Source organism: Streptomyces sp. NPDC098789, from assembly GCF_044759975.1.
Taxonomy (GTDB): domain Bacteria; phylum Actinomycetota; class Actinomycetes; order Streptomycetales; family Streptomycetaceae; genus Streptomyces.
Genome location: NZ_JBIWAJ010000018.1, coordinates 1 through 187,365 on the forward strand (window position 1 = coordinate 1; position 187,365 = coordinate 187,365).

Annotated in this window: 141 protein-coding genes, 1 tRNA gene, 1 rRNA gene, 1 pseudogene and 1 riboswitch; of the genes and pseudogenes, 45 read left to right on the forward strand and 99 right to left on the reverse strand. The window is 72.7% G+C overall.

Annotated features, from left to right (window positions below; genetic code table 11):
• Window positions 1-159: 159 nt before the first annotated feature.
• Genes ACIQWR_RS30565 through ACIQWR_RS30575 form a run of 3 tightly spaced genes read right to left on the reverse strand, consistent with a single transcriptional unit; the run spans window position 160 to window position 2,058 of the window.
• Window positions 160-936, reverse strand: a complete 777-nt coding sequence (locus ACIQWR_RS30565; RefSeq protein ID WP_404016119.1) for a DUF3710 domain-containing protein — start codon at window positions 934-936, stop codon at window positions 160-162.
• A gap of 1 nt (window position 937) precedes the next feature.
• A complete protein-coding gene (dut, locus tag ACIQWR_RS30570) occupies window positions 938-1,474 on the reverse strand; it encodes a dUTP diphosphatase (protein ID WP_399261703.1) in 537 nt (178 codons plus the stop codon).
• Complete coding sequence (locus ACIQWR_RS30575; RefSeq protein ID WP_404016122.1) at window positions 1,474-2,058, reverse strand: PaaI family thioesterase; 585 nt, start codon at window positions 2,056-2,058, stop codon at window positions 1,474-1,476. The genes dut and ACIQWR_RS30575 overlap by 1 nt, the downstream gene beginning before the upstream one ends.
• A 58-nt stretch (window positions 2,059-2,116) precedes the next feature.
• Between ACIQWR_RS30575 and ACIQWR_RS30580 the strand changes: the two genes are divergently transcribed.
• Window positions 2,117-2,572 (forward strand): DUF3093 domain-containing protein, encoded by a 456-nt coding sequence (locus tag ACIQWR_RS30580; protein ID WP_404016125.1) that lies wholly within the window; start codon window positions 2,117-2,119, stop codon window positions 2,570-2,572.
• 72 nt (window positions 2,573-2,644) lie between these two features.
• Here ACIQWR_RS30580 and ACIQWR_RS30585 read toward each other — a convergent pair whose 3' ends face one another.
• The 4 genes from ACIQWR_RS30585 to ACIQWR_RS30600 form a co-directional block, all read right to left on the reverse strand.
• Window positions 2,645-3,565: a hypothetical protein gene (locus tag ACIQWR_RS30585; protein WP_404016128.1), complete on the reverse strand. Its 921-nt coding sequence runs from the start codon at window positions 3,563-3,565 to the stop codon at window positions 2,645-2,647.
• A gap of 11 nt (window positions 3,566-3,576) precedes the next feature.
• The gene (locus ACIQWR_RS30590) at window positions 3,577-3,873 is read right to left on the reverse strand and encodes a DUF4193 domain-containing protein (RefSeq protein ID WP_283449648.1); all 297 of its coding nucleotides are present in this window, start codon (window positions 3,871-3,873) and stop codon (window positions 3,577-3,579) included.
• 383 nt (window positions 3,874-4,256) lie between these two features.
• Window positions 4,257-5,504, reverse strand: a complete 1,248-nt coding sequence (locus ACIQWR_RS30595) for a sensor histidine kinase (protein WP_399261711.1) — start codon at window positions 5,502-5,504, stop codon at window positions 4,257-4,259.
• A 5-nt stretch (window positions 5,505-5,509) separates the two neighbouring features.
• Window positions 5,510-6,163, reverse strand: a complete 654-nt coding sequence (locus tag ACIQWR_RS30600) for a response regulator transcription factor (protein ID WP_404016131.1) — start codon at window positions 6,161-6,163, stop codon at window positions 5,510-5,512.
• Window positions 6,164-6,410: 247 nt separating this feature from the next.
• On the opposite strand from ACIQWR_RS30600, the gene ACIQWR_RS30605 reads away from it, so the two are divergent.
• On the forward strand, window positions 6,411-6,590 hold the full coding sequence (locus ACIQWR_RS30605) for a hypothetical protein (RefSeq protein ID WP_399261715.1): 180 nt from the start codon (window positions 6,411-6,413) through the stop codon (window positions 6,588-6,590).
• 152 nt (window positions 6,591-6,742) lie between these two features.
• Here ACIQWR_RS30605 and ACIQWR_RS30610 read toward each other — a convergent pair whose 3' ends face one another.
• On the reverse strand, window positions 6,743-7,549 hold the full coding sequence (locus ACIQWR_RS30610) for an inositol monophosphatase family protein (protein ID WP_404016133.1): 807 nt from the start codon (window positions 7,547-7,549) through the stop codon (window positions 6,743-6,745).
• A gap of 10 nt (window positions 7,550-7,559) precedes the next feature.
• Complete coding sequence (locus tag ACIQWR_RS30615) at window positions 7,560-8,747, reverse strand: ferrochelatase (RefSeq protein ID WP_404016136.1); 1,188 nt, start codon at window positions 8,745-8,747, stop codon at window positions 7,560-7,562.
• A 171-nt stretch (window positions 8,748-8,918) separates the two neighbouring features.
• Between ACIQWR_RS30615 and ACIQWR_RS30620 the strand changes: the two genes are divergently transcribed.
• Window positions 8,919-10,202 (forward strand): MFS transporter, encoded by a 1,284-nt coding sequence (locus ACIQWR_RS30620; RefSeq protein ID WP_404016139.1) that lies wholly within the window; start codon window positions 8,919-8,921, stop codon window positions 10,200-10,202.
• Window positions 10,123-11,481, forward strand: a complete 1,359-nt coding sequence (locus ACIQWR_RS30625; protein WP_404016142.1) for a D-arabinono-1,4-lactone oxidase — start codon at window positions 10,123-10,125, stop codon at window positions 11,479-11,481. Before ACIQWR_RS30620 ends, ACIQWR_RS30625 begins: the two co-directional genes overlap by 80 nt.
• Before the next feature lie 7 nt (window positions 11,482-11,488).
• On the opposite strand, the gene ACIQWR_RS30630 is transcribed toward ACIQWR_RS30625, so the two are convergent.
• A complete protein-coding gene (locus ACIQWR_RS30630) occupies window positions 11,489-12,493 on the reverse strand; it encodes a hypothetical protein (protein ID WP_404016145.1) in 1,005 nt (334 codons plus the stop codon).
• A gap of 528 nt (window positions 12,494-13,021) precedes the next feature.
• Between ACIQWR_RS30630 and sepH the strand changes: the two genes are divergently transcribed.
• Window positions 13,022-14,059, forward strand: a complete 1,038-nt coding sequence (sepH, locus tag ACIQWR_RS30635) for a septation protein SepH (RefSeq protein ID WP_399261727.1) — start codon at window positions 13,022-13,024, stop codon at window positions 14,057-14,059.
• 545 nt (window positions 14,060-14,604) lie between these two features.
• On the opposite strand, the gene ACIQWR_RS30640 is transcribed toward sepH, so the two are convergent.
• Window positions 14,605-15,471: a sulfurtransferase gene (locus tag ACIQWR_RS30640; protein ID WP_404016147.1), complete on the reverse strand. Its 867-nt coding sequence runs from the start codon at window positions 15,469-15,471 to the stop codon at window positions 14,605-14,607.
• Window positions 15,472-15,653: 182 nt separating this feature from the next.
• Here ACIQWR_RS30640 and ACIQWR_RS30645 point away from each other — a divergent pair, with 182 nt between their 5' ends.
• Window positions 15,654-16,442: a VOC family protein gene (locus tag ACIQWR_RS30645; RefSeq protein WP_404016150.1), complete on the forward strand. Its 789-nt coding sequence runs from the start codon at window positions 15,654-15,656 to the stop codon at window positions 16,440-16,442.
• Here the strand turns inward: ACIQWR_RS30645 and ACIQWR_RS30650 are convergent.
• A complete protein-coding gene (locus tag ACIQWR_RS30650) occupies window positions 16,408-17,280 on the reverse strand; it encodes a hypothetical protein (protein ID WP_404016152.1) in 873 nt (290 codons plus the stop codon). The two genes, ACIQWR_RS30645 and ACIQWR_RS30650, sit on opposite strands and share 35 nt — an antisense overlap.
• A gap of 109 nt (window positions 17,281-17,389) precedes the next feature.
• On the opposite strand from ACIQWR_RS30650, the gene ACIQWR_RS30655 reads away from it, so the two are divergent.
• Together ACIQWR_RS30655 and ACIQWR_RS30660 are read left to right on the forward strand one after the other, a co-directional pair.
• Window positions 17,390-18,016 carry a TetR/AcrR family transcriptional regulator gene (locus ACIQWR_RS30655; protein ID WP_404016155.1) on the forward strand — a complete coding sequence of 209 codons (627 nt, stop codon included), beginning with the start codon at window positions 17,390-17,392 and terminating at the stop codon, window positions 18,014-18,016.
• Window positions 18,017-18,060: 44 nt separating this feature from the next.
• Window positions 18,061-19,611 (forward strand): MFS transporter, encoded by a 1,551-nt coding sequence (locus ACIQWR_RS30660; protein ID WP_404016158.1) that lies wholly within the window; start codon window positions 18,061-18,063, stop codon window positions 19,609-19,611.
• Window positions 19,612-19,677: 66 nt separating this feature from the next.
• Here the strand turns inward: ACIQWR_RS30660 and ACIQWR_RS30665 are convergent, their stop codons facing one another.
• The 10 genes from ACIQWR_RS30665 to ACIQWR_RS30710 all read right to left on the reverse strand — a co-directional run bounded on the left by ACIQWR_RS30665 (window position 19,678) and on the right by ACIQWR_RS30710 (window position 35,061).
• Entirely contained in the window at window positions 19,678-20,781 is a 1,104-nt protein-coding gene (locus tag ACIQWR_RS30665; RefSeq protein ID WP_404016161.1) for a zinc-binding dehydrogenase, read from the reverse strand.
• Window positions 20,781-21,593 carry a phytanoyl-CoA dioxygenase family protein gene (locus tag ACIQWR_RS30670; protein ID WP_404016164.1) on the reverse strand — a complete coding sequence of 271 codons (813 nt, stop codon included), beginning with the start codon at window positions 21,591-21,593 and terminating at the stop codon, window positions 20,781-20,783. The genes ACIQWR_RS30665 and ACIQWR_RS30670 overlap by 1 nt, the downstream gene beginning before the upstream one ends.
• Before the next feature lie 74 nt (window positions 21,594-21,667).
• Window positions 21,668-22,441: an SDR family NAD(P)-dependent oxidoreductase gene (locus ACIQWR_RS30675; protein WP_404016167.1), complete on the reverse strand. Its 774-nt coding sequence runs from the start codon at window positions 22,439-22,441 to the stop codon at window positions 21,668-21,670.
• Window position 22,442: 1 nt separating this feature from the next.
• Window positions 22,443-23,420 (reverse strand): TauD/TfdA dioxygenase family protein, encoded by a 978-nt coding sequence (locus ACIQWR_RS30680; RefSeq protein ID WP_404016170.1) that lies wholly within the window; start codon window positions 23,418-23,420, stop codon window positions 22,443-22,445.
• Window positions 23,421-23,490: 70 nt separating this feature from the next.
• Window positions 23,491-27,429, reverse strand: coding sequence for an amino acid adenylation domain-containing protein (locus tag ACIQWR_RS30685; RefSeq protein ID WP_404016173.1), 3,939 nt, complete (start codon window positions 27,427-27,429; stop codon window positions 23,491-23,493).
• A gap of 583 nt (window positions 27,430-28,012) precedes the next feature.
• Window positions 28,013-28,798 carry a BTAD domain-containing putative transcriptional regulator gene (locus ACIQWR_RS30690; RefSeq protein WP_404016176.1) on the reverse strand — a complete coding sequence of 262 codons (786 nt, stop codon included), beginning with the start codon at window positions 28,796-28,798 and terminating at the stop codon, window positions 28,013-28,015.
• Window positions 28,799-29,284: 486 nt separating this feature from the next.
• On the reverse strand, window positions 29,285-29,935 hold the full coding sequence (locus tag ACIQWR_RS30695) for a thymidine kinase (RefSeq protein ID WP_404016178.1): 651 nt from the start codon (window positions 29,933-29,935) through the stop codon (window positions 29,285-29,287).
• Between the two features lie 254 nt (window positions 29,936-30,189).
• Window positions 30,190-31,395: an alkaline phosphatase family protein gene (locus ACIQWR_RS30700; protein WP_404016181.1), complete on the reverse strand. Its 1,206-nt coding sequence runs from the start codon at window positions 31,393-31,395 to the stop codon at window positions 30,190-30,192.
• On the reverse strand, window positions 31,395-32,003 hold the full coding sequence (locus tag ACIQWR_RS30705; RefSeq protein ID WP_354381428.1) for a DUF5998 family protein: 609 nt from the start codon (window positions 32,001-32,003) through the stop codon (window positions 31,395-31,397). Before ACIQWR_RS30705 ends, ACIQWR_RS30700 begins: the two co-directional genes overlap by 1 nt.
• Window positions 32,004-32,061: 58 nt before the next feature.
• Window positions 32,062-35,061 (reverse strand): GNAT family N-acetyltransferase, encoded by a 3,000-nt coding sequence (locus tag ACIQWR_RS30710; protein WP_404016183.1) that lies wholly within the window; start codon window positions 35,059-35,061, stop codon window positions 32,062-32,064.
• 267 nt (window positions 35,062-35,328) lie between these two features.
• Between ACIQWR_RS30710 and ACIQWR_RS30715 the strand changes: the two genes are divergently transcribed.
• A complete protein-coding gene (locus tag ACIQWR_RS30715) occupies window positions 35,329-35,610 on the forward strand; it encodes an HPr family phosphocarrier protein (RefSeq protein ID WP_351049747.1) in 282 nt (93 codons plus the stop codon).
• A gap of 167 nt (window positions 35,611-35,777) precedes the next feature.
• On the opposite strand, the gene ACIQWR_RS30720 is transcribed toward ACIQWR_RS30715, so the two are convergent.
• The 4 genes from ACIQWR_RS30720 to ACIQWR_RS30735 all read right to left on the reverse strand — a co-directional run bounded on the left by ACIQWR_RS30720 (window position 35,778) and on the right by ACIQWR_RS30735 (window position 40,579).
• Entirely contained in the window at window positions 35,778-36,443 is a 666-nt protein-coding gene (locus ACIQWR_RS30720) for a GntR family transcriptional regulator (RefSeq protein WP_404016186.1), read from the reverse strand.
• 188 nt (window positions 36,444-36,631) lie between these two features.
• Window positions 36,632-37,435: a M23 family metallopeptidase gene (locus tag ACIQWR_RS30725; protein WP_404016188.1), complete on the reverse strand. Its 804-nt coding sequence runs from the start codon at window positions 37,433-37,435 to the stop codon at window positions 36,632-36,634.
• 12 nt (window positions 37,436-37,447) lie between these two features.
• Window positions 37,448-37,604, reverse strand: a riboswitch (cyclic di-AMP (ydaO/yuaA leader).
• 234 nt (window positions 37,605-37,838) lie between these two features.
• Entirely contained in the window at window positions 37,839-39,206 is a 1,368-nt protein-coding gene (locus tag ACIQWR_RS30730; RefSeq protein WP_404016419.1) for a M16 family metallopeptidase, read from the reverse strand.
• A 20-nt stretch (window positions 39,207-39,226) separates the two neighbouring features.
• Complete coding sequence (locus ACIQWR_RS30735) at window positions 39,227-40,579, reverse strand: pitrilysin family protein (protein ID WP_354381424.1); 1,353 nt, start codon at window positions 40,577-40,579, stop codon at window positions 39,227-39,229.
• A gap of 186 nt (window positions 40,580-40,765) precedes the next feature.
• On the opposite strand from ACIQWR_RS30735, the gene ACIQWR_RS30740 reads away from it, so the two are divergent.
• On the forward strand, window positions 40,766-43,225 hold the full coding sequence (locus ACIQWR_RS30740) for a DNA topoisomerase (ATP-hydrolyzing) subunit A (protein ID WP_404016191.1): 2,460 nt from the start codon (window positions 40,766-40,768) through the stop codon (window positions 43,223-43,225).
• 42 nt (window positions 43,226-43,267) lie between these two features.
• Here ACIQWR_RS30740 and ACIQWR_RS30745 read toward each other — a convergent pair whose 3' ends face one another.
• Both ACIQWR_RS30745 and ACIQWR_RS30750 read right to left on the reverse strand, forming a co-directional pair.
• Complete coding sequence (locus ACIQWR_RS30745; RefSeq protein ID WP_404016194.1) at window positions 43,268-44,380, reverse strand: CobW family GTP-binding protein; 1,113 nt, start codon at window positions 44,378-44,380, stop codon at window positions 43,268-43,270.
• A 24-nt stretch (window positions 44,381-44,404) separates the two neighbouring features.
• Window positions 44,405-45,607, reverse strand: a complete 1,203-nt coding sequence (locus tag ACIQWR_RS30750; RefSeq protein ID WP_404016196.1) for a citrate synthase — start codon at window positions 45,605-45,607, stop codon at window positions 44,405-44,407.
• Between the two features lie 70 nt (window positions 45,608-45,677).
• On the opposite strand from ACIQWR_RS30750, the gene ACIQWR_RS30755 reads away from it, so the two are divergent.
• Window positions 45,678-46,940, forward strand: coding sequence for a citrate synthase (locus tag ACIQWR_RS30755; protein ID WP_404016199.1), 1,263 nt, complete (start codon window positions 45,678-45,680; stop codon window positions 46,938-46,940).
• An 86-nt stretch (window positions 46,941-47,026) separates the two neighbouring features.
• Here the strand turns inward: ACIQWR_RS30755 and ACIQWR_RS30760 are convergent, their stop codons facing one another.
• From ACIQWR_RS30760 to ACIQWR_RS30790, 7 genes are all read right to left on the reverse strand, one after another.
• On the reverse strand, window positions 47,027-49,489 hold the full coding sequence (locus ACIQWR_RS30760) for a discoidin domain-containing protein (protein ID WP_404016202.1): 2,463 nt from the start codon (window positions 49,487-49,489) through the stop codon (window positions 47,027-47,029).
• Window positions 49,490-49,583: 94 nt separating this feature from the next.
• Window positions 49,584-51,188 carry a glycoside hydrolase family 13 protein gene (locus ACIQWR_RS30765; RefSeq protein WP_404016205.1) on the reverse strand — a complete coding sequence of 535 codons (1,605 nt, stop codon included), beginning with the start codon at window positions 51,186-51,188 and terminating at the stop codon, window positions 49,584-49,586.
• A gap of 38 nt (window positions 51,189-51,226) precedes the next feature.
• Window positions 51,227-52,102, reverse strand: a complete 876-nt coding sequence (locus ACIQWR_RS30770; protein ID WP_399261760.1) for a carbohydrate ABC transporter permease — start codon at window positions 52,100-52,102, stop codon at window positions 51,227-51,229.
• Between the two features lie 91 nt (window positions 52,103-52,193).
• Entirely contained in the window at window positions 52,194-53,099 is a 906-nt protein-coding gene (locus ACIQWR_RS30775; RefSeq protein WP_404016207.1) for a carbohydrate ABC transporter permease, read from the reverse strand.
• A gap of 90 nt (window positions 53,100-53,189) precedes the next feature.
• Window positions 53,190-54,593, reverse strand: coding sequence for an ABC transporter substrate-binding protein (locus ACIQWR_RS30780; protein ID WP_404016210.1), 1,404 nt, complete (start codon window positions 54,591-54,593; stop codon window positions 53,190-53,192).
• 214 nt (window positions 54,594-54,807) lie between these two features.
• Entirely contained in the window at window positions 54,808-55,818 is a 1,011-nt protein-coding gene (locus tag ACIQWR_RS30785) for a LacI family DNA-binding transcriptional regulator (protein WP_385778233.1), read from the reverse strand.
• A gap of 67 nt (window positions 55,819-55,885) precedes the next feature.
• Window positions 55,886-60,172, reverse strand: a complete 4,287-nt coding sequence (locus ACIQWR_RS30790; protein ID WP_404016213.1) for a discoidin domain-containing protein — start codon at window positions 60,170-60,172, stop codon at window positions 55,886-55,888.
• A 215-nt stretch (window positions 60,173-60,387) separates the two neighbouring features.
• Between ACIQWR_RS30790 and ACIQWR_RS30795 the strand changes: the two genes are divergently transcribed.
• The gene (locus tag ACIQWR_RS30795) at window positions 60,388-62,019 is read left to right on the forward strand and encodes an ATP-binding protein (RefSeq protein WP_404016216.1); all 1,632 of its coding nucleotides are present in this window, start codon (window positions 60,388-60,390) and stop codon (window positions 62,017-62,019) included.
• Complete coding sequence (locus ACIQWR_RS30800; RefSeq protein WP_404016219.1) at window positions 62,016-62,726, forward strand: response regulator; 711 nt, start codon at window positions 62,016-62,018, stop codon at window positions 62,724-62,726. The genes ACIQWR_RS30795 and ACIQWR_RS30800 overlap by 4 nt, the downstream gene beginning before the upstream one ends.
• A gap of 4 nt (window positions 62,727-62,730) precedes the next feature.
• On the opposite strand, the gene ACIQWR_RS30805 is transcribed toward ACIQWR_RS30800, so the two are convergent.
• The 3 genes from ACIQWR_RS30805 to ACIQWR_RS30815 all read right to left on the reverse strand — a co-directional run bounded on the left by ACIQWR_RS30805 (window position 62,731) and on the right by ACIQWR_RS30815 (window position 67,138).
• A complete protein-coding gene (locus ACIQWR_RS30805; RefSeq protein WP_399261775.1) occupies window positions 62,731-64,323 on the reverse strand; it encodes a cation acetate symporter in 1,593 nt (530 codons plus the stop codon).
• Entirely contained in the window at window positions 64,320-64,844 is a 525-nt protein-coding gene (locus ACIQWR_RS30810; RefSeq protein WP_404016222.1) for a DUF485 domain-containing protein, read from the reverse strand. Before ACIQWR_RS30810 ends, ACIQWR_RS30805 begins: the two co-directional genes overlap by 4 nt.
• Window positions 64,845-65,017: 173 nt before the next feature.
• Window positions 65,018-67,138, reverse strand: coding sequence for a type IIA DNA topoisomerase subunit B (locus tag ACIQWR_RS30815; protein ID WP_404016224.1), 2,121 nt, complete (start codon window positions 67,136-67,138; stop codon window positions 65,018-65,020).
• Between the two features lie 443 nt (window positions 67,139-67,581).
• Between ACIQWR_RS30815 and ACIQWR_RS30820 the strand changes: the two genes are divergently transcribed.
• Complete coding sequence (locus ACIQWR_RS30820) at window positions 67,582-67,815, forward strand: hypothetical protein (protein WP_385778219.1); 234 nt, start codon at window positions 67,582-67,584, stop codon at window positions 67,813-67,815.
• A gap of 123 nt (window positions 67,816-67,938) precedes the next feature.
• Here ACIQWR_RS30820 and ACIQWR_RS30825 read toward each other — a convergent pair whose 3' ends face one another.
• From ACIQWR_RS30825 to ACIQWR_RS30855, 7 genes are all read right to left on the reverse strand, one after another.
• The gene (locus ACIQWR_RS30825) at window positions 67,939-68,778 is read right to left on the reverse strand and encodes a S1 family peptidase (protein WP_404016227.1); all 840 of its coding nucleotides are present in this window, start codon (window positions 68,776-68,778) and stop codon (window positions 67,939-67,941) included.
• Between the two features lie 117 nt (window positions 68,779-68,895).
• Entirely contained in the window at window positions 68,896-70,512 is a 1,617-nt protein-coding gene (locus ACIQWR_RS30830) for an RNA polymerase sigma factor (protein ID WP_404016230.1), read from the reverse strand.
• Between the two features lie 391 nt (window positions 70,513-70,903).
• Window positions 70,904-71,845 carry a FadR/GntR family transcriptional regulator gene (locus tag ACIQWR_RS30835; RefSeq protein WP_404016233.1) on the reverse strand — a complete coding sequence of 314 codons (942 nt, stop codon included), beginning with the start codon at window positions 71,843-71,845 and terminating at the stop codon, window positions 70,904-70,906.
• A gap of 137 nt (window positions 71,846-71,982) precedes the next feature.
• A complete protein-coding gene (locus tag ACIQWR_RS30840) occupies window positions 71,983-73,797 on the reverse strand; it encodes an ATP-binding cassette domain-containing protein (RefSeq protein WP_404016236.1) in 1,815 nt (604 codons plus the stop codon).
• A 107-nt stretch (window positions 73,798-73,904) separates the two neighbouring features.
• Complete coding sequence (locus ACIQWR_RS30845) at window positions 73,905-74,654, reverse strand: NUDIX domain-containing protein (protein WP_404016239.1); 750 nt, start codon at window positions 74,652-74,654, stop codon at window positions 73,905-73,907.
• 93 nt (window positions 74,655-74,747) lie between these two features.
• Window positions 74,748-76,715, reverse strand: a complete 1,968-nt coding sequence (locus ACIQWR_RS30850; RefSeq protein ID WP_404016241.1) for a glycogen debranching N-terminal domain-containing protein — start codon at window positions 76,713-76,715, stop codon at window positions 74,748-74,750.
• A 275-nt stretch (window positions 76,716-76,990) separates the two neighbouring features.
• On the reverse strand, window positions 76,991-78,304 hold the full coding sequence (locus ACIQWR_RS30855; protein WP_404016244.1) for a DUF4192 domain-containing protein: 1,314 nt from the start codon (window positions 78,302-78,304) through the stop codon (window positions 76,991-76,993).
• A gap of 111 nt (window positions 78,305-78,415) precedes the next feature.
• On the opposite strand from ACIQWR_RS30855, the gene ACIQWR_RS30860 reads away from it, so the two are divergent.
• Together ACIQWR_RS30860 and ACIQWR_RS30865 are read left to right on the forward strand one after the other, a co-directional pair.
• On the forward strand, window positions 78,416-80,575 hold the full coding sequence (locus ACIQWR_RS30860) for a RecQ family ATP-dependent DNA helicase (protein ID WP_404016247.1): 2,160 nt from the start codon (window positions 78,416-78,418) through the stop codon (window positions 80,573-80,575).
• Between the two features lie 216 nt (window positions 80,576-80,791).
• On the forward strand, window positions 80,792-81,421 hold the full coding sequence (locus ACIQWR_RS30865) for a hypothetical protein (protein WP_404016250.1): 630 nt from the start codon (window positions 80,792-80,794) through the stop codon (window positions 81,419-81,421).
• 159 nt (window positions 81,422-81,580) lie between these two features.
• Here the strand turns inward: ACIQWR_RS30865 and ACIQWR_RS30870 are convergent, their stop codons facing one another.
• From ACIQWR_RS30870 to ACIQWR_RS30880, 3 genes are read right to left on the reverse strand one after another with little or no spacing between them, the layout of a single operon-like run.
• Window positions 81,581-82,279: a hypothetical protein gene (locus tag ACIQWR_RS30870; RefSeq protein WP_404016253.1), complete on the reverse strand. Its 699-nt coding sequence runs from the start codon at window positions 82,277-82,279 to the stop codon at window positions 81,581-81,583.
• A 42-nt stretch (window positions 82,280-82,321) separates the two neighbouring features.
• Window positions 82,322-83,032: a ribonuclease HII gene (locus ACIQWR_RS30875; RefSeq protein ID WP_404016256.1), complete on the reverse strand. Its 711-nt coding sequence runs from the start codon at window positions 83,030-83,032 to the stop codon at window positions 82,322-82,324.
• Window positions 83,033-83,089: 57 nt separating this feature from the next.
• The gene (locus tag ACIQWR_RS30880; protein WP_404016422.1) at window positions 83,090-83,692 is read right to left on the reverse strand and encodes a TetR/AcrR family transcriptional regulator; all 603 of its coding nucleotides are present in this window, start codon (window positions 83,690-83,692) and stop codon (window positions 83,090-83,092) included.
• 107 nt (window positions 83,693-83,799) lie between these two features.
• Between ACIQWR_RS30880 and ACIQWR_RS30885 the strand changes: the two genes are divergently transcribed.
• Window positions 83,800-85,386 carry an MFS transporter gene (locus ACIQWR_RS30885; RefSeq protein WP_404016259.1) on the forward strand — a complete coding sequence of 529 codons (1,587 nt, stop codon included), beginning with the start codon at window positions 83,800-83,802 and terminating at the stop codon, window positions 85,384-85,386.
• A 91-nt stretch (window positions 85,387-85,477) separates the two neighbouring features.
• Here the strand turns inward: ACIQWR_RS30885 and ACIQWR_RS30890 are convergent, their stop codons facing one another.
• The 8 genes from ACIQWR_RS30890 to nrdR form a co-directional block, all read right to left on the reverse strand.
• Window positions 85,478-87,127, reverse strand: a complete 1,650-nt coding sequence (locus tag ACIQWR_RS30890; RefSeq protein ID WP_404016262.1) for a DUF4153 domain-containing protein — start codon at window positions 87,125-87,127, stop codon at window positions 85,478-85,480.
• A gap of 257 nt (window positions 87,128-87,384) precedes the next feature.
• The gene (locus tag ACIQWR_RS30895; RefSeq protein WP_404016265.1) at window positions 87,385-88,296 is read right to left on the reverse strand and encodes an ADP-ribosylglycohydrolase family protein; all 912 of its coding nucleotides are present in this window, start codon (window positions 88,294-88,296) and stop codon (window positions 87,385-87,387) included.
• A gap of 11 nt (window positions 88,297-88,307) precedes the next feature.
• Window positions 88,308-88,967, reverse strand: coding sequence for a histidine phosphatase family protein (locus tag ACIQWR_RS30900; RefSeq protein ID WP_399261809.1), 660 nt, complete (start codon window positions 88,965-88,967; stop codon window positions 88,308-88,310).
• Between the two features lie 106 nt (window positions 88,968-89,073).
• Complete coding sequence (locus ACIQWR_RS30905) at window positions 89,074-89,679, reverse strand: YdbC family protein (RefSeq protein ID WP_354381392.1); 606 nt, start codon at window positions 89,677-89,679, stop codon at window positions 89,074-89,076.
• Window positions 89,680-89,712: 33 nt separating this feature from the next.
• Window positions 89,713-90,543, reverse strand: coding sequence for an arylamine N-acetyltransferase (locus ACIQWR_RS30910; protein ID WP_404016269.1), 831 nt, complete (start codon window positions 90,541-90,543; stop codon window positions 89,713-89,715).
• A gap of 137 nt (window positions 90,544-90,680) precedes the next feature.
• The gene (locus tag ACIQWR_RS30915; protein ID WP_404016272.1) at window positions 90,681-91,373 is read right to left on the reverse strand and encodes a DUF6215 domain-containing protein; all 693 of its coding nucleotides are present in this window, start codon (window positions 91,371-91,373) and stop codon (window positions 90,681-90,683) included.
• A gap of 210 nt (window positions 91,374-91,583) precedes the next feature.
• The gene (locus ACIQWR_RS30920; RefSeq protein WP_404016275.1) at window positions 91,584-94,472 is read right to left on the reverse strand and encodes a vitamin B12-dependent ribonucleotide reductase; all 2,889 of its coding nucleotides are present in this window, start codon (window positions 94,470-94,472) and stop codon (window positions 91,584-91,586) included.
• A 117-nt stretch (window positions 94,473-94,589) separates the two neighbouring features.
• Window positions 94,590-95,102, reverse strand: a complete 513-nt coding sequence (gene nrdR / locus ACIQWR_RS30925) for a transcriptional regulator NrdR (protein WP_385778179.1) — start codon at window positions 95,100-95,102, stop codon at window positions 94,590-94,592.
• Between the two features lie 480 nt (window positions 95,103-95,582).
• On the opposite strand from nrdR, the gene lexA reads away from it, so the two are divergent.
• The gene (gene lexA / locus ACIQWR_RS30930) at window positions 95,583-96,374 is read left to right on the forward strand and encodes a transcriptional repressor LexA (protein ID WP_354381387.1); all 792 of its coding nucleotides are present in this window, start codon (window positions 95,583-95,585) and stop codon (window positions 96,372-96,374) included.
• Window positions 96,375-96,498: 124 nt separating this feature from the next.
• On the opposite strand, the gene ACIQWR_RS30935 is transcribed toward lexA, so the two are convergent.
• From ACIQWR_RS30935 to ACIQWR_RS30955, 5 genes are all read right to left on the reverse strand, one after another.
• Entirely contained in the window at window positions 96,499-98,469 is a 1,971-nt protein-coding gene (locus tag ACIQWR_RS30935) for an ATP-dependent DNA helicase (protein WP_399261821.1), read from the reverse strand.
• Between the two features lie 52 nt (window positions 98,470-98,521).
• Entirely contained in the window at window positions 98,522-100,378 is a 1,857-nt protein-coding gene (locus tag ACIQWR_RS30940) for an IucA/IucC family protein (protein WP_404016279.1), read from the reverse strand.
• 50 nt (window positions 100,379-100,428) lie between these two features.
• The gene (locus ACIQWR_RS30945) at window positions 100,429-101,100 is read right to left on the reverse strand and encodes a GNAT family N-acetyltransferase (protein ID WP_404016282.1); all 672 of its coding nucleotides are present in this window, start codon (window positions 101,098-101,100) and stop codon (window positions 100,429-100,431) included.
• Window positions 101,101-101,116: 16 nt separating this feature from the next.
• Entirely contained in the window at window positions 101,117-102,853 is a 1,737-nt protein-coding gene (locus ACIQWR_RS30950) for an IucA/IucC family protein (RefSeq protein WP_404016285.1), read from the reverse strand.
• Between the two features lie 488 nt (window positions 102,854-103,341).
• Complete coding sequence (locus ACIQWR_RS30955) at window positions 103,342-104,637, reverse strand: diaminobutyrate--2-oxoglutarate transaminase family protein (RefSeq protein ID WP_404016425.1); 1,296 nt, start codon at window positions 104,635-104,637, stop codon at window positions 103,342-103,344.
• 476 nt (window positions 104,638-105,113) lie between these two features.
• On the opposite strand from ACIQWR_RS30955, the gene ACIQWR_RS30960 reads away from it, so the two are divergent.
• Window positions 105,114-106,292 (forward strand): trypsin-like serine peptidase, encoded by a 1,179-nt coding sequence (locus ACIQWR_RS30960; RefSeq protein WP_404016288.1) that lies wholly within the window; start codon window positions 105,114-105,116, stop codon window positions 106,290-106,292.
• A 120-nt stretch (window positions 106,293-106,412) separates the two neighbouring features.
• On the opposite strand, the gene hflX is transcribed toward ACIQWR_RS30960, so the two are convergent.
• The 6 genes from hflX to miaA all read right to left on the reverse strand — a co-directional run bounded on the left by hflX (window position 106,413) and on the right by miaA (window position 114,498).
• Window positions 106,413-107,918, reverse strand: coding sequence for a GTPase HflX (gene hflX / locus ACIQWR_RS30965; RefSeq protein WP_404016291.1), 1,506 nt, complete (start codon window positions 107,916-107,918; stop codon window positions 106,413-106,415).
• A gap of 221 nt (window positions 107,919-108,139) precedes the next feature.
• On the reverse strand, window positions 108,140-109,585 hold the full coding sequence (locus tag ACIQWR_RS30970) for a M1 family metallopeptidase (protein WP_404016294.1): 1,446 nt from the start codon (window positions 109,583-109,585) through the stop codon (window positions 108,140-108,142).
• 131 nt (window positions 109,586-109,716) lie between these two features.
• Window positions 109,717-111,840: a RelA/SpoT family protein gene (locus tag ACIQWR_RS30975; RefSeq protein WP_404016297.1), complete on the reverse strand. Its 2,124-nt coding sequence runs from the start codon at window positions 111,838-111,840 to the stop codon at window positions 109,717-109,719.
• A 137-nt stretch (window positions 111,841-111,977) separates the two neighbouring features.
• Entirely contained in the window at window positions 111,978-112,859 is an 882-nt protein-coding gene (gene dapF, locus ACIQWR_RS30980; RefSeq protein ID WP_404016300.1) for a diaminopimelate epimerase, read from the reverse strand.
• A gap of 34 nt (window positions 112,860-112,893) precedes the next feature.
• On the reverse strand, window positions 112,894-113,427 hold the full coding sequence (locus ACIQWR_RS30985) for a hypothetical protein (protein ID WP_399261956.1): 534 nt from the start codon (window positions 113,425-113,427) through the stop codon (window positions 112,894-112,896).
• A 132-nt stretch (window positions 113,428-113,559) separates the two neighbouring features.
• Complete coding sequence (gene miaA / locus ACIQWR_RS30990; RefSeq protein WP_404016303.1) at window positions 113,560-114,498, reverse strand: tRNA (adenosine(37)-N6)-dimethylallyltransferase MiaA; 939 nt, start codon at window positions 114,496-114,498, stop codon at window positions 113,560-113,562.
• Between the two features lie 164 nt (window positions 114,499-114,662).
• Between miaA and ACIQWR_RS30995 the strand changes: the two genes are divergently transcribed.
• Entirely contained in the window at window positions 114,663-114,869 is a 207-nt protein-coding gene (locus tag ACIQWR_RS30995; protein WP_404016306.1) for a gliding motility protein, read from the forward strand.
• A 26-nt stretch (window positions 114,870-114,895) separates the two neighbouring features.
• Window positions 114,896-115,141, forward strand: coding sequence for an antitoxin (locus ACIQWR_RS31000; RefSeq protein ID WP_385786416.1), 246 nt, complete (start codon window positions 114,896-114,898; stop codon window positions 115,139-115,141).
• Between the two features lie 206 nt (window positions 115,142-115,347).
• Here ACIQWR_RS31000 and ACIQWR_RS31005 read toward each other — a convergent pair whose 3' ends face one another.
• Entirely contained in the window at window positions 115,348-116,076 is a 729-nt protein-coding gene (locus ACIQWR_RS31005; RefSeq protein WP_404016309.1) for a class III extradiol dioxygenase subunit B-like domain-containing protein, read from the reverse strand.
• 292 nt (window positions 116,077-116,368) lie between these two features.
• Complete coding sequence (gene miaB / locus ACIQWR_RS31010) at window positions 116,369-117,862, reverse strand: tRNA (N6-isopentenyl adenosine(37)-C2)-methylthiotransferase MiaB (RefSeq protein ID WP_404016428.1); 1,494 nt, start codon at window positions 117,860-117,862, stop codon at window positions 116,369-116,371.
• Window positions 117,863-117,961: 99 nt separating this feature from the next.
• Between miaB and ACIQWR_RS31015 the strand changes: the two genes are divergently transcribed.
• On the forward strand, window positions 117,962-118,957 hold the full coding sequence (locus tag ACIQWR_RS31015; RefSeq protein WP_404016312.1) for a TAXI family TRAP transporter solute-binding subunit: 996 nt from the start codon (window positions 117,962-117,964) through the stop codon (window positions 118,955-118,957).
• A gap of 411 nt (window positions 118,958-119,368) precedes the next feature.
• On the opposite strand, the gene ACIQWR_RS31020 is transcribed toward ACIQWR_RS31015, so the two are convergent.
• The 3 genes from ACIQWR_RS31020 to ACIQWR_RS31030 all read right to left on the reverse strand — a co-directional run bounded on the left by ACIQWR_RS31020 (window position 119,369) and on the right by ACIQWR_RS31030 (window position 125,909).
• Window positions 119,369-120,301, reverse strand: a complete 933-nt coding sequence (locus ACIQWR_RS31020) for an ROK family protein (protein ID WP_404016431.1) — start codon at window positions 120,299-120,301, stop codon at window positions 119,369-119,371.
• A 95-nt stretch (window positions 120,302-120,396) separates the two neighbouring features.
• A complete protein-coding gene (locus ACIQWR_RS31025; protein WP_404016315.1) occupies window positions 120,397-121,434 on the reverse strand; it encodes a LacI family DNA-binding transcriptional regulator in 1,038 nt (345 codons plus the stop codon).
• A gap of 11 nt (window positions 121,435-121,445) precedes the next feature.
• A complete protein-coding gene (locus ACIQWR_RS31030) occupies window positions 121,446-125,909 on the reverse strand; it encodes an NEW3 domain-containing protein (protein WP_404016319.1) in 4,464 nt (1,487 codons plus the stop codon).
• A gap of 268 nt (window positions 125,910-126,177) precedes the next feature.
• On the opposite strand from ACIQWR_RS31030, the gene ACIQWR_RS31035 reads away from it, so the two are divergent.
• Both ACIQWR_RS31035 and ACIQWR_RS31040 read left to right on the forward strand, forming a co-directional pair.
• Window positions 126,178-127,527, forward strand: a complete 1,350-nt coding sequence (locus ACIQWR_RS31035) for a glycosyl hydrolase (RefSeq protein ID WP_404016322.1) — start codon at window positions 126,178-126,180, stop codon at window positions 127,525-127,527.
• A 143-nt stretch (window positions 127,528-127,670) separates the two neighbouring features.
• On the forward strand, window positions 127,671-129,821 hold the full coding sequence (locus ACIQWR_RS31040) for an endo-beta-N-acetylglucosaminidase (RefSeq protein WP_404016325.1): 2,151 nt from the start codon (window positions 127,671-127,673) through the stop codon (window positions 129,819-129,821).
• 66 nt (window positions 129,822-129,887) lie between these two features.
• On the opposite strand, the gene ACIQWR_RS31045 is transcribed toward ACIQWR_RS31040, so the two are convergent.
• Both ACIQWR_RS31045 and ACIQWR_RS31050 read right to left on the reverse strand, forming a co-directional pair.
• Window positions 129,888-131,300 carry an ATP-binding protein gene (locus tag ACIQWR_RS31045; RefSeq protein WP_399261854.1) on the reverse strand — a complete coding sequence of 471 codons (1,413 nt, stop codon included), beginning with the start codon at window positions 131,298-131,300 and terminating at the stop codon, window positions 129,888-129,890.
• A 10-nt stretch (window positions 131,301-131,310) separates the two neighbouring features.
• A complete protein-coding gene (locus tag ACIQWR_RS31050) occupies window positions 131,311-132,036 on the reverse strand; it encodes a response regulator transcription factor (RefSeq protein ID WP_404016328.1) in 726 nt (241 codons plus the stop codon).
• A gap of 258 nt (window positions 132,037-132,294) precedes the next feature.
• On the opposite strand from ACIQWR_RS31050, the gene ACIQWR_RS31055 reads away from it, so the two are divergent.
• The 8 genes from ACIQWR_RS31055 (at window position 132,295) to ACIQWR_RS31090 (ending at window position 138,542) form a co-directional block, all read left to right on the forward strand.
• A complete protein-coding gene (locus ACIQWR_RS31055) occupies window positions 132,295-133,080 on the forward strand; it encodes an amino acid ABC transporter ATP-binding protein (protein WP_404016331.1) in 786 nt (261 codons plus the stop codon).
• Window positions 133,081-133,162: 82 nt separating this feature from the next.
• Window positions 133,163-134,020 (forward strand): glutamate ABC transporter substrate-binding protein, encoded by an 858-nt coding sequence (locus ACIQWR_RS31060; RefSeq protein WP_399261860.1) that lies wholly within the window; start codon window positions 133,163-133,165, stop codon window positions 134,018-134,020.
• Window positions 134,021-134,103: 83 nt separating this feature from the next.
• Window positions 134,104-134,778, forward strand: a complete 675-nt coding sequence (locus tag ACIQWR_RS31065; RefSeq protein WP_399261862.1) for an amino acid ABC transporter permease — start codon at window positions 134,104-134,106, stop codon at window positions 134,776-134,778.
• Entirely contained in the window at window positions 134,775-135,662 is an 888-nt protein-coding gene (locus ACIQWR_RS31070) for an amino acid ABC transporter permease (RefSeq protein ID WP_404016334.1), read from the forward strand. Before ACIQWR_RS31065 ends, ACIQWR_RS31070 begins: the two co-directional genes overlap by 4 nt.
• Before the next feature lie 163 nt (window positions 135,663-135,825).
• Window positions 135,826-137,433, forward strand: a complete 1,608-nt coding sequence (locus ACIQWR_RS31075) for an FAD-dependent monooxygenase (protein ID WP_404016337.1) — start codon at window positions 135,826-135,828, stop codon at window positions 137,431-137,433.
• A 79-nt stretch (window positions 137,434-137,512) separates the two neighbouring features.
• Entirely contained in the window at window positions 137,513-137,560 is a 48-nt protein-coding gene (locus ACIQWR_RS31080) for a hypothetical protein (protein WP_311314449.1), read from the forward strand.
• Between the two features lie 59 nt (window positions 137,561-137,619).
• The gene (locus tag ACIQWR_RS31085; RefSeq protein WP_404016340.1) at window positions 137,620-138,150 is read left to right on the forward strand and encodes a cysteine dioxygenase; all 531 of its coding nucleotides are present in this window, start codon (window positions 137,620-137,622) and stop codon (window positions 138,148-138,150) included.
• Complete coding sequence (locus ACIQWR_RS31090; protein WP_404016343.1) at window positions 138,147-138,542, forward strand: rhodanese-like domain-containing protein; 396 nt, start codon at window positions 138,147-138,149, stop codon at window positions 138,540-138,542. The genes ACIQWR_RS31085 and ACIQWR_RS31090 overlap by 4 nt, the downstream gene beginning before the upstream one ends.
• Window positions 138,543-138,612: 70 nt before the next feature.
• On the opposite strand, the gene ACIQWR_RS31095 is transcribed toward ACIQWR_RS31090, so the two are convergent.
• The 3 genes and pseudogenes from ACIQWR_RS31095 to recA all read right to left on the reverse strand — a co-directional run bounded on the left by ACIQWR_RS31095 (window position 138,613) and on the right by recA (window position 142,968).
• On the reverse strand, window positions 138,613-141,165 hold the full coding sequence (locus ACIQWR_RS31095; protein WP_404016345.1) for an FtsX-like permease family protein: 2,553 nt from the start codon (window positions 141,163-141,165) through the stop codon (window positions 138,613-138,615).
• 103 nt (window positions 141,166-141,268) lie between these two features.
• Window positions 141,269-141,895, reverse strand: a pseudogene (gene recX, locus ACIQWR_RS31100) (recombination regulator RecX); the annotation flags it as partial.
• Window positions 141,844-142,968, reverse strand: coding sequence for a recombinase RecA (gene recA / locus ACIQWR_RS31105; RefSeq protein ID WP_404016348.1), 1,125 nt, complete (start codon window positions 142,966-142,968; stop codon window positions 141,844-141,846). The gene recA and the pseudogene recX, both read right to left, overlap by 52 nt.
• A gap of 380 nt (window positions 142,969-143,348) precedes the next feature.
• On the opposite strand from recA, the gene ACIQWR_RS31110 reads away from it, so the two are divergent.
• Window positions 143,349-143,621, forward strand: coding sequence for a hypothetical protein (locus ACIQWR_RS31110; RefSeq protein WP_404016352.1), 273 nt, complete (start codon window positions 143,349-143,351; stop codon window positions 143,619-143,621).
• 54 nt (window positions 143,622-143,675) lie between these two features.
• Here the strand turns inward: ACIQWR_RS31110 and ACIQWR_RS31115 are convergent, their stop codons facing one another.
• Window positions 143,676-144,293 (reverse strand): TOPRIM nucleotidyl transferase/hydrolase domain-containing protein, encoded by a 618-nt coding sequence (locus ACIQWR_RS31115; RefSeq protein ID WP_399261879.1) that lies wholly within the window; start codon window positions 144,291-144,293, stop codon window positions 143,676-143,678.
• A gap of 97 nt (window positions 144,294-144,390) precedes the next feature.
• Between ACIQWR_RS31115 and ACIQWR_RS31120 the strand changes: the two genes are divergently transcribed.
• Entirely contained in the window at window positions 144,391-145,368 is a 978-nt protein-coding gene (locus ACIQWR_RS31120) for a GlxA family transcriptional regulator (RefSeq protein ID WP_404016356.1), read from the forward strand.
• Between the two features lie 182 nt (window positions 145,369-145,550).
• Complete coding sequence (gap, locus tag ACIQWR_RS31125) at window positions 145,551-146,549, forward strand: type I glyceraldehyde-3-phosphate dehydrogenase (RefSeq protein ID WP_404016359.1); 999 nt, start codon at window positions 145,551-145,553, stop codon at window positions 146,547-146,549.
• A gap of 99 nt (window positions 146,550-146,648) precedes the next feature.
• On the opposite strand, the gene ACIQWR_RS31130 is transcribed toward gap, so the two are convergent.
• The 3 genes from ACIQWR_RS31130 to ACIQWR_RS31140 all read right to left on the reverse strand — a co-directional run bounded on the left by ACIQWR_RS31130 (window position 146,649) and on the right by ACIQWR_RS31140 (window position 149,800).
• Entirely contained in the window at window positions 146,649-147,485 is an 837-nt protein-coding gene (locus ACIQWR_RS31130; RefSeq protein ID WP_404016362.1) for a serine protease, read from the reverse strand.
• 312 nt (window positions 147,486-147,797) lie between these two features.
• Window positions 147,798-148,562 (reverse strand): response regulator, encoded by a 765-nt coding sequence (locus tag ACIQWR_RS31135; protein WP_404016365.1) that lies wholly within the window; start codon window positions 148,560-148,562, stop codon window positions 147,798-147,800.
• Complete coding sequence (locus ACIQWR_RS31140) at window positions 148,559-149,800, reverse strand: sensor histidine kinase (RefSeq protein WP_404016368.1); 1,242 nt, start codon at window positions 149,798-149,800, stop codon at window positions 148,559-148,561. Before ACIQWR_RS31140 ends, ACIQWR_RS31135 begins: the two co-directional genes overlap by 4 nt.
• 138 nt (window positions 149,801-149,938) lie before the next feature.
• Between ACIQWR_RS31140 and ACIQWR_RS31145 the strand changes: the two genes are divergently transcribed.
• Both ACIQWR_RS31145 and ACIQWR_RS31150 read left to right on the forward strand, forming a co-directional pair.
• Entirely contained in the window at window positions 149,939-150,319 is a 381-nt protein-coding gene (locus tag ACIQWR_RS31145) for a DUF4190 domain-containing protein (protein WP_404016371.1), read from the forward strand.
• Between the two features lie 68 nt (window positions 150,320-150,387).
• Window positions 150,388-151,869 carry an alpha/beta hydrolase gene (locus ACIQWR_RS31150; RefSeq protein WP_404016434.1) on the forward strand — a complete coding sequence of 494 codons (1,482 nt, stop codon included), beginning with the start codon at window positions 150,388-150,390 and terminating at the stop codon, window positions 151,867-151,869.
• A 153-nt stretch (window positions 151,870-152,022) separates the two neighbouring features.
• Here the strand turns inward: ACIQWR_RS31150 and ACIQWR_RS31155 are convergent, their stop codons facing one another.
• A complete protein-coding gene (locus tag ACIQWR_RS31155; protein WP_404016373.1) occupies window positions 152,023-153,468 on the reverse strand; it encodes a glyceraldehyde-3-phosphate dehydrogenase in 1,446 nt (481 codons plus the stop codon).
• Window positions 153,469-153,540: 72 nt separating this feature from the next.
• Window positions 153,541-154,470 carry a TIGR04222 domain-containing membrane protein gene (locus tag ACIQWR_RS31160; RefSeq protein WP_404016376.1) on the reverse strand — a complete coding sequence of 310 codons (930 nt, stop codon included), beginning with the start codon at window positions 154,468-154,470 and terminating at the stop codon, window positions 153,541-153,543.
• Between the two features lie 125 nt (window positions 154,471-154,595).
• On the opposite strand from ACIQWR_RS31160, the gene ACIQWR_RS31165 reads away from it, so the two are divergent.
• On the forward strand, window positions 154,596-155,363 hold the full coding sequence (locus ACIQWR_RS31165; RefSeq protein WP_404016379.1) for a Clp protease N-terminal domain-containing protein: 768 nt from the start codon (window positions 154,596-154,598) through the stop codon (window positions 155,361-155,363).
• Here the strand turns inward: ACIQWR_RS31165 and ACIQWR_RS31170 are convergent.
• Both ACIQWR_RS31170 and ACIQWR_RS31175 read right to left on the reverse strand, forming a co-directional pair.
• A complete protein-coding gene (locus ACIQWR_RS31170) occupies window positions 155,320-156,489 on the reverse strand; it encodes an AI-2E family transporter (RefSeq protein WP_404016437.1) in 1,170 nt (389 codons plus the stop codon). The two genes, ACIQWR_RS31165 and ACIQWR_RS31170, sit on opposite strands and share 44 nt — an antisense overlap.
• Window positions 156,490-156,666: 177 nt before the next feature.
• Complete coding sequence (locus ACIQWR_RS31175; protein WP_399261897.1) at window positions 156,667-156,861, reverse strand: DUF3046 domain-containing protein; 195 nt, start codon at window positions 156,859-156,861, stop codon at window positions 156,667-156,669.
• 86 nt (window positions 156,862-156,947) lie between these two features.
• On the opposite strand from ACIQWR_RS31175, the gene ACIQWR_RS31180 reads away from it, so the two are divergent.
• On the forward strand, window positions 156,948-157,868 hold the full coding sequence (locus ACIQWR_RS31180) for a hypothetical protein (protein ID WP_404016439.1): 921 nt from the start codon (window positions 156,948-156,950) through the stop codon (window positions 157,866-157,868).
• Between the two features lie 4 nt (window positions 157,869-157,872).
• Here ACIQWR_RS31180 and ACIQWR_RS31185 read toward each other — a convergent pair whose 3' ends face one another.
• On the reverse strand, window positions 157,873-158,181 hold the full coding sequence (locus ACIQWR_RS31185) for an AzlD domain-containing protein (protein WP_404016383.1): 309 nt from the start codon (window positions 158,179-158,181) through the stop codon (window positions 157,873-157,875).
• A complete protein-coding gene (locus ACIQWR_RS31190; RefSeq protein WP_404016386.1) occupies window positions 158,178-158,945 on the reverse strand; it encodes an AzlC family ABC transporter permease in 768 nt (255 codons plus the stop codon). Before ACIQWR_RS31190 ends, ACIQWR_RS31185 begins: the two co-directional genes overlap by 4 nt.
• 112 nt (window positions 158,946-159,057) lie before the next feature.
• Between ACIQWR_RS31190 and ACIQWR_RS31195 the strand changes: the two genes are divergently transcribed.
• Window positions 159,058-162,057: a hypothetical protein gene (locus tag ACIQWR_RS31195; protein WP_404016389.1), complete on the forward strand. Its 3,000-nt coding sequence runs from the start codon at window positions 159,058-159,060 to the stop codon at window positions 162,055-162,057.
• Here the strand turns inward: ACIQWR_RS31195 and ACIQWR_RS31200 are convergent.
• Window positions 161,996-162,856, reverse strand: coding sequence for an AraC family transcriptional regulator (locus tag ACIQWR_RS31200; protein WP_404016392.1), 861 nt, complete (start codon window positions 162,854-162,856; stop codon window positions 161,996-161,998). The genes ACIQWR_RS31195 and ACIQWR_RS31200 overlap by 62 nt on opposite strands.
• Window positions 162,857-162,935: 79 nt before the next feature.
• On the opposite strand from ACIQWR_RS31200, the gene ACIQWR_RS31205 reads away from it, so the two are divergent.
• From ACIQWR_RS31205 to ACIQWR_RS31220, 4 genes are all read left to right on the forward strand, one after another.
• The gene (locus ACIQWR_RS31205) at window positions 162,936-167,549 is read left to right on the forward strand and encodes a DEAD/DEAH box helicase (protein ID WP_404016394.1); all 4,614 of its coding nucleotides are present in this window, start codon (window positions 162,936-162,938) and stop codon (window positions 167,547-167,549) included.
• Window positions 167,550-167,692: 143 nt separating this feature from the next.
• On the forward strand, window positions 167,693-168,361 hold the full coding sequence (locus ACIQWR_RS31210; RefSeq protein ID WP_404016397.1) for a hypothetical protein: 669 nt from the start codon (window positions 167,693-167,695) through the stop codon (window positions 168,359-168,361).
• A gap of 40 nt (window positions 168,362-168,401) precedes the next feature.
• Entirely contained in the window at window positions 168,402-169,193 is a 792-nt protein-coding gene (locus ACIQWR_RS31215; protein ID WP_404016399.1) for an Fpg/Nei family DNA glycosylase, read from the forward strand.
• Window positions 169,194-170,027, forward strand: coding sequence for an SDR family NAD(P)-dependent oxidoreductase (locus tag ACIQWR_RS31220; protein ID WP_404016402.1), 834 nt, complete (start codon window positions 169,194-169,196; stop codon window positions 170,025-170,027).
• Here the strand turns inward: ACIQWR_RS31220 and ACIQWR_RS31225 are convergent.
• From ACIQWR_RS31225 to ACIQWR_RS31265, 9 genes are all read right to left on the reverse strand, one after another.
• Window positions 169,975-170,223 (reverse strand): hypothetical protein, encoded by a 249-nt coding sequence (locus ACIQWR_RS31225; protein WP_404016403.1) that lies wholly within the window; start codon window positions 170,221-170,223, stop codon window positions 169,975-169,977. The two genes, ACIQWR_RS31220 and ACIQWR_RS31225, sit on opposite strands and share 53 nt — an antisense overlap.
• 167 nt (window positions 170,224-170,390) lie before the next feature.
• The gene (locus tag ACIQWR_RS31230; RefSeq protein WP_399261917.1) at window positions 170,391-170,771 is read right to left on the reverse strand and encodes a helix-turn-helix domain-containing protein; all 381 of its coding nucleotides are present in this window, start codon (window positions 170,769-170,771) and stop codon (window positions 170,391-170,393) included.
• Window positions 170,772-170,880: 109 nt separating this feature from the next.
• Window positions 170,881-171,381 carry a CinA family protein gene (locus ACIQWR_RS31235; protein WP_404016442.1) on the reverse strand — a complete coding sequence of 167 codons (501 nt, stop codon included), beginning with the start codon at window positions 171,379-171,381 and terminating at the stop codon, window positions 170,881-170,883.
• A gap of 65 nt (window positions 171,382-171,446) precedes the next feature.
• On the reverse strand, window positions 171,447-172,103 hold the full coding sequence (pgsA, locus tag ACIQWR_RS31240) for a CDP-diacylglycerol--glycerol-3-phosphate 3-phosphatidyltransferase (RefSeq protein ID WP_404016406.1): 657 nt from the start codon (window positions 172,101-172,103) through the stop codon (window positions 171,447-171,449).
• The gene (gene rimO / locus ACIQWR_RS31245; RefSeq protein ID WP_404016409.1) at window positions 172,100-173,617 is read right to left on the reverse strand and encodes a 30S ribosomal protein S12 methylthiotransferase RimO; all 1,518 of its coding nucleotides are present in this window, start codon (window positions 173,615-173,617) and stop codon (window positions 172,100-172,102) included. Before rimO ends, pgsA begins: the two co-directional genes overlap by 4 nt.
• A gap of 125 nt (window positions 173,618-173,742) precedes the next feature.
• Window positions 173,743-174,633 (reverse strand): RodZ domain-containing protein, encoded by an 891-nt coding sequence (locus ACIQWR_RS31250; RefSeq protein ID WP_404016411.1) that lies wholly within the window; start codon window positions 174,631-174,633, stop codon window positions 173,743-173,745.
• Between the two features lie 226 nt (window positions 174,634-174,859).
• Complete coding sequence (locus ACIQWR_RS31255) at window positions 174,860-177,682, reverse strand: DNA translocase FtsK (RefSeq protein ID WP_404016414.1); 2,823 nt, start codon at window positions 177,680-177,682, stop codon at window positions 174,860-174,862.
• A gap of 153 nt (window positions 177,683-177,835) precedes the next feature.
• On the reverse strand, window positions 177,836-178,516 hold the full coding sequence (locus ACIQWR_RS31260) for a two-component system response regulator (RefSeq protein WP_399261927.1): 681 nt from the start codon (window positions 178,514-178,516) through the stop codon (window positions 177,836-177,838).
• A gap of 274 nt (window positions 178,517-178,790) precedes the next feature.
• A complete protein-coding gene (locus ACIQWR_RS31265) occupies window positions 178,791-184,325 on the reverse strand; it encodes a HAMP domain-containing protein (protein ID WP_404016417.1) in 5,535 nt (1,844 codons plus the stop codon).
• Between the two features lie 188 nt (window positions 184,326-184,513).
• On the opposite strand from ACIQWR_RS31265, the gene ACIQWR_RS31270 reads away from it, so the two are divergent.
• Entirely contained in the window at window positions 184,514-187,072 is a 2,559-nt protein-coding gene (locus ACIQWR_RS31270) for a SpoIIE family protein phosphatase (RefSeq protein ID WP_404016445.1), read from the forward strand.
• A 119-nt stretch (window positions 187,073-187,191) separates the two neighbouring features.
• Here ACIQWR_RS31270 and ACIQWR_RS31275 read toward each other — a convergent pair.
• Together ACIQWR_RS31275 and rrf are read right to left on the reverse strand one after the other, a co-directional pair.
• A tRNA-Thr gene (locus ACIQWR_RS31275) sits at window positions 187,192-187,267 on the reverse strand.
• 5 nt (window positions 187,268-187,272) lie between these two features.
• Window positions 187,273-187,365 (reverse strand): 5S ribosomal RNA (gene rrf, locus ACIQWR_RS31280); the annotation flags it as partial.

The window sequence follows — 187,365 nt, forward strand, 5'->3', positions numbered from 1 at the left end:
GGGCTCTGGTGCGGGCTGGTGGCGCCTTAATCCGCGCATTTGCCCGCCCAGCCGGCCACCCCGGCCGCCCCCGGGGGGGGGGCGGCCCGCCGGGGGCGGGGGGGGGGGCCCCCCCCCCCGGGGGGGCGCCCCACGGCCGTGAACGCGTCTGCCGGGTGCTCAGCGGACCTCGGTGATCTCCGGTCCGCGCTCCAGCTGGCCCATGCCACCGGAGAAGCGCGAGCCCTCCTGCTCCTCCGTCTGCACGCCGTCCGGCACCATCTGGGCGTCGTTCGGCAGCTTCAGGACGATCGGGTCGCGCGGGGCCATCGGGCCCTCGCCGCGCACCACGACGGTGTCGCGGAAGATCTGCTCCAGCACCCCGGCGGCCTCGGGGCGCACCGCGCCCTGGCCGGAAATCACACCGCGCAGGAACCAGCGCGGACCGTCGACGCCGACGAAGCGGACCAGCTGGGCGCCGGTCTGGCCGTCCGGCAGCGGAACCGGGACCTGCGCGCGCAGCTCCCAGCCCAGCGGGCCCTGGACCTCGTCGATGATGCCGCCCTGGGCCGTGATGCCCGCGCCGATCTCCTCGCGGACCTCGCCCCAGATGCCTTCCTTCTTGGGCGCCGCGAAGGCCTGCAGCTGCACCGCGCTGTCGTGCAGCACGACGGTCGCGGCGACGATCGCGTCCCCGGCGACCTCGACGCGCAGTTCCATGCCCTCGACACCCGGTACGAGGATGCCGCCGAGGTCGACCCGGCCCTCGGCGGGAGCCGAGACCTCGGAGTCGTCCCAGGGGCCGTCCGGACGCGGGGCCGGCGGCAGGTTCAGCCTGCGCGGCGCGCTCGCGGCGGAGTCGTCGGCGACGTCCTGGCCCTCGGCCCCGATGCCGTCGACCTGCTCGGCCGCGCTCCCGTCATTGACGGAGTCGTTCTTCTTGCGACGTCCGAACACGTCACTGTCCTTCCCGGTCGGTAACGACCGAAGCGTAGCCATTCCCACCCTGCTGACCAGCGCCGGTTCCGGCCACGGCCGCATGACCACCGGTGGAGCCGAAACCCCCCTCGGCCCGCGCCGAGCCGGGAAGTTCCGCCACCTCGTGGAAGCGCACCCTCTCGACCCGCTGGACAACCAGCTGGGCAATGCGGTCGAAACGCTCGAACCGTACGCTCTCGCGCGGGTCGAGATTGACCACGATCACCTTGATTTCCCCACGGTACCCGGCATCCACCGTCCCCGGGGCATTCACGAGGGCGAGCCCGCAGCGTGCGGCCAGCCCGGAGCGCGGGTGCACGAAGGCGGCGTAGCCGTCGGGCAGCGCGATGGACACGCCGGTGGGCAGCACCGCGCGCTCGCCGGGAGCCAGTTCCGCGGCCTGCGTGGTCACAAGGTCGCAGCCCGCGTCACCGGGGTGACCGTAGGCGGGCAGGGGCACCTCGGGGTCGACGCGGCGGATCAGCACGTCGACGGGCGCGAAGGAGTTCTGGGACATCAGGGGTTCACCTCGAAGGCGCGGGCGCGCTTGGCCTGGTCCGGGTCGGCCATCGCCGCCCGGATCTCCTCGGGTCGTCCGTTGTCGATGAAGTGGTCGACCTTGACCTCGATGAACAGGGCCTCGGCACGGACCGCCACCGGACCCTGCGGGCCGCCTATCCGACCGACGGCCGTGGAGTAGATCTTCCGTCCCGCGACGGCCGTGACCTCGGCCTCCAGGTACAGCACGGTGTCCACGGGCACGGGCCGCACGAAGTCGGTCTCCAGCCGCCCGGTCACCGCGATCACGCGCAGCAGCCAGTTCAGGGAGCCGAGGGTCTCGTCGAGCGCCGTGGCGAGCACGCCGCCGTGGGCCAGGCCCGGGGCGCCCTGGTGTGCGGGCTTGACGGTGAACTCGGCGGTGACCCGCACGCCCTCGCCGGCCCTGGCCTCCAGGTGGAGCCCGTGCGGCTGCCCTCCGCCACAGCCGAAGCAGTGCTCGTAGTGCGCGCCGAGGAGCTCGCCGGGCGGCGGGGCATCGGGGTGCCGCACCGGCGCCGTGGCATCGGCGGGAGGTGTCAACGCTGTGTTTCGTCCACTCACAGGCGCAGACCTTACCCGCGCCACCGGCCACGGGTCGCCCCGTGCCAAGCTTGGAGGCATGCAGCTCTCCCCCGCGCACCACGACGAACGACTGACCGCCCCCCGCGCCTGGTGGGCCATCTCCGTATTGCTGGGTCTGTCGTGCGCGCTGATGTTGCTGCCGCTCGGCACCCTGCCGCTGTTGGCGGGGCTGGTCGGCGGAACGGCGCTGGCCGGGGCGTGGGTGAGCTCGTACGGGTCCGCCCGCGTCCGCGTGGTGAACGGCGCGCTGAGCGTCGGGGACGCGCGGATCCCGGTCTCGGCCCTGGGCGAACCCGAGGTGCTGGACGCCGAGGAGGCGCTCGCCTGGCGGACGCACAAGGCCGATGCCCGCGCCTTCATGCTGATGCGCAGCTACGTGCCGACGGCGGTCCTCGTGGAGGTCACCGACCCCACGGACCCGACGCCGTACGTGTACGTCTCGACGCGGGAGCCGGAAGCACTGGCGGCGGCCCTGCGCGCGGCCCGCTCCTAGTTCGCGGGGCCGGCCGGCGCGACCCGACGGGTCGCCTCGGTCGGCACAGGAATCCCGGTGGCCCCGGGCGCCTCAGCCGTGCGGCCGTTCTCCGGGACCCTCAAGGGCGGCCCTGGTGGCCTCGGGAAGGGGCTGGAGGGGCTGCTCCAGGGGCGGCAACTGTGCGAGCGCGCTCCAGAGCACGGCGCGGCTCCGCAGGTCGCTGCGGACCTTCTCGGCGAGTTTGCGGGTATCGCGGCGGTTCATCACCGCGCCGACGGCCGCGCCGACCATGAAGGGCATGAGGTTCGGCAGGTTCCGCACCATCCGCTTCATGATCTGCTGGCGCAGCTCGCGCTTCATCTGACCGCCGAGGGCGGCATTGAGCGTGGTGGGCCGGGAGAGGTCCACGCCCCGCTCCTCCGTCCACGCCGTGAGGTAGCCGAGGCTGCGCTCCTTCAGCGTGCCGGGCGGCCGCAGGCCGTAGACCTCGTGGAGCTCGGCGATCAGTTTGAACTCGATCGCCGCGACTCCGGTGATCTCCGCGGCCAGTTCCGCCGGCATGGCGGGCGGCACGGGCAGCATCGCCGCCGCACCGATCCCCGCGCCGACGGTCGAGCTGGCGTTGGCGGCGCCCGCGATCAGCTTGTCGGCAAGCTGATCGGGACCCAGGTCCGGGAACTGCGCGCGCAGTGTCGCGAGGTCCCGCACCGGAACGCGCGGGGCGTTCTCGATGATCCGGTCGGTGATGAAGAGGGCCGCGGCCCTGACTCCCTCACCGCCCTTGCGCACCCCGTCCTTGACGGCGCGCAGCCGACGGGCCGTGGCGGCTCGCCGCGGCTCTTCGGCAGCCTCCGTGGCCGAGGGCTCAAGTCCTCCGGCCCCGGAGGGCAAGGCGGGCACGCCGGGCGCTTCGGGACCCGTTGCCGGGTCCGTGGCTCCCTCGTGCGTTTCCACCGGATCATCATGCTGTTTTCGCAGGCGGAGCCTGCGAAAAGGCGTCGAGCCCGTCACGGCCGACGCTCCTAGTCGCAGTCGCGACAGATCGGCTGGCCGTTCTTCTCCCGCGCCAGCTGGCTGCGGTGGTGCACCAGGAAGCAGTTGGTGCAGGTGAACTCGTCGGCCTGCTTGGGCAGGACCCGGACGGCCAGCTCCTCGTTGGAGAGGTCCGCACCGGGGAGCTCCATGCCCTCCGCGGCGTCGAAGTCGTCGACGTCGACGGTCGAGGACGACTTCTCGTTACGACGAGCCTTCAGCTCTTCGATGCTGTCGTTGTCGACGTCGTCGTCCGTCTTGCGTGGGGTGTCGTAGTCCGTTGCCATTTTTCGCTCTCCCCCTCTGGGATTTAGCGGTGTCTCAGCGCACGTAACGCGCGAGAGGCCGGACTTGTGCCCGACCTGAGGCGGAGATTTTGCCTCACATCAAGGTCTGTTACTCAATCGACACCCAGCTGCTCGCCATGGGCGGCGTTCAGCTGGGATGACGACCGGGACCGTACACGGTCCGGGGGTCGCCGTGCACAAGCGCCACCCCGTGTATTTCCCGCCATCAGGGGGGCCGGAAACCCGGACTTCCCGGGCTTTCCGGCCGCCCCAGGGGTCACCGAACGTACAAGGACCCCCACTCGGCACTGTGATCGATCACACAGAATCCACCCCCGTGGCCGCTCTTTCATTCAGCCAAGAGCGAACATGGGCATGAAGTCTCAGATCGGCAAAGTGACACGCATCACGAGGCCACCGCCCTCGCGCGGCTCCGCGTGGATGCGGCCGCCGTGCGCCCGGGCGACCGAGCGCGCGATGGAAAGGCCGAGTCCGACCCCCTTGTCGCTGCCCGTGCGCTCGGTGCGCAGCCGCCGGAACGGCTCGAAGAGGTTGTCGATCTCGTACGCGGGAACCACGGGACCCGTGTTCGAAACCAGGAGCACCGCCTGGCCGTGCTGCACCTCGGTGGTGACCTCGACCCAGCCGCCCTCCGGCACGTTGTAGCGGACCGCGTTCTGCACCAGGTTGAGGGCGATCCGCTCCAGGAGCACGCCGTTGCCCTGTACGACCGCCAGCGCGCGCTCGCCGCGGATCTCCACGCCCTTGCCCGCCGCCTCGACGCGCGCCTGGTCCAGGGCCCGGGAAGCGACCTCCGCGAGGTCCACCGGCTTGCGCTCGATGATCTGGTTGTCGCTGCGGGCGAGCAGCAGCAGGCCCTCCACGAGCTGCTCGCTGCGCTCGTTGGTGGCCAGCAGCGTCCGGCCGAGCTGTTGGAGCTCCACCGGCGCTCCCGGGTCGGAGAGGTGCACCTCCAGCAGGGTCCGGTTGATCGCGAGCGGGGTCCTCAGCTCGTGCGAGGCGTTGGCGACGAAGCGTTGCTGGGCGGTGAACGCCCGCTCCAACCGGTCGAGCATCTCGTCGAAGGTGTCGGCCAGCTCCTTCAGCTCGTCGTCGGGCCCGTCGAGCTCGATCCGCCGGGTCAGGTCCGAGCCGACCACGCGCCGCGCGGTCCGGGTGATCTTGCCGAGCGGCGACAGCACCCGGCCGGCCATCGCGTAGCCGAAGGCGAACGCGATGATGCTGAGGCCCAGCAGGGCCATCAGCGAACGGCTGAGCAGGTCGTCCAGCGCGTGCTTGCGCTGGACGTTGACGCACTCGGTGATCACCTGGTTGAAGCGGTCGAGCGACTGCTCGATCGACTGCACGCCGGGACATGTGCTGCTGGAGACCTCGACCTTCGTCCCGCCCACGATCTTGAAGGGGAGGCCGTTGCCCTCCCGCAGGGCCTGGGCGGCCAGCAGGTAGATGATCGACAGCAGCAGGATGCCCGCGATCAGGAACATGCCGCCGTAGAGCAGCGTGAGGCGTATGCGGATCGTCGGCCTGAGCCAAGGGAAGGGACCCTCGGGCTGGCCGGGGTCCCAGGTCGGTTTCGGTGGCGCCGATGGCGGCGCCGGAGACGAGGCCATCCTCATCAGATCCGGTATCCGGAGCCCGGCACGGTCACGATGACGGGCGGCTCGCCGAGCTTGCGGCGCAGCGTCATGACGGTCACCCGCACGACGTTGGTGAAGGGGTCGGTGTTCTCGTCCCAGGCCTTCTCCAGCAGCTGCTCCGCGGACACCACGGTGCCCTCGCTGCGCATCAGGACCTCCAGCACCGCGAACTCCTTCGGCGCCAGCTGCACCTCCTTGCCGTCGCGGAACACCTCGCGCCGGTTCGGGTCCAGCTTGATGCCGGCCCGCTCCAGGACGGGCGGCAGCGCGACGGTCGTACGCCGACCCAGCGCGCGCACCCGGGCGGTCAGCTCCGCGAACGCGAACGGCTTGGGCAGGTAGTCGTCGGCGCCCAGTTCCAGACCCTCGACCCGGTCGCTGACATCGCCCGAGGCGGTCAGCATGAGCACGCGGGTGGGCATGCCCAGCTCGACGATCTTGCGGCAGACGTCGTCGCCGTGCACGAGCGGGAGGTCCCGGTCCAGCACCACGACGTCGTAGTCGTTCACACCGACGCGCTCGAGGGCGGCCGCGCCGTCGTACACGACGTCCACCGCCATGGCCTCGCGGCGCAGTCCGGTGGCCACCGCATCGGCGAGCAGCTGCTCGTCCTCGACGACGAGTACGCGCACGTCGTTTCCTTCCTCCGAGCCCTTCAGGGCACACGTGTATTGCGTCGTCCATCCTGCCCCTTTCAGCCGTAAACCGGCTGTAAGGCGCCCCTGAGCCGCTCCGGCGGGGGATCGCCGGGGATTCCCCGGCCTGACGAGGTTTCTGCGCCCAGGGTGCCGGGGAGGACGTCAGCACACCCCGATCACTCCATGCCAGTGGCGCGCCTCGTGCTCGCCGCCGCCGACCCACGAAGAAGGGGCGTATCCCATGGACGCATTCACCGCGGGTCTCCTGCAGCGCATCAGGAGCACGCAGACGGACCTCAGGCAGGCCCGCGAGGCGGGCGACGACTTCCTCGCGGAGGTCGAGCAGGCCGAGCTGGAAGACCTCCAGCGCCTCGCCGCCGAACACGGCGTGCAGGTACAGGTCTCCGCCTCCGCCGCCTGACCGACCCACCGGCCCCCGACCCGCACCCCCTCCGACCGTCCCGTCCGGCCCCGGCGCGCTCCGCGCCGGGGCCGGACGGCGTTCGGCGGGCACGGTTCAGCCGGCAGGGTCCGGTCGGCGGCGTTCGGTCGGCGCGGTCCGGTCGGCACGGTTCAGTCGTGCCACGCCCCCGCCGCGTCGAGCAGCGGCTGGAGCGAGGCGAACACGGCCGGCGATCCGGCCACGGCGAGCTCCCCGGAGGCCGGCTGCCCCGGGCGGCCGCCCGTCAGGGCCCCCGCCTCGCGGGCGATCAGGTCCCCCGCCGCCAGGTCCCAGGGGTTCAGCCCGCGCTCGTAGTAGGCGTCGAGCCGCCCCGCGGCGACGTCGCAGAGGTCCAGCGCCGCCGACCCGGCCCGCCGGATGTCCCGGACCAGCGGCACGATCTGCCGGGCCACCTCCGCCTGGTGCGCGCGCCGCGTCTGGACGTACGCGAACCCGGTCGCCACCAGGGCCTGGTCCAGCGGTGCTGCCGGCCGGCACGACAGTCGGGCGCCGCCCGTCCAGGCCCCGCCGCCGCGCACCGCGTGGTAGGTCTCGCCCCGCATCGGGGCCGCCACCACGCCCACGACCGTCTCGCCCCGGTACTCGGCGGCGATCGAGACCCCCCAGCTGGGCAGGCCGTAGAGATAGTTCACGGTCCCGTCCAGCGGGTCCACGACCCACCGGACCCCACTGGTGCCGGGCGTGTCCGCGCCCTCCTCGCCGAGGATCCCGTCCGCGGGCCGGCGCTCCGCGAGGAGCCCGGTGATCAGCTTCTCCGCCGCGATGTCCATCTCGGTGACGACGTCGATCGGGCTGGACTTGGTCGCGGCCACCGCCAGGTCGGCCGGGCGGCCGTCCTTGAGGAGCGCGCCGGCGCGCCGCGCGGCCTCCAGGGCCAGCTCCAGCAGTTCGTCGAGGTCGAGCAGGGGGTCGCTCACATCGGGCTCCTCACGCGTCCGCGTACGGACTGTCGGCGCCCGCGGCCGCGGGCCTGGGCGCGCGCGCCGGGCAGCAGCCCACCGCGCACAGGTCGTGGCTCGGTCCGAGCAGTCCGAGCGCGCAGCGCTCCACCGGCTCGCCCCGCTCCCCGGCCGCCCGCTCCAGCACCAGCTCGCGCACGGCGGCCGCGAAGCGCGGATCGGCGCCCACGGTGGCCGACCGGGCCACCGGGAGTCCCAGCTCCGCCGCCTTGGCGGTGGCCTCCGTGTCGAGGTCGTACAGGACCTCCATGTGGTCGGAGACGAAGCCGATGGGCACCATCACCACCGCCGGGGCGCCGGCCCCGTGGAGGGCCTCCAGGTGGTCGCAGATGTCCGGTTCCAGCCAGGGCGTGTGCGGGGCGCCGCTGCGCGACTGGTAGACGAGCTGCCAGGGCCGCTCGACCCCGGTCCCGGCCCGTACCGCGTCCGCGATCACGCGGGCGACGTCCAGGTGCTGCTTGACGTACGCGCCGCCCTCGCCGTCCTGCGTGTGGTCCGCGACCGGGCCCGAGGCATCGGCGGCGGAGTCCGGGATGGAGTGGGTGGTGAAGGCCAGGTGGGCGCCCGCGCGGGACTGCGGCGGCAGCGACTCCAGCGCGGCGAGCACCCCGTCGATCATGGGCTGCACGAAGCCCGGGTGGTTGAAGTAGTGCCGCAGCTTGTCCACCCGGGGCCGCTCCAGGCCCTCCGCTTCGACCTTGGCGAGCGCGTCGGCGAGGTTCTCGCGGTACTGCCGGCACCCGGAGTACGAGGCGTAAGCGCTGGTGGCGAGCACCGCGACGCGGCGGCGCCCGTCGACGGCGATCTCACGCATCACGTCATCCAGGTACGGCGCCCAGTTCCGGTTGCCCCAGTAGACCGGCAGGTCCAGGCCGTGCTCGGCGAAGTCCTTGCGCAGCGCGTCGAGCAGCTCGCGGTTCTGCCCGTTGATCGGGCTGACCCCGCCGAAGCCGAAGTAGTGCTTGCCGACCTCCTTCAGCCGCTCGCGCGGGATGCCGCGTCCGCGGGTGACGTTCTCCAGGAAGGGCACCACGTCGTCCGGGCCCTCCGGGCCACCGAAGGACAGCAGCAGCAGGGCGTCGTAGGGCGCGGCGGGGCCGGCGGGCGCGGGCCCGGTACCGGTGGGGCGGGCGGCGGCGGGGTGCTGGTCTGACATGCCTCGAATCCTGCCACCCGCCCTCGGCGCCCGGGAAACGACCTCGCCCGTCGGCCCCGCCGCGCCCCGCGGCTAAGGTCAGCCTAAGTTGTCCCTTTTGATTCCCCCTGCGGGTACCGCACCAACGGTCGTAACCTGTATGGGCCAGCGACGTCCCTTACGGAGGGCCCCTTGCCCAGTCCCTACCGCGCGCTCTTCGCCGCCCCCGGCAGCAAGGGGTTCAGCGCTGCCGGCTTCATAGGCAGGATGCCGCTGTCCATGGTGGGCGTCGGCATCCTCACGATGATCTCCGAGATCACCGGGCGGTACGGGCTCGCCAGCGCGCTCACCGGCACCCTCGCCCTCTCCGCCGCCGCGGTCGGACCCCAGGTCTCCAAACTGGTCGACCGGCACGGCCAGCGCCGGGTGCTGCGCCCCGCCACCCTCTTCGCGGTCGTCGCCGTGACCGGGCTGCTGCTGGCCGCGGCGAACGGCTGGCCGGACTGGACCCTCTTCGTCTTCTCCGCCCTCGCGGGCTGCGTGCCGAGCGTGGGTTCGATGATCCGCGCGCGCTGGACGGTGATCTACCGGGACACCCCGAGCCTGCACACCGCGTACTCCTTCGAGTCCGTGGTCGACGAGATCTGCTTCATCTTCGGCCCGATCATCGCCATCGGCCTGTCCACCACCTGGTTCCCGGAGGCGGGCCCGCTGCTCGCCGCGGTCTGCCTGCTGGTGGGCGTGTGGTGGCTGACGGCGCAGCGCGCCACCGAGCCCGAGCCGCACCCGCACGACGAGCACACCGACCGGACCTCCGCCCTGCGCTCCCCCGGGCTCCAGGTGCTGATGGGCACCTTCGTCGCGACGGGGGCGATCTTCGGTTCGATCGACGTGGCCACCCTGGCCTTCGCGGACGAGCGGGGGCACAAGCCCCTCGCCAGCGTGATCCTGGCCGTCTGGGCGCTCGGTTCCTGCCTCGCGGGCATCACCTTCGGCCTGCTGCACCTCAAGGGCAAGGCCGAACGCAGGTGGGTGCTGGGCATTTGTGCGATGGCCGTGAGTATGATCCCCCTCCTACTGGCCGGGAACCTTCCGTTTCTGGCCGTGGCGCTCTTCGTTTCGGGTCTCGCCATCGCTCCCACGATGATCACCACGATGGCCCTGATCGAGGCGCACGTACCGCGCGCGAAGCTGACCGAGGGGATGACCTGGATCAGCACCGGACTCGCGGTCGGTGTCGCGGTCGGCTCCTCCGTGGCCGGCTGGGTCATCGACGCCTCCGGGGCGCGCAGCGGCTACGTCGTCTCCATCGCGGCGGGGGGCGCCGCGGCGGCGGTGGCGTTCGCGGGTTACCGCCGGCTGACGAGGCCGGCGCAAGGGGAGGAGCCCTCTAGCGATGGCGGACACACCGACGGCGCGGGCAGCAGGCAGGAGCGGACCGGGCAACAGCACGGCACCGACCGCAGCGTGGCGTAACTGGGCGGGCAACGTCCGCGCGACACCCGCCCGTGTCGTGACCCCGACCTCGGTCGGGGAGCTCCAGGAGGCGGTCCGCCGGGCCGCCTCGGACGGGCTGCGGGTGAAGGCGGTCGGCACCGGCCACTCCTTCACCTCGGCCGCCGCCACCGACGGCGTCCTGATCCGCCCGCAGGCCCTGACCGGGATCCGGGAGATCGACCGGGCCGCCGGGACGGTCACGGTGGCGGCCGGCACGGCCCTCAAGGACCTCAACCTCGCCCTGGCGCGGGAGGGCCTCTCGCTCACCAACATGGGCGACATCATGGAGCAGACCGTCTCCGGGGCGACCAGCACCGGCACCCACGGCACCGGCCGGGACTCCGCCTCGCTCTCCGCGCAGATCCGCGCGCTGGAGCTGGTCACGGCGGACGGCCGCCTGCTGACCTGCTCGGAGAAGGAGAATCCGGAGATATTCGCGGCCGCCCGGCTCGGCATCGGCGCGCTGGGCGTCCTCACCTCGCTCACCTTCGCCGTGGAGCCGCTGTTCTTCCTGACGGCCCGCGAGGAGCCGATGCCCTTCGACCGGGTGACCTCCGAGTTCGAGCAGCACTTCGCGGAGAACGAGCACTTCGAGTTCTACTGGTTCCCGCACACCGGCAACTGCAACACCAAGCGCAACAACCGCAGCCAGGGCCCCGCCGCCCCGCCCGGCGCGGTCAGCGCCTGGGTCGAGGACGAGTTGCTCTCCAACGGGATCTTCCAGGCCGTCAACTCCCTGGGCCGCGCGGTCCCCGCGGCGATCCCCGGCATCGCCCGGATCGCCAGCCGCGCCCTGTCGGCGCGCACCTACACGGACATCCCGTACAAGGTGTACACGAGCCCCCGCCGGGTGCGCTTCGTCGAGATGGAGTACGCCCTTCCGCGCGAGCGCGTCGTGGAGGCGCTGCGGGAGCTGAAGGCGATGGTCGACCGCTCGGGTCTGCGGATCAGCTTCCCGGTGGAGGTGCGCACGGCCCCGGCGGACGACATCACCCTGTCGACCGCCTCGGGCCGCGACAGCGCGTACATCGCGGTGCACATGTACAAGGGCACGCCCTACCACGCCTACTTCACCGCCGCCGAGCAGATCTTCACGGCGCACGGCGGGCGTCCGCACTGGGGCAAGGTGCACACGCGGGACGCGGAGTACTTCTCGCGGGTCTACCCGCGCTTCGGGGAGTTCACCGTGCTCCGGGACCGACTGGACCCGGAGCGGGTGTTCGCCAACGACTACCTGCGGCGCGTACTGGGCGACTGACCCGGGGTCAGGAGGGGTTCGCCCCGTCCGCGCCGCCCCGCGGCGTGGACTTCTCCGGGCTCGGCGTGGACTTGGAGGGCGTCGGCGTCGGCGTCGGGTCCTTGGACCGCGAGGGGTCGGGGCTCGGCGACGGGCCGGAGGAGTGCGAGGGGCTCGGTTCGGGGCTGGGGCCCTGGCCCCCGTGGGACCGGGACGGGCTCGGCGAACTCCCGGCCCCGGGGCCCTCGTCGTGCCGGCGCTCCCCGGCACCCGGGCTGCGCTGCCCGTCCGGGGCCGCGGGCGCGTCCTGCTTCTTGTCGCCGCCCCCGGAGCCGCTGGTCACCGCGGTGTACAGGGGCCGGTCGGAGACCGAGTTGCCGGAGAGCGCCTCGTACGCCGCGATGCCGCCCAGCGAGATGGCGAAGGCGGTGCCCGCGGCGACCGCCGTGCGCTTCCAGCCACGGACCCGGGTGCCGTGGACGGTCCCCCCGGTGAACTCCTCGTCCGGCGGGGCCCCCGGTCCGATGGCGGGCATGACGGTGGTGGGCACCCCGCCCGGCCCGACGGCGGGCATGACGGTCGTGGGCACCCCGCCCGGCCCGACGGCCGGCATCACGGTGGTGGGCACCCCGCCCGGCCCGGCCGCGGGCATCACGGTGGTGGCGTCGCCGTCACCGACCGCTCCGCCCACGGGTCCGGGACCGCGCCCGTCGCCCGCCCCGCCGTAGGCGTCCCCGTCCAGGACGGGCACCTGCCGCGCCCGGGGCCGGGTGGTCTCGCGCAACTGGTCGCCGGTGCGCCGGAAGAGATGGCCGATCACCGGGCCGCCCGCGGTGGCGACCACGCTGACCACGCCCGCGCCCAGGATCGTCCCGTACACGCCGAGCTTCGACGCGAGGAGCGCGGCCGCGACGGTGGCCAGGGAGGAACCCGCCACCTGAGCCGCACTCAGATCCAGCTTCTTCTTCTCCGGCGGCTCCACACCCCCGATCGACTCCAGCGTCTCCATGCCCTGCGTCGTCTTGTGACCCATCCCCATCCTCTGCGTGCCCGGACCCCGTCCGTTTCAGTGCTTCCAGCAGTTACTGACACCCGAGCGAAACGGATAGTTCCATTTCTGGTGATTCTGTGAAGCAAGACACCTGAAACCGGGCGGAGGTCCAGGCACGTACGGAAGTACGGCCTTTCAACTCCCCCCGCCCTGGACAAGTTCGGCGGCGCGGCGGTCCACCCGCATGGCCCGAATGGAGTACTGTGGCGAGCCCTGGGGCCGTCCTTCCTTTCGGATGTCCGGACTCGGGAGAGGGGGCCGACAGGTGCAGAATCGGCGCTCGAAACCGGCAATGCCACGGAATCTCACGGATTCCTGATGCGCAGAGTGACTGACCGGTCACTGTGTGTGGCCAACAGGTAACCGTGCCATAACGGCGATCAAGGGCGCATGCCCGACACGCCGGATGAACTCGGCAAGGTTGTGGCAGGCTGCACCCGGGCAGGCCACACTCGACTAGCGGAAGCAGCGACGCACGTGACGTCGGCAGGCACCACCCGGGAGGTCCCCATGCCCGAACTGCGTGTCGTGGCCGTCTCCAATGACGGCACACGACTGGTGCTCAAAGCTGCGGACAGCACGGAGTACACCCTTCCGATCGATGAGCGGCTGCGGGCAGCCGTGCGCAACGACCGCGCGCGCCTGAACCAGATCGAGATCGAGGTGGAGAGCCACCTCCGCCCCCGCGACATCCAGGCCCGGATACGAGCCGGTGCCTCCGCGGAGGAGGTCGCTCAACTCGCGGGCATCCCCGTCGACCGGGTACGCCGCTTCGAGGGCCCCGTGCTCGCGGAGCGCGCGTTCATGGCCGAGCGGGCCCGGAAGACCTCCGTGCGACGTCCCGGCGAGAACACGAACACCGGACCCCAGCTCGGCGAGGCCGTGCAGGAGCGGCTGACGCTGCGCGGGGCCGACAAGGAATCCGTCCAGTGGGACTCCTGGCGCCGCGACGACGGCACCTGGGAGGTCCTGCTGGTCTACCGGGTGGCGGCCGAACCGCACTCCGCGAGCTGGACCTACGATCCTCCGCGCCGCCTGGTCGTGGCCGTGGACGACGAGGCCCGCTCGCTGATCGGCGAGTCGGACGACCTGCCGGCGACGCCGGAGCCGAGCTTCCCCTTCGTGCCGAGGATCGCGCGGCTGCCGCGGGACCGGCCGCTGGACCGCGCCCTGGACCGGCAGCTGGAGCGGCCGGCGCCGCCGCCCCCGCCGGAGCCGGAGGAGGAGCGGGACTCGCTCACCAGCCTGTTGGAGGCGGTGCCGAGCTTCCGGGGCGACCTGGTCGTGCCGGAGCGTCCATCCGCCGTCGAACCGCCGGAGCCGGACGAGCCGGTGACGGAGCAGCCGCCCGCCGCTTCGGCGAGCACGGGTGCGGGGGCCGCGTACGCGGACGTCCTGATGCCGCGGACCGTGGCGGGGCACCGGGACCGGTTGACGGGCACGACGGACCGCCAGGCCGAGGCCGACGGCGTCCGACCCGGCCGTCGCGCCGCCGTCCCGAGCTGGGACGAGATCGTCTTCGGCACCCGCCGCAAGAAGCAGGAGTAGCCCCCGCCCCAAACACCGGCGAGGCTCGCTGGGCCCCGACAGACCGTCCGGGCCCAGCGCCCCGCCACTCGGCCGCCCGCGGCTCACCGGGCCTCCGGCGGCGCCTCAAACGCCGGCGAGGCTCGATGGGCCGGGATCCCCTCGGACCCCGACCCCTCCGAACCCCACCACGATGAGGCCACGCCCACCAAGCCCCGCCCCCATTCGCCACACGGCCGGGGCGCACCGAATCAAGCCCCGCCAGGGGTAGGCCGACGCACAGCGGGCGTGCCCATTCAAGCCCCGCCGGCGTTTGAGGCGCCGCCGGAGGCACCCCGGCGCACAGCCCGGACACACCCACTCAAGCCCCGCCGCAGGCAGGCTGCCGCGCAGCCGGGGCGCGCCCATTCAAGCCCCGCCGGCGTTTGAGGCGCCGCCGGAGGCAGGGCGGCGGCCGGCCAGGCCCGCACCCCGACGCACAGCCGGGGCGCGCTCGCCGGGCCCCGACGGCGCTCGCGGCGCAGCCGGGGCACCCCCGCCGAGCCCCGCCGGGACCCGGCGGGGGGTCACTGCGGGGTCGGGCCCGTGGCCACCGGGCGGGCGGGGTCCGCGGACCACTGCGACCAGCTGCCCGCGTACAGCGCGGCCCCGATCCCCGCCACCTCCAGCGCCAGCACCTCGTGCGCCCCGGACACCCCCGACCCGCAGTACACGCCGACCGCCACCCCCTCCTCGGCCGCGCCCAACCCCGCGAACCGCGCCCGCAGCGCGTCCGGGGCCAGGAACAGCCCGTCCGCCCCCACGTTCTCCGAGGTCGGCGCCGACAGCGCCCCCGGAATGTGCCCCCCGACCCGGTCGATCGGCTCGACGTCACCCCGGTAGCGCTCCCCCGCCCGCGCGTCCAGCAGCACTCCGGCCCTGGCCAGCGCCGCCGCCCCGTCGGCGTCCAGCAGCCCCGGCCCGCCCTCCGCACCCGGGTTTGGCTTGAAATCACCCTCAACCGGCGCCGACTCCTCGGCCGTCACCGCACCCCCGGCCGCCGTCCACGCGCCCAGTCCCCCGTCCAGGACCCGGACGTCCCCGTGACCCGTCCAGCGCAACAGCCACCACGCACGGGCGGCGGCCCAGCCCTGACCCCCGTCGTACACGACCACCGGCGTCCCGGCCGAGACCCCGGCCCGCCGCATCACCGCTCCGAAGGCCTCCGGATCCGGGAGCGGGTGCCGACCACCCGACCCCGCGGGACCTGCGAGTTCTTGATCGAGATCGACGTACACCGCACCGGGCAGGTGCCCGGACGCGTAGGCGTCGCGCAGCCGGGGGCCACCGAGCTGCCACCGCACGTCGAGGAGGACCGGTGGCCGGCCCCCCGCCAGTTCGGCCATCAACGCGGACGCGGAGAGGATCGCGGAGTTCACGGGCTTCACAGTCATGCGGGCCATCCTCCCCCCACCCGGTCGGCCCACGTAACAAGCCGGACATCGACGGGCCGTGGTGTTTCGGTCATCTCTGTCGCAGCACCCGGAAAAGCGGCCCGGTCGGGGCGCGCGAGCGTGCCGCGGGTGGAAACATCAGCCCCGACACGGGGCGCGGTACGACGGAGGAGAAACCTGACATGACCGAGGCAGCGGGAGCGACGCGGCGCACTCCCGGCACACCGTGCTGGGTGAGCCTGATGGTGCACAGCCTCGGAACCACCGAGGACTTCTACGCCGAGCTGTTCGGCTGGGAGTACGCCCCGGGCCCGGCGCAACTCGGACCGTACGTCCGGGCGCTGCTGGACGGCCACGAGGTGGCGGGCATGGGCGAGATGCCGCCGGACCGCCAGCTCCCGGTGGCCTGGACGACGTACCTCGCCACGGACGACGCCGACGCGACGGCGGAGGCCATCCGCGCCTGCGGCGGCACGGTCGCGGTCGGGCCGCTCGACGCGGGCGCCGCCGGCCGGGTCGCGATCTGCTCGGACCCGGCGGGCGCGATCTTCGGCATCTGGCAGGCCGAGGGCCACATGGGCGCGGGGACCGCCGGCGGCCCCGGTACGCCGATGTGGAACGAGCTGATCACCCAGGAGACGCTGACCGTCGGCAAGTTCTACGAGACGGTCTTCGGTCACGACGGCGAGGCCGCGGACGAACCCGACCTCGACCGCCTGACCCTGCACCTGCACGGACGCCCGGTCGCCTCGGTGCACGGCGTCGGCCGCGCGCTGCCCCACGAGCGCGGCGCGCACTGGATGACCTTCTTCGAGGTCGCCGACCCCGACGCGGCCGTGGCGCGGGTCGTGGAGCTGGGCGGCCGGGTGCTCGACGCACCGCACGACGCCCCGCTCGGCCGGCTCGCGCTGGTCGCGGACCCGGAGGGCGCGGTCTTCAGCCTCGTCCGGCGGGGCGCGTCCGCGAGCTGAGCCCGGGCGCGGTCCGCCCCAGGGCGACGCGCAGGGTGATCCCGTACCGCACCCGCAGGCGGCGCAACTCCCAGCCGGACAGGGCGGTCACCGACAGCGGCGGCCCGAGCAGGAACAGGATCCGGACCGGGATCGGGGCGTCGACGGGCCCGTCGTCGAAGACCTGCACGACGGCCAGCCCCCACACCAGGACGGGTGAGATCAGCGGCGGCAGCACCTCGTGGACGTCGGCCGTGCGGAAGGCGTGGTGCACGGCGAGCGCGGCCGACGCGAGGGTGAAGGGGACGGAGAAGAGCGCGAGGAACCCGAGGATCGGGGCCAGCAGCATGCCGAGCGCACTGGCCCCGAACATCGTGTTCACCAGCCCCTGTTGGAGCACTCCGGCCCAGAACACCAGGGCGCTGGCGAGGAGTACGCCCAGCGAGATCAGCGGCCCGCGCAGCCTGCGCCGGTAGAAGGCCGGGCCGGGCGGCCGCGCGGAGAACACGAACGCACCGATCATGAGCGGGGCGAGCACCAGCAACAGGCCGGCGCTGATGATCAGTTCGACCAGCCGCTCCTCCAGCAGGCCCTTGGCCGAGTCCTTGACCGGGTAGGAGTAGAGCAGCCAGAACGTGGCGAACAGCCCGATGAGCGAACGGGCGATCTGGGCCCGTTCGATGGCAGGGTCCACGAGCCGGTCGGGTCGGGTGGGCCGGTGGACCCGCCCCGCGAGGTGGAACGGCAACAGCAGGAAGCCGACGCACCCCCGCCGCCGCCCGCCAACGGGTCCGCCGCCGTTGCCCTGCCCCTGTCTCTGTCTCTGCCCCTGGCCCTGTCCGCCCGCGTACGCGCTCACGCGTCCCCCGCCCCCCGTGCCGTGATGATCACCGCATGATAGGTCGGCCGTCGCACCGTCAGAAACATTCGATACACCGTGTATTAAGTACGTGATGTATCGTTCCCGCGTGGCTCCCTCCAAGACTGCTTCCAGCGATCCCGCCCGGCCGCCCCGCCGGCGCGTCCACACCCGAGCGCGGCTGTTGGACGCCGCCGCTCAGGTGCTGGTCGAGCGGGGGTACGCGAAGACCACCATCGAGGACGTGTGCGCGGCGGCCGGTTACACCCGGGGCGCCTTCTACTCCAGCTTCGAGAGCAAGCAGGACCTCGTCCTCGCCCTGTTCGACCGTCATTCCGCGCACCGGCTGGACCAGTTGGAGGACCTGCTGACCGAGCCCGCTCCGGGAGCGGCCCGGCGGATCGGGGAGCTGCTCCTGGCGGTCGGCCCCGACGAGCGGGGCTGGATCCTGCTCTTCCTGGAGTTCCGGCTCGACGCGGCCCGCAGTCCGGAGCTGAGCGCGCGGCTCCACGAGCACGACCGGGCCGTCACCGGGGCCCTCGCGGCCCTCCTGGAGCGCAGCGGCACGAGTGCCGGCGCGCAGAGCCTGGCCACCTTCCTGCTCGCTTCCCGCGAGGGCATCCTCGCCCGGACCGCCACCGGCGGACCGGGTAGTGACGAGGCGCTGGGCGCCGCCGTCGACGTACTCGCCGAGCTGCTGCCCACCCTGCTCCCCTCGCTGAACCCGGCGCCCTGAGCCACCCCCGTCCACCCCGGCCGCCCGGCCCACCGAGAGGCGTCATGCACGCACCCGCCCCGTCAGACCCGCAGTCGGACCCGCAGTCGGACCCGCAGCGTTGGAAGGCGCTGTTATTCATCGGCATGGCGCAGTTGATGGTCGTGCTCGACACGACCGTCGTGAACATCGCCCTGCCCTCGGCCCAGCACGACCTCGGCATCTCCGACGGCGACCGGCAGTGGGTGATCACCGCCTACTCGCTGGCCTTCGGCAGCCTGTTGCTCTTCGGCGGCCGCATCGCCGACCTCACTGGTCGCCGGCGCGCCTTCATCATCGGCCTGCTCGGCTTCGCGGGAGCCTCCGCGCTGGGCGGCCTCGCGACCGGCCCCGGGATGCTGCTCGGTGCGCGCGCCCTCCAGGGCGTCTTCGGCGCGCTGCTCGCCCCGGCCGCGCTCTCACTGCTCGCGATCACCTTCACCGAACCCAAGGAACGGGCGAAGGCCTTCGGGATCTACGGCGCGATCTCCGGCGCCGGCGGAGCCGTCGGCCTGATCCTCGGTGGTGTGCTCACCGAGTACCTGAACTGGCGTTGGGCGCTCTTCGTCAACATCCCCTTCGCCGCCCTGGCCGTCTTCGGCGCCGTCACCGTCGTGCGCGAGCCGACGGGCGCCCGCACAGGCGCCCGCCTGGACCTCCCCGGCGTCGCCCTGGCCACCCTCGGCCTGCTGTCCCTGGTGTACGGGTTCACCCGCGCCGAGTCGGACGGTTGGACCGCCCCCGTCACCCTCGCGCTCCTCGTCGCGTCCCTGCTCCTGCTTGGCGCATTCGTCCTGGTCGAGCGCAAGGTCCGGGTCCCGCTGCTGCCGCTGCGGGTGGTGACCGAACGCAATCGGGGCGGCATCTACCTGTCCCTGGGGCTGGCCGTCATCGGCATGTTCGGGCTCTTCCTCTTCCTGACCTACTACCTCCAGGTCGTGAAGCACTACTCGCCCGTCCTCACCGGATTCGCCTTCCTGCCCATGATCGTCGGCATGGTGATCGGGTCGACGCAGATCGGCACCCGGCTGATGACCCGCCTGCCGCCACGGCTGCTCATGGGGCCGGGCTTCCTGACCTCCGCCCTCGGCATCGCGCTGCTGACCCGGATCGAGGTGGACAGTTCGTACGCCGCCCTGATCCTGCCGGCGCAGGTGCTCCTCGGCCTCGGCATGGGCACGGCCTTCATGCCCGCGATGAGCCTGGCCACCCGCAGCGTGCGACCGCAGGACGCCGGCGTGGCCTCCGCCATGGTCAGTACGTCCCAGCAGGTCGGCGGCTCCATCGGCACGGCCCTGCTGAACACCATCGCGGCCGGTGCCACCACGAACTGGCTGGCCGAGCACGCCCGTTCCCCCGCGGACCGGGTCGCGCTGGCCGACGCGGCGGCCGTGCACGGTTACGCCGCCGCCATCTGGTGGGCGGTCGGCATCCTCGTCACGGCCGCGGTCGTCGCCTTCACCCTGATCGACGCCGGGCGCCAGAACGGCGGCTCCGGGTCAGGATCAGGCGCCGGACCAGGCGTCGGATCAGGCGTCGACAAGAGCGACGTCGCCCCGGTGGCGGTCAACCACTAGAAACGCGCGTGGAGCCGCCGGACGTCCCCCGGCGGCTCCACACCCACGGCAACGGATGTCACCGGCCTACTCGTTCGAGAGGACCGCCTTCATCACCGAGCCGTCCGCCACGGCCGCGAGCGCGGCCCGGTGGTCGTGCAGCGGGTAGGACGACACCAGGCTCGCCAGGTCGAAACGGGCCACGAGGGCGGGCAGCAGGCGCACGTACTCGACGAGGTGCGCGCCGGTGAACGCCCAGGATCCGACGACGTCGAGCTGCCGGTAGACGATCTGGTGCGGGTTGAGCAGGGTGTCCCCCGCGTCCGTGTACTGGCCGATCACCAGGTACGAGCCCCCGCGGCGCGCCATGGTGAGGCCCTGCGCGACGGCCGCGGGCACGCCCGCGCACTCGATGACGAGGTCGGCCCCCGCTCCCCCGGTCTCCGCGCGCACCCGCTCCAGGACGGCCTCGGGGCCACCGGGCCCGGTGACGTCGAGGTGTACGTCGCCGATGCCGGCGGCGGCCGCGAGGGCCAGGCGGCTGTCGGGGCCGCCCACGAGGATCACCTTGGCGGCCCCGGAGAGTTGGGCGAACGCGGCGGCGGCCAGGCCCACCGGGCCGCTGCCCTGGACCACGACCGTCTCGCCGAGCCGCACCGGCCGCCGCTCGTGGAGGGCGTGCACGACGGTCGGCCCCGCGCAGGCCAGGGACATGGCGGCGAGCGGGTCGATGCCCTCGTCGAGCCGCACGACGGTGGTGCCCGCTTGCAGGGCGATGAACTCGGCCCAGGCGCCCGAGAGTTCGGGGCCGTCGGTGGTGGAGCGGTTGACCCCGTAGGTGCGGCGGTTCTCGCACAGGGTCGGCTCGCGGTGCAGCCGGCACGGCACGCAGGAGCCGCAGGCGATCGAGGAGGCCCACATCACCGTGTCGCCGGCGCCCAGCGCGGCCCCGGTGGCGTCGTGCGCGGGGGCGCCCGGACCGAGCTCGTGGACGGTGCCGAGGCCCTCGTGGCCGAGGACCAGGGGGGTGGGGATCGGCAGGTGGCCCTGCTGGAGGTGGAGGTCGGTGCCGCAGATGCCGCCGTGGCGGCAGGCGACGATCATCCCGCCGGCCGGGGCGGGCGGGACCTCGTACTCCCGCAGCGCGAGCGGCCGGCCGAACTCCTCCAGGACGACCGCCTTGCCGCGCATCACGCCGACACCCCTTCGAGGGCGTCCAGGAAGGGGGCGTCGAGCACCCGCAGGGGCTCGGTGTCCCGGCACACGACGTAGTCGGGCCGCGGTTCACCGGACCAACTCGGCAGGTTCGTCGTGTCGTTGTAGGTGGTGATGAGCAGGCGCCGCGGGAAGGGCGACATGTTGGGCGCGGAGCCGTGCACGATCTCGGGCGAGAAGAAGACGAGGGAGCCCGCGGGGCCCTTGGGGCTGACCATGCCGCGCTCGGCGACCAGTCGGGACAGCTGCTCCGGGGTCAGCGCGATGTCGTCGGGGTCGAGGTGCTGGGCGGACCTGGCCCGCGTCGTGCGGCTGTCGCGCACCAGGCCGCCGCGGTGCGAGCCGGGCAGGAAGATCACGGGTCCGTTGAACTCGTCGACGGCGTCGAGGAAGACGCCCACGTTGACCTGGAGCGGGGCGGGCAGCTGGTCGGCGATGCGCCAGGCGACGTAGTCCTGGTGCCAGGACCACTTCTCGCCGCCGAAGGCCGGCTTGGCATTGATCTTGAACTGGTAGACGTACACGTCGTCCGTGAGCAACTGCCGTACCGGGCCCAGCACCCTGGGGTCCCGGATCAGCCCGGCGTACTCGGGCCGGCGGTGGTGCGAGGCGTACACGGCGCGCACCTCGTCGCCGGACTCCTCCCTGATCACCTGCGGGCCGCGGACCTCGCAGTCCCGCAGGAACGCGGCGCGCAGCCGCTCCACCTCGCTCTCGTCCAGCGCGGACTCCACGAGGAGGAATCCATCCTCGTGGTAGCGGGCGATCTGCTCTTCACTGAGAAGCATGGGTGTGTCTTCCTCCGTAGGTCGGTGGGTGGCAGTGTCGGTGGTGGCGGTACGGGGCAGGGGCGGGCCGGTGTTCAGCCCATGAAGTTGCCGCCGTCGACGATGAGTTGCTGGCCCGTGACGTAGCGGCCCGGACGGCCGACGAGGTATTCCAGCGCGTCGGCGACGTCCTCGACGGTGCCCAGCGTGCGCAAGGGGATCTCCCCGAGCACCCGGGCACGTCGCTCGGGCTCCGCCAGGCCGTACCGCTCGACCACCTCGGGGGTGTCGGTGAAGCCGGGGACGAGCGAGTTGACGCGGACCGCGGGGGCGAGCTCCAGCGCGAGGCACCGGGTGAAGTGCAGCAGACCCGCTTTGCTGGCGCAGTAGTTGACGCCGTTGGCCCGCGGCCGGATCCCGGTGGTCGCGCCGACGTTGACGATCGCGCCGCGGCCCGCCTTCACCATCGCCGGGGCGAGGGCCCGGGTCAGGTGGAACGGCCCGGACAGGTTGGTCGCCAGGACCTGGTCCCAGTCCTCGTCGCTGAGCTCCAGGAACGGCCGGTCCCGGTTGATCCCGGCGTTGTTCACCAGGACGTCGGGCGCGCCGTGTTCGGCGAGCAGCCGTTCGGACACGGCGCGCACCTGGTCGGGGCGGGTCATGTCGACCTGGTGGGTCTCGATCCGGCCCGCGCCGAGCGCGGCCGCCTCCCGCGCGGACCGGTGGTCGGCGCGGTACAGGGCGGCCACCCGGTGGCCGAGGTGCGCCAGCCGCAGGCTCAGGGCCAGGCCGATGCCCCGGGTGCCGCCGCTGACGACGGCCAGCGGCCCGGCCGTGCCGGAGACCGCCTCGTTCGTGTCGAAGGTCATGTCAGAACGGCCGGTCGCCCGCGATGGCCGTGCGGTCCGCGACCCGGCGGTCCGGGTGGTAGTCCGAGGTCGCGTAGTGCTGCACGGCGCGGTTGTCCCAGAAGGCGATGGACTTCGCCTCCCAGCGGAAGCGCACCTGGTACTCGGGGTACTCCAGCTGACGGAAGAGGTGACCGAGCAGCTCCTCGCTCTCGTCGGCCGGCAGGCCCGCGAGGTGCGTGGTGAAGATCGAGGTCAGGAACAGCGTCTTGCGCCCGGTCCGCGGATGGGTGCGCACCAACGGGTGCTCCACCGGCGGGTAGAGCGCCTGGAAGTGCGCGCGCTGCTCGTCGGTCATCAGCTCGCGGTAGTTCGCCGAGGGGGTGAAGTCGTTGACCGTCCTCAGTCCGTCGATGCGCGCCTTGGTGTCGTCGGAAAGGTTGTCGTAAGCGGCGGCCGCGTCCGTGAACAGCGTGTCGCCGCCGCCCCCGGGGGGCAGTTCCACCATGCGCAGGACGGCGCCCATGGGGGGCCGCTCGACCCACGGGAAGTCGTAGTGCCAGACGTTCTCGAAGCCGGGGTTCTGCTTGCCCTTCTCCAGCCGCACGACGTCCTCGCCGGTGCCCGCCGGCAGGAAGGGGTGGCCCTCGATGGCGCCCCACCGGGAGGCGAAGGCCCGCTGCTGCTCGGGGTCGAGGTCCTGGTCGCGGAAGAACAGCACCTTCCATTCGAGCAGGGCCCGGTCGAGCTCGGCGAAGACCTCGTCGCCCAGCGGGGTGCGCAGGTCGATGCCGTGGATCTCGGCGCCGATCAGCGGCCCCGACGGGCGCACCTCGACGTGCTCGTACGGGCCCCCGTCCTGGCCCTCGGCGAGCCTGCGCAGGAACCGCGGGCCGTGGTGGTCCGTCCGGCCCTCGATGCCGCGGCGGGCCAGCGAGCGTACGGCTGCCAACTCGGCGTCCGGGGCGGCCGTCTCGGGACGGGTCGGGGTGACGGTCATGCGGGGGACCTCCGGGTCCTCGGGGCGCGGGCGCGCGGGTGTGGGGTGTGGGGGGGGAGGGTCGGGGCCGTCACGCGTCGGCGGAGCGGAGCCGCTCGGCGAGGAGCGGTCCGATCAGTGCCAGGGCGTGGGGGCGCGTCATGCGGTGGTGGGTGGCGGGCACGTCGTGGGATTCGACGGGGCCGTCGATGTGCCCGGTCCAGGCCGCGGCCGTGCCGCGGCCCGGCTCGTACGGGTCGTCGGGGTCGCTCCGCGCGGCCCGGAAGAACAGCAGGCCGCCGCGGAAGCCGCCGGGCCGGAACGCGGCCATCAGGTCGAGGTCGTTGCGGTAGACGGCGAGCAGATCGGCGCGGGCCCGGTCGTCCCCGAGGGGGTCGTCCGCGTCACCGGCCGACTGGACCAGGGAGCGCTCGAACTCCGCTTCGCTGACGGGCGGCATGGCGGCACGGAGCCGGTCGTCCACGGGGTAGGAGTCGAGCATCACAAGCAGGTCGACCGTGGCGCCCGTGCGCTCCAGGAGGGCCGCCATGGCGTGGGCCACCAGCCCCCCGAAGGACCAGCCGAGCAGCCGGTAGGGGCCTCGCGGGCGGACGGCCCTGATCTGGGCGACGTAATCGGCGGCCATCTCCTCGATGGTGGCCGGTAGGCCCGCCGCTCCCCCGGGGCCGCGCGCCCGGAGCGCGTACACGGGCTGGTCGGGACCGAGGTGCGGCAGCAGCCCCGCGTACGGCCAGCCCGTGCCGGCGGCCGGGTGGACGCAGAACAGCGGGGGCCGGGAGCCCTCCGCGCGCAGCGCCAGCAGAGGCCCCGGTGCGGCGCCGGAGGACGGGTCGGCGATGCGTCGGGCGAGGGCGGCCGGGCTCGGGGCCTCGAACAGGGCGTGCACCTCCAGGGGCACGGCGAGGGCGGCCCGGATCCGTGCGACGAGCCGGGCGGCGAGGAGGGAATGGCCGCCGAGGTCGAAGAAGTTCTCGTCGGGGCCGACCGTGGGCAGCTCCAGCACCCGGGCGAAGAGGGCGCACAGGACGCGCTCCCGCTCGGTGGCCGGTTCGCGGGCCGGCGCGGCGGCGGCGAGCCGGGGCTCGGGCAGCGCCCGGCGGTCCAGCTTCCCGTTCGGCGTGAGCGGGAGCTCCGCCAGCTCGACGACGACGGAGGGCACCATGTGGGCCGGCAACCGTTCCCGGACGAACGCGCGGACCGCGGCCGTGTCGCAGCCCGGCGTCGCGGGCACGACGTAGCCGACGAGCCGCTTGTCCCCGGGCCGCACCTCGCGGGCCACCACCTCGGCGTGGACGATGCCCGGGCAGGCGGCGAGGGCCGCCTTGATCTCGCCGGGCTCGATCCGGAAGCCGCGGATCTTGATCTGGTCGTCGGAGCGGCCCTGGTACTCCAACGCACCGTCGGGCAGCCAACGGACCACGTCCCCGGTCCGGTACATCCGGCTCCCCGGCGGCCCGTACGGGTCGGCGACGAACCGACCGGCGGTGAGTCCGGGCCGGTTCAGGTAGCCCCGGGCCACCCCGGCGCCGGCGAGGTACAGCTCTCCGCCCGCGCCCTCCGGGACCAGCCGGAGCCCGGCGTCCAGGACGTACGCCCTGATGTTGGGGATCGGCCGCCCGATGGGGGCGGCGGCCGGCCAGGCGTCGACGTCGGCCGCCATGGTGTGGGCCGTCACCAGATGGGTCTCGCTCGGCCCGTAGTGGTTGTGCAGCCGGCGGCCGGGACGGCCGCGTACGAACGCGCGCACCCGCAGGCTGGGCGTGAGCGCCTCGCCGCCCTGGGCCAGGAGCAGCAGCGACGGGATGGTCAGCCCCCGGTCCAAGGCCGCCTCGCACACGGCCTCCAGGACGAGGTTGGGGGCGAACAGCTCGTTGACCCGCTCCGCGTCGAGCCAGGCGGCGAGCAGCTCGGGGTTGCGCCGGACCTCCTCGGCCGGCACCACCAGGGTCTTGCCGAACAGCAGCGCGGACAGGATCTCCTGCACGGACACGTCGAAGCTGAGCGCGGTGAACTGGGCGATCCTCGTCCCGTCCGCCGAAGGGAAGGCGGCGTCGTGCCAGGACAGCAGGTTGACCATCGCCCGCCCGGGCATCAGCACGCCCTTGGGCCGACCGGTGGTGCCCGAGGTGTAGATCACGTAGACCGGATGGGCCGGGTCGAGGCGGTGGGGCCGCTGTTCGTCGTCGATCTCCGTGTCGGCCAGGCCCGCCAGCTCGCGCAGGGTGGCGCCGTCGTCGAGGAGCAGCCGGGGGGCGTCGGTGTGCGGCAGCCGGCGGGCCGTGTCCTCGGTGCTCAGCACGACGGCGGGGGCGGTGTCCGCCAGCATGAACGACAGGCGCTCGGCAGGGTATTCGGGATCGACGGGCAGGTAGCAGCCGCCCGCCTTGAGGACGGCGAGGACGGCGACGGCGAGCCCGGCCGAGCGCGGCAGTGCGAGGGCGACGATCCGCTCGGGGCCCACGCCCCGGGCGAGCAGCAGCCGGGCGAGCCGGTTGGAGGCGGTGTCCAGCTCCCGGTAGGTCAAGGTGGCCTCCGCCGAGACGACGGCCGGCAGGTGCGGGGTCCTCGCGACCTGGCGGGCGAACATCTCCGGGAGGGTGGCCTCCGGGTACTTGTGCTCGGGGCCGCCCAGTTCGGTGAGCAGCCGGATCCGGTCTCCCTCGGTGAGCAGCTCGACCGAGCCGACCGGCGCGTCCCGGTCCGTGGTGAAGGCCCGCAGGAGGCGCAGGAAGCGGGCGTGGTGCGCGGCCAGCTCGTCGGCCCCGTAGCGCGCCGAGTCGGCGACGAGGTCGATCCGCAGCCCCCGGCCGTCCGCGCGGTCGAAGGCCGTGAACGACAGGTCCTCGACGAGACCCTGCGTCAGGTGGTGGGCGGTGGCGGGCTGTCCGGCGAAGTGCAGGTCGTAGTCGAAGGCCATGATGTTGACCATGGGTCCGGTCCGGTAGCGCCCCGTGTCGGACAGGCCGAGATCGCGTCCCAGGTGCTCGCCCCGGTGCCGCTGGTGCCGGATCATCTCCCGGAATCCACCGGCGACTTCGCGCACGAGCTCGTACGCCGTCTGCTCGGGGCGGACCCGGACGCGCAGGGGCAGGACGTTGGAGTACATGCCCGGCATGGCGCGGGCCGCGGCGTCGGTGCGGGCGGCCATCGGCAGGCTCAGGATGACGTCCTCCCCACCGGAGAGCCGGTGGACCTGGGCGGCCGCGGCGGCTATCACCAGGACGGACCAGTGGGTGCGGGCCGCGCGGGCCGCGGCCTTCAGCTCCTCGGTCCCGGTCGCGGAGAGGCTGCCGGTGTGGCTGATCTGGCGGTGCGCGGCGGGCCCGTCGGGCACCCCGGCGGCGGGCCGGGAGACGGGCCGGGAGACGGGCCGGGAGACGGGCGGAGAGGCGGGTCGGGTGGCGAGGGTGGCTACCTCCGGCGCGTCCGCGAAGCGGGTGGTCCAGTACGCCCGGTCCGCCGCGCCCCGGTCGGAGGCCTGGTAGTCCGCGTCGGCCGCCAGCATGTCCCACACGGCTCCGAAGGGGCTCGCCGGCAGCGGGAGGCCCGCCGTCATGGCGGTGTACAGCTCGGACACCCGCTGGGCGACGAGCGCGCCCGTGTGCCCGTCGGCGACCGCGTGGTGCGCGCTGAGGTACCAGAAGCGGTGCTCCGGCCCCAGGGTGAACAGCGCGTAGGAGAAGAGCGGTCCGCGGGAAAGGTCCATCCGGCGGGCCAGGTCGGCCCGCATCCAGGCCCGCGCGGCGGCCGCGGGGTCCGGCGCGCCGCTGACGTCGAGGACCGGGAACTCCCAGTCGGTGAAGGGGAGCACGCTCTGCCGGGGCTCGCCGTCCTCCTCGACGAAGCGGGCGTGCAGCGGGACGGCCTCCGCGACGGCCCGCCGCATCGCCGCCTCGAAGACCTGGTGGTCGATGGGCCCGTGCAGCTCCAGATACTCCCCGATGCGCTGCTGCGGAGCGCTCGGATCGACCTGTTCGGCCAGCCACATCTCGCGTTGGGCCGTTGACACGGGAAGGTGCACGTCGCCGGATCCGGACCCTGACACTTCTCCCACACTCCTCATATCGCACGCCGGTCGACGGCTCCTCGCCGAATGCGAGGACGGAACAGGAGGAATGAAAGAAGAACGCCGGAGAATACCTCTACCCCGCCCCCACCTGCGAGAAGAAGGTTTGACGTGGCCACTAAATTCTCGCATGCACGCCCCTTGCATTTCACTTCGCTAAAGCGCTGCTTAACGCCGGTGAGATCTCATTCTTGAGGATGAGGAAAATCTCCTCACCGGGCTTTAAATTCGCACTCCATGGACATTCCCGCTCCTGAGGGTCCGGACCCGGACGAGGGTCCGGGTCCGGGGCCGGCAACGACGGCGTGGAGGCGTGGCCCGGGGCGGTCGAGGCGTTCACGGAGGAGGCCCGGCAGCATGCGCGGGTGCCCGCCGTCATCGGGTGCGGCGGGACCGGCGGCGCGGCGAGGACGCGCGAAGTGGGAATGGACGCGCTGGAGTCGGGCGAAGAGGCGCCCAACCCCTGGGGGCTCCGACCCCGCGAGCGATGAGCGTCGCGGGGCCGGAGGGTTCGAGGGGGCGAGGGTCAGCAGGCGAGGTGGGCGAGGGTGTGCTCTTCGAGTTCGACGTCCCGCGCCAGCACGGACCGCTGCAACTGCTGGAGTTTGGGCCCCGGTTCGATGCCGATCTCGTCGATGAGGACGCGCCGGACGCGGTTGTAGATCATCAGGGCCTCGGCCGGGCGACCGCTGCGGTACAGCGCGAGCATCAGGAAGCCGTGGAAGGGCTCCCGCATCGGCTGTTCGTCGATCAGCCCGTAGAGCTCCCCGATCAGCGACTTGTGCCTCCCCAGGAGGAGTTCCGTCTCGGCCCGCTCCTCCAGGGCGGCCGACCGCTTCTCGTCCAGTTGGTGGCCCAGGCTCTGCAGCGCCGCGACCGTGCGCAGGTCCGCCAGGGCGGGGCCGGTCCACAGCCCGAGCGCCTGGGAGAGCAGCGCCGAGGCCTCTTCCAGCCGGCCCGCCGTGCGCGCGGCCGCGGCCCGCAGGCCCAGCGACTCGAACCGGTGCAGGTCAAGGGTGAGCGGGGCGAGTTCCATCATGTAGCCGGGCGGCCGGGTCACCAGCCCGGAGGCGTCGAAGCCCGCACCCGCCAGGTGCTTGCGGAGCCGGGACACGTAGACCTGCAGTGCGGTGGACGCGGTGCGCGGCGGTGCGCCCGACCAGAGGTCGTCGATGAGTTGGGCGGCGGACAGCGGCCTGCCGTCGTTGAGGCATAACAGGGCCAACAGGGCCCGGAGTTTCAACGCCTGTGGTGTGTGCGGAGTCCCGCCGTCGGCCTCCACGGCGAGTGCTCCGAGAACGCGGAAATACACGATCCTTCTCATCCCCCGATGCGAAAAGACCTCGAACCCTCGGAACCGGCGGTCCCGTGAGCCCGGGCCTGCTGTTCTGATGATGCACAAGCTGCGCCGACGACCCCCGGCGCCGGTTGGCGAGTGCACACTCATACGTATGCATCCGCGTCGACGCGCCTGGATCGCCGATGGCGGTCCCACAAGGGCCGGGCCGCCTGGATTCCCCCAGGGCGGTCCGGATCGGTCTGTGCCGGGTCGCCAATTCAGGACACTACCACGCAGTTGAGGGCGGCTCCGGGCCCATCGGAGGCGCTTCTGGCCGCCGGTTCGACCCACCGGAAGCGCGCTTGCGCGAGGCCGCGGGGCAAGGGACGGGCGACACCACGGAACCCTTTACTTTGGTAAAGATTCTCGGCCGGAGGCAAAGACTCCGCCTCGGGTTCCGCCTCGGGTTCCGCCTCGGGCTCCGCTTCGAGCCGCCACGCGCTCCGCCGCGACGGACCGTCAGGCCTGGTTGACCGGGAGGACGTCCGGGGAGAGCGCGCCCGCGTGGGCCGCGGCCGAGGTCATGCGCTTGCGGTGGTGGCGGCGGCAGAGGACCTCGTAACCGATCGCCTCGGCCGGGCGGTTCACGTCCCCGACGACGACCTGGGCCCCCTCGACCACCATCTCACCGGCGACCGTGCGGGCGTTGTGCGTGGCGCGCGCCCCGCACCAGCACAGGGCCTCCACCTGGAGCTGTTCGACGCGGTCCGCCAGCTCGATCAGCCGCTGCGAGCCGGGGAACAGCTTGGTCCGGAAGTCCGTGGTGATGCCGAAGGCGAAGACGTCCATGTCGAGGTCGTCGACGATCCGGGCCAGCTGGTCGATCTGCGCCGGCGCCAGGAACTGGGCCTCGTCCACGATCACGTAGTCCGCCTTGCCGCCCTTGGAGAGCTGGGCGACCACGTAGGCGTACAGGTCCATGCCCTCGGAGGCCTCGACCGCTTCCGTCACCAGCCCGAGGCGGGAGGACAGCTTGCCCTCGCCCGCGCGGTCGTCGCGCGTGAAGATCACGCCCTGGAGCCCCCGGGCCGAACGGTTGTGCCCGATCTGGAGCGCCAGCGTGCTCTTCCCGCAGTCCATGGTTCCGGAGAAAAAAGCCAGCTCGGGCATGCGGAGTACGGGACCTTTCGAGGGCGGGAGGGCTAGGGGGCAAAAGGGGCGGAAGGCGGGAGGCGCAGCAGGACGGCCGGGGCCGGGACCCTAGGGGGTGTCTGACGGATGTCCGCGGCGTCGCGGCGCCCGGCACGCACTCTCGCCGCACCGACCGAAAGACCGAGTACGTCCAGTACGCGGGCTTCCGCTCGGCACGCCGAGAGCACGCACCGGACACCGCTCCTTCCCCACGCACATCCGTCAGACACCCCCTAGGGCGTACGCACTTCGAGCAGCGGGACGAGCTGCTCGGCCGCGGTCATCGAACCGTGCATGCCCGCGAGCGCGGACTCGTTCGGCTCGGTCCGGGACGCGGTGATGGCGACCTGCGCGTGGGCCGCGGCGACGACGTCCCCGATCCGCCCGAGCACCCGCTCGTCGCAGGCTCCGGGAGCGCCGAACCAGCCCAGCTCCAGCGCCTCCTCACGGCTCGCGATCCAGAACCGGTCGCCGAGCACCTCGCGCCACACGGTCAGCACGTCGGCCTGCGCGCCCGGAACGGCGTACACGTGCCGGGCCCGGCCCTCGCCGCCGAGCAGGGCCACGCCCGCGCCCAGCTCCCAGTCCTCGTCGTAGTCGATGCGCGCGTCCTCGTCGAAGGGGATGTCGACCATCCCGTGGTCGGCGGTGACGTAGAGCGCGGAGCGCGGCGGGAGCTGCTCGGCCAGGCGCTGGACGAGCCGGTCGACGTACATCAGCTGGCCGCGCCAGGCGTCGGAGTCGACGCCGAAGCGGTGCCCGGCGCCGTCCAGTTCGCTGTAGTACGTGTAGACGAGCGAGCGGTCGCCGGCGGCCAGGCGCAGGGCCGCGAGGTCCATCCGGTCCTCGCCGGTGATCCGGCCGTGGAAGCTGCCGCCGCTCAGCGCGATCTTGGTGAGCGGGGTGTGCTGGAAGTCCGGGGAGGACACCTGCGAGGTGGCTACCCCGGCGGCGTCGGCCAGCTGGAAGACGGTCGGGTACGGCTGCCAGGTCTTCGGCTGGGTCCAGGGCTTCCAGCGCAGCTGGTTCATCAGCTCGCCGGTCGCCGGGTTGCGCACGGCGTAGCCCGGCAGGCCGTGCGCGGCGGGCGGCAGCCCGGTGCCGACGGAGGCCAGCGAGGTCGCGGTGGTCGCCGGGAAGCCCGCGGTGATCGGCCGGCCGGTGCCACCGCGCGAGCTGCCGAGCAGCGAGGTCAGGAAGGGGGCCTCGGCCGGGTGGGCCTTGATCTGCTCCCAGCCGAGCCCGTCGATCAGGAAGACGCAGTTGCGGTCGGCCGGGGTCAGCTCGGCGATCCCCGCGGTGAGCCCGGGAACGCCCTGGCCGGCCGCCAGGGTCGGCAGCAGATCGGCGAGCGAACCGCTGCCGTACTGCGGAACGGGCGCGCCGGAGAGGTCCAGCAGCTCCGGCTCCTGCCAGTTCTGCTGCGCGGAGTACGTCATCAGCGGGCGGCCTGGGTGGTCGTGGCCGCGGTGGCCTCGCTGAGCGCCTGCGCGAAGGCGAGGGTCTGGCGCACGGCCTCGGGGCCGTCACCCGCCTCGCTGACCCGCAGGCTGAGGTCGTCGGCGGTGGAATTGCCGGTGTAGCCGTGGTCGGAGTCGCAGTTCGGGTCGCCGCAGGCGGCGGGCTCCAGGTCGATCCGGGAGACCGCGCCCCACCCGATGGTCAGGACGACCTCGCGGGGCAGCGTGCCCGGAGTGTAGGACTCCGGGTTGGCGACGACGCGGCTGAGCACCACGGAGGAGATCCCGGCGACCTTGACCGACTCGGTCGAGGTGGTCGCGTACGGGGACGGGGACCCGGCGTCGGCGGCCTGCTCGTCGGTGTGGCTCACGATGAACCGGTTGCCGGTCAGGACGAGGACGGTGACGTGCCGACGGACCTCGTTGGAGTCGAAGGTGGTCTCCTGGTGGACCAGGTACGACGAGATCGGCTCGCCGCCCACGGCGGCCTCCACCGCCTCGGCCACGAGGGCCGGGTAGTAGCCGCTGCGCTCGATCGCCGCGCGCAGCCCCTGGGTCGTCGTACCGGATTTCGCCATGAGGTCCATCCTAAGGCCCGTACGGGGCGCCTCGGCCTGCCCGGGCGGGTCCGCTGGCCGACACCGCCTAGTAACTGGGGAGGGTGCGCGGCCCGAGGTCCGTGCGGGCGGGGGGACGGGCGATGCGGAGGGTGGCGCCGAGGACGGAGAGGCCCTCGGTGGCGACCACGACCGGTTCCAGGGAGACGCCGACCACCTCCGGGTGGTCGTCGACCAGCCGGGACAGCCTCAGCAGCAGTTCTTCGAGCGCCGGGGTGTCCACGGGGTCGCTGCCGCGCCAGCCGAAGAGGAGCGGGGCGGTGCGGATCGACCGGATCAGCTCGGCGGCGTCCCGGTCGGTCGCGGGGACCAGGCGGTGGGCGGTGTCGCCGAGGAGTTCGGAGGCGACCCCGGCCAGCCCGAAGGAGAGGACGGCGCCCGCGCCGGGGTCGACGACGGCCCGGACGACCGTGTCCACCCCGCGCGGCGCCATGGCCTGGACGACCGGCAGCAGCTCGGCGGGGCTGCCGAGGGCCTCGGTCAGCTCGTCGTAGGACCGGCGCAGCTCGGCCTCGGTGGTCAGGTCCAGCCGTACGCCGCCCAGGTCGGCGCGGTGGCGCAGGTGCGGGGCGGTGGTCTTGAGCACGACGGGGTAGCCGAGCGCGCGGGCGGCGGCCGCGGCCGCGTCGGGGGTGGGTGCGGGGAGGGTGGGCCGCACGCGGATCCCGTAGCGGGCGAGCAGCTCCCGGGCCGCGTCGTCGGGGAGGGTCAGCGCGGCGTCGCCCGTGGTCTTGGCGAGGAGGTCGGCCAGCTGGTCGGCCGCGCCGGGCTCGTCGATGTCGTCGAACTCGGGCACGCGGCCGGGGTCGGCGGTGTCCCGGCGCCAGTGCGCGTAGCGGACGGCCTCGGCGAGTGCGCGCACCGCGCGCTCGGCCGCCGGGTACGCGGGCACCCGCCCCCTCCCCTCCGCGGCCGGCCGGCCCCGCTCAAGCGCCGCGGGGGCTGAGGTATTCGCCTCAAACGCCGGCGAGGCTGGAAAAACCCCCGCAGCGCCGAATCCAGCCCCGCCGGCGCTTGAGGCGAGGACCTCAGCCTCCACGGCGCTGATTCCAGCCCCGCCGGCGTTTGAGGCGAAGACCTCAGCCCCGCCGGCGCTTGAGGCGGACGGGGCAGCCCCGCCGGCGCTCGACGCGAGGGGGGCAGCCTCCGCGGCGGTCGAGCGGGCGGCGGACGGGGGCGCCGGCCGCAGGCTCGTGGCCGCGGACAACGCCTCGGCCAACGCCCCCAGCTCCACGTGCACCACGGCCACCGGCTTGCCCGGAACCTCCCGCACCGCCTCCCGGATCGCCACCGCGAGCCCGTCCGTCAGGTCCTGGCGCCCGACGGCCGGGATCGCGGTGACGATCACCGCGTCGTTCGCGTCGGCGGCGAGCGCCGCCACCAGCGCCGCCCGGAAGTCCTCCGGGGTCGCCTCCGTCGTGAGGTCCAGCTGGGGCCACGGGCGCAGCCCTTCGGTCAGGCAGGCGTCGTACGTCAGGACGCCCAACGATTCGGAGTTCCCGAGGATCGCCACCCGCGGCCCGCCCGGCAGCGGCTGCGACCCGAGCAGCAGGCCCACGTCCACCAGCTCGGTCACCGTGTCCACCCGGATCACCCCGGCCTGGCGCAGCAGCGCCGAGACGGTGGCGTCGGGCAGCCGGGTGCCGGGCACCGCGTGGCCCGCCGGGGTGACCCCGCTGTGCCGGCCGCCCTTGGCCACGACCACCGGCTTCACGGCCGCCGTGCGCCGGGCGATGCGGGTGAACTTGCGCGGGTTGCCGAGGGTTTCCAGGTACATCAGGGCGACGTCGGTGGCCGGGTCGTCGTACCAGTACTGGAGGATGTCGTTGCCCGAGACGTCCGCCCGGTTGCCCGCCGAGACGAAGGAGGACAGGCTCTCGCCGCGCCGCAGCAGCCCGGCGAGGAGGGCGATGCCGATGGCTCCGGACTGGGTGAACAGGCCGATCCGGCCGACCTCGGGGGTCGGCGCGGGGGCCAGCGAGGCGTTGAGCCGGACCTCCGGCGCGGTGTTGATCACGCCGAAGGCGTTGGGGCCGACGATCCGCATGCCGTAGGTGCGCGCCTGGCGCACCAGCTCGCGCTGGCGCTCCAGCCCCACGGGCCCGCTCTCGCCGTAACCCGCGGAGAGCACCACCAGTCCCTGCACCCCGTGCTCGCCGCAGTCCGCGACCGCTTCGGGGACCTGTTCGGCGGGGACCGCCAGCACCGCGAGGTCGACGGGCCCGCCGATGGAGCCGAGGGTGCGGTACGCCCGTACGCCGAGCAGGGTGTCGGAGGTCACGGCCCGGTTGATCGCGTAGAGCGGTCCGTCGAAGCCGCTGTCGCGGAGGTTGCGCAGGGCGGCGGCGCCCACGCCGGTACCGGTGCGGCTGGCGCCGACGACGGCGACGGAGCGGGGGGCGAGCAGGCGCTGGACGGAGCGGGCCTCGGCACGCTGTTCGCGGGCGCGCTGGACGGCGAGCGACTCCGCGGTCGGTTCGAGGTCGAGGGTGAGGTGGACCGAGCCGTCCTCGAAGGAGCGTTTCTGCTCGTAGCCGACCTCTTTGAAGACCTTGATCATCTTGACGTTGGCGGGCAGCACCTCGGCGGCGAAGCGGCGGATCCCGCGCTCGCGCGCGACCGCCCCGATGTGTTCGAGGAGGGCCGAGGCGACGCCGCGGCCCTGGTGGGCGTCCTGGACGAGGAAGGCGACCTCGGCCTCGTCGGCGGGCCCGGAGGCGGGGCGGCCGTCGGAGCCGATCCGGTCGAAGCGGACGGTCCCGATGAACTCGCCGCCGATCGTGGCCGCGAGGCCGACCCGGTCCACGTAGTCGTGGTGGGTGAAGCGGTGCACGTCCTTGGCGGACAGGCGGGGGTGGGGGGCGAAGAACCGGTAGTACTTCGACTCGTCCGAGACCTGCTCGTAGAAGCTGACCAGGCGGTCCGCGTCCTCGGTGGTGATGGGCCGGATCCGGGCGGTGCCGCCGTCGCGCAGCACGACGTCCGCTTCCCAGTGGGCCGGGTACGAGGGGTCCGACGCGGTGGTCATGGGGCCACCCTAGGGCCTGTCCCGGACGGACGGGGGGCGGGCGGCGGGCGGGCCGGCGCCGGGGGTGCGCCGAGGGTCGGCCGGGGGGTGCGCCGAGGGCGCATCGGCCGGGCCGGGTGTGCGCGGCGCATTAGGCGGGCCGGGGCAAATCAGTGCAAGCTGGGGAGGGTCGAACGGCAGGCTGATTGGGGTCGAAGGTCGGCCGGAGCATTCGGAGTGCCGTGAGAGACTGGTCTAGACAACCGTAAGAACCTGAAGGGCATCACCATGGCAGAGCGCCGCGTCAACGTCGGCTGGGCCGAGGGCCTGCACGCTCGTCCCGCCTCGATCTTCGTCCGGGCGACGACCGCTTCCGGCGTCCCGGTGACGATCTCCAAGGCCGACGGCAACCCGGTCAACGCCGCGTCCATGCTCGCGGTTCTGGGCCTGGGCGCCCAGGGCGGCGAGGAGATCATCCTCGCGTCCGACGCCGAGGGTGCGGACGCCGCGCTCGACCGCCTGGCGAAGCTGGTCGCCGAGGGTCTCGAGGAGCTCCCCGAGACCGTCTGACCCCCGGGTCCGACCCCACGCACCACACACGGCGGAGCCGTGGCCCCCGCATTCCGGGAGCCACGGCTCCGCTGCTTTTCCGCAGGGTGCGGAATTCTCCGTACCGGAAATAGCGGGCGGTAATCGACCGCAGGAATATCCTCACCGCCCTTCCTATACGGGAATTGTTAAAGCCGGCCGCTCGCCGTGTTTACGGCAGGTTGCGAAGTCCTCACGCGCAGCCGGTGCGCCCCCGCCGCCCGACCGGCGTGCGCCGCGGTGAGCGCACGCGCCCGCTCCGCGTCGCCGCGCGCCACCGCGTCCACGATCGCACCGTGCTCCGCCCAGGAGTCCACGGGCCGCGCCGCGACGTCCACGGCGTACATCCAAGTGATCTTGTGCCGCATCTGGGTCAGCAGCGCGATCAGCCCGGGGCTGTCGGAGGCCTGGGTGAGCGTCTCGTGGAACCACCCCCCGAGCGCCCGCAGATCCTCCCCCTGCCCCCTCCTGGCCCGTTCCTGGCCCAGCCTGACCAGCCCGCGCAGCACCTTGAGGTGCGCCTCGCTGCGCCGCCGGGCGGCCCGGGCCGCCGCGAGGGGCTCCAGCAGCGTCCGGACCTCCAGGAGGTCGGCCGCCTCCTGCGCGGTCGGCTCGGCCACGCAGGCGCCCGCGTGCCGGCGCGTGGTGACGAAGCCCTCGGACTCCAGGGTGCGCAGGGCCTCGCGGACAGGGACGCGGGAGACTCCGTAGCGGCGGGCGAGCAGCTCCTCGGTGAGCCGTGCGCCCGGGCCGAAGACCCCGGAGACGATGTCGTCGCGGATCGCCGTACATACCGCGTGCGCGGGAATTCGCAAGACCGGACCTCCACCGAATGCCGTTTCCGCAGATTCCATTTCGCGACTCTATTGCAACACGCGATATTTTCCGAGGACGGGCGGAAATGAGCGGCCGGTGGACGATCCCCGTCGCGCGCGCCGCCGCACGACACGAAGGCCCCGGCTCGGGGAGCCGGGGCCTTCGGGGAGCTGCTGTGCGGGCGGGGTCAGATCGCGACGCCGCGGGCCCGCAGGTAGGTCAGCGGGTTGATGTCCGAGCCGTAGGACGGGCCGGTGCGGGCCTCGAAGTGCAGGTGCGCGCCGCTGACGTTGCCGGTGTCGCCCGACAGGCCGATCTGCTGCCCGGCGGTGACCTGCTCGCCGGCCGAGACGCTCAGGCTGGAGAGGTGCGCGTACTGGGTGTACGTACCGTCGTTGTGCTTGATGACGATGTTGTTGCCGTACGCGCCGCCGTTGCCGGCCTCGACGATGACGCCCGCACCCACGGCGCGGACGACGTTGCCGACGCCCGCGTGGAAGTCGATGCCGGTGTGGCTGCCGGAGGACCACATGCTGCCGCCCGCACCGTACTGGGTGCTGACGTACGAGCCCTCGATCGGCATCACGAAGGTGTTGAGGCGCTTGCGCTCCTCTTCACGGTCCGCGCGCTCCTTGGCCTCGCGCTCGGCCTTCGCCTTCGCCTCGGCCAGGCGGCGGGCCTCGGAGGCCTTCGTCTTGGCCTCGGCCTCGGCCTGCGCCTTGAGGGCGGCGGTGTCGGCGGCGTTGCGCTGGGCGTCGGCCTGCGCCTCGATGTCGCCGGCGAGGTCGTCGGCGACGACGACGGCCTTCATGCCGGAGTCCTGGGGAATGCTGCTGCTGTGGTTGTCCGCGGCGAAGGCCGGGGCAGCGAGGGAGGCCGCGACGCCGGTGGCGGCGAGGGCGGCTATACCGGCGACGCCTGCGGTCTTCCGGCTCAGACGGCTGGAACCACGGTGCTTGCCGGAGGAGGCACGACTGCTGCCGAACGCCATGAAGGGGTTGATCCTTTCCTTCCCTCTCGCCTACCGGGTTAGCTGACGGGTTCGGAGCAGGAAGGTCTCCTACGGGCCCCCTCTTACGAGGTGGTCCGATTCACCCCAGGGACTGTGGGTCCCCGGCTCCCCAGGCTCGCGCCTGACGGGGACTCGGCGATCGCTGTCCGGTGCCGCGAGTGCGGCTGTGACAACTGACGGACAGCACGGCCGACGCTAGGCGGATCATCAGGCAATCACCAAACACACGAGCCCCATTGTTACCTACGTCACGCGACATAGAAGCAACCTCTCCACCAAACGGACAAAAGGGGTTCCGGTGGACGAGCCACCGAAACCCCTTGCGGGACGCCGTCAGTTCACGTCCCGTTCGTCCCCTTCGGCCTGTTAGGCCCCTGCGAACTCAGTTGGCGACGACGCTCACGTCGCCGATGCCGAGCGCGCGCACCGGTGCCTCGATCTGGGCGGCGTCACCGACCAGCACCGTGACGAGCCGGTCCACCGGGAAGGCGTTGACGACGGCCGAGGTGGCCTCCACCGTGCCCGTCTCGGCCAGCCGCGCGTACAACTGCGCCTGGTAGTCGTCCGGCAGCTCCTGCTCGACCTGGTCGGCCAGGGTGCCGGCGACGGACGCGGCCGTCTCGAACTTGAGCGGCGCCACGCCCACCAGGTTCTGCACCGCCACGTCGCGCTCGGCGTCGGTCAGTCCGCCCTCGGCGAGGGTGCGCAGCACCTTCCAGAGGTCGTCCAGCGCGGGACCCGTGTTCGGGGTGTCCACCGAACCGCTGATGGCGAGCATCGACGCGCCGGTGCCGTCCGCGGTCGACCGCAGCACCTGCCCGAAGGCGCGCACGCCGTAGGTGTAGCCCTTCTCCTCGCGCAGGACCTTGTCCAGACGGGAGGTCAGGGTGCCGCCCAGGCAGTACGTGCCCAACACCTGGGCCGCCCAGACCCGGTCGTGCCGGTCCCCGCCGATCCGCCCGATCAGCAGCTGCGTCTGGACCGCGCCCGGCCGGTCCACGATGACCACGCGGCCGGTGTCGTCCGCGGTGATCGCGGGCACCGGGAGCGGCTCGGCGGCGGTGCCCGTCCAGGTGCCCAGGGTGTCCGCCAGGACGGCGTCGAGGTCGATGCCGGTCAGGTCGCCGACCACCACCGCGGTGGCCGTCGCCGGGCGCACGTGGGCCTCGTAGAAGGCGCGCACGGCCGCCGCGTCGATCCGGGCCACCGTCTCCTCGGTGCCCTGGCGCGGGCGGGACATCCGCAGCGTGGCCGGGAACAGCTCATGGGAGAGCTGCTTGGCGGCCCGGCGCTGCGGGTTGGCCAGCTCGTGCGGGATCTCGTCGAGCCGGTTGCGCACCAGGCGGTCGACCTCGCTGTCCGCGAAGGCGGGGGCGCGCAGCGCCTCGGCGAGCAGCGACAGGGCCTTGGCCAGCCGGGAGGCCGGGACCTCCAGGGAGACCCGGATGCCGGGGTGGTCGGCGTGCGCGTCGAGGGTGGCGCCGCAGCGCTCCAGCTCGGCCGCGAACTCCTCGGCGGAGTGCTTGTCGGTGCCCTCGGAGAACGCGCGGGCCATCAGGGTGGCCACGCCGTCCAGGCCGGCCGGTTCGGCGTCCAGCGGGGCCGCGAGGTTGATCTCGACGGCCACCACCTGCTGGCCGGGGCGGTGGCACCGCAGCACGGTCAGGCCGGTGGCCAGCGCGCCGCGCTCGGGGGCCGGGAAGGCCCACGGCTGTGCCTCGCCGGGCTGCGGCTGGGGGTGGAAGGTCATCGTGACGGCTGCGGTGTCGCTCACTGCTCCGCCCCTTCGGTCTCGTCGTTCTCGGCGGCTTCCTCGGCGTCTTCGGCCGCGAGCGGCTCGTAGACGAGCACCGCGCGGTTGTCCGGGCGCAGTCGGGCCGCGGCCACGGCCTGCACCTCCTCGGCGGTGATGTCGAGGACGCGGCCGACGGCGGTGAGCGCCAGCTGCGGGTCGCCGAAGAGCACCGCGAAGCGGCACAGTTCGTCGGCGCGGCCGGCCACCGTGCTCAGCCGGTCCAGCCATTCGCGCTCCAGCTGGGCCTGCGCGCGCTCCATCTCCTCGGCCGTCGGGCCCTCGGCGGCGAACCGCGCGAGCTCCTCGTCGACGGCGGCCTCGATGTCGGGCACCTCGACCCCGCCGGAGGTCTTGACGTCCAGCCAGCCGAGCGAGGGGGCGCCGGCCAGGCGCAGCATGCCGAATCCGGCCGCCACGGCGCTCTGGTCGCGGCGGACCAGGCGGTTGTGCAGCCGGGAGGACTCGCCGCCGCCCAGGATGGTCAGGGCCACGTCGGCCGCGTCGCAGTCGCGGGTGCCGTCGTGCGGGAGGCGGTAGGCGGCCATCAGCGCGCGGGCCGGGACCTGCTCGACGATCTCCTCGCGCAGCTGGCCGCCCATGGTGTCGGGCAGCGAGCCGTCGCGCGGCGGCTGCTTGCCGTCGTGCGCGGGGATGGTGCCGAAGTACTTCTCGACCCAGGCCAGCGTCTGCTCGGGGTCGATGTCCCCGACGACCGACAGCACCGCGTTGTTGGGCGCGTAGTAGGTGCGGAAGAAGGTCCGCGCGTCCTCCAGGGAGGCCGCGTCCAGGTCGGCCATCGAGCCGATCGGGGTGTGGTGGTACGGGTGGCCCTCGGGGTAGGCGAGCGCGGTCAGCCGCTCGAACGCCGTGCCGTAGGGGACGTTGTCGTAGCGCTGGCGGCGCTCGTTCTTGACGACGTCGCGCTGGTTCTCCATCGACTCGTCGTCCAGGGCGGCCAGCAGCGAGCCCATCCGGTCCGCCTCCAGCCACAGCGCGAGTTCGAGCTGGTGGGTCGGCATCGTCTCGAAATAGTTGGTGCGCTCGAAGCTGGTGGTGCCGTTGAGCGAACCGCCCGCGCCCTGCACCAGCTCGAAGTGGCCGTTCCCGGACACGCTCTTCGAACCCTGGAACATCAGGTGCTCGAAGAGGTGAGCCAGCCCGGTGCGGCCCTTGACTTCGTGGCGCGAACCGACGTCGTACCAGAGGCAGACCGCGGCGACCGGGGTCAGGTGGTCCTCGGAGAGCACCACGCGCAGGCCGTTGGCCAGGCGGTGCTCGGTCGCTGTCAGGCCGCCGGAGCCGGCCTGAGCTGTGGCCGTGTGACCCATGGGCATGTGGTCCCTTCGATCGCGATGTAGAGAATTCCGTCAGACCTGTCACTGTATGCAAGCGCGTCGGCCCCTGGAGAAGTTCCCGGGTCACTCCTGGGTCGGAGTCGGCGTTGTCGGAGCCTCGGGCCACAATGGTCCGCGTCAGACACAGCACCCATCACATGGTTAAGGAGCCGCGCAGCGATGGCCCGCCGCAGCACGAAGACCCCGCCGCCGGAGGATTTCGAGGAGAAGATCCTCGACATCGACGTCGTCGACGAAATGCAGGGCTCCTTCCTCGAGTACGCGTACTCGGTGATCTACTCCCGCGCCCTGCCCGACGCCCGGGACGGCATGAAGCCGGTACACCGCCGCATCGTGTACCAGATGAACGAGATGGGCCTGCGCCCCGATCGCGGGTACGTGAAGTGCGCCCGCGTCGTCGGCGAGGTGATGGGCAAGCTCCACCCGCACGGTGACGCGTCGATCTACGACGCCCTCGTGCGCATGGCCCAGCCCTTCTCGATGCGCCTGCCGCTGGTCGACGGCCACGGCAACTTCGGTTCCCTCGGCAACGACGACCCGCCCGCCGCCATGCGGTACACCGAGTCCAAGATGGCCGACGCCGCCTCGCTCATGACGGAGTCGATCGACGAGGACACCGTCGACTTCACCCCGAACTACGACGGCCAGGAACGCGAACCGGCGGTACTGCCCGCCGCGTACCCGAACCTGCTGGTCAACGGCGCGTCCGGGATCGCGGTGGGCATGGCCACCAACATGCCCCCGCACAACGTGGGCGAGGTCATCGCCGCCGCCCGGCACCTGATCCGCTACCCGGAGGCGGACCTGGAGGCGCTGATGCGCTTCGTCCCGGGTCCGGACCTGCCGACCGGCGGCCGGATCGTGGGCCTGTCCGGCATCAAGGACGCCTACGAGAACGGGCGCGGCACCTTCCGGATCCGCGCGACGGTCTCCGTGGACAACGTGACGGCCCGCCGCAAGGGCCTGGTCGTCACGGAACTGCCCTTCTCGGTCGGCCCCGAGAAGGTCATCGCGAAGATCAAGGACCTGGTCGGTTCGAAGAAGCTCCAGGGCATCGCCGATGTGAAGGACCTCACGGACCGCTCGCACGGCCTGCGCCTGGTCATCGAGATCAAGAACGGCTTCCACCCCGAGGCCGTGCTGGAGCAGCTGTACAAGCTGACGCCGATGGAGGAGTCCTTCGGCATCAACAACGTCGCGCTGGTGGACGGTCAGCCGCTCACCCTCGGCCTCAAGGAACTGCTGGAGGTCTACCTCGACCACCGCTTCGAGGTCGTGCGCCGGCGCAGCGAGTTCCGCCGCACCAAGCGGCGCGACCGGCTGCACCTCGTCGAGGGCCTGCTGGTGGCCCTCATCGACATCGACGAGGTCATCCGGCTCATCCGCGACAGCGAGAACTCGGCGCAGGCCAAGGCCCGACTGATCGAGCGGTTCTCGCTGAGCGAGATCCAGACGCAGTACATCCTGGACACCCCGCTGCGCAGGCTCACCAAGTTCGACCGGCTGGAGCTGGAGAGCGAGCAGGACCGCCTCAACGGCGAGATCGACGAGCTGACCGGGATCCTGGATTCGGACACCGAGCTGCGCAAGCTGGTCTCCAACGAACTGGCGGCGGTCGCGAAGAAGTTCGGCACCGAGCGGCGCACGGTGCTGCTGGAGTCGGCGGGCTCGGCGGTCACGGCGGTTCCGCTGGAGGTCGCGGACGACCCGTGCCGGGTGCTGCTGTCCTCGACGGGCCTGCTCGCCCGCACGGCCAACGGCGACCCGACGGCGGTCGCCGAGGAGGGCGCGGCCCGTTCCAAGCACGACCTGATCGTCTCGCAGGTCGCGGCGACCGCACGGGCCGACGTGGGCGTGGTCACCTCGTCCGGGCGGCTGCTCCGGCTCGCGGTGATCGACCTGCCGCAGCTGCCGGACACGCACGCGGCGCCGAACCTGGCGGGCGGTGCCCCGGTCGCGGAGTTCCTCTCCGGGCTGGAGGCCGACGAGAGCGTGATCTGCCTGACCTCGCTGGACGAGTCCTCGCAGGGCCTGGCCCTGGGCACCGAACAGGGCGTGGTCAAGCGGGTCGTGCCGGACTACCCGGCCAACAAGGACGAGCTGGAGGTCATCACCCTCAAGGAGGGCGACCGGATCGTCGGCGCGGTCGAGCTGCGCACGGGCGAGGAGGACCTGGTCTTCATCACCGACGACGCCCAACTGCTGCGGTACCCGGCGGGGCAGGTCCGTCCGCAGGGCCGCCCGGCGGGCGGCATGGCGGGCATCAAGCTCTCCGACAACGCCAAGGTGATCCACTTCTCGGCGGTGGACCCCGCCGCCGAGGGCGTGGTGTTCACGGTGGCCGGTTCGCACGGCACCCTGGACGATTCGGTGACGTCGGGCAAGCTCACCCCCTTCGACCAGTACCCGCGCAAGGGCCGCGCCACCGGTGGTGTGCGCTGCCAGCGGTTCCTCAAGGGCGAGGACGTGCTGGTGCTGGCCTGGGCGGGCGGCAGCCCGGCCCGGGCGGCGGGGGCCAACGGCGCTCCGGCCGCGCTGCCGGAGCCGGACCCGCGCCGCGACGGCTCGGGCACCCCGCTGCCGGCGTCGGTGAGCGCGCTGGCCGGAGCGGTGCTGTAGCGGCGCCGTAGTCGTGCCTCGGCGGCGGTCCGCCCGATCGGGTCAGCCGGTCGGGTCGGCCGCGTCCTGGCGGACGTAGCGCAGGACGCCCCACATGCTGTCGGCGGGGGCGTCCTGCGGGGCGCTCTCGCGGCAGGCCTCCAGCCCGCTCAGCAGGGCGGGGCCGTCGGTGCCGGAGCCGATGAGGACGAGCTGGGTGCGCCGGGGTTCGGCGCGGGCCCAGGGCAGCGGGGCGAAGCTCAGGAACCGGCCGACGGCGTGGACCTCGTACTTCTCCTCGTGGCCCGGTACGCCGAAGTGGACGAAGCCCTTGATCCGGTAGAGGCCTGCGGGGCGGGCGTCGAGGAAGTCGATGAACCGGCGGGGCGAGAGCGCGTCGTCGGTGACGAACTCGGTCGTCTCGTAGTGCGTGTGCGTGTGCGCGCAGTGGTCGCCGTGCTCGCCATCCTCGCCGTGCTCGTCCGCCGCCCGGCCGAGCAGGTCCTCGAAGGAGAGCTGACCGCGCGTCTCGGTCCAGGGGCGGCGGTCGAAGAGCAGCTCGGGGTCGATCCGGCCGTGGTCGGCCGCGACCAGCGGGATCCCCGGGCAGAGCCCGCCGAGCACGGACTCGATCCGGGCGCGCTCGGCGGCGTCGACCCGGTCGGTCTTGTTGAGCACCACGAGGTCGGCGACGGCGAGGTGGCGGTCGGTCTCCGGGTGGCGCCGGCGCGTCGCGTCGAACTCCGCGGCGTCCACCACCTCGACCATGCCGCCGTAGCGGACGTCCGGGTTCTCCCCGGCCACCAGCATCCGGATCAGCTCCTGCGGCTCGGCCAGGCCGCTCGCCTCGATGACGATCACGTCGATCCGGTGGGCGGGATCGGCGAGCTTGGCGAGGTACGCGTCCAGCTCGCTGCCGTCCACCGCGCAGCACAGGCAGCCCCCGCCGAGGGACACCATCGAGTCGCCGACCTGCCCGGCGACCGACATCGCGTCGATCTCGATGGAGCCGAAGTCGTTGACGACCACCCCGATCCGGGTACCCCCGCGGTGCGCGAGGAGGTGGTTGAGCAGGGTGGTCTTGCCGGATCCGAGGAATCCGGCGAGGACGACGACGGGGATGGGCCGCCCGGTCCGCCGGGGCCGGCGGCTCTGCTGGGTCTCGCTGGTGCTCATCCGGTCGATGGTAGGGCGTGCGCGTCAGTCGAGCGGGGGCACCGGCTGCGGCGGGGTCGGTCCGACGTAGCGGGCGGCGGGCCGGATGATCTTCGAGTCGGCCGCCTGTTCCAGCACGTTCGCGCTCCAGCCGACCACGCGCGCGGCGCAGAAGGTGGGGGTGAACATCTCGCGCGGCAGGCCGCACAGTTCCATGACCACGCCGGCGTAGAACTCGACGTTGGTGTGGAGCTCGCGGCCGGGCTTCAGCTCCGCGAGGATCTCCTCGACGTGCCGCTCGACCTCGACGGCGAAGTCGACGAGCGGGCCGCCGAACTGCCGGGCGATCTCGCGCAGCATCCGCGAACGCGGGTCCTCCGTGCGGTAGACGGGGTGGCCGAAGCCCATGATCCGCTCCCCCGCCAGGACCCGTTCGCGGATCCACGGGTCGATCCGGTCGGCCGTGCCGATCGCGTCGAGCGTGTCGAGGGCGCGGCTGGGGGCGCCGCCGTGCAGCGGGCCGGAGAGGGCGCCGATGGCACCTGTCAGGCAGGCCACGACGTCGGCGCCGGTGGAGGCGATGACGCGGGCGGTGAAGGTCGAGGCGTTGAAGCCGTGGTCGACGGTGGAGATCAGGTACCGCTCGACCGCCCGGGCCCGGACCGGATCGGGCTCCTCTCCCGTCAGCATGTAGAGGTAGTTGGCGGCGTACGGGAGGTCGTCGCGCGGTTCCACCGGCTCCCGCCCCTGCCCGAGCCGGTGCAGCGCCGTGAGCAGGGTGGGTACGGCCGCGCAGGCGACCAGCGCGTCGGCGGCCCGGCGCTCGGGGCTGAGGTCGTACACCGGGCGCAGGCCCGCGGACGCGCCGAGCAGGGAGAGCGCGGTGCGCAGGCCCGCGAGGGGGCCGGAGAGCGCGGTGGCCCGGGCGAGGGCGGGCAGTGCGTCCCGGACGTCGGCGGGGAGGTGGCGCAGCGGGGCGAGTTCGGCGGTGAAGGCGGCGCGCTCGGCGGCGTCCGGCAGGGCGCCGCGGAACATCAGGTGCCAGACGTCCTCGAAGGTGCGGCTCGTGGCGAGGTCGACGGCGGAGTACTGGCGGTAGTGGTAGAAGCCCTCGCGGCCCCGGACGTCACCGAGGGTGGTGTCGGTGACGACGACCCCGGCGAGGCCGCGGGGTACCTGGGGTACCTCGGCGAGGGTGGCCGCGGCCGCGGTGGCGGCTCCTGCGGCAGTGCTGACGTTGGTGTCCATGGATCGACCATCCATGATGGATCCAATCACTGTCAATATTGATCGGATCAATATATGTAGGCTGGGATCCATGGATCACGAAGCTCCCGACGCGCACCGGGGCGAAGAGCGACGGCTCACCACCCGGCAGGCCGCCGAGCTGCTCGGGGTGAAACCCGCGACGGTGTACGCGTACGTCAGCCGCGGCCAGCTCACCAGCCGTCGCGACCCGGTGGGCCGCGGCAGCAGCTTCGCCGCGCAGGAGGTCGAGGAGTTGGCGCGCCGCACCCGCCGCGAGGCGGCGCTCCCCCAGGCCACCGCCGGCGGCGAACTCGCCGTCCGCACCGCCATCACCCTGATCGAGGACGACCGCTACTGGTACCGCGGCGTCGACGCCACCGAGCTGGCCGCCCGGCACTCCTACGAGGAGGTCGCCGAGTGGCTCTGGACCGGCGTCCTGCACCACGGGGTCCGGTTCGAGGCCCCGGCGCCGATGCTGGCCGCCGCACGGCGGACCGTGGCGGCCCTGCCGGAGCACAGCGGTCCGCTGGACCGGCTGCGGGTGGCGACGGCGGCCGCCGCCGTGGCGGACCCCCTGCGCTTCGACCTCTCCGAGGAGGCCGTGCTCGGCTCGGCCCGCTGCCTGATCCCGACGCTCGTCGGCGCCCTGCCGGTGGTCGGGCGGGCGCACCGCGGGACCGGCCCGCTCGCCTGGCAGCTGTGGAGCAGGCTGACCGCGCGGGAGGCCGATCCGGTGGCGCTGGACGTGCTCGATCTGGCGCTGGCCCTGCTCATCGACCACGACCTGGCCGCCTCGACCCTGGCGGTGCGGGTGGCCGCCTCGGCGCGGGCCCACCCGTACGCGGCGGTTTCGGCGGGGCTCGGGGCGCTCGAAGGCCCGCTGCACGGGGCGGCCGGGCGGCTCGCGCACCGGATGCTGGTGGAGGTGGTCGAGCGGGGCGGGGCCGCGCCCGTCGTGGCCGACCACCTGCGCGCCGGCCGGCGGGTGCCGGGGCTCGGGCACCGGCTCTACCGGGGTGAGGACCCGCGGGCCACGGCGCTGTTCGCCCGGCTGGAGACGTTGCCGCAGGCCGGACCGGCCCTGGCGGCCGCCCGGGACGTGGTCGCCACGACGGCGGCCCGCCGCCCGGGCCTGCACGCGAACGTGGACCTGGCGCTGGCCGCCCTGACGGTGTCCTGCGGAATGCCGGCGGAGGCCGGGGAGAGCGTGTTCGCGGTGGCCCGCACGGCCGGCTGGATCGCGCACGCGCTGGAGGAGTACCAGGAGCGACCGCTGCGGATGCGACCGAGCGGGCTGTACCACGGGCCCCGCCCGCCACGGCCGATGCCGTGACGGGCGGGGCGCGGTGCGGGGCGGGGCGCGGTGCAGAGGCCGGTGCGGGGCCCGGTGAGGGGCCCGGTGCGCCGCGCGCGTCGGCGTCAGCCCGTGTAGGCCTCGAACTCGCTGATCTGACCGGCCGGCCAGCCGGTGTTGCCGGTGACCGTCACCCGCAGCCGGCGCAGGTCGGCGCCCGCGGGCAGGCTGATGGTCACCTGGTTCCCCGAGGCCGGGTCGAAGCGGTAGTCCCGCGCGCCCACCAGGGTGGTGAAGGCCGTCCCGTCGGCGCTGCCGAGCACCGCCACGGTCTGGGTACGGGCCCCCCAGGCGGCGGGCGGCGGCAGCTTGAGCACGACGCGCCGGACCTGCGCGGGGGCCGCGAGGTCGGCGGTCAGTGACTGCGGGAATGCGTTGTTGGCGCTCTCCCAGTAGCTGCCGGGGTCGCCGTCGACGGCCTTGGCCGCGTCGTAGACCTGGGTGTGCGAGGTCTCGGCCACCGGGCTCCCCCGCAGCAGGTTGCGCGTCGGGTCCGCGGTGGGCGTGGGCGTCGGAGTGGGCGTCGGGGTCGGCGTGGGAGTCGGGGTCGGCGTCGGCGTGGGGCTAGGAGTAGGGGTAGGGGCCGTCGGGGTCGGCGTGGGCGTCGGGTCCGGTCCCGGCTGGTCGTTGGCGGGCGGGAAGGGCCCGCAGTAGGTGCTCGGCAGCTTCCCGTTCCAGCCGGAGTTCCCCGCGCCCTGGGTGAGCTTCAACTGCGCGCCCAGGCAGCTGTAGACGGGCTCGCCGAAGCCGATCCGGGTGGCCCTGACGTTGGTCATGGACAGCTCGGCCGGGTCGTTGAACTGGAGCGCGAACGTCCCCGTCCCGTCGATGTTCACGTTGTCGAGGCGGACGCCCTTGGTGGTGCCGGACACGAAGTGGACCGCCGCGTAGGAGCTGTCCAGGAGGTCGCTGTCGGTCACGTTGATCGTGGCCTTGTCGATGGAGCTGTTGCGGCTGTCGAACCAGAGCGCGCCGATCGGGAAGTTCCACCCGTAGTCGGTGTTGCCGGTCCTGATCAGGGTGTTGCGGGCCAGCGTGAAGGTCCCCCGGACATCGGTGCCCTGCCCCGCGGTGACCCCGGGGTAGCGGTTGCCGACGTGCAGCCCGCCGCCGTTGGACAGGGTCTCGGCGGCCACGTTGTCGGTGACGCTGATGTCCTTGCCGCCGTAGACCGCGATGTTGTTGGCCAGGATCGGGGCCACCACGGTGTTGTGGCTGAAGGAGTTCCCGACGTTCGCCACGGTGTCGGCCCACATGGCCAGCCCGTCGTCGCCGGTGTTGCGCAGGAAGGTGTTCTCCACCGAGGAACGGGTGACGCCCCAGTGGAAGTTCACCCCGTCCGCGCTCTGGTCGAGGATCCGGCTGTTCCTGATGTGGAAGTTGTCCATCGGACCGTCCATCCAGGCCCCGACCTTGGTCCGCTGCATCCAGACGTTGTCGACCACGGAGTCCGTCATCGCCCCGCCGATGGCGTTGACCTGGTCGTCGTCGATGCGGTCGGCGATCTCGCCGATGATCGCGAAGTCCTTGAGCGTGACGCCGCGGCTGGGGCCGTTGTCCTCGTACGGGCGTATCTGACCGCCGTACCCGCCGCCGCGCACGTACTTGCCGTAGATGCCGGCGGCGCGGGACCGGTCGGTGGCGCTGCGGCCGGTGAGGACGGAGTACCAGGGGCCGGCGCCGCGCAGCGTCACCTTGTCCACGACCACGTGGTCGGTGAGCTTGAAGGTGCCCTGGGGGATCCACACCTCCTTCGACTGGGCCGCTCCGGCGTCCACCGCCTGCTGGAACGCGGCCGTGGAATCGGCCGATCCGCCCGCGTCGGCCCCGAAGTCGGTCACCGAGAGCGAGCCCGCGGGCCGGGCCGTCGGCTCGGCGACCTGCTCGAAGTCGGCGAGGTCGACCACCGCCCAGGGGGTGGCCGCGGTCTGTGCCAGCGTGAGCCGGACCTTGGCGCCCGCGGGGAGGGTCCGGCCGAAGAGGGTCCGGGTCTCCTCGTAGAAGTGGTGTGGCTTCTCGCCGGGTTGGTTGGTGAAGGGATAACTGCCGTAGTACCAGCTGTACTTCGAGGTGAAGTCGAGGTCCTTGAGCCTGGTCCCGTCCAGCTTCAGTTCCACGGGGGCCGTGATGCCCGTACCGGCCGCGTTGTCCGGGACGGAGTAGCGGACGTTCATCGCGTTGGCGGGCCTGGTCAGGGTGAACTCGACGTACTCCCCCGCCGCGTCCAGACGGACCGCGCTGCGGCCGGAGGCCTCGGCGGGCAGGGTCGTGTAGGTGCGGTCGGGGCCGATCACCGAGCCGTTGGTGGCGGCCCGCTCCGCCTCCTGCTCGGTGAAGGGGACGGTGGCCCCGCGCCCCTGGACGTCCAGGGGCGACAGGGCGGCGGGAGTGGCCGCCGCGGCCGGGGCGGCGGACGTGAGGACCGGCAGGGCGGCGGTCGCGGCGAGGGCCGCGGTGGCCAGGGCGGCGATGAGGGCGGCGCTCACCGGCCGGGCCCGCGGTGGGGTCGTGCGGCTCGTGGGGCTCATGTCGGGGACCTCTCCCTGGTCGGGGACGTGCAGGGGCGGCTACGAGGAGGTGCGGGGGCGTGGGGCCGGTGGTACCGGCGGTCCGGCCGCGGCGTCAGGTCCGCAGCCAGACCGCCGTGTCCTGCGGGAGCAGCCCGGCTCGGTCCAAGGGGCCGCTGCCCAGCAGGAGTTCGGTGTGGCCGGGCAGGGGCACCGGCGCGTCGGACAGGTTGACCGCGCAGACCAGGCCGTCGGGGCGGGCGAAGGCCAGCACCCCTTCCGGCGCGGGCAGCCAGCGCATCGAGCCCGCCCCGAAGCCGCGCGCGGCCCGGCGCAGGCCGAGGGCCCGCCGGTAGAGGCTGAGCATCGACTCCGGGTCGCCGGCCTGCCGGTCCGCGGCGTACGTCGCCCAGTGCTCCGGCTGCGGCAGCCACGGGGTCCGCCAGGGTTCGGCGGACCAGGGCAGCGGCACCCGGCAGCCGTCCCGGCCGGGGTCGCGGCCCCCGGAGCGGAAGTGCATGGGGTCCTGGATCCGGTCGAGCGGGACGTCGGCTTCCGGCAGCCCGAGCTCCTCGCCCTGGTAGACGTAGACCGCGCCCGGCAGGGCCAGGGTCAGCAGCGCCGCCGCGCGCGCCCGCCGGGTACCGAGGGCCAGGTCGGTGGGGGTGCCGAAGACCTTGGCGGCGAAGTCGAAACCGGTGTCGTGGCGCCCGTAGCGCGTCACCGTGCGGGTCACGTCGTGGTTGCAGAGCACCCAGGTGGCGGGGGCGCCGACCGGCGCGTGTTCGGCGAGGGTCTCCTCGATCGACTTCCGCAGCCGCGCCGCGGCCCAGGGGCAGCTGAGGAAGGAGAAGTTGAAGGCGGTGTGCAGCTCGTCGGGGCGCAGGTAGCGGGCGAAGCGCTCGGAGTCCGGCAGCCAGACCTCGCCGACGAAGATCGCACCGAACTCGTCGGCGATGGCGCGCCAGGAGCGGTAGATGTCGTGCAGCTCGTCCCGGTCGATGTAGGGGTGGGTCTCGCCGGGCCAGGGCTCACCGGGGCGGCCGGCCAGGTCGGGCAGGTCCGGGTCCTTGGCGAGGAGGGCCGCGGAGTCGATCCGTACGCCCGCCACACCGCGTTCGAACCAGAAGCGCAGGACGTCCTCGTGCTCGCGGCGGACGGCGGGGTGGGCCCAGTTGAGGTCGGGCTGCTCGGGCGTGAACAGGTGCAGGTACCACTCCCCGTCCGGTACCTGCGTCCAGGTCGCCCCGGCGAACTGCGAGGGCCAGTCGCCCGGGGGCAGTTCGCCGTGCTCGCCGCGGCCGGGCCGGAAGTGGAAGAGCTCGCGCTCCGGACTGCCGGGTCCGGCGGCGAGGGCGGCGCGGAACCACGCGTGCTGGTCGGACACGTGGTTCGGGACGATGTCGACGATGGTGCGGATGCCCAGGCCGGTGGCCTCGGCGATGAGCTTCTCCGCTTCGTCCAGGGTGCCGAAGGCGGGGTCGATGGCGCGGTAGTCGGCCACGTCGTAGCCGCCGTCGGCGAGCGGCGACAGGTACCAGGGCGTGAACCACAGCGCGTCGACACCCAGTTCGGCGAGGTAGGGCAGTTTGGCGCGGACGCCCGCGAGGTCGCCGGTGCCGTCCGCGTCGCCGTCGGCGAAGCTGCGCGGGTAGACCTGGTAGATCGCCGCGGTGCGCCACCAGTCGGCGGCGGCTGCGGGCAGGGGAAAGTCGGCCACGAGGGGTGGTCCTTTCGCACGGGGCGGGAGAAGGGTGGTCAGCCCTTGAGGGAGCCCGCCGTGAGGCCGCTCATGATGTTGCGCTGGAAGATCAGGAACACGATGAGCGTGGGCGCGGAAGCCATGGCGAGCGCCGCGATCAGGTGGTTCTCGGGCACGCCCGTCGACAGGGAGTAGATGCCGACGTTGAGCGTCTGCAGGGCCGGGTCCGGCAGGGTGAGCATCGGCCAGAGGAAGTCCTTCCATACGCCGACGATCGCGAAGATGGACACGACCCCGAGGATGGGCCGGGACATCGGCAGGACGACGGAGCGCAGGGTGCGCAGGGCGCTCGCCCCGTCGATGGAGGCCGCGTCGAGGATCTCTTGGGGGATCGAGTCGAAGAACCGCTTCAGCAGGAAGATGTTGAAGGCGTTCGTCACGGACGGCAGCCAGATCACCCAGGGCGTGTTGAGCAGGTTCCGCTGGATGAGGGGCATGTCCAGGACGGTCAGGTACTGCGGTACGACGAGCACGGTGGCCGGGATCATCAGGGTCGCCAGCATCATCCCGAGGACGGCCTTGCCGAAGACGGGGCGCAGCCGCGAGAGCGAGTAGGCGGCCGCGACGTCGAGGACGAGTTGGAAGGCCAGCGCGCCGAAGGCGTAGTAGAGGGTGTTGAAGAGCAGCTTGGCCAGGTCCATGACCTTCCAGGCGCTGGTGTAGTTGGCGGTGTGCAGGGAGCCGGGCACCAGGGTGGGCGGGACCTCGGCGAACTCCTCGGTGCTCTTGAGGCCGTTCGCGACCATCCAGTACAGGGGACCGAGGAAGACGAGGGTGAAGCCTACGACGACCAGGACGAGGACCGTCCAGTAGAGGACCTTGCCCCGGGTCCGGCCGAGTTGGGCCGGCGAGATCAGCGTGCGCTCTGCCATGTTTCGGGCTCCGGTCCGTTCTCGTCTCGGGTCAGTTCTCGGGTCGGTTCTCGCGTCGGTTTTCGGGTCGGTTCTCGCGTCGGTTCTCGCGTCAGTTCTCGTTGTCGCGGCTCAGCCGGACGTAGGCGGCGGAGAAGCCGGCGAGCAGGACGAGCAGGCACAGGCCGAGGGCCGCGGCGCCGCCGTACTGGTTGAAGTTGAAGGCGTACTGGTAGATGAGGACCACCACGGTCGTCGTCGACCCCTCGGGGCCGGCGCCGCCGGTGAGCAGGAACGGCTCCACGAAGACCTGCATGGTCGCGATGATCTGCATGAGCAGCATCAGCGAGAGGATGAGCTTGGTCTGCGGGATGGTGATGTGCCAGATCTTGCGGAGCAGCCCCGCGCCGTCGAGTTCGGCGGCCTCGTAGAGCTCGCCCGGGATGCCCTGGAGGGCGGCCAGGTAGATCAGGGTCGCACCGCCCATGTTCATCCAGGTGGCGGCGAGGACCACCGAGAGCATGGCGGTGTCGGTGGACTGGAGCCAGTCCTGGGCGGGGAGGTGGAGGAAGACCAGGATCCGGTTGAAGAGGCCGTATCCCGGGTCGTAGAAGTATTTGAACAGCAGGACCGAGGCGACCGGCGGCATCATCACCGGAAGGTAGACGAGCAGCCGCAAGAATCCCTGTGCGTGGCGGAATTCGTTGAGGACGACGGCGACGAGGAACGGGACCACGAAGCCGAGGATCAGTGCGAGCCCCGTGAACAGCAGGGTGTTGCGCCACGCCTGCCAGAAATTCGGGTCGTTGAAGACGTAGCGGAAATTGTCGAGGCCGGCCCAGTGGGTGACGCCGTTCTCGGTCTTCTGGAAGGCCAGGACGAACTCCCGGACCATCGGGTACCAGGAGAAGAAGGCGAAACAGAGGACGGCGCCGATCAGGAATCCGTGGGCGGAGACGTTCCGCTTGAATGCCCGGACGAAGGCCTCTCGGGATCCGGGCAGGGTGGGGGCCGACATCGCCGCTCCTTGGTGGGTCGCAGGGCTGAACACGGCGGGGCGGGGCGGGCGGGACCGGGCCGGGGAGGCGCCCCGGGCCCGCCCGGCGCCCTACTGGTTGGCCAGCACCTGGTTGACCGCCTTCTCGGCGTCGCCGAGCAGCTGTGCGGGGTCGGCGCCCTTGTTGGTGAGGACCCCCGACATCACCTTGTCGAGCACCTTGTAGACCTCTTGGGCCTTGGCGGGCTCGGCCTTCGGCGGCACCGGGTTGTCCAGGAAGGACTTGAAGTTGGCGACCGGCATCGTGGCGCTCGCCGCCTTCAGCGCGTCGCTCTGCTCCTTGGCGGCGCCGACGAAGAAGGCGGGCTGCGGCAGGCCGACCGGGAGGCCGTCGGCCTTGCTGCGCGCGAAGTCGAACTGGCCCTTGCCGACCGTGAGGGTCTTGAAGTTCAGCCAGGCGATCGCCGCCTTGACCTTGTCGGGCGAGCTGCCCTTCTTGATCATGTAGCTGTTGCCGCCGAAGAGCGTGGACGCGCCGCCGGGCAGCGGCCCCATCCCGAAGTTGTCGTACTTCGCGCCGAGCTGCTGGACCATGTACGTGATGTCGTCCGGGGCGGCGAGGAACATGCCGAGCTTGTCCGAGGCCATCTGCTTCTGCAGGTCACCCCACTTGAGCAGCTGGGTCTTGCCCATACTGTCGTCCTCCCAGCGCATCGCCTTGAGGTTCTCGACGATCTGGCGCCCGGTGGGGTTGTTGAAGGCGGCCTTGCCGTCGGCCCCGACGACGTCGCCGCCCATGCCGTACAGGGTCGCGGTGTAGTGCCAGCCGCCGGTGTTCTCCACGCTGTACTCGCCGAAGCCGGCGGTGCCGTTGCCCAGCGCCGCGATCTTCTTGGCGGCCGCGCGGACCTCGTCCCAGGTGCGCGGCGGGGTGTCGGGGTTGAGCCCGGCCTGGGTGAAGAGCTTGCGGTTGATCAGCAGGCCCATGGTGTAGTTGCTGGTCGGCAGGCCGTAGAGCTTGCCGTCCTGCTTCAGGACGTTCATGACGTTCTTGTCGATGGTGTCGAGGGCGGGGACCGACTTCGGCGTGACGTACGCCGAGATGTCCTCGGCCCCGCTGTTGTCGAGCACCTGCTTGAGGTCCGTGAAGTACGTGTAGAACACGTCCGGCTGGGACTTGGCCTTGAGCATCGCGGTGAACCGCGGGGGCTCCAGGCACTGGCCGGGGGTGGAACGGCCGTCGATCGTGACGTTCGGGTAGATCTTCTTGAACGCCTCGACGTCCTCCTTCCACTCCTTCAGCTCGGCCGCCTTCGCCGCGGGCGGCATGCAGTCGATGGTGAGGGTGACCTTGGTGTTCGGGTCGAGTGGCGCGGAGGCGTCGGCGGGGGCGCCGGGTGCCGTCTTGTCCGGCTTGCCGTCGCCGCTGCTGCTCGTACCGCAGGCCGCGAGGGCGGTGACGGCGAGCGCGGAGACGAGGGCTGCCGCGACGGTGCGGCGGGTGTTGCTTCTCATCGATGGACCCCTTCGAGCATCGAGCAGGAGTGCGTGGGGGCGAGCGCGGCACACTCAACCACCAGCCACAGATGAACGCAAGATCTCGCGCAGACTTCGTAATACATTGACAGGACAGACCGGATCGAGTGCGTCATCAGACGCAAAAAAAGGGCCCCCGTACGTCACGTGGACGTACGGGGGCCCTGTCGATCGGCGCCTGGAAGGGGTGACCCTAGTCGCGCGGAGCCTGGGCGGTGGAGCCGCGCACCACCAGTTCCGGCTCGAAGAGCAGCTCGCCGGGCTGGACGGCGGCGCCCTGGATCTGCGCCGTCAGCAGCTCCACGGCGGCCCGGCCCATGGCCTCGATGGGCTGGCGGACCGTGGTCAGCGGGGGTTCGGTGCAGTTCATGAAGGCCGAGTCGTCGTAGCCGACCACGGAGACCTGCCGGGGTACGTCCAGACCCCGCCGGCGGGCCGCCCGTACGGCCCCCAGGGCCAGCGGATCGCTCGCGCAGATGATCCCGGTGACCCCCCGGTCCAGCAGTCGGGAGGCGGCCGCGTGGCCGCCCTCCAGGGAGAACAGCGCCCGCTCGACGTGGGCCGCGGGCAGCTCGGTGTGCGCCGCCGCGGCGACGGCCTGGGCCGCGACGAGCTTGCGCAGCGAGGGCATGTGGTCGGGCGGCCCCAGCACCAGGCCGATCCGCTCGTGCCCCAGGGAGGCCAGGTGGCGCCAGGCCTGCTCGACCGCGACGGCGTCGTCGCAGGCCACGCAGGGGAAGCCGAGGTCCTCGATGGAGGCGTTGATGAGCACCACCGGGACCTTACGGTCGGACAGCAGCCGGTAGTGCTCGTGCGGGGCGTCGGCCTGGGCGAAGAGTCCGCCGGCGAAGACCACGCCGGAGACCTGCTGCTGGAGCAGCAGCTCGACGTAGTCCGCCTCGGAGACCCCGCCCGTGGTCTGGGTGCAGAGCACCGGGGTCAGGCCCTGCTGGGCCAGGGCTCCGCCGATCACCTCGGCGAAGGCCGGGAAGATGGGGTTCTGCAGTTCGGGCAGGACCAGGCCCACCAGCCGGGCGCGCTCGCCGCGCAGCTGGGTGGGCCGCTCGTAGCCGAGGACGTCGAGGGCCGTGAGCACGGACTGGCGGGTCGCGTCCGAGACGCCCGGCTTGCCGTTGAGCACCCGGCTGACCGTGGCTTCGCTGACTCCCACCTTCTTCGCTACCTGAGCAAGTCGTCGCGTCATGAGCGCAAGACTAGCGCAAGCGACGCAAGTCGCTTGCGCTAGTCTTCGGCCCTCTTGGCAGGGCCGTTTACGGCAGTTGGTTGATCTTCAACGTCGAGGTCGTGTTCCGCACGTCCACGGCGTTGTCGCTCGTCTTCAGGTTGTGGATCTCGACCTCACCGACCGCGGGACCCTGGCCCGCTTCCGGCATCTCGTTGGCCCAGAGCCCGAAGCCCGATTTGGCATCGTAGGCGTCGCCGCTCTTCTTGGCACCCGTGATGGTGATGTCCCGCAGGATCGTGTCCTTGATGGGATTGACCGGTTGGCCTCCGATGTACTGGGTCTGGAACATGATGCCGCTGTAGGTCGGATCGACGATGTCGACGTTGTTGATCCGGATCCCCTGGAACACCTTCGAGGCGGAGAAGATCCAGATTCCCGGGAAGGTCTGCGCTCCCCAGAAATGGCCGCCCGAGCGCAGGATCGAGATGTTCTCGAAAGTCGTCGGGTCGGTGCCGAATCCGTTCATCGGATACCCGAAGTCCAGCGAGCTGATCGTGATGCCCGAGTAGACCAGGGTGTCGGCGATGAGGATGTTGCGGAAGGTGTTGTTGAAGCCGCCGTAGACCGCGACTCCGGCCGCGCGCCAGGTCAGGAGCGTGGTCAGGTTCTCGTACACGTTGTTCTTCATGTCCGCGCCGCCCGCGTCGATCGCGGAGAAGAGCGCGAAGCTGTCGTCGCCCGTGGAGCGCGCCTCGTTGTTGGAGACGAGGTTGTCCGTGCTGCCGTTGGTCATGTTGATGCCGTCGGCGAAGGTGTCCCGGATCCGGGAGTTCTTGATCGTGATCCGGTCGGTGTTGGCGCCCCAGTAGAGGCACACCGTGTGCTCGTTCCAGACGTTGTCGATGGTGATGTCGGTGACGTTCGAGAAGTCGAAGACCTTGCCCGGGCCGTCGATCCGCGAGGTGTAGTTGCCGAAGTAGGCGAAGCCGGAGAAGGAGGATCCCTTGGCCGTGCCCTCCGCCCGCCAGCCGATGTCGGTGTTGTCCTGCGTGCTGGGGGCGTGGAAGCGGGTGAGCCAGGGGCCCGCGCCGACCACCTGCACGGCCTTGCCGTACACCTGGAACTTGCTGGCCGTGTCGTAGTCGCCGGGCGGCAGGTAGACGCCGACGAGCTTGCCGGTGGTGTCCATCCGGACCTTGTCCAGGGCGTTCTGCACGTCCTGGTGGCCGAATCCGGTCGGCACGGCGTACGCCGCCGGGTCCGGGTTGGGTATCGCCGTGGCCTGCTCCAGGCTGACGAAGTCGATGGCGTAGGTGGAGGTGTTGGCCGCGTCCTTCTGGAGGCGGATCTTGCTGCCCGCCGGAACGGTCTCGCCCAGCAGGACGTTGGCCTCGTCGTAGATGTGCCGCGGGGCGCCGGCGCCGGGCGAGTTCCCCGGGGAGGCCTCGGCGCCGTACAGCCAGGCGTACTTCGAGGTGAGCGGGAGGGCCTTCTTCAAGGTCCCGTTGACGTAGACGTCGATGGTGGCGTCGATGCCGCCGCCGCCCGGGGCGTCCGGGATGGAGAAGCGGGTGACCAGCGTGTTGGTGGCCGCCCGGGTGGTGAATTCGACGTACTCGCCCGTCGCGTCGAGGCTGACCGCCTTGCGGCCGGAGGCCTCGCCCGCGATGTCACCGATGGTGCGGTTCGGGCCGACCACGCTCGCCCCGCCGCCGACGACGCCGTCCTCGGCCTCGTAGGTGTCGAAGGGCAGGTTCGCCCCGCGGCCGACGAAGAAGGCCTTGGTGCTGGTGTTGTTGGCGCGCTTGACCGGCAGTTCGTTGGCGTCGTCGGCGAGCACCACCTTGACGGTGTACTTGCCGTTGGCCGCCGTCCAGCCGCCGAGGGCGACCGGGGCCGAGGAGGCGCCGGGCGCGAGGGCGCCGCTGAAGGAGCCGGTCAGGGTACGGACGGTGGCGCCGTTCGCGTCCTGCAGGGTGAGCGTGATGCCGTGCGACCCGGCGGCCGCCGCCACGGTGCCCTGGTTCTTCACGGTGACCGAGAAGTCGACGTTCTGGCCGACGGCCGGCGCGCTCGGGCTCCAGTTGACGGCCGCGGCCACCAGGTCGGAGCTGTCCACCGGCCGGATCACCAGCGGCGGGGCGGTGAAGGTGTTGTTCGTGTCGTTCTGCTCGATGACCGTGTTCGCCTCGTCGACGATCGCGCTCAGCGGGTAGCTGCCGGCGTCGCGCGGCCCGATGGAGGCGGTGACGTTCGCCTGCGCGCCCGCGGCCAGGGCCGGGACGTTGGCGGTGGCCGCCTTCGAGCCGCCCAACTGGAAGGTCACCGCGGTGGCGGCCGCCGCGGCCGGGCCGCTGTTCTTGACCGTGGCGGAGAGCGTCACCGGGTCCGACTCGACCGGCGCGGACGGGGTGGCGCCCAGCGCGGTGATCACCAGATCGGGGTTGGGCGCGGGGACGCCGATGACCTGGAACTCGGCGATCTGGCCGTTCCCGGCTCCGCTGTTGGCGGTGAAGCGCAGCTGTACGTCCGCCACGCGGGCGCTCAGCGCGATGGTGACGGTGTTGCCGGAGGCCGGGTCGAAGACGTAGTCCTTGGCGGCGACCAGGCTGGTGACGCCGGCGGCTCCCTGTTCGCGGCCGAGCACCTCGATGCGCTGGGTGCGGGCGCCCCAGCTGCTGCTGGGATTGACCTTCAGGACGAGCCGGTCCAGGTCCGCGTTGGCTCCGAGCTTGACCGTCAGGGTGCTCGGGTAGGCGCCGCCCGCGCCCTCCCAGTAGGTCGCGGTGTCGTTGTCGTTGGCGTTCTCCGCGACGAAGGCGTTGGTCACCGAGGAGCCGGCGATCTCCTTGCCGACGGCGAGGTTGGAACCGCCGCCCCCGGTGCCGTTGCGGGTGACGGAGTTGCTGTCGGCCGACCGGTTGCCCGCCGCGTCCTTGGCACGGACGAAGTAGGTCACGCTGGCGCTGGTCGGCTGGGCGTCGGTGTAGGTGGTGACGTTGCCCGCGACGGTGGTGCGCAGCGCGTTGTTCGCGTACACCTCGTAGCCGGTGACGCCGACGTTGTCGGTGGAGGCCTGCCAGCTGAGCTTGACCTGGCCGGCGGTGGGCTCGGTGAAGGCCAGGGAGCCCGGGGCCGTCGGCGCCTGCGTGTCCCCGGTGTCACCGGCGCGGGTCACGGTGTTGCTGTTCGGGGACTGGTTCCCGGCGGCGTCCTTGGCGCGGACGTAGTAGGTCACGCTCGCGCTGGTGGGCTGGGTGTCGGTGTAGGTGGTGACGTTGCCGGCCACGCTGGTGCGCAGCTGGTTGTTGGCGTAGACGTCGTAGCCGGTGACGCCGACGTTGTCGGTGGAGGCCTGCCAGCTGAGCTTGATCTGGCCGGTGGCGGGCTCGGTGTAGGCCAGTGCGGTGGGCGCGCTCGGCGCCTGGGTGTCCCCGGACTGGGGCCCGTAGACCTCCAGTTCGGAGAGCTGGGCGCCCGGTTGCACGCTGTTCAGCGAGATGAGGACCCGGAGGTAACGGGTGGTGGCGGCGTCGAAGGCGATGGTCACCGCGTTGCCGCCCGCCGCGCTGAAGTCGTAGGCCTTGGAGGCGGTCAGGTCGGTGAAGTCGGCGCCGTTGGCGCTGCCCTGGATCTTCAGGGTCTGGGTGCGGGGCCCCCAGTTCTCGGGCAGCCGCAGCACCACCCGGTCCACGCGCAGCGAGGCACCGAGGTCTGCCTGGAGCCACTGCGGCATCGCGTTGTTGACGCTCTCCCAGTAGCTGGCGCGGTTGCCGTCGTTGGCGTTGGAGGCGACGTAGGACTGCGTGTTGCTGCTCGCGGTCAGGGTCTTGCCCAGGGCCAGGTTGTCCGAGGACTCGCCGGGGGCCCGGACCTCCAGCTCGGCGAGCTGGGCGGCCGGCCAGCCCGTGTTGGCGGTGATCTCGATCCGGACGAACCGGGTCTGGGCGGCCGGGAAGCCGATGGTCACCGTGTTGCCGCTGCCCTGGCCGAAGGTGTAGGTGGCCGAGCCGACCAGCGTGTTGAAGCCGGTGCCGTCGGCGCTGCCCTGGACGGACAGGGTCTGGTTGCGGTTCTCCCAGCCCGCGGGGAGCTTCAGCACCACTTGATCGACGCGCGTGGTGGCACCGAGGTCGGTCTGCACCCATTGCGGGAAGGTGCTGCCGGCGCTCTCCCAGTACGTCGACTGATTGCCGTCCGTGATGGCGGCGGCCGTGAAGGAGCCGTTGGTACTGCTCGCGGATGCGGGCCTGCCCGCGGCGATGTTCGGACCGCCCGCGGCCGTGGCGGTCAGCGCCGGCCATCCCAGCATCAGCAGGGCCGTGCTGATCAGGGCGGCCAGGGCCCGCCATCTCCAGCTGTGCCTTCTCATACGTCCTCGTCCCTCGACATGAGTTTTCTGAACCAGGTGACATAGGAATTTGCGTACTGCGGTGCGAGAATTGCAGAGCCTTGGTCAGTCGTCTACCGCCACGACCACACTTTTCCTGCTGAAACACTTGCGCAAGCAGCACGCAAGCAGCGCAAGGAATTTGCGTGCCCCATGGAAATTCCTAAAAAGCGGAAGCCGCCCTACGGTTCGTACTCATGCGGTCCCACCTCACGAGCGCCACGGGCGCGACGAGCGCCCGGCGCTTCGGCCGCCCCCGACGGGCGGTCTCCCAGATCCTGCTGACCCAGCTGGCGATAGCCGCCGGGGTCGCCGTTCTGGCCACCGGCCTCTTCCTGGCGCCGCTCGGCTCCCAGCTCGACGACCAGGCCATGCGGCGCGCCCTGGCCATCGCGCAGAGCACCGCCGCCGACCCCGACCTGCCCACCGCCCTGCTGTCCGGCCCGGCCGCCCCGGAGGGTCGGGTCCAAGCCATCGCCGAGCGCGTCCGCCGCGCCACCGGAGCCGAGTACGTCGTCGTCGTGGACCTCCGGGGCATCCGCCGTTCCCACCCCAGCCCCGAGCTGATCGGGCTGCCCGTCTCGACCGACCCCACCGACGCGCTCGCCGGCCGCGAGGTCATGGAGATCGACGAGGGCACCCTCGGCCGATCCGCCCGCGGCAAGGTCCCGCTGCTCGCGACCGACGGCGAGATCGTCGGCGCCGTCTCCGTCGGCATCGCCTACGACAACGTCCGGGACCGGCTGGTCGGCGCCATTCCCGGCCTGCTCGCCTACGCCGGCGGCGCGCTGGCGGTGGGCGCCCTCGCCGCCTTCGTGCTCTCCCGCCGGATCCAGCGGCAGACCCGTGACCTGGCCTTCTCCGATATCGCCGGGCTGCTCGCCGAGCGCGAGGCGATGCTGCACTCCATCCGCGAGGGCGTCGTCGCCCTCGACCGGACGGGCCGCGTCCGGCTGGTCAACGACGAGGCCGCACGGCTGCTCGGCCTCGCCCCCGGCGCCCCGGACGCGGCCGGGCGCCCCCTGGAGGAGCTGCTCGGCCCCGGCCGGACCACCGACGTCCTGGCGGGCCGGGTCACCGGGCGCGACCTGCTCACCGTGCAGGGCTCCCGCGTCCTGCTCGCCAACCGCATGCCCACCGAGGACGGCGGCGCCGTCGCCACCCTGCGCGACCGCACCGAGGTGGAACACCTGGGCCGCGAGCTGGACTCCACCCGTGGCCTGATCGATGCCCTGCGCGCCCAGGACCACGAACACGCCAACCGGCTGCACACCCTCCTCGGCCTGCTCGAGCTGGGCCTGCACGAGGAGGCCTCTGAGTTCCTCACCGAGGTCGTCGGCGTGCACCGCAGCACCGCCGAGCAGGTCACCGAGAAGGTCCACGACCCCCTGCTCGCCGCCCTTCTGGTGGGCAAGGCCACCGTCGCCGCCGAACGCGGCGTCGCGCTGCGCCTCGCCCCCTCCACCCTCCTGCCCGACCGGCTCGTCGACCCCGGCGGCCTCGTCACCATCGTCGGCAACCTGGTCGACAACGCCCTGGACGCGGCGGTCGGCTCGGCCGATCCCCGGGTCGAGGTGGAACTGTGCGCCCGGGGCCGCACCGCCGTACTGCGGGTGCGCGACAGCGGCCCCGGGGTGCCCGCCGACCGGCGCGAGGAGATCTTCACCGAAGGCTGGTCCACGAAGCTGCCCAGCGGACACCGCGAGCGCGGGCTCGGGCTCGCGCTCGTACGCCGTCTCGCGCAGCGCCAGGGCGGCAGCGCGCGGGCCGGTGAGGCCCCGGACGGCGGGGCCGAATTCTCCGTCGAACTGCCGGAGGCCCTGCGATGAGCAGCTCCCCGCTCCAGGTCCTGGTCGTGGACGACGACCCCCGGGTGGCCCGGATCAACGCGGCCTACGTGGCCAAGGTGCCCGGCTTCGCGGTCGCGGGGCGGGCCCACTCGGCCGCCGAGGCGCTGGAGTTCATCACCGCCCGCCCACCGGACCGGCCGGTGGACCTGCTCCTACTGGACCACTACATGCCCGACGGCAGCGGGCTCGACCTGGTCGGATCGCTGCGCAGGCTCGGCCACCAGACCGATGTGATCATGGTGACGGCCGCCCGCGACCTCGTCACGGTCCAGGCCGCGATGCGCCTCGGCGCCCTCCAGTACCTGGTGAAACCGTTCACCTTCGCCGGGCTGCGCGCCAAGCTGGAGGCGTACGGGGCCCTGCGCCGCGCGCTGGGCGGGGGCGGCGAGGCCGAGCAGGCCGAGGTGGACCGCATCTTCGGCGCCCTGGCCGGGGCCGCCACGCCCAACGAGCTCCCCAAGGGCCACTCCCCCACCACCGCCGACCTGGTCCGCCAGGTCCTGCGGAGCGCCGACGGCCCCCTGTCGACCCAGCAGATCGCCGACCTGGCGGGCATCAGCCGCCAGACCGCGCAGCGCTACCTCAAGCTCCTCGAACGCAGCGACCGCGTCCGGCTCTCCCTGCGGTACGGGGAGACCGGCCGCCCAGAACACCGCTACACCTGGCTCCCGACCGCGCGCCCCTGATGGTTCACACCGCTCCGGCGCCGGTCAGCGAGCGGACCTCGGTCTCGGCGTGCCGGGCCGCGTCGGGGACCTCGGCCGAGGTGACCGTGCCCAGCCAGCCCGCCAGGAAGCCGAGCGGGATCGAGACGATCCCCGGGTTCTGCAGCGGGAAGTACTGGAAGTTCACGTGCGGGAACAGCGCGTCGGGGCTGCCGGAGACCACCGGCGAGAGCACCACCAGCAGCACGGCCGGGACGAGCCCCCCGTACACCGACCAGACGGCGCCCCGCGTGGTGAAGTCCCGCCAGAACAGCGAGTACAGCAGCACCGGCAGGTTCGCGGAAGCCGCGACCGCGAAGGCCAGCCCCACGAGGAAGGCCACGTTCAGGTCCTGGGCGAGCAGCCCGAGGGCGATCGCCACCGCCCCGATGCCCACCGCCGCCGCCCTGGCCACGGTCACTTCGCTGCGCTGCCGCGCGTGGCGCCGCTTGAGCGAGGCGTAGAGGTCGTGCGCGACGGAGGCCGAGGAGGCCAGCGTGATCCCGGCGACCACGGCGAGGATCGTCGCGAACGCGATGGCCGCGACGATCGCGAACAGCACCGCGCCCCCGGTGGAGTCGGCCCCTCCGCCGAGCTGGGCCGCGAGCAGCGGAACGGCCGTGTTCCCCGAGGCGTTGGAGGCCCGCACCTGGTCCGGGCCCAGCAGCGCGGCCGCACCGAACCCCAACACGATCGTCATCAGGTAGAAGCCCCCGATGAGGGCGATCGCCCACACCACCGAGCGGCGTGCCGCCCGCGCGGTCGGCACGGTGTAGAAACGCGACAGGATGTGCGGCAGCCCGGCGGTGCCGAGGACCAGCGCCAGTCCGAGGCTGATGAAGTCGAAGCGGGCGGTCCAGTCCCCGCCGTACTTGAGTCCAGGGTTCAGGAACTCCTTGCCGTGGCCGCTGCGTGCGGCGGCGCTGGTCAGCAGGTGGTTGAAGTCGCCGTGGAAGCGGAGCAGGACGAGCACCGTGAGCGCGACGGCCCCGCCCATCAGCAGCACCGCCTTGACGATCTGGATCCAGGTGGTGGCGCGCATGCCGCCGAAGGACACGTAGATCACCATCAGCGCGCCCACGCCGATCACGGTCAGGGTCCGGGCGCCGGTGCTCGAACTGCCGAGCAGCAGCCCGATCAGGCTGCCCGCGCCGACCATCTGCGCGACCAGGTAGAGCACCGAGACGGTGACGGAGGAGACGCCCGCGGCGATCCGGACGGGCCGCTCGCTCATCCTGGCCGCGACCACGTCGGCGAGGGTGAACCGGCCGCAGTTGCGCACCAGCTCGGCGACCAGGAACAGCACCACCAGCCAGGCCACGAGGAACCCGACGGAGTAGAGCAGGCCGTCGTAGCCGAAGAGCGCGATCAGGCCGGAGATGCCCAGGAAGGACGCGGCGGACATGTAGTCGCCGGCGATGGCGAAACCGTTCTCCAGAGGGGAGAACAGCCGCCCTCCCGCGTAGAACTCCTCCGCGGAGCCGTGCCGGTTGCGGCTGACCCAGGTGGTGATGCCCAGGGTGACCGCGATGAAGAGGCTGCACAGGATGAGGGCCAGCGTCTGGTGTTCGGTACTCACCGGTGGGCCCCCCGGGTGCGCTCCTGGCCCCGCTCCTGTTCGAAGACGGTCCAGCGCAGGTCGAGGGCCGCGCGGTCCCGGCGCAGCCGCGCGTGGCGCGTGTAGGCCCAGGTCAGCACGAACGTGCTGAGGAACTGGCCGAGCCCGGCGAGCAGGGCGACGTTGACGGCGCCCACGACGGGTCGGGCCATCAGCCCCGGCGCGGCGGTCGCCGCGACGATGTAGGCGAGGTACCAGAGGAAGAAGCCGAGGGTGGCCGGGACGACGAACCCCCGGTAGCGGCTGCGGACCTCCTGGAAGGCCGCGCTGCGCTGCACCTCCAGGTAGATGTCGGCGGCGCGGGGGTCGCGCCGGCCGTCGTCGTCGGATGCGGTGGCCGAGCGCGGGCCGGGCGCCTGCGCTCCGGCCTCCCCCGTCTCGCCCTCGCCCTCGCCCTCGCCCCACCCCGCGGCGAGGGCCTCGTACCAGGGGTCGTCGTACCGGATTATCGTTCCGGCATCGCGCCCTTCTTGCTTGTCCACCGGGCTCTCCTTGTCCGCCGCCGCAGTGGCCGCGTACCGCCCAGGATGTGCCGAAGGAAGGGTTCGCCACCGGTGTCCGGGTTCTCTTCACCCCATCAGGTGATGGACGGACGAGGAAGCGAAAGGAACCGGTGGCGGAGCCCGGTCGGGCCGCACGGCGGCCCGACCGCGGATCAGGCGTCGATGCGCGAGCGGTCCAAGGTCGCCGCCGAGCTGGTGATGAACTCCTTGCGGGGCGCCACCTCATTGCCCATGAGCAGGTCGAAGACCTGCTCCGCCGAGTCCAGGTCGCCGATGTTGATCCGGCGCAGCGTGCGGAAGCGGGGGTCCATCGTGGTCTCCGCCAGCTGATCGGCATCCATCTCGCCGAGACCCTTGTAGCGCTGGATGCCGTCCTTGTAGCGGATGTTCTTGCGCTGGTACTCCAGCAGCGTCTGGCGCAGCTCGTTGTCGGAGTAGGTGTAGACGTACTTGTCCTGGCCCTTCTTGGGCTGGACCAGCTCGATCCGGTGCAACGGCGGCACGGCCGCGAAGACCCGGCCCGCCTCGACCATCGGACGCATGTACCGCTGGAAGAGGGTCAGCAGCAGGCAGCGGATGTGGGCGCCGTCCACATCGGCGTCCACGAGCAGGACGATCTTTCCGTAGCGGGCGGCGTCGATGTCGAACGTGCGGCCCGACCCGGCTCCTATGACCTGGATGATCGCGCCGCACTCGGCGTTCTTGAGCATGTCCGAGACCGACGACTTCTGGACGTTCAGGATCTTGCCGCGGATCGGCAGGAGGGCCTGGAACTCGGAGTTGCGCGCCAGCTTCGCGGTGCCGAGGGCGGAGTCCCCCTCGACGATGAACAGCTCGCTGCGCTCCACGTCGTCACTGCGGCAGTCGGCGAGCTTCGCCGGCAGCGAGGAGGACTCCAGCGCGGTCTTGCGGCGCTGCGCCTCCTTGTGCTGGCGGGCCGCGATCCGGGTCCGCGCCGCCGCGACGATCTTCTCCATCACGGAGCGCGCCTGCTGCTTGTCGTCGCGCTTGGTCGAGGTCAGGAACGCCTTGAGCTCCTTGGCGACCACCGCGGCGACGATCCGGGTGGCGGCCGAGGTCCCGAGGACCTCCTTGGTCTGACCTTCGAACTGGGGTTCGGCGAGCCGGACGGTCACGACGGCCGTCATGCCCTCCATCGCGTCGTCCTTGACCACGTCGTCCTCGGCCACGCGCAGCAGCTTCGCCGAGCGCAGCACCTCGTTCACCGTCTTGGTGACCGAGCGCTCGAAGCCGGACATGTGGGTGCCGCCCTTGGGCGTGGCGATGATGTTGACGAAGGACTTGACGTTGGTCTCGTAGCCGGTGCCCCAGCGCAGGGCGATGTCGACGCCCAGCTCGCGGGTGACCTCGGTGGGGGTCATGTGGCCGCGGTCGTCCAGGACCGGCACGGTCTCCTTGAAGGTGCCCGAGCCGGTCAGCCGCAGGACGTCGCAGGCGGCCTTGTCCTGGGCGAGGTAGTCGCAGAACTCGCTGATGCCCCCGTCGAAGCGGAAGGTCTCCTCCGTCTTGCCGGCGCCTTCGAGCGCCCGCTCGTCGCGGACGACGATGGTCAGGCCGGGGACGAGGAAGGCGGTCTGGCGGGCGCGCTGGTACAGCGTGTCCAGCGTGAGCCTGGCGTCCTTGAGGAAGATCTGCCGGTCCGCCCAGTAGCGGATGCGGGTCCCGGTACGGCCCTTGGTGACGCGCTTGCCCTTGCGCAGGCCGTTGGCCGGGTCGAAGGGGCTGTCGGGACCCTGCTCGGTGAACATCCCCGGCACGCCGCGGCGGAAGCTGATCGCGTGCGTGGAGCCGTTGCGGTCGACCTCGACGTCGAGGCGGGCGGAGAGCGCGTTCACCACGGAGGCGCCGACGCCGTGCAGGCCGCCGGAGGCCGCGTACGAGCCGCCGCCGAACTTTCCACCGGCGTGCAGCTTGGTCATCACGACCTCGACGCCGGCCAGGCCCGTCTTCGGCTCGACGTCGACCGGGATGCCACGGCCGTTGTCGCGGACCTCGACGGAGGCGTCCTCGTGGAGGATCACCTCGATGTGGTCGCAGTAGCCGCCCAGGGCCTCATCGACGGAATTGTCGATGATCTCCCACAGGCAGTGCATGAGCCCACGGCTGTCCGTGGACCCGATATACATCCCGGGGCGCTTGCGGACGGCCTCGAGGCCCTCGAGGACGAGCAGGTGCCGCGCGGTGTAGTTGGAACCGTCCCGGTCTGCTCCGGACAGCAGCGCGCTGGAAGGCACGGACGTGTCGGCGGTCACGCAGTTCGCTCCTCGCTGAATTTCTTTTCTGGCCCGGTCGGGCGCAGGGGTGGCTCGGGTGCCGGTCAGAGGGTATCGAGGCCTGGTAGAGCCTATGTAACGCCACCCTCGTGATCCTTCAGCCTAGTGCAGGCCCGCACGGATGTTCGATCGCTCGTTGGAGTGAAGCAAACATCACGTTCCCTTCCAGGCATGAACCATTTAGGGTTCGGGCACGTCCTCATCAACAACCGGCCTTCGCCGGAGAGGGCTGAACCTGCAAGAAGCAACGACAGACAACGCGAAACCGTAAAGCAATGCAATACGGCTCCTTCGCCGCCAACCGGCAACAGCCGGCCAGCTTCGGAAGGAAGTTTCGAGGAAAAGCCGCGAGCGGGAACGTTTTCGGCCTGGTTGGATGTTGACCCTGGTACGACAGCTCGTCGAGCTAGAGAAGAGGCGACGTGACTACTGTTCTGACACCCGCGACCCCGCTGACGGCCGCTGATCGATGCGACCGTTGCGGCGCCCAGGCATACCTGCGCGTCGTCCTGCTGAGCGGCGGTGAACTGCTCTTCTGCGCCCACCACGGGCGTAAGTTCGAGCCGGAACTCAAGAAGATCGCCGCGGAAATACAGGATGAGACTGAGCGGCTTACGACCGCTCCGGCCACTGTGGCCGACCCCGAGGACCGCTGACACAGGCCTATACCTCGCATCCCGACGAGCCAGGACCGGCGCATGCCGGTCGACGGGCGGCACCCCTGAGACCCAGGGGGGCCGCCCGTCCTCATGCCCCGGCACGCCCGAAGGCGGCCTTCCTCAGCCCCGCCGCCCCGCCCCGCCGACGAAGTCGATCAGCGGGGCGATCCGCGTGTACACCCCAGGGCTGTCTGCGCGCCCGCAGCCGCGCCCCCAGGACACCAGCCCGATGAGCTTGCCCTGGGCCACCAGAGGCCCCCCGCTGTCCCCCTGACAGGCATCCCTGCCGCCTTCCCGGGCCCCTGCGCAGACCATCGTGGTCGCCTGGTACTGACCGTCCGCGTCGCCGGGGTAGGCGCGCACGCAGTCCTCGTCCGCCAGCACCTTCACCCGGGCGGCCTGCAGGGCGTACGCGTAGTCACCGAAGCCGCTCGTGTCCCCCCAGCCGTATACGGTCGCGTCCGCACCGGGGGCGTAGCCCGGATGCCCGCCGGCGGCCATCGGAAGGACGTACCCGGCGGGGACGGCCTCGCGCAGCTCCAGTACGGCGATGTCCCCGGCGTTGGTGAAGGGGTCGTAGGCGGGGTTCACCCGGGCGCCGCTGACCGCGATCTCACGGCCGTCGCCCGCGTTCAGCTCGGTCCGGCCGGCGATCACCACGAAGTCGGACACCGACTGCACCGGGCCGCCCAGCACGTTCTCTCCCAGGCAGTGCGCCGCGGTGAGCACCTTGGTCGGGCCGACGACCACGCCCCCGCAGAACTGTCCGGCCCGCGTACGCCCGAACCGGTCACGGCTGGCCAGGGCCACCACCCAGGGACTGTCGGCCACCTTCGCGGGTTGCCCGCCGATCACCACGCCGTCCGCGAGGGCGCGTGGCGCCTGGGCCAGCGGGGCCACGCCCGCTCCCGCCACGAGGGTCAGCGCACCTGCCATGGCTCGGGCAAAGGGACGACGCATAGGGCCTCCTGACTCTGTGTGGACATGACTGCACCCAGAGTGGAATGACCGGTGGCCGCGCGCACCCGCGCACGGCCACCGGTACGACCCCCTACCCGCTGGTAGGGCCAGGTAGTACTAATCCAAGTAGTCGCGCAGCACCTGCGAGCGCGACGGGTGGCGGAGCTTCGACATCGTCTTCGACTCGATCTGGCGGATCCGCTCGCGCGTGACGCCGTACACCTTGCCGATCTCGTCGAGGGTCTTCGGCTGACCGTCGGTGAGGCCGAAGCGCATCGACACCACGCCCGCCTCGCGCTCGCTCAGGGTGTCGAGCACCGAGTGCAGCTGTTCCTGCAGGAGCGTGAAGGAGACCGCGTCGGCCGGGACGACCGCCTCGGAGTCCTCGATGAGGTCACCGAACTCGCTGTCGCCGTCCTCGCCGAGCGGGGTGTGCAGGGAGATCGGCTCGCGGCCGTACTTCTGGACCTCGATGACCTTCTCGGGGGTCATGTCGAGTTCCTTGGCCAGCTCCTCCGGGGTGGGCTCGCGGCCCAGGTCCTGGAGCATCTGGCGCTGCACGCGGGCGAGCTTGTTGATCACTTCGACCATGTGCACCGGGATGCGGATGGTGCGGGCCTGGTCGGCCATGGCGCGGGTGATCGCCTGGCGGATCCACCACGTCGCGTAGGTGGAGAACTTGTAGCCCTTGGTGTAGTCGAACTTCTCGACCGCGCGGATCAGACCCAGGTTGCCCTCCTGGATCAGGTCCAGGAAGAGCATGCCGCGGCCGGTGTAGCGCTTGGCCAGTGAGACCACGAGGCGGAGGTTGGCCTCCAGCAGGTGGTTCTTGGCCCGGCGCCCGTCCTCGGCGATGATCTCCAGCTCGCGCTTGAGCTTGGGGGCGAGCTTGTCCGAGTTCGCCAGCTTGTCCTCGCCGAAGAGGCCGGCCTCGATCCGCTTGGCCAGCTCCACCTCCTGCTCGGCGTTGAGGAGGGGGACCTTGCCGATCTGCTTGAGGTAGTCCTTGACCGGGTCCGCGGTGGCTCCCGCGACCGCGACCTGCTGGGCGGGGGCGTCGTCCTCGTCGTCGGAGAGCACGAAACCCTTGTTCTCGCCGCCCTCCTCCTCTTCGCCTTCCTCGCCCTTGGCCGCGCCGGGAGCGCCCTCGGCGGCCTCGTCCTCGCCCGCGTCCTCGCCGTCCTTCTTGGCCGCCGTCTTCTTGGCCGCGGTCTTCTTCGCGGTGGTCTTCTTGGCCGCCGTCTTCTTGGCCGCCGTCTTCTTCGCCGCGGCCTTCTTGGCGGGGGCGGGGGAATCGGCCCCGGCACCGGCCTCGACCTCGGATCCGACCTCGGACCCGGTTCCCTCCGCGAGCGCCCGCGGCTCCTCCAGGTCGCCCGCCCCGGACCCGGGGGCCGTGCCGGCGACGGGGGCGGGGGCGACCGCCGCCTGCGCCGCCGTGACCGTCTTCGTGGCCGTCCGCTTGGCGGGGCTCTTCGCAGGAACGCTCTTCCGAGGGCGCTTGGGCGACTCCGCGGCACTGACCATCAGCGTCACACCCTCTTCCTCGAGGATCTGGTTGAGGCTGCGCAGAACATTCTTCCACTGGGTTGGCGGAATCTGGTCAGCCTCGAAGGCTCGACGCACGTCATCGCCGGCGATCTGCCCCTCGGCCTTGCCCCGCTCGATGAGCGCCATCACGGAATCCGACTCGGCGATCTCCGGCGGGAGCGTACGGGATGTGCTGGCCGACACGAACAACCTCTCGGAACGGTGGGAACGGCTTCCGACCCCGGCCTGGTCCTGAACCGGAGCCGACGACCACCGACGGGGGACCGGCCGGCGGCGCAAGGAACGGCCGGGGAGCTGCACAGCACCGGGAACGGCTGCTGTGTTCCTTCCGTCGGCCATCACCTCTTAGGTCATCGCGTGACCTCGCAGAGCGTTACGCCCAATCTTCGTGGCCCGAGTCACATCCCGCGTGTTCCCATGCCGGTCGTTCGGTCACGGGTAACCCGGTTCCGCCGTTCATCCGGTCGCGGACAACCGAGTTCGCGGCCGTCCCGGACACCGGTGTCGCCGGACCCGACCGGGCCCGGCGACCTGCGTCCACCCCGCGCTCGCCCCTGTCCGCCCGTCCGGCGCGTCAGTGCTCGCGCGGCGCGGGGACCACGCGCTCGACTTCCGGATGGACCGTCAGGAGCTGGCGCATGGCCGCCTCCGCACCCGTGGCGTCACCCGCTGCGAGCGCCTCCACCATCCGCGCGTGGTGCGCGACGCAGGTCTCGCTCGGCCGGTCGCAGGCGGTGATCGGGTTGCCGGACACCTGGAGGGCGGAGGAGACGATGCCCGAGAGGTGCTCCAGCATCCGGTTCCCCGCGACCTGGATGAGCAGCGCGTGGAACTCGTTGTCGGCGCGGGCGAAGGTGATCCCGTCACCCTGACCGAGGGCGTGGCCCATGATCTCGACCATGTCCGCGAGCCGCTGCTGGACGTCCGGGCGGCCGTGTCCGGCCGCGAGACGGGCGGCGAGGGGCTCGATGGTCCAACGCATCTCGTTCAGCTCGCGGCGCTGGTCGTCGCGCTGCGGACCGTAGGCACGCCACTCGATGATGTCGGGGTCGAGCAGGTTCCAGTCGGCGACGGGGCGGACCCGGGTGCCGACGTTGGGGCGGGCGCTGACGAGGCCCTTGGCCTCCAGGACCCGCAGCGATTCGCGAACGACCGTGCGGGAGACCTCGAAACGCTGGCCGATCTCCTCGGGCACCAGCGGGCGGTCCGCTCCGAGGTCACCGGAAACGATCATCTGGCCGAGCTGCTGGACGAGTTGGCCGTGCAGCCCGCGGCCGCGGCTGCCCGCCGACCGACGGCCCGCCCGACTCAACTCGAGGTCGGATCCGTCCCAGTGGGGTACGCCGACGCGGTCGGTGCCGGAGGCCTCGGCGAAGGGGTAACGGTCGAGTTCGCCCGGGCCGGCGAGGCCGGTGTCGGCGTGGCGGGCGGCGGTCATCATGGTGTGCGCAAGGGTACTCACGAATCCTTTGTCGGCCGTGTCCCGGCGACCCTTGAGGTCTTTGGTGAAAAGCACACGAAAGGGTGATCGGTGCCACCTACGCAATTGACGACTTATCGTAAAGAACCGGGCCTTTTACGGGGAGTTGCGATCCGGTTCGAGTGAAGCGGACTCAGGCGGTCTCCCGACGTCGCCACCTCGCCCCACACCGGTCACCAACGGACCTTGCCGCGCAGTCCGGTGAACCCATAGGCGCACAACAGGACCAACAGCGACAACACCAGCGCGGTGCCCACGGGTTCGGCCATCACCCGCAGCGCGCCGAGGACCAGCCGGTCGGCCTCCGGCGGCCACTGCGCCCAGGACAGACCGCGCAGCCGACCCGCCAGGCCGGACGCCGGGTAGGCGGACGGCCCGTCGAGCGCCTTGCGCACCAGCGGTACGACGAGCACCGGTACGGAGACCACCGCGCCCAGGCCCGCCAGCGCGGAGCGGAACACGGCGGAGGCGAGCACGCCGGCCCAGGCGCAGCCGACGAGCAGCCCGGCCCACGCCCCCGCCGGGGCGATCCACTGCGCGGGGGGCCGCAGCGGACCCCGGTCGAAGACCAGCGCGAGGGCGGCCCCGTCGACGATGACCGCGAGGGCGCCCAGGAGCAGGGCGAGCACCCCGCAGACGCCGAGCTTGGCGACGAGCAGGCCGAGCCTGCGGGGCACGGTGCCGCGGTCGGCGGCGAGCGCGGGGTAGCGGTACTCCTCGCCGAAGGCCAGGGCGCCGAGCAGTCCGGCGCCGAGGGCGGCCGGGGGCAGCGGCAGCAGCGCGGGCCAAGCGGCGAGCAGCCGGTTCTGCGGGGTCGCGCCGAGCCGGGCGAGCAGCAGGGCGGTGACCACGGAGGTGACCGCCACGAGGGCGGCCGTCAGGAGCGGGGTGGCGGTGCCGAAGACCCGGCGCAGCTCGTAGCGCAGCGGCCGCAGGGGCCCGCCCACGCGCCGAACGGGTGAGGGCGGCCGCGTGGCGCCGGAGCGGCGCCGCTGGGCCGCGGGGGCACCCGCCGGTCCGTCCGTCGACCCCGCGGAGGTGCCGGCGGAGGTACCAGCGGAGGTGTCCGGGAAGGCATCCGAGGAGGCGGCGGTGCGCGCGCGTGGCACCGGGGGTCCGCTGTCGCCGGTCTCGTCGGCCAGCTGGTGGACGAGCACGCCGTGTCGGAAGGCGGCCTCGCCGACCTCGGCGCAGTTGCTCCCGTAGACCGAGAGGCGGCTGCCGCTCTCCTCGACGATCTCCACCGTCCGCCGGGCCGCCCGGGCCTCCCGGCCCAACACGTCGGCCAGGCGGGCCGCGTGCGGGGTCCGGACGGCCACCCTGGGGCGCAGCCGGGTCCGGGCGAAGTCGGCGGACTCCTGGTCGGCCACCAGACGTCCCGCTTCGATGCTGACCACCCGGTCGGCGCTGCGGGCGGCTTCCTTGGCGTCGTCCGTGGTGAACAGCACGGCCCCGCCGAGGGCGGCGTGCCCGCGCAGGAGCCCGTGCAGCCAGTTCCGCTCGCGCGGCGAGAGTCCCGCGGCGGGCTGGTCGAGGAGCAGGGTGCACGGATCGGCCAGCAGGGCGGCGGCGAGTCCGACCCGGCGGTCCATCCCGAGCGAGAGCGAGCCGAGTCGCTGGTCGCGCAGACCCGAGATGCCGACGACGTCCAGCATGACGTCCGCCCGCGAGGGCGAGACCCCGGCGGCGGCGCAGAGCATCCGCAGCTGGCCGCGAACCGTGCGCGCGGGATGCCCGGGCACATCGCCGAGCAGGACGCCGACCTCGCGCCCCGGATGTGCGATCCGGTGCAGGGGGCGACCGCGGAAGTAGGTGACGCCACGGCCGGGTTCGAGTTCGAGCATGAGTCGTAGCGCGGTGGTCTTGCCGGAACCGGTCGCGCCCAGCAGGGCGGTCACCTGCCCGGGGCGGGCCTCGAAGGTGAGGTCGTCGACCATGGGCGGAAGGTCTCGACGGGGTGCACTGGTGAGTCCGATGGCCTGGAGCATCGCTTCCCTCGCAGGGTGAGACCACTGTGGGGCAGTGTGAATACCACAAGCAAGATAACGCGATATGTCCGATTTGCTGCGAAGCCGGGCCGGGTGGCGCCGGGCCGTCAGACTTCCGGGCGCAGCATCGGCGGGTTGAGCAGGGTGGCCCCGCCCGCCCTGAACAACTGTGCGGGGCGGCCGCCCTGACGGGTCGTCGTCCCTCCGGCGGGGACCAGGAACCCGGGGGTGCCGGTGACCTTGCGGTGGAAGTTGCGCGGGTCCAGGGCCACGCCCCAGACCGCCTCGTACACCCGGCGCAGCTCGCCGACGGTGAACTCGGGCGGGCAGAACGCCGTGGCCAGCGAGGAGTACTCGATCTTCGACCGGGCCCGCTCCACGCCGTCGGCCAGGATCCGCGTGTGGTCGAAGGCGAGCCCCGCGGACACCTCCTCGGCGGCGGCGAGCAGCTCGTCCACGGGCGCCCAGCGCGCGCTGTTGGCGTCGCCTCCGGCCCGGGGCGCGGGCAGGTCGGGTGCCAGCACCAGATGCGCCACGCTGACCACCCGCATGCGCGGGTCCCGCCGGGGGTCGCCGTAGGTGGCGAGCTGTTCCAGATGCGCGCCGTGGACCCCGTCGCCGTTCGCGGCCGACTCCTGGGCGCACAGTCCGGTCTCCTCGGAGAGTTCCCTGGCGGCCGCGGTCGCCAGGTCCTCGTCCCCGCGGACGAAACCACCGGGCAACGCCCATCGACCCTGGAACGGCTGCTCACCCCGTCGTACGACCAGCGCGCAGAGGGCGTGGCGGCGCACGGTGAGCACGACCAGGTCGACGGTGACGGCGAAGGGCGGGAAGGCCGACGGGTCGTAGGGCGACATGCCGCGATCATAGTCGTCTGCCTGACGATAAACAGCGCTTTCGTGATCCCGGAACCCATCTTCCGCGTGACGGGCCACCGCGATGGAGGCGGCTCAGACGCCGAGCTGGAGCGCATCGGAGGCCTCCTCCACCATTCCCAGGCCCAGCCGACTGACCCGGACCGCGAACGGCTCCCCCGCGACCCGGAGCCCGGAGAGCCGCAGCTCCCCCAGCGGAGCTCCCGGCATCGGAGCCAGCGCCACGGTGCCCGCCGGGGCGTCGGGGCGGATGCCGGCCAGGGCGGCCAGTACGTGGATCGCGGCGGCCGCCGCCACCGCGGCCGGGCGGCAGGCGGCCGGGTGCGGCAGGGGGGCGCTGCCCGCCGTGCGCTGCTCGGCGGCGTACATCTCGGGCAGCCGGTACCCGAAGCGCTCGGCCGCGTCGAGAAGACCCCGCAGCAGCCCTGCCGCCTCCTTCTCGAACCCGGCGCCCGCCAGGCCGGCCACCGCGACGGCGCTCTCGTACGCCCGCACGGCGCCCGAGTGATGACCGAACGGGTTGTGTCCCGGCTCCCGCACCGCCATGCTGCGCAGCCCCCAGCCGGAGTCCATGGGGGGCGCCCCCAGCAGCCGGGCCACCTGCTCGCTCCGGATCCGGTCCAGCAGGCCGGGGGCCAGCCGCCCCTCGCCGAGGAGACCGGTGTCCAGCAGGTGCGCGGCGGCTCCGGTCAGTCGGGGCAGCGGGCGCCCGTCGGGATGCAGGGCGGCCGCGGGCCGCCCGCCGTCCGGACCGTCGAGCCAGAAGGCGTCCGCGAACCGGACCCGCAGGGCGGCGGCCCACTCGCGCCACTCCTCGGCGCCGGGCCGACCGCACCCCTCCAGCAGATCCGCGCCGAGCAGGGCGGCCCGATGGGCGTGGGCCTGCATCTCGCAGCGCCGCGGCCCCGGGTCGGGGTCCGCGAGGAACCCGTCCTCGGACAACGCCCCGCGCAGCCAGTCCAGACACCGCTCCGCGGTCGGCAGCAGTCGCTCCACCTCAGGCTCCGCCAGCCCCCATCGCCGCGCCTCGGCCAGCACGACGGGAAAGGCCAAGGTGGCCTCCGTGCCGGTGCAGCCGGGCGGCAGCTGCGGGCCCGCGCCCCGCAGCGGTCCGGGGATCTTCCCGGCTCCGGGTCCCGTCCCGGACTCCTGCGTCCGGGCCAGGACGCGCAGGGTCGCGGCGGCGAGCCCCGTGCCGAGGGGCAGCGCCATCCGGGCCGCCCAGAGCGACTCGGCCGGAGCGAGCCCGCACCGCCAGGGAACACCGGCCGCCGCATAGGAGTCCGAGGGGTCCTCGGGATCCCTGAGCAGCAGTGCGCCCAGGTCGTCGAGGCCGGTGCGCAACCAGGGGTCGACGCGGGGGTCGTCGCACTCGGCGCGGGCCGGGGCGAGGGGGTTGGCGACCTGTCCGGCCGGAGCTCTCGCGCCGCGGTCCTGGGAGGTGCGCAGTTCGATGGTGCGCGACTCTCCGGGGGCCAGTTCCAGCTGCCAGCGCAGCATGCCGGTCGCGGCGAGCGCGTCGTCGGGGGCGGGCTCCGCCGTGGTGACCGCCTGGGCCGGGCCGGTGCTCCAGCGCAGGCCCCCCGCGTGTACCGCGGCGGGCAGCTCGGGCCCGCCCCGCCCGCCGGCGATCGCGGCCAACTCGGCCAGGTCCGTGGCGAGCGAGATCTCCACGGGCAACCGCACCCGGCGCGCGGTGTAGCTGCGCAAGGTGATCCGCTCCGTGCCGTCGGCGTGGCGGATCCGCTCCACCCCGATGTCCGGGTCCGGTCCGGGCTCCGCCCCGATGCGGACGGTCGCGGTGAAGGAGGCCCGGTCCGCCCCGAGGCTGCGGCCCTGCACGGCGACCGGTTCACGGCCGCCGATGCGCAGCACGCAGCGGGACAGCAGCCTGCGGCCCGAACGGTAGATCCCGTCGATCCCGTGTCCGGTCAACTGTCCGTGCTCGGGGGAGATGACGAGACAGGGCGCGGCGACACAGATGAGGGCGCCGTGCACGGGCGGCAACTCGGGCCGTCGGGCGGGGGGAACGGGGTGGGCCATGCGTCGCCTTGTCTGCGTTCCGGTCGTTTTCGCAGGGCGGCGGCGCGACCAGGGCCCCGCCACCCCACAACTGAACGCCCTCACCCCCGCCCGGGACACGGGCCGAGGGGGCGGCTGCCCCCGTGTGACGCCTCTTCGGGGGCGCAGCGCGGCGCTCACCGAGCTGATCCAGCGGTGCGCCACGCGCCGCGCCACCGCCGCGTACGGCGCTGCGCGGACCACCTCGTGCACCGCCCCGCGCAGGGCTCCTCGCCGCCGCGTGCCACGGTGGCGGTTCACTGCTCGCTCCCCGCCCTGCTGCGCGGGGCCCGGCGGCGGGCCCGGGCCCGGCCGGGCGGCCGCGTGACGGCGGTGGCCCGCTTGCGGCGCGGCTCGCGCCGTCCCCGTTCGGCGCGCAGGCACTCCCGCAGCCCTTCCGGGTCGATGCCTTCGTTGCAGGCGTGGTGGAGCAGTTGGGCGAAGCGGTAGTCGGCATCGGCGCGCAGCGCCAACCCGAGCGCGATGCGGGCGGTCGGCTCGTCCCCGGTCGACCACGAGACCCAGCCGGCCAGGGTCAGCGGGGCGGCCGCGTGCTCGCGGTAGGCACCGACGCAGCGGCGGGCGAGGGCGCGCCACAGGCGCAGCGCGGGGGCCGCCTCCTCGTCCTCCATCCACTCCGCGGCGATGTCCCTGACCTCACGGTCCTGGAGGCCGAGGATGAGGGAGGCCGCCTCACCGTGTCCGAGGAGCGCGTCGTCCCAGTCCTCGGCGCAGGGCCCGCCGTCGGCGGGCGGGGCGAGGGCGAGCCGCCGCATCAGCGTCCGCGCCAGTTCCAGGGTGTCCGCCCCCACCTCCTCCCGGGTGGTTCCGTCGAGGATCTTCGGTACGAGGGCGGTGGCGGCCAGGTCCAGGGCCCGCTCCTGCTCGTCGGCGAACGACCCGCGCAGCGGTGCCAGGCGGCCCTCGATCTCCTGGAGCGAACCCCGCACCCGGAGTCCGGCGTACGTCGCGGCGGCCGCCATGACGGAGGTGCCCGGCGCGGTCAGGGAGGTGCCCTCGGCCGGGCAGCACCGCGCGTCGGGGCAGCAGTAGGACCAGTACCGGCCGGCGGACACGCACAGCGCCTCCAGCACGGGCACGTCCAGTGCCCCGCAGGCGATGCGGATGCGCTGGGCGAGCGGGCGCAGCCGGGTCATGACGCGCTGCCCGCTCTCCTCGTCCCGCGGGTCCTGGCACAGGAAGACCACGATGCTGTCGGGCTTGGCACCGCGCCGCTCGCTGCCGTGCACCAGGCAGTCGGCGACCTGTCGTGCGGTGTCCTCCCACTCCCCCGGGTCGGCGGGGATGCCGACCCTCAATCGGCCTCCGAAACGGCCGCCCTCGCCGTGCAGGGCGACCATGACGAGGGAGTCGGTGGGGTGGAAGCCGAGCAGGTAGGGCAGCGCGTCCGCCAGCTCGGCGGGACTGCGCAGGGTGATCTGCGATTCGGTGGCCGCCGCCGGGCCGGCCGGCCCGGCGGGGAGCACCGCGTGGTTGATGGAAGGCTTGCGGGCCGCCGCCTTGCGGGGCTCGCTACCGGACGGGTCTCGTGGTTCCTGGTTCTTCGTCATGGCTCGACGGTCCCGTGCACGGCCGGATCGGGAAACCCCTGTGGATAACTTTGTCCACAGGCCCAGGAGCGGCATTGGCGCGATGTCACAGGCATCGGGTTGCATGGGGGCATGAACCCTGACCTGAGGTCTTCCGCCGATTCCGTACTCGCCCGCCTCGTCGGCGATCCGACGGGCACCGCTCGGCTGCGCGAGGACCAGTGGCGGGCCATCGAAGCCCTGGTCGCGCACAAGCGCCGGGCACTGGTGGTCCAGCGCACGGGCTGGGGCAAGTCCGCCGTGTACTTCGTCGCGACCTCGCTGCTGCGGGCGAGCGGGGCCGGACCCACCGTGATCGTCTCGCCGCTGCTGGCGCTGATGCGCAACCAGGTCGAAGCCGCCGCCCGTGCCGGGATCCGCGCCCGCACCATCAATTCCGCCAATCCCGAGGAGTGGGAGGGGATCCAGGCCGAGGTCGCCGCGGGTGAGGTGGACGTCCTGCTGGTGAGTCCGGAGCGGCTCAACAACCCCGACTTCCGCGACCAGGTCCTCCCCAAGCTGTCCGCCGCCACCGGGCTCCTGGTGGTGGACGAGGCGCACTGCATCTCGGACTGGGGGCACGACTTCCGGCCCGACTACCGGCGCCTGCGCACGATGCTCGCCGACCTGCCGCCGGGCGTCCCGGTGCTCGCGACGACGGCCACGGCCAACGCCCGGGTGACCGCTGACGTGGCCGAGCAACTCGGCACCGGGGCTGGCACGGACGCGCTGGTGCTGCGCGGCCCGCTGGACCGGGAGAGCCTGAGCCTGGCCGTTCTGGAGCTGCCCGACGCCGCGCACCGGCTGGCCTGGCTCGCCGACCACCTGGGCGATCTGCCGGGTTCCGGGATCATCTACACGCTGACCGTGGCCGCCGCCGAGGAGGTGACGGCGTACCTCCGGCACCGGGGGCACACCGTCTCCTCCTACACGGGCAAGACGGAGAACGCGGACCGCGAGCAGGCCGAGAACGACCTCCAGGCCAACCGGGTCAAGGCCCTGGTGGCGACCTCGGCCCTGGGCATGGGCTTCGACAAGCCCGACCTCGGCTTCGTGGTGCACCTGGGATCGCCCTCGTCGCCGATCGCCTACTACCAGCAGGTCGGTCGCGCCGGCCGCGGGGTGGAGCACGCCGAGGTGCTGCTGCTCCCGGGCCGCGAGGACGAGGCGATCTGGCAGTACTTCGCGTCGGTGGCCTTCCCGCCGGAGGAGCAGGTCCGCCGTACCTTGGACGTGCTGGCCCAGGCGGGGCGGCCGCTGTCGCTGCCCGCTCTGGAGCCCCTGGTCGACCTGCGCCGGACCCGGCTGGAGAGCATGCTCAAGGTCCTCGACGTGGACGGCGCGGTGCACCGGGTGAAGGGCGGCTGGACCGCGACGGGCGAGCCGTGGACCTACGACGCGGAGCGGTACGCGTGGGTGGCCCGCCAGCGCTCCGCCGAGCAGCAGGCGATGCGCGACTACGCGGCGTCCACCGCCTGCCGGATGGAGTTCCTGCGGCGCCAGCTGGACGACGAGGAGGCCGCCCCCTGCGGCCGCTGCGACAACTGCGCGGGCGCCCGCTTCACCGTGGAGGTGTCCTCGAAGGCGCTGGACACCGCGCGGGGCGAGCTGGGGCGCCCGGGCGTGGAGTTGGACCCGCGCAAGATGTGGCCGACCGGTCTGGCGGCCGTCGGGGTGGACCTCAAGGGGCGCATTCCCGCCGGCGAGCAGGCCTCGACGGGCCGCGCCCTCGGCCGGCTCTCCGACATCGGGTGGGGCAACCGGCTGCGCCCCATGCTGGCGCCGCAGACGGCCGACCAACCGATTCCGGACGATGTCGCCCAGGCCGTGGTGGCCGTGCTCGCCGACTGGGCGCGGGGGCCGGGCGGCTGGGCTTCCGGGGCGCCTGGCGCGCCCGCGCGGCCCGTGGGCGTGGTCTCGCTGCCCTCGCGGAGCAAGCCCCTGCTGATCGGTTCGCTGGCGGCGCGGATCGCCGAGGTCGGGCGGATGCCCCTGCTCGGAGCGCTCGAGTACACCGACCAGGTACCGGAGTTCGGGCTGCCCTCCTCCAACAGCGCCCAGCGCGTGCGGGGACTCCACCAGGCCTTGACCGCCCCCCCGGCGCTCGCTGCGAAGCTCGAGGAGGCCCCCGGCCCGGTGCTCCTCGTGGACGACCGCGCGGAGAGCGGATGGACCCTCGCCGTCGCGGCCCGACTGCTCCGGCGGGCCGGCGCGAAGGAGGTGTTTCCGCTGGTACTGGCCGTCCAGCCGTGACCGGATGCGTCATCGTCGGCGTGGCGGGGCAAGGATATGAGCGGCATACCAGCCAATTACGGTCCGCGGCGGCAATTGCTCGTTGCCGCATGCTCACGGGCCGCGCGAGAATTGCGGTGTTCCCGCTCGGCCCGTCGGCACTCTTGAGGGCCGCCCTGTGGCGCGCCCGCACTCCAGCCGCGCCCATCGACGGCGCGCGTACCCGAAGGGAGGACCGTGACCTTCGGATTCGCCCCGCCCACGACCACCTCGTCGACCATCGCAACCGGCGGCGCCAGCCGGCACGGCAGACTGTTGGAAGCCGATGAGTGGACCGCCGCCGGGATCCCCCTGCTGCGCAATCCGCGCGAGATCGTCAGCGGACTGCACTCCCGGCACGCCCCCGTGCCCTCGACCGCGGTGATCGCCGTGCTCGGACCCGAGGAACGCTTGGTGGCCAGCGCCTCGTTCGTCCAGCGCGCCGGCTCGGCGGACGGCTGGGAATACCGCAACGCGCTGTTGGCGCGGCTGCGCCGGGTACTACCGCACGACCTGCGCAGACGGACTCCGGTGCGCACGGCGGTGCTGCTCTACTGTCGCGACGGCGACGAACGGTGGACCGAGGAGGACGGGGCCTGGATGTGGGGGTTGCGGGACGCCTGCACCCTGCACGGGCTGCGCTGCGGCGCGTACATCACCCTCACCCAGGGCGGCTGGCAGGTCCTCGGTGAAGGTCGGGGCGGTCGGCGGCCCAGTGCGGACTCCCGGCCGCTGCGCATCGGCGAGATCGTGCCGGATCCGACTCCGCTGCCCCTGCGCTCCGGTGGGGGCGCGGCCGAGGTCCTGCGCCGTACCGCGGCCCGCTGAGACGCTGAGACACCGAGGCGCGACGCGGCACGGCACGGCGCTGAGCAGCTCGGAACGGCCGTGGGCCCCGCGGCGCGAGGGCTCGTGGGCCCTAGGGCGTGGTCCAGCGGGGCCGGCCGACGGCCCGCCCCGCTGTTCGCCCACGGTGGGTGCGCGGCGTCAGACGCCCGCGCCCAGAACCGAGTTGGCCTGCTCCGGGTCGCCGCACACGACCAGCAGCGCACCGGCACGCGCGAGCGCGGCCGGCAGGGCCGCCACGATCGCGTCGACCGGTCCGCCGTTGACGGCGAAGACCACCACGGGGCGGGTGTCGGCGCGCTGCACCTGCGCCGCGTCCGCGTAGAAGACGTCGTCCCGGTGGCCCTGCTGGGCCCAGTACGCGCTCTCACCGAAGGACAGCTCGTGCGCTGCCCACGGGTGCGGGTCGCCGCTGGTGAGCACCAGGATGTCGCCCGGCGCACGGCCGGTGTCGAGCAGCAGGTCCACGGCCTCTTCGGCCGCGTCCAGCGCGCCCTCGGCCGAGGCCGGGATCAGCTGGATCTGCGGCACCGCGGCGGAGACCGACGGTGCGGTGGGGGCCGCGGGCGCGGCCGGGGTGACGGACGGGGTTCCGGGGGTGGCCTGCTGCGGCACGCGCGGGGCGGGCGCAGCGGGCCTGGGGGTACCGCCCGCGTGGCTTGCCACTGCGGGGGAGGGACCGGGACGCCCGGGCCGAGGTACGGCGACGGGACGCGGACCAGGTACGGGGCGGGGGGTCTGCGCGGTGCGGCTCGCGGCCGGCGTGACGCGGGGACCCTGGGCACTCTCGTGAATCTGAGGCTCCTCGGTGGGTGAGAGGCGTGAGTTGACATTTAACAAACACCGGTGCGAAAGGTACCGGTGGGCCGCACATGAGTGCGATCAGAATTCGAAGCCGAGCTGGCCTCCGTTTTCCAGTTCGAGCGATTCCTCGCTGCGCCGCACCTTCTTGAGGTGACGCCACTGCGGCAGCGCGTCGAGGTAGGACCACGAGAGCCGGTGGTACGCGGTCGGCCCCCGTTCCTCCAGCGCCGCCCGGTGCACGGGCGAGGGATATCCGGCGTTGGAGCCGAAGGCGAAGTCCTCGATGCCGTCACCCGGTTCACCGAGTTCGGCCATCATCCGGTCGCGCCACACCTTGGCGATGACCGAGGCCGCGGCGACGGCGACGCAGGACTGGTCGCCCTTGATCACCGTCCGGACCCGCCAGGGCGGGCCGAGGTAGTCGTGCTTGCCGTCGAGGATCACCGCGTCGGGCCGCACCGGCAGCGCCTCCAGGGCGCGCACCGCGGCGAGCCGCAGCGCGGCGGTCATCCCGAGCTCGTCGATCTCCTCCGGGGAGGCGTGCCCGAGGGCGTGCGCCGTCACCCAGTCCTCCAGAACGACGGCGAGCTGGTCGCGACGCTTGGGGGTGATCAGTTTGGAGTCGGTGAGGCCTTCGGGCGGGCGACGCAGACCGGTGACGGCCGCGCACACGGTGACGGGCCCGGCCCAGGCGCCTCGTCCGACTTCGTCGACCCCGGCTACGACCTTGGCGCCGGTGGTTGCGCGGAGGGAGCGTTCGACGGTGTGTGTGGGTGCTTCGTACGGCATGGCGCCAGCAAGGTTACGCCGCCCGGCGCCGCCTGCACACCCCGGGCCGGCCCTGGCTCACACTGTGAGCAGCGGCACCAGCACCTGGTCGATCATTTCCCGAATGTCCTGGTCCCCCCATTCGCTCCCGCACACCTTCGATCGGTACATCATGATGGCCGGAATGACATCGGCGACGAACTCTCCGGTGGCGTCCGACCGGACGTCACCCCTTGCGATTCCACGCCGCACAAGGTCCTCGAAGAGCCGGCGTGAGGGCTCGGTCAATCCGGTCCTGATCAGCTCATGGAAGCGATCGGCGCTCGCAGTGTCGCATTCGTGAAGAACGGAGCGAAGAGCGGTTCCGGCGCGAGAACTCATCGCGTCCCGCATCCCCCGACACAGCACGACGAGGTCCTCACGGATGGACCCGTGGTCCGGGATCTCGCCGAGCGGTGGAAGTCCGGCCCGCAGCACGTCGGCGACCAGGTCCGCCTTCGAGGGCCAGCGCCGGTAGACGGCGGCCTTGCCGGTACGGGCCCGCGCGGCGACGCCTTCCATCGTGAGCCCGTTCCAGCCGACGGTGCTCAGCTGCTCCAGGGCCGCGTCGAGGATCGCCGAGTCCAGCTCCGGCCCCCGCCTGCGGCCCTGCGGCTCCGCCGACCAGCGCGAACCCACCACCGTCGCCACCTCCACCCGGCCCACGCACCGGTCGCACACGTTTTCAGCCTTAGTGAACGCTTGCGTTCACTAGATCGCAGCTCCTACCGTGGACCCGCAGTGAACGAATGCGTCACTATTTCACTTTGGGGGGATCCTCAGTGACAAGTCCGCAACTCGCCAAGCCTCGGATACCGGGCGCCGCCCACCGCGAGGGGCGGCCCGGAGTGGCACTGGCCGTCATCGCGGCGTGCCAGCTCATGGTGGTCCTCGACGCCACCATCGTGAACATCGCCCTCCCGCACATCCAGGACGCCCTGTCCTTCTCCACCACCGACCTCTCCTGGGTGCTGAGCTCCTACACCCTGACCTTCGGCGGCCTGCTGCTGCTCGGCGGCCGGGCCGGCGACATCCTGGGCCGGCGCCGCGTGTTCATGGCCGGAATCCTGCTCTTCACCCTGGCTTCCCTGCTCGGCGGCTTCGCCCAGGAACCCTGGCAGCTCCTGGCCGCCCGCGCCCTCCAGGGCGTCGGCGGAGCCATCGCCTCCCCCACCGCGCTCGCCCTGATCACCACGACCTTCGCCGAAGGACCCCAGCGCAACCGGGCCTTCGGAGTGTTCGCCGCCGTCTCCGCGGGCGGCGGCGCCATCGGCCTGCTCACCGGCGGCATGCTCACCGAGTGGCTCAACTGGCGCTGGGTGCTCTTCGTCAACGTCCCCATCGGCGTGCTGATCGCGGTCCTCGCCCCGCTGTACATCACCGAATCCGAACGCCATCCCGGCCGCTTCGACCTCGCGGGTGCGCTCACCTCCACCGGCGGCATGGCCTCGCTCGTCTACGGCTTCATCCGGGCCTCCGAGAACGGCTGGCGCGACGCCCTGACCCTCGGCTCCTTCGCCACCGCCGTCGTCCTGCTCGCGCTCTTCGCCCTCGTCGAGTCCCGGGCGCGCGAACCGATCACCCCGCTGCGGATGTTCGCCGACCGCAACCGCGCCGGCACCTACCTGATCATGCTCAGCCTCGCCGCGGCGATGTTCGGGATGTTCTTCTTCATCGTGCAGTTCGTGCAGAACGTGCTGGACTTCAGCCCGATCAGGTCCGGTTTCGCCTTCCTGCCGGTGACCGTCGCGATCGTCACCGCCGCCGGTCTCTCCCAGCGCCTCCTGCCGCGCTTCGGGCCCAAGCCCTTCATGGTCCTCGGATCCACGCTGGTCGGCTGCGGTCTGGCCTGGCTGACCTTCATCCGCACGGATTCCTCGTACGTGTCCGGCGTGCTCGGCCCGATGCTGCTCTTCGGCTTCGGCATGGGCCTCAACTTCGTCACCCTCACCCTGACCGCGGTCTCCGGAGTGGCCCCCAAGGAGGCGGGTGCGGCGTCCGGGCTGCTCAACGCCAGCCAACAGGTGGGCGGCTCGCTCGGCCTCTCCATCCTGGTCACCGTCTTCGGCACCGCGAGCCGCACCGAGGCCGAGAAGCAGGTCCCGGACTTCATGGCCCACGCCGACCCCGGTCAGCTGGCCGCGTTCAAGGAGACCGGCCGCCTCCCCGGGGCCTGGGGGCACGAGGTGTTGGCCCAGGGCATCTCCACGGCGTTCCTCGCCGCCGTCGCCATGGCGGCCCTCGCCCTGCTCTCGGCGACGCTGGTGATCCGGGTGCGCAAGAGCGACCTGGAAGCCCTCAACGGCGCCGCCGCGGAGGCCGGCCCGGCGGCCTGAGCCCGCCCGTGGTGGGGGGACCGTACGCACCCAGTCGCGCGCGTACGATCCCCCCACCGGTCGGCCACCGGTCGGCGGAGCAGCTCGCGGATCAGCCGGCGGACCGCGACGCGAACGTCCGCAGCGCCGCGCACGTCTCGTACGAGGCCCTCACCGGACGCTCCCGCAGGATCTCCCGGGCCCTGCGGTCACCCAGGCTCATCGCGTACCAGGGGACCTCGCCCGCATCGGCCAGGTCGTCGTTGATCCCGCGGAGCGCGCAGGAACGCTGGGGTTCGGGCAGCCGGTCCAGCGCCGGGACGGCGTCCGCGGAGAGCGACTGGAAGTAGGCGAGGTCGATCTTGTGCTGCTTCTCGAATCGACTCACGTTGCTCTCCGCGATCATCCCGTCCGGCGACAGCAGACCGAAGGCCAGTACGGTCACCCCCGCGCTCGCCATCACGGCCCTGGGCAGCCACCGCGCGCCGAAGATGCCGGCCGCGACGATCAGTGCGATCACCACCCCGAGCCACAGCTCCATCGTGACGACCGAGACCCGCAGCCGGGTCAGCCCGAAGGCATCCACGTAGAAGTCCATGCGGCGCACCGCGGAAGCGACGACCACCAGGGTGAGGAGGCACAGCACACCCAGCACGCCGCGCACGAGCCGCCGGTCCCCGGGACCCGAACGCGGAGCCCAGCGCAGCGCGAGGGCGATCACGATCAGCGTGAGCACGGTGGCCCACAGCAGCTGCCAGAAGCCCTGTCGGGCGTACTCGGCGGGGAGCAGGCCCGTGCGCTCCTTCACCTTGTCGTAGCCGCCGAGGAGGACGGCGAGCTGGACGCCGATGAAGCCGGCGAAGAGCAGGTCGAGCAGGACCAGCGGAAGGGCCCACTCCACCCGGGACCGAGGCTTCCCCGCGGCCACCGCGACCCGGTCCCAGCGCAGCGGCGCCCCGGCCGCGCGGGCGGCCGCGAGCGCCACGAGCCCCCCCAGCGCGAAGAGCAGCACCCGCAGCGGACCGTCCCCGGCGGACATCTCGGGGACCAACCCGCCGAGGACGTCGGCGAAAGCCGCGTCGGCGGACGCGAACAGTGTGCCGAAGACCACCAGCAGGGCGAGCCCCACGCCCGCTGCCTTCACAACGGGCCACCAGTTCCGGCGGTTCCCGCCGCGTCGCGCCATCAGCCCCCGCCACGCCCACCCGATCCCCGTCGGCGCCGCTTCGAGGAAGCCGAGCGGGCCGAGCAGCACCCCGAGCCAGGTCCGGCTGCCGAAGAGGGCGAGGGCGCCGAGCCCGATCGCGGCCAGGATCGCCAGGGTGGAGGGCCAGGCCGATTCCCGCAGTGCCGGTACGACGAGCAGCGCGAGGCTGCCGACCGCCCACACCAGCGTCCAGGGCCGCGGCCGACGCCCCGCGGCGCGCGCGGCGACGCCGGCCGCGGCGACGGCGGGTACGGCGGCGATCAGCAGCCCGGGACCGACCCCGTCACCGAGCAGCAGGGCCGCGGCGACACCGCTCAGCAGGGCGGCGATCAGGGTGCCGGTGCGGATCGGCGCCAGTTCGGCGGGCCGCAGCGCCCTGGCCCAACCGTCGTTCCTGGCCTGCTTCCTGGCCAGACGCTCCGCTTGCCGGGCGGCTTGCTGCGCCTCCCAGTACCGCTGCCGTTCCCAGTGCTGCGCCGCCCTGGCCTGCTGCACGGTCGGCGGCACCGTGGCCCCCTCGGCCCCTTCGGCCCTGCCGGCGTTGTTCTCTGTCATTGGATCCCCTCCCGACAACCGCCCGCCGAGCACTGGGCGCGGGACGGCGAAGCGGTCAGAGTAGGAGCCTGACGTGCGCTTTCAGCCGATCGAGGGGTCGCCTGTGGCAGGACCGTGACAATCCTCAACGGCCCGGCACGGAACCGGATTTACCAACTCCGCGCCGGTTTCGCACCATTACCTGCGTCACGTACCTGCGTCACGTACCTGCGTCACGTCCCTGCGTCACGTACCCGCGTCGCGTGCCTGCCTCGCGCTCAGAGCGCCGCGGCCTCCGGGAGCCAGGCGGGCAGGGCTTCCGTCCGTGCCAGCCAGTCCGCCGGCAGGGCCTCCTCGCCGCGCGCTCCCAGTACCCCGCCGACGATGGCGCAGGTCGTGTCCACGTCACCGCCGACCTGCGCGGTCGTCCAGAATGCCTGCTCGTAGTCGTGCAACGAGCGGGCGGCCGACCACAGGGCGAAGGGCACGGTGTCGTGGGCGCTGGTGCGGCGCCCGCAGCCCAGCACCGCCGCGACGGTGGTGGCGTCGGCGTAGTCCAGCATGCCGCGCGCGCGGCGCAGACCGGCGCCGACCGCGCTGCGCGGCACCAGCGCGATCACCCCGTCCAGCAGGTCTCCGGGCGTCGGCGGTCCCGCCGGCGCCGCCGCCAGCGCCGCTGCCGCGGCGACCGCCATCGCCCCGCACACCGCCTCGCGGTGCTGGTGGGTGGTGTAGGCCGAGATCTCCGCCTGGTGGGTCGCCTGCTCCGGGTCGTCGGCGTACCAGGCGCCGAGCGGGGCGATGCGCATCGCGGCGCCGTTGCCCCACGAGCCCTGCCCGTTGAAGAGGGCCGAGGACAACTCGCGCCAGTCCTGGCCCTCGCGCACGAGCCGCAGCATGCGGTTGACCGCGGGACCGTAGCCACGGTCGAAGTCGTGGTGCTCGGCGAAGGAGGTGGCCAGCGCGTCCTGGTCGATCCGCCCGTGCGCGGCGAGGACGGCGGCGACCGAGCAGGCCATCTCGGTGTCGTCGGTCCACTGCCAGGGCCCGGACGGCAGCTCGCGCCTCTTGAGCAGCGGGTAGTTGACGGGGACGAAGAACTGGGAGCCCAGCGCGTCACCCAGTGCCAGCCCGCGGAGGCTGGCCAAGGCGCGTGCGTAGCGCCGGTCGGAAGCGGATTCAGGGGTCATCGCGGGTCACTCTAGCCGTCCAGGTCGTAGGGCTCGGGTGTGGTCCACCGTTCAAATGGGCGGTCCATCCGGTAGCGGCCGTCGTCCCCCAGCCGCAGGACCCGGAAGTCGCCGTTCGGGGGGTTGGACAGGCACTCGAACTCGGCCACCGACCAGTGGAACCAGCGCATGCAGAAGAGCCGCATGGTCAGCCCGTGGGTCACCAGCAGCACGTTGGGCGGATGGTCCGGGGCCTCGAAGCTGCGGTAGAGGCTCTCCAGGAAGGATCCGACCCGGTCGTAGACGTCGGCCCCCGACTCGCCCTGCGCGAAGCGGTAGAAGAAGTGCCCGTAGGCGTCCCGGTAGGCCTTCTGGAGCCGGACGTCGTCACGGTCCTGCCAGTTGCCCCAGTCCTGCTCGCGCAGCCTCGGTTCCTCCCGCACCCGCACCCGGCCCGGGTCGAGCTTCAGGTCGCGGAAGGTCTGCAGGGTGCGCCGGTAGGGCGAGAGGTACGCGCTGATCGGCTCGTCGCCGAAGAGGGCCCGCAGCCGCTCGCCCGTGGCGGCGGCCTGCTCGTGCCCGGTGCGGGTCATCCGCAGGGCGTGGTCGGGCTCCCGTTCGTACACCGAGTCGTCGGCATTGCCCTCAGATTCCCCGTGCCTGACGAGGACGATGCGCCGCGGTCGTGCCATTCCATGACCCTAATCCGGCCATCGCCGTCGGACGAGCAGAGCGCGCCGATCACGCATGTGGTCATGGCGACATTCCTAAGGTCACACCGTCATACGGGCACCGGGCTCAGACCGTCCACGACGGTTCCAGGTCGACGACGTCGCCGGTCAGCGCCTCGACATCGGCCTCGGTCTGCGCCCGCAGGGAGAGCCGCTCGACCCGCTCCTGGCGGTACTTGCCGTGCTCGGCCGCCGCGTGCCACATGGACAGCACCAGGAATTCCCGCCCGGGGGCCTCGCCGAAGAGTCCGCGCAGCATCCCGGGCGAGCCCGCCATGGCCGGATTCCACACCTTCTCCTGCATGAGCGCAAAGTGCTCGGTCCGCCCCTCCCGCACCCGGCAGTGCGCCACGCGCACCACGTCGGCGTCGGTGAAGCGCGGTTCGAACCCGGTCTTCACGTCGAAGCGGTGGTCGAAGAGGGTGACCCGGGGGTTGGTGTAGGTGCCGTGCTGGGCCGCGGCCAGCCGGTCGTACGAGCGCGCCATGAAGGAGTCGTAGAAGGAACGGCTCTCCCAGAACGCGAAGACGTGCGCGACGCCTTGCCGGCCCCGGCTCCAGCCGCCGCCCTGCCCCCGGAATCCGGGTTCACCCGGCAGCCCCGCCCATTTGCGCTGCCCCCGTTCGAACCCGCGTCGGTCCGTCACCGTGCAGCGAATCCACTTGACCAGCACCGCGCCATCGTACGGTGCCCGGCGCGGCCCGGGTCAGTACTCGGCCCGGTAGATCCGTACCAGTTCGCCCGCGTCCCGGTCGGACAGTCGGATCCCGAACTCCCGGTCGAGGAGTGCGGTCAGCTCGTCGGGCGCGACCGGGTGGCGCTCCGCCCGCCCGTCGGGATGGAGCGTCGTGAACTCGCCCCGGACGAGGGAGAGCCGGTGGACGGCTCCCGGCACCCCGGGCCGGTGGACGACGAGCTGCCCGATGAAGGCGGACCGGGGGTGGGAGGAGCTGTAGTGGTTCATCAGGACGTAGTCGACCGGGTGGGTCGGCTGCGGGCCGAAGGCGTACAGGTCCCGCCAGGCACCCTCGCTCAGGAAGGTCAGGACGAGCACGCCGTCGGCCTCCTCGCGCACGGCGTACGACCACTCCCCCTGGGACACCACGGTGCCCGGTCGGCCCAGCGGGACGGGCTCGCGCGGCCCCTGGAGGCCGAACCCGGCGTCGCACAGCCAGGGTTCGCCCTCCACGGTGACGACGAGGACGGCGTGGGTGACGGGCAGGAGCGCGTCACCGCGGGTCCTGTTGCGCGCGCCGCGCCCGGCGACGGTGAAACCGATCCGCTCCAGGGCGGCGGCGAGCAGCGTGTTCTGCTCGTAGCAGTAACCGCCGCGGCGGCTGCGCACGAGCTTGTCCTCGATGCTCTTGACGTCGAGCGCGATGGGGTGGCCGAGCAGGACGTCGAGGCTCTCGAAGGGGATGGCGGCGGTGTGGGCCCGATGCACCCCGAACAACGTGTCGAGGTCCGGCCGGAGTTCCCCCGCGTACCCGATCCGCGCCAGATAGGCGTCCAGATCCAGTTCGTCACCGCTCCACATGTCTCCCCCGTCCCTCGGTCCGAAGGCGCCCGTCCGGTACGCCCCCACGCACACACGATGCCACTGGCGCCGCGGCTGACCGCCCCTGACCCCGTCCCCGCCGCCACCGGGTCGGCCGGGGCCCGGCGCGCGCAGGATCAGGCGGCGCTCCACCCCGGGACCGTCGGGAGCAGCTGCTCCGCGAGACGCATCAGCATCGGGTCGTCGGGCAGCTGCCCGTCCTGTCGCCAGACGACGAGTTCGAAGGAGCCGCCGCTGTCCTTGCCGTCCCTGGCGACCAACAGGGTGCGGGCCATGACGCCGGGTGCCGCGCTGCTCTTGCCGCCGCCCACGTTGAAGGTGAGGGACAGCGTGCGGTCCGAGGAGAAGAGCGCCGCGTGCCCCAGGACGGTCTGCTTCTGCACGCCGCTGCCGAGGAGGTCGGCCATTTGGGCCACCTGCATCCGGTCCCCGGACGAGGAGAGCTTCACGTGGTGGCTCTTCAACTGGACGTCCGCCGAGGGGCTGATCTTCTTGGTGCCGTCTGAGCGGTCGATCACGCCGTCGTTGCCCCAGGCGGTCACCGGCTGCTCGCCCGGCGTTCCGAGCAGCACGGCCAGGTCGGGCCGGTTCAGTGCCGCGCACATCTGCGCGCCGGAGACCTGCGGCGCCGCGGGCGCGGCGCTCCGCGACGGCGAACAGACCGCCGGCTTGTTCGCGTCGGCCGTGTTCCCGGCCGCGTTCTGCACGCTCCACAGGACACCCACGAGTCCCCCGACCACCACCACGGCGGCCACTGCCTGAGCCCCCGCGCTCATGCCCTTCTTGGATCCGGCACTTTCCTCGACCATGTCCCCCGCGTCCCCCACCTCGACGTTCGCGCCCTTTGCGCGCCGGTGGAGCCTAACCGGTGATCGTTTCCCGGGGAACAGCTGAATACCGTCCGGTAACTCGGCGCGGACAACGCCGAGGGCGGTGGAGCCTGGCTGGCTCCACCGCCCTGAACAGCTACGTCACGCGCTCCGTGGCGCCCCGCGTCCCGCGGGGGCCGCGATCAACGGTCAGCTGCAACCGCTGGTCGAGCCGCAGCCCTCGCAGATGTAGCAGGACCCGGCGCGCTGCATCTTCGTCCCGCAGGAGAAGCAGAGCGGGGCGTCGGCGCTCACGCCGAGCTGCATCTCCACCAGTTCCGCGTTCGAGTGCGCCTGCTTGGGGGCGGGCACCTCCACGATCGCGACCGGCTTCGGGGCGGCCGGGACGACGGTGAGCGGGGCCGCCGGAGTCAGGGACTCCGTGTCCAGCTCCTCTTCGAGCCGCTCGTACGAACCGGTGTCGAGGTGACGCTGACGCTCTTCGGCGGAGTGGATGCCGAGGGCGGAGCGGGTCTCGAAGGGCAGGAAGTCGAGCGCCACGCGGCGGAAGATGTAGTCGACGATCGACTGCGCCATCCGCACGTCCGGGTCGTCCGTCATGCCGGCCGGCTCGAAGCGCATGTTCGTGAACTTCGCGACGTACGTCTCCAGCGGGACGCCGTACTGCAGGCCGACCGAGACCGCGATGGAGAAGGCGTCCATCATGCCCGCGAGGGTGGAACCCTGCTTGGACATCTTCAGGAAGACCTCGCCCAGACCGTCGTCCGGGTAGGAGTTCGCCGTCATGTACCCCTCGGCGCCACCGACCGTGAAGGAGGTGGTGATGCCCGGGCGGCCCTTGGGCAGGCGCTTGCGGACCGGGCGGTACTCGATGACCTTCTCGACCGCCGTGCGGATGGTCTCCTCGGCCTTCGCGGTGACCTCGACCTTCTCCTCTTCCTTCTTCTTCGCGGAGAGGGGCTGGCCGACCTTGCAGTTGTCGCGGTAGATGGCGAGCGCCTTGACGCCCAGCTTCCAGGCCTCGAAGTAGATCTCCTCGATCTCTTCGACGGTCGCCGTCTCCGGCATGTTGACCGTCTTGGAGATCGCGCCGGAGATCCACGGCTGGATCGCGGCCATCATCCGGACGTGGCCCATCGCGGAGATGGAACGCTCGCCCATCGCGCAGTCGAAGACCGGGTAGTGCTCGACCTTGAGGCCCGGGGCGTCGACGACCACGCCGTGTTCGGCGATGTGGGCGACGATGGCCTCGATCTGCTCCTCCTGGTAGCCCAGGCGGCGCAGGGCCTGCGGAACGGTGCCGTTGACGATCTGCATCGAGCCGCCGCCGACGAGCTTCTTGAACTTGACCAGGGCCAGGTCCGGCTCGACGCCCGTGGTGTCACAGGACATCGCGAGACCGATGGTGCCGGTCGGCGCGAGCACGGAGGCCTGCGCGTTGCGGAAGCCGTTCTTCTCGCCGAGGCGCAGGACGTCCTGCCAGGCCTCGGTGGCAGCGGCCCAGATCACGTTGTCGAGGTCCGCGGTGCGCGGCGCGACGGCGTTGGCGTCGGAGTGCTGCCTCATGACGCGCTTGTGCGACTCGGCGTTGCGGGCGTAGCCGTCGTACGGGCCCACGATCGCGGCGAGCTCGGCGGAACGCTTGTACGCGGTACCGGTCATCAGCGAGGTGATCGAGGCGGCGAGGGTGCGGCCGCCGTCCGAGTCGTACGCGTGGCCGGTGGCCATCAGCAGGGCGCCGAGGTTGGCGTAGCCGATGCCCAGCTGGCGGAAGGCGCGGGTGTTCTCGCCGATCTTCTGCGTCGGGAAGTCCGCGAAGCAGATGGAGATGTCCATCGCCGTGATGACCAGCTCGACGACCTTCGCGAAACGCTCGGCGTCGAAGGACTGGGAGCCCTTGCCGTCGTCGTTCAGGAACTTCATCAGGTTGAGCGAGGCGAGGTTGCAGGACGTGTTGTCCAGGTGCATGTACTCGCTGCACGGGTTCGACGCGGTGATGCGGCCGGACTCGGGGCAGGTGTGCCAGTTGTTGATCACACCGTCGTACTGGATGCCCGGGTCGGCGCAGGCCCACGCGGCCTCGGCCAGCTTGCGGAAGAGCGCCTTGGCGTCGACCTTCTCGATGACCTCGCCGGTCATGCGGGCGCGCAGGCCGAACTCGGTGCCGTTCTCGACGGCCGTCATGAACTCGTCGTTCACACGGACGGAGTTGTTGGCGTTCTGGTACTGGACGGACGTGATGTCGTCGCCGCCCAGGTCCATGTCGAAGCCCGCGTCGCGCAGGGCGCGGATCTTCTCCTCTTCCTTCACCTTGGTCGCGATGAAGTCCTCGACGTCCGGGTGGTCCACGTCCAGGACGACCATCTTGGCCGCGCGACGGGTGGCGCCGCCCGACTTGATCGTTCCGGCGGACGCGTCGGCGCCGCGCATGAAGGAGACCGGGCCGGAGGCGTTGCCGCCGGAGGAGAGCAGCTCCTTGGAGGAGCGGATGCGGGAGAGGTTCAGGCCGGCGCCGGAGCCGCCCTTGAAGATCATGCCCTCTTCCTTGTACCAGTCGAGGATCGACTCCATGGAGTCGTCGACGGCCAGGATGAAGCAGGCGGAGACCTGCTGCGGCTGGGGGGTGCCGACGTTGAACCACACCGGCGAGTTGAAGCTGAAGATCTGGTGCAGGAGCGCGTAGGTCAGCTCGTGCTCGAAGATCTCGGCGTCGGCGGGCGAGGAGAAGTAGTCGAAGTCCTCGCCGGCCTTCGTGTAGGTCTTCACGATCCGGTCGATCAGCTGCTTGAGACCGGTCTCGCGCTGCGGGGTGCCGACGGCCCCGCGGAAGTACTTGCTGGTGACGATGTTGACCGCGTTCACCGACCAGAAGTCGGGGAACTCGACGCCACGCTGCTCGAAATTGACCGAGCCGTCGCGCCAGTTGGTCATGACGACGTCACGACGTTCCCAGGACACCTCGTCGTACGGGTGCACGCCGGGGGTCGTGTGGATGCGCTCGATCCGAAGGCCGCTCTTGGCTGCCTTGGTTCCCTTGGTGCGGGAACCTCGCGCCGAGCCGCTCGCCGTCTCTGTCATGCCGCCTCCCATATACGGGCGAAACGCCCTAATGTGCCAGCGAAATTCCCCGGCACGGTTTTGACTGTGATCTACGTACGTGGCCTGGCTGATCCCGGCCGCAGCGCGGCCGCCCGGTCAGTCGGCGGCGGAGGCGGGCACGGGGACCGCGGAGGTCCCACCGGGCTCGCACTCTTGGGTGTGAGTCCGCCGGTCACGGAGTTCCGTGATGGCGGTCTCGAAGTCTTCGAGGGAGTTGAACGCCTTGTAGACGGACGCGAACCGGAGGTACGCGACCAGGTCCAGCTCCTGCAACGGGCCGAGTATGGCCAGACCCACGTCATGGGTGGTCAGCTCGGCACTACCGGTGGCGCGCAACGCTTCCTCGACCCGCTGGCCGAGCTTGGCGAGGGCGTCCTCGGTGACGGGTCGTCCCTGGCAGGCCTTGCGGACGCCGGAGATGACCTTGGTGCGACTGAAGGGCTCGGTGACCCCACTGCGCTTGATCACCATCAGTGACGCGGTCTCGACCGTGGTGAAACGACGAGAGCAGTCCGGACACTGACGGCGCCTGCGGATCGACGTCCCGTCGTCCGTGGTGCGACTGTCGACGACGCGGCTGTCGGGATGCCTGCAGAAGGGGCAGTGCAAAGCTCCGGACCCTTCTTCTCGGCACGACTGAACAACCTCCCGAAAGGCCCGCGCAGCAACGGCTGACCACAGAGGCAGGGCTCTGTCAGGGGCTCGGGAAGCAGCCACCAGCATATGCGATGTCGGGCCGCTCAGCAGACCGGGGACCACAACCTCTGGGTGACTTCGCTCATCCAACCACTAGATCTTGGGTTGTGGAGGATTTACGGCGCTCCGCGTGTCGCAGCCCCCGATGGCCGGATCCGGGGGCCCCGAGTGCCACACTGGGCCCGGGAGCGGACGGGGCGACTCAACCGGCAAGGGTACCGTAAGCGGAAGATGCCCGACCGAACCCGCGTTCGGTCACCCGCTCGTCTATACACCCCTCCACATGACCACGATGAGCGATCTGCGATTTTTCACTCGAACGTGTGTTTGGCGCAACCTTTCGAAAGCTACTACCGTTGTCCAGCTAGGGAGAACATTTCGAGAGGGGCCGACGTGACCACCACCGCAGACAGTGCCACCATCACTGCCCAGAACCGCTCCCAGAGCCGACTCGAGCCGGTGCATGCAATGAACGACTCAAGCCTGAACCCGGAGGCGGAGCCCGTCCGCCCCGCACGCTCGCTGCCAGGGCGACCTCCAGGCATCCGCGCCGACAGCTCCGGACTCACGGACCGGCAGCGGAGGGTCATCGAGGTCATCCGTGACTCGGTGCAGCGCCGCGGGTACCCGCCGTCGATGCGGGAGATCGGCCAGGCGGTCGGCCTGTCCAGCACGTCTTCGGTGGCCCACCAGCTGATGGCCCTCGAACGCAAGGGCTTCCTGCGCCGTGACCCGCACCGCCCCCGGGCGTACGAGGTACGGGGCTCCGACCAGCCCAGCTCGCAGCCCACGGACACCACCGGCAAGCCCGCCGCCTCCTACGTCCCCCTGGTCGGCCGGATCGCCGCGGGCGGCCCGATCCTCGCCGAGGAGTCGGTCGAGGACGTGTTCCCCCTCCCCCGGCAGCTCGTCGGCGACGGGGAGCTCTTCGTCCTCAAGGTCGTCGGCGACTCCATGATCGAAGCCGCCATCTGTGACGGCGACTGGGTCACGGTCCGCCGCCAGCCCGTCGCGGAGAACGGTGACATCGTCGCCGCGATGCTCGACGGCGAAGCCACGGTCAAGCGGTTCAAGCGCGAGGACGGCCACGTCTGGTTGCTCCCGCACAACTCCGCCTACCAGCCCATCCCGGGTGACGAGGCGACCATCCTCGGCAAGGTGGTCGCGGTACTGCGGCGCCTCTGACGGCCGCCGCCCCCATCCGGCCCCGGGACTCACTGCGCCGTGTCCCGGGGCTGCTCTTTGCCCTCGTCCTTCCGCCCTCGCCCTTCCGCCCTCTTCCGTCCTCAGACGGCCAGGGCGGCTCCGCTCACTTGCCGTCGGCCTGCGCGGTCGCGTCGATGGCGGCCAGCGAGCGGCGGACCTGATTGCGGTCCGTGGTGTACCAGAAGTCCGGCAGCGTGGCCCGGACGAAACTGCCGTAGCGCGCGGTGGCGAGGCGGGGGTCCAGCACCGCGACCACGCCCCGGTCCTCCGAGGCCCGGACCAGACGGCCCGCGCCCTGCGCCATGAGCAGCGCCGCGTGGGTCGCGGCCACGGCCATGAAACCGTTGCCGCCGCGCTCCTCCACAGACTTCTGCCGGGCGCTCATCAGCGGGTCGTCCGGACGCGGGAACGGAATCCGGTCCATGACGACGAGCTGGCAGCTGGGTCCGGGCACGTCCACGCCCTGCCAGAGCGAGAGGGTGCCGAACAGACAGGTCTTCGGATCGGCGGCGAAGGCCTTGATCAACTCGCCGAGCGTCTCCTCCCCCTGGAGCAGGATCGGGTTGTCGAGCCGCCCGCGGAGCTCCTCGGCGGCCGCCTTGGCTCCGCGCATGGACGAGAACAGGCCGAGGGTGCGGCCGCCCGCCGCCTCGATCAGCTCGGCCAACTCGTCGATCATGTCCCCGCGGGTGCCCTCGCGGCCGGGGGTGGCCAGGTGCTTGGCGACGTAGAGGATGCCCTGCTTCGGGTAGTCGAAGGGCGAGCCGACGTCGAGGCCCTTCCAGACGGGGACGTCGTCCCCCTCGACCCCTTCGGGCGAGAGCCCCATCGAGGCCGCGACGCCGTTGAAGTCGCCGCCCAGCTTCAGGGTCGCGGAGGTCAGGACCACGGAGCGGTCCTCGAACAGCTTCTCGCGCAGCAGCCCGGACACCGAGAGCGGGGCGACCCGCAGGGTGGCCCCGAAGCGGTCGTGGCGCTCGTACCAGACCACGTCGTACTCGGAGCCGAGGGTGATCCGCTCCGCCACGCCGTGGATGCTCTCCACCGCGGCGAGGGCTTGCTTGCGCACCGCGTCCTCGTCGTGGACGGACTTGTCGCGGGTGCCGCCGATCGCCGAGATCACGTTGCGCGAGGCGTCCCGGAGGGCGAGCAGGGCGTAACCGAGGTCCTCCGGGATCTCTTCCAACCGACCGGGCAGGGCCAGCTCCATCACCCGCTCGAAGGTCTCGGCGGCCGTCTGGAGGGAGTCGGCGATCTTCTCGTTGACCAACTTCGCGGACCGCTTCACCGCGCGGTTGACCTGGCCGGGAGTGAGTTCACCGGTGGCGACACCGGTCACCCGGGAGACCAGCTCGTGGGCCTCGTCGACGATCAGCACCTCGTGCTGCGGGAGCACCGGAGCGCCCTCGATGGCGTCGATCGCGAGCAGCGCGTGGTTGGTGACCACGACGTCGGCGAGCTTGGCGCGCTCGCGGGCGGCCTCGGCGAAGCACTCGGCGCCGTAGGCGCACTTCGTCGCACCCAGGCATTCCCGGGAGGAGACGGAGATCTGGGCCCAGGCCTTGTCGGAGACGCCCGGAGTGAGGTCGTCCCGGTCACCGGTCTCCGTCTCGTCCGCCCAGTCGCGCAGGCGCAGCAGGTCCTGGCCGAGCTTGCTCGTCGGGGCAGCCGCTTCGAACTGGTCGAAGAGGCCCTCCTCCTCGTCCTGCGGTGCCCCTTCGTGGAGGCGGTGCAGGCAGAGGTAGTTGGAGCGGCCCTTGAGCATGGCGAACTGCGGCCGGCGGCGCAGCTGCGGGTGCAGCGCCTCGACCGTGCGCGGCAGGTCGCGCTCGACGAGCTGGCGCTGGAGCGCGAGCGTGGCGGTGGCCACGACCACGCGCTCGCCGTGCGCGAGCGCGGGCACCAGATAGCCGAGGGACTTTCCGGTGCCCGTGCCTGCCTGGATGAGCCGGTGGGAGTTGTCGTCGATCGCTTCGGCGACGGCTTCGGCCATGGCCACCTGGCCGGGACGCTCGGTACCGCCGACGGCGGTGACGGCGGCGTGCAGCAGGTCGGTGAGAGAGGGCTTCGTCATAGCACCGCCAACCCTACGGGGCGCCACCGACAGCGACCGCACCGGCGAGTGGTCACGAGGGGTACAGGGGATTGGGCACGCTGCCGTGGACGACGGCGTGCGGGCGGTTCGGACGGTCCCGGTAACCGTCCTCGTGGAGCCGGTTCCGGTTGAGGCAGAGCCGGTCGATCCGCTCCGTGAGCAGGTCGAACAGCTCGTATCGCTCCTTCAGCTCGGGGAAGCGGGCGTGGTGGCGGAGGATCTCCGCCCGTACGAGCGACCAGAAGTCGCGCTCGGGGACCGCGAGCCGGTCCTCGCAGATCGCCGAGAGGTAGCGGAAGACGCCGACGAAGAGTCCCGAGTGGATGAACTGGGGCAGGAAGTCCGCGGGCTCGGTGAGCAGGACCGCGCGGACCTCGTCGGGCATGGTGGCGTGCTCGGGCAGCGGGTCACGGCTGACGTTGACGTCGTCCACGAAGTCCTTGACCGCGAGCCGGACCGGGACGTCGCGCTCGTCGAAGATCACGATCGCGTTCTCTCCGTGGGGCGAGAACACCGTGCCGTAGCGGTAGAGGAAACGGAGCAGGGGCGGCAGGAGCGCGGCGAAGAGGTGCTGCAGCCAGAGCTGCGCGGGCAGGCCGGAGCGGGCGACCAGCTCGGCGGTGAAGGACCGGCCGCGCGGGTCGGTGTGCAGGAGCGAGGCGAGCGTCCGGGCCCGCTCCCCGGGGGCGAGGTGGCGGGCGAGCGGCTCGCGCCAGATCGCGCCGAGCAGTTCGCGGTACTGGTACGGCACCTCGGGCAGCCCGTCGTAGACGGGGTGCCGCACGGTGACGGAGGCGACCTCGCCGAGCAGGACGACCCTGCATTCGTCGCGCAGGAAGGGGTCGGCGTCGCGCAGGGAGTGGATCCAGGCCGTGACGGCCGGCGCCGCGAGGGTGAGGTCGGTGGGCAGGCCGCGCCAGACCATGGTGTTGAAGACGGCCAGGGGGAGCTTGACGGTGTGCCGGTCGGGGCGGGTGACGTTGAGGAAGGTCCGGATCGACTGCTGGGGCAGGCGTACGTCGGGGTCCGCGGGCAGCGGCACGAGCGCACCGGACGCCAGGGCGGGGGCGAAGAGGGGGAGCACGACCTCGTCCCACTGCCAGGGGTGGACCGGGAGGTAGAGGTAGCCGCGCGGGTCGAGTCCGCGGTCGCGCAGAACCCCGTCGAAGGCGGCTCGGGTGACGGGGTCCAGCTCGGCCGAGTAGAGCCGGGCGGGGTCCTCCAGGCCGGCGGCGCCCCGGTAGGCGGCGAGGGAGGTGTGGGCCGCGAGCCAGGGCAACCGCTGGCGGGTGCGGGCCTCGGGGGTCCAGGCCGCGGCGTCGGCGGCCGAGAAGCCGAGGCGGCCCTTGTTGAGGACGAGCCAGGGGTGGCCGGTCTGGTGGCCTTCGAGGGCCGCGTAGTCGAGGTCGGCCAGGAGGTCGGCGGTGAGGGCGGTGTGGTCGATGCGCGCGTCGGCGGCGAGGGTCGCGCTCAGTTCCCGGACGAGGTGGCCGAGGGTGGTGCCGTCGAGCCCGAGGAGTTCCCGGGCGAGGACGAGGAAGCGGTACGGGTCCCCGAAGGCCCCGGCCGGTGCGGTCGAGGGCGCCGCGGCCGTGCGGGTGATGGTGGTGGCGTCGACCTGCCAACTGTCGTAGGCCCGGCGGCGGGCCCGGAAGCCGAGGGAACTGCCGTCGTCCAAGGTGAGCGTCCAGGCGTCGCCGTCGGCGGCCGGGGCCGGAACGGGCCGGACGATCTCCTCGTAGGCGAATTCGCCGAGCATCTTGGCCAGCAGCCGTCGCGCGGCGAAGTCCCAGGTCGAGAGGGTGAGTTCGGGCGGGGTGCGCGGGTCTTGGGGCGACGGTGCCAGCGCCGCGTCGGTGGAGTCGGAGGCAGGGGGGAAATTCGGCACAAGACTCCTCGGGATCGGGAACTTAGCTGCGTGACGCAGAGTTTCTATGGTCAGAGGAGATGGCGCAGGGCCCGCTCACGGATCATCAGGGCGGCGCGCTTCTCGGGCAGATCGACTTCCGCGGAGCAGCGGAAGCCGGAGTTGAGGAAGGCCGATACGGAGGGGGTGTTGCGCATGTCCGGTTCGGCGATGACACGCGTGCAGCGGGGACGGTTCTCGAACACGAGGTCGGCGACGGCCCGCAGCAGAGTGGCGCCGAGTCCCCTGCCCCGGTTCGTTCCGTCTCCGATGAGCAGGTGGATACCGGTGTCGTGGGGGCGCGCCGGGTAGTGCCGGGCGAGCGGGTCGAGATCGGCCCGGTAGATCTCCCAGTAGCTCATCGGGGTGCCGTCGAGGACGCCGAGGCAGGGAATGCTGGAGCCGTCCCCGTCGAGCTGCTCCCGCAGGTGCGCGGCGGTCACGGAGGCGGGGCCCGCGAGTTCCCAAAACGCCGCCACCTCGGGGTCGTTCATCCACACGGCCAGCAGGTCCAGATCGCGTTCCAGGCGTACGGGCTCCAGGCGGAAGGCACCGAAGACCGTGCCGGCGACGCCCCAGGCGGCCGGTGACTCCTGGAGGTCGGCTTCGGCGAGCCGCGACAGCAGCCCGCCGGGCAGGCGCAGTTCGATGGTCCTGTCGGCGGTGGCGCAGGCATCGGTGGAGCAGGCATCGGTGGAGGGCATGGTGCTCTTCTCCGCGTCAGTCGTGAAGGGGGTTGGCGATGGTGACGTAGACGGACTGGGTGTCGACCGGGCCGACGAGCTCGTCGAGGCCGCCGAGGCGGGTGAGCAGGTTCGCCTTGCACCTGAGGGTGGGTGAGTCCAGCAGCTGGGTCGGGAGCGGCCCGAGGGCGGCGGCCTTGCCGAGGAAGCGGCGGAAGGCGGCGAGCAGGATCCGTTCGTCGGCGAGCCGCTGGGCGCCGAAGGCCCCGATGAGGCCGAAGACGTTGTTGATGGCCAGGTAGTAGGCGAAGCGCTCGTCGGTGACGGCGTCCGCGACGAAGGTGTCGCTGGCGTCGCCGACGCCGGGCAGCCGGTGCTCCAGTTCCGCGCGGTGGGAGTCGCGGAAGTAGTAGCCCTGGTTGTCGCGGTAGCGGCCGCCGACGGGCCAGCCCGCGGCGTCGAGCAGGACCAGGGTGTTCTGTTGGTGCGCCTCGAGGGCGATGCCCGCGAGGGCGTCGAGGGCGAGGACCGGCAGGACGACGTGGTCGAGGTAGCGCAGGAACCACTCGGCGGCGACGGCAAATGTGGACCGGCCGGTGGCGAGGGAGATCCGGGCGACCAGGTCGGCCAGGCGCGAACGCATCGTGGTGCGGCCGGGCCACGGGCGGGGAGAGGTGAGCGCGGCGATGCAGACGACGTCGTCGCCCGGACGGAAGGGGTTGTGACGCAGCAGGGCGTCGAGGCCGGGGACGGGAGTGCCGTCCAGGGCGTCGACGGCGACCCAGGCGGGGTCGCGCACGATGTCGAAGCCGGGGTGGACCGCCTGCCACTGCTCGACCAGTCCGGAGCGCAACAGCCGGTGCACCTCGACGCCGCGGTGGAGCTCCTTGCGGAGGTTCTCCCTGCGGGAGTTGGTGATGCGCAGGCCGAGCGACAGCTTGATCATCGCTGGGGCGCCGGGGCGGTGGACGGTGCGGATGGATGAGGTCGGGTACCAGGGGTCGCCGTAGGGCCCGAGGTCGTGCAGGAGTCCCGCGTCGAGGAGGGCGGCGACCTCGGGGCGCTGGAAGAGGTCACGGGCCTGCCAGGGATGCAGGGGAAGGGGGGTGGTGCCGTCGGGGATCCGCAGGCCGGGGGCGAGGCGGCCGAGCAGCCGGTCGGTGGGGACGGGGCGGCCGCGTTCGGTCCAGGCCGAGTCGGTGGCGAGGACGGAGGGGTCCACAGCGGTCCAGTGCAGGGGGAAGGAGCCGTGGAGTTCGGGTGAGTAGCGGCGGACCTCCGCCTCGGAGAGGCCCTCGCGGCTCTTCGGGGTGGGGTGGAGGGGGTGACCCAGGAGCAGGGACTGCTCGGCCGTGAGGAAGAGCTCTCCGCAGACGGGGGCGGGGGGCACGGGGCGGGTGCGCCGGTCGGCGATGAACTCGGCGGTGCGCCGCACCGAGTCGGCGACCCGGCCGACGAGGTCGGCGCCGCCGCGCGCACCGCCCTCGCGGGCGATGAGCCCGGCGAGGGTGACGGCGTCCAGGGCGGCGGCGTCGGCGGGGGCGCCTTCGAGCCGCGCGGGGGCGAAGCGGTGCCAGCCCGTCGGGGACCAGTGTCGGACCGCGACGAGCAACGCCGTGCCGGAGGCGGGAAGGGGGATGCGGAGCAGGGTTCCGAGGGGGCCGACGGGGCGGCCCAGTCCGCTCTCGCGGACCCAGCAGCGCAGCAGGTTCTCCACGGCCGCCGCCTCGGCCGCGATGGCCGGGTCGGCGTGGTCCAGCAGATCGGGCAGCACCAGCGGGTCGGGTCCGGGTGGGCCGGGGCTGGTCGCGGTGCCGGTTGCGGCGCCGGTTACGGTGCCGGCGCCCGTCCCGCTACCGGTCCCTGTCTCGCTGCCGGTCCCTGTCCCCCTCCCCGTGCCGGCCCCGCTGCTGCCGGTCCTGTTCCCGGCTGCGTGTGCCCCGATGTGTGCGGCGTCGTCGGTCGGCCCGGCGGCTCCGGGTCGCGGCCCGGCAGAGAGCCGGCCGGGGGTGGATGCCGTGCCTGGGGTTGGGGCTGGGGTGGTGGGTGTGGGGGTGGTAGGGGGTTGGGGATGCCTGGGGATGCCGTCCTTCTGGCGGGGGACGGTGGCCGGGGGTGCCACCGCAGCCTGCGGTGGTGCCGCTTCCGGAGCCGGGGCCGGGGGCGGGGTGTGCTCGGCCGGGTCCTGGGGCTGGTGCGGCGCGGGGTCGGGAGTGGAGGTCACGGAGTTCCTTGCGCAGGCTCGGTTCGGCGGAGGCTCGGTCAGGGGTGCCGGGTGCGTTCGGCCGCGGTGACGGCGTCGGCGAGGCGGTCCAGGACGGCCACGGCCTGCTCGTCGGTGATGGTGAGCGGGGGCAGCAGTCGGACGACGCTGGAATGGCGCCCGCCCAGCTCGACGATGAGGCCGCGGTCCAGGCACTCCTGGCGCACGGCGGCGGCGAGCCGCGGAGCGCCGTCCCCCGCCGGGGCGTCCGGGGCGTCCGGGTCGACGAGTTCGAGGCCCAGCATCAGGCCGCGGCCGCGCACGTCGCCGATGCAGGGGTGCTCCGTGGCCAGGGCGCGCAGGGCGGCGAGCATCCGGTCGCCCACCTCGGCGGCGCGTGCGGCCAGGCCGTTCTTCCGGACGTGGGCCAGGGTGGCCGTGCCCGCGGCCATGGCGAGTTGGTTCCCGCGGAAGGTTCCGGCGTGGGCGCCCGGTTGCCAGACGTCCAGCTCGGCCCGGTACACGATCACGGCGAGCGGCAGGCTGCCGCCGATCGCCTTGGACAGCACCATCACGTCCGGGACCACCCCGGCGTGGTCGACGCCCCAGAAGGCACCGGTACGCCCGACCCCGGTCTGGACCTCGTCGGCGATGAGCGGGATGCCCCGGGCGGCGGTGATCTCGCGCATCCGGCGCAGCCAGGCGTCCGGCGCCGGGATGACCCCGCCCTCGCCCTGGACGGGTTCGAGGATCATGCCGGCGGGCACGGGCACCCCGCTCTTGGGGTCGTCCAGGAGGCTCTCGGTCCAGCGGGCTCCGAGACGGGCTCCCTCGGGCCCGCCCACGCCGAACGGGCAGGCGTAGTCGCGGGGATAGGGCAGCCGGGTCACCTCGACGTCCCGGGCCCCGCCGGACGCGGCCAGCGAGCCGGCCGTCATGCCGTGGTAGGCGCCGGTGAAGGCGAGCAGGCCGTTGCGGCCCGTCGCGGTGCGGACGAGTTTCAGGGCCGCCTCGACCGCGTCCGTACCGGCCGGTCCGCAGAACTGGACGCGCGCGTCGGCGGCCAGCGCCGGCGGCAGGTTCGTGAACAGCTCCGTGGTGAAGGCGTCCTTGACCGGTGTGGCCAGATCGAGGACGTGCAGCGGAGCGCCGGAGTCGATGACCTTGCGGATCGCCTCCAGCACCACCGGGTGGTTGTGTCCGAGCGCCAGGGTTCCGGCGCCGGAGAGGCAGTCGAGGTAGCGGCGGCCGTCGGCGCCCTCGATCGTCATGCCACGGGCGCGGACGGGGACGATGGGCAGCGCCCGGGCGTAGGTCCGGGCGGCGGACTCCCGGAGCGACTGCCGGCGCAGGATCCCCTCCGGCCCGCCGCCCGACCCGACCCCGCAGGCCCCCGAGCCGTCCGGGGCCCCCGGGGGTGCGGACGGCGCCCGCCCCACCTGCGCGGGCACGAGCGGCGCGGGCTCGGCGGACGGTACGGCGATGGACGGTACGACGGCGGGCGGTGCGGCGGCGGTCCGTGCCGCCGCCGCGGCCGACTCGGTCAAGGCCACGGGTGTCGGTCCTCCCAGTTGGATCGCCCTGCAACGTGCACGGGCGCCCGGTCGCTACAGGTGCTCTTGCGGATTGCGCGTCGCACGCGAACGCCGCTCCCCCATCCCCCGTACGTACCAACGACGGTGACGGCGACGGATCACGGGCGGCGCCAAGATCCTTGTGGGCAGGGGCCGTCCGAGCCGCAACCGCGGCCCCGCCCGGTGTCGTCCCCCAGGACATCGGCATAGTGGGGTGCTGCACTCCACGCCTCGACCCACCCAGGGAGATTCACGACATGCGACGACCGAACCGACCGGTCACCGCCGTACTGTGCGCGGCCGCGCTCGCGCTGACCGCCGCGGCCTGCGGACCCGGCAACGGTGAGGCCGGCGGCGACGCCAAGCCGACCGCAGCGGCGAGCCTCCCGGCCGGGTCCGACACCATCAAGATTCCTGACGAGCTGAAGGACAAGCTCAAGCAGCACGGCATCGACATGGACAAGTGGAAGGGGGGCGAGTGGAAGAACTGGAAGAAGGAGGACTGGCTCCGCGAGGCGGGCGACTACATCAACCCCATCATCGCGGGCCTGTGGGACCCGGACCGGATGCGTGACGCCGACGTCCCGCCGGACCGCCCGGTCACCGACCCGGACCTCGGCAAGGACCAGGGCGTCACCGACCCGACGCCCGACCCGGTCACCGCGAAGGCGGCCGCGCCGCCCTTCCACCAGAGCGTGCCGGAGGCCGGCAAGGTCTTCTTCGACGGCCCCGAGGGCTCGATGGTCTGCTCGGCGACCGTGGTCAAGGACCCGGCGCACCCCGGCAAGTCCAACATGGTCTGGACGGCCGGCCACTGCGTGCACGCGGGCAAGAGCGGCGGTTGGTACCGCAACATCGCCTTCGTGCCCTCCTACAACAACTCCGGCAAGTCCTCGGCGCAGCTCAAGGGCGCGAGCCGGGAGCAGGTGGCTCCCTACGGCGTCTGGTGGAGCGACTGGGCGCAGACCTCGGACCAGTGGATCGCCCAGGGCGGGTCGACCGGCGGCGCGGGCGCCCCGTACGACTTCGCGGTGCTGCACGTGACCCCCGAGGGCGGCGCCGGCAAGTCGCTGGAGGAGACGGTCGGTTCGGCGCTTCCGGTGGACTTCAACGCCCCGGCCGTGGGCAAGGTCGCGAGCATCACGGCGACCGGCTTCCCGGCGGGCACGCCGTTCGACGGCCAGAAGGCCTACCAGTGCGGCGACAAGCCGGGCCGCTACTCGCTGGCCTCCTCCGCCCCGGTGATGTACCGCATCGGCTGCACCATGACCGGCGGTTCCTCGGGCGGCGGCTGGGTCGCCACCGGCGCCGACGGCAAGCGCGCGCTGGTGTCGAACACCTCCATCGGTCCGGTCAAGGCCGGCTGGCTGGCCGGTCCGCGGCTGGGTCCGGAGGCGAAGGGCGTCTTCGACGCGGTGAGCGCGAAGTTCAAGTAGGCGAGCGCGGCGGGAAGTTCACGTAGGAGCTTCCCGTAGGGAAGTGCATACAGAGGGAGGGCCCCCGCATCGCGGGGGCCCTCCCTCTGTATGTGTGTCCGGTACCGCGGTGGTTCGGCGTCAGTGCTTCGCGGGGATGTACGGAGCGAGGTCCGCCGCCAGTTCCTGGTGGACCCGCGCCTTCAGCAGGGTGCCCTCCGGGGTGTGCTCCTCGGAGATGACCTCGCCTTCGGCGTGCGCCCGGGCGATCAGTCCGCCGCGGGTGTACGGCACGAGTGCCTCCACCTCGACCTCGGGCCGGGGCAGCTCGCGGTCGATGAGCGCGAGCAGTTCCTCGATGCCCTGGCCCGTGCGGGCCGAGACGGCGATGGAGTGCCGCTCGATGCGCAGCAGTCGCTGAAGGACCAGCGGGTCCGCGGCGTCCGCCTTGTTGATGACCACGATCTCGGGCACCTTGACGGCGCCGACCTCGCGGATCACCTCGCGCACCGCCGCCAGCTGCTCCTCCGGCGCCGGGTGCGAGCCGTCCACGATGTGCAGGATGAGGTCGGAGTCGCCGACCTCCTCCATCGTGGAGCGGAACGCCTCGACGAGGTGGTGGGGCAGGTGCCGGACGAAGCCGACGGTGTCGGCCAGGGTGTAGATCCGGCCGCTCGGCGTCTCGGCCCGGCGCACGGTCGGGTCGAGGGTGGCGAACAGCGAGTTCTCCACCAGGACGCCCGCGCCCGTGAGGCGGTTGAGCAGCGAGGACTTGCCCGCGTTGGTGTAACCGGCGATGGCGACCGAGGGCACCTTGTTGCGGCGCCGTTCCTGCCGCTTGATGTCGCGGCCGGTCTTCATCTCCGCGATCTCGCGGCGCATCTTCGCCATCTTCTCGCGGATCCGGCGCCGGTCGGTCTCGATCTTGGTCTCACCGGGACCGCGCGTCGCCATGCCACCACCGCCGCCGCCACCCATCTGGCGGGAGAGCGAGGCACCCCAGCCGCGCAGTCGCGGCAGCATGTACTGCATCTGCGCGAGCGCGACCTGCGCCTTGCCCTCACGGGACTTGGCGTGCTGGGCGAAGATGTCGAGGATCAGCGCGGTCCGGTCGACCACCTTGACCTTGACGACGTCTTCGAGGGCGATGAGCTGGCCCGGGCTGAGCTCACCGTCGCAGACGACGGTGTCGGCGCCGGTCTCGGTGACGATGTCCCGCAGCTCGCGCGCCTTGCCGGAACCGATGAAGGTGGCCGGGTCGGGCTTGTCGCGGCGCTGGATCACGCCGTCGAGCACGAGGGCGCCCGCCGTCTCGGCGAGGGCGGCCAGCTCCGCGAGGGAGTTGTCCGCGTCCCGCACGGTGCCGGTGGTCCAGACGCCGACGAGGACCACGCGCTCCAGACGGAGCTGGCGGTACTCGACCTCGGTGACGTCTTCGAGCTCGGTGGAGAGGCCGACGACGCGCCGCAGTGCGGCGCGCTCGGAGCGCTCGTACTGTGCGCCGTCGCGCTCGCCGTCGATCTCCTGGCTCCAGGCGACGTCCTCTTCCATCAGGGCATCGGCCCGAAGGCTCTCGGTGAAGCTCTGCGCGTCCTTCGCCTCGGGCGAGTCCTGCGCGTCCTGGGAAGGGGAAGAAGAGGAGGTCATTGGATCCTTACGTCGTTTTCGGATGGTTCTTGCGCCGGTGTCCGGCCCGTGGGTGCGGGCAGGCATCTCGACCGTACGTACAACGTGTCACACGGGCGGGAGATTCCCTACGGGGCCCCGGACCGGCGGCCTCGTCGGCAATCCCCGTCCCGTCGATGGTGACATGCCCGTTCCCCGACCGTCACACCCTTTTCGGGCCGCCCGCCCGCTCCCGCGCGCCCTCAGGTGGTCTTCGGCGCGCTCCACTCCGGGTGCCCCGGCATCGGCGGGGTGGTCCTGCCGTACAGCCAGGGCTGGAGGAAGGCGGTGAGGTCCTCGCCCGCCACCTGCGACGCCAGCCGGACGAAGTCGTCCGTACCGACGACCTGGTCGGCGTGCTCGCCCACCCAGCGGCGCTCCAGGTCCTCGAAGGCCGGTGTGCCGATCTTCTGGCGCAGCGCGTAGAGGATCAGGGCCGCGCCGTCGTAGACCACCGGCCGGAAGAGGCCGATCTTCTCGCCCGGCGCCGCCGCCTTGGGCTCGGCCGGCGGGCCGCCCGCGGCCCGCCACTGGTCGGAGCGCTGGTAGGCCTCGCGCATGCGCCGTTCCAGGGAGTACTTGCCGAGCCCGTCGGCGTACAGGGCCTCGTACCAGGTGGCGTGTCCTTCGTTGAGCCACAGGTCGGACCAGGTGCGCGGGGTGACGCTGTCCCCGAACCACTGGTGGGCCAGCTCGTGGACCATGATCGAGTCGACGTACCACTCGGGGTAGCCGGGGTCGGTGAAGATCCCGCGTTCGAAGAGCGAGAGGGTCTGGGTCTCCAGCTCGAAACCGGTGCTGGCGTGCGCGATCAGCACCCCGTACGTCTCGAAGGGGTAGCGGCCGACCCGCTTCTCCATCCACTCCATCTGGGCCGGGGTCTTCTTCAGCCAGGGCTCCAGCAGCTTCTTGTCCGCGGTCGGCACCACGTCGCGCAGCTCCAGGCCGTGCGGCCCCTCGCGACGGAGTACGGCGGAGGCCCCGAGGGAGACCTGGGCCAGCTCGGTCGCCATGGGGTGCACGGTGCGGTAGGTCCAGGTGGTCGCGCCGGCGGCGGCGCGGTCGGTCGTGAGGACCGGGAGCCCGTTGGCGACGGCGGTCGTGCCCTTCGGAGCGGTGATCCGGAAGGTGAAGAGCGCCTTGTCGGACGGGTGGTCGTTGCAGGGGAAGACCCGGTGGGCGGCGTCCGCCTGGTTGGCCATCGCCAGGCCGTCCGCGGTCCGGACCCAGCCGCCGTCCCCGCCGCCGCGCGGGTCGCTGGTGTGGTGGATGGTGATGCGCAGCGGTTCGTCGGCCGCGAGCGGGCGCTCGGGGGTCAGTACGAGGTCCTCCCCCGCGGTGGCGAAGGGCGCGGGCCTGCCGTTGATCTCGGCGGAGCGGACCGTGCCGCGGGCGAAGTCGAGGTTGACCCGGTCCAGCTTCGTGAGGGTGCGGGCCTTGATGACGGTGACCGTGTCGAGCGGGGTGCGGTTGTCCTTGTAGGTGAAGGAGAGGTCGTACGAATCGACGTCGTAACCGGGGTTGCCGAGCTCCGGGAAGAGCCGGTCACCGATGCCCAGTGCCTGCGGCGGGGGCAGGACGGCGGCGACGAGCGTGAGGGAGGCCGCGCCGAGCAGGGCGGCGCGCAGGCGGGGGGAGGTGAGGCGCATCCCCCACCCCATACCAGCGCCCGCCGCCCGCTCCGGTGCGACGCGTCGCACGGCACGGACGGCCCCACCCGAAGGAGTGGCTCCGGCTCCCCGGCCGAACGGCCCCCAGGGGGTGTCCGCCCGCGGCTCCGCTACGCGCGGCTCACGTCGTAGACCCCCGGCACGTCCCGCATCGCCCGCATCAGCCCCGGCAGCCCGGTCGCGTCGCGCAGGTGCAGGGTGTAGGTGTGCCGGACGCGCTGTTCGATGGGGGCCTCGACGGTGGCCGAGATGACTTCGACGCCCTCGTGGGCGATGGCCTCGGTCAGGTCGGCCAGCAGGTGGGGCCGCCCGAACGATTCGGCGAGCAGCGTCACCCGGCAGTCGGCGGTGGCCCGCCAGTGCACGGCGACCGAGGTCCGGCCGACGGAGCGCATCTGCTCGACGGCCGAGCAGGCGATCCGGTGCACCGTGACGGCCCCGCCCCGGACGACGAAGCCGGCGACCGAGTCGGGCGGCACCGGCGTGCAGCACCCCGCGAGCCGGACGGGCGCGTCCGGCAGGTCGGCGACGGCGTTGCGCCCGCCGGGCCGCAGGCTGACCATCGGCAGCGGCGCCCGGGGCGGGGCGGTGGGCGGTTTGACGGCGGCGGGATGGGACTGGAGCCAGGTGCTGATGGCGATCCGGGCGGCCGGGGTACGGGCGTGGTCGAGCCAGTCGGCGGCGGGCCCGGAGGAGGCGTCGTGCGCGAGCAGCAGCTGCACGGTGTCCGCGTCGGCCAGCCGGGTGGCCAGGGAGGTGAGGCGCCCGTTCACCCGGGCGCCGATACAGCCGTGCGCGGCCTCGCCGTACTGGGCGTAGGCCGCGTCGATGCAGGTGGCCCCGGCCGGCAGGCTGATGGTGCCGTCGGCGCCCCCGCCGTCGGCCCGGAAGACGGTGATCTCGCGGTCCTGGGCCAGCTCGGCGCGCAGCGAGCTCCAGAAGGTGTCGGGGTCGGGTGCGGACTGCTGCCAGTCGAGCAGTCGGGAGAGCCAGCCGGGTCGGGTGGGGTCGACGCGCTCCTCGTCGCCGTCGCCCTCGGCCGCGGCGCCCGGGGCCCCCGGGAGGATCGACGTGCCCGCGGCCGAGCCCTCCCCGAAGATGTACGGATTGCCGAGGGCGACGACTCCGGCCTCGGCGACCCGGTGCATCCGGTGGGTGCGGACGATGACCTCGGCGACGTTGCCCCCGGAGGTGGCGATGGCGGTGTGCAGGGACTGGTAGAGGTTGAACTTGGGTACCGCGATGAAGTCCTTGAACTCGGAGACGACCGGGGTGAAGCAGGTGTGCAACTCCCCCAGCACGCCGTAGCAGTCGGCGTTCTCGGCGACGAGGACGAGGAGGCGGCCGAAGTCGGAGCCGCGCAGTTCGCCGCGGGTGAGGGAGATCCGGTGGACGGAGACGAAGTGCCGGGGGCGGATGTGCACCTCGGCCTGGATGCCGGATTCGCGCAGGACCGCGCGGACGGAGTCGGCGATGCCGGGGAGCGGGTCGCGCTCGCCCGCGTGGGCGGCGATGAGGGCGCGGGTGCGCTCGTACTCCTCGGGGTGCAGGATCGCGAAGACGAGGTCTTCCAGCTCGGTCTTGAGGGCCTGTACGCCGAGCCGCTCGGCCAGCGGGATGAGGACGTCCCGGGTGACCTTGGCGATGCGGGCCTGCTTCTCCGGGCGCATCACGCCGAGGGTGCGCATGTTGTGCAGCCGGTCGGCGAGTTTGATGGACATGACGCGGACGTCGTTGCCGGTGGCGACGAGCATCTTGCGGAAGGTCTCCGGTTCGGCCGCGGCGCCGTAGTCGATCCGCTCGACCTTGGTGACGCCGTCGACGATGAAGCAGACCTCGTCGCCGAACTCCTGGCGGACCTGATCGAGGGTCACCTCGGTGTCCTCGACGGTGTCGTGGAGGAGCGAGGCCGTCAAGGTCGTGGTCTCGGCGCCGAGTTCGGCCAGGATCAGGGTGACGGCGAGGGGATGGGTGATGTAGGGCTCACCGCTCTTGCGCATCTGGCCGCGGTGCGAGGTCTCGGCCAGCACGTAGGCGCGGCGCAGCACGGAGAGGTCCGCGTCCGGGTGGTGGGCGCGGTGGGCTTCCGCGACGTGACCGATGGCGTCGGGGAGCCGGTCCCGGGACGTCGGCCCCAGCAGGGCCGCGCGTCCCAGTCGGAGCAGATCGAGCCGCGTCCGGCCACGTCTGCGGAACTCGGGTCGTGCGTCGGGGTTCGTGGCCTCTGCACTCATGGGCACCTCCGGCGGCTTCGACCGGCGGTGGGCATGGGGTGAGCCCTCAGGGCCGGTGCCTGATGCTACCGACCCCACCACGTGGCGCAGTCCAGCTCTCGCACAGCGTGAAATGGATCACCCATTAGAGGGAACCTCTAGCCGAAAGCCGTTTCGGTGAGCCAGGCCGGATCGAACTCGCCCGCGGCCACGATGACGGCGGGTCCGGTCATGTCCACCGCGCCGTCGGGGTGTTCGGTAATGAGCAGGGTGCCGCCGGGCAGGTCGACCGTGTACGTGACCGGCTCGCCGGTGACGGCCGGGTCGGCCCCGTCGCGGCGGGCGGTGGCCACGGCGACCGCGCAGGCGCCGGTGCCGCAGGAGCGGGTCTCGCCGGAGCCGCGTTCGTGGACGCGCATGGCGACGTGCCGGGGGCCGCGGTCGACGACGAACTCGACGTTGACACCCGTCGGGTAGGCGGACGCCGGGCCGAAGGCGGGGGCGGTGAGCAGATTCCCGGCGTCGTCGAGGGAATCAACGAAGGCGACGGCGTGCGGGTTCCCCATGTTCACGTTGCGCGCGGGCCAGCTCTTCGGGCCGACCGTGACGGTGACCTCGCCCTCGGGGAGCGCCGCGCGGCCCATCGAGACGGTGACGGCGCCGTCCTTGTGGAGGTGGACGTGCTTGACGCCGCCGCGGGTGGCGACGGCGAGGTCGCCCGCCTCGACGTGACCGGCGTACTGGAGGTAGCGGGCGAAGACGCGGACGCCGTTGCCGCACATCTCCGCGATGGAGCCGTCCCCGTTGCGGTAGTCCATGAACCACTCGGCCTCGGCGGCCATCGACCGCGCCTCGGGGTGCGCGGCGGAGCGCACCACGTGCAGCACCCCGTCGCCGCCCATCCCGGCCCGACGGTCACAGAGCCGGGCCACGGCCGTGGCGGGCAGGTCGATGGCGTTGTCCGGGTCCGGGACGATCACGAAGTCGTTCTCGGTCCCGTGGCCCTTGAGGAACGCCAGCGGCGCGGTGGAGGTGGTCACGTCCACATCGTACAAACCCGCGCCGCCCGGGGCGTCAGCGGAGCCGGGCCACGCGCAGGACGGCCAGCGCCACCAGGCCGAGGACGACCAGCGCGTAGAGGGCGGCGATGCGCCAGTCCGGGCGGCGGCCGGAGCCGCGGGCCGGGAGCCCCGGCCAGGTGTAGCCGACGCGGCGGGCGGCCATCATGCCCCAGCCCCCGGCGCAGGAGCTGATGAGCAGGCCGAGCATGGCGACGACGGCGCCGCCGTCGCCGAACTCGAAGGCGAGGGGGAAGGCGAACATCAGGGACCCGGCGGCGGCCAGCATCACGATGGGCGCGATCTGCCAGATCCGCAGGCGGCGCTGCGGGCGCAGTTCGACCTCGAACTCGGGAGCCTGCGCGGCCGCGGCGTCGGCGGCGTCCAGGCCGCCGTCCAGCCCGGCCAGGCCCGCCAGCGCGTCGGGTCCGTCCGGACCGTCGGGAGTCAGCCGGACGGGTTCGGCGGGCAGGCCGAGTCCGTCAGGAAGGACCGGATCCGTTTCCTGCCGGTCGCGCTCCCGCCCGGTGTCTCGAGGGCCGGCCTCCATCGCCACGCGCCCTCCCCACTCGGACTTCGTACGTTGTCGATCACCGCCGGTGTCGACACCGGCCGGAGTTTGATGATGGCACGCCCCCGGGCTCCGAACAGGCGCCCGGAGCGTCCCGATGCCATCACGTGATCAGGCTGTGACCGCCCGTTCGACCAACGACTGCGCGAGTCCGGGGAGTTCCGCCCGGTCCAGGGCGGCCCCGCTGAGCCAGTGGACCCGCGGGTCGCGGCGGAACCAGGAGTCCTGGCGGCGGGCGAACCGCTTCGTGGCGCGGACCGTTTCGGCCTTGGCCTCCGCTTCGGTGCAGCGGCCCGCCAGCGCGTCGAGCACCTGCTGGTAGCCGAGCGCCCGGGAGGCGGTGATCCCCTCGCGCAGCCCCTGGGCCTCCAGCGCCCGCACCTCCTCAACCAGGCCGTCCTCCCACATCCGGTCCACGCGCAGGGTGATCCGCTCGTCCAGCTCGGGCCGGGCCACGTCCACCCCGATCTGCACGGTGTCGTAGACGGACTCGTGACCGGGCAGGTTCGCCGTGTACGGGCGCCCGGTGATCTCGATGACCTCCAGCGCCCGGACGATCCGCCGGCCGTTGCTCGGCAGGATCGCGAGGGCGGCGGCCGGGTCGGCGGCGGCGAGGCGGGCGTGCAGGGCGCCCGGGCCCCGCAGGGTGGCCTCTTCCTCCAGCCGGGCCCGGACCTCCGGGTCGGTCCCGGGGAACTCCATCGCGTCGAGGGCGCCGCGGACGTACAGCCCGGAACCGCCGACGAGGACGGGGGTGCGACCCTCGGCGAGCAGCCGGTCGATCTCGATCCGCGCGAGCCGCTGGTACTCGGCCACGCTGGCCGTTTCCGTCACGTCCCAGACGTCCAGGAGCCGGTGGACGACTCCACCGCGCTCCTCGGTCGTCAGTTTGGCGGTCCCGATGTCCATCCCACGGTAGAGCTGCATGGAGTCGGCGTTGACGACTTCTCCGTCGTACCGACGGGCCAGGGCGACGCCCAGATCGGACTTTCCGGCTGCCGTGGGGCCGACGACGGCGATGACCCGCGGTGCGGGGGCTGGGCTCTTCACCGTCCCAGTCTCGCAAACCCCGGGGCATGTACCCGATCGAGTTACGTGACGGGCCGGGTACGGGGTCGTTGCCCTGGCGAGGTTCCGGCCCTGCGCACGACCGGCGGTGGCCGGTCCGGCCGAGGCGGAACTTCACCCGCACGAGTAACGTTATGGGAGTAGACATGGGCGTTTTTGATCGGTTTCGCCGGAAGGCCACGGAGCCTGCCGAGGAGGTCGTCGAGTCGGCCGCCACGGAGGAAGCCGAGGTGACCGACGAGGCCCCCAAGGCCGAGACGGAGACCGCCGCGCCGGAAGGCGTGGAGATCCCCAAGCAGCAGTGCGCGGAGGAAGCCGCGGACAGCGAGGCCGGTGAGGGCGCCCGTACGTAGGAGCTACTGCCACTGGAAGGTGTCCCATGGGCCTGCTGGACAATTTGAAGGCCAAGCTCGCGCCGGCCAAGGACAAGCTGGGTGACCTCGCGCAACAGCACGAGGGAAAGATCGGCGACGGCCTGGACAAGGTCGCCAAGGTCGTGGACTCCAAGACCAAGGGCAAGTACAGCGACCAGATCACCTCGGGCGCCGGCAAGGCGAAGGACGCCCTGGGCAAGGTCGCGCACAAGGACAGCCCCGGCGGGCCGACACCGCCGGCGTCTGCTTGACGTGACGCGAAGAAGGGGCGCGGGGACTTCCCCGCGCCCCTTCTTCGCGTTTTACGTGCCGGGCGCGGGGTGATGTCCGTCAGGTCGGGCGCGCGTGACCCGTTCGGCCCAGCGGGCGACGACGACTCCCGGCGCGCGGGCTAGGGGGTGTCTGACGGATGTGCGTGGCGTCGCGGCGCCCGGCACGCACATCCGTCAGACACCCCCTAGGACCAGGCGGCGACGAAGTAGCCGACGCCGTAGGGGGCGTCCTCGTACAGCAGGCGGCCTTCGAGGCCCGCGCCCTCGGCGGCGCCGGCGAGCACCTGCCAGGGGGCGCGGCCGGACGCCTTCAGCTCGGCGGCGAGATCCGCGTCGAGGGCGGTCAGCGCGGGCAGGTCGGCGGCGCCGAGTGCCTCGGCGGCGCCTTCGTCGAAGGCCGCGGCGCGCTCGTCCAGGTAGCCGGGGGCCTTGAGGGTCCGGCAGGCGCTCCCGTCGCCCATGACGAGCAGGGCGACCCGCTCGGCGCGGGTGGCGAGCTCGCGGCCCGTCTCCAGGCAGCGGGCGGTGGTCAGCGGCTCTTCGACTCCCAGGCCCTCCACGGGGGCTCCGGACCAGGCCGTGTGGCCGAGCAGCCAGGCGGCGACGGCGAGGGACGTGGGGAGCGGGCGTCCGCTCCGGGGGTCGGCCTGGGGCTCGGCCCCGGGCTCGCCCAGCCGTACCTCGACGTCGACGCCGAAGCCGTGGAATCCGCCGCGGGCGCCGTGCGGGTACGGGCCCCCCTCGCCGGGGTCGGCGGACCCGACCACGACCAGGCGGTCGGGGCGGGCGGCGGCGAGCACCGCGAGGGCGTCGGAGCAGGCGGTGCGGGCGTCGGCGAGTTCACCGGCGGCTCCGGTGGCCACCGGGGGCACGAGGAGGGGCGGGGCGGGGCAGACGGCTGCGGCTACGAGCATGCGGGCAGCCTAGTCGCCGGGGGTGGCGGGGGGCCTGGCCCGGGGCCGGTCCCGGGGGCGGGTCGGGGCCGCGGTGGCCGTGGTGCCGGCGCCTCAAACGCCGGCGGGGCTGGATCGAGGCCCGGCCAGGGCCTCTGGTGGGGACGCCGGCAGGGCCCAGGGACGCGGGTGGTGCTCCGCTCGTTGGCCTCCGGCGGCGCCTCAAACGCCGGCGGGGCTGGATTGTGCCCGGCCGGGGCCTCTGGTGGGGACGCCGGCACGGGCACGCGGGGCCGGGTCGGCCCCGGCGGGGTCAGGCCGTGGGGGCCGCGCAGGCTGTGGTGAGGGTGGGGAGGGGGGCCGGGACGCCGAGGGTGGGGATGCCCAGCATGACTCCGGCGGGCTGGGGCGGAGCGGCGTTCCGCTTCTCCCAGGCGTCGCCGGCGCGGGTCCGCCGTACCGCCCCCGCCGGGCCCTCGGCCAGCAGGTGGTGCGGAGCGGCGTAGGTGATGTCCACCGTCACCACGTCACCCGGGCGGACCTCCGCGTCCGGCTTGGTGAAGTGGACCAGGCGGTTGTCGGGGGCGCGCCCGGACAGCCGCTGCGTGGCGCCGTCCTTGCGGCCCTCGCCCTCCGCGACCATGACCTCCAGGGTCCGGCCGACCTGCTTCTTGTTCTCCTCCCAGGAGATCTCCTCCTGGAGCGCCACGAGCCGCATGTAGCGCTCCTGGACGACCTCCTTGGGGATCTGCCCCTCCATGTCGGCCGCCGGGGTACCGGGCCGCTTGGAGTACTGGAAGGTGAAGGCGTTCGCGAAGCGGGCCTCGCGCACGGCGTGCATCGTCTGCTGGAAGTCCTCCTCGGTCTCGCCGGGGAAGCCGACGATGATGTCCGTGGAGATGGCCGCGTGCGGGATCGCGGCGCGCACCTTGTCGATGATGCCGAGGAAGCGGTCCTGCCGGTACGAGCGGCGCATCGCCTTGAGGATGCCGTCCGAACCGGACTGCATCGGCATGTGCAGCTGCGGCATCACGTTCGGGGTCTCGGCCATCGCCGCGATCACGTCGTCGGTGAAGTCGCGCGGGTGCGGCGAGGTGAAGCGGACCCGCTCCAGGCCCTCGATCTGGCCGCAGGCGCGCAGCAGCTTCGAGAAGGCCTCGCGGTCGCCCATGCCGGAGCCGTAGGCGTTGACGTTCTGGCCGAGCAGCGTGATCTCGGAGACGCCCTCGGCGACCAGGGCCTCGATCTCGGCGAGGATGTCGCCGGGACGGCGGTCCTCCTCCTTGCCGCGCAGCGCCGGGACGATGCAGAAGGTGCAGGTGTTGTTGCAGCCGACGGAGATCGACACCCAAGCCGCGTAGGCGGACTCGCGCCGGGTCGGCAGCGTCGAGGGGAACGCCTCCAGCGATTCGGCGATCTCGACCTGCGCCTCCTCCTGGATCCGGGCGCGCTCCAGCAGCACGGGCAGCTTGCCGATGTTGTGCGTGCCGAACACCACGTCGACCCAGGGGGCCCGCTGGACGATGGTGTCGCGGTCCTTCTGGGCGAGGCAGCCGCCGACGGCGATCTGCATGCCGGGGCGCTTGGTCTTCATGGGCGCGAGGCGGCCGAGGTTGCCGTACAGCTTGTTGTCGGCGTTCTCACGGACGGCGCAGGTGTTGAAGACCACGACGTCCGCGTCGCCGTCGCAGCCCTCGGGTGCGCGGACGTAGCCCGCGCCCTCCAGGAGGCCCGAGAGTCGCTCGGAGTCGTGCACGTTCATCTGGCACCCGTACGTGCGCACCTCGTACGTGCCCTTGGCTTCCATGACGTCCACTGCTCCACCCGGCTCCACGCTGCTCATGTGACAAGGGTAGGCGGTCGGCGCGCCGTGACAGGACGCCGGTCGGCTGGCAGGATCGCGGCCATGCCCCTCGCACTGGACCAGATCGGCAGGCGCCGCGCCGTGCGGGGCCTGGTGGCCGTGCTGGCCGTGCTCGGGGTGCTGCTCTGGTGGCTGTGGCCCTTCGGGAAGGCGGAGCTGCGGGGGACCCTGGTCTTCAGCACGGGCGTGCGCACCGGGGTCTACCAGCGCTACGGGGAGCTGCTCCAGCAGGCGCTGGCGACCGACGTGCCGGGGGTCGACGTACGCCTGGTGACCAGCGAGGGGTCCCAGCAGAACCTGGAGCGGGTGGCGGCCGGCCAGGCGGACTTCACCGTGGCGACCGCGGACGCGGTGGCCAAGTACAAGCGCGACGGGAAGCCGGGGGCGGAGCACCTGCGCGGGGTCGCGCGGCTCTACGACGACTACGTGCAGCTGGTGGTCCCGGCGGTCTCCAAGATCCAGTCGACGAAGGACCTGCGGGGCAAGCGGGTCGCGGTCGGCCAGCCCGGTTCCGGGGTCCGGCTGATCTCCGATCGGATGCTGGCGGCGGCCAAGCTGGATCCGGCACGGGACCTCACGGCCGTGCCCATCGGCATCGACACGATGCCCGCGGAGCTGGAGGCCGGGCGGATCGACGCGTTCTTCTGGTCGGGCGGGCTGCCGACCAGTGCCGTGCGGGGGCTTTCGGAGCGGTACGAGATCCGGCTGGTGCCGCTCGGCGACCTGGTGCCGGAGCTGCAGAAGGGCGGCAGCCCGACGCACTACTACCGGGCGGCGGTCATGCCGCAGGACGCCTACGCGCGGGCCCGCAACACCTCGGCGGTGGCGACCCTGGCGGTGCCGAACCTGCTGGTCACCACGGATCGGACGGCGCCGGAGCTGACCGAGCAGTTCACCCGGACCGTGATCCTCAGCCGGGACCGGATCGGCCACGAGGTGCACGCGGCGCAGCTCGTGGACCTGCGCACGGCGATCTACACGGAACCGCTGGAGCTGCACGAGGGCGCCCGCCGGTACTACCGGTCGGTCAAGCCGTAGCGGGCCGAAGCGGAGCCCCGACCGGGGGCCGGTGTCGCCTCCGGCGGGCCCTCAAACGCCGGGCGGGCTGGATGTGGGCCCCGCCCCCGGCGATCCATGCGCCCCGGAAGCACAGCCCGCCACACCGAGCGGGCTCGATGTGAGCCCGCCGGCGATTGAGGCGCCGCCGGAGGCACGGCGCGCCTCGCCGAGCGGGCTCGATGTGGGCCCCGCCGATGAAAGAGACGCCCCCGGAGGGACAGCACACCGCGCCGGGCGGGCTGCATCGGAGCCCCGCCGCCGATTGAGGCGCCGCCGGAGGCACGGAAGCCGCGCCCGGCAGGCTCGACCGGAGCCCCGCCGGCGATCGAGGCGGTGCCGGGGGCATGGCGCGCGCCGCGCCGGGCGGGCTGGGAGGTCGGGTCCCTCGGGTCAGCCGCGGGCGGTCGGCAGGAGCATGGTCGCCGAGGCGGCCGCGCCGATGAGGCCCGCGTGGGTGCCCAGGGTGGCCGGGACGACCTGGAGGCCCTGGACGAAGGACAGGGTCGCGTACGAGGCCAGGTGGGCGCGGATCGGGCCGAAGAGGGTGTCCCCGGCTGCCGCGACCCCGCCGCCGATGACCACGATGTCCGTCTCGACCAGGGTCGCGGTGGCCGCGATGGCGGCGGCCAGGGCGCGGCCCGCGCGGTCGAAGGCGGCCAGGGCGACGGGGTCGCCGGCCGCTGCCGACGCGGCGACGCCCGCGGCCGTGCGGTCGCCGCCCGGGGCCGGGGTCCAGCCCTGTTCCAGGGCCCGGCGCGCGATGGCGGTGCCGGAGGCGAGGGATTCCACGCAGCCGCGGCCGCCGCAGGCACACGGTTCGCCGTCGAAGGCGACGCTGATGTGGCCGATGTGACCGGCGTTGCCGGTGGGGCCGGGGTGGAGCTGGTTGTTCAGGATCAGTCCGCCGCCGACGCCCGTGGACACGACCATGCACAGGGCGTTCGCGTGCCCGCGGGCGGCGCCCAGCCAGTGTTCGGCCGCCGTCATGGCCACGCCGTCGCCCGCGAGGACGGTCGGCAGATCGGCCCCGTGCCGGGCCAGCTCGGCGACGACCCGGTCCAGGACCGGGAACCCCCGCCACGCGCCGATGTTCACCGGGCTGACGGTGCCCCGCGAGGTGTCCACCGGTCCCGCGCTGCCGATCCCGCACCGCACCGCCGAGGACCACAGCGGGGAGGCGGCGAGCTCGGCGACCACCTCGGCCACCGCCGCCATCACGGCCTCGCCGTCGGCCGCGCCCGGGGTGGGCCGCCGGGTGGTCGCGGTCATCGTGCCGTCGGCGTGCACCAGCGCGCCGGCGATCTTCGTCCCGCCGATGTCGATGGCGACGGTCGGTCCGGCGGCCTGGGCGGCCGCGAGGCGGGGCGCGGGGAAGGCGGAGGTGGGAGTGGTCACGGGAGGCTCCTGGGGTTCGTACGTCAGTATGCCGCCGTCGGGGGGGCCGTACTCTCGCGGGGCTCCAGCCTGGGCTGTTCCCCCTGGCGGGCGCGCGGCGGCCCGCCCGCGAGGACGGCGAGGAGTTCCTCGGCGGCGAGCCGGCCGAATCCCGCGGTGTCCCGCACCAGGGCGGTCAGCCGGGGGTGGGTGACCCGGCACAGCGCCGAATCGTCCCAGGCGACCACCGAGAGCCGCCCGGGGACGGCGATCCCGGCCTCGGCCGCGACGGCGAGCCCGGCGACCGCCATCACGTCGTTGTCGTAGACGAGGGCGGTCGGCGGGAGCGGTCCGCGCAGCACCCGCCGGGTGGCCTCGGCGCCCTGCGCGTCGGAGTAGTCGGTGGTGATCGAGGAGACCTCGGCCTCGGTGAGCCCGCGCCGGTCGGCCTCGGCCCGCAGCGAGGCGATCCGGCGGGCGGTGTGGGCGAGGCCGGGCAGTCCGGCGACGTGCGTGATCCGGCGGTGGCCGAGGGCGTGCAGGTGGTCGAGGATCCGGGCCATGGCCCCCGCGTCGTCGGCCCACACCGAGGAGAGCAGCGCGGGCCCCGGGCCGCCCGGCGCGCCGACCGTGACGGCGGGCAGGCCCAGCCCGTCGAGGAGCCGGGGGCGCGGGTCATCCGTCCGCGGGTCCACGACGAGCACCCCGTCCACGCGCCGCTCGGCCCACCAGCGGCGGTAGAGGGCGCATTCGGCGTCGAGGTCGTCGACCACCTGGAAGAGCAGGGCGGTGCGCTGGGCCGCCAGGACCTCCTGTATCCCGGCCACCAGCTGGAGGAAGAACGATTCGACGCCGAGGGTGTGCGCGGGGCGGGCGAGGACCAGGCCGACGGCGCCGGAACGCTCGCCGGACAGGGCGCGGGCCGCGATGTTGGGCTGCCAGCCCAGCTCCTCGGCGACGCTTCGGATCCTGGCGCGGGTGTCCTGGGAGACGCCCGGACGGTCGTTGAGCGCGAAGGACACGGCGCTTTCGGAGACTCCGGCCTGGCGGGCGATGTCCTTGATGGTGGGTCTGCGGGCCATGGCCTGCCTCGTCATCCTTCGGGTGCCTGCGGTGCGAGTGGTGCGTGCGGCGCTAGTGGGGTGTGTGGTGCGGGTCGTGCGTGCGGTGCCTGTGGTGCTGATACGGCCCGTGGCGCGGGCCGCGTGCCGGGTGCGGGCGGCGCCGGGGAGGCGGCGGCCACGCGCAGGGCGATGGCCGGACCGTACGCGATCCTGCCCTGGCACACCGCCTTGACCGCGGCCCAGTACGTCCCCGGCGCGGTACCGGGCGGCGGGTGGACCTCGAATTCCAGCTCGGCCGGCGCCCCGTCAGGCACGTGCAGCGGCAGCGAGGCGGGGCCGATCAGCCGCCGGGTGCCGTGCGGCGAGGCCAGGTACGCCCGTCCCGTCAGCGGGGACCGCGTGCCGGTGCTCCCGATCGTGGCCCGTACGACGGCCCGCGCGCCCGCGGTGACCGCCACCTCGGCGTCGGGGGCGGCCACCCACAGCCCGGCCGGGGTCTCGCCGCCGGGCACGGTCACGGTCAGCACGTCCTCGAAGCGGCCCGCCGGGGTGTGGGCGACGACCCGGACCAGGTGGTCACCGGGCGCGGGCGCCGGACCGGGTGCGACGGCCAGCGTCCGGCGCACGTGCCCGCCGTCGGGCAGCTCGGCGTCGTGGACCCGCCAGGCCGTCCACCACCCCTCGGGCGGGTGGACCTCCAGGCGCACCCGGCCGCCCGCGCCGTGGGCGGCGAGCGTGACCCGGGCCTCGCGCGGGGCGCCGTCGACGGTGACGGTGTAGGGGGCGTTGCCGAGCGGGGCCGTGCCCGTGTTGTGCAGCCAGTAGCGGCTGAACACCGGCTGGTGGGGCTCCTCCTCCCCGGCCCGCTCCGGGCGCGGGGAGGGGGCCGGGAGCAGGACGGTGGTGGTCGCGCCGCCGCGGATCCGGTCGGGGAAGGGGCCGAGGGGACGGCCGAGGAGGTCGGCTTCGACGGGGCGATCCGCGGGGCGATCGGCGAGGCGACCGGTGAGGAGGCGCGCGGGGGTCGGGCGGCCGTGGGTCTCGCGCAGCCGCACGGCGAGGTCTCCCCGGTCGGCGGCACGTTGGACGGTTTCGACGAGGACGCGGTCGGCGGGTTCCACGGCGAGGAGGGAGCGGGCGGGCGGGTTCGGGCCCGCGCCGGGCCGGGCGACCACCGCGGTGAGCGGTTTGTTGAACGCGCGTCCCCTGCGCACCAGATCGGCCGCCCGCCAGTCGCCTTCGGCGGCGACCAGGGCGTGTTCGAAGACGTGGGTCCAGTGCTGGAGCTGGAAGGAGCTGCCGTCGGGGGCGGTGCGTCGGGGCGGGTCCATCCAGGCGCCGCTGGGGCGGCCGGTGCAGGAGCGCATGAGGGAGCCGTGCAGGCGGCCCTCGGTGTCGACGGCGAAGCCGGGGGTGCCCCGGCCGAGCAGCGCGACCGTGCGGTCCTCGAAGGCGGTGTGTTCGGCGGCGCCCTCGGCCGGGAGCGGGTGGTGGGCGTCGATCCGGCCGGCCTCGGCGAGGGCGTGCGCGAGGTCGCCCGCGCCCCCGGTGACCACCAGGACGGGCAGGTCGCGCAGGCCGGTCAGGTCGCAGCCGGGCCGCCACACCTCGCGCAGCGCGGCCCGGGCCGGGACCCACACGACGGGATGGTCGCGGACGGCCTCGGCGTACGCACCGTCGCAGGCGGCCAGGACCTGAGCGGTGAAGGCGTTCTCCGCGGGCCCGCCGAGGGCGATCCGGACGTCGGGGAGGCTGCTGTCGACGGCCAGGTCCCCCCACCGCGGCCCGCGCGGCCGGGTCGGGGCGGCCGTGACCCCACGGCGCCCGAGGGCGGTGACCAGCTCGCGCAGCCGCGCGGGAGCGCCCGCATCGGGCAGCACGATCTCGGCCGCGCCGAGCGCCCGCTGTCCGACCGGGTCCCCACCCGGCCCGGTCAGCGCCGCGCGGAGGGTGCAGGACAGCGCGAACCAGTTCAGGCAGGGGCTGTCCAGGGTCCAGGGTGCCCGGGTGTGGTCGGCGCCGGTGTCGGCCCCGGGGAAGGCGAAGCCGCGGCCGACGGCCGAAGCCGCGGTCTCCGCGACCGGGAGGGCGCCGGGCACATCGGCGGGGACGCGCAGCCGCACCAACTGGTCACTCCCCTCGAACGCGTCGACCCGGGTGGTGAGTTCCACCCGGTCGAGGCCGTCCCAGAGGGTGGTGGTGCGGGTCCAGCGCAGGGGTCCGGTGCGGCCGGTGGCCACGATCCGCGCGCCGAGCGGACCCCGCTCGGCACGGCAGGTGAGGGCGGGTTCGGCGCCCGAGCCGGTGCCGGGGCCGCGGGGCAGCAGGTGCCAGGGGCCCTCCTCGAAATAGGGGTGCTGTGCGTACTCGTCCTGGACGACCAGCTCGTCGACCTGGCCCTCGGCGAGCAGTTCGCGTCCCGTGCGCCGGTCGAGCAGGCGGGCCAGGCCGCCGCCGCGCCCGGGGTCGGCCTCGGCGCGGAAGGCCTCGTTCTCGATGACGTGTCCGGCCACGGGTGCCCAGCCGCCGGAACGGGCCGGGCCGCCGGGGGCGCCGGATGCGGTGGCGGCGGAGGCGGTGGCGGCGGTGGCGGCGGTGAGCCACCAGGTGCGGTGGCCGAGCGGTGGCACGTCCGCGGCGAGGAAGACCAGCTCGGCGGTCCCGTCGGCGACGGCCTCCAGGTGCACGGGGGCGCTGCGGCCCTCGTCGTCGCACACGGCGATCCGGCACGGGTCGACGCCGGCCGCCTCGGATCCGGGGCCGGCCGATCCGGGACCGGATCCGAGGGCGGCGAGGTCCACGGTGGCGCGGACGAGGTCGGTCCGGGTCCAGGACAGCGGGTTGTGCACGGTGACGGCGAGGGGGGCGCGCGGCAGGTCCCGGGCGCGGTGGGAAGCGGGGGCGCGGGTGTCGGCGGCGTCGGTCAGGACCCGCAGGGCCTGCTCCCGCACCCCCTCGGCGAGGTCGTGGGCCTCGCGCCAGGTGGGCAGCAGGTCCAGGTAGACCTGGTCCGAGAAGGTTCCGGTGACGGCGTCGTGATGCGCGGCATGGAGGATGTGACGCCAGGCCTTGTCGAGGGTCTGGCGCGGGTAGTCGGCGAGGCCTTCGGCGCAGGCCAGAGCGGCGAAGGTCTCGGCTTCCTCGACGAGGTTCTCGGCAGCCCTGTGAGCCTGTTTCACATCGGCGTAGGTGACGTCCTTGCCGGTGTAGACGGGTCCCATCTCACGGGTGACGGGGAGCGGTTCCTCGCCGCGCGCGGCGAGTTCGGCACGCACGGCCTCGAAGTGGGCGCGCGGGCCGGAGTGTTCCATGCGCGGCCAGCAGTAGCGGCGGTTCCAGGCGTGCTGGACGTCCAGGCCCCAGCGGTGCGGCCAGGAGAAGTCGGTGCCCATGGGGATGAGGACGTTGCGGGTCGCGGCGCTCTGGCGCAGCAGCTCGTACAGGTCCAGCAGCTGCTCGGCGGCGCTCTCCGCGTCGGGCGCGCCCTGGGAGGACCAGCCCGCCGAGTAGTGCGCGGGCAGGTAGTGCAGCAGCAGCCCTTCACCGCTGGGCGCGATCCACTCGTACTCGGCGGGCAGTTGCATGGCGGTGGGGGGCCGCAGCGGCGCGCCCCAGGTGTCCATCATCGGCCCCCACTGATGGTGGGGACCGCGGGCGAGGACGGCCGAGTCCAGACCCGCGCCCGCCATCAGGGCGGGGAAGGACGGGTCGTGGCCGAAGACGTCGAGCTGCCAGGCGGTGCGCGGGTCGGCGCCGAGGGTGCCGCGGTGCAGGGCCAGCCCGTGGACGGCGCTGCGGACGGTGGATTCGGCCGAGGTGAGGTTGGTGCTGGGCTCGTTGTAGGTGCCGCCGACGATCTCCACGCGTCCCGCGGCGATCAGCCCGATCAGCTCGGCGCGGTCCTCCGGGTGGCTGTCCCACCAGGGCTTGAGGTAGTCGACCTCGGAGAGCACGAAGGTGTACGCCGGGTCCTCGCGGGCCTGTTGGAGGTGCAGCGGGACGAGGGTGAAGGCCGGGACCCCGGTGTACTCCCAGCCGGGCGCGGGGGCGCCGGGCGCCGTCGGCGCGTCCCACAGGGCGGTGTAGGCGGCCTGGGTGTTCCACCACATGGGGTCGTAGTGGAAGTGCGGGACCAGGCGCACGGTCCAGCCGGGTTCGGCGACGGCCAGACGGAAGGGGTGCTCGGCGAGCGGGCGGCCGTCGGCGGTGGTCACCCTGACCGTCGCGGGCAGCCGCTCGCCGGGTGCGGCCCCGGGCGTACGGACGGCGACCTCGACGGTGGATTCCGCCGGCCCCTCGGTGTCGGCGCGCACGATCCGCGGGTGCGGGGTGGTGACACCGGGGCCGTGCACCCCGACGTACAGCGGCCCGGCCGGCCGGGCCCGACGGATCCTGACCCGGACCACCTGGCACGGGTCGGCGGACGCTCCGGTGAAGAGGGCCGGGGTGGTGACGGACGTGACCGTGATACCGCTGTCCCTACCGCTGTCCATATTCCGCACACTTCCTTGTGGGACCATTGACAAGCTCGAACTAAAGCGCATTAGTCGCATCAGCTTCACCCGTGACGACCCGCCTGTCAACGGGACTGAAGCGCATAAGTACCCGATTCCCAAAGGTCAGGGACTTTGCACCCCCGATGACGGGACGTTCACGGTTATGGGCCCTGTTGACTTTCCCCCGCGGAGGGCGGCAGCGTGGGGCACCGGGGGGAATTCCCGAACCCCGCGACGCCCCGGTTCCTCCGACTCCAGGACACTCATGCACCGCGCTGCCGTCCCCGTCGTCCCCGCCGCCCCTGTCCCTGCGCCCGCCCCCGCCACCGTCGCCTCCGCCCCCGCCGCACAGACCCCGGGCCACCGCCCGCGCGGTCTCCGGTTCGGCGCGAACTACACCCCGACCCGCGGGTGGTTCCACCACTGGCTGGACTTCGACCTCGACGAGGTGAAGGCCGACCTCGACTCCATCGCGGCCCTCGGCCTGGACCACGTCCGGGTCTTCCCGCTGTGGCCGCTCTTCCAGCCGAACCGGACCCTGATCCGGCCGCGCGCGGTGGAGCAGCTCGTCGAGCTGGCGGACGCGGCGGGCGAGCGCGGCCTCGACGTCGCGGTGGACGGCCTCCAGGGCCACCTGTCGAGCTTCGACTTCCTGCCGGCGTGGACGCGGACCTGGCACCGGCGCAACATCTTCGACGACCCGGAGGTCGTCGCCGGGCAGGAGGAGTACCTGCGCACGCTCGCCGCCGCCCTCGCCGACCGGCCGCACTTCCTCGGCATGACGGTCGGCAACGAGATCAATCAGTTCTCCGACGACCCGCACCCCGACCCGGACCGCATCACCCGCGAGCAGGCGGACCGCTGGCTGGAGCGGATGCTGGCGGCCTGCGAGCGCGGGGCGCCGGGGAAGTTCCACCTGCACGCCGAATACGACGCGGCCTGGTACCAGGACGGGCACCCCTTCACCGTGGCGCAGGCCGCCCGGCTCGGCGCGGCCACCGCCGTCCACTCCTGGGTGTTCAACGGCACCGCCCAGCGCCACGGCCGGACCGGAACGGCGACCGAACACCACGCGGCCTACATGATCGAGATGTCGAAGGCCTGGGCGACGGATCCGCACCGCCCGGTCTGGCTCCAGGAGGTGGGCGCCCCCGCCCCGCTGATCCTGCCCGCGCACGCCGCGGCCTTCACCGAGGCCACCGTGGCCAACGCCCTGGACTGCCCGGACCTCTGGGGCGTGACCTGGTGGTGCTCGCACGACGTGGGCCGCGAGCTCGCCGACTTCCCGGAGCTGGAGTACGGCCTCGGGCTGCTCACCAACGACCGCACCACCAAGCCCGCGGGCGAATCCGTCGCGCGGATCGCCAAGGAGTGGCGGGGCCGCGAGCACCGCCCGCCGGTCCGGTCCACCGCGCTGGTGGCCGATGTCGGCGGGGCGCTGGCCGCACCCCGGCGCTCGGTGTGCGCACCCGGCGGCGCGTTCTTCGAAGCCTGGGCCGTGCTGGCCGCCCGGGGCGTGCGCCCCGCCGTGGTCCTGGCCGACCACGCCGAGGACCGGGCCCACCTGGCCGCGCGCGGGATCACCGAGGTGCTGCACGTCGCCGACGTCCACTGACCGCACCACCCGCACGGAACCACCTGCACGGCACCACCTGCACGACACCACCCACACCGCACCACCCGCACCGCACCACCCGCACGGCATGGGACCACCCGTACAGCACCGCCCCTCCCCCTCCCCCCTCTTGAGGAGACCTCATGTCCGAGACCGACAACGCCGTCGACGCTCGTTCCGGTGCCCCCGACGCCGCCCACGCCCCCTCCCCCGACCCCGCTTCCATACGTCCCACCCGGCGCGGGCTGCTGCTCGCGGGCGCCGGGGCCGGGGCCGGGGCGCTGCTGGGCGTGTCCGGCCCGGGGGTGGTCGCCTCCGCGGCCACCCGGGCGCCGCTCGCCGCCGCGGGTGACCTGGCCCCGTACGCCTCGTACTGGTTCCCGGACTCGCTCCCGGCGGGCAGCCCCGGGGCCGGGATCGTGTGGCGCTCGCTGAAGCAGTGGCGGCCCGAGACCGACCCCGACCTCGCCCACAACACCGCGACCGTGCCGCTGGCCGCGCGGTTCACGCCGGTGGCGGCCAATACGACGGCGCGGGCCGGGCAGGCCCGCATCTCCTCGTTGGTCTCCTTCGGGCCGACGGCCGGGAACCCCTCGCAGGGCAGTGGCAGCGCCGATTACTACGCGCTCACGCACTGGGCGTACCTCGACGAGCTGGTCTTCTGGGGCGGATCCTCCGGCGAGGGCATCGTGCTCGCCCCCAACGCACCGGTCATCGACGCCGCGCACCGCAACGGCGTCCGCGTGCTGGGCAACGTCTTCCTGCCGCCGGTCGCCTACGGCGGGGACCTTCGCTGGACCCGCGACCTGGTGCAGCAGGACTCCCTCGGCCGCTACCCGATCGCGGAGAAGCTGGCGGAGGTGGCGGCGACGTACGGCTTCGACGGCTGGTTCGTGAACGCCGAGACCGACGGCGGCGACAGCGAACTCGCCACGCGGATGCGGGGGTTCCTGCGCGCGCTGCGCGCGGCCGGGGAGCCCAAGGGGCTGCGGATCACCTGGTACGACGCGATGAACAGCACCGGCCGGGTCGGCTGGCGGGGCGCCCTCGACCAGCTCAACCAGGAGTTCTTCGAGGACCGCCAGGGCAAGGTCTCCGACACCATGTTCGTCGACTTCCGCTGGAGCGCGGGCTCGTTGGCCTCTTCCGGCACCCTCGCCGGGCAGCTCGGTCGCGGGCGCTACGAGTTGTGGGCGGGCGTCGACGTGGAGTCGGCGGGCTGGAACTCGGATCCCGGGTGGGACGCGATCGTGCCGCGCGGGCGCGACCACGTGGTCAGCTACGGCTTCTACCGGCCCGAGTGGACCCGCAACCACCTCACCGACCGCTCCCCCGGCGCCTTCCACGCGGCCGACGACCGCTTCTGGACCGGCGAGTCCCTCGACCCCTCCCGGCCGGCGACGGGCAGCGCCTGGCGGGCTCCGGCCACCGTGGTCGCCGATCGCTCCACGGTCACCGCCCTGCCCTTCGCGACCACCTTCAACACCGGTCACGGAGTGCGCTGGTACGAGAACGGCGCGGTCACCTCACCGACCCCCTGGAACCACCTCGGGCTCCAGGACCGGCTGCCGGGCCGCCGCTGGGTCGTGCAGAGCAGCGGGGCGCGGCCCACCGTGACCCTGGACTTCGCGGACGCCTGGCGGGGCGGCTCCAGCCTGCTGGTCGCGGGGGCGCTGGGCGCGCCGGCCACCGTCGGCCTGCACGCGACGCGGCTGCCGTTGACCGGCGCGAGCGTGCTGGAGCTGGTGTACCGGAACGAGTCGGGCGCGGTGGAGGTGGAGGTCGGGGTGGCCGTCCGCGAACCGTCGAAGCCGGGCGCGGCCGTGCCGTACACCTGGCTGAAGGCGCAGGCGCCCGGCAGCGGGCAGGGCTGGCGGACCGCCCGGGTGTCGCTGGCCGCGCTGGCCGGCAGGACGGCGTACGGCCTGGCGGTCCGACTGACCCGGATCGGCAGTGGCGCGGTGCGCTGGCGGCTCGGGTCCCTCGCGGTGGCCGACGGGCCCGAGCGGCCGGCCGCGCCGGGCGGAGCACGGGTGGACGCGGCGGCCCGGGAGGGCGCGAAGGTCTCGCTGCGGCTGTCCTGGCAGCGGGCGCCCGGCGCGGTGCGCCATTACGAGCTGTACCGGGTGCTCGCGGACGGGACCCGGCGTTTCCTCGCCGGCACCTGCGGTACGGCCGTGTACGTGCCGGGGCTGGAGCGGTCCGACCAGGAGGCGCGGACCGCCTTCGAGGTGCGGGCGGTGGGCGAGCTGTTCACGGTCTCGGAGCCGGCCGGGACCGCCTACACCTGGTGACACCGCCACCCGCATGGCGCGTGTCACCCGCACCACCCGCACCACCCGCGCACCGGACCGCACGCGTCAGCCCGCGTGCGGTCCCGTGCGCGGCACCGTGACGGTGACGCGCAGGCCGTGCGGCGGGTTCGTCTCGTACGAGAGGGACCCGCCGCCCGCGGCCAGCAGGGCCCGGGAGATCGACAGGCCCAGCCCCGAGCCCTTGATGTTCTGGTGGCGGCCGCTGCGCCAGAACCGGTCGCCGACGCGGGCCAGCTCCTCCTCGGTGAGGCCGGGCCCCCGGTCGGCGACGCTCACGAGGACCGAGCGCCCCTCGGCGGTCACCGACACCCGCACCTCCTCGCCGGAGGGAGTGAACTTGAGGGCGTTGTCGATGACGGCGTCGAGGGCGCTGGACAGGGCGATGGGGTCGGCCCAGCCGGTGACGGCGGTGCGGCCCTCCTCCGTCAGCCGGACCCCCTTCTCCTCGGCGAGCGGGCGCCAGGCGGCGACGCGCTCGCCGGTCAGCTCGCCGATGTCGGTGAGGCTGATCTCGGCGGAGGTGTGCTCGGCCAGCGCCAGGTCCAGCAGGTCGTCCAGGACCTGGGTCAGGCGCTTGCCCTCGGTGCGCACCGAGGCGATCTCCGCATTGCCCTCGGGAAGTTCGAGGGCGAGCAGCTCGATGCGCAGGAGCAGCGCGGCGAGCGGATTGCGCAGCTGGTGGGAGGCGTCCGCGACGAACGCCCGCTGCTGCTCCAGTACCTCTTCGACGTTGTCGGCCATCTCGTTGAACGAGCGGGCCAGGCGGCGGAGTTCCGGCGGACCGCCGCCGGCGGCGACGCGCGAGTTCATCCGCCCGGTGGCGATCCCGTGGGCGGCCGCGTCCAGGGTCTGTACGGGCTTGAGCACCCAGCTGGTGAGCCGCAGCGCCGCCCCGAAGGCGACGAGCATCGCGGCGGCCAGTCCCCCGATGATGAAGAGCCAGCCGCGCAGGGTGCTGGCGCGCATCTGATCGGTGGGTGATTCGGTGACGACGACGGCGACGACGTCGCCGTCGAGCACCACCGGGGAGGCCACGAGCAGCTTCCCGCCGCGCTGCCAGGGCCAGACCTGGGCGGGGTCGTGGCTGCGCCGGCCGGCGAGGGCCTCCTCGAAGGCGCGCCTGCCCTCGCCGGTCTCGGGGAGCTGCCACCAGCCGGGGGCGCGGGCCATGGCGTTGTCGTCGCGGTAGAAGATGCCGACGCGGATCCCGTACAGCCCTTGGTAGCGGGCGAGTTCGAGCTGGAGGGTTTCACGGCGGTCGTCGGCCCCCGTGTCCCCGGACCCCTCGGAGTCGATGACGAACTGCGCGAGGGCGGCGAAGCGGGCGCTGTCGTCGATGCGGTCGACGACCACCCGCTGCTGCTGCGCGGCGGCCAGGCTCACCGCGAGCGGGAAGCCGAGGGCGAGCAGGGTGCCCGCCATCAGGACGACGAGCAGGGGCAGCAGCCGGGTGCGCACGGTCGGTCCGCTAGGGGGCGGGCGGGGTGGGCGGGGCGACGAGCCGGTAGCCCACTCCGCGGACGGTTTCGATGAGCGCGGGCATCGCGAGCTTGGAGCGGAGCGAGGCGACGTGCACTTCGAGGGTGCGCCCGGTGCCTTCCCAGCTGGTGCGCCAGACCTCGCTGATGATCTGCTCGCGCCGGAAGACCACGCCGGGGCGCTGCGCGAGGAGCGCGAGCAGGTCGAACTCCTTGCGGGTGAGCGGCACGTCGGCGTCGTCCACGCAGACGCGCCGGGTGGGCAGCTCGATGCTGACGCGGCCGAAGCGGACGACGGCGGGGGTGCCGGCGGGCGCCGCCGAGCCGTCCTCGGAGGCGCCGGTGCGGCGGGCCACGGCGTGGATCCGGGCGAGCAGCTCGCCGGTGTCGTAGGGCTTGGTGACGTAGTCGTCGGCGCCCATGTTGAGGCCGTGGATGCGCGAGCGGACGTCGGCCCGCGCGGTCACCATGATCACGGGGGTGGTGGTGCGCTTGCGGATCTTGCCGCAGACCTCGTAGCCGTCCTGGTCGGGCAGTCCGAGGTCGAGCAGGATCACCCCGTAGGGAGTGACCCCGGCGGCGGGGCCCGCGGGCAGCAGGGCCTGGAGGGCCTCTTCGCCGCTGCGGGCGTGGGTGACCTTGAAACCGTGGCGGGCGAGGATCGCGGACAGGGCGGCGGCGACGTGGTCGTCGTCCTCGACGAGCAGCAGTCTCATGCGTCCTCCTTTCCTCATCTCGCCATGTGGGCAAACATGGCCACCATGCATCCACGCCGATGCGGGAGCCCACGTCAAGGGTGTTCCGGTCCGGCGCGCCTTCCGTTATGCACCCGGTACGGGCACGCGCCGACCGTACACGGAGCGTGGCGGGGCGAGGCCGTATCGTTATCCTCAATTCTCGCTCAGATGTGATGACGGTGTGCTCATTGCCTCATTACTGTCCTCCCCAACCGAGGTGGACGGAGCAAGAAGCCGATGAGCGGAGTATCAGTGACCGAAGGCACGCAGGACGCGGCGCCCACCGCGGACGGCCTGGTCGTACTGAGCAACGTCAACAAGCACTTCGGCGCGTTGCACGTGCTTCAAGACATCGATCTGAGCATTGCCCGGGGCGAAGTCGTCGTGGTGATCGGCCCCTCGGGGTCGGGCAAGTCCACGCTGTGCCGGACGATCAACCGGCTGGAGACCATCGATTCGGGCACCATCACGCTCGACGGCCGCCCGCTGCCCGCCGAGGGCAAGGAGCTGGCCCGACTGCGCGCCGACGTCGGCATGGTGTTCCAGTCGTTCAATCTCTTCGCGCACAAGACGGTGCTGGAGAACGTGATGCTGGGCCAGCTCAAGGTCCGCAAGACGGACCGGGCGGCGGCCGAGAAGAAGGCGCGCGCCCTGCTGGACCGGGTGGGCGTCGGCACGCAGGCCGACAAGTACCCGGCGCAGCTCTCCGGCGGCCAGCAGCAGCGCGTGGCGATCGCCCGCGCGCTGGCCATGGGCCCGAAGGTGATGCTCTTCGACGAGCCGACCTCCGCGCTCGACCCGGAGATGATCAACGAGGTGCTGGAGGTCATGCAGCAGCTCGCCAGCGAGGGCATGACGATGGTCGTCGTCACGCACGAGATGGGCTTCGCCCGTTCTGCGGCCAACCGGGTGGTCTTCATGGCGGACGGAAAAATCGTCGAAGAGGCCACGCCCGACCAGTTCTTCAGCAATCCGCGCAGCGACCGCGCCAAGGACTTCCTGTCGAAGATCCTGCACCACTGACGACTTCGTCTGGTAGTGATCCGGTCGACGGGGAACATCGTCGCCCGTCGTACAACAACGTCTCATCCGAGGGAAGTTCATCATGAAGGTTCTGAAGGTCGGCGCGTCCGTCGCCGTCGCCGTCGCCCTGGCGCTGACCGCGACCGCCTGCGGCAGCAGCAAGAAGGACGAGCCCGCGGGCGACGCGGGCAGCACGGCGGGTGCCAAGAAGGACAAGATCGTCATCGGCATCAAGTTCGACCAGCCGGGCGTCGGCCTGAAGACCCCCGACGGCAAGTACGCCGGCTTCGACGTCGACGTGGCCACCTACGTGGCCAAGGAGCTCGGCTACGCGCCCGACCAGATCCAGTTCAAGCAGGCCGTCAGCGCCGAGCGCGAGAACCTGATCGCGAACGGTGACGTCAAGTTCATCGTCGCGAGCTACTCGATCAACGACAAGCGCAAGGAGAAGGTCGACTTCGCCGGCCCGTACTTCCTCGCGCACCAGGACCTGCTGGTCCGTGCCGACGACACCTCGATCACCAAGCCCGAGGACCTCAACAGCAAGAAGCTGTGCTCGGTCACCGGCTCCACCTCGGCGCAGAACGTCAAGACGAAGCTGGCCCCCAAGGCCGACCTCCAGGAGTTCCCGGGCTACTCCGAGTGCCTCACCGGCCTGGAGAGCAAGGCCGTCGACGCTCTGACCACGGACAACTCGATCCTGGCCGGCTACGCGGCGCAGGACAAGAACAAGGGCAAGTTCAAGCTGGTCGGGCTGAGCCTGAGCAACGAGAACTACGGCATCGGTCTGAAGAAGGGCGACAAGGAGCTCCAGACCAAGATCAACGCCGCCATCACGAAGATGGAAGCGGACGGTTCCTGGGAAGCGGCCGTGAAGAAGAACTTCGGTCCGGCCAACTACAAGAACGAGCCGGCTCCGAAGATCACCGAAGGCAGCTGATTCATCGGTGAGGCGCGTCGCCGCCCGCCTGTCACGGGCGGCGCCGCACCTCACCGGCCATCCTGGGGAGAGCGCAGGGCATCGTGTTCGATTTTCTTGATTCCGGGCAGTACGACCTGCTCGGAGCCTTCTGGGTGACGGTTCAGCTCACCCTCTACTCGGCGGCCGGATCCCTGGTCTGGGGCACCGTCCTGGCCGGTATGCGGGTCAGTCCCGTCCCCCTCATGCGGGGCTTCGGCACCTTCTACGTCAACGTGGTGCGCAACACCCCGCTGACCGTGTTGATCATCGGGTGCTCCCTGGGCCTGAACCAGACGCTCGGCATCACGCTCGGCGGCGGCAACTTCAAGGACATCGGCTTCCGGCTGGCCGTCCTCGCACTGACCGCCTACACCGGCACCTTCGTCTGCGAGGCGCTGCGCTCGGGCATCAACACCGTGCCGGTCGGCCAGGCCGAGGCGGCCCGCGCGCTGGGCCTGAGCTTCTTCCAGGTGCTGACCCTGATCGTGCTCCCCCAGGCCTTCCGGGCGGTCATCGGACCGCTCACGAACGTACTGATCGCCCTCACCAAGAACACCACGGTGGCGGCGGCCATCGGCGTGGCCGAAGCGGCCCTGCTGATGAAGGAAATGATCGAGAACGAGGCGCAGGCGCTCTTCGCGGTCTTCGGCATCTTCGCCCTCGGCTTCGTCCTGCTGACCCTGCCCACGGGTCTGCTGCTGGGCTGGGTGGCCAAGCGAGTGGCGGTGAAGCGATGACCTCCGTGCTGTACGACACGCCGGGCCCCAAGGCCAAGGCGCGCAACTGGCTGTACTCCGCGATCTTCCTCGTGGTGCTCGGCCTCGCCCTGTGGTGGATCCTCTCCACCATGGCGGACAAGAACCAGTTGGACGCCGACAAGTGGACGCCGTTCGTCACCGACGGCCAGATCTGGACGACCTGGCTGATCCCGGGCGTGCTGGAGACGCTGAAGGCCGGCCTGATCGCCATGGTCATCGCGCTGCCGCTGGGCGCGCTCCTGGGCATCGGCCGGCTCTCCGACCACGCGTGGGTCCGGATCCCGGTCGGCGCGTTCGTCGAGTTCTTCCGCGCCATCCCGGTGCTGATGCTGATGCTCTTCGGGGCCGCCCTGTACGTGCGGTTCAGCGACGTCAGCTCGGAACTGCGGCCGCTGTACGCGGTGGCGACCGGCCTGGTCCTCTACAACGCGGCGGTCATCGGGGAGATCGTCCGGGCCGGCGTGCTGTCGCTGCCTTCCGGCCAGACCGACGCGGCCAAGGCGATCGGCATGCGCAAGGGCCAGACCATGCTCTACGTGCTGGTCCCGCAGGCCGTGACGGCGATGCTCCCGGCGCTGGTCAGCCAGCTTGTGGTGATCCTCAAGGACACCGCGCTCGGCGGCACGCTGCTCGCCCTGCCCGAGCTGCTGTCGATGGCCCGGCAGATCTCGGCGAACTACAGCAACACCATCGCGAGCCTGGTCGTGATCGGCCTGCTCTTCGTCGCCATCAACTTCGCGCTGACCACGGCCGCTTCGGCGCTGGAGGCGCGACTGCGCAAGTCGAAGAAGAGCACCGGCGCCACGGTCAACATCACCGAGGTCATGGACGCGGGAATGGGCGGCGGCGCGGGCCCGTCCTGACGCTCGCCTGACACCCGGTCAGTATGATGGCGTGATCCTTGTGGTGCGGCGGAGTCTTCCGTCGCACCACAAGGCGTCACACCTACCAGTGTCACTTGACGCATGCCCTTCCAGTCGGTTGCATACGTTCTGTGATCACATACCGGACATCGGGAGCCGTGCCGTGGACCCGGTGATCGTCGTGGGCGCGGGACCGGTCGGACTGACCCTCTCGCTCGCCCTGGCCGGCGCGGGCGTTCCCTCCGTCGTCCTCGACGAGGGTCCGGGCAAGGAGGAACCCCGCCCCGCCCGCACCGTCGTGCTGCACGCCGACACGGCCGCGATGGCGCACCGCCTGGGCTGCACGACCCTGCGCGACGAGGGCGTGCCCTTCGCCGCCTGGCGCACGATGCGCCGCGGCCGGGACACCCACCGGACCACCTTCGAGGACGCCACCGCCCCGCTGCACCTGCCGCAGCACGCCCTCACCCGCGGGCTGCGCGACGCCGCCGCGGCCCATCCGCTGGTCCAACTGGTCACCGACAGCCGCCTCGACGCCCTGGAGCAGGACGCGCTCGGGGTCACGGCGCACACCCGCGGGCCCGCGGCCACCTGGTGGCGCGGCAGCCACCTCGTCGGCTGCGACGGCGCCCGCTCGACCGTCCGCAAGCTGCTGGGCATCCGCTTCCCCGGGCGCACCGGCGTGGAACGGTACGCCGTGGCGGCGCTGCGCACCGAACTCCCCTGGCCCGGCGAGGCCCTGCTGCACCGCAGCCGCTCCGCGAAGACCGCCGAGGTCACGGCGCGGCCGCTGCCCGACGGGGTCTGGCGGCTGGACTGGCTGTTGCCGCCGCGCGGCGAGCTGGTCACGCCCGACGCGCTGATCGGGATGATCCGCGACACCCTCGCCACCTGGTGCGGGGGCAGCACTCCCCCGTACGACCTGATCGACACGGGCGTCCACACGCTGCACCACCGGCTCGCCCGGCGCTGGCGCGACGGCCGCGCCTTCCTCGCCGGGGACGCCGCCCACCTGCTGGGCGCCCTGGGCACGCAGGGGGTCGAGGAGGGCCTGCGGGACGCCGAGAACCTGGCCTGGCGGCTCTCCCTGGCCTGGCACCAGGGCGCCTCCGAAGCCCTGCTCGACGGGTACGAGGCCGAGCGGCGTACCGCGGTGGCGTCCCGGCTGCGCGCCGCGGACCAGGCCATGCCCGTGCTGCGCGGCGGGGGCGGGCTGCGCACGTACGTACCGGGCGCCGCGCGCAGCCACGAAACGCTGCTCACGGACGGCCACTTGGGGCGCGGGCCGCTGGGCGCGCCCCCGGCGTACGCCCCTCCTGTCGCGGTGCGCGAGGTCCCGACCGACACGGAACCGGGGGGCCAGGCGGCGAACGTACCGGTGACCGCGCCGGACGGGGCGACCGTACCGCTGCGCGACCTGCTCGGCCGGGGGCGCCTCCTGGTGCTCCTCGTCGCTCCGGGAACCGGTGTGTGGGATCGGCGGCACTGGGTCGGCGCCGGGCTGATGCCGCGGCTGGAGGCCGCGGTAGGCGCCCTGCCGGTCCGCGCCGAGCTGCTGGTCGCCGACGGCTACCCGGGGGCCGCGGCGCACACGGTGCTGCTGCTGCGCCCGGACGGCCACCTCGCGGCGACCTTCGCGGGGGTGCGTCCGACCGAGCTGTACGAGGCGGCGGACGCGGTACGGGCGGGCGCCCCCGAGACGGGACTGCCCGCGCTGCCGGCCCCCGCGCCGCGCGCCCTGCCCGAGGCGTCCGCCACACCCCACCCGTGATCGATTGACCCTCAAGTCCGCCCGTGGTTCACTCGCGAACATGACCGGTCACGACGTACGCCTGTGGCGGAGGGTCCACATGGACCTCCTCCGCTATGCGGGCTGCGTCTGTCGCCCTTCCTGCTGATTCGCCTTCCTCCCGCGCGCCGACGCGCGCTCTCGCGAACTCCAGGACGGTCATTCCCGATGTCTGCATCCCTGCTCAGCCCCGCCCCGGTGGCCACCGGCCCGGGCGCCGCCGCACTCCTCGACTTCGCCCGGCGCACCGCCGCCGACTCCGAGCTGGTCGCCTCCCTCCCGCTGGACCCCGAGGGACGCACCTGGGTGCGCCTCGACGGCCCCGGGGGCAGCGAGGCCTGGCTGATCGGCTGGCCGCCGGGCACCGGCACCGGCTGGCACGACCACGCCGAGTCGCGCGGCGCCTTCGCCACCGCGCGCGGGCGCCTCACCGAGCACTCCCTGTCCGTCCGGCTGCCGGCGGAGGGCTGGCGGTCCCTGCACCTGGCCTCCGGGCTGGACCGCACGCGGACCCTGGGCGCGGGCGAGGGGCGTGCCTTCGGCGAGCACCACGTGCACGAGGTGCTGAACACCTCCCCGACCGAGCACGCCGTCTCGGTCCACGCCTACTACCCGCCGCTGCCGCTGATCCGGCGCTTCAGCCGCAGCGGGGCCGTGCTGACCCTGGAGCAGGTCGAGCGTCCGGCGGACTGGCAGTGAGCGCCGCCCCCGTCGGCATCGACGAACTGCTGGAGCGGGTCCGCGCCACCTACGAGCGGATCGGGGCGGCCGACGCCCACGCCGCCGCCCGCGACGGCGCCCTGCTCGTGGACATCCGCTACCAGGCGCTGCGCGAGCGCGACGGCCTGATCCCGGGCGCGCTGGTGATCGAGCGCAACGAACTGGAGTGGCGGCTGGACCCGCGGGGCAGCCACCGCGTCCCCGAGGCCACCTCGCACGACCTGCGGATCGTGGTGATCTGCAACGAGGGGTACGCCTCCACCCTGGCGGCGGCCTCCCTGCACGCCCTGGGCCTGACCGGGGCCACGGACCTGACCGGCGGCTTCCAGGCCTGGAAGGCCGCGGGGCTACCGGTGACCGCCCCCGGCTGAGCGGGCCCCGTACGCGGCGCGGGGCGCCCGGAACCCCCGGGGGTTCCGGGCGCCCCGCTGCCGGGGGCCGCTACCCCTTGGCCGAGGCCACGTCCACCGGGCGCACGCGCAGGGCGGCCCGGCCGGGCAGGGCGGTGGCGAGCAGGGCCAGGAGCCCGGCCGCGCCGACCACCACCCCGTAGGCCGCGGGCAGCACCGCCGGGGAGGCGCTGCCCGTCATCCCGACGCTGAAGGCGGTGAGGACCGCGAGCGCGATCGCGGAGCCCAGGCCCACCCCGATCAGCAGGACCGCGAGCGCTTCGGTGCGCAGCATGCGCAGGACCTGGCGCCGGGTGGCCCCGGCCAGGCGCAGCATGGCGAACTCGCGGAAGCGCTCCGCGGTCGACATCGCCAGCGTGTTGACCACGGCGATCGCGGTGAAGGCGAGGACCAGGCCCATCGCGAGGAGGTTCACCTCCGCCTGCGCGTCCTGCCGCTCGGCCCGCGCCGCGTCCGCGTCGGCGGCGCTCAGCACCACCGTGCCGGGGAACTCCGCCAGCGCGGCGGCCAGCCGCTCGCGGCCGGTGCCCGGTTCGGTCGCCACCAGGACGGCGGTGGCCAGCGGGTCGTCCACGTGCGCGGCCACCAGGTCGTGGGCCAGGGTCAGGTCGCCGAAGCCGAGGCCCCGGGCGTAGACGGCGGAGACGGTCACGGTGACGGGGGTTCCGTCGCCCAGGGTCAGGGCGAGCGGGCTGCCGGGCCGCAGGCCCAGCTGGTCGGCGGCCAGTTCGCTGACGGCCGCGCCGCGCGGGCCGAAGGCGTCGAGGCTGCCCGCGGTGACGCGGGGGTCCCAGGTCCGGGTGAGCCCCTGCGGGGTGACGCCCTGGGCCGCGTACTTCGTCAGGCCCACCCGGACGGTCGTGCCCACCACCTCGGTGGCGGCGGTGACCCCGGGCGTGCTGAGGATCTTCGCCGCGGCCCCGGCGGTGACGCCCGGCTCCTGCCCGGCGACCACCCAGGGGGCCCGCACCCCGGCACGGGCCTGGGCGCCGGCCGCGTCGCCGAGGGTCGGCGTGACGAAGAGCACCGTGCAGGTCATCCCGACGAGCAGCGCGAGCGGGGTGACGGCGGAGGCCATGCGGGTGGCGTTGCCGCGCAGGTTGGCGGTGGCCAGCCGGCCGTTCGCACCGATCAGCTTCAGCGGGCCGGCGAGCAGTGCGGTGGCGGCGCGCACCAGCAGCGGGCCGAGCAGCGAGACCGCCCCGGCGAGGACCACCACCGCGAGGAAGGTGACCGGGGTGGAGGCGGGTTCGGTGCGCAGCGTGGAGAGGACCGCGACCAGGACCGCGCCGCCCGCCAGCAGCAGCGTGCCGATGACGATCCGGGTCCAGGCGGGCCGGCCTCGCTCGACGGCGGCTTCGGCGAGGGCTTCGGAGGGGCGGATCCGGGCGATCCGGCGGCCGGTGATCCGGGCGGCGACCCACGCGCCGCACAGGGTGGTCGCGACGGCGGCGGCCATGGGGAAGATCCCGGCGGTGCGCTCCAGGGTGGCCGGTATCGCGCCGGTCGCGACGAACCGGCCGTGCAGCCAGGCGGCGAGCGGCAGACCGGCGAGGGCTCCGGGCACACCGGCGGCCAGGCCCACGAGCAGGGCCTCGCGGCCGAGCATCCGGCGCAGCTGGCGGGGGGTCGCGGCGATGGCCCGCAGCAGGGCGAGTTCGCGGTGGCGCTGCTGCACGGAGAGGGTGAAGGTGCCGACGACGACGAGGACGGCGACCAGGAGCGAGGTGCCGCCCATCGCTCCGCCCATGGAGACGAGCTTGGTCCGGGCGCCCGCCGCGTCGAGGAACTCGACGGGGCCGCGGTCCTCGCCCCGGGACACCCGCGCGGTGGTCCCGGCCAGGGCCGCGCGGACCTGCGCGGCCAGTGCGGCGGCGCTCACTCCGGGGCGGGGCAGGACGCCGATCGCGGTGATCCGCCCGTCGCGGGCGGCGAGCCGGCGGGCCTCGCCGGAGTCGAAGAAGAGCGAGGTCTGGTGGCCCAGGGCGTCGCCCGGGGTCCGGTCCGCCGCCCGCGCGACGCCGCTGACCGTGTAGGTACGGGGCTCCGCGGTGGCCTGGACGGTGAGCCGGGAGCCGGGGCGCAGGCCGGCCAGGGTGGCCAGCTCGCGGTCGACGACCACCTCACCGGTGTTCCGCGGGGCCTGCCCCTCGGCCAGGGTGAAGGGGGTCAGGGCGGCGGATTCCCAGGCGTGCCCGTAGGACCGCTTGCCGGTGCCGTGCGCCACCAGGGGGACGGCCTGGAAGGTCAGCTCCGGCACCGCTCGCGCGGCTCCGGGTACGGCGCGGACGGTGTCCAGGGTGGCGGCGGGCAGCCATGCCCGTTCGGCGACGGGCTTGGCCTTCTCCTTGACCTCGGTCCTGCCCTTCTTCTCCGTGACCGTCCTCTCGTGCACGTCCTGGTCGGCGGAGACGACCACCGGAGCGCCGGCGTAGCGCTCGGTGGCGACCACACCGCGCAGGCCCGTTTCGAGGAGGGTGCCGCAGGCGGTGACGAGGGCCGCCGCGCACAGGAGGGCGACGAAGGCTCCGAGGAAACCGGCTTTGCGGTCCCGGACGCTCTGCAGGGCGTAACGCAGCATCATGCGGGCAACTCTGCTGCTCAGGACCCCTGTTGAGCAGTGGAGCACCCCGGCGCACTGCCCCGGGGGCTACCCCCACCCCGCCCCGAGGGTCGGCGCGCCCGGTTCAGAACGCCCGGTACTCCGGGCCGCCGAGGTCTTCCGTGTCCTCGCCCTCCTCTTCGAGCGCGCGCCGCACCACCCGGAGGGCGAGACCCTCCCCGTAGCCCTTGCGGGCCAGCATCCCGGCGAGGCGGCGGATCCGCTTGTCCCGCTCCAGACCCCGGGTCACGCGCAGCTTGCGGTCCACCAGCTCCCGGGCGGTCCGCTCCTCCTGCTCGGGGTCGAGCTGCTCCAGGGCCTCGTCCACCAGGGTCGCGTGGACGCCCTTGGTGCGCAGCTCGCGGGCGAGTGCCCGGCGGGCGAGGCCGCGGCTGTGGTGCCGGGACTCGACCCACGCCCCGGCGAAGGCGGCGTCGTCGATCAGGCCCACCTCCTCGAAACGGGAGAGGACCTCCTGCGACACCTCCTCGGGGATGTCCCGCTTGGCCAGTGCGTCCGCGAGCTGTTTCCGCGTGCGCGGTGACCCGGTGAGCAGGCGCAGGCAGATCGCCCGCGCCTGCTCTTCGGGGCTCTGGGGCGGCAGTCCCCGCTCGGCTCGCGGCGCGCCGGAACCGCCCGCCCCGCTCTGCTCCCGCACGGTCAGCTCTTGGCTACGGCGGCCTTGGCCGCCTTGGCCTTCGTCGCCGGGGCCGGGACGGACTTGGCCGCGTCATCGGCCGCCGCAGCGCCGCCCGCCGCATCCGGACCCGGTTCGGCTCCGGGCGCCTTGCGGATGCCCACGCCCAGCTTCTCCTTGATCTTCTTCTCGATCTCGTCGGAGAGGTCGGGGTTGTCGCACAGGAACTTGCGCGCGTTCTCCTTGCCCTGGCCGAGCTGGTCGCCCTCGTACGTGTACCAGGCACCGGCCTTGCGGACGAAGCCGTGCTCCACGCCCATGTCGATCAGACCGCCCTCGCGGCTGATCCCGTGGCCGTAGAGGATGTCGAACTCGGCCTGCTTGAAGGGCGGCGCGACCTTGTTCTTGACGACCTTGACGCGGGTGCGGTTGCCGACCGCGTCCGTGCCGTCCTTGAGGGTCTCGATCCGGCGGATGTCCAGACGCACCGAGGCGTAGAACTTCAGCGCGCGACCACCGGTGGTGGTCTCCGGCGAGCCGAACATCACACCGATCTTCTCGCGGAGCTGGTTGATGAAGATCGCGGTGGTCTTGGACTGGCTGAGCGCACCGGTGATCTTGCGGAGGGCCTGGCTCATCAGGCGGGCCTGCAGACCCACGTGCGAGTCGCCCATCTCACCCTCGATCTCCGCACGCGGCACGAGCGCCGCGACGGAGTCGATGACGATGAGGTCGAGGGCGCCGGAGCGGACCAGCATGTCCACGATCTCCAGCGCCTGCTCACCGGTGTCCGGCTGGGACAGGATGAGGTTGTCGGTGTCGACGCCCAGGGCCTTCGCGTACTCGGGGTCGAGCGCGTGCTCGGCGTCGACGAAGGCGACGGTACCGCCGGCCTTCTGCGCGTTGGCCACGGCGTGCAGGGTCAGGGTCGTCTTACCGGAGGACTCCGGCCCGTACACCTCCACCACGCGGCCGCGCGGCAGCCCGCCGACACCGAGGGCGATGTCCAGCGCGGTCGACCCGGTGGGGATGACGTCGATGGGGTCATTCGGCTTGTCGCCAAGACGCATGACCGCGCCCTTGCCGAACTGCCGTTCAATCTGCGCGAGCGCTGCGTCGAGCGCCTTCTCACGGTCGGTGCCTGCCATGGGTTCCACCCGATTTGCTTGAGTCGATCGCTTCACGCCATTGACGCTAACGCCTGCCACTGACAACGCGCCTCCACGCCCGCCGCGCCTGTGGATAACCAATCAGAATGGATGTTCGATTTCCCTGTCAAGCGCGCCACGCCGACCCCCACGCCGACCCCACCGGGTGCGGGCCCCAGGCGGCTGCTCTAGCGTCGGAGGAAGGAGGAAATGCCCTGCCGAGCCGTCCGGTGCGGGGACCGGAGCCGTGCGGCGACGTGTCGGCCGCATGCGCTCGGCGCCCGTTCCACGCGGCCCCGGCACGTCCGGATCCCGGATCCCGGATCGATCCCGAATTCCCGGGTCGCGCGCCGACCGATCCCGGAGAGCAGGTGCGTCCCATGCGCACGTCGACCCGAATCGCGAGCGTTCTCACCGGCCTGACCCTCGCCTTCGGCGGCGCGGCCCTCACGGCCCCCGCCGCCCACGCGGACGTCAACCGCTGCATCAACCAAGTAGAGCGGGAGCTGCGGGGCGGTGAGGCTCCGGAAGCCGTCCGCGCCGCGTGTTACGTCGGTCTGAGCGGTGCCAGCGACGAGTGCGTGGCGGGCCTCGCCGAGAGCAACGTGACCCACGCGACCGCGGTCACCGCCTGCCGCTCGGCCGCCCAGTAGGCGCGCCCCCGCCGACCCGGCCCGTTCGCGTCACAGCCCCGCAGGCTCACAGACTCACAGGCTCCTGACGAGGTCGTCGAGCGGGACCGGGACCCGTGCGGGGTCCAGCGTCTCGGCCAGCAGGCGGCCGTAGCGGATCTTGCGGCCCTGCTTCGTGCCGAGGAAGCGCCGCAACTGCCGCTCGCGGGAGCGCCCGAGCTGCGCGGGCTGGCGCAGGAAGGTCTGCCAGGGCCGCAGCTCCCCCTCCTCCCGGATGATCTCCTCCACCCTCGGCGCGCCCAGCGCACGGATGAGTTCGTCCTCCAGGTCCGCCACGCACACGAAGAAGCCCCGGCGCGGCGCCCCGGCCCGCTCCAGACCGCGGTCGTAGAACCCCTGCTCGCCCTCGTCGCACAGGCCCCGCAGGCGCAGCCCGAGCCCGGGCGGTCCGAGCAGGCCCGCGTAGCGGGCGATGCTCATCGCCCCGCCCATCGCCACGACGCACACACCCTCGGCGGCCAGGTCCCGGCCGCGCCGGGCGGCCAGCACCTCGACGGCCTCCAGGTCGCTCGGCCCCTCCAGCAGCACGGCCGTGCGCAGCCCCAGCTCCGCGGCCAGTTCGCCCGCCGGATCGCCGGAGCCCCCCGCCGCCCAGTGGCCGACCGCTTCCCGGAACGCGCGCATGTCCGTCATGCAGCGATTCTGCGCCCGGGCCGGCCGGCACGGCACCGAATATTCGCCGCGCCCCCGGCCGACCGGGGCGCCGCGCTCCCCCGCGTACGCTCGTGCCGTGCCCGCGCCCGCGTCCGTACCCGCCGATCACCACCCGCACCGCGTCGCCGTCCTGGTGCTCGAAGGGGCCAAGCCCCTCGACGTCGGCATTCCCGCGCAGGTGTTCACGACCCGCGCGAGCATGCCCTACGAGGTGCGGGTCTGCGGAGCGGCGCCCGGTCTCGTGGCGGGCGGCGACGGACTGTCGTACGCCGTCGCCCACGGCCTCGACGCGCTCGCGTGGGCCGACATCGTCTTCGTCCCCGGCTACCGGTTCCCCGACCGCGACGACCCGCCGCGGGCCGTCGTGGACGCGCTGGTCGCCGCCCACGACCGGGGCGCGCGCCTCGCGGCCATCTCGACCGGTGCCTTCGCCCTCGCCGCCACCGGGCTGCTCGACGGGAAGCGCGCCACCACGCACTGGCACTACGCGCGGGCGCTCGCGGCGAAGTGGCCCTTGGTGCGGGTCGACGAGAACGTCCTGTTCGTCGACGAGGGCAGCGTGCTGACCTCGGCCGGAGCGGCCTCGGGCATCGACCTGTGCCTGCACATCCTGCGCGGCGACCTCGGGGTGGCCGCGTCGAACCACACGGCCCGGCGCCTGGTCGCGGCCCCCTACCGCAGCGGCGGTCAGGCGCAGTACGTCCCGCGCAGCGTGCCCGAGTCGCTCGGCGAGCGGTTCGCCGCCACCCGCGAGTGGGCGCTGCACCGGCTCGGCGAACCGCTCACCCTGGAGGTGCTGGCCCAGCACGCGGCCGTGTCGCCGCGCACCTTCTCGCGGCGCTTCGCGCAGGACACCGGGTACACCCCGATGCAGTGGGTGATGCGGGCCCGCATCGACGTGGCCCGCGAGCTGTTGGAACGCTCGGAGCGGGCCGTCGAGCAGATCGCCGCGGACGTCGGCCTCGGCACCGGCGCGAACCTCCGGCTGCACTTCCAGCGCATCCTGCGCACCACGCCGAGCGAGTACCGGCGCACCTTCGCCCGGGGCGAGTAGCCGGGCACGACGGGCGCGTGGCGCTCGACCCTCGACTCGTGGCGTGTGGCGTGTGGCGTGTGGCGTGTGGCGTGTGGCGTGTGGCGTGTGGCGCGATCCTTGCGGACCGTGGCGATCTCGCCGCTGTCACGCGCGGGCGCGGGGCGCGAACCTGGAGGGGAACCGAAGGGACACGGATACTCATGACTCGCATCGCCATCAACGGATTCGGCCGCATCGGACGCAACGTGCTGCGCGCCCTGCTCGAACGCGACAGCGACCTGGAGGTCGTCGCCGTCAACGACCTCACGGAGCCCGCCGCCCTCGCGCGCCTGCTCGCCTTCGACACGACCTCGGGCCGGCTCGGCCGCCCGGTGCGGGTCGACGGGGACGACCTCGTCGTCGACGGCCGCCGGATCACCGTGCTCGCCGAGCGCGAGCCCGAGCGGCTGCCCTGGGAGAAGCTCGGCGTCGACATCGTGCTGGAGGCGACCGGCCGCTTCACCTCGGCGACCGCCGCCCGCGCCCACGTCACCGCGGGTGCGCGGAAGGTACTGGTCAGCGCTCCGGCGGACGGCGCCGACGTCACGCTCGCCTTCGGGGTCAACACCGGTGCCTACGACCCGGCCGCGCACACCATCGTCTCGAACGCCTCGTGCACGACCAACGCGCTCGCGCCGCTGGCCTCGGTGCTCGACGACCTCGCGGGCATCGAGCACGGTTTCATGACGACGGTGCACGCCTACACGCAGGAGCAGAACCTGCAGGACGGTCCGCACCGGGACCCGCGCCGCGCCCGCGCCGCCGCGGTCAACATCGTGCCGACCACGACGGGCGCCGCGAAGGCGATCGGGCTGGTGCTGCCGAACCTCGCGGGCAAGCTGTCGGGCGACTCCATCCGGGTCCCGGTCCCGGTCGGATCGATCGTCGAGCTCAACACGACGGTCGCCCGCGACGTGACCCGCGAGGACGTGCTGGCGGCCTACCGCGCCGCGGCGGACGGACCGCTCGCGGGCGTGCTGGAGTACTCGGACGACCCGCTGGTCTCTTCCGACATCACCGGGAACCCGGCCTCGTCGATCTTCGACTCGGAGCTCACCCGGGTCGAAGGCCGCCACATCAAGGTGGTCGCCTGGTACGACAACGAGTGGGGCTTCTCGCACCGCGTCATCGACACGCTCGAACTCCTCGCCAGCGCCTGACGGCGCACCTGACGGCCACCGTGCCCCCGCCCCGCGCGACGGCGGGGGCGGGGGCACGGCGCTGCTACCCAGTGCTGTGCGATGTGGTGCCGTGCGGTGTCACGGCCGCGGCAGGACGCAGCCGGGACGGGTCAGGTCGATCGTGCTGCCCGCGCCGATGCAGGGGACGATGATGTAGGTCTCCTGCGCGTAGTTGATGCCCTTGCGGACGGTCACGTTGCCGTTCTGGTCGACCTCGCAGGGGTTGTTCTCCGTGCAGCGCTGGCCGTCCTCGTTGCCCGTGTTGTTGACGGCGACGACCCGGCCGGTCGCGGTGTCGATCACCGGCGAGCCGGAGGTGCCGCCGATCGTGTTGCAGGCCGAGGTGTAGCGGATCGAGTCCTTCCAGGTCCAGTCGCCCTCCTTGAGGCGGTAGACGAACCCGTCGGCGTTGCAGGTGTAGATCCGCTTCCAGTAGCCCGAGACGACCTTGATCGAGGCGCCCTGCGTCGGGTGCGCGTCGTTGAGGGTGAGCGCGCCGATGCCGTACTGGCTCTGTATCTGCGCGTAGGTCTTGGTCAGTTGGTAGATGGAGATGTCCGTGTCGGTCATCGTCGCGTACGAGACCTTGCTGGCCCGCAGCGTCGCGACCTTCGTACCGGAGCCGTTCAGCAGCGAGAACGACCGGCTGGACGGCTGGTCCTTGATGACCTCGCCGGCGGCCGGGAAGCCGGTTTCCAGGCAGTGGCCGTTGGAGAGCACGAGCGCGGGGTCGCTCGCGAGGGAGTTGGGCGTCCGGACGACCGAGCCGGAACAGTTGCTGAGCGCGACCGTTCCCGCGTAGTTGACCGTGACGGCCTTCGCGGCCTTCTCCTGGGGTGCGGAGGCCACGGCCGGGGCCGCCGCCGCACCCATCAGGACCAGGGAGAGCAGCGCGCCGGCGAGAGGCTTGTTCATGTGGGGGTTCCCCTCTGAAATGACGATGCAACCGAAGATCCTCCGGTTGTCATGCGCATTGTTGAGATCGCCGCTCCAACTGGCAAGAGGGCCAGGCGAGTTGAAGACACCCCTGTTCCGGCCATGATCGACGGTCGCCGCGCGGGCGACCGTGGGCCGACATCGATCGCGATCAGGGGCGGGCCCGGGACCCGGCATCCGCGCGCAAGTCACCTCTCGGCCTGATTGCGCGCACCCCGGAGCCGTGGAAGGCTCCCGAAAATCCCACGGTCCCGCCCGGGACCGTGGCGCTCCCACGTCCCGCGTCGCACCTCAGCCGGTGAACCCCGGCACCACCAGACCCGATTCGTACGCGATCACCACGGCGTGGGTCCGGTTCTGCGCACCGAGCTTGGTCAACACGTTCCCGACGTGCGTCTTCACCGTCTCCAGACGCACCCCCAGCGCCTGCGCGATCTCCGGGTTGGTCAGGCCGGTGGCCATCGACCGCAGCACCTCCTCCTCCCGCTCCGTCAGCGCCGCCTTCGGCAACGCCTCGGCGGAGCCCAGCGGGCGGGCGGTGACCATCCGGCGCAGGGCCGCCGGGAAGAGGATCGCCTCGCCCGCCGCCACCACGCGCACCGCCTCGGCGATCTGCCGGACCGGCAGCCGCTTGAGCACGAAGCCGCTGGCCCCCGCGCCGAGCGCCGCGGTGACGTAGCCGTCGTTCTCGAAGGTGGTGATCATCACGACCTTCGGCGGGGCGACCCGGCCGACCGCCCCGGCAGTCCCGGCCTCCCCGGCCGACCCGGCACTCCCAGCGGACCGGGCCGACTCGGCGAGGAGCTGTCGGGTGGCCTCGATCCCGTTGCGGCGCGGCATCCGCACGTCCATCAGGACCACGTCGGGCCGCAGCAGCCGCGCCTGCTCGACGGCCTCGACGCCGTCGGCGGCCTCACCGACCACCGAGATGCCCGGCTGCGCCGCGAGCAGGGTGCGCAGACCGCTGCGCGTCACCTCGTCGTCGTCCGCGATCAAAAGCGTGACGGGGCTACGGACAGGGGCGGTCTCGACCGGACCCGGCTCGGCGCCGGTCATGCCGCGCACCGCGCCGGCAGCCGGACCGCCAGCCGCCAGTGCCGCGGCCCGTCCGGGCCGACCTCGATCTCACCCTGCAGCAGCCGCACGCGCTCGGCGAGGCCGGGCAGGCCGTGCCCGGAGGTCCGGAAGCCACTCGCGCCCGCGCCCGGGCCCGTACGCGCGCCCGCGCCCGCCCCGTTGACCACGCTGAGCTCCAGCCCGTCCGGGGCCGCCGCCACCCGGACCTCGATCGGGCCTCCGCTCCCGTGCCGCAGGGCGTTCGTCAGGCCCTCCTGCAAGATCCGGTACGCGGCCCGGGAGAGCGTCCCCTGCACCTGGGCCGGCTCGCCGGACAGTTCCACGTCGAGGACCGCGCCCGCGTGTCGCAACCGGTCGAACAGGTCGGGCAGATCGGCCAGGGTCCGGGTCGGCGCCGTCTGCGCCCTCTCCTCGCGCAGGACGCCCAGTACGTAGTCCAGGTCCTCCAGCGCGGCCCTGGCCGACTCCTCGATGCTGCGCAGGGCGGCCCGCGCCGCCTCCGGGTCGGCGTGGAGCACCTCGCCCGCGACCGCCGCCTGGATCGTGGTCGCGGTCAGCGTGTGGCCGATCGAGTCGTGCAACTCGTGGGCCAGCCTGTTGCGTTCGGCGAGGCGCTGCTCCCGCTCGGCCATCAGCGCGAGCCGCTCGGCCGACGATGGCCCGAGGAGCCGGGGCGCCAGCCACCGCAGCGCGCCCGTCACCACCGCGCACACGACCGCCGCGAGCATGAGGCAGCAGCACGCCAACAGCCAGCTCCGCCATCCGCCGTCGGACCGCAGCGACCGGCCGAAGAGGCTCAGCCCGGCCTCGGCGTCCAGCCAGCCCCCGGGGAGGGAGATCCCCATGAGGACCAGCACGCCGCTCGTCAGCGCCCCCGTCCACCCCAGCGCCACGTGCAGCAGCAGCCAGAGGGGGGTGCGCCAACGGTCGGCGCCGGCCGCCCCGGCCGCGGGGGCCGGCAACGGCACCCGCAGGAGTGCGCGGGCGAAGGCGATCAACGCCCTCCGCACGGTGCGGACCAGGCCGATCGAGCCGATCAGTACGGCCCAGACCAGGAGGACCAGGGCGACCTGGGCGCCGTAGGGAGCGGCCGGCCACGCCAGTGCCGCCAGCGAGGCGAAGGGCAGCAGCGGAAGGCTCGCCAACGCCCCGCAATAGGCGAGCAGCATGCCTGCGTACGTGGAGCCGCGCAGCAGCGGCCGGAGTCCCCTGATCATGATCGCCCCAGTATGACCGGGCAGCTCGGCGACGCCCTCCCCCGATCGGGGGAGCAGCTTCTCCCGCCTTCCCGCGATGCGCCACCGCGCCGCCGGGAGCCAGGATCGTGCCCCGAACAGCCGACCGGAGGACGCTCGATGAACACCCAGGAACGCACACAGGCCGCCACCGAGGGCGCGCAGGGACCGCCGCACCGCACGCCGTCGACCAACGGCCCGGCCGGGGCCGCCCTGGTGCTCGGCGTCATCGGCCTCAGCACCTCGGTCCTCTTCATCGGCGGCCTCTTCGGCTGCGTCGGCCTGGTCCTGGGCGTCCTCGCCCTGACGAGGGCCGAGCGGACCGCCGTCGGCCGCGGCAAGGCGCTCACCGGCCTGGTGACCTCGGCCCTGGCGATCGCGGTGTCCGTCCTGGTCGCCGTCTTCTTCGTCTGGTACGCGAACACAACGCAGGAGTGCTACCGGCCCGACGGTTTCCAGCAGTACGCGCAATGCGTCCACCAGCAGCTCACCGCCAGGTGACCGGCGCCCAGCAGCCCTCCCCGACAAGGACGAGCATCACCGTGCGCAACACGAGAACGGCCCCCCGCATGATCGTCGGCGTCGTGACGGCCCTCCTTTCGGCAGTCACACCCGCGACGACCGCGTCCGGATCGGCCGACCCCGCGGCCACGGACCCCCTGCGCCCTTACGCGCAACAGGCTCCGCGGTGGCAACGCTGCGACGCGGAGCACCCCGCCACCTACACGTGCGCGACGCTCAAGGTGCCGCTGGACTACGGCGATCCCGGGGGCAGGACGACACAGATCGCGGTGTCCCGGCTGGAGGCGACCGACGTGGCGGGGCGCCGCGGGGTCCTGCTGCTCAACCCCGGCGGCCCCGGCGGGCCGGGCCTGGACCTGCCCGTCAGCGTGGGAGCGGACCTCCCCGCGGAGGTGAGGGGACGGTACGACCTCATCGGCTTCGACCCGAGGGGCGTCGGGCGCAGCTCGCCCGTCGGCTGCGGCCTCACCGCCGAAGAGCAGGACCTGGAACGCCCGTACGCACCCGGGACCTTCGCGAAGGACGTGGAGTGGGCCCGTACCGTGGCCGCCAAGTGCCGGGCCGCGGAAGGCGACAGGCTGCGCCACCTCACCACCCGCAACACCGCTCGCGACATGGACCTCGTCCGTGCCGTGCTGGGCGAGGAGAAGATCTCCTACCTGGGGTTCTCCTACGGCACCTACCTCGGCGCCGTCTACGCGCAGATGTTCCCCCGGCGGACCGACCGGTTCGTGCTGGACAGTGCGGTCGACCCCGCGCGGTACGGGCGGGGCATGTTCCAGGACATGGCGCAGCGGGCCGGGCCCGCCTTCACGCGGTGGACCGAGTGGACCGCCCTGCGCCACGCGACGTACGGACTGGGCCGCACCCCGGCCGAGGTCCGCACGACCTTCTGGGACCTCGTCGCCCGGGCCGACCGCGCACCCGTCGACCACGACGGGACGCGCTTCACCGGGGACACCATCCGCGCCCGGCGCGCCGAGTTCTCCCACGTGCGGCGGGCGGCCGCGTGGGTCGCCGAGTTGAAGAGGGCGGCCGAGGGCGGGGGGCCGGATCCGTCCGGCGGGCCCGAGCGGCTCCCGAGCCCCCTGCCGCCGGCGTCCGCCCGTGACGTTCCCGCGGACAACGAAGCCGCGAGCGCCTGGGCCGTGCTCTGCGCCGACACCCGCGCGTCGTGGCCGCGCGACCCCGAGCGCTACCGCCGCGACGCGGTCCGCGACAAGGCCCGCCATCCGCTCTCCGGCGACTTCGAGTCCGGCATCAAGCCGTGCGCCTTCTGGGAACCCGGCAGCGAGCCCCGGACGACGGTGGCGGGCGAGGTCCCCGCACTCATCCTGCAGAACGAGTGGGACCCCGCGACGCCCCTGGCCGGCGGCCGGGCCATGCACCGGGCCCTGCGCGGATCCCGGATGGTCACCGTCGCGGGCGGAGAGGGGCACATCGTCAACGGCACCGACTCCTGCGCGGACGAGAGCGTCGCGCTCTACCTGACCACGGGCAGGCTCCCGGCGAAGGACCTGACCTGCTGAGCACCCACCGGGCTCGGGGCGGGGCCTTCCGGCGACGGAAGGCCCCGCCCCGCGACCGGCCGTCGTCGACGACGCGAACCGCGGGACGACGGACCGGACCGACGGATTCCGACCACCAGATCAGACCGCCGGCTCGGACCGCAGACCGACGGATCAGACCGCCGGAGCCGGGTAGGTCGGGTACTCCACGCCGGAGACGTACTGGACGACCCGGATGACCTGGCACGAGTAGCCGAACTCGTTGTCGTACCAGAGGTAGAGGATCGCGTTGTCGCCGTCGACCTTGGTGGCGCCCGCGTCGACGATCGAGGCGTGCCGCGAGCCGATGAAGTCGCTGGAGACCGCGTCGGGGGCGGTGGTGAAGTCGATCTGGCGCTTCAGCGGCGAGGTCAGCGAGACGTCCCGCAGGTAGTCGAGGACCTCCTCGCGGGTGGTCTCGCGGCCGAGCCGCAGGCTGAGGATGGCGATCGAGACGTCCGGCACCGGAACCCGGATCGAGCTGCCGCTGATCGGCGCCTTGAGGTCGGGCAGCGCCTTCGCGACGGCCGAGGCGGCACCGGTCTCGGTCATGACCATGTTGAGCGGCGCGGAACGGCCACGGCGGTCGGCGCTGTGGTAGTTGTCCAGCAGGTTCTGGTCGTTGGTGAACGAGTGGACGGTCTCCACGTGGCCGCGCAGGACGCCGTACTCGTCCGCCATCGCCTTCAGCGGCGGGACGATCGCGTTGGTGGTGCAGGAGGCGCAGGACAGGATCTGCTCGTCCGGCTTGATCGTGTCGTGGTTGACGCCGTGGACGATGTTGGGGACGTCGCCCTTGCCCGGAGCCGTCAGCACGACCTTGTCGATGCCGGGGCGCAGGTGCTTCGACAGGCCCTCGCGGTCGCGCCACTTGCCCGTGTTGTCGATGAGGATGGCGTCCTTGATGCCGTACGCCGTGTAGTCGATCTCCGACGGGTCGTTGGCGTAGATCACCTTGATCTCGTTGCCGTTGGCGATGATCTTGTTGTTCGCCTCGTCAACGGTGATCGTGCCCTGGAACTGACCGTGGATCGAGTCGCGGCGCAGCAACGAGGCGCGCTTGACCAGGTCCGCCTCACCGCCCCCGCGGACGACGATGGCGCGCAGCCGCAGGCCGTTGCCGGACCCGGCCTTCTCGATCAGCAGGCGGGCCACGAGGCGGCCGATGCGGCCGAAGCCGTAGAGGACCACGTCGCGCGCCTCGCGGCGCTCGATCTTGTTCTCGCCGGTGGCGCCGGCGACGGCCTCGGCGGTGAACTCCGCGACCGAGAGGCCGCGGCTGTCGGCCTTGTAGGTCGCGGCGAGCATGCCGAGGTCGATCTGCGACGGGCCGAGGTCGAGAGCGGTGAGGGCGTGCAGGAAGGGCAGCGTCTCGGTGACCGAGAGCTCCTCACCGGCTATCTGCCGCGCGAACCGGTGGATCTTGAGAATGCTGACCACCGACTTGTTCACCAGGGAGCGGCTGTGCAGCAGGACGGTGACGTCCCGCTCGCGGTGCAGCTTCCCGATGATCGGGATCATCGACTCCGCGATCTCCTCGCGGTTCTTCCAGTTGGTGAACGCGTCGTCTTTGACAGTCACAAGTTTATCTTTCGAGCTAGGGGGCGCTCATATGCTATCCCCCCTGCTTTTTGATCGTTCAAACGGTGCCCCCTATCCGCACCCGCACCCCCCGCAGCCCCCGCCACAACCGCTCCCGCAACCACTCCCGCACCCGCCGCCACAGCCCCCGGAGCCCTTGCTCCCGCTGGAATCCGAGGACCCCGATGAACCGGAGGACGCGGCCGCGACCACGGGGACCTGCGGCCACGGCGCGATCAGCAGCGGCGCCAGGGCCGCCGGAGCCCGGTCGGCGCCGTACCGGGCGACGTCGGCCAGTACGTCCGCCTCCGCGCCGACGATCGGCACCCCCGCCACCAACCGCGGCTGCCAGGTCCGGTCCTCCTCGACCTCCCGCAGCCGGCGCAGCCCGGCCCGCGTCGCGTGACCGGAGGGCATGCGCCCGAACCGCCGCGGGACGAACCAGAGGACGCCGGCCACCACGCCCAGCACCCCGAAGGCGACCAGGGGCGCGATCCCGCTGCCCTCCCCCGTCATCGAGTCGGCGACCAGCGCCGCGATGCACAGCAGGGCGGCGAGCACGGCGAAGGCGCCGACGGCGTCGTTCACCCGCCCGAGCGAGGCCAGGCGCTTCCCGTCGGGCACCAGGCCGCGCCCGGCCAGCACCTCCTCGACCCGGCGCACGGGCGGACAGAAGGAGACCTTCCGCCGGACCTCCAGGGCCGGCTCGCCCCGCCCCTCGGCGCCCGCGCTCCCGTACGCCGCCACCTGCACCGGGTCCCGCACCGGCGGCCCGCCCACCGGGACCAGCCGCCGCTCGCGCACCTCCAGCCGCCCCGTCAGGTAGAGGGAGACCAGCGCCACGTCGGCCACGGCCGGCGCGCCGCCGCGCAGGTACGCGGCCTCGTACAGGGTGAGCGCCTCGTGGTCGACGGGCGGATAGAGCTCCCGGGACGCGCGGACCCGCCACAGGACCGCCCCCAGCAGCGGCACGGCCGCGGCGACGAAGAAGAAGATCCACACAACTACCCCCCGAATCACGCCCCTTGGGTCCGAGTGTGCGGCCACCGCGGCGGTTCGAGCAATGTTCGACACGACTGACAACCCAGGGTTGACACCCCGCTGACTGTCAACCTACGGTTGCACTTATGACGAACCCGACGAACCCTCCGGCGGGCTCCGCAGACCCTGCGGCCCCCGCGCGCATGACCAACCCGGTCCGCCTCGACGACCTCATCGCGGGCATCAAGCAGTCCCACCCCGACGCCCTGGACCAGCTCAGCGGAGCGGTCGTCGTCGCCGAGCACCTCGGTGACGTCGCCGACCACCTCATCGGCCACTTCGTCGACCAGGCCCGCCGCTCGGGCGCCTCCTGGACCGACATCGGCCGCAGCATGGGCGTCACCCGACAGGCCGCCCAGAAGCGCTTCGTCCCCAAGGGCGACGGGGACCTCGACGCCAGCCAGGGCTTCTCCCGCTTCACCCCGCGCGCCCGGGGCGTCGTGGTCGGCTCCCAGAGCGAGGCCCGCAAGGCGGGCGGCGCCGAGATCAGCCCCGCGCACCTCGTCCTCGGCCTGCTCGCCGAACCCGAGGGCCTCGCCGCCCTCGCGCTGGGCGCCCAGGGCATCGCCCCGGACGCCGTCCGGGCCGCCGCCACCGCCGTCCTGCCGCCCGCCGTGGCGGAGATCCCCGACCTCATCCCCTTCGACGCGAACGCCAAGAAGTCCCTGGAGCTCACCTTCCGCGAGGCCCTGCGCCTGGGCCACAACTACGTCGGCACCGAGCACATCCTGCTCGCCCTCCTCGAACTGGAGGACGGCGAGGGCGTGCTCAGCGGCCTCGGCGTCAGCAAGGCCGCCGCCGAGGCGTACGTCACCGAGGCCGTGGACGCCGTACTCGCCGCGACCAAGCAGTAGGCCCCGACGCCGTCCCCGTGACGGCCGCGCCCGGGTCGACGGCCGCGCCGTCACCCGGGCCGCTCCCGCCCTCGCCCCCATCGCCCCCTTCGGCCTCGTGCACCACCGCGTACCGCCGCACGTACGCGCCGAGGAAGGCCTGCAGGGTCGCGACGGCCGGGATCGCGATCAGCGCGCCCACCGCGCCGAGCAGGGCCGTCCCCGCGATGACCGAACCGAAGGCCACCGCGGGGTGGATGTCGACCGTCTTCGCGGTCAGCTTCGGCTGGAGCACGTAGTTCTCGAACTGCTGGTAGACCACCACGAAGCCGAGGACGTACAGCGCGTACCAGGGATTGACCGTGAAGGCGATCAGCATCGGCAGCGCGCCCGCCAGGTAGGTGCCGATGGTGGGGATGAACTGGGAGACCAGTCCCACCCACACCGCGAGCGCGGGCGCGTACGGCACGTCGAGCACCACGAAGCAGATGTAGTGCGCGATCCCGGAGACCAGCGCCATCAACCCCCGCGAGTACAGGTAGCCGCCGGTCTTGGCGACGGCGATCTCCCAGGCGCGCAGCACCTCCGACTGCTTGGCGGGCGGCAGCACGGAGCACAGCGCGCGCCGCAGCCGCGGCCCGTCGGCGGCGAAGTAGAAGGCGAAGAGCCCGACCGTCAGCAGCCGGAAGAGCCCGCCGAGCACCGTCGCCGACACGTCCAGCACCCCGGACGCGCTGTTCTGCACGTACTTCTGCAGCCAGTCCGAGTGCAGGACGCTGTCCTGGATCTCCAGCCGGGACAGGTCGGTGTGGAAGGTGCTGTTGATCGACCCGATCACCGAGTCGAGGTAGCGGGGGAACCCCTCCACCATGTCGACGATCTGTCCGGCGAGCATCGAGCCGAGCAGGACGACGAAGCCGGCGCTCGCGGCGAACACACCGAGGAACACCAGGAAGGTCGCCAGCCCGCGGCGCATCCCGCGGGCCGCCATCCGGGCCACGGCCGGTTCGATCGCGAGGGCGAGGAAGAACGCGATCAGGATGTTGACGAGGAACCCGATGAGCTGGTGGAACGCCCAGCTGCCGAGTTGGAAGCAGGCGACGAGCGCCAAGGCGAGCACCACCGCGCGCGGCAGCCAGCGCGGCATCCGCTCGCGCGCCGCGCCGCCCCCGGCGTCCGGCGGCCCACCGGCGGGCGGACGCCCCTCGGGCGCCGCGGCCGGGGAGGGCGCAGTGATCGGATCGGTGCCGGACGGGTCCTGGTCGGTGACTGCCACACGGACAAGTCTCCCGTACCGCCAGCAATCGCTCGGCCACCGCCCCCGTCAGCGCAGCGTCGCGGGCACGTCCATCGCCGAACAGACCGCCCGCCACACGTCCTTGGTCTCCCAGCCGGCGTCCAGCGCCTGGATCACCGTGCGCCCGCCCAGCTCGGCCATCACGTGATCGCGCGCGAAGGACTCCGCGTAGCCCGCCCCGAAGTGCTCCGCCATCCGTTCCCAGAAAATCGTCAACCGCATGGGTCCAGTATCCCGCCCCCAAGGGTGCACCCGGGCCGTTCCCGCCGCCCGCACCCCCCGCCCGGTCCTACGGTTCCTCCATGGCCATGGCTGGAGACGACACAGCACCGCTCGCCCGCGCCGAGCGGTTCATCTGGCTCACCGCGCGGGTGCTGGAGCAGCGGCGGTTCGCGTTCCACTTCCTCGGCGGCGACGCCGACCCGGTGGACACCGCCCTCGGCTCCTACCTCAACGGCGACGGCGGCTACGGGCACGCCCTCGACCCGGACCTGCGCGGCCCGCACAGCCAGCCGCTGCACACCGTGCACGCCCTGCGCGTCCTGGACGGCCTCGGCCGCTGCTCGGGGCGGCGGATCGAGCAGCTGTGCCGCCACCTGAGCGGGGTCTCCACGGCGGAGGGCGCCCTCCCGGTGGTCCTCCCCGCCCCGCGCGACTACCCGTCGGCGCCCTACCACCCCGTACAGGACGACCCGCCGGGCGAGCTGCAGGTCACCGGCCCGGTGGTGGGCCTGCTCCACCGCAACCGGATCTGGCACGCCTGGCTGTTCCGCGCCACGGACTTCTGCTGGGACCGGATCGAGACCCTGCGCCGCTCCCACCCGTACGAGATCCAGGGCGCCGTCGCCTTCCTGGACGGCACCCCGGACCGGCCCCGGGCCGCGGCGGCCGCCGATCGGCTGGGCCGGCTGGTGCGCGAGCAGGGCCTGGTCGTCCTCGACCCCGGGCGGCGCGCCGAGTTCCCGGTCGGCCCCGGCTACGCGCCCGGCGAGCACCTCTTCCCGCACGACTACGCCCGCCGCCCCGCATCGCTGGCGCGCGGCTGGTTCACCGACGAGGAGACCGCGCGCTCGCTGGACTTCCTCGCCTCCGAGCAGCAGGAGGACGGCGGCTGGCCGGTCCGCCGACGGGCCTGGGCCCCCGGGAGCACCCTGGAGCGGCGCCCGATCGCGACGCTGGAGGCACTGCTGACGCTGCGCGCCCACGGCCGCCCGCTGGGCAGCGCCTGACGGATCAGCCGCCCAGCGCCCGCACCCCCGCCGTGACGAGGACGGCGACCGCGACCACCACCAGGAACGGAGCCCGCAGCAGCAGCGCGACCCCCGCCGCCACCAGCCCGGCGGCCCGGGCGTCGACGACCAGCGCGGAGCCGGTGCTGAAGGTCTGCTGCGCGGTGAGCGCGGCCAGCAGCGCGACGGGAACCAGCGCGGACAGCCGCCGCACCAGGGGCCGCTCCAGCGCCCCGGCCGGCACCAGCAGCCCGACGAGCTTGACGGCGTAGCACCCGAGCACGGTCAGCCCGATGGCGATCCAGACGTTCACGAGCGGGGTCCCTTCATCCGGCGGCCGCTGAGGAAGAGCACGGCCGGCGCGGCGAGCGCGGCCAGCAGCACCGGCACCCCGGCCGGCAGCACCGGCAGGAAGCCGAGCCCGAGCACCAGGGCGAGCAGGGCCACGGCCCGCTCGGTGGCGCTGCGCAGCATCGGGGCGAGCAGGGCGAGGAAGACGGCGGGGCCGGCCGCGTCCAGGCCCCAGGCGGCGGTGTCCCCGATGGCCTCCGCGCCCAGCGCCCCCAGCAGGGTGGTGAGGTTCCACAGCACGAAGAGGGTGAGCCCGGTGACGGTGAAGCCGAGGCGGGCGTGGGCCCGGCCCCGCTGCGCCAGGGTGACGGCGGTGGTCTCGTCGATGACCCAGTGGGCGGCCAGCGGCCGCAGCGCGCGGGGCAGCTCCAGGATCGGGGACAACCGCAGCCCGTAGAAGGCGTTGCGGGTCCCGAGGAAGAAGGCGCCGGCCGCGGCCATGAACGGATTGGTGCCCGCCGCCAAGGCTCCGACCAGGGCGAACTGCGAGGCCCCGGTGAAGACGAGCAGGCTCAGCACGCAGGCCTGCGCGGTGCTGATCCCGGCTCCGGCGGCGGTCACCCCGAAGGCGAAGCCGGACAGCCCGACGGCCACGCCGACACCGAGCGCGTCCCGTACGACGGCCCGGCGACCGGCCCGGCCGCTCCCCTCGACCCCATGGGCCCCACCGGCCCCGTCGGCCGTCGTCCCGGCCGGTTCCACGTCCACTGCCTGTTGCTCTCTCACCCGGCGAAGCTATGCGGGCGCCCGCGGCCCGGTCTTGTACGTTCTTGCGGCGGTCGCCCCCGACACGGCGACACACCACCACCCTTAGTGATCATTTCGCTACGGTGAGTATATGAAGCGTGTTCGCACCGTGCCGGTTGAACGTCCTTCGCACGCCCGTTGGGCCCCCCTCCTGAGCTTCGCCGCGCTGATCGCCGCCGGCTCCCTCTTCGCGCTGTACCACGCACGACATCCCCGGAACGTGCCCGGCGAGATCGCGCTCCAGCTCGCGGGCCGCTGGGAGAAGGCCTACCCCCTCGTCTGCGATCCGCAGCTGCGGTGCCCCCCGTACAAGGAGCGGCTGCAGGCGCAGTACGAGGCCCTGCGCCTGGACACGCTCTTCTTCGTGCCCGCGTACACCCTGCTCCTGCTCGCCCTCTTCGGCCTCGGCAGCTGCTTCCTCCACCGCCAGGTGTCCCGCCGGTTCGCGGTCCGGGGCCTGGGCGCCACCCTGGTCATGGCCGCGGCGGACCTCGGCGAGAACGTCTTCGAGTACCGCGCGCTGGACGGGCTGGCCGCCGGCCAGGACGGCGACCTGGCCGGGGCGGCGATGTTCTCCCTGCTCAAGTGGTCGCTCGCCCTCCCCCTCGCCGGCGCCGCCGGATGGATCGGGCTCACCCTCCTCGCCCGCATCGCCCTGCTCCGGGTCCGGGTCGCCAACGCCCCGCCGTGCGACAAGCCGGCCCGGGTCCAGGAGGCCCACCGGCTCGCCGACGGCTCCGAGCGGTGGGCCGACCCGGACATCATCGCGGCCCCGGTGGCCCCGCACGCGACCACGGCGGTGCGCGACTGGGCCGGCACCGCCACGGCCGCCGCCCCGCGGGACAGCGCGCTCGCCCGCTGGCGCACCCGCGCCTACCAGCCGCCCGGCCGGGAGCCGGCGGCCGTCGGCATCTGCGTGTCCGGCGGCGGGATCCGGTCCGCGGCGGTCACCCTGGGCGCCCTCCAGGCGCTGCGCGAGGGCGGGGTGCTGGGGCGGGCCCGCTACCTGGTCTCGGTGTCCGGCGGCGGGTACGCGGCCGGCGCGTTCCAGCTGGCCCTGATGCCCCCGCCCGTGGCGCCGCCGGGGCACCGGTCGGCCCCGCTCGCCACCGCGCGGGACGTGTTCGCGCCGGGCAGCCCCGAAGAGGACCACATCCGCCGCCACGCCAAGTACCTCGCGGACAGCCCCCGCGAGAAGCTGCTGGCCGCGGGGGTGATCCTGCGCGGCCTCGGAGTGTCCCTGGGGATGCTGTGCCTCGCGTTCGTGGTGGCCGGGGTGATCCTGGGGGCCTTCTACGAGATGGTCCCCTTCACCGACCTGACGGTGCTGCGCCCGGCGCGCGAGGCGCGCTTCCCCGGCTTCGCACCTCACCCCCGGGTCCTGTACCCCGTCCTCGCCCTGGTCGGGCTCTCGGCCGTCGTCTCGGCAGGGTCCTCCCTGGTCGTGGCGCGCCGCGGGAGTTCCCGACCCGCCTGGGTCCGCACCGTCACGCGCGGTCCGCTCGCCCTGGCGGCGATGGTCCTCGTGTTCGCCGTGGTGCTGCCCGCCGTGTTCTGGTTCTTCGCATGGCTGGCGCACTGGGCGGGCGTGCCCACCGGCGGCAGCGGCATCTCGGTCCTGGGCGCCCTCACGGCCGCCAGCACCGGGCTCGGCGCGTTGTACAGCGCCATGAGCAAGAAGGTGAAGGACATGAAGCCGAGCGGGGAGCCCGCCCCGCGCTCCCCGTCCGCCTCGTCGATCGTGACCCGGATCGGGGGCGGCCCGATCACCGCGGTCGTCGTCTGGCTGGTGCTGCTCCTGCTCGCCTTCTTCGGCCTCTCGCTGCTGTCGTGGTCGGCGGTCTCCGCGCACGGCTGGTCCGGGTGGTGGCGGTTCGGTCTCCTGGCCGCCCTGCTGCTGACCGGGATCCTCATCGACCAGACCACCTTCAGCCTGCACCCCTTCTACCGGCAGCGGCTGGCCGGCGCCTTCGCCGTGCGCCGGGCCGTGCTGCGCGACGGGTCGATCGGCGCCCTGCCCTACGACTACAACGCCGAGTCGACCCGGCTGAGCACGCACGGCAAGCGGGTCGAGGGCTTCCCCCAGGTCATCTTCGCCGCCTCGGCGGCCATGTCGCTGCGCAACCGGACCGCGCCGGGGCGGCCCGCGGTGCCCTTCACCTTCTCCCACGACTGGGTGGGCGGCCCGGACACCGGCTGGGTGCGCACCTCCACGATGGAGGAGACGGCGCACCCGCTGATCCGGCGAGACCTCACCGTGCAGTCCGCGGTGGCGGTGTCGGGCGCCGCGTTCGCCTCGGCGATGGGCACCCAGGGCAGCGCCGTCCAGCGCCTGCTCGCCCTGTCCAACCTGCGCCTGGGCACCTGGGTGCCCAACCCGACGTACCTGGCCGAGGTCGCCCGGCACGACCGGGACTGGACGATGCCCCGGCTGCCGTGGGTGCGCCGGCTGCGCTACCAGCTCCAGGAGCTGGCCGGGCGCTACACCGACACCAGCCCGATGGTGCTGTGCACCGACGGCGGGCACTTCGACAACCTGGGCCTGGTGGAGCTGCTGCGGCTGCGCTGCGAGACCGTGTACGTGATCGACTCCTCGGGCGATCCGCCGCCGCTGGCCCTCACCCTCGCCGAGGCGGTCACCCTCGCCTACGAGGACCTGGGCGTGCGGATCACCTTCGACCAGGCGGAGGTGCTGCGGCTGGTGCCCGGCAGCGCCGCCAAGATCGAACCGGAGGAGCCGATGGCCGGGCTCAACACCCGCTTCTCCGCGGACTGCGTCGTGCGCGGGGTCATCGAGTACCCGGAGCCGGTCCACTTCCCCGGGCGCCGCAAGCCGTCGCGGTTCGCCACGATCGTCTTCGCCAAGGCCAATCTGACCCCGGACATGCCCTACGAGCTGCTGGCGTACGCCCTCAAGGAGAAGGCGTTCCCCCGGGACAGCACCTTCGACCAGTGGTTCGACCACACCCAGTTCGACGCCTACCGCGCGCTCGGCCACCACCTCGGCGCCGAGGCCGCGAAGCCCCCGGTCAAGCCGGGCCGGTTCGGCCCCTCCGGTACGCCCCCGGTGGCACGCCCACGATCCGGGTGAAGTGCCGGTTCAGGTGCGGCTGGTCGCTGAAGCCGACCGCGAGGGCCGCTTCGGCGGGCGGCGTGCCCGCCTCCAGCAGCAGCCGGGCCCGCCGCACCCGGGCGTCCGTCAGCCAGGTGTGCGGGGGCATCCCGTACCGCTCGCGGAAGGCGCGCAGCAGGGCGAAGGGGCGGGTGCCGAGCTCGTCCGCGAGCTGTTCCAGCGAGGGCGGTTCGCACATCCGCGCCTCCAGCACGTCCCTGGCCCGCTCGGCGTCGGCGGCGCCCGCGGCGGCGATCCGGCGGGCCGGCAGGGGGCCCGCGTGCCGTTGCAGCATCCGCGCCACCACGCCCCGCAGCAGGGTGTCGGCGGCGAGCGGGTTTCCCTCCTCGGCGCCCCGGTGCACCTCGGCGATCATCCGCGCCGCCTGCGCGTCCATGACCAGGTCCGGGGCGAAGCCGGGCGTGCCGCGGGGCGCGCCGCTCTCCTCGGCCACCTGCGCGATCAGCTCCCGCGAGGGGTAGAGGGTGGCGTAGCCCCAGCCCTCGGGGACACCGGCGCGCGCGGAGTGCGGGACCTCGGGGTTGATCAGGACCACGCTGCCGGGGCCGGCCCGCAGCACGCCGCCGGGCAGCCCGATCTCCTCGACGCCGTGGGTGACGGCCGCGATGACGTACCCGTCGTGGGCGTGCCGCGGGAAGGTGTGGCGCACGTAGTGGGCGCGCAGCAGGTCCAGGCCGGGCAGCTCGGCGTACTGCCAGTGCCGGGCCCACTCACCGGTCCCGCGCGCCGCGCGCCCCGCACCCTCCACCGCTGCCATTCCTCCATTCTGCGCCCCCGCCCGCGGGACGTCCGCGCAGGTCCGGGCCGTTGTCGGTGGCGGGGTGCACGATGGGGGCATGGCCGGCTCCGCGCTCGACGCGTTCTCCCCCGCGACCCGCTCCTGGTTCACGGGGGCCTTCCGTACGCCCACCGCCGCGCAGGAGGGCGCCTGGCGGGCCATCGGGGAGGGCTCGGACGTCCTCGTCGTGGCGCCCACCGGCTCCGGCAAGACGCTGGCCGCCTTCCTCGCGGCGCTGGACCGGTTGGCGGCCGTGGCGCCGCCCGCCGAGCCGAAGAAGCGGTGCCGGGTTTTGTACGTATCGCCGCTGAAGGCCCTCGCGGTGGACGTGGAGCGCAATCTGCGCAGCCCGCTGACCGGCATCCGGCAGGAAGCGCTGCGTCTCGGTCTGCCCGAGCCCGACATCCGGGTCGGGATCCGTTCCGGGGACACCCCGCCCGCCGAGCGCCGGGCGCTGGCGACCCGTCCCCCGGACATCCTCATCACCACCCCCGAGTCCCTCTTCCTGATGCTGACCTCGGCCGCCCGCGAGGCCCTGACCGGGATCGAGACGGTGATCCTCGACGAGGTGCACGCGGTGGCCGCGACCAAGCGCGGCGCCCACCTGGCGCTCTCCCTGGAGCGGCTCGACGAGCTGCTGCCCCGGCCGGCTCGTCGGATCGGACTGTCGGCGACGGTCCGTCCGGTGGACGAGGTGGCCCGCTATCTGGCGCCGCGCGGCAGGGTGGAGATCGTCCAGCCGCCCTCCACCAAGGAGTTCGACCTGTCGGTGGTCGTCCCGGTGCAGGACATGGGCGAGTTGGGCGGCTCGCCCGCCACCGAGGGCAAGGAGGGCGGGGACAAGCCCTCGATCTGGCCGCATGTGGAGGAGCGGATCGCGGACCTGGTGCAGGCCCACCGGTCCACGATCGTCTTCGCCAACTCCCGCCGCCTCGCGGAGCGCTTGTGCAACCGGCTCAATGAGATCGCCTACGAACGGGCGATGGGCGAGCCGCTGCCCGCGGGCGCTCCCCCGGCCGAGGTGATGGCCCAGTCGGGCGCGGCGCACGGCGCCCCGCCGCTGCTCGCCCGCGCCCACCACGGTTCGGTGTCCAAGGAGCAGCGGGCCCTGGTCGAGGAGGACCTCAAGGCGGGCCGGCTGCCCGCCGTCGTCGCCACATCCAGTCTCGAACTGGGCATCGACATGGGCGCGGTGGACCTGGTGGTGCAGGTGGAGTCGCCGCCGTCGGTGGCCTCCGGGCTGCAGCGCGTGGGCCGGGCCGGGCACCAGGTGGGCGCGGTCTCCACCGGCGTGGTGTTCCCCAAGTACCGCGGCGACCTGGTGCAGGCGGCCGTGGTCACCGAGCGGATGCGCGTCGGGGCCATCGAGTCCCTGCGCGTCCCCGCCAATCCGCTCGACGTACTGGCGCAGCAGCTGGTCGCGATGGTCTCCATGGACACCTGGCAGGTGGACGACCTGCTGGCCCTGGTGCGCCGGGCGGCGTCCTTCGCGGCCCTGCCGGAGTCGGCGTTCACCGCGGTGCTGGACATGCTGGCCGGGCGCTATCCGTCGGACGCGTTCGCGGAGCTGCGGCCGCGCGTGGTGTGGGACCGCGTGGCCGGTACGGTCACGGGCCGGCCGGGGGCCCAGCGCCTCGCGGTCACCTCGGGCGGCACGATCCCGGACCGCGGCCTCTTCGGCGTCTTCCTGGTGGGCTCCGACCCGAAGAAGGGCGGCGGCCGGGTCGGCGAGCTGGACGAGGAGATGGTCTACGAGTCCCGGGTGGGCGACGTCTTCACCCTGGGCACCACTTCGTGGCGGATCGAGGACATCACCCGGGACCGGGTGCTGGTGACCCCGGCGCCCGGGGTGCCCGGGCGGTTGCCGTTCTGGAAGGGCGACCAGTTGGGCCGCCCGCTGGAGCTCGGCCGCGCGGTGGGCGCGTTCGTCCGCGAGGTCGGCGCCCTGTCCGAGGCGGACGGGCGGCTGCGCCTGTTGGCCGCCGGGCTGGACGCCTGGGCCGCCGACAACGTCCTGGCGTACCTGGCCGAGCAGCGCGAGGCGTGCGGTCACGTGCCCGACGACCGGACCATCGTGGTCGAGCGGTTCCGCGACGAGCTGGGCGACTGGCGGGTGGTGGTGCACTCCCCCTTCGGCGCGCAGGTGCACGCGCCGTGGGCGCTCGCGCTCGGCGCCCGCCTCGCCGAGCGCTACGGCATGGACGCGCAGGTCATGCACGCCGACGACGGGATCGTGCTGCGCCTGCCCGACGCCGACCTGCTGGGCCTGGGCGGCGAGCCGCTCGACCTGCTGGACCACGACCCGGCCCCGGCGGGCGCCGCCACCGCCTTCGAGTTCGACGACGAGAAGGCCCCGCTGGGCGCGGCCGACGTGACCTTCGACCAGGGCGAGGTCCAGGGCATCGTCACCGATCAGGTGGGCGGTTCGGCGCTGTTCGCCTCCCGGTTCCGCGAGTGCGCGGCGCGCGCCCTGCTGCTGCCGCGGCGCAATCCCGGCAAGCGCACCCCGCTGTGGCAACAGCGTCAGCGGGCCTCCCAACTGCTCCAGGTCGCCTCCGAGTTCGGTTCGTTCCCGATCGTCCTGGAGGCCGTGCGCGAGTGCCTCCAGGACGTCTTCGACGTGCCCGGCCTGACCGAGCTGATGGGGGACGTCGAAGCCCGCCGGGTCCGCCTGGTGGAGGTCACCACGGCCGAGCCGTCGCCCTTCGCCCGGTCCCTGCTCTTCGGTTACGTCGCCCAGTTCCTCTACGAGGGGGACTCGCCGCTGGCCGAGCGCAGGGCGGCCGCGCTGTCCCTGGACTCCCGGCTGCTGGCCGAGCTGCTCGGCCAGGCGGAGCTGCGCGAGCTGCTGGACGCGGAGGTCCTGGCGGAGCTGGAGCGGGAGTTGCGGTGGCTGACCGAGGACCGGCGGGCCCGGGACGCGGAGTCGGTGGCCGACCTGCTGCGGCTGCTGGGCCCGCTGACGGAGGCGGAGCTGGCCGAGCGGGGCGCCGACCCGGCCTGGGCGCGGTCCCTGGAGCGGGCGCGCCGGGTGATCGGGGTGCGGATCGGCGGCGCGGAGCACTGGGCCTCGATCGAGGACGCCGGGCGGCTGCGCGACGCGCTGGGGACCGCCCTGCCGGTCGGGGTGCCCGAGGCGTTCACCGAGCCGGTCAAGGACCCGCTCGGCGACCTCCTGGCCCGCTACGCCCGTACGCACGGCCCGTTCACCACGGCGGCGGTCGCCGCCCGCTTCGGCCTGGGCACGGCCACGGCCGACGGCGCCCTGCACCGGCTCGCGGCGGCGGGCCGGGTGGTGCAGGGCGAGTTCCATCCGGCGGGCATCGGCCAGGAGTGGTGCGACGCGACCGTGCTGCGCAGGCTGCGCCGCCGGTCCCTGGCGGCGCTGCGCCAGGAGCTGGAGCCGGTCCCGCCGACCTCCTTGGCCACCTTCCTGCCCCAGTGGCAGCACCTGGGCGGCGCGCTGCGCGGCATCGACGGGCTGGCCCGGGCGGTGGAGCAGCTCCAGGGCGCTCCGGTCCCGGCGTCGGCGCTGGAGCGGCTGATCCTGCCGTCGCGGGTCAGCGGCTTCTCCCCGGCCCTGCTGGACGAGCTGACCACCAGCGGCGAGGTGGTCTGGGCGGGCGCCGGAGCGCTGCCCGGCAAGGACGGCTGGGTCTCCCTCTACATCGCGGACGCGGCCCCGCTGCTGCTGCCGCCACCGCACCCGCTGGAGCCCTCTCCCCTGCACCAGGGCGTCCTGGACGCCCTGTCCGGCGGGTACGGCCTGTTCTTCCGGCAGATCGCCGAGACGGTGCGCGGGCGGCACCCCGAGGCGAGCGACCTACAGCTCTCCGAGGCGCTGTGGGACCTGGCCTGGTCGGGGCGGCTGACCAACGACACCCTGGCGCCGCTGCGCGCCCTGCTGGGCTCGGGCCGGACGGCGGGCGCGACGGCCCACCGGGCCCGGCGGACCGTGCCGCGCGGGCGCTACGGCACGCTCGGCGCCCAGGTCTCGCGCACCGGTCCGCCGACCGTCTCGGGGCGGTGGTCCCTGCTGCCCGCCCGCGCGGCCGATCCGACCCATCGGGCGCACGCCCTGGCCCGGACCCTGCTGGACCGGCACGGGGTGGTGACCCGGGGCGCGGTCGCCGCCGAGGGGGTGGAGGGCGGCTTCAGCGCGGTCTACCGGATCCTGTCGGCCTTCGAGGACAGCGGGCAGGCCCGCCGCGGCTACGTGGTGGAGGGGCTGGGGGCGGCGCAGTTCGCGATGGACGGCGCGGTGGACCGGCTGCGGGCCGCCGAGCGGCACCCGGCCCCGCTGGCGGCGGTGGTGCTGGCGGCGGCCGATCCGGCCTCCGCCTACGGCGCGGCCCTGTCGTGGCCCGAGCCGCCGGCCGGGTCCGCGCACAAGCCCGGGCGCAAGGCGGGCTCGCTGGTGGTGCTGGTCGACGGGGAGCTGACGCTCTACCTGGAGCGCGGCGGCAAGACCCTGTTGGCCTGGCCGGAGGTGGACGACCCCCGGCTGACGGCGGCCACGGCCGCCTTGGCCGCCGGCTGCCGGTCGGGGACGCTGCCCGCGCTGACGGTGGAGCGCATCAACGCCTCCCCGGCACTGACCTCGCCGCTGGGCCCGGGCCTGGAGGCCGCGGGCTTCCACGCCACTCCGCGGGGGCTGCGGCTGCGCCCGTGACAGAACCGGAACCTCTGGTACCAGGCTGAGACAGTCTTGGGACGTGCTCGGCGAAAACTCGCCGTTCCGGCCGATTAGGCTTCACGCCGAACATCAAAGTTGACGATGCACAGTCATGGGGGAACACGATGGGCAAGCCCGGCATGCGCAGAACCACCCTTGCGGCCACCGGAATCGCGGTCACCGCAGTCCTGGCCCTGAGCGGCTGCAAGAGCGGCAACGAAGAGGCGGACGCGGCGAAGACCACCCCGCCCAGCGCCCAGCCCTCCCAGTCCGCGGGCAGCAGCGCACCCAGCGCCGCCGCCTCCGACTACGCGAGCGCCCCCGCCACCGACACCGGCGGCGGCGGCGGCGGCACGGCGAAGGCCGGCCAGCAGTTCAAGCTCGGCGAGCAGGCGCAGTTCCCGTTCACCTACGGCACCACCACGAAGGGCACCGTCGCCCTCGCCGTCACGGCCATCGAGAAGGGCGACCCCGCCGACCTCGCCCCCTTCAAGCTCGGCGACAAGGTCAAGGGGATGGTTCCGTACTACATCCGCTACCAGGTGAAGAACGTCGGCACCACCGACCTGGCCTACGCCTCGGTCGGTCACGTCAAGGGTCACCTCGGGGACGGCGGCGCGGCCCAGGAGCTCTCGGTCATCGGCAAGTTCGAGAAGTGCCCCAACGAGTCCCTGCCCAAGGGGTTCACCAACGGCAAGGTCCAGGCGGGCTGCGTCATCGCGCTGGCCCCCTCGGCCGACACGAAGGTCAGCTCGGCCGAGTACTGGGGCGACCCCTTCACCCTGGGCAAGGGCCTCAACTGGAAGTAGCCCGAGGGCGCGCCTTCGGGCACGGGGCCACAATGGCCCCATGCCCGAAGGTGACAGCATCTGGCGCGCGGCCGCCCGCCTGCACGCCGCACTGGCCGGCCGTGAACTCGTCCGCAGCGACCTGCGCGTCCCGCGCCTGGCCCTGACCGACCTGACCGGCCGCACGACCCTTGAGGTCGTCCCGCGAGGCAAGCACCTGCTGCACCGCGTCGAGGACGGGCTCACCCTGCACAGCCACCTCCGGATGGACGGCGCCTGGAACGTCTTCGACTCCGGCGCCCCCTGGCGCGGCGGCCCCTCGTACGAGATCCGCGCCGTCCTCGCCACCGCGGACCGCACCGCCGTCGGGTACCGCCTCCCGGTGCTGGAGCTGCTCCGCACCGCCGACGAGCACCGCGTCGTCGGCCACCTCGGGCCCGACCTGCTGGGCCCGGACTGGGACCCGGAGCGCGCCGCCCGCAACCTGCTCGCCGACCCGGCCCGGCCGCTGGGCGAGGCCCTGCTCGATCAGCGCAACCTCGCCGGGATCGGCAACATCTACAAGGCCGAGCTGTGCTTCCTGGCCCAGGTGACCCCCTGGACCCCGGTCGGCGACCTGCCCGAGCCGGAGCGCACCCTGCCCCGGCTGGCCGGCGCCGCGCACCGCCTGCTGGACGCCAACAAGGACCGGCCCCGCAACACCACCGGGAGCCCCCGGCGCGGCCAGGAGCTCTTCGTGTACGGCCGCGCCCACCGCCCCTGCCTGCGCTGCGGCACCCCGGTCCGCGAAGCCCCGCAGGACGACCGGCCCACCTACTGGTGCCCGCGCTGCCAATCCGGCCCCGTACGGTAGTTGACGCTCCGTCAGATTCGGTCGTACGGTCCCCGCATGCCCTCACCCCGCGCCGTACCCGCCCCCGCCTCCCTGGCCGCCTACGACCTCACGGGCCGCACCGCCCTGATCACCGGAGCGGCCAGCGGCATCGGCCGCGCCACCGCCGTGCTCCTCGCCGGGGCGGGCGCGACCGTGCGCTGCGCGGACCGCGACGCGGCGGGCCTCGCCGAGACGGCCGCCCTGGTCGCCGGGACCGGTGGCGCGGCCGCCACCGTCCACGTCCTCGACGTCACCGACCGCGCGGCCCTGCGGGCCGTGGTGGAGGCCGGGGGGCCGCCGGACATCACGGCCGCGGTCGCCGGGATCATGCACACGAGCACCGTGCTGGAGACCCTGGACGAGGACCTCGACCGGGTGATGGACGTGAACTTCAAGGGGATCCTGTTCACCTGCCAGGAATCGGCCCGCGCCCTGATCGCGGCCGGCCGCCCCGGCTCGATCGTCACCATGGCCTCCGGCGCCATGGACGCCGCCCAGCCCGGCCTGCTCTGCTACAGCGCGGCCAAGGCCGCCGTCGTGCAGCTCACCAAGACCCTGGCGACCGAGGCGGGCCCGCACGGCATCCGGGTCAACGCGGTCGCGCCCGGGTGGGTCCGCACCCCGATGACCGGCCGCCACAGCCCCGAGGTACAGGAGCAGACGGAGGCCGCGATGGTCCGGATGTCCCCGCTGCGCCGGGTCGGCGAGCCCGAGGACATCGCGCGGACGGTGCTCTTCCTCGCCTCGGACGCCTCGTCGTTCATGACGGGTCAGATCCTGCGCCCGAACGGTGGCGTCGCGATGCCCTGGTAGCGGCCCCGTGGCGGGCGCAGTGCACCGGCAGCAGCCCGAGCCCCCAGCCGCCCACGGCCACCGCCCCCTCGACCGGCCCGGCGGTCGCGGGCGCCAGCGCGAGCCGGAGCACCGCCCACCACCACAGCAGACCCACGGCCAGGGCCAGGGGTATGGCTACGGGTATGGGTACGCGCAGGTTCCGTAACCGCCGCACGGCAGCCTCCCAGGGCCGGGATGGACTCGACCATCCTCGCGCACCCCCCGCGAGAGCGCACCCAGAAGCGGGCCGCGCACGGCCTCGCGACGGTCCGGAACGACCGGGAGCCCCGGCCGGCGCTCCACACGCCGACCGGGGCTCCGGTCACACTCACGCTCTTGAGATCAAGCGGCGACGACATTCACCGCTTCCACGGGCGACTTGATGGTCACCCGCTCCGGCGGGCCACCCGTGACCGAGGCCACGGAGACCGAATTGAGCATCGGGCGCACCGGTGCCGGGACCGGTTCGCTCGCGGCCGACTGCGCGAGCTCGGCGAGCGACAGCTCGTCGCTCACTTCGCGCATCAGCTCGGACATCCGTACGTCCAACGCGTCGCAGATCGCGGAGAGCAGCTCGGAGGATGCCTCCTTCTGCCCCCGCTCCACCTCGGAGAGATAGCCGAGCGAAACTCGGGCGGACGAGGAGACTTCGCGCAGAGTACGGCCCTGGCGCTGGCGCTGCCGACGCAGCACGTCACCCAGCAGGCGACGGAGCAGAATCATCGGTGGCTCCCTCCTCTGACCGTGTAGCCGTAACCTTCACGCCCCACCGTACCGCCTCGCGCGGCGGCCGTGCGGGGAGCGATGTCGTGTTCACTCAGGGCTGCAAACATCAAATCCCCCCGTTCCGTTCCGTGTCCTGCCTTCGCAGATTCTCGCGGAGTTCGCTCGAGAGAAGTTCGAGCACTGTCCGTACACTCTCCCTACGGATTTCCGCGCGCGAGCCGTTCAACCGCAGCCGGGCCGATTTCCTGCCCGCAGGTCCTGCGACGGCGATGAAAACCGTCCCCACGGGCTGCCCGTCCTGCGGCTCCGGACCGGCCACCCCGGTGGTCGAAACGCCCCACGAAGCGTCCAGCACACGCCGCACTCCGGCCGCCATCTCCTCTGCGACCTGCGCGTTCACCGCTCCGTGCGCCTCCAGCAGCTCGGCGTCGACGCCGAGCACCCGCTGCTTGACCTCCGTCGCGTACGCCGTGACCGAGCCGCGGAAGGACCGCGAGGCCCCGGGAACCGACGTCAGCTCGGCGGCGACCAGTCCGCCCGTGAGGGACTCCGCGACGGCGACCGTCTGGTCACTCTCCGCGAGCACGTCCAGGACGTACGCAGCCACCTCGGCGGCCCCGGTGGCCGCGGCGCGGCCCTCGGGTGACCGTTCGGACTCCGTCGTCCCGTGCGTCACCTCGCGGCCCGCTCCGCGGCGATGCCCGCCCGGCGCAGCACGACGGCCTGGCGAATGTAGTCCAGACCCGTGACGACTGTGAGAAGTACGGCGACCGCCATGACCCAGAACCGGAGGGTGGCCAGCGGCCCGGTCAGCGCCAGCACGTACATGCCGATCGCCGTGCCCTGGGCGAGGGTCTTCATCTTCCCGCCCCGGCTCGCCGGGATCACCCCGTAGCGGATCACCCAGAACCGCAGGAGCGTGATCCCCAGCTCCCGGCCCAGGATCACCCCGGTGACCCACCAGGGCAGGTCACCGAGCCAGGACAGACACACCAAAGCCGACCCCATGATCGCCTTGTCGGCGATGGGGTCGGCGATCTTCCCGAAGTCGGTGACCAGGTTGTAGGTCCGGGCCAGGTGCCCGTCGAAGATGTCGGTGATCATGGCGACGGCGAACGCCGCCCACGCCAACGCCCGCCAGACGGGGTCGTAGCCCCCGTCGGCGAGCAGCAGCAGGACGAATCCGGGCACGAGCACGAGCCGGATCATCGTCAGGATGTTGGCGATGTTCCACAAGCTGGCCTGGTTGACGGCCGCGGCCCCCAGCTTCGCGCCGGGCGCGGGCCGACGGCCTGTCCCGCCCGCCGCGGGTGCGGGGACTCCGGTCATCCGGCCGCCTCCTCAAGATCCCCGAAGTCGGCGCCCAGGGCCTCGGCCACCAGGTCCACGCCCAGCGTGCCGACCACCTTCGCCGTGACGATGCGCCCGGGGACCAGGCCCGCACCGTCCGTGAAGACGACCTGCCCGTCGGTCTCGGGCGCCTGGTGCGCGGCGCGCCCGTAGGCGCCCGCCGCATCGTCCTCGTCGTCGTCCCCGCCATCGACCGCGACGACGGTCTCGACGAGTACCTCCAGGGTCTCCCCGATCCGCTCCTCCGCGCGCTGCGAGGTCAGCTCCTCGGCGAGCCGCTGCATGTGCGCGAGCCGCTCGGCGATGGTGTCCTCGTCCAGCTTGTTCTCGTAGGTGACGGCCTCGGTGCCGTCCTCGTCCGAGTAGCCGAAGATGCCGATGGCGTCGAGGCGGGCGTGGGTGAGGAAACGCTCCAGCTCGGCGAAGTCCGATTCCTTCTCGCCGGGGAAGCCGACGATGAAGTTGGACCGCACACCGGCCGTCGGGGCCTTGCTGCGGATGGTGTCGAGCAGCTCCAGGAACCGGTCGGTGTCACCGAAGCGGCGCATGGAGCGCAGCACGTCCGGGGCGGAGTGCTGGAAGGACAGGTCGAAGTACGGCACGACCTTGGGGGTCGAGGTCAGTACGTCGATCAGGCCGGGCCGCATCTCGGCGGGCTGGAGGTAGCTCACGCGGACGCGCTCGATGCCGTCCACCTCGGCCAGCTCGGGCAGCAGGGTCTCCAGCAGGCGGATGTCGCCCAGGTCCTTGCCGTACGAGGTGTTGTTCTCGGAGACCAGCATGATCTCCTTGACGCCCTGTTCCGCGAGCCAGCGCGTCTCGCCGAGCACGTCGCTGGGACGGCGCGAGATGAAGGAGCCGCGGAAGGACGGGATGGCGCAGAAGGAGCAGCGCCGGTCGCAGCCGGACGCGAGCTTGACGGAGGCGACGGGGCTGTTGCCCAGGCGGCGGCGCAGGGGCGCGCGCGGCCCGGAGGCCGGCGCCAGGCCGTCGGGCAGGTCCGAGGGCGCCTCGGCGACCGGCTCCTGCGCGTGGCCGGGCAGGGCGACCTCGGCCTCCTGGCGGGCGGCCGGGCTGATCGGCAGCAGCTTGCGCCGGTCGCGCGGGGTGTGGGAGGCGTGGACGCCACCGTTGAGGATCGTCTGGAGGCGGTCGGAGATGTCGGCGTAGTCGTCGAAACCGAGGACTCCGTCGGCTTCGGGGAGCGCTTCGGCGAGTTCCTTGCCGTAGCGCTCGGCCATACAGCCGACGGCGACGACGGCCTGGGTCCTGCCGTGATCCTTGAGATCGTTGGCTTCCAGCAGGGCGTCTACGGAGTCCTTCTTGGCGGCTTCGACGAAGCCACAGGTGTTGACGACGGCTACGTCCGCATCGGCGGCGTCCTCGACGAGCTCCCAGCCATCCGCCGCCAAGCGGCCTGCGAGCTCCTCCGAGTCCACCTCGTTACGGGCGCAGCCAAGAGTGACAAGGGCGACGGTACGGCGTTCGGGCATGGACTCAAGACTACTTTGTCTCGGCACCGGCCCCCGCCCCCGGCCGGCGCACCGCCCCGGACGGCAGGAACCCCGGGGCGCGAGGACGCGCCCCGGGGTCCGCCGGGAGGGGGTGAAAGGGCCGGTCAGCCCGCCTGGGCGGGGCCCTGGCGCTGATCGTCCTTGGTGTAGGTGAGGCGCTCCACCTGCCCCGACTCGAAGCCGCCCTTGATCTCCTTGCCGTTCACGAACAGCTGGACGGCCCCGGCGTCGCCGAGCACGAGATCGATGGACTGCTTGTCGGTGAAGGTCTTGGTTTCACCCGGCTGGAGGGTTCCGTCGAAGAGCAGGCGACCGCTGTGGTCCTTCGCGGAGATCCAGCTCTCGCCGGTGCTGGCCGTCAGGACGACCGTGACCAGGTCCTTCGGGGCGGCCGCGATGGCGCTGTCCGAGGGCTCGGGCTTGGGTGCCTGCGGGGTCTGCTGGGGCGCGGCCGGTTTGGCCGGCTTGGCGCCGGGCTGCTTGGGTGCGGGCTGCGGGGAGGCGGAACCTTCCGCCACCGGCCGCTTGGTGTCGTCGTCGCCGCCCTTGAGGGCGGTGAAGCCGACGAATCCGATCACGGCGACGATCGCCGCGACCATGGCGGCGGTCCAGTTGGGCCGCTGCCGCTCGGGACGGATCCGTTCGGCCTCGAACATCGGGGCGGCGGGGGTCGGCGCCGGGCGACCCCCGTGGGCGGCGTCGTAGCTCTCGACCAGGGGTTCGGGATCGAGGTGCACGGCGCGGGCGAGCGTACGGATGTGGCCGCGGGCGTAGACGTCGCCGCCGCAGCGCGTGAAGTCGTCCTGCTCGATCGCGTGCACGATCGGGATGCGCACGCGGGTGGTGGAACTGACCTCGTCGACGGTGAGCCCGGCGGCGATCCGGGCCTGCTGGAGGGCCGTCCCGATGGACGGACCGGCGGCGGGCCGCTCGACGATCACGTCGTCGGTCGAAGGCCGGTCATCTTCGGGGGACTTGGAGTTGCCGATGGACACGGGGGCGCCTTTCGAGCGTGTAGCCACCTGCTGGATGTCCAGTCTAGGGGGGTGACGAAAGGGTGGAGCAACCGGAGGGTGACCTCCGTACGCCATCCGAATGGCATCGGTGCTCCCGTGCCGCGTCCGTGCGGATCCACGGCCCGGAGGCGCGCGGCGCCACCCCTTTCCTCAACTTGACGAGCGACCGAGGGAAACGGTTGCTCCAGGATTCTTTACGACCGGGTCACGGTCCGGTCTCTCCCCGGATGACCGCGAGGACCCCGTCCAACTCGTCCGCTTTGAGCATCACGTCGCGCGCCTTGGAGCCCTCGCTGGGCCCGACGATGCCGCGCGATTCCATGAGGTCCATCAACCGCCCGGCCTTGGCGAAGCCGACCCGGAGCTTGCGCTGGAGCATCGAGGTGGAGCCGAACTGCGTGGTGACGACCAGTTCGGCGGCCTGGCACAGCAGGTCGAGGTCGTCGCCGATCTCCTCGTCGACCTCCTTCTTCTGCTTCTGCCCGACCGTGACGTCGTCCCGGAAGACGGGCGCCATCTGGTCCTTGCAGTGCTGGACGATCCCCTGGATCTCCTCCTCGGTGACGAAGGCGCCCTGGAGCCGGGTGGGCTTGTTCGCCCCCATCGGCAGGAACAGCCCGTCACCCTTTCCGATGAGCTTCTCGGCACCGGGCTGGTCGAGGATGACCCGGCTGTCCGCGAGCGAGGAGGTCGCGAAGGCGAGCCGCGAGGGCACGTTCGCCTTGATCAGGCCGGTCACCACGTCCACCGACGGGCGCTGGGTCGCCAGCACCAGGTGGATGCCGGCCGCGCGGGCCAGCTGGGTGATGCGGACGATCGAGTCCTCCACGTCGCGCGGGGCGACCATCATCAGGTCGGCGAGCTCGTCGACGATCACCAGCAGGTACGGGTAGGGGCTCAGCTCCCGCTCGCTGCCCGGCGGCAGTTTGATCTTGCCGTCGCGAATGGCCTTGTTGAAGTCGTCGATGTGCCGGTAGCCGAAGGCGGCCAGGTCGTCGTAGCGCAGGTCCATCTCGCGCACGACCCACTGGAGGGCCTCGGCGGCTCGCTTCGGGTTGGTGATGATCGGCGTGATCAGGTGCGGGATGCCCTCGTAGGCCGTCAGCTCCACCCGCTTGGGGTCGACCAGCACCATCCGGACGTCCTCGGGGGTCGCCCGCACCATCACCGAGGTGATCAGGCAGTTGATGCAGGAGGACTTTCCGGAGCCGGTGGCGCCGGCGACCAGCACGTGCGGCATCTTCGCGAGGTTGGCCATGACGTAGCCGCCCTCGACGTCCTTGCCGAGCGCGACGAGCATCGGGTGGTCGTCCTCCGCCGCGTCCGCCAGCCGCAGGACGTCGCCGAGGTTGACCATCTCGCGGTCGGTGTTCGGGATCTCGATGCCGACCGCCGACTTGCCCGGGATCGGGCTGATGATCCGTACGTCGGGCGAGGCCACGGCGTAGGCGATGTTCTTGGCCAGCGCCGTGATCCGCTCGACCTTGACCGCCGGGCCCAGCTCCACCTCGTAGCGGGTCACCGTCGGCCCCCGGGTGAAGCCGGTGACCTTCGCGTCGACCTTGAACTCCATGAAGACGTTGCTCAGCGAGGCGACCACCGCGTCGTTCGCGGCGCTGCGGGTCTTGCCGGGGCCACCGCGCTCCAGCAGGTCGAGCGAGGGCAGCGAGTACGTGATGTCCCCGCGCAGCTGGAGCTGCTCGGCGCGCGGCGGCAGCGCCTGGGTCTGCGGCGGGGTCTTGGTCAGATCGGGCACGCCGACCGGGCCGGCCGCCATCGGGACCGGCGGGGCGGCGGGGGCGGGCGGGGCCGCGGGGACGGGCGGGAGCGACGAGGTGGTCGGGTTGGACGGGGCCGCCGGCGTCGCGGCCCGCCGCTCGCCGCGCTCCTCCCGCGCGGTCGGCACCGGCGCGGTGACCTCGGCGCCGTCCTGCGCGGGCGTGACCCCGTGGGTCAGGTCGGCGACCAGCGGGGAGGGCGGCATGCCGCCGTACACCGCCCCGTCCAGGGCCGCCGCCGCGGCCGCGGCGACGTCCACCGCGTCCATCTCGCGGTCCATGGCGGGGCGCCCCGGCGCGCGCCGGGGCCGGCGCCGCCGGGCGGCGAGCGCCTCCTCCTCCGCCGAGCCCGCGGGGGTGGCCGGGTCCGGTGCGGCGGCGCCCTGCCCGTTGGCCCGCCAGCGCTCGGGGTCGTGGCGCTCGCCCTCCTGCTCGGCGTACGCCCGGTCGTACTCGTTGGGCGCGATCACCCCGAGCCGGATCCCCAGTCGGCGCAGCCGCTGCGGGATGGCGTTGACGGGGGTGGCGGTGACCACCAGCAGCCCGAAGACGGTGAGCAGCACCAGCAGCGGCACCGCCAGCGGCGCGCCCATGGTGAAGATCAGCGGCTTGGAGGCGCCCCAGCCGATCAGGCCGCCCGCGTTCTGCATGGCGGTGGTGCCCTCGTCCCGGCCGGGCGCGCCGCAGGCGATGTGGACCAGGCCGAGGACACCGATGACCAGGGCGGTCAGCCCGATGCCGATCCGGCCGTTGGCGTCGCTCTGCTCGGGGTGGCGGATGAAGCGCACCGCCATCACCCCGAGCAGGATCGGCACCAGCAGGTCGAGCCGCCCGAAGGCACCGGTGATCAGCATCGTGACCAGATCCCCGACGGGACCGCTCAGGTTCGACCAGGTTCCGGCGGCGACGATCAGCGCGAGGGCGAGCAGGAGCAGCCCGACGCCGTCCTTGCGGTGGGCCGGGTCGAGGTTCTTCGCCCCGCGGCCCACACCGCGGAAGACCGCCCCGACGGCGTGCGCGAGGCCGAGCCAGAGGGCGCGCACCAGCCGCACCACGCCCCCGGTCGGGGACGGTGCGGGTTTGGGCGCGACCTTGCGGACCGGAGCCCGCTTGGCGGCCGCGGCCTTCTTCGCTGGCGGCTTGCCCGCGGGCTGCGCAGCCTTCTTCGCCGGCGCCGTCGTACGGCCGGTGCGGGCCTTCGCGGCACCCGCGGCGCTCTGGGAACCCTTGCCGGACGTACGTGAGGCCATGGCCCCGAGGTTACCGGTGCGCGTGCCGGTGAACACGCGTGCCCGCCCCTTCACCCGTTCGTGTCGGAGCTCCGGTGCGGCATTTGACGTACTCCGAGAGCTGACGCGCCCTCAGCAACCGGCCCCGCACCGGGGACCGGGCCGGCCGCTCGCTCAGGCCTGCGCGGGAAGCATGGGATGGCCGCCGCCGGTACCCGGCTCCAGCGCGTCCAGGGCCCGCCGCAAACCGGTCAGTTTCCGCTCCAGATGCGCCGCGGTCGCGACCACCGCCGGATCGGCCGCTTCCTCGCCGAGCTGCTTGGTGAGCGCCTCGGCCTGCTCCTCGACCGCCGCGAGCCGGGCGGACAGCTCGGCCAGCAGACCCGCCGTCTCCTTGCCCTCGACGCCGCCGGACCCGCCGCCCTCCAGCTGGAGCCGCAGCAGCGAAGCCTGCTCCCGCAGCTGGCAGTTCTTCGTGTACAGCTCGACGAAGACCGAGACCTTGGCCCGCAGCACCCAAGGGTCGAAGGGCTTGGAGATGTAGTCCACCGCGCCGGCGGCATAGCCGCGGAACGTGTGGTGCGGACCGTGGTTGATCGCGGTGAGGAAGATGATCGGGATGTCCCGGGTCCGCTCCCGCCGCTTGATGTGCGCGGCCGTCTCGAAACCGTCCATCCCGGGCATCTGCACGTCCAGCAGGATGACCGCGAAATCGTCCGTCAGCAGCGCCTTGAGCGCTTCCTCCCCCGACGACGCCCTGACCAGTGTCTGATCGAGCGCGGAGAGGATGGCCTCCAGCGCCAGCAGATTCTCCGGCCGGTCGTCGACCAGGAGGATCTTGGCCTTCTGCACCATGCCCTGTCCTCCTCGCCCCGGCATGGGGCCTCCCCGGCTCCTGGCCACAGCGCTCAACCCGGGTCCCGCCCCTGCGGGCGGCTTCCGTGCGCCGTCCGTCCTTGTGCCGGTCATCGTAGCCCCAGTCCCGAGATCGCCACACCCTGTCACCAAGATGTCACTGTGCACGAAGCAGAAACGGTGTGGGGGAGCAGAAGGTTCCCCGTATATCGCCCTCCCACACCGATGTGGACACACTGAGTCAGCAATTGGTATCTCTTCGCCGCTCCGTCGATCACTTTCCGCGCATCCACTGCTCCATCACCGACAGCAGGAAGTCGGGATCGACGGGCTTGGTGACATAGTCGGAAGCCCCGGAGTCGATCGCCTTCTCCCGGTCGCCCTTCATCGCCTTCGCCGTCAGCGCGATGATCGGCAGCCCCGCGAACTGCGGCATCCGCCGGATCGCCGACGTCGTCGCGTAGCCGTCCATCTCCGGCATCATGATGTCCATCAGAACGACCGTCACATCGTCGTGCTGCTCCAGCACTTCGATGCCCTCGCGCCCGTTCTCCGCGTACAGCACCGCCAGCCCGTGCTGCTCCAGCACGCTGGTCAGGGCGAAGACGTTGCGGACGTCGTCATCGACGATGAGCACCTTCTCGCCGTGGAAGTCGTACGTCCGGGGCACGACCGGAAGGTCGTCCTCCGCGCCACCCCAGTCGTCCTCGAACCCCTGCGCGCCGTTCTGCGCGCCCGGTTCGCCCATCGCCTTGCGGCGCCGCCGGAAGAGCGTCGCCCCGCCGTGCCCCTGCCCCCCGGCCTGCGCGGCGCCTCCCGACGCGCCCGCGGGCAGCGCCGCGGCGGGCCGCACCGGCCCCGCCGCCACCGCGGCCATCGGCGCCGCGGGCAGCGAAGGCGGCACCGGAAGCACCGGGGCCACCTCGGCGGCCCTGCGGTAGAGGTCCCCGCGACCACCGGGCGCGGGCTGCGCGTACCCCTGCGGCGGCAGCTCGCTCGGGTGCAGCGGCAGGTACAGCGTGAAGGTGGAGCCGCGCCCCGGCTCGCTGGCCGCGTGGATCTCGCCGCCCAACAGCCGGGCGATCTCCCGGCTGATGGAGAGCCCGAGCCCGGTGCCGCCGTACTTGCGGCTCGTCGTGCCGTCCGCCTGCTTGAACGCCTCGAAGATCACCAGCATCTTGCTGGCCGCGATCCCGATCCCGGTGTCGGTCACCGAGAAGGCGATCAGGTCCGCGTCCGCCTCGCGCAGCGAACCGGCCTCCAGCAACTGCTCCCGGATCGCCTGCGGCACATCCGCCCCGGCGGGCCGGATCACCAGCTCCACCGCGCCGCCGTCGGTGAACTTCACCGCGTTCGACAGCAGGTTGCGCAGCACCTGCAACAGCCGCTGCTCGTCCGTGTGCAAGGTGGCCGGCAGCTCCGGCGAGACCCGCACCGAGAAGTCCAGGCCCTTCTCCGCCGTCAGCGGCCGGAAGGTGGCCTCCACGTAGTCCACGAGCTGGACCAGCGCGATCCGCGTCGGCGAGACGTCCATCTTGCCCGCCTCGACCTTCGACAGGTCCAGGATGTCGTTGATCAGCTGGAGCAGGTCCGAACCGGCCCCGTGGATGGTCTCGGCGAACTCGACCTGCTTGGGCGAGAGGTTCTCGTCCGCGTTGTCCGCGAGCAGCTTGGCCAGGATCAGCAGCGAGTTGAGCGGGGTGCGCAGCTCGTGCGACATGTTCGCCAGGAACTCGGACTTGTACCGCATGGAGACCGCGAGCTGTTCGGCGCGCTCCTCCAGGACCTGCCGGGCCTCCTCGATCTCGGTGTTCTTCACCTCGATGTCGCGGTTCTGCTGGGCCAACAGCTCGGCCTTCTCCTCCAGTTCCGCGTTGGCGGCCTGGAGCGCCTTCTGCCGGTTCTCCAACTCGTCGGACCGCTCGCGCAGTTGCTCGGTCATCTCCTGCGACTGCTTGAGCAGCATCTCCGTCTTGGAGTTGACGCTGATCGTGTTGACGCTCGTACCGATCATCTCGGCGATCTGGCTGAGGAAGTCCTTCTGGATCTGCGTGAACGGCTGGAAGGACGCCAGCTCGATGACGCCGAGCAGGTTCCCCTCGAACAGCACGGGCAGCACGATCACGTGCGCGGGCGGCGCCTCGCCCAGCCCCGAGGAGATCTTCAGGTAGCCCGGCGGGGTGTTCTCCACCAGGATCGTCCGCTTCTCCTCGGCGACGGTCCCGATCAACCCCTCCCCCGGCCGGAAGGACGTCGGCATCGAGCCGCCCGCGTACGCGTAACTGCCGCGCATCCGCAGCTCGTACGGGCCGTCGTGACCGCTGTCGGCGCCGAGCTCCGTGGCCGCGCCGGACGGCAGGGCGAGGAAGAAGGCGCCGTGCTGCGCGGAGACCACCGGGGTCAGCTCGCTCATGATCAGCGAGGCCACGTCGTCCAGCTCCCGGCGGCCCTGCATAAGGGCCGAGATCCGCGCCAGGTTGCCCTTGAGCCAGTCCTGTTCCTTGTTGGCCAAGGTGGTGTCGCGCAGGTTGGCGATCATCGTGTTGATGTTGTCCTGGAGGACCTGGATCTCGCCCGCCGCGTCCACGTCGATCTTGAGGTTCAGATCGCCGCGGGTCACCGCGGTGGCCACGGCCGCGATGGCGCGCACCTGCCGGGTGAGGTTCCCGGCCATCTCGTTCACGGATTCCGTCAGGTCCCGCCAGGTGCCGTCGACGTCCCGGACGCGGGCCTGGCCGCCCAGGATCCCCTCGGTGCCCACCTCGCGGGCCACCCGGGTCACCTGGTCCGCGAAGGACGACAGCTGGTCGACCATCGTGTTGATGGTGGTCTTCAGCTCCAGGATCTCGCCCCGGGCGTCGATGTCGATCTTCTTGGTCAGGTCGCCCTTGGCGATGGCGGTCGTGACCATGGCGATCTGGCGCACCTGACCGGTGAGGTTGGAGGCCATGAAGTTCACCGAATCGGTGAGGTCCTTCCAGGTACCCGAGACCCCCGGCACGTGCGCCTGGCCACCGAGGCGGCCCTCGGTGCCCACCTCGCGGGCCACCCGGGTCACCTCGTCGGCGAAGGACGACAGCGTCTTGACCATGGTGTTGACCGTGTCCGCGAGCTGCGCGACCTCGCCGCGCGCCTCGACCGTGACCTTCTTCGTCAGATCGCCGTTGGCGACCGCCGCCGAGACCTGCGAGATGTTGCGCACCTGCGACGTCAGGTTGTTGGCCATCAGGTTGACGTTGTCGGTGAGGTCCTTCCAGATGCCGGTCACCCCGCGCACCCGGGCCTGGCCGCCGAGGATGCCCTCGGAGCCCACCTCGCGCGCCACCCGCGTCACCTGCTCGGCGAAGGAGGACAGCTGGTCGACCATCGTGTTGACGGTCGTCACCAGCTCCAGGATCTCGCCCTTGGCATCGACCGTGATCTTCTTCGACAGGTCGCCCATCGCGACCGCCGTGGTCACCTCGGCGATGTTGCGGACCTGCGACGTCAGGTTGTTCGCCATGAAGTTGACCGACTGGGTGAGGTCCTTCCAGGTGCCGGAGACCCCCTTGACCTCGGCCTGACCGCCCAGGATCCCCTCGGTACCGACCTCGCGGGCCACCCGGGTGACCTGCTCCGCGAAGTTGGAGAGCTGGTCGACCATGGTGTTGAGGGTGTTCTTCAGCTCCAGGATCTCGCCCCGGGCGTCCACGTCGATCTTCTGCGACAGGTCACCGCGCGCCACCGCCGTGGCGACCTGCGCGATGTTGCGCACCTGCGAGGTCAGGTTCCCGGCCATGCCGTTCACCGAGTCGGTCAGGTCGCGCCACACGCCGGCCACGCCGGGCACCTGCGCCTGACCGCCGAGACGGCCCTCCGTACCCACGTCCCGGGCCACCCGGGTCACCTGCTCCGCGAAGGCGGAGAGCTGGTCGACCATCGTGTTGATGGTGTTCTTCAGCTCCAGGATCTCGCCCCGCGCGTCCACGTCGATCTTCTGCGACAGGTCACCGCGCGCCACCGCCGTCGTCACCTGGGCGATCTGGCGCACCTGGGACGTCAGGTTCCCGGCCATGAAGTTGACCGAGTCGGTCAACTCCTTCCAGGTTCCGGACACCCCCTCCACCCGGGCCTGACCGCCGAGACGGCCCTCCGTACCCACGTCCCGGGCCATCCGCGTGACCTGGTCGGCGAAGGACGACAGCTGGTCCACCATCGTGTTCACAGTGTTCTTCAGCTGGAGCATCTCGCCGGAGACGTCCACGGTGACCTTCTGCGACAGATCGCCGTTGGCCACCGCCGTCGTCACCTGCGCGATGTTGCGGACCTGGCCGGTGAGGTTGCGGAAGGCGGTGTTCACCGAGTCGGTGAGGTCCTTCCAGGTCCCCGCCGCACCCGGCACCTGCGCCTGCCCGCCCAGCTCGCCCTCGACACCGACCTCGCGGGCCACCCGCGTCACCTCGGAGCCGAAGGACTGGAGCTGGTCCACCATCGTGTTGACGGTGTTCTTCAGCTCCAGCATCTCGCCGGCCACGTTCACGGTGACCTTCTGCGACAGGTCACCGTTCGCGACCGCCGTCGTCACCTGCGCGATGTCGCGCACCTGCGTGGTGAGGTTGCGGAAGACCGTGTTCACCGAATCGGTGAGGTCCTTCCAGGTCCCCGCCGCACCCGGCACCTGCGCCTGCCCGCCGAGCAGACCCTTGGCACCGACCTCGCTCGCCACCCGGGTGACCTCGTCCGCGAAGGTCCGCAGGGTCTCGGTCATCTGGTTGATCGTTTCGGCGAGCTGCGCCACCTCGCCCCGCGCGCTCACCGTCACCTTCTGCGACAGGTCTCCGTTGGCCACCGCGGTCGTCACCTGGGCGATCCCGCGCACCTGGGCGGTCAGGTTGCCCGCCATGGTGTTGACGGAGTCCGTCAGGTCCTTCCACACGCCCGCGACCCCGGGCACCTTCGCCTGGCCGCCCAGCTCGCCCTCGGTCCCCACCTCGCGGGCGACGCGCGTCACCTCGGAGGAGAAGGACGACAGCTGGTCCACCATCGTGTTCACGGTGTTCTTCAGCTGGAGCATCTCACCGGCCACGTGCACGGTGACCTTGCGCGACAGGTCGCCCTTCGCCACCGCCGTCGTGACGAGGGCGATGTCACGCACCTGGGCGGTGAGCCGGTACGCCATGGTGTTGACGGAGTCGGTCAGGTCCTTCCAGGAACCGGACATACCGCGCACCTGGGCCTGACCGCCGAGCTTGCCCTCGGTGCCGACCTCCAGCGCCACCCGGGTCACCTCGTCGGTGAACGCCGAGAGCTGGTCGACCAGGTTGTTGACCGTCCGACCGATCTTGAGGAACTCGCCGCGCAGCGGGTGCCCGGTGCCCTCGGCCGCCTGCGTCCGCAGGTCCATCCGCTGGTCCAGGTCACCGTCGGCGACCGCCGAGAGCACCCGGCCCACTTCGGAGACCGGCCGCGCCAGATCGTCCACGAGCTGGTTCGAGGCGTCGATCGCGGCCGCCCAGGAACCCTCGCAGGCCCCCGTCTCCAGCCGCTCGCTCAGCTTCCCCTCGCGCCCGACCATCCGCCGGACCCGCGAGAGCTCTCCGGTCAGGTGGAGGTTCCGGTCGGCGACCTCGTTGTAGACGGCGGCGATCTCCGCCATCACACCGTCGCCGGACACCGTGAGCCGCTTGCGGAAGTTCCCGTCCCGCATCGACACCAAGGCCGTGAGCAGCCGGTTCAACGCGGCGGTGTCGACCTCGGTCGTACTCCCCCGCCGGGACCGTCCGCCCTTCGCACGCGCACCTGTCCTGCGCGTCGCTACGCCAGACTCCACCGTGTCCCTCCCGAAAGGGTCGACCGCACCACCGGGTCCTGACTCCACGCGACCCGGCTCTCCAAGCCTGCCCAGTGTTTCACCCCCGCCGAACCAGGCCATAACACTTCGGCACCTTCGCACACGGTCCACACCCTGTGGGGGGAATACCCGACGACCGCACCGCGCCGCCCGCGAAGGTAAGTAACCTGGCACCCGATGTCCAACCGCGTCGGAGGAGACTTGTGATCACGGCACGGGCCGCTGCCAGCTTCGACCCCCTAGGGCGCTCGGTCGCCGCCGCCCGCGCCTTCGTCCGCGACGCGCTCCAGGGCTGGGGCTTCTCGGACATCGTCGACGACGCGGTGGTGCTCACCAGCGAGCTGGTCACCAATGCCGTAGTGCACGCCGGAACCCGCGCCGAGGTCCTGTGCCTGCGCGCCGAGGACGGCGTCCGGGTCGAGGTCGCCGACCGCTATCCGGAACGCGCCCTGCCGCTGGAGTACCCCGGGGAGCGGCCCTACGCCGACCCGGACCGCGAGAGCGGCCGCGGCCTGATGCTCTGCGCGGCCCTCGCCACCCGCTGGGGCGTCGAGTACACCGCCACCCACAAGCACGTGTGGTTCCGCCTCGACCTGCCGGACCGTCCGGTCGGTACCCGCTCCGCGGGCCCGATCGTCCCCGACCAGCTGCTCCCGCTCGCCGACAGCCGCGTACGGGTCGCCGTCGTCCAGATCGACGCGGCGGACCAGGTCACCGCCTGGAACGAGGACGCCGAGCACATCTTCGGCCACCCCGCCGAGAAGGCCGTCGGCCGCCCCCTCGCCGAGCTGGCCGCCTGGCCGCAGACCCCCGGCACCGGTACCGGCATCGCCGAGGCCCTGCGCCTGTCCCGCTGGGAGGGCAGCTACGGCATCCGCGGCGCCGACGGCCGGATCATCCCCGTCTACGCCTCCCACCTGCGCGTCCGCGACGCCCACGGAGAGCCCTCGATCGTCTGCCTGCTCGTCCACGACGACGAGCGCGCGCTGCTCCAGACCCCCGTCAGGGTCCCGGCCGACGGCGCCGCGCTCAGCGAGCCGCGCGCCGCCGACCCCTTCGAGATCTTCATCGGCTCCCCCGCCCCCGACGACCTCGACGGCCTGCTCCAGCGCACCGTGGAACGCGCCCGCGACCTCCTGGACGCCGACTCCGCCTTCCTCCTGCTGGCCACCGACGACGAGACCGAGCTGGAGGTACGGGCGACCACGGGCCTGCCCTCGACCCGCCAGCGCTTCGCCCGGGTCCCCGTCGAAGCCGGCACCAACCGGTACGGCTCCGCCCGGATGCCCGCGGTCCACGACGACCTCGCCGCCGTGCCCGGCGCCGTCCCGCTGCTCGAATTCACCGGCATGCGCTCCGCGGTCACCGTCCCGCTCAAGGTCGAGGGCCGCCTGACCGGCTCCCTCGGCATCGCCGCCGAAGGCCCGGACCGCTACTCCAACGAGGACGCCCTGCGCCTCCAGTTCGCGGCCGACCGGATCGCCCTGGCCGTCGAATCCGCCCGCCTCGGCGAGCTGGAACGGCTGCGCCGCGGCTCGCTCTCCTTCCTCGTCGAGGCCTCCGACCTGCTCGCGGGCACCCTCGACCGGGACCAGACCCTGGCCCTGATGGCCCAGATGACCGTCCCGACCCTGGCCACGTGGTGCGCCGTCTACACCATCGCCGACCAGTCCTCCGATCCGTTCCTCTCCTTCGTCCTGCACGAGGACGAGGAGCGCATCGACGACCTCAAGGTCCTGCTGTCCCGCGTCACCCCGCCCGAGGCCCTCCCCGAATCCGGTGCGTGCGCCTGGCCCGAGGCCTCCGTCGCGGTCGGCGGCGAGACCGTCGTACTGCCCCTGCGGGCCCGCAACCGGGTCATCGGCCTGCTCACCCTGGGCAAGGCCAGCGAGGACCACTTCCGCCACGAGATCCTCGAACTCGCCGAGGACCTCTCCCGCCGGGCGGCCCTCGCCCTCGACAACGCCCGGCTGTACTCCGAGCGCACCGCGATCAGCCGCTCCCTCCAGCGCAGCCTGCTGCCGCCGGGCTCACCGGCCATCCCCGGCATGGAGGTCGAGGTCATCTACCGCGCCGCCGGCGAGGGCAACGAGGTCGGCGGCGACTTCTACGACGTCTTCCCGATCCGCACCGGGGTGTACGGCTTCGCCATCGGCGACGTCTGCGGTACGGGCCCGGAGGCGGCGGCGGTCACCGGCCTCGCCCGGCACGCGCTGCGCCTGCTGGCCCGCGAGGGCCTCGGCGGCCCGGCCGTCCTGGAGCGCCTCAACGCGGCCATCCTCGACGAGGGCGCCCGCAGCCGCTTCCTCACCCTGCTCTACGGCGAACTGCACCCGCAGCCCGACGGCAGCGCCCTGATGAAGGTCGTCTGCGCGGGCCACCCGCTCCCGCTCCGGCTCCGCCCGAACGGCGAGGTCGTCCCGGCCGCGGAACCCCAGCCCCTGCTGGGCGTGATCGAGGACCTGGACCTCTACGAGCAGACCCTGACGCTGGATCCGGGGGACGTCCTGCTCTGTGTCACCGACGGCGTCACCGAACGCCGGGAGGGCACCAGGATGCTGGGCGACGACGGCCTCGCCGAGGTCCTCACCACCTGTACCGGCCTCACCGCCGGCGCGGTCGCGGCCCGCGTGCTGCGCGCGGTGGAACGCTTCGCCGCGGAGCCGGCCTCGGACGACATGGCCATCCTCGCCCTCCGCGTCCCCCAGCCCCACCCGGGCGACTGAGAGCCCCACCGACGGTCGGTCCGGGGCCCATCGGGCGCCACCGACCGTCGGACCCGACCCGGCCGATCCGGTCCTGAACGCAAAAAAGGCCCCCGCCAATTGGCGGGGGCCTTTTTCTTTGGAGCCCTTTAACGGAATCGAACCGTTGACCTTCTCCTTACCATGGAGACGCTCTACCGACTGAGCTAAAAGGGCGGGTTGTTCGGCGGCGTCCTACTCTCCCACAGGGTCCCCCCTGCAGTACCATCGGCGCTGAAAGGCTTAGCTTCCGGGTTCGAAATGTAACCGGGCGT

Excerpts from the sequence above, each read along its gene's own strand:
- dut (WP_399261703.1), bottom strand. The coding sequence starts at position 1,474 with ATGTCCCAGAACTCCTTCGCGCCCGTCGACGTGCTGATCCGCCGCGTC.
- ACIQWR_RS30580 (WP_404016125.1), top strand. The coding sequence starts at position 2,117 with ATGCAGCTCTCCCCCGCGCACCACGACGAACGACTGACCGCCCCCCGC.
- ACIQWR_RS30590 (WP_283449648.1), bottom strand. The coding sequence starts at position 3,873 with ATGGCAACGGACTACGACACCCCACGCAAGACGGACGACGACGTCGAC.
- ACIQWR_RS30595 (WP_399261711.1), bottom strand. The coding sequence starts at position 5,504 with ATGGCCTCGTCTCCGGCGCCGCCATCGGCGCCACCGAAACCGACCTGG.
- ACIQWR_RS30605 (WP_399261715.1), top strand. The coding sequence starts at position 6,411 with ATGGACGCATTCACCGCGGGTCTCCTGCAGCGCATCAGGAGCACGCAG.
- ACIQWR_RS30615 (WP_404016136.1), bottom strand. The coding sequence starts at position 8,747 with ATGTCAGACCAGCACCCCGCCGCCGCCCGCCCCACCGGTACCGGGCCC.
- ACIQWR_RS30625 (WP_404016142.1), top strand. The coding sequence starts at position 10,123 with ATGGCGGACACACCGACGGCGCGGGCAGCAGGCAGGAGCGGACCGGGC.
- ACIQWR_RS30630 (WP_404016145.1), bottom strand. The coding sequence starts at position 12,493 with ATGGGTCACAAGACGACGCAGGGCATGGAGACGCTGGAGTCGATCGGG.
- sepH (WP_399261727.1), top strand. The coding sequence starts at position 13,022 with ATGCCCGAACTGCGTGTCGTGGCCGTCTCCAATGACGGCACACGACTG.
- ACIQWR_RS30640 (WP_404016147.1), bottom strand. The coding sequence starts at position 15,471 with ATGACTGTGAAGCCCGTGAACTCCGCGATCCTCTCCGCGTCCGCGTTG.
- ACIQWR_RS30645 (WP_404016150.1), top strand. The coding sequence starts at position 15,654 with ATGACCGAGGCAGCGGGAGCGACGCGGCGCACTCCCGGCACACCGTGC.
- ACIQWR_RS30660 (WP_404016158.1), top strand. The coding sequence starts at position 18,061 with ATGCACGCACCCGCCCCGTCAGACCCGCAGTCGGACCCGCAGTCGGAC.
- ACIQWR_RS30665 (WP_404016161.1), bottom strand. The coding sequence starts at position 20,781 with ATGCGCGGCAAGGCGGTCGTCCTGGAGGAGTTCGGCCGGCCGCTCGCG.
- ACIQWR_RS30670 (WP_404016164.1), bottom strand. The coding sequence starts at position 21,593 with ATGCTTCTCAGTGAAGAGCAGATCGCCCGCTACCACGAGGATGGATTC.
- ACIQWR_RS30675 (WP_404016167.1), bottom strand. The coding sequence starts at position 22,441 with ATGACCTTCGACACGAACGAGGCGGTCTCCGGCACGGCCGGGCCGCTG.
- ACIQWR_RS30680 (WP_404016170.1), bottom strand. The coding sequence starts at position 23,420 with ATGACCGTCACCCCGACCCGTCCCGAGACGGCCGCCCCGGACGCCGAG.
- ACIQWR_RS30695 (WP_404016178.1), bottom strand. The coding sequence starts at position 29,935 with ATGCCCGAGCTGGCTTTTTTCTCCGGAACCATGGACTGCGGGAAGAGC.
- ACIQWR_RS30700 (WP_404016181.1), bottom strand. The coding sequence starts at position 31,395 with ATGACGTACTCCGCGCAGCAGAACTGGCAGGAGCCGGAGCTGCTGGAC.
- ACIQWR_RS30705 (WP_354381428.1), bottom strand. The coding sequence starts at position 32,003 with ATGGACCTCATGGCGAAATCCGGTACGACGACCCAGGGGCTGCGCGCG.
- ACIQWR_RS30710 (WP_404016183.1), bottom strand. The coding sequence starts at position 35,061 with ATGACCACCGCGTCGGACCCCTCGTACCCGGCCCACTGGGAAGCGGAC.
- ACIQWR_RS30715 (WP_351049747.1), top strand. The coding sequence starts at position 35,329 with ATGGCAGAGCGCCGCGTCAACGTCGGCTGGGCCGAGGGCCTGCACGCT.
- ACIQWR_RS30725 (WP_404016188.1), bottom strand. The coding sequence starts at position 37,435 with ATGGCGTTCGGCAGCAGTCGTGCCTCCTCCGGCAAGCACCGTGGTTCC.
- ACIQWR_RS30730 (WP_404016419.1), bottom strand. The coding sequence starts at position 39,206 with ATGACCTTCCACCCCCAGCCGCAGCCCGGCGAGGCACAGCCGTGGGCC.
- ACIQWR_RS30735 (WP_354381424.1), bottom strand. The coding sequence starts at position 40,579 with ATGGGTCACACGGCCACAGCTCAGGCCGGCTCCGGCGGCCTGACAGCG.
- ACIQWR_RS30740 (WP_404016191.1), top strand. The coding sequence starts at position 40,766 with ATGGCCCGCCGCAGCACGAAGACCCCGCCGCCGGAGGATTTCGAGGAG.
- ACIQWR_RS30745 (WP_404016194.1), bottom strand. The coding sequence starts at position 44,380 with ATGAGCACCAGCGAGACCCAGCAGAGCCGCCGGCCCCGGCGGACCGGG.
- ACIQWR_RS30750 (WP_404016196.1), bottom strand. The coding sequence starts at position 45,607 with ATGGACACCAACGTCAGCACTGCCGCAGGAGCCGCCACCGCGGCCGCG.
- ACIQWR_RS30755 (WP_404016199.1), top strand. The coding sequence starts at position 45,678 with ATGGATCACGAAGCTCCCGACGCGCACCGGGGCGAAGAGCGACGGCTC.
- ACIQWR_RS30760 (WP_404016202.1), bottom strand. The coding sequence starts at position 49,489 with ATGAGCCCCACGAGCCGCACGACCCCACCGCGGGCCCGGCCGGTGAGC.
- ACIQWR_RS30770 (WP_399261760.1), bottom strand. The coding sequence starts at position 52,102 with ATGGCAGAGCGCACGCTGATCTCGCCGGCCCAACTCGGCCGGACCCGG.
- ACIQWR_RS30775 (WP_404016207.1), bottom strand. The coding sequence starts at position 53,099 with ATGTCGGCCCCCACCCTGCCCGGATCCCGAGAGGCCTTCGTCCGGGCA.
- ACIQWR_RS30780 (WP_404016210.1), bottom strand. The coding sequence starts at position 54,593 with ATGAGAAGCAACACCCGCCGCACCGTCGCGGCAGCCCTCGTCTCCGCG.
- ACIQWR_RS30785 (WP_385778233.1), bottom strand. The coding sequence starts at position 55,818 with ATGACGCGACGACTTGCTCAGGTAGCGAAGAAGGTGGGAGTCAGCGAA.
- ACIQWR_RS30790 (WP_404016213.1), bottom strand. The coding sequence starts at position 60,172 with ATGAGAAGGCACAGCTGGAGATGGCGGGCCCTGGCCGCCCTGATCAGC.
- ACIQWR_RS30795 (WP_404016216.1), top strand. The coding sequence starts at position 60,388 with ATGCGGTCCCACCTCACGAGCGCCACGGGCGCGACGAGCGCCCGGCGC.
- ACIQWR_RS30800 (WP_404016219.1), top strand. The coding sequence starts at position 62,016 with ATGAGCAGCTCCCCGCTCCAGGTCCTGGTCGTGGACGACGACCCCCGG.
- ACIQWR_RS30825 (WP_404016227.1), bottom strand. The coding sequence starts at position 68,778 with ATGCGTCGTCCCTTTGCCCGAGCCATGGCAGGTGCGCTGACCCTCGTG.
- ACIQWR_RS30840 (WP_404016236.1), bottom strand. The coding sequence starts at position 73,797 with ATGCTCCAGGCCATCGGACTCACCAGTGCACCCCGTCGAGACCTTCCG.
- ACIQWR_RS30845 (WP_404016239.1), bottom strand. The coding sequence starts at position 74,654 with ATGTCGCCCTACGACCCGTCGGCCTTCCCGCCCTTCGCCGTCACCGTC.
- ACIQWR_RS30850 (WP_404016241.1), bottom strand. The coding sequence starts at position 76,715 with ATGGCCCACCCCGTTCCCCCCGCCCGACGGCCCGAGTTGCCGCCCGTG.
- ACIQWR_RS30855 (WP_404016244.1), bottom strand. The coding sequence starts at position 78,304 with ATGACGAAGAACCAGGAACCACGAGACCCGTCCGGTAGCGAGCCCCGC.
- ACIQWR_RS30860 (WP_404016247.1), top strand. The coding sequence starts at position 78,416 with ATGAACCCTGACCTGAGGTCTTCCGCCGATTCCGTACTCGCCCGCCTC.
- ACIQWR_RS30875 (WP_404016256.1), bottom strand. The coding sequence starts at position 83,032 with ATGCCGTACGAAGCACCCACACACACCGTCGAACGCTCCCTCCGCGCA.
- ACIQWR_RS30885 (WP_404016259.1), top strand. The coding sequence starts at position 83,800 with ATGCGTCACTATTTCACTTTGGGGGGATCCTCAGTGACAAGTCCGCAA.
- ACIQWR_RS30890 (WP_404016262.1), bottom strand. The coding sequence starts at position 87,127 with ATGACAGAGAACAACGCCGGCAGGGCCGAAGGGGCCGAGGGGGCCACG.
- ACIQWR_RS30895 (WP_404016265.1), bottom strand. The coding sequence starts at position 88,296 with ATGACCCCTGAATCCGCTTCCGACCGGCGCTACGCACGCGCCTTGGCC.
- ACIQWR_RS30900 (WP_399261809.1), bottom strand. The coding sequence starts at position 88,967 with ATGGCACGACCGCGGCGCATCGTCCTCGTCAGGCACGGGGAATCTGAG.
- ACIQWR_RS30910 (WP_404016269.1), bottom strand. The coding sequence starts at position 90,543 with ATGTGGAGCGGTGACGAACTGGATCTGGACGCCTATCTGGCGCGGATC.
- ACIQWR_RS30915 (WP_404016272.1), bottom strand. The coding sequence starts at position 91,373 with ATGGTCGAGGAAAGTGCCGGATCCAAGAAGGGCATGAGCGCGGGGGCT.
- ACIQWR_RS30920 (WP_404016275.1), bottom strand. The coding sequence starts at position 94,472 with ATGACAGAGACGGCGAGCGGCTCGGCGCGAGGTTCCCGCACCAAGGGA.
- ACIQWR_RS30935 (WP_399261821.1), bottom strand. The coding sequence starts at position 98,469 with ATGACGAAGCCCTCTCTCACCGACCTGCTGCACGCCGCCGTCACCGCC.
- ACIQWR_RS30945 (WP_404016282.1), bottom strand. The coding sequence starts at position 101,100 with ATGCCCTCCACCGATGCCTGCTCCACCGATGCCTGCGCCACCGCCGAC.
- ACIQWR_RS30960 (WP_404016288.1), top strand. The coding sequence starts at position 105,114 with ATGCGACGACCGAACCGACCGGTCACCGCCGTACTGTGCGCGGCCGCG.
- hflX (WP_404016291.1), bottom strand. The coding sequence starts at position 107,918 with ATGACCTCCTCTTCTTCCCCTTCCCAGGACGCGCAGGACTCGCCCGAG.
- ACIQWR_RS30970 (WP_404016294.1), bottom strand. The coding sequence starts at position 109,585 with ATGCGCCTCACCTCCCCCCGCCTGCGCGCCGCCCTGCTCGGCGCGGCC.
- ACIQWR_RS30975 (WP_404016297.1), bottom strand. The coding sequence starts at position 111,840 with ATGAGTGCAGAGGCCACGAACCCCGACGCACGACCCGAGTTCCGCAGA.
- ACIQWR_RS30985 (WP_399261956.1), bottom strand. The coding sequence starts at position 113,427 with ATGGAGGCCGGCCCTCGAGACACCGGGCGGGAGCGCGACCGGCAGGAA.
- ACIQWR_RS30995 (WP_404016306.1), top strand. The coding sequence starts at position 114,663 with ATGGGCGTTTTTGATCGGTTTCGCCGGAAGGCCACGGAGCCTGCCGAG.
- ACIQWR_RS31000 (WP_385786416.1), top strand. The coding sequence starts at position 114,896 with ATGGGCCTGCTGGACAATTTGAAGGCCAAGCTCGCGCCGGCCAAGGAC.
- ACIQWR_RS31005 (WP_404016309.1), bottom strand. The coding sequence starts at position 116,076 with ATGCTCGTAGCCGCAGCCGTCTGCCCCGCCCCGCCCCTCCTCGTGCCC.
- miaB (WP_404016428.1), bottom strand. The coding sequence starts at position 117,862 with ATGGAAGCCAAGGGCACGTACGAGGTGCGCACGTACGGGTGCCAGATG.
- ACIQWR_RS31015 (WP_404016312.1), top strand. The coding sequence starts at position 117,962 with ATGCCCCTCGCACTGGACCAGATCGGCAGGCGCCGCGCCGTGCGGGGC.
- ACIQWR_RS31025 (WP_404016315.1), bottom strand. The coding sequence starts at position 121,434 with ATGGCCCGCAGACCCACCATCAAGGACATCGCCCGCCAGGCCGGAGTC.
- ACIQWR_RS31030 (WP_404016319.1), bottom strand. The coding sequence starts at position 125,909 with ATGGACAGCGGTAGGGACAGCGGTATCACGGTCACGTCCGTCACCACC.
- ACIQWR_RS31035 (WP_404016322.1), top strand. The coding sequence starts at position 126,178 with ATGCACCGCGCTGCCGTCCCCGTCGTCCCCGCCGCCCCTGTCCCTGCG.
- ACIQWR_RS31040 (WP_404016325.1), top strand. The coding sequence starts at position 127,671 with ATGTCCGAGACCGACAACGCCGTCGACGCTCGTTCCGGTGCCCCCGAC.
- ACIQWR_RS31050 (WP_404016328.1), bottom strand. The coding sequence starts at position 132,036 with ATGAGACTGCTGCTCGTCGAGGACGACGACCACGTCGCCGCCGCCCTG.
- ACIQWR_RS31055 (WP_404016331.1), top strand. The coding sequence starts at position 132,295 with ATGAGCGGAGTATCAGTGACCGAAGGCACGCAGGACGCGGCGCCCACC.
- ACIQWR_RS31060 (WP_399261860.1), top strand. The coding sequence starts at position 133,163 with ATGAAGGTTCTGAAGGTCGGCGCGTCCGTCGCCGTCGCCGTCGCCCTG.
- ACIQWR_RS31070 (WP_404016334.1), top strand. The coding sequence starts at position 134,775 with ATGACCTCCGTGCTGTACGACACGCCGGGCCCCAAGGCCAAGGCGCGC.
- ACIQWR_RS31085 (WP_404016340.1), top strand. The coding sequence starts at position 137,620 with ATGTCTGCATCCCTGCTCAGCCCCGCCCCGGTGGCCACCGGCCCGGGC.
- ACIQWR_RS31095 (WP_404016345.1), bottom strand. The coding sequence starts at position 141,165 with ATGATGCTGCGTTACGCCCTGCAGAGCGTCCGGGACCGCAAAGCCGGT.
- recA (WP_404016348.1), bottom strand. The coding sequence starts at position 142,968 with ATGGCAGGCACCGACCGTGAGAAGGCGCTCGACGCAGCGCTCGCGCAG.
- ACIQWR_RS31110 (WP_404016352.1), top strand. The coding sequence starts at position 143,349 with ATGCGCACGTCGACCCGAATCGCGAGCGTTCTCACCGGCCTGACCCTC.
- ACIQWR_RS31115 (WP_399261879.1), bottom strand. The coding sequence starts at position 144,293 with ATGACGGACATGCGCGCGTTCCGGGAAGCGGTCGGCCACTGGGCGGCG.
- gap (WP_404016359.1), top strand. The coding sequence starts at position 145,551 with ATGACTCGCATCGCCATCAACGGATTCGGCCGCATCGGACGCAACGTG.
- ACIQWR_RS31130 (WP_404016362.1), bottom strand. The coding sequence starts at position 147,485 with ATGAACAAGCCTCTCGCCGGCGCGCTGCTCTCCCTGGTCCTGATGGGT.
- ACIQWR_RS31135 (WP_404016365.1), bottom strand. The coding sequence starts at position 148,562 with ATGACCGGCGCCGAGCCGGGTCCGGTCGAGACCGCCCCTGTCCGTAGC.
- ACIQWR_RS31140 (WP_404016368.1), bottom strand. The coding sequence starts at position 149,800 with ATGATCAGGGGACTCCGGCCGCTGCTGCGCGGCTCCACGTACGCAGGC.
- ACIQWR_RS31145 (WP_404016371.1), top strand. The coding sequence starts at position 149,939 with ATGAACACCCAGGAACGCACACAGGCCGCCACCGAGGGCGCGCAGGGA.
- ACIQWR_RS31150 (WP_404016434.1), top strand. The coding sequence starts at position 150,388 with ATGATCGTCGGCGTCGTGACGGCCCTCCTTTCGGCAGTCACACCCGCG.
- ACIQWR_RS31165 (WP_404016379.1), top strand. The coding sequence starts at position 154,596 with ATGACGAACCCGACGAACCCTCCGGCGGGCTCCGCAGACCCTGCGGCC.
- ACIQWR_RS31170 (WP_404016437.1), bottom strand. The coding sequence starts at position 156,489 with ATGCCGCGCTGGCTGCCGCGCGCGGTGGTGCTCGCCTTGGCGCTCGTC.
- ACIQWR_RS31175 (WP_399261897.1), bottom strand. The coding sequence starts at position 156,861 with ATGCGGTTGACGATTTTCTGGGAACGGATGGCGGAGCACTTCGGGGCG.
- ACIQWR_RS31180 (WP_404016439.1), top strand. The coding sequence starts at position 156,948 with ATGGCTGGAGACGACACAGCACCGCTCGCCCGCGCCGAGCGGTTCATC.
- ACIQWR_RS31195 (WP_404016389.1), top strand. The coding sequence starts at position 159,058 with ATGAAGCGTGTTCGCACCGTGCCGGTTGAACGTCCTTCGCACGCCCGT.
- ACIQWR_RS31200 (WP_404016392.1), bottom strand. The coding sequence starts at position 162,856 with ATGGCAGCGGTGGAGGGTGCGGGGCGCGCGGCGCGCGGGACCGGTGAG.
- ACIQWR_RS31205 (WP_404016394.1), top strand. The coding sequence starts at position 162,936 with ATGGCCGGCTCCGCGCTCGACGCGTTCTCCCCCGCGACCCGCTCCTGG.
- ACIQWR_RS31210 (WP_404016397.1), top strand. The coding sequence starts at position 167,693 with ATGCGCAGAACCACCCTTGCGGCCACCGGAATCGCGGTCACCGCAGTC.
- ACIQWR_RS31215 (WP_404016399.1), top strand. The coding sequence starts at position 168,402 with ATGCCCGAAGGTGACAGCATCTGGCGCGCGGCCGCCCGCCTGCACGCC.
- ACIQWR_RS31230 (WP_399261917.1), bottom strand. The coding sequence starts at position 170,771 with ATGATTCTGCTCCGTCGCCTGCTGGGTGACGTGCTGCGTCGGCAGCGC.
- pgsA (WP_404016406.1), bottom strand. The coding sequence starts at position 172,103 with ATGACCGGAGTCCCCGCACCCGCGGCGGGCGGGACAGGCCGTCGGCCC.
- rimO (WP_404016409.1), bottom strand. The coding sequence starts at position 173,617 with ATGCCCGAACGCCGTACCGTCGCCCTTGTCACTCTTGGCTGCGCCCGT.
- ACIQWR_RS31255 (WP_404016414.1), bottom strand. The coding sequence starts at position 177,682 with ATGGCCTCACGTACGTCCGGCAAGGGTTCCCAGAGCGCCGCGGGTGCC.
- ACIQWR_RS31260 (WP_399261927.1), bottom strand. The coding sequence starts at position 178,516 with ATGGTGCAGAAGGCCAAGATCCTCCTGGTCGACGACCGGCCGGAGAAT.